At 36.6% G+C, this 230,686-nt stretch carries 199 protein-coding genes, 2 tRNA genes, 1 other RNA gene, 9 pseudogenes and 1 riboswitch (2 of these 212 cut by a window edge); of the genes and pseudogenes, 119 read left to right on the plus strand and 92 right to left on the minus strand.

Annotated features, from left to right (window positions below; genetic code table 11):
• The 5 genes from AsFPU1_RS00510 to hemC form a co-directional block, all read left to right on the plus strand.
• On the plus strand, positions 1–719 hold the 3' end of the coding sequence (locus AsFPU1_RS00510) for a hypothetical protein (RefSeq protein WP_125061018.1). It extends 856 nt beyond the left edge of the window; only the last 719 of its 1,575 coding nucleotides appear in the window; the start codon falls outside the window, past its left edge; it ends in the stop codon at positions 717–719.
• Between the two features lie 5 nt (positions 720–724).
• On the plus strand, positions 725–2,311 hold the full coding sequence (locus AsFPU1_RS00515; RefSeq protein WP_125061019.1) for an ArnT family glycosyltransferase: 1,587 nt from the start codon (positions 725–727) through the stop codon (positions 2,309–2,311).
• Positions 2,308–3,849, plus strand: a complete 1,542-nt coding sequence (locus tag AsFPU1_RS00520; RefSeq protein ID WP_124978125.1) for a CPBP family intramembrane glutamic endopeptidase — start codon at positions 2,308–2,310, stop codon at positions 3,847–3,849. The genes AsFPU1_RS00515 and AsFPU1_RS00520 overlap by 4 nt, the downstream gene beginning before the upstream one ends.
• A 327-nt stretch (positions 3,850–4,176) precedes the next feature.
• Positions 4,177–4,983 carry a hypothetical protein gene (locus AsFPU1_RS00525; RefSeq protein WP_124978127.1) on the plus strand — a complete coding sequence of 269 codons (807 nt, stop codon included), beginning with the start codon at positions 4,177–4,179 and terminating at the stop codon, positions 4,981–4,983.
• A gap of 116 nt (positions 4,984–5,099) precedes the next feature.
• Complete coding sequence (hemC, locus tag AsFPU1_RS00530) at positions 5,100–6,056, plus strand: hydroxymethylbilane synthase (RefSeq protein WP_124978129.1); 957 nt, start codon at positions 5,100–5,102, stop codon at positions 6,054–6,056.
• Between the two features lie 2 nt (positions 6,057–6,058).
• Here the strand turns inward: hemC and AsFPU1_RS00535 are convergent, their stop codons facing one another.
• Together AsFPU1_RS00535 and rpoD are read right to left on the minus strand one after the other, a co-directional pair.
• Positions 6,059–6,637 (minus strand): hypothetical protein, encoded by a 579-nt coding sequence (locus AsFPU1_RS00535; protein ID WP_124978131.1) that lies wholly within the window; start codon positions 6,635–6,637, stop codon positions 6,059–6,061.
• Between the two features lie 462 nt (positions 6,638–7,099).
• The gene (rpoD, locus tag AsFPU1_RS00540) at positions 7,100–8,392 is read right to left on the minus strand and encodes an RNA polymerase sigma factor RpoD (protein ID WP_227873654.1); all 1,293 of its coding nucleotides are present in this window, start codon (positions 8,390–8,392) and stop codon (positions 7,100–7,102) included.
• A gap of 787 nt (positions 8,393–9,179) precedes the next feature.
• On the opposite strand from rpoD, the gene AsFPU1_RS00545 reads away from it, so the two are divergent.
• Positions 9,180–9,485, plus strand: a complete 306-nt coding sequence (locus AsFPU1_RS00545; RefSeq protein ID WP_124978135.1) for a (2Fe-2S) ferredoxin domain-containing protein — start codon at positions 9,180–9,182, stop codon at positions 9,483–9,485.
• A gap of 2 nt (positions 9,486–9,487) precedes the next feature.
• Here AsFPU1_RS00545 and AsFPU1_RS00550 read toward each other — a convergent pair whose 3' ends face one another.
• A complete protein-coding gene (locus tag AsFPU1_RS00550) occupies positions 9,488–11,302 on the minus strand; it encodes an alpha/beta hydrolase (protein ID WP_124978137.1) in 1,815 nt (604 codons plus the stop codon).
• Between the two features lie 209 nt (positions 11,303–11,511).
• Between AsFPU1_RS00550 and AsFPU1_RS00555 the strand changes: the two genes are divergently transcribed.
• Positions 11,512–12,252, plus strand: coding sequence for a DUF1995 family protein (locus tag AsFPU1_RS00555; RefSeq protein WP_124978139.1), 741 nt, complete (start codon positions 11,512–11,514; stop codon positions 12,250–12,252).
• 61 nt (positions 12,253–12,313) lie between these two features.
• Positions 12,314–13,540 carry a molybdopterin molybdotransferase MoeA gene (locus AsFPU1_RS00560; RefSeq protein WP_124978141.1) on the plus strand — a complete coding sequence of 409 codons (1,227 nt, stop codon included), beginning with the start codon at positions 12,314–12,316 and terminating at the stop codon, positions 13,538–13,540.
• A gap of 96 nt (positions 13,541–13,636) precedes the next feature.
• On the opposite strand, the gene AsFPU1_RS00565 is transcribed toward AsFPU1_RS00560, so the two are convergent.
• Together AsFPU1_RS00565 and AsFPU1_RS00570 are read right to left on the minus strand one after the other, a co-directional pair.
• Positions 13,637–15,364, minus strand: a complete 1,728-nt coding sequence (locus AsFPU1_RS00565) for a GAF domain-containing protein (protein ID WP_124978143.1) — start codon at positions 15,362–15,364, stop codon at positions 13,637–13,639.
• Positions 15,365–15,515: 151 nt separating this feature from the next.
• Positions 15,516–15,746, minus strand: a complete 231-nt coding sequence (locus AsFPU1_RS00570; protein WP_124978145.1) for a ribbon-helix-helix domain-containing protein — start codon at positions 15,744–15,746, stop codon at positions 15,516–15,518.
• A 243-nt stretch (positions 15,747–15,989) separates the two neighbouring features.
• On the opposite strand from AsFPU1_RS00570, the gene AsFPU1_RS00575 reads away from it, so the two are divergent.
• From AsFPU1_RS00575 to AsFPU1_RS00600, 6 genes are all read left to right on the plus strand, one after another.
• Positions 15,990–16,796: a Uma2 family endonuclease gene (locus AsFPU1_RS00575; RefSeq protein ID WP_124978147.1), complete on the plus strand. Its 807-nt coding sequence runs from the start codon at positions 15,990–15,992 to the stop codon at positions 16,794–16,796.
• Positions 16,797–17,338: 542 nt separating this feature from the next.
• Positions 17,339–18,718 (plus strand): NAD(P)/FAD-dependent oxidoreductase, encoded by a 1,380-nt coding sequence (locus AsFPU1_RS00580; RefSeq protein WP_125061020.1) that lies wholly within the window; start codon positions 17,339–17,341, stop codon positions 18,716–18,718.
• A gap of 22 nt (positions 18,719–18,740) precedes the next feature.
• Positions 18,741–20,663 (plus strand): hypothetical protein, encoded by a 1,923-nt coding sequence (locus AsFPU1_RS00585; RefSeq protein ID WP_124978149.1) that lies wholly within the window; start codon positions 18,741–18,743, stop codon positions 20,661–20,663.
• A gap of 132 nt (positions 20,664–20,795) precedes the next feature.
• On the plus strand, positions 20,796–21,893 hold the full coding sequence (locus AsFPU1_RS00590) for a class I SAM-dependent methyltransferase (RefSeq protein ID WP_124978151.1): 1,098 nt from the start codon (positions 20,796–20,798) through the stop codon (positions 21,891–21,893).
• Positions 21,894–21,946: 53 nt separating this feature from the next.
• Positions 21,947–23,155: a class I SAM-dependent methyltransferase gene (locus AsFPU1_RS00595; protein ID WP_124978153.1), complete on the plus strand. Its 1,209-nt coding sequence runs from the start codon at positions 21,947–21,949 to the stop codon at positions 23,153–23,155.
• A 479-nt stretch (positions 23,156–23,634) separates the two neighbouring features.
• Positions 23,635–25,470 carry a serine/threonine-protein kinase gene (locus AsFPU1_RS00600; protein ID WP_124978155.1) on the plus strand — a complete coding sequence of 612 codons (1,836 nt, stop codon included), beginning with the start codon at positions 23,635–23,637 and terminating at the stop codon, positions 25,468–25,470.
• A gap of 298 nt (positions 25,471–25,768) precedes the next feature.
• On the opposite strand, the gene AsFPU1_RS00605 is transcribed toward AsFPU1_RS00600, so the two are convergent.
• Entirely contained in the window at positions 25,769–26,197 is a 429-nt protein-coding gene (locus AsFPU1_RS00605) for a TOBE domain-containing protein (RefSeq protein WP_124978157.1), read from the minus strand.
• A gap of 112 nt (positions 26,198–26,309) precedes the next feature.
• On the opposite strand from AsFPU1_RS00605, the gene modA reads away from it, so the two are divergent.
• The 4 genes from modA (at position 26,310) to AsFPU1_RS00635 (ending at position 31,227) form a co-directional block, all read left to right on the plus strand.
• The gene (gene modA / locus AsFPU1_RS00610; protein WP_124978159.1) at positions 26,310–27,101 is read left to right on the plus strand and encodes a molybdate ABC transporter substrate-binding protein; all 792 of its coding nucleotides are present in this window, start codon (positions 26,310–26,312) and stop codon (positions 27,099–27,101) included.
• A 205-nt stretch (positions 27,102–27,306) separates the two neighbouring features.
• Complete coding sequence (modB, locus tag AsFPU1_RS00615) at positions 27,307–29,178, plus strand: molybdate ABC transporter permease subunit (protein ID WP_125061021.1); 1,872 nt, start codon at positions 27,307–27,309, stop codon at positions 29,176–29,178.
• A gap of 321 nt (positions 29,179–29,499) precedes the next feature.
• Complete coding sequence (locus AsFPU1_RS00625) at positions 29,500–30,645, plus strand: IS4 family transposase (protein WP_124969650.1); 1,146 nt, start codon at positions 29,500–29,502, stop codon at positions 30,643–30,645.
• A gap of 117 nt (positions 30,646–30,762) precedes the next feature.
• Entirely contained in the window at positions 30,763–31,227 is a 465-nt protein-coding gene (locus tag AsFPU1_RS00635) for a type II toxin-antitoxin system HicB family antitoxin (RefSeq protein WP_124969653.1), read from the plus strand.
• 142 nt (positions 31,228–31,369) lie between these two features.
• On the opposite strand, the gene AsFPU1_RS00640 is transcribed toward AsFPU1_RS00635, so the two are convergent.
• Positions 31,370–31,591 (minus strand): AbrB/MazE/SpoVT family DNA-binding domain-containing protein, encoded by a 222-nt coding sequence (locus AsFPU1_RS00640; protein WP_124969656.1) that lies wholly within the window; start codon positions 31,589–31,591, stop codon positions 31,370–31,372.
• 169 nt (positions 31,592–31,760) lie between these two features.
• Positions 31,761–32,918 carry a pyridoxal-phosphate-dependent aminotransferase family protein gene (locus AsFPU1_RS00645; protein ID WP_124969659.1) on the minus strand — a complete coding sequence of 386 codons (1,158 nt, stop codon included), beginning with the start codon at positions 32,916–32,918 and terminating at the stop codon, positions 31,761–31,763.
• 230 nt (positions 32,919–33,148) lie between these two features.
• On the opposite strand from AsFPU1_RS00645, the gene gatA reads away from it, so the two are divergent.
• Positions 33,149–34,597: an Asp-tRNA(Asn)/Glu-tRNA(Gln) amidotransferase subunit GatA gene (gatA, locus tag AsFPU1_RS00650; RefSeq protein ID WP_124969662.1), complete on the plus strand. Its 1,449-nt coding sequence runs from the start codon at positions 33,149–33,151 to the stop codon at positions 34,595–34,597.
• A 124-nt stretch (positions 34,598–34,721) separates the two neighbouring features.
• On the plus strand, positions 34,722–35,633 hold the full coding sequence (locus AsFPU1_RS00655) for an alpha/beta hydrolase (protein ID WP_124969665.1): 912 nt from the start codon (positions 34,722–34,724) through the stop codon (positions 35,631–35,633).
• Between the two features lie 4 nt (positions 35,634–35,637).
• Here AsFPU1_RS00655 and AsFPU1_RS00660 read toward each other — a convergent pair whose 3' ends face one another.
• From AsFPU1_RS00660 to AsFPU1_RS00675, 4 genes are all read right to left on the minus strand, one after another.
• Positions 35,638–35,838, minus strand: coding sequence for a hypothetical protein (locus AsFPU1_RS00660; RefSeq protein WP_124970118.1), 201 nt, complete (start codon positions 35,836–35,838; stop codon positions 35,638–35,640).
• 239 nt (positions 35,839–36,077) lie between these two features.
• Complete coding sequence (gene petD, locus AsFPU1_RS00665) at positions 36,078–36,560, minus strand: cytochrome b6-f complex subunit IV (protein ID WP_124969668.1); 483 nt, start codon at positions 36,558–36,560, stop codon at positions 36,078–36,080.
• 121 nt (positions 36,561–36,681) lie between these two features.
• The gene (gene petB, locus AsFPU1_RS00670; protein WP_124969671.1) at positions 36,682–37,350 is read right to left on the minus strand and encodes a cytochrome b6; all 669 of its coding nucleotides are present in this window, start codon (positions 37,348–37,350) and stop codon (positions 36,682–36,684) included.
• 298 nt (positions 37,351–37,648) lie between these two features.
• Positions 37,649–38,857 (minus strand): NERD domain-containing protein, encoded by a 1,209-nt coding sequence (locus tag AsFPU1_RS00675; RefSeq protein WP_172957388.1) that lies wholly within the window; start codon positions 38,855–38,857, stop codon positions 37,649–37,651.
• A gap of 167 nt (positions 38,858–39,024) precedes the next feature.
• Between AsFPU1_RS00675 and glyQ the strand changes: the two genes are divergently transcribed.
• Positions 39,025–39,906, plus strand: coding sequence for a glycine--tRNA ligase subunit alpha (glyQ, locus tag AsFPU1_RS00680; protein ID WP_124969677.1), 882 nt, complete (start codon positions 39,025–39,027; stop codon positions 39,904–39,906).
• Between the two features lie 140 nt (positions 39,907–40,046).
• On the opposite strand, the pseudogene AsFPU1_RS00685 reads toward glyQ, so the two are convergent.
• Positions 40,047–40,310: pseudogene (locus tag AsFPU1_RS00685) on the minus strand (Uma2 family endonuclease); the annotation flags it as partial.
• 92 nt (positions 40,311–40,402) lie between these two features.
• A complete protein-coding gene (locus AsFPU1_RS00690) occupies positions 40,403–41,053 on the minus strand; it encodes a GIY-YIG nuclease family protein (protein ID WP_124969680.1) in 651 nt (216 codons plus the stop codon).
• A gap of 337 nt (positions 41,054–41,390) precedes the next feature.
• Between AsFPU1_RS00690 and cruF the strand changes: the two genes are divergently transcribed.
• From cruF to AsFPU1_RS00755, 12 genes are all read left to right on the plus strand, one after another.
• Positions 41,391–42,293: a gamma-carotene 1'-hydroxylase CruF gene (cruF, locus tag AsFPU1_RS00700; RefSeq protein ID WP_124969683.1), complete on the plus strand. Its 903-nt coding sequence runs from the start codon at positions 41,391–41,393 to the stop codon at positions 42,291–42,293.
• Positions 42,290–43,501, plus strand: coding sequence for a 2'-O-glycosyltransferase CruG (gene cruG, locus AsFPU1_RS00705; RefSeq protein WP_227873320.1), 1,212 nt, complete (start codon positions 42,290–42,292; stop codon positions 43,499–43,501). The genes cruF and cruG overlap by 4 nt, the downstream gene beginning before the upstream one ends.
• Before the next feature lie 85 nt (positions 43,502–43,586).
• A complete protein-coding gene (locus AsFPU1_RS00710; protein WP_124969686.1) occupies positions 43,587–44,042 on the plus strand; it encodes a hypothetical protein in 456 nt (151 codons plus the stop codon).
• A 134-nt stretch (positions 44,043–44,176) separates the two neighbouring features.
• The gene (locus AsFPU1_RS00715; RefSeq protein WP_124969689.1) at positions 44,177–45,538 is read left to right on the plus strand and encodes a 16S rRNA (cytosine(967)-C(5))-methyltransferase; all 1,362 of its coding nucleotides are present in this window, start codon (positions 44,177–44,179) and stop codon (positions 45,536–45,538) included.
• A gap of 72 nt (positions 45,539–45,610) precedes the next feature.
• Positions 45,611–46,033: a tellurite resistance TerB family protein gene (locus AsFPU1_RS00720; RefSeq protein ID WP_124969692.1), complete on the plus strand. Its 423-nt coding sequence runs from the start codon at positions 45,611–45,613 to the stop codon at positions 46,031–46,033.
• Positions 46,034–46,277: 244 nt separating this feature from the next.
• Entirely contained in the window at positions 46,278–46,985 is a 708-nt protein-coding gene (locus AsFPU1_RS00725; protein WP_124969695.1) for an NYN domain-containing protein, read from the plus strand.
• 16 nt (positions 46,986–47,001) lie between these two features.
• Complete coding sequence (locus tag AsFPU1_RS00730) at positions 47,002–47,493, plus strand: GNAT family N-acetyltransferase (protein ID WP_124969698.1); 492 nt, start codon at positions 47,002–47,004, stop codon at positions 47,491–47,493.
• Positions 47,494–47,709: 216 nt separating this feature from the next.
• A complete protein-coding gene (corA, locus tag AsFPU1_RS00735; protein ID WP_124969702.1) occupies positions 47,710–48,873 on the plus strand; it encodes a magnesium/cobalt transporter CorA in 1,164 nt (387 codons plus the stop codon).
• Positions 48,874–48,887: 14 nt separating this feature from the next.
• Positions 48,888–49,247, plus strand: an RNA gene (gene rnpB, locus AsFPU1_RS00740) — RNase P RNA component class A.
• Between the two features lie 55 nt (positions 49,248–49,302).
• A complete protein-coding gene (rnc, locus tag AsFPU1_RS00745) occupies positions 49,303–50,040 on the plus strand; it encodes a ribonuclease III (protein WP_124969705.1) in 738 nt (245 codons plus the stop codon).
• A 135-nt stretch (positions 50,041–50,175) separates the two neighbouring features.
• Positions 50,176–50,286 carry a cyclic di-GMP-binding domain-containing protein, MshE-related gene (locus AsFPU1_RS23620; RefSeq protein ID WP_497462946.1) on the plus strand — a complete coding sequence of 37 codons (111 nt, stop codon included), beginning with the start codon at positions 50,176–50,178 and terminating at the stop codon, positions 50,284–50,286.
• A gap of 196 nt (positions 50,287–50,482) precedes the next feature.
• Positions 50,483–50,914 (plus strand): hypothetical protein, encoded by a 432-nt coding sequence (locus tag AsFPU1_RS00755; RefSeq protein WP_438357491.1) that lies wholly within the window; start codon positions 50,483–50,485, stop codon positions 50,912–50,914.
• 38 nt (positions 50,915–50,952) lie between these two features.
• Here the strand turns inward: AsFPU1_RS00755 and AsFPU1_RS00760 are convergent, their stop codons facing one another.
• Positions 50,953–51,642 carry a class I SAM-dependent methyltransferase gene (locus AsFPU1_RS00760; RefSeq protein WP_124969708.1) on the minus strand — a complete coding sequence of 230 codons (690 nt, stop codon included), beginning with the start codon at positions 51,640–51,642 and terminating at the stop codon, positions 50,953–50,955.
• 149 nt (positions 51,643–51,791) lie between these two features.
• The gene (locus tag AsFPU1_RS00765; protein ID WP_124969712.1) at positions 51,792–52,580 is read right to left on the minus strand and encodes a class I SAM-dependent methyltransferase; all 789 of its coding nucleotides are present in this window, start codon (positions 52,578–52,580) and stop codon (positions 51,792–51,794) included.
• Between the two features lie 263 nt (positions 52,581–52,843).
• Here AsFPU1_RS00765 and AsFPU1_RS00770 point away from each other — a divergent pair, with 263 nt between their 5' ends.
• The 6 genes and pseudogenes from AsFPU1_RS00770 to AsFPU1_RS23625 all read left to right on the plus strand — a co-directional run.
• Positions 52,844–54,328 (plus strand): polysaccharide deacetylase family protein, encoded by a 1,485-nt coding sequence (locus AsFPU1_RS00770; protein WP_124969715.1) that lies wholly within the window; start codon positions 52,844–52,846, stop codon positions 54,326–54,328.
• 272 nt (positions 54,329–54,600) lie between these two features.
• Positions 54,601–56,019: a DUF11 domain-containing protein gene (locus AsFPU1_RS00775; protein WP_124969718.1), complete on the plus strand. Its 1,419-nt coding sequence runs from the start codon at positions 54,601–54,603 to the stop codon at positions 56,017–56,019.
• Positions 56,000–56,995 carry an Ig-like domain-containing protein gene (locus tag AsFPU1_RS00780; protein ID WP_124969721.1) on the plus strand — a complete coding sequence of 332 codons (996 nt, stop codon included), beginning with the start codon at positions 56,000–56,002 and terminating at the stop codon, positions 56,993–56,995. Before AsFPU1_RS00775 ends, AsFPU1_RS00780 begins: the two co-directional genes overlap by 20 nt.
• A 106-nt stretch (positions 56,996–57,101) precedes the next feature.
• Positions 57,102–57,845 (plus strand): hypothetical protein, encoded by a 744-nt coding sequence (locus AsFPU1_RS00785; RefSeq protein WP_124969724.1) that lies wholly within the window; start codon positions 57,102–57,104, stop codon positions 57,843–57,845.
• On the plus strand, positions 57,838–58,245 hold the full coding sequence (locus AsFPU1_RS00790) for a carboxypeptidase-like regulatory domain-containing protein (protein WP_125061022.1): 408 nt from the start codon (positions 57,838–57,840) through the stop codon (positions 58,243–58,245). The genes AsFPU1_RS00785 and AsFPU1_RS00790 overlap by 8 nt, the downstream gene beginning before the upstream one ends.
• A gap of 109 nt (positions 58,246–58,354) precedes the next feature.
• Positions 58,355–58,423: pseudogene (locus tag AsFPU1_RS23625) on the plus strand (hypothetical protein); the annotation flags it as partial.
• Here the strand turns inward: AsFPU1_RS23625 and AsFPU1_RS00795 are convergent.
• Complete coding sequence (locus AsFPU1_RS00795) at positions 58,402–58,635, minus strand: DUF6887 family protein (protein WP_172957387.1); 234 nt, start codon at positions 58,633–58,635, stop codon at positions 58,402–58,404. The pseudogene AsFPU1_RS23625 and the gene AsFPU1_RS00795 overlap by 22 nt on opposite strands.
• Positions 58,636–58,744: 109 nt before the next feature.
• Between AsFPU1_RS00795 and AsFPU1_RS00800 the strand changes: the two are divergent.
• The 9 genes and pseudogenes from AsFPU1_RS00800 (at position 58,745) to hisD (ending at position 63,902) form a co-directional block, all read left to right on the plus strand.
• Positions 58,745–59,405: pseudogene (locus AsFPU1_RS00800) on the plus strand (IS1 family transposase).
• Positions 59,368–59,574 (plus strand): hypothetical protein, encoded by a 207-nt coding sequence (locus tag AsFPU1_RS00805; RefSeq protein ID WP_124969734.1) that lies wholly within the window; start codon positions 59,368–59,370, stop codon positions 59,572–59,574. Before AsFPU1_RS00800 ends, AsFPU1_RS00805 begins: the two are co-directional and overlap by 38 nt.
• 39 nt (positions 59,575–59,613) lie before the next feature.
• Positions 59,614–59,904, plus strand: a complete 291-nt coding sequence (locus tag AsFPU1_RS00810) for a ribbon-helix-helix domain-containing protein (RefSeq protein WP_124969737.1) — start codon at positions 59,614–59,616, stop codon at positions 59,902–59,904.
• Positions 59,905–59,947: 43 nt separating this feature from the next.
• Positions 59,948–61,093: an IS4 family transposase gene (locus tag AsFPU1_RS00815; RefSeq protein WP_124969650.1), complete on the plus strand. Its 1,146-nt coding sequence runs from the start codon at positions 59,948–59,950 to the stop codon at positions 61,091–61,093.
• Between the two features lie 214 nt (positions 61,094–61,307).
• On the plus strand, positions 61,308–61,553 hold the full coding sequence (locus AsFPU1_RS00820; protein ID WP_124969740.1) for a type II toxin-antitoxin system Phd/YefM family antitoxin: 246 nt from the start codon (positions 61,308–61,310) through the stop codon (positions 61,551–61,553).
• A 2-nt stretch (positions 61,554–61,555) separates the two neighbouring features.
• Positions 61,556–61,945, plus strand: coding sequence for a type II toxin-antitoxin system VapC family toxin (locus AsFPU1_RS00825; protein WP_227873322.1), 390 nt, complete (start codon positions 61,556–61,558; stop codon positions 61,943–61,945).
• Positions 61,946–62,029: 84 nt separating this feature from the next.
• The gene (locus tag AsFPU1_RS22360) at positions 62,030–62,179 is read left to right on the plus strand and encodes a DUF8639 family protein (protein ID WP_172957389.1); all 150 of its coding nucleotides are present in this window, start codon (positions 62,030–62,032) and stop codon (positions 62,177–62,179) included.
• Positions 62,180–62,234: 55 nt separating this feature from the next.
• Positions 62,235–62,483: a DUF8620 family protein gene (locus AsFPU1_RS00830; RefSeq protein ID WP_124969743.1), complete on the plus strand. Its 249-nt coding sequence runs from the start codon at positions 62,235–62,237 to the stop codon at positions 62,481–62,483.
• Between the two features lie 114 nt (positions 62,484–62,597).
• Positions 62,598–63,902 (plus strand): histidinol dehydrogenase, encoded by a 1,305-nt coding sequence (gene hisD, locus AsFPU1_RS00835; protein ID WP_124969746.1) that lies wholly within the window; start codon positions 62,598–62,600, stop codon positions 63,900–63,902.
• Positions 63,903–64,277: 375 nt separating this feature from the next.
• On the opposite strand, the gene AsFPU1_RS00840 is transcribed toward hisD, so the two are convergent.
• The gene (locus AsFPU1_RS00840) at positions 64,278–64,979 is read right to left on the minus strand and encodes a hypothetical protein (RefSeq protein ID WP_124969749.1); all 702 of its coding nucleotides are present in this window, start codon (positions 64,977–64,979) and stop codon (positions 64,278–64,280) included.
• 51 nt (positions 64,980–65,030) lie between these two features.
• Here AsFPU1_RS00840 and AsFPU1_RS00845 point away from each other — a divergent pair, with 51 nt between their 5' ends.
• The 9 genes from AsFPU1_RS00845 to AsFPU1_RS00885 all read left to right on the plus strand — a co-directional run bounded on the left by AsFPU1_RS00845 (position 65,031) and on the right by AsFPU1_RS00885 (position 70,016).
• Complete coding sequence (locus AsFPU1_RS00845) at positions 65,031–65,603, plus strand: hypothetical protein (RefSeq protein ID WP_227873323.1); 573 nt, start codon at positions 65,031–65,033, stop codon at positions 65,601–65,603.
• A 62-nt stretch (positions 65,604–65,665) separates the two neighbouring features.
• Positions 65,666–66,118 (plus strand): Holliday junction resolvase RuvX, encoded by a 453-nt coding sequence (gene ruvX / locus AsFPU1_RS00850; RefSeq protein ID WP_124970133.1) that lies wholly within the window; start codon positions 65,666–65,668, stop codon positions 66,116–66,118.
• 53 nt (positions 66,119–66,171) lie between these two features.
• Positions 66,172–66,243: transfer RNA gene (locus AsFPU1_RS00855), tRNA-Gly, on the plus strand.
• 159 nt (positions 66,244–66,402) lie between these two features.
• Positions 66,403–66,810 (plus strand): hypothetical protein, encoded by a 408-nt coding sequence (locus AsFPU1_RS00860; RefSeq protein ID WP_172957390.1) that lies wholly within the window; start codon positions 66,403–66,405, stop codon positions 66,808–66,810.
• A 10-nt stretch (positions 66,811–66,820) separates the two neighbouring features.
• On the plus strand, positions 66,821–68,083 hold the full coding sequence (locus AsFPU1_RS00865) for a glutamate-5-semialdehyde dehydrogenase (protein ID WP_124969755.1): 1,263 nt from the start codon (positions 66,821–66,823) through the stop codon (positions 68,081–68,083).
• Positions 68,084–68,207: 124 nt separating this feature from the next.
• Positions 68,208–68,489, plus strand: a complete 282-nt coding sequence (locus AsFPU1_RS00870; protein WP_124969758.1) for a type II toxin-antitoxin system RelE/ParE family toxin — start codon at positions 68,208–68,210, stop codon at positions 68,487–68,489.
• Between the two features lie 9 nt (positions 68,490–68,498).
• The gene (locus tag AsFPU1_RS00875; protein WP_124969761.1) at positions 68,499–68,810 is read left to right on the plus strand and encodes a HigA family addiction module antitoxin; all 312 of its coding nucleotides are present in this window, start codon (positions 68,499–68,501) and stop codon (positions 68,808–68,810) included.
• Positions 68,811–68,935: 125 nt separating this feature from the next.
• Positions 68,936–69,145, plus strand: coding sequence for a hypothetical protein (locus tag AsFPU1_RS00880; RefSeq protein ID WP_124969764.1), 210 nt, complete (start codon positions 68,936–68,938; stop codon positions 69,143–69,145).
• A gap of 346 nt (positions 69,146–69,491) precedes the next feature.
• Positions 69,492–70,016, plus strand: a complete 525-nt coding sequence (locus AsFPU1_RS00885; RefSeq protein ID WP_124969767.1) for a hypothetical protein — start codon at positions 69,492–69,494, stop codon at positions 70,014–70,016.
• Between the two features lie 164 nt (positions 70,017–70,180).
• On the opposite strand, the gene gifA is transcribed toward AsFPU1_RS00885, so the two are convergent.
• Positions 70,181–70,378 (minus strand): glutamine synthetase inactivation factor IF7A, encoded by a 198-nt coding sequence (gene gifA, locus AsFPU1_RS00890; RefSeq protein ID WP_124969770.1) that lies wholly within the window; start codon positions 70,376–70,378, stop codon positions 70,181–70,183.
• 221 nt (positions 70,379–70,599) lie between these two features.
• On the opposite strand from gifA, the gene der reads away from it, so the two are divergent.
• Positions 70,600–71,961: a ribosome biogenesis GTPase Der gene (gene der, locus AsFPU1_RS00895; protein ID WP_124969773.1), complete on the plus strand. Its 1,362-nt coding sequence runs from the start codon at positions 70,600–70,602 to the stop codon at positions 71,959–71,961.
• 32 nt (positions 71,962–71,993) lie between these two features.
• Here der and AsFPU1_RS00900 read toward each other — a convergent pair whose 3' ends face one another.
• Complete coding sequence (locus tag AsFPU1_RS00900; RefSeq protein WP_124969776.1) at positions 71,994–72,860, minus strand: MBL fold metallo-hydrolase; 867 nt, start codon at positions 72,858–72,860, stop codon at positions 71,994–71,996.
• 271 nt (positions 72,861–73,131) lie between these two features.
• Between AsFPU1_RS00900 and AsFPU1_RS00905 the strand changes: the two genes are divergently transcribed.
• Positions 73,132–74,499 (plus strand): cytochrome P450, encoded by a 1,368-nt coding sequence (locus AsFPU1_RS00905; protein WP_124969779.1) that lies wholly within the window; start codon positions 73,132–73,134, stop codon positions 74,497–74,499.
• 5 nt (positions 74,500–74,504) lie between these two features.
• Here AsFPU1_RS00905 and AsFPU1_RS00910 read toward each other — a convergent pair whose 3' ends face one another.
• Positions 74,505–75,101 carry a DUF924 family protein gene (locus AsFPU1_RS00910; RefSeq protein WP_124969782.1) on the minus strand — a complete coding sequence of 199 codons (597 nt, stop codon included), beginning with the start codon at positions 75,099–75,101 and terminating at the stop codon, positions 74,505–74,507.
• A 356-nt stretch (positions 75,102–75,457) separates the two neighbouring features.
• The gene (locus AsFPU1_RS00915; protein WP_124969787.1) at positions 75,458–77,293 is read right to left on the minus strand and encodes an ABC transporter ATP-binding protein; all 1,836 of its coding nucleotides are present in this window, start codon (positions 77,291–77,293) and stop codon (positions 75,458–75,460) included.
• 177 nt (positions 77,294–77,470) lie between these two features.
• On the opposite strand from AsFPU1_RS00915, the gene AsFPU1_RS00920 reads away from it, so the two are divergent.
• Positions 77,471–78,244: a GDSL-type esterase/lipase family protein gene (locus AsFPU1_RS00920; protein ID WP_124969790.1), complete on the plus strand. Its 774-nt coding sequence runs from the start codon at positions 77,471–77,473 to the stop codon at positions 78,242–78,244.
• A 12-nt stretch (positions 78,245–78,256) separates the two neighbouring features.
• On the opposite strand, the gene AsFPU1_RS00925 is transcribed toward AsFPU1_RS00920, so the two are convergent.
• Both AsFPU1_RS00925 and AsFPU1_RS00930 read right to left on the minus strand, forming a co-directional pair.
• A complete protein-coding gene (locus AsFPU1_RS00925; protein ID WP_124969793.1) occupies positions 78,257–79,108 on the minus strand; it encodes a pentapeptide repeat-containing protein in 852 nt (283 codons plus the stop codon).
• Positions 79,109–79,349: 241 nt separating this feature from the next.
• Positions 79,350–81,008, minus strand: a complete 1,659-nt coding sequence (locus AsFPU1_RS00930; protein WP_124969796.1) for an alpha-keto acid decarboxylase family protein — start codon at positions 81,006–81,008, stop codon at positions 79,350–79,352.
• 408 nt (positions 81,009–81,416) lie between these two features.
• Positions 81,417–81,560, plus strand: a riboswitch (cobalamin riboswitch).
• A 67-nt stretch (positions 81,561–81,627) separates the two neighbouring features.
• On the opposite strand from AsFPU1_RS00930, the gene AsFPU1_RS00935 reads away from it, so the two are divergent.
• The gene (locus tag AsFPU1_RS00935) at positions 81,628–82,281 is read left to right on the plus strand and encodes a HupE/UreJ family protein (protein ID WP_227873324.1); all 654 of its coding nucleotides are present in this window, start codon (positions 81,628–81,630) and stop codon (positions 82,279–82,281) included.
• A 289-nt stretch (positions 82,282–82,570) separates the two neighbouring features.
• Here the strand turns inward: AsFPU1_RS00935 and AsFPU1_RS00940 are convergent, their stop codons facing one another.
• The 9 genes from AsFPU1_RS00940 to AsFPU1_RS00980 form a co-directional block, all read right to left on the minus strand.
• Positions 82,571–83,422, minus strand: a complete 852-nt coding sequence (locus tag AsFPU1_RS00940; RefSeq protein WP_124969802.1) for a cysteine peptidase family C39 domain-containing protein — start codon at positions 83,420–83,422, stop codon at positions 82,571–82,573.
• Positions 83,423–83,657: 235 nt separating this feature from the next.
• Positions 83,658–84,677 (minus strand): WD40 repeat domain-containing protein, encoded by a 1,020-nt coding sequence (locus tag AsFPU1_RS00945; RefSeq protein WP_124969805.1) that lies wholly within the window; start codon positions 84,675–84,677, stop codon positions 83,658–83,660.
• A gap of 14 nt (positions 84,678–84,691) precedes the next feature.
• Positions 84,692–86,347 carry an ABC transporter substrate-binding protein gene (locus tag AsFPU1_RS00950; RefSeq protein WP_124969808.1) on the minus strand — a complete coding sequence of 552 codons (1,656 nt, stop codon included), beginning with the start codon at positions 86,345–86,347 and terminating at the stop codon, positions 84,692–84,694.
• Positions 86,348–86,552: 205 nt separating this feature from the next.
• Entirely contained in the window at positions 86,553–88,274 is a 1,722-nt protein-coding gene (locus AsFPU1_RS00955; protein ID WP_124969811.1) for a hypothetical protein, read from the minus strand.
• A gap of 19 nt (positions 88,275–88,293) precedes the next feature.
• Positions 88,294–89,181, minus strand: coding sequence for a hypothetical protein (locus AsFPU1_RS00960; RefSeq protein WP_124969814.1), 888 nt, complete (start codon positions 89,179–89,181; stop codon positions 88,294–88,296).
• A 100-nt stretch (positions 89,182–89,281) separates the two neighbouring features.
• Positions 89,282–90,781 carry a hypothetical protein gene (locus tag AsFPU1_RS00965; protein ID WP_124969817.1) on the minus strand — a complete coding sequence of 500 codons (1,500 nt, stop codon included), beginning with the start codon at positions 90,779–90,781 and terminating at the stop codon, positions 89,282–89,284.
• Positions 90,782–90,865: 84 nt separating this feature from the next.
• Complete coding sequence (locus AsFPU1_RS00970; protein ID WP_124969820.1) at positions 90,866–94,189, minus strand: cell division protein FtsA; 3,324 nt, start codon at positions 94,187–94,189, stop codon at positions 90,866–90,868.
• 13 nt (positions 94,190–94,202) lie between these two features.
• The gene (locus tag AsFPU1_RS00975; protein ID WP_124969823.1) at positions 94,203–95,741 is read right to left on the minus strand and encodes an FtsZ/tubulin family protein; all 1,539 of its coding nucleotides are present in this window, start codon (positions 95,739–95,741) and stop codon (positions 94,203–94,205) included.
• 3 nt (positions 95,742–95,744) lie between these two features.
• Positions 95,745–96,227, minus strand: coding sequence for a hypothetical protein (locus AsFPU1_RS00980; RefSeq protein WP_124969826.1), 483 nt, complete (start codon positions 96,225–96,227; stop codon positions 95,745–95,747).
• Positions 96,228–96,499: 272 nt separating this feature from the next.
• On the opposite strand from AsFPU1_RS00980, the gene AsFPU1_RS00985 reads away from it, so the two are divergent.
• Complete coding sequence (locus AsFPU1_RS00985) at positions 96,500–97,927, plus strand: hypothetical protein (RefSeq protein ID WP_124969829.1); 1,428 nt, start codon at positions 96,500–96,502, stop codon at positions 97,925–97,927.
• Positions 97,928–98,607: 680 nt separating this feature from the next.
• Here AsFPU1_RS00985 and AsFPU1_RS00990 read toward each other — a convergent pair.
• The 7 genes from AsFPU1_RS00990 to AsFPU1_RS22370 form a co-directional block, all read right to left on the minus strand.
• Positions 98,608–99,015 (minus strand): hypothetical protein, encoded by a 408-nt coding sequence (locus tag AsFPU1_RS00990; protein WP_124969832.1) that lies wholly within the window; start codon positions 99,013–99,015, stop codon positions 98,608–98,610.
• Between the two features lie 223 nt (positions 99,016–99,238).
• On the minus strand, positions 99,239–100,717 hold the full coding sequence (gene glcD / locus AsFPU1_RS00995; RefSeq protein WP_125061023.1) for a glycolate oxidase subunit GlcD: 1,479 nt from the start codon (positions 100,715–100,717) through the stop codon (positions 99,239–99,241).
• Positions 100,718–100,753: 36 nt separating this feature from the next.
• Complete coding sequence (locus AsFPU1_RS22885) at positions 100,754–101,713, minus strand: putative bifunctional diguanylate cyclase/phosphodiesterase (RefSeq protein WP_368665955.1); 960 nt, start codon at positions 101,711–101,713, stop codon at positions 100,754–100,756.
• Between the two features lie 3 nt (positions 101,714–101,716).
• Positions 101,717–102,535 (minus strand): response regulator, encoded by an 819-nt coding sequence (locus AsFPU1_RS22890; RefSeq protein ID WP_368665956.1) that lies wholly within the window; start codon positions 102,533–102,535, stop codon positions 101,717–101,719.
• Positions 102,532–102,621 carry a hypothetical protein gene (locus AsFPU1_RS23630; protein ID WP_497462947.1) on the minus strand — a complete coding sequence of 30 codons (90 nt, stop codon included), beginning with the start codon at positions 102,619–102,621 and terminating at the stop codon, positions 102,532–102,534. The genes AsFPU1_RS22890 and AsFPU1_RS23630 overlap by 4 nt, the downstream gene beginning before the upstream one ends.
• Before the next feature lie 23 nt (positions 102,622–102,644).
• Complete coding sequence (locus AsFPU1_RS22365; RefSeq protein ID WP_172957391.1) at positions 102,645–102,788, minus strand: hypothetical protein; 144 nt, start codon at positions 102,786–102,788, stop codon at positions 102,645–102,647.
• A 36-nt stretch (positions 102,789–102,824) separates the two neighbouring features.
• A complete protein-coding gene (locus tag AsFPU1_RS22370; protein ID WP_172957392.1) occupies positions 102,825–102,971 on the minus strand; it encodes a hypothetical protein in 147 nt (48 codons plus the stop codon).
• A 351-nt stretch (positions 102,972–103,322) separates the two neighbouring features.
• Here AsFPU1_RS22370 and AsFPU1_RS01005 point away from each other — a divergent pair, with 351 nt between their 5' ends.
• On the plus strand, positions 103,323–104,225 hold the full coding sequence (locus AsFPU1_RS01005; protein WP_124969835.1) for a glutaminase: 903 nt from the start codon (positions 103,323–103,325) through the stop codon (positions 104,223–104,225).
• 67 nt (positions 104,226–104,292) lie between these two features.
• On the opposite strand, the gene AsFPU1_RS01010 is transcribed toward AsFPU1_RS01005, so the two are convergent.
• A complete protein-coding gene (locus tag AsFPU1_RS01010) occupies positions 104,293–106,104 on the minus strand; it encodes a tetratricopeptide repeat protein (RefSeq protein ID WP_124969838.1) in 1,812 nt (603 codons plus the stop codon).
• A 472-nt stretch (positions 106,105–106,576) separates the two neighbouring features.
• Here AsFPU1_RS01010 and AsFPU1_RS01015 point away from each other — a divergent pair, with 472 nt between their 5' ends.
• From AsFPU1_RS01015 to mraY, 10 genes are all read left to right on the plus strand, one after another.
• Positions 106,577–107,287: a Uma2 family endonuclease gene (locus tag AsFPU1_RS01015; protein WP_124969841.1), complete on the plus strand. Its 711-nt coding sequence runs from the start codon at positions 106,577–106,579 to the stop codon at positions 107,285–107,287.
• A gap of 99 nt (positions 107,288–107,386) precedes the next feature.
• Positions 107,387–108,181: a Uma2 family endonuclease gene (locus AsFPU1_RS01020; protein WP_124969844.1), complete on the plus strand. Its 795-nt coding sequence runs from the start codon at positions 107,387–107,389 to the stop codon at positions 108,179–108,181.
• Between the two features lie 68 nt (positions 108,182–108,249).
• On the plus strand, positions 108,250–109,407 hold the full coding sequence (locus AsFPU1_RS01025; RefSeq protein WP_172957393.1) for an alanine--glyoxylate aminotransferase family protein: 1,158 nt from the start codon (positions 108,250–108,252) through the stop codon (positions 109,405–109,407).
• 312 nt (positions 109,408–109,719) lie between these two features.
• Positions 109,720–110,883: a GuaB3 family IMP dehydrogenase-related protein gene (locus AsFPU1_RS01030; protein WP_124969847.1), complete on the plus strand. Its 1,164-nt coding sequence runs from the start codon at positions 109,720–109,722 to the stop codon at positions 110,881–110,883.
• A 189-nt stretch (positions 110,884–111,072) separates the two neighbouring features.
• The gene (locus AsFPU1_RS01035) at positions 111,073–111,849 is read left to right on the plus strand and encodes a MinD/ParA family ATP-binding protein (protein WP_124969850.1); all 777 of its coding nucleotides are present in this window, start codon (positions 111,073–111,075) and stop codon (positions 111,847–111,849) included.
• 17 nt (positions 111,850–111,866) lie between these two features.
• Entirely contained in the window at positions 111,867–112,238 is a 372-nt protein-coding gene (locus tag AsFPU1_RS01040; protein ID WP_124969853.1) for a FeoC-like transcriptional regulator, read from the plus strand.
• Positions 112,239–112,269: 31 nt separating this feature from the next.
• Entirely contained in the window at positions 112,270–112,392 is a 123-nt protein-coding gene (locus AsFPU1_RS23250) for a hypothetical protein (protein WP_265415782.1), read from the plus strand.
• A 169-nt stretch (positions 112,393–112,561) separates the two neighbouring features.
• Positions 112,562–115,417, plus strand: a complete 2,856-nt coding sequence (locus AsFPU1_RS01045) for a cyclic nucleotide-binding domain-containing protein (RefSeq protein WP_227873325.1) — start codon at positions 112,562–112,564, stop codon at positions 115,415–115,417.
• Between the two features lie 57 nt (positions 115,418–115,474).
• Positions 115,475–115,711 carry a DUF3134 domain-containing protein gene (locus tag AsFPU1_RS01050; protein ID WP_124969859.1) on the plus strand — a complete coding sequence of 79 codons (237 nt, stop codon included), beginning with the start codon at positions 115,475–115,477 and terminating at the stop codon, positions 115,709–115,711.
• A 90-nt stretch (positions 115,712–115,801) separates the two neighbouring features.
• Positions 115,802–116,899: a phospho-N-acetylmuramoyl-pentapeptide-transferase gene (gene mraY / locus AsFPU1_RS01055; RefSeq protein ID WP_124969862.1), complete on the plus strand. Its 1,098-nt coding sequence runs from the start codon at positions 115,802–115,804 to the stop codon at positions 116,897–116,899.
• Between the two features lie 209 nt (positions 116,900–117,108).
• Here mraY and AsFPU1_RS01060 read toward each other — a convergent pair whose 3' ends face one another.
• The gene (locus AsFPU1_RS01060; RefSeq protein ID WP_124969865.1) at positions 117,109–119,364 is read right to left on the minus strand and encodes a M10 family metallopeptidase; all 2,256 of its coding nucleotides are present in this window, start codon (positions 119,362–119,364) and stop codon (positions 117,109–117,111) included.
• A gap of 422 nt (positions 119,365–119,786) precedes the next feature.
• Between AsFPU1_RS01060 and AsFPU1_RS23485 the strand changes: the two are divergent.
• A pseudogene (locus tag AsFPU1_RS23485) lies at positions 119,787–119,925 on the plus strand (transposase); the annotation flags it as partial.
• A 397-nt stretch (positions 119,926–120,322) separates the two neighbouring features.
• Here AsFPU1_RS23485 and AsFPU1_RS01065 read toward each other — a convergent pair.
• The 7 genes from AsFPU1_RS01065 to AsFPU1_RS01095 all read right to left on the minus strand — a co-directional run bounded on the left by AsFPU1_RS01065 (position 120,323) and on the right by AsFPU1_RS01095 (position 141,754).
• On the minus strand, positions 120,323–130,267 hold the full coding sequence (locus AsFPU1_RS01065) for a S8 family serine peptidase (protein ID WP_124969868.1): 9,945 nt from the start codon (positions 130,265–130,267) through the stop codon (positions 120,323–120,325).
• Between the two features lie 6 nt (positions 130,268–130,273).
• Entirely contained in the window at positions 130,274–131,419 is a 1,146-nt protein-coding gene (locus tag AsFPU1_RS01070; RefSeq protein ID WP_124969650.1) for an IS4 family transposase, read from the minus strand.
• A gap of 43 nt (positions 131,420–131,462) precedes the next feature.
• Positions 131,463–136,262: a beta strand repeat-containing protein gene (locus AsFPU1_RS01075; RefSeq protein ID WP_124969871.1), complete on the minus strand. Its 4,800-nt coding sequence runs from the start codon at positions 136,260–136,262 to the stop codon at positions 131,463–131,465.
• A 1,009-nt stretch (positions 136,263–137,271) separates the two neighbouring features.
• Entirely contained in the window at positions 137,272–138,078 is an 807-nt protein-coding gene (locus AsFPU1_RS01080; RefSeq protein WP_124969873.1) for a TlyA family RNA methyltransferase, read from the minus strand.
• A gap of 30 nt (positions 138,079–138,108) precedes the next feature.
• Positions 138,109–139,473, minus strand: coding sequence for a bifunctional UDP-N-acetylglucosamine diphosphorylase/glucosamine-1-phosphate N-acetyltransferase GlmU (gene glmU, locus AsFPU1_RS01085; protein WP_124969876.1), 1,365 nt, complete (start codon positions 139,471–139,473; stop codon positions 138,109–138,111).
• A gap of 243 nt (positions 139,474–139,716) precedes the next feature.
• A complete protein-coding gene (locus AsFPU1_RS01090; RefSeq protein WP_124969879.1) occupies positions 139,717–140,685 on the minus strand; it encodes an HD domain-containing phosphohydrolase in 969 nt (322 codons plus the stop codon).
• Between the two features lie 124 nt (positions 140,686–140,809).
• Positions 140,810–141,754 (minus strand): tRNA (5-methylaminomethyl-2-thiouridine)(34)-methyltransferase MnmD, encoded by a 945-nt coding sequence (locus tag AsFPU1_RS01095; RefSeq protein ID WP_124969882.1) that lies wholly within the window; start codon positions 141,752–141,754, stop codon positions 140,810–140,812.
• A gap of 64 nt (positions 141,755–141,818) precedes the next feature.
• Between AsFPU1_RS01095 and pyrR the strand changes: the two genes are divergently transcribed.
• The 3 genes from pyrR to tnpA (AsFPU1_RS01110) all read left to right on the plus strand — a co-directional run bounded on the left by pyrR (position 141,819) and on the right by tnpA (AsFPU1_RS01110) (position 144,421).
• Positions 141,819–142,340 carry a bifunctional pyr operon transcriptional regulator/uracil phosphoribosyltransferase PyrR gene (pyrR, locus tag AsFPU1_RS01100; RefSeq protein ID WP_124969885.1) on the plus strand — a complete coding sequence of 174 codons (522 nt, stop codon included), beginning with the start codon at positions 141,819–141,821 and terminating at the stop codon, positions 142,338–142,340.
• Between the two features lie 23 nt (positions 142,341–142,363).
• Positions 142,364–143,614: a competence/damage-inducible protein A gene (locus AsFPU1_RS01105; RefSeq protein ID WP_124969888.1), complete on the plus strand. Its 1,251-nt coding sequence runs from the start codon at positions 142,364–142,366 to the stop codon at positions 143,612–143,614.
• 399 nt (positions 143,615–144,013) lie between these two features.
• Positions 144,014–144,421 carry an IS200/IS605 family transposase gene (tnpA, locus tag AsFPU1_RS01110; RefSeq protein ID WP_124969891.1) on the plus strand — a complete coding sequence of 136 codons (408 nt, stop codon included), beginning with the start codon at positions 144,014–144,016 and terminating at the stop codon, positions 144,419–144,421.
• Between the two features lie 445 nt (positions 144,422–144,866).
• Here tnpA (AsFPU1_RS01110) and AsFPU1_RS01115 read toward each other — a convergent pair whose 3' ends face one another.
• The 3 genes from AsFPU1_RS01115 to AsFPU1_RS01125 form a co-directional block, all read right to left on the minus strand.
• Positions 144,867–147,542 (minus strand): hybrid sensor histidine kinase/response regulator, encoded by a 2,676-nt coding sequence (locus tag AsFPU1_RS01115; protein ID WP_124969894.1) that lies wholly within the window; start codon positions 147,540–147,542, stop codon positions 144,867–144,869.
• 194 nt (positions 147,543–147,736) lie between these two features.
• Positions 147,737–151,852: a GAF domain-containing protein gene (locus AsFPU1_RS01120; RefSeq protein WP_124969897.1), complete on the minus strand. Its 4,116-nt coding sequence runs from the start codon at positions 151,850–151,852 to the stop codon at positions 147,737–147,739.
• 67 nt (positions 151,853–151,919) lie between these two features.
• Entirely contained in the window at positions 151,920–152,405 is a 486-nt protein-coding gene (locus AsFPU1_RS01125) for a chemotaxis protein CheW (protein WP_124969900.1), read from the minus strand.
• A gap of 199 nt (positions 152,406–152,604) precedes the next feature.
• On the opposite strand from AsFPU1_RS01125, the gene AsFPU1_RS01130 reads away from it, so the two are divergent.
• Positions 152,605–154,857 carry an EAL domain-containing protein gene (locus tag AsFPU1_RS01130; protein ID WP_124969903.1) on the plus strand — a complete coding sequence of 751 codons (2,253 nt, stop codon included), beginning with the start codon at positions 152,605–152,607 and terminating at the stop codon, positions 154,855–154,857.
• On the opposite strand, the gene AsFPU1_RS01135 is transcribed toward AsFPU1_RS01130, so the two are convergent.
• Positions 154,805–155,536 (minus strand): response regulator, encoded by a 732-nt coding sequence (locus AsFPU1_RS01135; RefSeq protein WP_124969906.1) that lies wholly within the window; start codon positions 155,534–155,536, stop codon positions 154,805–154,807. The genes AsFPU1_RS01130 and AsFPU1_RS01135 overlap by 53 nt on opposite strands.
• 100 nt (positions 155,537–155,636) lie before the next feature.
• Complete coding sequence (locus AsFPU1_RS01140) at positions 155,637–155,876, minus strand: nucleotidyltransferase family protein (protein WP_124970139.1); 240 nt, start codon at positions 155,874–155,876, stop codon at positions 155,637–155,639.
• 189 nt (positions 155,877–156,065) lie between these two features.
• Here AsFPU1_RS01140 and AsFPU1_RS01145 point away from each other — a divergent pair, with 189 nt between their 5' ends.
• From AsFPU1_RS01145 to crtD, 5 genes are all read left to right on the plus strand, one after another.
• The gene (locus AsFPU1_RS01145; RefSeq protein ID WP_124969909.1) at positions 156,066–159,074 is read left to right on the plus strand and encodes a plasmid replication protein, CyRepA1 family; all 3,009 of its coding nucleotides are present in this window, start codon (positions 156,066–156,068) and stop codon (positions 159,072–159,074) included.
• Between the two features lie 163 nt (positions 159,075–159,237).
• On the plus strand, positions 159,238–160,968 hold the full coding sequence (locus AsFPU1_RS01150) for a CHASE2 domain-containing protein (RefSeq protein ID WP_124969912.1): 1,731 nt from the start codon (positions 159,238–159,240) through the stop codon (positions 160,966–160,968).
• A 7-nt stretch (positions 160,969–160,975) separates the two neighbouring features.
• Positions 160,976–161,884, plus strand: coding sequence for a DNA adenine methylase (locus tag AsFPU1_RS01155; RefSeq protein WP_172957394.1), 909 nt, complete (start codon positions 160,976–160,978; stop codon positions 161,882–161,884).
• Positions 161,885–162,133: 249 nt separating this feature from the next.
• Complete coding sequence (locus AsFPU1_RS01160; protein ID WP_124969917.1) at positions 162,134–162,394, plus strand: hypothetical protein; 261 nt, start codon at positions 162,134–162,136, stop codon at positions 162,392–162,394.
• A gap of 176 nt (positions 162,395–162,570) precedes the next feature.
• Positions 162,571–164,079 carry a C-3',4' desaturase CrtD gene (gene crtD, locus AsFPU1_RS01165; RefSeq protein ID WP_124969920.1) on the plus strand — a complete coding sequence of 503 codons (1,509 nt, stop codon included), beginning with the start codon at positions 162,571–162,573 and terminating at the stop codon, positions 164,077–164,079.
• On the opposite strand, the gene AsFPU1_RS01170 is transcribed toward crtD, so the two are convergent.
• Positions 164,076–164,861, minus strand: coding sequence for a response regulator transcription factor (locus tag AsFPU1_RS01170; RefSeq protein ID WP_124969924.1), 786 nt, complete (start codon positions 164,859–164,861; stop codon positions 164,076–164,078). The two genes, crtD and AsFPU1_RS01170, sit on opposite strands and share 4 nt — an antisense overlap.
• A gap of 313 nt (positions 164,862–165,174) precedes the next feature.
• Here AsFPU1_RS01170 and AsFPU1_RS01175 point away from each other — a divergent pair, with 313 nt between their 5' ends.
• Positions 165,175–165,423, plus strand: coding sequence for a DUF6761 family protein (locus AsFPU1_RS01175; protein ID WP_124969927.1), 249 nt, complete (start codon positions 165,175–165,177; stop codon positions 165,421–165,423).
• Between the two features lie 125 nt (positions 165,424–165,548).
• Here the strand turns inward: AsFPU1_RS01175 and grxD are convergent, their stop codons facing one another.
• The 3 genes from grxD to AsFPU1_RS01190 all read right to left on the minus strand — a co-directional run bounded on the left by grxD (position 165,549) and on the right by AsFPU1_RS01190 (position 166,940).
• Complete coding sequence (gene grxD / locus AsFPU1_RS01180) at positions 165,549–165,872, minus strand: Grx4 family monothiol glutaredoxin (protein ID WP_124969930.1); 324 nt, start codon at positions 165,870–165,872, stop codon at positions 165,549–165,551.
• Positions 165,873–165,967: 95 nt separating this feature from the next.
• A complete protein-coding gene (locus AsFPU1_RS01185) occupies positions 165,968–166,216 on the minus strand; it encodes a BolA family protein (RefSeq protein WP_124969933.1) in 249 nt (82 codons plus the stop codon).
• Between the two features lie 91 nt (positions 166,217–166,307).
• Positions 166,308–166,940, minus strand: a complete 633-nt coding sequence (locus AsFPU1_RS01190; RefSeq protein ID WP_124969936.1) for a hypothetical protein — start codon at positions 166,938–166,940, stop codon at positions 166,308–166,310.
• 265 nt (positions 166,941–167,205) lie between these two features.
• Between AsFPU1_RS01190 and rpe the strand changes: the two genes are divergently transcribed.
• Complete coding sequence (gene rpe / locus AsFPU1_RS01195; RefSeq protein ID WP_124969939.1) at positions 167,206–167,907, plus strand: ribulose-phosphate 3-epimerase; 702 nt, start codon at positions 167,206–167,208, stop codon at positions 167,905–167,907.
• A 140-nt stretch (positions 167,908–168,047) separates the two neighbouring features.
• Positions 168,048–168,590 (plus strand): hypothetical protein, encoded by a 543-nt coding sequence (locus AsFPU1_RS01200; protein WP_124969942.1) that lies wholly within the window; start codon positions 168,048–168,050, stop codon positions 168,588–168,590.
• Positions 168,591–168,885: 295 nt separating this feature from the next.
• Here the strand turns inward: AsFPU1_RS01200 and AsFPU1_RS01205 are convergent, their stop codons facing one another.
• The 3 genes from AsFPU1_RS01205 to AsFPU1_RS01220 all read right to left on the minus strand — a co-directional run bounded on the left by AsFPU1_RS01205 (position 168,886) and on the right by AsFPU1_RS01220 (position 173,058).
• The gene (locus AsFPU1_RS01205) at positions 168,886–169,968 is read right to left on the minus strand and encodes a HigA family addiction module antitoxin (RefSeq protein WP_124969946.1); all 1,083 of its coding nucleotides are present in this window, start codon (positions 169,966–169,968) and stop codon (positions 168,886–168,888) included.
• Positions 169,969–169,981: 13 nt separating this feature from the next.
• Positions 169,982–170,281, minus strand: a complete 300-nt coding sequence (locus AsFPU1_RS01210; protein ID WP_124969949.1) for a type II toxin-antitoxin system RelE/ParE family toxin — start codon at positions 170,279–170,281, stop codon at positions 169,982–169,984.
• A 524-nt stretch (positions 170,282–170,805) separates the two neighbouring features.
• Positions 170,806–173,058 (minus strand): molybdopterin oxidoreductase family protein, encoded by a 2,253-nt coding sequence (locus AsFPU1_RS01220; RefSeq protein WP_124969955.1) that lies wholly within the window; start codon positions 173,056–173,058, stop codon positions 170,806–170,808.
• 79 nt (positions 173,059–173,137) lie between these two features.
• On the opposite strand from AsFPU1_RS01220, the pseudogene AsFPU1_RS01225 reads away from it, so the two are divergent.
• A pseudogene (locus tag AsFPU1_RS01225) lies at positions 173,138–173,224 on the plus strand (Uma2 family endonuclease); the annotation flags it as partial.
• Positions 173,225–173,280: 56 nt separating this feature from the next.
• On the opposite strand, the gene AsFPU1_RS01230 reads toward AsFPU1_RS01225, so the two are convergent.
• The gene (locus AsFPU1_RS01230) at positions 173,281–174,825 is read right to left on the minus strand and encodes a ferredoxin--nitrite reductase (protein ID WP_124969958.1); all 1,545 of its coding nucleotides are present in this window, start codon (positions 174,823–174,825) and stop codon (positions 173,281–173,283) included.
• A gap of 250 nt (positions 174,826–175,075) precedes the next feature.
• On the opposite strand from AsFPU1_RS01230, the gene tig reads away from it, so the two are divergent.
• The 4 genes from tig to AsFPU1_RS01250 all read left to right on the plus strand — a co-directional run bounded on the left by tig (position 175,076) and on the right by AsFPU1_RS01250 (position 179,590).
• Positions 175,076–176,485, plus strand: a complete 1,410-nt coding sequence (tig, locus tag AsFPU1_RS01235) for a trigger factor (RefSeq protein ID WP_124969961.1) — start codon at positions 175,076–175,078, stop codon at positions 176,483–176,485.
• A 216-nt stretch (positions 176,486–176,701) separates the two neighbouring features.
• Positions 176,702–177,391, plus strand: coding sequence for an ATP-dependent Clp endopeptidase proteolytic subunit ClpP (gene clpP, locus AsFPU1_RS01240; protein WP_305765113.1), 690 nt, complete (start codon positions 176,702–176,704; stop codon positions 177,389–177,391).
• Positions 177,392–177,402: 11 nt separating this feature from the next.
• The gene (gene clpX, locus AsFPU1_RS01245; protein ID WP_124969964.1) at positions 177,403–178,740 is read left to right on the plus strand and encodes an ATP-dependent protease ATP-binding subunit ClpX; all 1,338 of its coding nucleotides are present in this window, start codon (positions 177,403–177,405) and stop codon (positions 178,738–178,740) included.
• 16 nt (positions 178,741–178,756) lie between these two features.
• Complete coding sequence (locus tag AsFPU1_RS01250) at positions 178,757–179,590, plus strand: alpha/beta fold hydrolase (RefSeq protein ID WP_124969967.1); 834 nt, start codon at positions 178,757–178,759, stop codon at positions 179,588–179,590.
• Between the two features lie 101 nt (positions 179,591–179,691).
• Here the strand turns inward: AsFPU1_RS01250 and AsFPU1_RS01255 are convergent, their stop codons facing one another.
• From AsFPU1_RS01255 to AsFPU1_RS01275, 4 genes and pseudogenes are all read right to left on the minus strand, one after another.
• A complete protein-coding gene (locus tag AsFPU1_RS01255) occupies positions 179,692–179,955 on the minus strand; it encodes a hypothetical protein (protein ID WP_124969970.1) in 264 nt (87 codons plus the stop codon).
• A gap of 103 nt (positions 179,956–180,058) precedes the next feature.
• The gene (locus tag AsFPU1_RS01260) at positions 180,059–181,504 is read right to left on the minus strand and encodes a DEAD/DEAH box helicase (RefSeq protein ID WP_124969973.1); all 1,446 of its coding nucleotides are present in this window, start codon (positions 181,502–181,504) and stop codon (positions 180,059–180,061) included.
• A 157-nt stretch (positions 181,505–181,661) separates the two neighbouring features.
• Positions 181,662–182,984, minus strand: a complete 1,323-nt coding sequence (gene rimO / locus AsFPU1_RS01265; RefSeq protein ID WP_124969976.1) for a 30S ribosomal protein S12 methylthiotransferase RimO — start codon at positions 182,982–182,984, stop codon at positions 181,662–181,664.
• 534 nt (positions 182,985–183,518) lie between these two features.
• A pseudogene (locus tag AsFPU1_RS01275) lies at positions 183,519–183,737 on the minus strand (DUF2442 domain-containing protein); the annotation flags it as partial.
• A gap of 299 nt (positions 183,738–184,036) precedes the next feature.
• Here AsFPU1_RS01275 and ileS point away from each other — a divergent pair.
• Positions 184,037–186,916, plus strand: a complete 2,880-nt coding sequence (ileS, locus tag AsFPU1_RS01280; protein WP_124969982.1) for an isoleucine--tRNA ligase — start codon at positions 184,037–184,039, stop codon at positions 186,914–186,916.
• 141 nt (positions 186,917–187,057) lie between these two features.
• Here the strand turns inward: ileS and metK are convergent, their stop codons facing one another.
• The 4 genes from metK to AsFPU1_RS01300 all read right to left on the minus strand — a co-directional run bounded on the left by metK (position 187,058) and on the right by AsFPU1_RS01300 (position 189,425).
• Positions 187,058–188,317 carry a methionine adenosyltransferase gene (gene metK, locus AsFPU1_RS01285; RefSeq protein ID WP_124969985.1) on the minus strand — a complete coding sequence of 420 codons (1,260 nt, stop codon included), beginning with the start codon at positions 188,315–188,317 and terminating at the stop codon, positions 187,058–187,060.
• A gap of 138 nt (positions 188,318–188,455) precedes the next feature.
• Positions 188,456–188,737, minus strand: a complete 282-nt coding sequence (locus AsFPU1_RS01290) for a TMEM165/GDT1 family protein (protein WP_124969988.1) — start codon at positions 188,735–188,737, stop codon at positions 188,456–188,458.
• Between the two features lie 17 nt (positions 188,738–188,754).
• A complete protein-coding gene (locus AsFPU1_RS01295; RefSeq protein WP_124969991.1) occupies positions 188,755–189,051 on the minus strand; it encodes a TMEM165/GDT1 family protein in 297 nt (98 codons plus the stop codon).
• Positions 189,052–189,062: 11 nt separating this feature from the next.
• Entirely contained in the window at positions 189,063–189,425 is a 363-nt protein-coding gene (locus AsFPU1_RS01300) for a YkgJ family cysteine cluster protein (RefSeq protein WP_501162110.1), read from the minus strand.
• Positions 189,426–189,575: 150 nt separating this feature from the next.
• On the opposite strand from AsFPU1_RS01300, the gene psb30 reads away from it, so the two are divergent.
• From psb30 to AsFPU1_RS01345, 9 genes are all read left to right on the plus strand, one after another.
• Entirely contained in the window at positions 189,576–189,695 is a 120-nt protein-coding gene (gene psb30, locus AsFPU1_RS01305) for a photosystem II reaction center protein Ycf12/Psb30 (protein WP_124969994.1), read from the plus strand.
• A 250-nt stretch (positions 189,696–189,945) separates the two neighbouring features.
• On the plus strand, positions 189,946–192,321 hold the full coding sequence (locus AsFPU1_RS01310; RefSeq protein WP_124969997.1) for a bifunctional serine/threonine-protein kinase/ABC transporter substrate-binding protein: 2,376 nt from the start codon (positions 189,946–189,948) through the stop codon (positions 192,319–192,321).
• Positions 192,322–192,712: 391 nt separating this feature from the next.
• Positions 192,713–193,060 carry a rubredoxin gene (locus AsFPU1_RS01315; protein ID WP_124970000.1) on the plus strand — a complete coding sequence of 116 codons (348 nt, stop codon included), beginning with the start codon at positions 192,713–192,715 and terminating at the stop codon, positions 193,058–193,060.
• Positions 193,061–193,235: 175 nt separating this feature from the next.
• Positions 193,236–194,228 carry a photosynthesis system II assembly factor Ycf48 gene (locus AsFPU1_RS01320; protein ID WP_124970003.1) on the plus strand — a complete coding sequence of 331 codons (993 nt, stop codon included), beginning with the start codon at positions 193,236–193,238 and terminating at the stop codon, positions 194,226–194,228.
• A 93-nt stretch (positions 194,229–194,321) separates the two neighbouring features.
• Positions 194,322–194,567 (plus strand): cytochrome b559 subunit alpha, encoded by a 246-nt coding sequence (gene psbE, locus AsFPU1_RS01325; protein ID WP_124970006.1) that lies wholly within the window; start codon positions 194,322–194,324, stop codon positions 194,565–194,567.
• Positions 194,568–194,591: 24 nt separating this feature from the next.
• Complete coding sequence (psbF, locus tag AsFPU1_RS01330; RefSeq protein ID WP_124970009.1) at positions 194,592–194,726, plus strand: cytochrome b559 subunit beta; 135 nt, start codon at positions 194,592–194,594, stop codon at positions 194,724–194,726.
• Positions 194,727–194,735: 9 nt separating this feature from the next.
• Positions 194,736–194,855, plus strand: a complete 120-nt coding sequence (gene psbL, locus AsFPU1_RS01335; RefSeq protein WP_124970012.1) for a photosystem II reaction center protein PsbL — start codon at positions 194,736–194,738, stop codon at positions 194,853–194,855.
• A 35-nt stretch (positions 194,856–194,890) separates the two neighbouring features.
• Positions 194,891–195,010, plus strand: coding sequence for a photosystem II reaction center protein J (locus AsFPU1_RS01340; protein WP_124970015.1), 120 nt, complete (start codon positions 194,891–194,893; stop codon positions 195,008–195,010).
• A 118-nt stretch (positions 195,011–195,128) separates the two neighbouring features.
• Positions 195,129–195,560 (plus strand): type II toxin-antitoxin system VapC family toxin, encoded by a 432-nt coding sequence (locus AsFPU1_RS01345; RefSeq protein ID WP_124970018.1) that lies wholly within the window; start codon positions 195,129–195,131, stop codon positions 195,558–195,560.
• An 87-nt stretch (positions 195,561–195,647) separates the two neighbouring features.
• On the opposite strand, the pseudogene tnpA (AsFPU1_RS01350) reads toward AsFPU1_RS01345, so the two are convergent.
• A pseudogene (gene tnpA, locus AsFPU1_RS01350) lies at positions 195,648–196,052 on the minus strand (IS200/IS605 family transposase); the annotation flags it as partial.
• A gap of 66 nt (positions 196,053–196,118) precedes the next feature.
• Between tnpA (AsFPU1_RS01350) and AsFPU1_RS01355 the strand changes: the two are divergent.
• Positions 196,119–197,330: an RNA-guided endonuclease InsQ/TnpB family protein gene (locus AsFPU1_RS01355; protein ID WP_124970148.1), complete on the plus strand. Its 1,212-nt coding sequence runs from the start codon at positions 196,119–196,121 to the stop codon at positions 197,328–197,330.
• A gap of 116 nt (positions 197,331–197,446) precedes the next feature.
• Positions 197,447–197,611 carry a hypothetical protein gene (locus AsFPU1_RS22375; protein ID WP_172957395.1) on the plus strand — a complete coding sequence of 55 codons (165 nt, stop codon included), beginning with the start codon at positions 197,447–197,449 and terminating at the stop codon, positions 197,609–197,611.
• 210 nt (positions 197,612–197,821) lie between these two features.
• Here AsFPU1_RS22375 and AsFPU1_RS01360 read toward each other — a convergent pair whose 3' ends face one another.
• The 4 genes from AsFPU1_RS01360 to AsFPU1_RS01375 are packed head-to-tail and all read right to left on the minus strand — an operon-like array spanning position 197,822 to position 200,139.
• Complete coding sequence (locus tag AsFPU1_RS01360) at positions 197,822–198,268, minus strand: DUF3531 family protein (RefSeq protein ID WP_124970025.1); 447 nt, start codon at positions 198,266–198,268, stop codon at positions 197,822–197,824.
• 20 nt (positions 198,269–198,288) lie between these two features.
• On the minus strand, positions 198,289–198,882 hold the full coding sequence (locus tag AsFPU1_RS01365; protein ID WP_124970028.1) for a CPBP family intramembrane glutamic endopeptidase: 594 nt from the start codon (positions 198,880–198,882) through the stop codon (positions 198,289–198,291).
• A complete protein-coding gene (locus AsFPU1_RS01370; protein ID WP_124970031.1) occupies positions 198,875–199,948 on the minus strand; it encodes a DUF3326 domain-containing protein in 1,074 nt (357 codons plus the stop codon). The genes AsFPU1_RS01365 and AsFPU1_RS01370 overlap by 8 nt, the downstream gene beginning before the upstream one ends.
• Positions 199,945–200,139, minus strand: coding sequence for a DUF8621 family protein (locus tag AsFPU1_RS01375; RefSeq protein ID WP_124970034.1), 195 nt, complete (start codon positions 200,137–200,139; stop codon positions 199,945–199,947). The genes AsFPU1_RS01370 and AsFPU1_RS01375 overlap by 4 nt, the downstream gene beginning before the upstream one ends.
• A gap of 255 nt (positions 200,140–200,394) precedes the next feature.
• Between AsFPU1_RS01375 and AsFPU1_RS01380 the strand changes: the two genes are divergently transcribed.
• Positions 200,395–201,078, plus strand: a complete 684-nt coding sequence (locus tag AsFPU1_RS01380) for a sugar transferase (protein ID WP_124970036.1) — start codon at positions 200,395–200,397, stop codon at positions 201,076–201,078.
• A gap of 399 nt (positions 201,079–201,477) precedes the next feature.
• On the opposite strand, the pseudogene AsFPU1_RS01385 reads toward AsFPU1_RS01380, so the two are convergent.
• The 4 genes and pseudogenes from AsFPU1_RS01385 to AsFPU1_RS01400 form a co-directional block, all read right to left on the minus strand.
• Positions 201,478–201,741 (minus strand): annotated as a pseudogene (locus AsFPU1_RS01385) (CHAT domain-containing protein); the annotation flags it as partial.
• Positions 201,742–201,840: 99 nt separating this feature from the next.
• Positions 201,841–202,110, minus strand: coding sequence for a hypothetical protein (locus tag AsFPU1_RS01390; RefSeq protein ID WP_124970038.1), 270 nt, complete (start codon positions 202,108–202,110; stop codon positions 201,841–201,843).
• Positions 202,111–202,114: 4 nt separating this feature from the next.
• Positions 202,115–202,405, minus strand: a complete 291-nt coding sequence (locus tag AsFPU1_RS01395; protein ID WP_124970041.1) for a hemolysin XhlA family protein — start codon at positions 202,403–202,405, stop codon at positions 202,115–202,117.
• Positions 202,406–202,741: 336 nt separating this feature from the next.
• Positions 202,742–202,942 carry a hypothetical protein gene (locus AsFPU1_RS01400; protein WP_124970043.1) on the minus strand — a complete coding sequence of 67 codons (201 nt, stop codon included), beginning with the start codon at positions 202,940–202,942 and terminating at the stop codon, positions 202,742–202,744.
• Between the two features lie 456 nt (positions 202,943–203,398).
• On the opposite strand from AsFPU1_RS01400, the gene AsFPU1_RS01405 reads away from it, so the two are divergent.
• The 6 genes from AsFPU1_RS01405 to AsFPU1_RS01430 all read left to right on the plus strand — a co-directional run bounded on the left by AsFPU1_RS01405 (position 203,399) and on the right by AsFPU1_RS01430 (position 207,125).
• Positions 203,399–203,719: a hypothetical protein gene (locus tag AsFPU1_RS01405; protein ID WP_124970045.1), complete on the plus strand. Its 321-nt coding sequence runs from the start codon at positions 203,399–203,401 to the stop codon at positions 203,717–203,719.
• A gap of 45 nt (positions 203,720–203,764) precedes the next feature.
• Positions 203,765–204,412 carry a DUF6391 domain-containing protein gene (locus tag AsFPU1_RS01410; RefSeq protein ID WP_124970047.1) on the plus strand — a complete coding sequence of 216 codons (648 nt, stop codon included), beginning with the start codon at positions 203,765–203,767 and terminating at the stop codon, positions 204,410–204,412.
• 140 nt (positions 204,413–204,552) lie between these two features.
• Positions 204,553–204,780: a photosystem I reaction center subunit IV gene (locus tag AsFPU1_RS01415; RefSeq protein ID WP_124970049.1), complete on the plus strand. Its 228-nt coding sequence runs from the start codon at positions 204,553–204,555 to the stop codon at positions 204,778–204,780.
• Between the two features lie 18 nt (positions 204,781–204,798).
• Positions 204,799–205,659 carry a DNA-formamidopyrimidine glycosylase gene (locus AsFPU1_RS01420; protein WP_124970051.1) on the plus strand — a complete coding sequence of 287 codons (861 nt, stop codon included), beginning with the start codon at positions 204,799–204,801 and terminating at the stop codon, positions 205,657–205,659.
• A 314-nt stretch (positions 205,660–205,973) separates the two neighbouring features.
• Positions 205,974–206,045: transfer RNA gene (locus tag AsFPU1_RS01425), tRNA-Gln, on the plus strand.
• A gap of 234 nt (positions 206,046–206,279) precedes the next feature.
• Complete coding sequence (locus AsFPU1_RS01430; protein WP_124970054.1) at positions 206,280–207,125, plus strand: M48 family metallopeptidase; 846 nt, start codon at positions 206,280–206,282, stop codon at positions 207,123–207,125.
• Positions 207,126–207,307: 182 nt separating this feature from the next.
• Here the strand turns inward: AsFPU1_RS01430 and AsFPU1_RS01435 are convergent, their stop codons facing one another.
• Positions 207,308–207,907, minus strand: coding sequence for a Uma2 family endonuclease (locus AsFPU1_RS01435; RefSeq protein WP_124970057.1), 600 nt, complete (start codon positions 207,905–207,907; stop codon positions 207,308–207,310).
• Between the two features lie 418 nt (positions 207,908–208,325).
• Between AsFPU1_RS01435 and AsFPU1_RS01440 the strand changes: the two are divergent.
• From AsFPU1_RS01440 to AsFPU1_RS01450, 3 genes and pseudogenes are all read left to right on the plus strand, one after another.
• A pseudogene (locus AsFPU1_RS01440) lies at positions 208,326–209,126 on the plus strand (RNA-guided endonuclease InsQ/TnpB family protein); the annotation flags it as partial.
• Positions 209,127–209,146: 20 nt separating this feature from the next.
• Positions 209,147–209,323, plus strand: a complete 177-nt coding sequence (locus AsFPU1_RS01445) for a helix-turn-helix domain-containing protein (RefSeq protein WP_124970153.1) — start codon at positions 209,147–209,149, stop codon at positions 209,321–209,323.
• A 149-nt stretch (positions 209,324–209,472) separates the two neighbouring features.
• Positions 209,473–209,691: a hypothetical protein gene (locus AsFPU1_RS01450; RefSeq protein ID WP_125061024.1), complete on the plus strand. Its 219-nt coding sequence runs from the start codon at positions 209,473–209,475 to the stop codon at positions 209,689–209,691.
• A gap of 103 nt (positions 209,692–209,794) precedes the next feature.
• Here the strand turns inward: AsFPU1_RS01450 and AsFPU1_RS01455 are convergent, their stop codons facing one another.
• From AsFPU1_RS01455 to AsFPU1_RS01475, 5 genes are all read right to left on the minus strand, one after another.
• Positions 209,795–210,982 (minus strand): glycosyltransferase, encoded by a 1,188-nt coding sequence (locus AsFPU1_RS01455; protein WP_124970063.1) that lies wholly within the window; start codon positions 210,980–210,982, stop codon positions 209,795–209,797.
• A gap of 2 nt (positions 210,983–210,984) precedes the next feature.
• The gene (locus tag AsFPU1_RS01460) at positions 210,985–211,773 is read right to left on the minus strand and encodes an ABC transporter permease (protein ID WP_124970066.1); all 789 of its coding nucleotides are present in this window, start codon (positions 211,771–211,773) and stop codon (positions 210,985–210,987) included.
• A 13-nt stretch (positions 211,774–211,786) separates the two neighbouring features.
• Positions 211,787–212,368 carry a thioredoxin family protein gene (locus AsFPU1_RS01465; protein ID WP_124970069.1) on the minus strand — a complete coding sequence of 194 codons (582 nt, stop codon included), beginning with the start codon at positions 212,366–212,368 and terminating at the stop codon, positions 211,787–211,789.
• Between the two features lie 148 nt (positions 212,369–212,516).
• Entirely contained in the window at positions 212,517–213,605 is a 1,089-nt protein-coding gene (locus AsFPU1_RS01470) for a tetratricopeptide repeat protein (protein WP_124970072.1), read from the minus strand.
• 215 nt (positions 213,606–213,820) lie between these two features.
• Positions 213,821–214,153 carry a metal-sensing transcriptional repressor gene (locus tag AsFPU1_RS01475; protein ID WP_124970156.1) on the minus strand — a complete coding sequence of 111 codons (333 nt, stop codon included), beginning with the start codon at positions 214,151–214,153 and terminating at the stop codon, positions 213,821–213,823.
• A gap of 432 nt (positions 214,154–214,585) precedes the next feature.
• Between AsFPU1_RS01475 and AsFPU1_RS01480 the strand changes: the two genes are divergently transcribed.
• On the plus strand, positions 214,586–215,662 hold the full coding sequence (locus tag AsFPU1_RS01480; RefSeq protein ID WP_124970075.1) for a Rieske 2Fe-2S domain-containing protein: 1,077 nt from the start codon (positions 214,586–214,588) through the stop codon (positions 215,660–215,662).
• 164 nt (positions 215,663–215,826) lie between these two features.
• Here AsFPU1_RS01480 and purH read toward each other — a convergent pair whose 3' ends face one another.
• The 3 genes from purH to AsFPU1_RS01495 all read right to left on the minus strand — a co-directional run bounded on the left by purH (position 215,827) and on the right by AsFPU1_RS01495 (position 218,588).
• Positions 215,827–217,365, minus strand: a complete 1,539-nt coding sequence (purH, locus tag AsFPU1_RS01485; protein WP_124970078.1) for a bifunctional phosphoribosylaminoimidazolecarboxamide formyltransferase/IMP cyclohydrolase — start codon at positions 217,363–217,365, stop codon at positions 215,827–215,829.
• A 241-nt stretch (positions 217,366–217,606) separates the two neighbouring features.
• Positions 217,607–218,236, minus strand: a complete 630-nt coding sequence (locus tag AsFPU1_RS01490; RefSeq protein WP_124970081.1) for a DedA family protein — start codon at positions 218,234–218,236, stop codon at positions 217,607–217,609.
• Between the two features lie 103 nt (positions 218,237–218,339).
• Positions 218,340–218,588, minus strand: coding sequence for a Ycf34 family protein (locus AsFPU1_RS01495; protein ID WP_124970084.1), 249 nt, complete (start codon positions 218,586–218,588; stop codon positions 218,340–218,342).
• Between the two features lie 88 nt (positions 218,589–218,676).
• On the opposite strand from AsFPU1_RS01495, the gene AsFPU1_RS01500 reads away from it, so the two are divergent.
• On the plus strand, positions 218,677–219,978 hold the full coding sequence (locus AsFPU1_RS01500; protein ID WP_124970087.1) for a tRNA nucleotidyltransferase/poly(A) polymerase-related protein: 1,302 nt from the start codon (positions 218,677–218,679) through the stop codon (positions 219,976–219,978).
• A 198-nt stretch (positions 219,979–220,176) separates the two neighbouring features.
• On the opposite strand, the gene ctpC is transcribed toward AsFPU1_RS01500, so the two are convergent.
• The gene (gene ctpC / locus AsFPU1_RS01505) at positions 220,177–221,469 is read right to left on the minus strand and encodes a carboxyl-terminal processing protease CtpC (protein ID WP_124970090.1); all 1,293 of its coding nucleotides are present in this window, start codon (positions 221,467–221,469) and stop codon (positions 220,177–220,179) included.
• A 195-nt stretch (positions 221,470–221,664) separates the two neighbouring features.
• Between ctpC and AsFPU1_RS01510 the strand changes: the two genes are divergently transcribed.
• The 4 genes from AsFPU1_RS01510 (at position 221,665) to AsFPU1_RS01530 (ending at position 225,408) form a co-directional block, all read left to right on the plus strand.
• The gene (locus tag AsFPU1_RS01510; RefSeq protein ID WP_124970093.1) at positions 221,665–222,489 is read left to right on the plus strand and encodes a cell division protein FtsQ/DivIB; all 825 of its coding nucleotides are present in this window, start codon (positions 221,665–221,667) and stop codon (positions 222,487–222,489) included.
• A 308-nt stretch (positions 222,490–222,797) separates the two neighbouring features.
• On the plus strand, positions 222,798–224,048 hold the full coding sequence (gene ftsZ / locus AsFPU1_RS01515) for a cell division protein FtsZ (RefSeq protein WP_124970096.1): 1,251 nt from the start codon (positions 222,798–222,800) through the stop codon (positions 224,046–224,048).
• Positions 224,049–224,069: 21 nt separating this feature from the next.
• Complete coding sequence (locus AsFPU1_RS01520) at positions 224,070–224,252, plus strand: AIM24 family protein (protein ID WP_124970100.1); 183 nt, start codon at positions 224,070–224,072, stop codon at positions 224,250–224,252.
• A gap of 577 nt (positions 224,253–224,829) precedes the next feature.
• On the plus strand, positions 224,830–225,408 hold the full coding sequence (locus AsFPU1_RS01530) for a Uma2 family endonuclease (RefSeq protein ID WP_124970103.1): 579 nt from the start codon (positions 224,830–224,832) through the stop codon (positions 225,406–225,408).
• A 28-nt stretch (positions 225,409–225,436) separates the two neighbouring features.
• Here the strand turns inward: AsFPU1_RS01530 and AsFPU1_RS01535 are convergent, their stop codons facing one another.
• From AsFPU1_RS01535 to AsFPU1_RS01545, 3 genes are all read right to left on the minus strand, one after another.
• On the minus strand, positions 225,437–227,275 hold the full coding sequence (locus tag AsFPU1_RS01535; RefSeq protein WP_124970106.1) for a two-component system response regulator: 1,839 nt from the start codon (positions 227,273–227,275) through the stop codon (positions 225,437–225,439).
• 373 nt (positions 227,276–227,648) lie between these two features.
• Positions 227,649–230,624, minus strand: a complete 2,976-nt coding sequence (locus AsFPU1_RS01540) for an ATP-binding protein (RefSeq protein WP_227873329.1) — start codon at positions 230,622–230,624, stop codon at positions 227,649–227,651.
• On the minus strand, positions 230,593–230,686 hold the end of the coding sequence (locus tag AsFPU1_RS01545) for an ABC transporter substrate-binding protein (RefSeq protein WP_227873330.1). 845 nt of this gene lie beyond the right edge of the window; the window shows 94 of its 939 coding nt (coding positions 846–939); its start codon lies beyond the right edge, outside the window; its stop codon occupies positions 230,593–230,595. The genes AsFPU1_RS01540 and AsFPU1_RS01545 overlap by 32 nt, the downstream gene beginning before the upstream one ends.

Consider the following 230,686-nt stretch of genomic DNA (forward strand, 5'->3'; position numbering starts at 1 on the left):
GGTTTTGCATAACAATGTTAATCAGAAAACCTGTTGTTTTATTCTTTTATATTATCGCTAGTTTGCAATTTTTATTATTCACCTATATTAAATTTTTAGGTTCTCAAAGACATTATGGACATTTATATATTATCTTAATAAGTTCTCTATGGCTAAGTAATTACTATAAATCATCAAACTTATTCATCAAATATCTTAATCAACTTCCCCATAAACTCAAACACATATGGTTAAATTGGTTTCGCTTTGTTAATCATTATAAAACTATCTTCATTATGATAATTTTGTGGCTACAATTAATTGCAGGGGGGGTCGCTTTTGGTCGAGATTTATTGACTCCATATTCTGCTAGTCGTGCTACCGCTAATTTTATCAAAGAGAATAATCTTTTTACTAATATTATTGTTGGTAGTGAAGATTTTACCGTCTCTCCTATTAGTGGTTATCTGAATCAAAAAATTTATTATCCTGAAAATCAAAAACTAGGTAGTTATGTTCTTTTTAGTGACCAGAGAAAACTCGTTGAAGATAGGGAAATTTTAGCCCAAATTAGTCAATTAATAACCCCAGAAAATCCCAAGGTTTTACTGATCTTAAACAGAGAGTTACAAGACAAAAGAGATGATCTTAATATTGCTTTTGTCGCTAAGTTTAAGAAAGCCTTTATTTATAACGAAAAATACTATCTTTATCAATTATATAAAAAATCTAATCTTTAAGCATAATGTCTATATTTTCTGCTGATTTAAAATCTAAAAAAACTGATCTAATCTGGTTCTTAATATTCTTACTTGCTGCCTTATTTTTATGGTTAATAAACCTTGGTAATTTACCTCTACGTGATTGGGATGAGGGTTATTATGGAACAGTTGCAAAAGATATGTTTCATAGCGGTAACTGGTTATATCTCACCTATTATAATCAACCTTTTTTACTGAAACCTCCTTTAATTATTTGGTTAATTAATCTTAGTTATAAAATCGGAGGTATTAATGAATTTACCACTAGGTTTCCCTGTGCTTTTTTAACAGCTTGTGGAGTTCCTCTGTTATATTTAGTAAGTAGAAATCTTTTTTATGATCGCCTTCCAGCTATTTTCAGTAGTTTAGTTTATTTAACTTTATTACCTGTGGTTCGTCATGGAAGATTAGCCATGATAGATGGGATAATAAATACCTTTTTTATTGTGGCAATTTTCTGTTTATTAAAATCCCGTAAACAACCTAATTGGGCTATAGGAATTGGAATATCTTTAGGATTAATCGCCTTAAGTAAAGGTATTTTAGCCATTGCTTTAGGTGGTATTATTGTAATTTACTGTTTCTTTGATAATCCTAAATATATAAGCAAAAATTCTGCTTTATGGATAGGATTAATATTAGGATTTTTACCAGTCTTTACTTGGTATATATTACAAATAAATCACTATGGAGAACTCTTTATTGAAGTTCATTTTAAACAACAAAACTTTGATCGTTTGTCAACTTCAGTAGAAGGAAATAAAGGATCAATTTTTTATTATTTTATTGAATTGATTAAATATAGTTTCCCTTGGTTTATTTTTTTGCCAACAGCGTTAAAATGGGCTTGGGAAAAACGACAAGAAAATTGGGCAAAATTAAGTATAATAGGCTTAGGTCTATTTATGGGTATAATTTCGATAATGGCAACTAAATTACCTTGGTATATTATGCCCATTTATCCTTTATTTTCTTTAGTCATTGCTGTTTATTTAGCTAAACTTTACGAGAAGAAAAAATCCTATCCTCAATTTTTAGCCTTTTTGTTATTTATGGGCAGTGGAATAGTGTTAATGGCAGGAATATATTTAGGAATAGAAGAAAACAAAATAAGTTTACTAATTATTACTTTTTCATTGACAATTACATTATTTTCTGCTGCCTGGAAACTGAAAAATAAATCCCCCAATTTTGTTGCTATTTTAGGCATTGGGTTATATATTAATCTTGGGTCATTAATGATGTCTTCAGAGTGGATTTGGGAATTAAATGAATCATTTTCAGTGAAACCCGTTGCTACTTTAATTAGAGAAAATACACCCCCAGGAACTATTATTTATACCTCTTTTCCTTATAGCCGTACTAGCTTAGATTTTTACAGTGATCGCCAAGTTCTGGCTGATAATAAAGATAATTTGCAAAAATTAGCCTCTCAGACATCCTATTTATTATTAGATAAAAATGCTCAAGACAATTTAAGGTTATCTCATGGTAAAATATTAGGAGAAGCAGAAGGATTTATCTTACTTAAAACTTTCCCAGAATCAAAATCATCAAGGAATAAACAATGACGCGAAAACAATTAGTTTTATTAGTATTAACCCTTATTGCCTTAATTCCTGTTCTCTTATCACTCATCGCTAGTATTAATCAACCTCAAATACAAGCCAATTTACAACTATATCAAACTAATTTAGTATTGCAAGCTTCAGAATTTTCTGAGCAAATCTTTCAAGAAAATAATCCCAACGTAAATATTGAGTTAGGAGAAATTATGACGGCTTTAATAGGGAAAAATGTTTCTAAAAATGCCCTAAAACAGTATCAAGAAGCGCGTCAATTATCTCAAAATAATTTAGATAATCTCGAAAATCAATTACAAGTAATTAATCCTAATTATTCTGTTTCAAATACTTTGATTTCTTCTCCAAATCCAAAACAATTAAATGAAAAAATTAATAAACAAAGAGAGGCAATTAATGAATTAGATTTAAAACTAGGAATTTTAGAAGCACAAGAAGGAAATACATCTCAATCATTAACGACTTGGAATAATTTACAGTCAACTTCTCTAAAAAATATCACAGATGTTGTAATTGGATTATGGAGTCCCACTTATCGGATATATCCTGAGTCAGAATTAATCATTAACGATAATTTAAAAGGATGGTTTCGCTATCGAATTTTAAAAGAACTATATCAAATTGAAGATCGTCAATCTGACTTAATTGACTTAAAACAAAAAGAACAACAAATAGCAATTTATTCTTTAAAAAAGTTAATTCTAGTAAGTATTATTCCTCTATTTTTAGGGATAATTGGATTTGGTTTATTTCTATTTCTCATGTTTCAATTAGTTATCAAAAAAGAACAATCAATTTTATTTATTGGTCAAGAACTATCTTGGAAAACTCCCTGGAATTTTGAAACTATTTTACAAGTTTTAATCGTTGGATTTTTCTTTTTTGGGCAAATTGTTCTGCCAGTTTTATTTGGTTTTCTGAACATTGATATAAGTTACCTCAGTTTACGAGGTAAAGCTATCTATGTTTTAGCCAGTTACTTATCTTTAAGTTTAGGAGGTCTTGTTGTTCTTTATATCTCAATAAAACCTTTTTTCCCTTTACCAAAAGATTGGTTTAAATTTGAACTAAATAAAGGGATTGTTTGGGGAATTAGTGGATATTTAGTTGCCTTACCTTTAGTCGTATTAATCTCATTAATTAACCAACAAATTTGGAACGGACAAGGAGGAAGTAATCCTCTCTTATCTCTTGCCTTAGAATCTCAAGATAAAATCGTTTTAGCTATCTTTTATATTACCGCAGCGATCGCCGCTCCTGTTTATGAAGAAATCATGTTTAGAGGCTTTTTATTACCCTCTCTGACTCGTTATGTTCCAGTTTGGGGTGCTATTGTCATCAGCAGTCTAATTTTCGCCCTTGCACATCTAAACTTATCCGAAGTCTTACCCCTAGCAGTGTTAGGAATAGTATTGGGAACCGTTTATACACGCTCACGAAATCTTCTATCATCCATGTTACTCCATAGCCTCTGGAATAGTGGCACATTATTCAGTCTTTTTTTATTAGGAAGTGGCGGCAATTAAGGTTCTACCGAACTTGCCATGTAAAATTAATAAATCAATACAGGCTAAAGCCTTATTCTATAAACACAAAGGCTGTCTACACAGCCTAATTTTAAGCCTGGGTAGCCAGGCTTAGTTTCTATAGCTTAACCCGATCGGGTTAAGCCTGTAATTTGTAATCGTTTTACATCCTACTAAGTTCGGTAGAACCGTAATTAATGCTAAAATTAAATTATAGAAGTCCTAAATCATTTGTGAAAAGTGTCACGCCGCATCTTGCCTGTGAGATTCTATTTTCTGACAAATCAAATAGGATTCCTACTTAATTAGTTAATCCACAAATAGGCCATGAAACTTCAGTTATCATCCCAACAACTCGTTAAATTGTTAGCTACAATTGTTGTCATTGGAGTGAGTATCACTGGAATTATTCTCTTACAGAAATCTCGTATTAAACCACCAGAAGAAATCCTGACCCAAAAAGAATACCAACAACAAGAACAACTTGAAAAAATCCAGCTAGATGTGTTAAAAGGATTTCCCACTTTAGGGTATAATAACTTAATGGCTGACTGGTTGTATTTGCGGTTTATTCAATACTTTGGTGATCAAAACGCTCGTAGACAAACAGGATATGGCCTCAGTCCCGACTATTTTGATTTAATTGTATCGAGAGATCCCTTATTCGTAAATTCTCATTTAAAACTAGCTGTTTCTACTTCACTTTTTGCTGGATACCCACAAAAAACAGTGGAGTTTCTGGGAAAAAGTCTGGAAAAAATTCCCCCGAAATTGGAAGCTCCTGTTTATCCTCCCTATTATCTCTGGATTTATAAAGGAATTGACCAATTATTATTTTTAGGAGACATAGAAGGGGCTAAACATTCTAATACAATGGCGGCAAAATGGGCCGAGACTTACCCAGATGAAGCCAGTCAACGTACTGCTGCCAATAAACGGGAAACCGTTAAATTTTTAGAGAACAATCCTAAGAGCAAAATACCTCAAATTGGTGCCTGGGCGCAAGTTTTATCGGGCGCAGCAGACAAAAAAACTGAAGATCGGGCCTTAGCTGAAATTCAAGCATTAGGAGGTCAAATTATTAGGACTCCTGATGGCAGACTCAATGTCCGAGTCCCAGACAACATTCGATAAATTGTAACAATATGTAACTATTTTACCACTTCCTCAGATCATCTATTAACGAGAGTCTAGCCGTGAGGTAATCTAGATCAGGTGTCTGTTTTAATTATTTGCTTAGGCCATAATCCATGTCCGTCTCTAGTCGCTCCATTCGTATCGGTTCCCGTAAAAGTCAATTAGCCCTGGTACAGACCTATTGGGTGCAAGCAGAACTCCAAGGTCACTATCAAGACCGGCAATTTGACGTAGAAACCATGAGTACCCAAGGGGACAAAATCCTTGATGTTCCTCTAGCTAAGATTGGGGATAAAGGGTTATTTACCAAAGAATTAGAAGTCGCTATGCTCGAAAATCAAGTAGACTTAGCGGTACATTCTCTCAAAGATTTACCCACCAAACTCCCAGACGGTTTAATGCTAGGCTGTGTCACCAAACGAGTAAATCCGGCCGATGCGTTAGTCGTCAATGAAAAACATCGAGATAAACAGTTAGAAACCTTACCTGAAGGGTCTGTTATTGGGACTTCTTCCCTACGTCGCTTAGCTCAACTGCGTCATCACTTCCCCCATTTAAGCTTTAAAGATGTACGGGGCAATGTCAATACCCGATTAGCTAAACTTGATGCAGGGGAATATGATGCCATTATCCTCGCTGTGGCGGGGTTAGAACGCTTAGATATGGCCGACCGTGTTCATCAAGTCATTTCCTCTGATATCTCCCTTCATGCCGTCGGACAAGGGGCTTTAGGGATTGAATGTCGTACAGGGGATCAAGAAATCTTAAATTTACTCAAAGCCTTAGAACACAAACCAACCCGCGATCGCTGTTATGCAGAACGGGCGTTCTTGCGAGAATTAGAAGGGGGTTGTCAAGTTCCCATTGGGGTCAACACCCACATTGAGGGAAATATGTTAAATTTGACGGGTATGGTAGCCAGTCTCGATGGTCAACAAATGTTGAAAAATACAATTAGTGGGCCGTGTGAGGAAGCAGAACAACTTGGCCGAGAACTTGCTATGCAACTGAGGAATTCGGGTGCAGGAGCTATTTTAGCCGAGATTTTTGCTCAAATTGGGCGAGAATAACATTACTGAAGTTGCTCAGAAGTTAATTCATTTATTACCTCTTGAGCGATCACCATACTGAAGCGAATTTGCTCAATTTCGGACAATTCTTGCCAGTCCCCTTGTTTAATGATTGTTCGTCCTCGCATAGCATAAGCTAGAGGACGGGCAAATACTTCTAAATCTTCCTCTGTCCAAGCACTCCAGAGAGGTTTGACACATTCAACCAATTGATTAAGTTGAGATAAATTTTGCCTAAGTAATGCCTGAGCTTTATTGACAATGGTTTCTAACCAACTATCAGGCACGAATTGACCAAATCTCTCTTTTAAGGAAGTTTTCATATCTGAGTTGTCTACGGATGACCAACAGTCATTTAAACGAGAGAAAAACATATCTGCTTGTTCCTCAATTTCTAGGTCATCTAAAGTATTAACCAGGGGAAATTCTGCTTCGAGTTGCTGAAAATAAGCTTCTGCATCAGGGTTGGTGGGGTCCCAATTGTAACTATCTTCCGTTTCGAGTAGAACGTCTAATAAGTTTTCGGTGAGGGGGTCAAGGGAGTCGCCAAATTCTAGGAAAGAAGGGGGTTGGTTAGTCATAAATAAATGTCCTTATGATTAAGAGTGATGGCTCAATACTCTCAGCTACAGAGAATAATTCGCAGTTTCCGTAAAAACTTAATTTTTGTTTTTAATCTTAAAGAGATGGGGCCAAATCAAACAATAATATCTCAGAAACAGGAGAAATTCCTTTATTATTAATAATTTCAACTGAAGAGATGCAAGTCTCATCTGCGGCCGCCAACTCTTGTTAGTCCAATTGAATGATACCACAGGTTACTTAAAATCTCACCTGGTTCTCCCGTATTTATACGTATAAAAAAATCTTATATTTGGTAGGATTTGTTACTTGCGGGGATTATTTTGAGGAAAAACCCATAAGTTTTAATCCGCGCTCTAACCCACCTAGTAAAATATTGTAGCTGATTATACATTTTAATCATAGATACAGAAGAGCTAGAACCCCCACCATAATCATTGATTTGGTGGGAGGTTATTCAATTACCGAATATATTCTTTGAGAATACTATTACGATTAGGATGGCGCAATTTGCGTAAAGCTTTTGCTTCAATTTGACGAATTCTTTCACGGGTAACATTAAAAATTTGCCCGATTTCCTCTAAAGTTTTCATTCGTCCATCATCTAAGCCATAACGTAACCGTAAGACATCCCGTTCTCGTGGACTAAGAGTATCAAGAACATTTTCTAAATCTTCCCGTAAGAGATTTTTCGATACCTCATCTTCTGGAGTTTCTCCATCAGCTTCAATAAAATCCCCCAACCGAGAATCTTCTTCTTTACCGATGGGGGTTTCTAAGGATATGGGTAACTGGGCTGATTTAGCAATGAAGCGTAATTTTTCGATAGTCATCTCCATGCGGTCTGCAATCTCTTCTTCTGTGGGTTTGCGGCGCATTTCTTGAGACAAAATCTTCGTTGTTTTCTTGATGCGAGAGATCGTTTCATACAGATGAACAGGAAGACGAATAGTACGGGATTGATCCGCGATCGCTCTAGTAATAGCTTGACGAATCCACCAAGTGGCGTAAGTTGAGAACTTATAGCCTTTTTCGTGATCAAACTTTTCGGCAGCGCGAATTAACCCTAAAGACCCTTCTTGAATGAGATCTTGGAAAGATAAACCACGATTCATGTATTTTTTGGCAATAGAAACCACCAAACGGAGGTTAGAATGTACCATTTTGTCTTTAGCTCTGCGCCCTAAATACAAACGACGTTTAAATCGGGTGAGATACTCCTTAGATTGTAAGTTCCAATCTTTTTCTGACTCATTAATTATCTCGGTTTTACCGAGATAATTTCTTAATTCAGAACCTTTAGGATCTCTAGATAACTGGAGACGAAGGATTTCTTCGGCATTTTCCCATTGAAAAATCCGTTTAGCCCATTCCGTATCCGTGGGAAATCTGCCCAAAGTTTCAGCGAGATCTTCCTCTCGTATCCGTTCAAGTTTCAGTAAATCAGCAATTTTGCGAGCTAATTCGATTTCTTCTTCGGCCCGCAAGAGTCGAATACGTCCAATTTCTTGCAGATAAACCCGAATTGAATCCTCGGTGTAAGGTTTCTTCTTAGTTTGATCACGACGACGAGAAGCAGCGAGTTTGCGAGTTTTTTTCTCGCCTGGTTCTGTTATTACCTCATCGAGGTTCTCCTCGATGCCTAAGTCTATATCTTCCTCTTCGAGATCAAACAATATTATGTCCATCTGAGGCTCATCCAGGGTTAATAGGTCATTAGCCTGCGTCATGCCGTTTTCCTCTTGCTCCTTCAGTGCAAAACTAGAAGTTAGGTTTGATTGTTGATTGAGTTAATTCTAATGAGTCTAACTCGATAATTTTTGGGATGAATTCCTGGTTTCTAGAGGGAAATAGAGTTAGTCGCATTAATTTTGACCTAAGTTCTTATAATCCCAACCATGAATTACGGATCATCCCCTAGGGAAAGCTCCCTAAGAAAAGTTACGGGTCAAGAAAATTGAAGACCTCTCCGATTGTAGCCTCGATTACAAAAAATCGGGTACACTTTTTGATTTAATTGCATAGGATTCTCGAAATCTTTGGGAATGGGATCTGGTACCTCGGCAATAATTTCCATAGGACTCGTCTGCTTAAAACACATCGAAAATACTCCTAATTAAGTTGTCTAACTGCTTTTACTCTGTTCAACCTATTGAGAAAAGTCTCATTACCCAGACAAAAGTATTAGTAGCGAAAAACAACTAAAGTTAAGGCACAATGCAGTCCGTACCCAGCACAAACTGGGTTAGACTAGCTAACATTCCCTAAAATAAGGGAAACCGCCCTTAATGGTGGTTCAATTGTTAGGGATTGTATTTAATGGTACTCAGTAATTTAGCTGTATCCATCCTCACACATCGCTCATTATTACCCCAAAAGTGGAGTACGCTGGTTCTTGGTGAGAGACAAGAATTAGTGGTTTTACTTATACGTTAGCAAAGTTTTTCATATATCGATCAATTCAAGGTTAATAACCTTTAGTCAATATCAAAGTTTGATGACCCGAATTTAGACACTAAGACCGAAGATCATCTAATTTTTATGCATAAACCACCAAAATGTATTATGATTTGTCAACATTCTTCTTGTCAGGCGGCAGGTTCCGAAAAAGTGTTATTTGCGTTTCAGGTAGGGAATTTACCTCCTAATACAATAGTAATGTCTACGGGATGCCAGGGACAGTGTAGTAGTGGCCCAACGGTACGAATTTTACCGGAGGAAACCTGGTATTGTCGAGTAAAAGTGACAGATATTCCCGCCATTGTTGAAGAACATTTAAAGCAAGGAAAGCCCATTAAAGATAAATTTAATCCGCGTATACATCAATTTGATTTTGATGATACTTAGTGTTAACTCCAATCATCAAAGGGATGAAAATAACTATCTAATAAACCTGTAAATAAAGCATCTAATTTATGAGTTGAATATTGGGGTTTAATTAATAGATATTTAGCCTCAATAAAATACTGTTTAATTCTTGACAAGGAAAAGCCTTCTAATGGTTGGGGACGGGCAGTTATTTGAGGAGTTCCCAGAGACAGAACATTCAACCAAACGTCTAAACTAACAGGTAATTGAGTCGTTAAACGAAACTTAATTTTATTCTCTGATAAAGACTCTACATAAGTAGAATTGAGAAAGGGTTGATATTGAGAAGCGTTGGAAGTTAACTGTTGAATAAACCCTAAACTAACACCTTTCATTAAGTGTCGGACAGGTTCCGCTTGTACTCCCATTATTTCTCGAACTAAAGTATTTTGTCCCATCGCACTATCACTATTACTAATATCTGTGACACTCATATGAGTTGCACCTAAAGCAACAATGAGATATTTATCTCCAGATAGTTGTTTAAAAGGTTGTAATTGATGGGAAATAATCGGAGTAATTCCATCATCAGAAGATGATAAAATCAAAGTGGGTATTTTAACTTGAGAAAGATTATTACCAAATAATTGACCAATAATAGGATTGATAGCAATCACTTGTTTAATACGCTGATCTTTAAACTTTCTTTCACTATAAGGTAACTCAGCCGCAGCGCATTGTAACCAGTCGGCAGGAGAACGTCCTAATGGTAGATTTTCGTCACAAAAACGACGTAAATTTTTAAGATCTAAGGTTGCACCGGCTAAAGCTAAGGCAGTATATCCGCCAAAAGAATGACCAATTATACTAACTTTTTCGGTATTAAATTTTCCATTTAATGGGGAATCTTCTTGATTTAATAAACCTAATTGAGTTAAAATAAAACTAATATCTTGGGGACGATTAATAAATTCATCCGGGGGTAAAATTTGACTTAATTTTAAACCCGCAGCCGTTTTTACTAAAGCATGAATATCACTTCCTGGATGTTCCACAGAGACAACTGTTAAACCATAAGAAGCTAAATGACGGCCCAAATAACGCAAGAATTTTCTATCTGCTGCAAACCCATGAGACATTACCACTAAAGGCCCTTGAGTTTTTTTAGCATAATAAACATCAACTGTAATTTTTCTTTGGCGACTGGTATCATTAAAAATTAAAGTATCTGTAACAATTGTCTCTTGACCAGGAACAGTCGGATCAAAGTTAGGAGAAATAACAGGAGGTGAAGTTGATTTTAAAGCATCGGCTAAATGAGGAACTAATAATTGACTTTGTAAAAAAGAACCATTGAGTTGAACTGCTAAGTTTGCTGCTTGGGAAAGATCAACCGTTAGACTTTCTTGAGGATAAACTCGAACAAAATTGATAAGACTTAATTGACTTGTTTGTTGTAGGAGTAATTTTAAAGCTTGTTTGAGTTGTTGGGAGTTACTTTCAGGTAAAGCACTATTAATTTGTTTGAGTAATTTATCACCATCTCCATTCTTAAAAAGATCGGCTAAAAATTGTTCAGCAATGAGGGGATCAATATTAAAATGTTGTGATAAAATTTGCTTAACTTCAGGTGTGAATAAAAAACTATAGGGTTTAAGATTTGTCGATAATTCTCCTGTATTAGCAAATTTTTCTAATTCATCAACTGTAACCGTCTGTTGTAGTGGACCTAAACGTAAAATTAAGCGTTCGGCGGCGGATACAGGAGAACTTAAAAAGCCAACAGATAATAAAATAGTCGATAAACTACTAATTAATTTGATGATTAAGGGTGAGGACTTTAGGAAAGGTTTCATGGCTGCAAATTCAAAAGAATAGATAGCTATTATTGCCCCACACTGATAGATTAAAGAGATTGAATGGGGTCATTTGTTAATAGTATTCCCCATCAGACGAGATAAGTTAACAGGGTATTGATCTAATTTAACAGAGGAATCTTTTTAATGTGGGTCAATCATGGCACAATAACAGTTATGTCCTTATCCAACATTAAGAGTTAACCATAATGCTAGAAGTTCCTAATACCTTAGAAGAAGCCGTTAATCAAGCTAAACAAGCCGCTAAACTCGCTCTAAAAGCGGGAGTTAGTCCCCTGCAAATTGAATTAGTTATCCCTGAAATTGCACTACAAGCTCAATCTTTAGCCTTAGAATTTGTTAGTCTGTTTGAAGGAGACGAATCAGGCTTAAAAGTGCTTTTCCCTGATACGGGGGCCGCTGCTTTGGCCCGACGAGACTGGGGAGAGACTGCTTTTAAGGTAAGTGACTTAGGCAGTCGTTTTACTTCCATTGAGATGAAAATTTCCGATGATGATCAAGCATTTTTAGTAGTTTGTCCCTCATCCGTAGAAGTGGGTATTGTGGAAAAACTTTGTAATTTAGCCGGCGATCGCCCTGTGGTTTTGCTCATTCCACAACTAGAGGATGTTTCAATTGTAGGCATTGGTTATGCAGCCCGTCAACTGCGGGAACGGTTCCTTAATACTCTACAATCAGTTTACTATTTTCGACCCCTAGAAGGAGTCGTCGTTTTGCGTTCTTATCCTTCTCAATGGCAGGTTTATTTAGAGACAGAAAACGGCTATCAATTTATTGCTGAAGCATCAGAAAAACCCGCCGGAGAACCTCTTGAATTATTAATAGCTAATACTCTTAAAGGGGATGAAGAAAAAAGTAATAATGCAACGGCAAAAAAATCAGGTTTGTTCACAAGTATGCAGCGTTTTTTACGAGCATTGAGTCAATAATTAACTGACTTATACTGTAATCAATATCACTGTTAGTTGTCTATTACACTATTTATTATTTATGTTTTCTGTTCAACAAGCTCAATCAATTATTCTTGATTCAGTACAGCCCTTAAAAACGACAGAAACGGTTACTTTAAATGAATCTGTCGGGCGTATTTTAGCTGAATTAGTCACCAGTAATTTGGATTTTCCTTATTGGGATAATTCAGCTATGGATGGTTATGGAGTTAAGTTTGATGATGTGGTCAACTGTAGCCCAGAAAATCCTATTACTTTAAAGATAATAGAAGAAATTCCGGCTGGAGTAAAACCAAAAAAAATTGTTCAATCTGGGCAAGCTTGTCGTATTTTTACTGGAGCGATGTTACCTTCAGGGGCAGATACTATTATTATACAAGAAAATACGCAAAAAATTGATGATAAAGTCTTGATTTTATTGCCCCCAAAATTTCCCAAGGCTTTTGTTAGACATCAAGGAGATTTTTATCAAGCAGGTCATGCTTTGTTAACTCCTGGTATTAGAATTAATGCTTCTGAAATTGCTGTTTTAGCAACTGCCCAATGTCCTCAAGTTAAGGTTTATTGTCGTCCTCGTGTGGCTATTTTTTCAACAGGAAATGAATTAATTTTGCCTTCTGAATCTTTACAACCTGGACAAATTGTTGATTCTAATCAATATGCTTTAGGAGCATTTGTTCAACGTCAAGGAGCAATTTCTATTCAATTAGGCATTGTTTCTGATAACATAGAAAGGCTCGAAGAAAAAATTAGTTTAGCTATTAATTCTGCTGATTTTGTCTTATCAACTGGTGGAGTTTCTGTAGGAGAATATGATTATATAGAACAAATTTTAAGTGAATTAGGGGGAGAAATTCTTATTAGAAGTATTGCGATTCAACCAGGAAAACCTTTAACTGTTGCAAAGTTTAGTAATGGATGTATTTATTTTGGAATTCCGGGAAATCCTGTCTCAGCTTTAGTTAGTTGTTGGCGGTTTGTTCAACCTGCTTTAAAGAAATTATCTGGGTTAAAAAAATCTTGGAAACCTAATTTTATTAAAGCAAAATCTTGTCAATTATTAGAGTCAAAAGGACAAAGAGAAACTTATATTTGGGGACAGTTAAAGTTAGTTGATGGTGAATACGAATTTGAATTAGCAGGAGGAAGTCAAAATTCAGCTAATTTAATTAATCTTGCTATGACGAATGCTTTAGCTATTTTACCTGTGGGAACAACTATGATTAATGCTGGTGAGTCAGTTTTGACGATGTTAATTGATTGTTAATCAGAACAAAAGCCAGGGCGGGTTTATTCAATTTTTTTGTGAGAATCATAACTCCTGGAAAAAACCCGCCCCTACAAAAACCCGCCCCTACAAATTTTATGTAATTAATATTGAACTATTAATTTGCCCAGTTTTTAAGACGGGTATTTGTTCTAAAGGAACTGTAAATGTCACCGTTGAACCGAGTCCTTCTCCCATACTATAAAACTCGACTTGTCCCCCCATTGCTTCAACTAACTTTTGGGAAATTGCTAACCCCAACCCAGTCCCTCCATAAGCTTTACTATGGGAACCATCTACTTGTACAAATTTTTCAAATAATTTAGCTTGTTTTTCTAAAGATACCCCAATTCCTGTATCAGCAACGCTCACTTTAACGATGCCAGAAAACTCCTGATTATCAAAATAAACTTTCTTTTTAACAATTTCAGCACTGAGAAAAATACCCCCTTCATGGGTAAATTTAATGGCATTACTGACTAAATTAAGCATCACTTGTAACAACCTTTGATAGTTACCATAAACAACAATAGGGGTTAAAGTAGCAGGAAGTTTACTCTTTAAACTCAAGTTTTTTCGTTGCGCTTGGGGAACAATAAAATTATCAATAGCTTGGAATAATTCACTTAACTCAACTGGCCCCAATTCTAGATCCATTTTGCCCGCTTCTATTTTGGCAATATCGAGAATATCATTGATTAAATTAAGCAAATGTAAAGCAGATTTATGAGCTTCTTCGAGAAATTCTTGTTGTTCTTCGGCATCATCAGCCATCCCATCTAGTATCAATTTTAGAAAGCCAATAATACCGTTAAGAGGTGTTCTTAATTCATGGGTTGTACTAGCTAAAAATTCACTTTTGAGACGAGATGCTTCTTCTGCTGCTAAGGTCGCTTCTGCTAACTCTTGATAAAGGGTAGCATGGGCGATCGCTGTTCCCACCTGATCTGCTAATTCTTGAATTAATTCAATTTCGGCAGGTCGCCAATGACGACGGCGATCGCACTGTTGTAAACAGATTAAGCCATTGCGTTGATTTTGATAAAAAGTAGATACAATCAAGACAGTCTGACTATTAAAAGAATCTTCCTTTAATTGTTCAACTATTACGGGTTCTCGCTGTGTTAAAGCTTTTTCCCAATAAGGTTCAGCTTTAGGGTCAAAACGATAGCCTAATAGAGAGTTACCGCAAGCTTGAGAATATTCAGCCTTAATATCAATATACTCTTGGTCAGGTGCCACAGAAATCATTAAACATCGACTAACTTGTAATGCTTCCCCTAAACTTTCTGCGGTTTGTTGCCAAATGGTTTCTAAATTTAGGGTACGACGGATTTTTCGTGCAATTTTAGTCAGTAATTTTTGATAGGGATCAGGATGAGTCGGTAAAGCAGAGTCATTAATTAGGAGAATATCTGTGTCAGTTAAAAGATGACCCATGACTAGGACGGTGTTAGGCTGTCCCTGTCGGGGTAAAATGGGGCTAATGACCAATTCTAAAGGAAAGGATTGGTTTTGGTACTGAAACAAACAATGACATTGTTCAGGAATACGTCTTTCTAAAACGCGCTGAAGTCTCTCGTAATAAGTATCATAAGAGGTAGGGGTCAAAGTTTGTTGAGGAAAAGAACCGATAATATTTTCAGCCCTTACACCAAATTTGTCCCCTAACTCCCAATAAAAAAATAAATATTGACCTGAACTGTCTTGAGTAAATACTAATTCTGCTTTTACAGTTTGCCACAGGGAGTTGTCAGAGGTATGGTTGACTAACATCCCATTATTTTGTCGATGAAGCTTATGTATATTAACCAGAGAACTCATAGATTAGTATGGGAAATAGAGGAGGATGGTTTAGCATCAGATAAAAAAATTTAGGGTAAGTTGTTCACTTTTATACCCTATAAGATTAAGATTCCCTAAAATCCTGAGAAATTATCTAACCCATGAGTTCAATTGTTAAATTTTTGTAAAGTTAGTCATTCCACTCTCCTCTTGGAGGTAGAGGAGGGTTTCGTCTAAAAGTCCGAGTGAGATCATCATCTGTGTCCGTTTCTCCTTGAAGCCATTGTTTAATGGCTGTCTCAATAATTCGACTCGGATCGTTGGTCAGATGTTTGAGTTGTTCTAGGAGATCACCATCGAGGTGTATGGAGATCTCCACTTTTTCTGTCCCGTGCTGAGTAGATACCGCCTTGTCGTTCATATGTGCCTTTGGGTCGTTCTCTTTACTATTGTACAGGTAAGTGAATTCTCTAACGGAGACTAACACAAATCAAAGGGATTTCCTGACATTAGATTAAAGGACTAACAAAGCTCTGATTATAAACAAAAATGGCGTTGCTGATTAATGGTATGATTTTTATTTCGCGCAAAGACACAAAGAATGGTTATTTCATACTCTGATTGCTGCAACGCCAGAAAAATTAGTTAATTTCAGCAAAAAAAGATGTCACAAGAAAGCCTAACTCAAGAAATCACTAATTTCCCTTCATCTGAGACAGAATGGGAAGAAATGCCTGAACCGGATATTAGCAATATTATTACTGAAGATGATAAGCCTGTGGATAATTTAATCTCGGAAAAACAACAGCGTTTATTAACGGTTTGTTTGTATAGTTCTTTAAAGCGGGATATTCCTTTTTTAGCAACTGTTAATGTGGGTTTATTCTATGGTGCAAAACAGCCACCTTTAGTCCCTGATGTTCTTTTAAGTTTTGGTATTAGTGTTCCTGATGATTGGTCACAAAAGAAAAATCGCTCCTATTTTACCTGGAATTTTGGCAAACCTCCTGAAGTTGCTATCGAAATTGTTTCTAATAAGATTGGTAACGAATTAAATAGTAAATTAACTAATTATGCTAATGCAGGAGTCGCTTATTATGTAGTTTTTGATCCACTTTATTGTTTAGGAGAGAGACTATTATATGTTCATGAATTGCGAGGGATGCGTTATCATTTACTTAATGATTATTGGATGGAAAATATTGAACTAGGTTTAATTTTTTGGCAGGGAAAATTTGAAGATAAGGAATATTATTGGTTAAGATGGTGCGATAAAAGTAGCAATATTTTCTTAACAGGAGATGAAATTGCAGAACAAGAAAAACAACGGGCTGAATATGAAAAACAACGGGCTGAATATGAAAAACAACGGGCTGAACAAGAAAAACAACGGGCTGAACAAGAAAAACAACGGGCTGATAGATTAGCAGAAATTCTTCGTTCACAAGGTATTGATCCTGATCAAATCTAAATAATAAATCAATTCTTTGATCAGATAATCTAGTATAGTAGGATGGGTTGTTAACTCATCCTACTATATTTAACATTAGAATTTCTCCATCTAAGTAGAGAAACTGGTTCAGAACTTAATTACTACACTAAACGGGAAACTATGTGGGCTTTTTTCAAAATGAGAATTGCTGTATAAGCACTTTTCTGACTAAATTTAATCATGTTTAGCCAATTTATTAATAAGTAATAGACCATACAGGAACAGTTGAGAGATATTAATCGTCACTTTCTTAACCCTAAAAGTTAGAGTACCATTGTTTTGATTGTTCAATTACAAAAAATGCTATATTGTGTAGGCTAATTAAGTAGGTGGTCATAATTAAAGTCACAATAGAAAAGTTCGTAGTGAGGGCTTGAGCATCGTCTTCTACAAACTTTTCAAGCCCTTTAGGCAACCTACTACAAAAATTCGTGTATTTATGACCATCAACTTAATAAATTAGACCTAAAGTTTAGTATTGTTGAGTCAATCTTGTTGATATAGCTAAACCAATTATTTTTATGTCATTTAACCTATCTTTTCCTCTCATCTCGACCTCACAAACTTCTGATGACGAACATATAAAAAATACCTCTCATATTACTATTATTGGTGGAGGTTTTACAGGATTAACTGCTGCTTACGAATTAACCCGTCAAGGATTCAGAGTTACTGTATTAGAAAGGGATTCAGAAGTAGGAGGATTAGCGGGAAGTTTTCAAGTAAATGGGGAAAAATTAGAGAAATTTTATCATCATTGGTTTACAAATGATCAGCACGTCATGAATTTAGTTAAAGAACTAGAAGCTGAAGATCAGGTAGTTTATAGACCCACTCGTACAGGCATTTATTATGCTAACAATTTCTTCAAATTAAGTTCCCCCTTAGACTTATTAAATTTTAAACCATTAAATTGGTTTAATCGCATTCGTTTGGGATTATTTGCACTGTGGGCCCGTCGCATCAAAAATTGGCAAAAATTAGAATCTTTAACCGCTAAAGAATGGTTATTAACAGTTTGTGGAAAACAAGTTTATCAAGTCGTTTGGGAACCTTTATTACGGGGTAAATTTGGCCCTTTTGCTGAGACAGTTTCAGCTGTTTGGTTTTGGAATAAAGTAAAACTAAGAGGAGGAAGTCGGGCCAAAGATGGAGCAGAAATGTTAGCTTATTATCGGGGTGGATTTGCCGCTTTAGCCCAACGTTTAGCCGATAGTATTGCTTTTCGTGGTGGAGAAATCAAAACAAATACAACCGTAGAAGGATTAATAGTAAAAAACGGACGAGTCATCGGGGTAAAAACTGCTAATGAAATGATTGAAACTGATGCGGTTATTGCCACTCCTGCTTTACCCATTATTGCAGATTTAATTGATCCTTATGTTCCTCCAGAATACAGCGATAAACTCCGGCAAATTCAATATTTAGCTAACGTTTGTTTAGTATTACAATTAAATCAAAGTCTTTCTAAAACTTATTGGTTGAATGTTAATGATCCTAATTTCCCTTTTGTTGGGGTGATTGAACATACCAATTTTGAACCGAAGGAAACTTATGGAGGCAGACATATTGTTTATTTATCTAAATATTTACCAGAAACCGAAGAACTTTATCAAATGAATGATCAAGAAGCATTAAATTATGCTATTCCTTATATTCAGCGTATGTTTCCTGAGTTTAGCCGTGACTGGATTATTGATTATCATTTCTGGCGCGCCCATTATTCTCAACCCATTGTTGTTCGTCATTACAGTCAGTTAATTCCGAAAAGTACAACTCCGTTAAACGGCTTTTATGTTTCGACAATGGCGCAAATTTATCCTGAAGATAGGGGAACTAATTATGCTATTCGTGAAGGCAAAAAAATTGCTAATGTATTAACAAAAAACTTGAAAAAATAATTGTTTAAACTGCTAGTAAATTATGTCAACTCCTCTCATTAGTTTTTTATTGGGTACTGTTCTATTAATATTAAGTTGTTTAGTTTATAATGGTCATTATATTTTCAAGAGAATCCCTATTATTTTTGAGTTAAGAGGAGAAAAAATATTTGCTTTAGGAACTAGCTTGATTTCCTTATCTTTAATATTAGGTATATTTAGACAACTTAACTATCTTGATCCTTCTTTTGTTAAGTTAATACGATTATTGCTAGGGATTAGTGGTGTAGGGTTAATTAGTTTATTTTTGATCAAAAAACGACAAATATTAGACTCATTAGAACAGTGGATTTTTCCGATTAAGGTTTATCTAAATTCTTCTAAAAAGATTTCTTTAATTCATACAATTGGTTCCCTAATTATTATCTATTTTGTTATATTAGCTATCTTTTTATATTTCGGCGATCGCGTTGGATGGGAAGGGGATGACGTAGACCAAATTGAAGGGTTTCTCAACTTTTCTTATAAAGGAAAAGACTTAGTTTATCGATATTATTGGCAACCCTTAGCATATCAACTTAATTTTACTATTTATGGTTTGATTCATAACCCTAAAATATTCTTTATATTACCGCAAATTTTTGGGGCAGCTAATATTTGTATTTTATTATTTAGTCTATATATTTTCTCTGAAAAACGACTCAATTGGATTTTATGTTTTTCATTTTTAATTGTTTTTCCAGAAATTTTATTTTGTAGTCTTTATTATAATTCAACTGTTTTTGCCATGACAGCAATGTCATTTGCGTTGCTCTTTTTATTTGGGCAAAAAAGCCCTATACAAGCTATTGATTTATGGAATAATATTAGATATTTTATTTTAGGAATTACAATTACATCAGCACTTTTTATAAGATTTGATTTTGTTCTTTCTTTACCATTAATCTGGTGTTTAATGCTACTGGATAAATCCTTAAAATCAAGGATTAAAGCTTATTTAACTTATAGCATAACTAGCTTAAGTTTATTAATGGTTTTCTGGCTAACTGATATTTTTAACCCACAACAATTAATCGGTATCGCTAAAAGTCATGAAGTTGGGGCTGCCTCTTGGACAATGCAAGAATCTTTTGCTAGTTTATATACGATAACTAATATAACCATCTGGATAGTTTTAATTATTTCCTTAATTTATTTTGTTGTCTCAAAAATAAAAGATAAAAACTGGAAAGCTTTTTTATTAATTGGATCTACATTACCCATACTTTATCCTATTCACACTCTAACCAGTCCCAAATATCTTATTCCTGGTATTATTTTTCTTCCTTTTGTTTTAGCTAAAATTACATTATGGCTCAAGAAAAAAGTAACAAGACAAAATTTTCAAGCCATAACATTAGGATTTATTGCCCTAAGTTTTTGGCTACAATTTATCTCAATTCAAATAGATCCCAAAATTCCCTACTTACAAATAACCTCTGAACCTCATGCAATACATCTTACCACTACCCATGATGGAACAAGAGTTTCAGGCGCATATCTTGAAGGATATAATCAAGTTCGTAAAGCACAAACTAATAGTATTCATCCACCAATTAGGTTTGCTCGCAAAATGGCAGAAGCGATATTAGCCCTCAATAAAAATGTGACTGTAGTTTATGAAGATAAACCGGATACAATTGGTAATGAACCCTGGATTTTGACTTTTAGTAGTATGTATCTTGAATTGGAAGGATATCAAGTTAAATATTATGATAGACAAGCAAAAATGGTATTACTTAAAAACGAAAAAACTGTTAAAATGGAAAAAGTTAATGAAGCAGAATATGCAAATTATAACAATGGAGATCAAGGTAATAAATTTATTATTAAAGTTCCTACTGTCAGTCATCAAGATCCCCAAGCATTCAAAAAATTCTTTGAGGATTTTTATAACGTTCTAGATAAAATTGAATTCCATAGTTAAAATATTAGCTGATGAAATAATTATTTTAATATCATTTATTATCAAAATACTTCAATTTATGCTATTATATAAACAATGGATTAAGTAATTTAATAATCTCAACTAAAATAGTGTTTTTTTATTAGGAGAATTATGGGCAAAATTAAAAATTGGATTAAAAATATACGCAGACGCAGTTTAGGATTATTAGAGATTGAAAATATGATTAATAAATCTCTATCAGATACCCATAATTTAATTAGCAATGTTCAACAAGCTAATAATCACTTAGAATCTTTAATACAAACATTAAAATCTTCTATTGAGAGTAACCAACAAGCGATTGTTGATATTGAAAAATCTCTCAATATTTTATCTTCTCCAGATCAACTAATTCCTCGACTTAATTCCTACACAGGAAAATACTATATAGGATTAGAATATCCACCATCTAGAGACTATCGATCTCGGTGGGGTTATACGAAACCCCTCCATGAGGGTTTAAGTAAAATTTTCCAAAAGAATTTTGAAGATAATTGTCAAACTCTCCATAAATTAGTAACCTACAAACCATTTTTTGAGAAAATTAATCTCCATTTTTCTCATGAAAAGCCAGGAGAACCTGGATGGTTGAAAACCGCCCTCAATGCTCTTGATACAGCTTTAATTTATTATTTTATTGCTGATGTCAAACCTAAAAAATATTTAGAAATAGGTTCTGGTGTTAGTACCTTATTCGTAGCGAGAGCTATTAAGGATCATAATTTAGACACTTCAATTATGTCAATTGATCCTGATCCTCGTGCTGAAGTGGATGCAGTGTGTGATCAGGTTATTCGCGCTGGGTTAGAAACTTGTGATTTAAGTATTTTTTCTGAGTTAGAACCAGGAGATATTTTATTCCTAGATGGTAGTCATCGTGCTTTTATGAATTCAGATGTTACTGTCTTTATGATGGATGTTTTACCTCTGCTAAAACCAGGAGTAATTATCGGAGTTCATGATATTGTCTTACCCTATGATTATCCTGATAGTTTCAAAAATTGGTATTGGAACGAACAATATCTTTTCGGCGTATATTTGTTAGCAGCATCTGAGAAAATAAAAATCTTAATGCCAACTAAATATATGTCATGTTGGACTGAATTAGAGTCAGCTTTTTCTCCTATTTTAGAAACCTGGGAAGAAGATAAAAATGTTTGGTTAGACGGTGGTTCTTTATGGTTTACTCATTTAGAAAATAATGAATAAAAACCCTTTTTTATTCTAAAACAAAAATTATAAATTAGGAGAGAATAATTGCCTTGAATACTATATGTCGCGTCTGTGATTCCACTAACTTAGAATTAGCCATTGATTTAGGACACCAACCCTGGTGTAATCACTTCTTAAAATCAGAAGAAGTCGGACAAGAACCTTTTTATCCTTTAAAAGTTCTCTACTGTCATGATTGCGGGACAGTTCAACTAGATTATACTGTCAAAAAAGAAATCATGTTTGGGGATCATACCTATCTTTCTGGAGTGACAAAATCCTTAAGTGAACACTTTAAAAATGTTGCTCATGAAGTTGATAATCGCTTCTTTAAAAATACCCCTAATAAATCAGTTTTAGATATTGGTTCTAATGATGGGACTCAATTAAAACATTTTCAAGAATTGGGCTATGATGTTTTAGGGGTAGAATCATCCACAACAACCGCAAAAATTGCCACTGATGCGGGAGTTCCTACTCTCAATGATTTCTTTAATTTAGAAGTAGTTAAACGTCTAAATCGTAAATTTCATGCTATTAACGCAGCCGGAGTATTTTTCCATCTAGAAGAATTACATTCAGTCACAGAAGGCATTCGAGAAGCGTTAGAAAATGATGGAGTTTTTGTGGTACAATTCCTTTATATGAAGCGAATTGTGGATAATCTTGCCTTTGATCAGATTTACCATGAGCATCTATTATATTACAATCTAAACACCATTGAAGTGTTACTTAATCGTCATGGTTTATCCATGTTTGATGCTTATTTATCGCCCATTCATGGCGGTTCAATTATTGGATTTGTTACTCATAAAGGACAAAAAGAACCTAGCGATCGCCTTTTAAAAATGCGTCAAGCAGAAATGGATGAAAAAAGTAATGATTTATCTACTTATTTAAACTTTGCCAAACGCATTGAACAGATGAAAATAGATAATCTCAATTACTTAGATGCGGCAAAAAAAGAAGGTAAAATTATCTGGGGATTTGGCGCACCTGTTAAGGGAAATACTCTGTTAAATTACTTTGGAATCGGCACTCAATACCTTGATTACTTAGTTGAAAAAAATGAATTAAGACGAGGACTTTATTCACCAGGAATGCATATTCCGATTATTATTGAAAAGGAATTAATCGATCTTCCTGACATTTACTATGTTCTAGCTTGGAACTTCAAAAAAGAAATTCTAACTAATAATCAACATCTCATTGATCAAAAAATTGAGTTTTATTTCCCAGTTAATCCCCAAGATATTTAATATATGTCTGATGTCAACAAAACCAATATCAATATTAAGTAGGTTGGGTTGAGGAACGAAACCCAACAATGTACTAAGTAGATTGGGTTGAGGAACGAAACCCAACACAGTAATACCAGTTGTTCAAAATCCGACTACAGATGCGGATGGTGTAGGGGTCAACGGCCGTCATTGGTGTCAACTTAAGGCGAAACTTGACGGGGTGCAAGCTTTCTCACTATCCCACCCACACCCTGCCAAGGGTGGGGTTAACTGTACAAAGCCTGTCTACACAGGCTAATATTACAGTAAAGTCTGCGCTCGTCGGACTTTGTTGGTATAGCCACAGGCTTTAGCCTGTCGGCGTTTGGGACTAAATTAGTACCAAAGATTTATGTCCGACTACTTAGAGGATTTTTGTTGGGTTTCACTATCGTTCAACCCAACCTACACATGATCGATTAAAATCAGGATATCAGGCATTTTAATAATAATTTTTGTTGAAAACAACTTCTTCCCATCGTTCTAATTATCGTCTCTTAGGACAAATAGGCCAAGGGCAATTTGGTCGTGTTTATTGTGCAATTCATCGTAAAACAGGGAATTTAGTCGCCCTTAAAGATCTCAATGACAAACGGTTTCCGACGAACAAATTTTTGCGGGAATTCGCCTATCTTATCCGTTTACGTCACCCGAATATTGTCTCTTGTCACGCTATTGAATATCATCCCCAAGGACGTTATTTAGTGATGGATTATTGTGAAGGGGGAACCCTACGAGATTTAATGGAATCAGAAGCAAATCTTAGTTTAGGGTTGCGTCTTAAATTAATTACCGATATCTTATTAGGATTAGAACACGCTCACGAAAATCGTATTATTCATTGTGATATTAAACCAGAAAATATTCTCCTAAGTTTAACTAATAATAGCTGGATAGCTCGAATTACAGATTTTGGAATTTCTAGATTTAGTGAAGAACAAAATATTTCAAGTCAAGGACAAGGATATACGGGATCACCTGCTTATATGTCCCCAGAACGATATTATGGCAAGTATTCTTATCCTTGTGATATTTATTCGGTGGGGATTATTTTTTATGAATTAATGGTAGGAGAACGTCCCTTTTCTGGACTTCCTGGCGATTTAATGACCGCTCATCTCAATCAACGTATTACTATACCTGATTCGGTTCCTACTCCCCTACATTCTATCATTACTAAAGCCTTAGAAAAATTACCTCAACGGCGTTTTACTTCTGCCAAAGAAATGTTAACATCATTGCAGTTAGCAATAGATAAACTTGGCGATCAAATTTCTACATCCTGGTTATTATCTCCTCCTTCTTTTCCAGAAATTTCCTCTGATATTACTTTAGTTAAGCAAGAATCTCTTAATGCAGCGATCACTCATTTAGGGGTAGACTCTCAATATCTTTATTCTTCGACAAGCGATCGTTTATCTTGTCAAACTTATTTTGATTCAACTTTAAGGGGTGATCCCATACAACAATGGCAAATATCTCTTTCTGAGCCTATTATAGAAATGAATTTGCGTAATTCATGCTGTTTTGTTTTAACGCGATCGCTAACTTCTTCAGTTCCACAATATACTTTTTATCAATTTTCTCCGATTATTAACCTAAGTAATCTTACAAATTATAGAATTTCTCCGACGCTTTTTGCTCATGATTGCATTAGTGCTATCGATTTACATAGTCATTGGTTAGCATTAGTTTGTTCCTCTCAATATCAAGATATATCTACTCGTTTTCAACTGTTTAAATTGCCAGATTTTTTTCCTATTTATACCTCTATTCCTTGTCCCTTACCATCTCAAATAGTTCCTTTAGATCGTCGTTATGGATTAGCTCTTTTTCCTCGTCAATCTCAAGAAAATCAACGCACTTTTTTATATTTATTTCATCGTCGAGGTCGTTATATTAAAAAATTTTCTTTTCCCTTATTTGTATCTTCTTTAATTCCTAATTATAGTTCAGGTTATGAGTTTTTTAGCATTGAAACAAATCAACCAATGAGCGGTATTATTATTAAGTTTAAACCGCTAAAAGTGACTCGTATTCCCCTCAATATTAACCCTACATTTATTATCGCTCAAAAATGGGGATACGGGTTAGGAAATGAGGAAGGAAAAGTTATTTTTTTAGATCGAGATGGGTTTCAAATAGGATATCTTGAACTTTCAAAAACGATCACAGCTATGGCAGGATTTGGTGAAACAGGCTTGTTAATAGCTACTTTTGATAAAGAAAAAGGAGAGCTTTTTAGATTTGATTTAGCTAATTTAATTAGTCGAACGAGTCAATTTAATGATTAAAAATTTCACTTTTGCTAAATTAATACACATTTAAATACTGCTCGAATAAGCAATTTTTGTAGGTTGGGTTGAGGAACGAAACCCAACAAAATCTATATTTTGTGTTTGGTTTTGTTCCCTAATGTTTACGGCGGCAAGTGAGGAAAATTTACCTTCTTTACGAATGAAACTGATATGATCCGTGTCAAAAATATACATTATGAAATAGATAATTAATCCTGAACTGATTAGAGTAAGGTGGGCATTGCCCACCCTACTTTAATTATGCTTTCATTAGCAGTTGATTGTTACTTAAATTCTAATCGACTGCTATCATGACATCACTTGATTTAACGAGCGCATAAGCTTCTTTACCTTCTGCTAATCCCAGATTTTGAACAGAGTCCATTGTAATAATAGAAACTACTTCAATTCCAGGAGCAATTTCTAAAATAACTTCTGCATTAACTGAACCGTGAACGATTTTTTTAATGGTTCCTTTAAGAGCATTTCTGGCACTAGCTTGCATAGTTCGATTCTCCAATTTTGGGTTTAGTAAGGTTTTAACGTCTAAAACAACTGGTTGTCCGGTCTTGTCATCGAATGATAACATTTGTCCTAAATGGCGCAATAATTCCCTGAGAACCTCAGTTTTACTGCGTTGAGCAGCTTCACAGTATTGGTCTAGAATTTGTCGTTCTGTCGCTGAAGACTGAAATGTTATCCATCCTTGTTGTTTCCTTGGCATAATGGTATACCAACTTAGTTGGTAACTCGATCTATAATACCAGCATCTGTCTACCATTTTATCCCAAACATAGGGATAGGGAGACAAAAATAATTAGCAACACTGAGGAGTTATGAAGAAACGTCAGCTATTATGGATTTTAGGGGCATTTTACCTATTTATTGGCTTATTATTAGGGTTAGGGCGAGATTTTAGTGGTTTACCCGTTTCTGCCCAATCTAACAATCTAACGGTTTCAGCGGCCATGAGTGTCAAAGATGCTCTCGAAGATATTAAGTCTGTCTATCAGAAAAGTCAGCTTAACCTTAAGATAACCTATAATTTCGGGTCTTCAGGTTCATTGCAACAGCAAATTGAACAAGGGGCCCCAGTTGATATCTTTTTATCGGCAGCAACTAAACAGATGGACGCTTTAGAAAAGAAAAAATTACTTGTTCCTGGAACTCGAAAAAACTTACTTAGTAATAGTATCGTTTTAGTTACCCCCAAAGATCAAAAGGTAGTTAAAAAATTCTCTGATTTAAGCAACCCCCAAGTCAAAAAAATTTCATTAGGAGAACCGAAAAGTGTTCCAGCAGGACAATACGGAGAACAGGTTCTTAAACATTATAAACTGTGGGAGTCTATTAAATCAAAGATTGTTTATGGAAAAGATGTTAGACAAGTATTAACCTATGTTGAAACAGGTGATGTTGAAGCGGGATTAGTGTACAGTACAGATGCAAGTAATTCTAATAAAGTTAGAGTTGCGGCAACTGCACCTACTAATTCCCATGACCCTATTACTTATCCTATCGCTGTCATTAAAGATAGCAAAAATATGGGTGCAGCTAAAGCATTTGTTCAATTTTTATCAGGAAATCAAGCCAAAGCTATATTCAAAAAATATGGGTTTGGAACCTAAATAAATCGGCTCTCTTGTATGTGTAGTGATAATTAAGGCTTATGATTCGTAGGGTGGGTTAGACACGGCAACAATTTTGAGAAAAAACTAATAAGTTTTAGGGCGCGTCGTAACCCACCATCTTAAAAATTATAGCTCCGACATACATTTTTCACCAAGATGTCAGGAGAGCCAAACTATATAATACATCTTGGAATTTAGACTCATGACTTTAGATTTCTCACCTCTTTGGATTTCTTTAAGCACTTCTGTTATTGCGACTATTTTCGCTTTTTTTACAGGAATTACTGCCGCTCGTTGGATGTTAGTATACAAAGGAAAAGCACGAGGAATTATTGATAGTATTTTTATTTCTCCTTTAGTGTTACCTCCTACAGTCGTAGGTTTTTTGTTATTATTATTATTAGGACGTAATAGTTGGTTTGGACAGATTTTACGTCAGTTAGATTATAGTATTATTTTTACTTGGGAAGCAACCATTTTGACAGCAAGTATAGTCGCTTTTCCCTTAATGTATCGTACCACTTTAGGCGCATTTGAACAAATTGATCAGAATGTTTTTATGGCAGCCCGTACTTTGGGTGCGTCTGAATGGCGAATATTTTGGCAAGTAATGATTCCCTTATCTTATCGAGGATTAGTCGCAGCTACTATCTTATCTTTTGCCCGCGCTTTAGGAGAATTTGGAGCTACATTAATGTTAGCTGGAAATATTCCAGGAAGAACTCAAACAATGCCTTTGGCAATCTTCTTTGCTGCTGAATCAGGGGATATGCAAACGGCTCTAATTTGGGTCTTAATTCTCATGACTATTTCTATGTCTGTGATTATTATTGTTAATTTTTGGGCAGAAAATAAAGGAGTTAAACGGCAAGACAAATCAAAAAAAAATAAAATAATTAAAAATAATAAATCTACATTATATGATATAATAAATAATTCTAATACAAATTATAATCAAGATAATTCATGGGAATTAATTTTAAACATAAAAAAACAATTACATGGATTTACATTAGAAGTTGATTTTAAAGCTCATCGAGAAACATTAGGTTTATTAGGAGCATCTGGATCAGGAAAAAGTATGACTTTGCGGTGTATTGCTGGATTAGAAAATCCCGATCAAGGGCATATTAGTATTAACGGTAGAATATTATTTGATTCTCAACAAGGCATTAATATTCCAAGTTGTAACCGTAAAGTAGGTTTTGTCTTTCAAAATTATGCTTTATTTTCTCATTTAACCGTAGCTAAAAATATTGCTTTTGGCTTACAAAATTTACCTAAATCTGAACAAGAAACCCGTATAAAGAAATATATTCAGTTCATGGAATTAGAAGGTTTAGAAAAGAGATATCCCCATCAATTATCAGGAGGACAACAACAAAGAGTAGCTTTAGCAAGGGCCTTAGCTACTGATCCTGATATATTACTTTTTGATGAACCTTTATCTGCATTAGATAGCTATCTTCGGAATAGAATTGAAAGACTTTTAAGAGAAGTTTTTATCTCTTTTGATGGAGTTATATTATTTGTTACCCATAAACTAGAAGAAGCTTATCGACTGTGTGGTAATCTGTTAGTTTTGGATCAGGGAAATATTATTGAGTCAGGAACTAAACAAGAAATTTTTGAACATCCCTGCAATTTTCAAACAGCTAAAGTGACAGAATGTAAAAACTTTTCTCGCGCTCAAATTATTAATAATCAACAAATTAATGCTTTAGATTGGGGTTGTACCTTAAAAGTAATTGAACCTATTCCTGATAGGATAAGTTATGTTGGGTTTCGGGCCCATCATTTCACTTTTGGTCTAAACCCTAATTTAGAAAATACCTTTCCCTGCTGGTTAGTTTCTCTTAGTGAAACTCAACACCGTACTACTTTATTTTTAAAGCTTCATCAAGCTCCTAATGATAGTAAAAGTTATGATTTACAGGTAGAAGTTTATAAGGAAAAATGGGCTGAAATAAAAAATAGACCCTTACCTTGGTATGTTACCTTACATCCTCTCAAAATAATGATGTTAGAAAATTCAAGAGAGCATACAGGAGTGAAAAAGTTGAGAAAATTTTGAAGGATTACAAACAAAGTCGGTAAAAAATAAAAATATTTCTAGGTTCGTCAATGTTGATTTAGGGATTGACTAACGGACAATAATGTCCGAAGATGTTAGAATGAAAGGAAGTGAATTTATTCGGAAAATCAAGAAGTTAGCTAAAAAGCGAGGGATTGAGGCTTATGTTGACAAAAAAAGGGGGAAAGGTAGTCATGTAACCCTATACTTTGGAGCTGGCGTGGGGACATGAAACCCTGAAAGCCTTACCAGATGACGAAAAGAGCAAAACATGGTAAAAAGAAAATGTTCTTTTTTTAGCGATCGCCGTCTAAACCCAAAATGTTACCAGAAATTTATAACAACCATTTAACAAAGTATCTGAAAAAATCGGAATATTTAATACTGTTAATCATGATAGAATTAGTGCAAGTATATAGGAAAATTAGGTTTTATGAGTTAGCTAGTTATTTTCCCAGTCCCATTTTATTTGAAAGTAAGAGAAAAAAGTTAAAACGGTTTTTCGAGATTCCTTGTTTGACAATTGAAGGAGTATGGATACCTATCATAAAACAGTGGTTAAAGCAATCATTTAGTACAGGAGATGTCTTACATATTGCCATAGATAGAACCCAATGGGGGTTGATTAATATTTTGATGGTAAGTCTGGTAATTGATAATAGAGGAATTCCCTTATATTTTGAGTTGCTAGATCACATCGGTAATAGTAACTTTGACACACAGAAAAGTATATTAGCCCGAATATTACTCTTTCTAAAAGAATATAAAATAGTTGTCTTAGGGGATAGAGAATTCTGCTCAGTTGAACTAGCAAAATGGTTACATGGACAAAAAAGAGTTTATTATGCACTCAGATTGAAGAAAAGCAACTATATTGAAGTAGAAAAGGAAATGTGGACGCGACTAAAAGATTTAGGATTATCTTCAGGAATGTCTTTATTTTATCAAGGAGTTAAAGTTACGAAAACAAAAGGATTTATAGGCAGTAATATAGTGGCGAAATGGAAAAAGAAGTATAGAGGAATAGAGACAAAAGAAGCTTGGTTTATTATCACAAATTTAACCAGTATTGATGAGACGATTGACGCTTATAAAAAGAGATTTTGTATTGAGGAAATGTTTCGGGATTTTAAGAAAGGTGGTTATGATTTAGAAAGAACGAAATTAACAGGACATCGCCTTACTTCCTTAATTATATTGATTACTCTAGCTTATTCAATGGCAACATTTTCTGGAAAAATTATTAAAGAGAAAGGATTGGCAAAATATGTGGGGAGAGTCAGAAAAAACAAGAAAATGCGACGGAGACACAGTAACTTTTATATCGGTCTTCATGGAAAAGATTGGGTTGACTCTTGTGATTTATTTACCGTTGAAGCCCAGGCATTAATGCAATTAAGCCCCGAAAAACGCGCCTATTATCGACGAGGACGACGGGCTATATCCCTGATTAAGTCTAGCTTATAGATTTTTATGTCCCCACGCCAGACTTTGGAGATAGATTAACAATTGTCCGAAACCCATCGGATGAATTGAAGACAGGAACGTTAAAAGCGATGTTGAAACAGTTGGATTTAAAAGAGAATGACATTACAACAAGCGATGACAATGAGTAGATTTTCGTATGGAGCTAAATTAACACCTGATGAGACAGATGGGGGATGGGTAGTAACTTTCCGAGATCTGCCAGAGGCAATTACCCAAGGAGATGATGTAGAAGGGGCATTGAGGGAAGCGGACGACTGCTTAGAAGAGGCGATCGCAGCACGGATTGATGATAAGCGGGATATTCCTGTACCATCAGACCTCGTTCAAGGAGAATATGGGGTGTGTTTACCAATTCAAACATCACTCAAAGCCTCACTCTATTTAGCTATGAAAGAGGCCAAATTATCTCAAGTCCAATTAGCCGAAATTCTTGGTCTTGATGAGAAAGAAGTTCGTAGAATATTAGACCCAGAGCATGGGACTAAGTTACCAACCATAGAACGTGCTTTAAAAGCTTTAGGGCAACAAATTTCACTGACGGTAATCGAGGAGCAAGGTTAAATCGAGATGACGGCTCAGTAGAGGATCGGTGATCGCTCCAGGGCGATTCTTTCTAAAAATTCTAGCCATTCATATAATTTCATTCACTGTATAATTAACAAAATCGCCCTAGCCATTCTCTGGGTAATCCAGATTACTTCACTCACTTGGCTAATTCTTTTAAAGCATTACGGTAACTGCGGGTTACTTCCCCTGCGGCTTCCATAACTTGTTCAAATTCAGGGTCATAGGCGGTTAACTCCATTCCATCAGGGGTTTGGGTGAGATAGATGGTGTCTCCCTCACTAACTTGTAACTTATCAAGGATTTCTTTGGGAAAAGTGGTTCCGATAGAATTTCCAATCTTCCTGAGTTTTAACTTCATGATTTTCTTCTCCTCTCGTAGTAATTACAATTGTAACTACAAGCTTAACAGATTTTATGTCAAAAAATAAAGGAAAGATAAAATGTAACAAAAAATACAGTTTACACCTTAAACCCGAAAGAGCCATAGAAAAGGGTTTAACACTGTTAAACCCCTACAGAATTTACTATTAGCCAACTTTAGCTAAAATACTAGCAGCCGCCGCAATACCCGCGCCTGGAGTAGCTCCTTCATAACCAAGGGTTTGTAAGGTAGACTCTAAAGCGGCGATCGCACTTAAAATATCCCGTTCACCGACAAAACCTAGATGACCAATACGGAAGATCTTACCTTTAAGATGATCTTGTCCCCCAGCTAAAGCAATATCAAACTGCTTCTTCATGGTAGAACGAATAGCTTCTGCATCAACTCCTGTGGGCATTACAGCCGTAATAGCCGGACTTGCTGCCTCATCCGGGGCAAATAGAGGCAACCCTAAAGCTTTCATGGCGGCCCGAGTAGCTTGAGTTAGACGAGCATGACGAGCGAAAATACTCTCCAATCCCTCTTTTTTCATCATTTGTAAAGACACTTGTAAACCATACATCAGATTTACCGGAGGGGTAAAAGGAGAACTATCCTTATCAGTAGCTTTTTTATAAGCCTTTAAATCTAGATAAAACTTAGGAATTTTGGCATTTTCGTAGGCTTTCCAAGCCTTTTGACTCACAGAAATCAATCCTAACCCTGGAGGTATCATATAGCCTTTTTGGGAACCAGAAGCCACCACATCTAGACCCCATTGATCGATAGGAACATTAACCGCACCTAAACTGGTGACAGCATCCACAATAATTAAAGATTCCCCATGATTTTTGACATGGGTATTAATGGTTTCCAGGTCATTGAGTACCCCCGTCGAGGTTTCTGAATGGGTAATAATAACCGCTTTGATGGTTTTTGCCGTATCTGCTGCGAGTTTAGCGCGAAACACTTCAGGATCGAGAGGTTTACCCCATTCTGCCGTAATTTCTTCCACTTGTAAGCCAAAAGCCTTACCCACTAGACTCCAGCGTTCGCCGAACTTCCCATTATTACCCACTAAAATGCGATCGCCAGGACTCAAAAAATTAATAATGGCCGCTTCCATGGCTCCAGTTCCGCTTACAGTTAACATAAGCAGATCATTAGTTGTTTGGTGAAGCCATTTAAGATTTGCTGTAAGCTCTGCAATTATTTTACTAAAATCGCCGCTTCGGTGGCCAATGGGGTGTTTGGCCATGGCCAATAACACACTTTCAGGGACAGGGGTTGGCCCTGGAATCATCAACATATTTTTATCTTGCATCAATTATGTCTCCTAAAATTAACCCCATCTTATTAACCATAAAAAAAACTGTTGCTTTTTTGATTATTTTTAAGCTTTAATTCAGGTTTTTTTCTTTACCCATTGAGAAAACTAATAATTAAATTTTATCATAATTGTTGATTAAGAGTTTCAGAAGATTAAAACAAAATGGTAACATCTGTAGATGGTGGAAGTTGAATCTATCCTAATCCACAGTAATCATTATATATATGCCATCTATCCGCGAAATTCATCAACAATTAGTCAAAAAAGAACGCTCTGCCGTTGAAATTACCACAGAAGCGTTAAAACGGATCGAAGTAGTTGATCCTAAAGTCAAAAGTTTCTTGTGTATTACCGCCGATCACGCCCTAAAAGTCGCTAAACAAGTTGATCAAAAAATCGCCGCTAAGGAAGAAATTGGACTTTTAGCAGGTATTCCCATCGGTATCAAAGACAATATGTGTACTACCGGAATTCCCACGACTTGCGCCTCTCGCATTTTAGAGAATTTTGTCCCTCCTTATGAGTCTACTGTCACCCAAAAACTCAAAGACGCGGGGGCAGTTATGGTGGGCAAAACTAACTTAGATGAGTTTGCTATGGGCAGTTCAACGGAAAATTCCGGTTATCAAATCACCGCTAACCCTTGGGATCTCTCTAGAGTACCTGGAGGATCATCAGGAGGATCAGCGGCCGCCGTAGCCGCTTCAGAATGCGTTGTAGCCTTGGGATCGGATACGGGTGGGTCTATACGTCAACCGGCCTCTTTATGTGGCATCGTGGGCTTAAAACCGACCTATGGGTTGGTTTCTCGCTTTGGGTTGGTAGCTTATGCTTCATCTTTAGATCAAATTGGCCCTTTATCCCGTAGCGTTGAAGATGCTGCTATTTTATTAGGGGCGATCGCGGGATACGATAACAAAGATTCAACCAGTCTTAATGTGCCGATTCCTGACTATACCCAATTCCTGAAAAAGTCTTTAAAAGGCTTAAAAATTGGGATTATTGAGGAAACTTTTGGGGAAGGTTTAGATTCCATTGTAGAAAAAACAGTCAATGAAGCGATCGCCCAACTCAAAAGTTTAGGGGCCAAAGTACAAAAAATATCTTGTCCTCGTTTTCGTTATGGTTTACCTGCTTATTATATTATTGCTCCTTCAGAGGCTTCTGCTAATTTAGCCCGTTATGATGCGGTTAAATACGGCATTCGAGAAAATGCTGATAGTCTCATTGATATGTATACCAAAACTCGCGCTAAAGGTTTTGGAACTGAAGTAAAACGGCGTATTATGTTGGGAACTTATGCCTTATCAGCAGGGTATTATGATGCTTATTATCTTAAGGCCCAAAAAGTCCGCACTCTCATTAAACAGGACTTTGATGCAGCTTTTGAGAAAGTAGATGTTTTAGTGTGTCCGACAACTCCTACAACTGCATTTAAAGCAGGGGAAAAGACTTCTGATCCCTTAAGTATGTATTTGTCAGATTTAATGACAATTCCTGTTAATTTAGCAGGTTTACCAGGAATGAGTATACCTTGCGGGTTCGATCAAGAAGGTTTACCTATTGGGTTACAATTGATTGGCAATGTATTAGAAGAAGGCAAACTATTCCAAGTAGGATATGCTTATGAACAAGCTACAACTTGGCATAATCATATCCCTCCCTTAAAGTAAAGTTTACCCGTAGGGGTAATTCATGAATTATCCCTAAACTTCGTGCGGGGATTCCGTTGACATTTTTGGTAAATTATTAGCTAATGATTCATAATCATTAATAACGGATTAAGGATAATGCCCAATGATCATCAACCTTTTGTTAAAAGCAATCATCAGTGGCGCAGGAATTACCATTATTACCTATTTTGCTGCTTGTTTTGCTTTATTACTCTGGCAACATCGTCTTATTTTTGTTCCCTCTCGTAAGGTAAACACCACTCCCCAAGATTTAGGATTAACTTATGAGGATGTTTGGTTATCTGTGTCCAGTTTTCAACGTCAAGGAGAACGTTTACATGGATGGTGGATACCTAATAATTTAAAGGGCGATCGCGTTTTACTCTATTTACACGGAAATGGGGGCAATATTAGTTATAATTTAGGGCCGGCCCAACGATTTAACAAGTTAGGGTTCTCGGTTTTTATGATAGACTATTGCGGTTATGGTCGTAGTGGGGGAGAGTTTCCCACCGAAGCAGAAGTCTATCGGGATGCTCAACTGGCCTGGAATTATTTAGTCGAAGAACGCCAAATACAACCGAAAAATATCTTTATTTATGGTCATTCTTTAGGAGGCGCGATCGCTATTGATCTAGGAGTTCGTCAACCTCATGCGGCCGGAATTATAGTAGAAAATACCTTCACTTCCATCAGAGAAATGGTAGATGAAAGAGGTTTAATGTATCGTTTATTTCCCATTGAATTAATTTTGCAACAAAGATTTGATTCTTTGAGTAAATTACGATTATTACAAGTTCCTTTACTCTTGATTCATGGAATTAGCGATAGCACGGTTCCTGCTAAAATGAGTCAACGATTATTTAATGCAGCTAACGTTCCTAAAAAATTATTACTTGTTCCCGATGCAGGTCATAATAATGTGGGTGCAGTGAGTGAGGAAAAGTATGATCAAACTGTGAGCGAGTTTTCCGAATTAGTGCGTCATACTCAAGCTAAATCTATGATAGATATCAGATTTGAGTCATACTATTAACTGTTTAAAAATCTTCGGGTATAACCCATTGAGGAGGTTGGGACATTTTTTTTAACCTTGCTTCCTCTGCTATTTGTAACATCTTCTCTAAGGAAGTATTTTCAATAAATTTTGATGCTTGTTTTGCGTGTTCTCGGTTAGGACATTTTTCTCCTAAAATACAACCGTTCACACAATCAATGTCACAATTAACTTGATGATTCACTGTCACCTCAACTATCATACTCATCTGTTCAACAGATATTATAAATTATGAATTATAAATTATGAATTATAAATTATGAATTATATAAATTATATAATTTATATAATTTATGAATTCCTGAATTGAGATCCAAACATCTTAGTATTCATAAATATACTTTTTCCACATTTTTTGATAATGCCTGCGATCGCCTTTAACTGATTTAACAGCTTAAGAAGTAATCGCAGGCATAAAAGAGTCTAGAATAAGCCTAAAGTCAAAGACTTATCGATGGGGAAAGTAGCACCCGCACCTAACCAGATAGTAACAACAGTACCAACGAGGAAAACAGTCGTAGCAATAGGACGACGGAAAGGATTTTGGAATTTGTTGACACTTTCAATAAAAGGAATCAACATTAAACCTAAAGGAACAGCCGCTTGACAAGCGATTCCTAAAAGTTTGTTGGGTAAAATCCGCAAAATCTGGAACACAGGATAGAGATACCATTCAGGTAAAATTTCCAGGGGAGTAGCAAAAGGATCAGCAGGTTCTCCCACTAAACCCGGATCAAGAACTGCTAATCCAACCAGAAGGCCCATAGTTCCTAAGATAACCACAGGGAAAATATAAAGAAGGTCATTAGGCCAAGCAGGTTCACCGTAATAGTTGTGGCCCATACCTTGGGCCAGTTTGGCCCGTAATTTAGGATCGCTTAGATCTGGCTTTTTTTCAGTTGCCATTTGATAGATTTCTCCTTATCAACACTGAGGATCTGTGTGCTATTTATCGAGGATAAGTGACCAGTTTCCCAATTATTACCCAAATTATCAGCATTAAATGTTCACTGGTCACGATTAATTATTACAAGGGCCCCGAAATCCCTTGTTTACGAATCATTAAGAAATGAGCCAGCATGAAGACAGCAATTAACCAGGGAAAGACAAAGGTATGTAAGCTGTAGAAACGAGTCAGAGTAGATTGTCCTACACTTTGACCACCCCGTAATAATTCAACCATCTGATCGCCCACTACAGGGATAGCAGCAGGGACACCTGAAACGATTTTAACCGCCCAGTAACCAACCTGATCCCAAGGAAGGGAATAACCTGTTACCCCAAAGGAAACGGTAATAACAGCTAAGACAACCCCAGTTATCCAGGTTAACTCACGGGGCTTTTTGAAGCCACCAGTTAAGTAAACGCGGAAAACGTGCAGGATCATCATCAGCACCATCATACTCGCTGACCAACGATGGATAGACCGAATCAACCAACCGAAGTTCACCTCATTCATAATGTACTCAACGGAAGCAAAGGCATCTGTTACCGTTGGTTTGTAATAGAATGTCATGGCGAACCCAGTGGCAAACTGGATCAGGAAGCAAACCAGGGTGATCCCCCCCAGACAGTAGAAAATATTGACATGGGGAGGGACGTATTTACTAGAAATGTCGTCAGAAATCGCCTCGATTTCAAGACGATCATTAAACCATTGGTAAAGTTTGGAATCTGTAACTTGTTTGGTAAACATTGAAGCTATAATTCGCTATCGAATGAATGATCACGGACTGATGAAGGTTGACCCCTCCAGATAAAATACCTAGTGTCAGGAGTCGGATTTGGTCTATATGTTAAGTGTATTATGCCGTTGCTTACCTGGAGATTTCGAGCGGAGTCTAATTTCGGTAAACACAATACCCTATTAAAAAATGTAACATAATCGTTGCCTCTAATCCATAGCAATCCTTTAATTAATCTCTAGTGTCTCGATCATCATCTATTCATTAGCTATTCGGGTAAGTAGTAAGTGACGAGTAATAAGTCCTAGGTCATAGGCAGTTTATTTGATAATTATCCCAATGATTTAGCAAACAATAAGGGGCTTCTTCTAGGGGAGGATACCAATGCTTCTGGACTGTTTTTTGAGAAGTATTATAAAATAAATAAAAATAACCTTGCTCTGGATCTTTGAGTAATTCTTTTAAAGCTAACCACCATAATTTATTGATTTTGTGACCTTGAGTAACAATAATAGCATCAAAACTAAGATCAATTTTAGCAATTGACTTTAGCAGTAAAGTTGGGAGTATTTCATCAAATAAAAGCTTTTTATTGGGATATTTTTTAAGGTTAATATCATGATTAATTGCTTTTTTAATAATGCTTTTACTAAGCTCATAAAAATCATTAATCTGTAAATCTTCTCTTTCTCCTAATTGATGTCGAATATATTTTGTTGAACTTCTTTTATAGCTTATTACTAAGATACTTAATTTTTTTTGATGTAAACGATTTACTTGTTCAATTATTAGTAAGGTTTTCTCTGAATCTGAACAGCTATTAATAGCAACCCTATTATGATACTTTAAAAATTCTAAAAGTTCTAATTGTTCTGGTGATAATTCCATCAATGACTTAGAATTTTGAGTCATTGATATTTGCGAAACAACACTAATAGGAAAAGATTGCTGCTGATCATAATTTATATTTTGTTTTTTATTTTCTTGACTCAACGCGAATTCTATCTGCTGCTGATTTTCTGAATAACTCATGACAGATTTTAGCCAATTTCTTAAATTAAATAACTGAGGTTGATCTAGAATAAGCGTTTGCGGAATGTCTAAACCAAATGCATTATTAATACTGACATCAGGAAAAGCAACTGCTTCTGAGATAACAATGGGTTTATCACTCCAAAAGTCATGTTCTTGTAAATATTGTAAGAGACTATATTTAGTCTCTATAGCTTGTTGAAACGGATCGGGGATAAGATTATTATTATTGTACCAGTTTCCTTGATCATAGGAAATGTCCCCCTCCCTGATTTTCAGAACTACTGTATTGAATTGGGGAGAAATAATGACCAAATCTGCATCTGTTTTTTGCTGTCCAGAATTAGAATGATTAACTGTCCATTTTACGGAAGAAAAAATTGTAAAATCATCAGGTAATTGCTTTTTAAAGAGAGAATATAAACGGTTTTGAGCTTTGTCGGTAATGTCTGAATCATGAAAAAGATTAGAGAGAGTTTTGGACACAATAGGCCTGTGCTTAATGAGCTATATAATCATTATACTTTTATTATTCCCAGAAAGATGTTTCAGTGATCAATAGTTGATATTTACTTTTCCCTTGGTAGAATTTTCCTATGGGATAATACTGAGATATAATGTTGAAAAGTTATGTTAGAATACCAGGAGATACTGTGTCAATTAATTTTCAAGAAATCATTGCTAAGTTACATGAATTTTGGAGTGATCGTAGTTGTTTAATCGCTCAACCATATGATACAGAAAAAGGTGCAGGAACCATGAGTCCTCATACCTTTTTGCGAGCAATAGGCCCCGAACCTTGGTCAGTTGCTTATGTTGAACCTTGTCGTCGTCCTACGGATGGACGTTATGGAGAAAACCCCAATCGTTTTCAGCATTATTATCAGTATCAAGTATTAATTAAACCCTCTCCTGATAATATTCAAGAGGTATATTTAGACTCTCTCAGAGCATTAGGTATTCATCCAGAAGATCATGATATTCGCTTTGTGGAAGATAACTGGGAGTCTCCAACTTTGGGTGCTTGGGGAGTAGGTTGGGAAGTATGGTTAGATGGTATGGAAATTACCCAGTTTACTTATTTTCAGCAATGTGGTGGTATAGATTGTCGTCCAGTTTCTATTGAGATAACTTATGGTTTAGAACGGTTGGCTATGTATCTACAAAATGTGGAAACAATCACCAAAATTCAATGGAATACTCAAGTAAATTATGGAGAAATTTTTCTACAAAATGAGATAGAACAATGTACTTATAATTTTGAAGGATCTGATCCAGATTTATTGTTGAAATTGTTTAGTTTATATGAACAAGAAGCTAAACAACTCATTGAACGGGGGTTAGTAATTCCTAGTTTAGATTATGTGCTTAAATGTTCCCATAGTTTCAATTTATTGGATGCTAGGGGAGTGATTGCAGTTGCAGAAAGAACTCGTTATATTGGTCGAATTCGTAATTTAGCTAAAGAAGTTGCTAATTTATATTTACAACAACGAGAAACCTTAAACTTTCCTCTACAAAAATCAAGGAGTTAGTCAAATTCTGGGGATCATATTTCAGCAATGGGTAATTCCCAATCTGGTAATATTTCTGGGACGGTTAATATATCGGTTTCTACCGAAGCTAGTATGTAAAACTATACTTGTTCGGTAGAATCATATATCGCCATTATGATTTGATAAGAACCTCTATCCCCTTTCGGTCTTCCAAAAACTACCATTGTATCCGGTGCTTGTGCTAAAGTATTATTCTCTTCTACGGGATACCATAATAAATCACCAGCAATAAAAATTGTTTCATCTTTCCTAAATAGTAGCTCTAAATTTTCTTTAATAACAACAATCCAACGAAATTGTTTTGTATTATCTGCCATAGGTTTTCCATCGCTTTCGAGATAGATAAGGGTTGCCAATGGTTCAGAAGATAGTTGTTGTACCATAATGCCTTATCCGGTGATTTTTTTATTAATTTAATTGTATATTGTCTTAACTTAACAAGGTTAACAGCCATTGACTTCTACATAAAATTTAACTAAAAAATTAAATTACCTTTAACTGTTGGATAAACTGAAATTTTAGCAACTTGAGCTAAACCATTTTTTTCTTCTTGTTTTTTTAGTTGTTTTAGTTTTTCTTCTAATTCTTTTACTTGCTCTGAATATTGCCAAATTTTGCGTTCAGTAGCAAAAATTGTCACGCCCTTATAAGTTAAATTTTGTCCTCGTTCCCGTTTATAATCAGAAGCAAAAGTAACAATATTTTGTTTTAAAGACTCTTTTTCCTGTTCTAATTCTTTAATAATTGTACAAATTTCTAAATAACGTTCTATTTGTTGTTCAGGAGTCAGATCCCCAGAAACAGAAGATATTTTAATTTGCTCAAGAGAGATACCTGCATTTAAAGGAGGATTATAATAATTAATGTAATCCAATTCTATCTCAATTAATTCTGTTTCATCACAAACTAAATAACTAATCTTACTGGCATTAACTGCTTGAAAATCAAATAAACGATTATGAGTTAACAAAGCCATGTTAAGATTAGAAGATTGACCAATATAATAAACCTTGTTAGTATCATCAGCCACCAAATAAACCCCAGAATCTTCTGGCAAAGTTTCCAAATTATTTAACCGAACAGTCCCTAATTCTTGAACCAAAGGTAAATTAGATAATTGGGTCATAGAAAAAATCTCCGAAGTGTTGCTTGGGGAAATAATAGCGATCGCGGATGATCGGATTTGTCCGAAACCACCTAAACGCCTTGATACCTTAATAGGGGTAAAGTTAGGCAATAAGTGGGATTACATGAAGTCAAAGTGCAAAGCAAAAGGCAAAGACGCGATCATTCGAGTTTGCTTTTATGCCACGCGGTCACTGTTTCAAAGGCTAAGAGATCACATAGTTTTCCAACACCCTCCTAAAAAAACCCTGACTCCCACCAGGGGTTTTTACTTGACAGAAGGTTTCACCTACAGAGATTGTAAAATAGATAATGGCCACTTCAAGTGTTAAAGACTAATGAGTACCCTAATTCGTGTAGAACGTTCTCTCCTCATCGGTCATATCTTATCAATGGCCTTCGGACTGGCGGGACTATTACTTGTATTGCCCCATCCTAAATTTATTGCTAATCTACCTGCTATTGGCCAAACCGCCTTTGCTTGGTCTATGGTCGGAGGTGGTGTCATGTATATGTTGTTAGGCATGGCAGCAGTATTGGTTTATGCTTATCGTATCCTTGGTGTTTGGCACTGCTTAGGATTTATGTTACCTGCATTAACCATTTCCTTAAGCAGTGAATTATTAGGAACCAGTACGGGTTTTCCTTTTGGACATTATCGCTATTTAACCGGATTAGGTTATAAAATTGCCGGATTAGTACCCTTTACCATCCCTCTATCTTGGTTTTATTTAGGCTTTAGTGCTTATTTAATCGCTCGTGCGGGCTTAAATGGTAAATCTATCCCTAATTGGCTAAAAACTCTCGGTTCTATCGTTCTGGGAGCTATTTTCTTAACTGCTTGGGACTTTGTTTTAGATCCAGCCATGAGTCAAACTACTATGCCGTTTTGGGTTTGGGAACAACCAGGTGCATTCTTTGGAATGCCTTACCAAAACTTTGTGGGATGGTTTGGCACAGGGGCAAGCTTTATGACTGTTGCTACCATCATTTGGCAACTAAAACCCCTTACTTTGCCCAAAACTCAATTAGGACTTCCCTTAGCCATTTATATCAGTAACTTTGCCTTTGCGACTGTCATGAGTGTAGGGGCAGGTATTTATATTCCCATAGGGTTAGGCATTTTGGTGGGTTTAATGCCTGTTTTGTTACTGTATCGCATGGCTACGACTCAAACCGAAGAATTGATTCCTCAAAATATGGTAGTTTCGGTAAATCCTGTTAGGGTAATATCTAAGTGAGAGACTTTTCTGTCTTGTTGAATGATACTGTTTTAGCCATTATTTCCCTGTTATTGTTGCTGTTTCAAGGAACCGCGACTTTAATTCTTTTATCTCGTCTGATTAAAGGGGCCCGTCGTTATCCTCCTCTTGTTCCTCAATTACCTGATCCTGAAATGTTGGGTAAAGTTAGCGTAGTGGTTCCCACCCTTAACGAAGTTTACCGAATTGATCCTTGTTTACAGGGGTTGAGTCTGCAAAGTTACGAAGTACGAGAAATTCTGGTCATAGACAGTCATTCTCAAGACGGAACTCAAGAAAAAATTAAACAAGCAGCTTTAAGTGATCCCCGTTTTCGTTTAATGAGTGATGATCCCTTACCTTTAGGGTGGGTCGGTCGTCCTTGGGCCTTACATACGGGATTTTTAAACAGTTCTCCTAACAGTGAGTGGGTATTAGGTATTGATGCTGATACCCAACCCCAACGGGGGTTAGTGACCAGTTTAGTTCGTGTGGCCCAAAAAGAAGGTTATGATCTGGTATCTTTATCTCCCCAATTTATTCTCAAAGATATTGGAGAATGGTGGTTACAACCTGCTTTATTAATGACTTTATTGTATCGTTTTGAGTCAGCCGGAGTTAGACAACAAACTCCACAAACTGTCATGGCCAATGGTCAATGTTTTTTATCTCGTCGTACCGTTTTAGAACAATTAGGGGGTTATTCTAAGGCTGCGAGTTCTTTTTGTGATGATGTTACTTTAGCCCGTGAAGCAGCTAAACAAGGGTTTAAGGTGGGGTTTTTAGATGGGTCTAAACTCATTCGGGTCAGGATGTATGAAGGAATAGCAGAAACTTGGAAAGAATGGGGGCGATCGCTCGATCTTAAGGATGCGTCTTCTCGTTCTCAACTATGGGGAGATTTAGTATTATTATTGTTAACTCAAGCATTGCCTTTAGTTTTATTTATGTTTTTGGGAACTTGTTGGGTCTTGGGTTATGATTTTTTGAGTTTAAAATTAGCGATCGCTCTCAATTTAACCTTATTAATCATTCGCTATGCTTTATTAATAGCGATTTTTCCTTCTTATTATCAAGATCAGTTTTCTTGGCCGCGATCGTTATTCTTTTGGCTATCACCTTTGGCTGATCCAATAGCTGTTTTGAGAATCTTTTTATCAGCTTTTGGGCGACCTAAACAATGGCGTGGACGGATTTATAGACACTAAATACTTATGTTCTGGTGTAGAAAATGACATTGTGTAGGGGGCAATTTAGACGTTAAAATAGATCGTGTGAGTGATGAGGAGTCCTATGGCTATCAAAGATCTAGTAACCGTTGTTGCTTTAGTAATATCAGCGTCAAGTGTTGGGCTTTCTTTAGCAAGAGAAGAAGTCAGATGTTATTTAGGATTACAATCAACTGAATGTTCCCCTAATAATATCAAGTCAGATTCTCTAGATAAAGCTATTATTAAGCCAATTATCAATCATAAATCTGACACAAATCATAATAAAAATACAAACGGAAATTTACCTCAAACAGTTGAAACTTATCAGAGAAAAACCGTAACGGAAGACAATAAAACTGAGTCTCAACCGATTAATTCTACCCGTTCTAGTGAAGAAATTTCCCGCAGTCAATCTATTCCTGTTGAACCTCCTACTCCAGAAAAAGAAACTCATCAAACTGATCTTATCAAAGAAGAATCGGTCGGAATTCCTATTGAAGTTCAGCCTTTTCAAGAGTCTATAAAATCTCAACAATAAGAGAGATAAATTCTTAAATATATCATTATTTTCTCTCACAATTAAACATTTGTGGGAGTTTTTTGTATATTTTTTCACTACAAAGCAAAAATACCGTAACATTCCTATACTTAACTATAGTATTTTAAATTCTCATGAGTATTACTAACAACTCCATCACTAACGCCCGTCAACTCGCATTACAGATTTTACGAGATATAGATCGACGAAAGACTTATACTGATATTGCCCTTGATCGGGGTTTAAAACAAACTTTTTTAAGCCCAAATGATCGGGGTTTATGCACTGAATTAGTTTATGGTATTATCCGTCGTCAGCGTACTTTAGATACCCTCATTGATCAACTCGGAAAAAAATCTTCTCAACAACAACCTCCAGATTTACGACGTATCCTTCATTTAGGATTATATCAACTGCGTTATCTTAATCATATTCCCCCTTCAGCCGCCGTTAATACCAGTGTTGAACTCACTAAAGAAAATCAATTAACAAGCCTCGCAGGAGTAGTTAACGGTATTTTACGGCAATATATTCGACTAAATAACTCTCAGAATGAGCCTTTAATTTTACCGAATAACCTAGTTGAAAAATTAGGTATTATTTACAGTTTTCCTGACTGGATAATTAAAATATGGTTACAACAATTTGGACAAGAAACAACAGAAAAAATTTGTCATTGGTTTAACCAACCTCCTAGTATTGATATTCGTATAAATTCCTTACAAAGTACCTTAGAAACTGTTGAAACTAAATTGATAGAAGCTAACCTTAATGTTACTCGTCTTCTCGACTTTCCTAATACTTTAAGATTAACAGGAAAAACAGGAGCTATACAAACATTACCAGGATTTAAAGAAGGATGGTGGACAGTGCAAGATAGTAGCGCACAACTGGTTAGTTATTTACTTGATCCTCAACCTGGAGAAATCATTATTGATGCATGTGCTGCACCAGGGGGAAAAACCACCCATATTGCCGAATTAATTCAGGATAAAGGACTTATTTGGGCTTGCGATCGCACAGTTTCTCGTCTTAAGAAAATAACAGAAAATGCCCAAAGATTGCACCTAGAATCGATTAAAATTTTAGAAGGAGATAGCCGTAATTTTGAGCAATTTAGGAATAGGGCAGATCGGGTATTATTAGACGTACCTTGTTCCGGGTTAGGAACCTTGCACCGACACCCTGATATTCGCTGGCGACAAACTCCCGAAACTGTGTCAGAATTATCTACGTTACAGGGAGAATTATTAGAACAAGCAGCGACTTGGATTAAACCTCAAGGTATTTTAGTATATGGAACTTGTACTCTTAATTCCCTAGAAAATGAATCAATTATTGAGAGGTTTCTTAATTCTAATTCTCATTGGAAAATAGAACCCCCATCCCCTAATTCTTGGGTGAGTGAGTTTGCTAGTCCATCAGGATGGATACAAATATTGCCCCATCAACATCACATGGATGGCTTTTTTATGGTGAAGTTAAAGAAAGATTGACAAAATGCCCATTTGTTAAAAAAATCCTTCATGATAAAAAATAAGACAGATAATACGTTATAAAGGTAAAAAATGAAAAGTGAACAGAAAAATAAACAACTGTTAAAGATTCTCATCGGTGCTGCTTGGATTGATGGAATTATTCAAGTTGAGGAAAGGGACTATTTACGTCAGATGGCAACTAATCAGGGACTCTCTGAAGATAAAGAGATTAAAACTCTTTTATCAGAATTAAAACCAGTTCAACCTACAGAATGTTATCAATGGTTAGAAGATTATTTAGGGGATAATCCCAAAACAGCCGACTATCAAAAATTACTAGAAAGTCTAAGTGGTTTGATTTATAGTGACGGAGATGTTCAGATGCAAGAAGCTCAACTTTTGACTAAAATACAATTACTTGATCCCGCTCAAGATTCCGGTAAATCAACTTTTGATAAAATGCTAAAAACTATCCAAAAATTGTATCGTAAGGCCCTTACTCAAAACCTTTAAGGAAAGGCAACAGGGAGAATTTTATCTGAGATGTAAAAATTGTTGATTGCTTGTTCCTTGGCCTCTCCCGAAGGGAGTTGAAAACTGTCCCATATATCTACACTTACTTCCTTGATATTCTCCCTGATACGCTAAATAGAGAAAATGGATAGACCTATTGATAAAACTATAATTTATTGATTAGGATAGTTATTTTAGGATTAAGCATAAGGAGTTAAATAAAAATTTAAAACTGAAGAAAATCATGAACGTTTTAGAGAATCCATCAAGTAATATAAGATTAGCAGTTTTGATTGATGCTGAAAATGTGAGTGCCAGTATTATTGAATCTTTGCTCCAAGAAATTGCTAAATATGGAACAGCTAATGTTAAACGTATTTATGGAGACTGGACAAGTAATCAATTAAATAGCTGGAAAACTAAACTTAATAAGTTAGCCATTCAACCTATGCAACAATTTCGCTATACAACAGGAAAAAATTCCACTGATAGTGCCTTAATTATTGATGCAATGGATTTACTTTATGCAGGTAATTTTGATGGATTTTGTTTAATTTCTAGTGATAGTGATTTTACTCGTTTAGCGTCTAGAATTAGAGAATCAGGATTAATAGTTTATGGATTTGGAGAAAAACAAAAAACTCCTGAAGCCTTTGTTGTCGCTTGCAATAAATTTATTTATACTGATATATTAGATGATAAAAGAACTTCTGGCAATCAAGATCTGAAAAATAATCAACAGTTATTAGATCTTTTAAAAAGTGCTTATGACTCGGTTGCTGATGAAGAAGGTTGGGCCCATCTTGGCCCGTTTGGGTCACAATTAACCAAATTATCCCCTTCCTTCGATGCCAGAAATTATGGCTATAAAAAATTGAGCGAATTGGTGCAGTTTATTGATATATTTGAGATCAAGAAAAGTCGTTCTCATTTAACCATCAAATTAAAATAAATTAGGAGTTTAATTAATGACAAAAATCAGAATTGCAAGCAAAGAAGATTTACCTTATATTGTTGAGATTTATAATGCTAGTATTTCCAGTCGTATAGCCACCGGAGATCTTGACCCTATTTCAGTAGAAAGTCGTTTAAAATGGTTTGCTGAACATTCATCTGATCGTTACCCTATTTGGGTGATGGAAATGAACAATCAAATAACGGGTTGGCTGAGTTTTCAACACTTTTATGGTCGTCCAGCTTATGAAAAAACCGTAGAAATTAGTCTTTATGTTTCTCCTTATCATCAACGTCAAGGTATTGGGAAAACTCTACTACAAAATGGGATTAACCAAAGTAAAAATCTCGGTATCAAGACTTTATTAGGCTTTATTTTTGCTCACAATATACCTAGTTTAGATCTGTTTAAAAAGCATCAATTTGAAAAATGGGGTTATTTGCAAAAAGTTGCTTACTTAGATGGAATAGAACGAGATTTAGTGATTGTTGGCCGTACTTTATAATTAATTAATGATAATCATGAATATATTTAGGAAATCTTAGATAAAATTGGATCATTATTGTTTATTAATTAGAGAAAGACCTATGACAAAAAAAAAGGTTTCAAGTCTCCTCTTTCAAGGGGATAGACATAAAAATATTCCTTGCTTCAAGCTACCGACTTGTTTGCGGTAGTAACTGATAACTGATAACTGATAACTGATAACTGGTAACGCCAAATGACTCAATCCCCTGTTCGTGACTCTGAACTACTAGATCAAAGAGATTTAGAGGAAGAAGAAGAAGAAGAAGAAGAAGAAGATTACTTTGATTATTTTTATGATGAACCAGGTAGTGAACCAGGAACTCTTAGTATTGAACCCGATGCTAAACCATCCCGTATTGTTTTAATTGATTATGATGCAGATCATGCCGTTCGTAAAGTAGATGTTACCCCCAATGCTTTAATTCCCTATTTAGGGACTAATACTATTTCTTGGATGGATGTTCAAGGATTAGGCAGTGAAAAAATTCTTAAACAAGTGGGAGATATTTTTAAATTACATCCTTTATTATTAGAAGATGTGGTCAATGTTCCTCAACGTCCTAAAGTGGAAGACTATAATGAACAACTAATGATTATTGTGCAAATGGTAAGATCAGCATCGGATGATGAAGGATTTGAAAGCGAACAAGTTGGTTTTGTTTTAGGGGCTAAATATCTGTTAACTTTTCAAGAAGAAGAAATTGAAGATTGTTTTGATATTGTTCGGGATAGAATTCGTGGAAATCAAGGTAAAGTCCGTCAATCAGGACCAGATTATTTAGCTTATTTGCTCTTAGATTCTATTATTGATGGCTATTTTCCCGTATTAGAAAATTATGGTGATCGCATTGAAATGTTAGAAGATCAAATTGTTCTTCATCCTGACAATAGTAACCTGGAAGAAATCTATTCTATTCGACGAGAATTATTATCTTTGCGTCGCTCAATTTGGCCTTTACGGAATGTGACTGATATTTTAGTTCGAGGGAGAAGTCCTCTGATTAGTCCTGATAATCAAATTTATTTTCGAGATTGTTATGATCACGTCATTCAATTGTTAGATATTGTTGAAACTTATCGAGAATTATCATCAAGTTTAATGGATGTTTATCTCTCGTCTATGAGCAATAAAATGAATGAAGTCATGCAATTATTAACCGTTATTTCTACTATATTTATTCCCCTAACTTTTATTGCTGGACTTTATGGCATGAACTTTAAATATATGCCCGAACTTGAAGGACGTTGGAGTTATTTTATTGCTTTGGGAGGGATGGCGGCGATCGCAGGAGGATTAATCTTTTTCTTTTGGCGACGGGGTTGGTTTAAACCATTTTATGCAGTTAAAAAAGATTAAACTAGAAAAAGGAGAGAGTTGGCGAGGGAGTTGCGGAGTAGTCGATAAGACAACTCTGAGGAAAGTCCGGGCTCCCCAAAGACCAAACTTGCTGGATAATTCCCAGTGCGCGTGAGCGTGAGGAAAGTGCCACAGAAAAATACCGCCTTTTTAGTTAATAAAAGGGTAAGGGTGCAAAGGTGCTGGTAAGAGCGCACCAGCAGTATCGTGAGGTACTGGCTCGGTAAACCCCGGTTGGGAGCAAGGTCGGAGGAATAATGGTTGGTCTTTTACCTATCCCGTTTTAGGTGTACCGCTTGAGGCGTTTGGTAACAAACGTCCCAGATAGATAACTCCCCTTTAGAACAGAACCCGGCTTATGTCTGACTCTCTCCTCTTTCTTTTGTAATTAAACACCTGATAACTGATAACTTATAACTGATAACTGAAATGACCCTTAGCGACCCTCGACGGACTCGAACACTTCATCGCTTCATGCAAAAATTAGGCTTACCTGATATTAGCTTAGTTAATTGGGTATTGCTTGATTTAGCCTTAACTCATCCCACCATTTCACGGGACAAAAATTATCAACAATTGGAATTTTTAGGAGATTCAGTTGTACGATTAGCGGCAGCAGAAGTATTATTACAAACCTATCCTGATGCGTCCGTAGGCGAATTTGCCGCCTTACGGTCTATGATGGTTAGTGATCTTACTCTAGCTGAATTTGCCGAAAGTTTTGGCTTAGAACGTTATTTGTTGATGTCGGAGAGTGCTGCTAAAGATGAAGCAGGAAGGGTTTCTCGGTTAGCAGATGCTTTTGAAGCGGTATTAGGGGCATTGTATTTGAGTCGTCAAACCTTGGAATTAGTTCATCCTTGGTTAGATCCTCTGTTAATGGCTAAAGCTGACGAAATTCGCCAAGATCCCGCCCGTCAAAACTATAAAGATGCTCTACAAGAATGGACTCAAGCTCAGTATAAAATTCTACCAGATTATCGTGTACAAGAACAAGCTCAAGTCTCTAACCGACAACAGCGTTTTTTAGCAGAAGTGTGGTTACAAGAGCGTAAATTGGGCTCAGGAGAAGGAAAATCAAAAAAAACGGCGGAACAAGCAGCAGCTAAAGACGCTTTTTTAAGACTCAATAGTAGTACGAATTATGCAACACCAGCCGTGAATTGAGTCTACAAGTAAGGTTTGTAAAATTATGTTAAAGTTTTGGTAAAATTACCGTAAAATCTATCTAATCTACTTCTTAAATAGAGTCAACTCAGTAATTAATTAGAGACGTTTATCGGGGAAAATCCGCGAACTTATATGCAGTTAGGTCAAATTTTACTGAAAAAGAAGTGGATTTCTCCTGGACAGCTTGAGGAAGTACTTAACATTCAATCCTCTAAATCTTGCAAATTAGGAGAAGTATTGTAAAGTTTAAATATAAACATAGTCATTTATAGTCATTCATGTTAATATATAGACATGAAGCTCTCAGACTAGGCAAAACTATTACTCCAAAAAAGGGTTATTATGGATGATCAGTTAGACTTTGCTCTACAAGAACAACACTGGCGTAGAAAAGGCTTTTGGGTGATTGATTAGGCTAAATTGGCATAAAAGAGATATAATTCGTCGATGGTTCCACTTTTTTTGTGTTGCCGTCCTAATTTTTTTGGTTACTGCTTGCAGTACCCCCACTCCTCCCACTGAATTAGCACCTCCTGGAGAAATTGTTAAAAAAGCGATTGTTTTGCAATTAAATCAAAGATTAAACCCTCTGAGTCAACAGTTAAAAACTGTCAATCCTGGGTTGGAAATTAGTCAAATTAATGTTAAGTTATTGGAGTCTATTTTTATAGCTGAATTACCGACGTATCATCTAAAAGGTACTTATAATTTAGCTTTAACTTTACCCCGTCAACAAATTAATCAAAAAAAGAATTTATTTGAAATTTATTTGCAACGACAAGCAGAAGGCAAAACCTGGCGACTCCTCAGTCAAGAAAGTCAGTTATCTGAGGCAGATTTTCAGTGGAAAAGTTATTTAATTAATAATTAATATTAATGTTGGGTAATGAGAAGCATTCATCACAGGGATCATACTGGTTTACGCCCTCCGTATACAGAAAGATTGTAGTATTTCCAAATAACATCAATTTCTGCAAAACCTATATCTCGCAGCCAAGCTAATTGACTCATCAGACTAGCTGGATGATCTTCATTATAGTGCTGAGGTATCCACTTTTGTTCAATTTCCTCTACCGAAACTTGTAAACGCATATACTCCTGCCATCTCTCCATGTAACGCTCTTGAAGATAAGAACTCGAACCTAAAACTAGATCTGCATTATAAAAAACTCCACCTGTAGTTAAACAATTATAAATCTTTTGGTAAAATTTGATTTTGTCATCATCACTTACTAAATGATGCAGAGCTAGTGAGGAGACGACTACATCATAGGTCGTATCGAACTCATAATCTTCAAAATTTGCCAGTTGATAGCGCAAATCATCTCCAGATTTACCAAGTTTTATCTGTGCCATCTGCAACATCTTCTCAGCAATATCAACACAGGTAATTTGAGCTTGAGGATAAACATCTTTAACCCGTCGTGCAATTGTTCCTGTTCCACAGCCAAGATCAAGTACACGAATAGACTGAAACTGATTGAATGGCAGCGCAGTAACCAGAGCATCAATCATTTGCTCGTAGTTAGGAATGCGGCGACGAATCATTGCATCAAACTCTTTGGCTTCTTCTTCAAAATGTTGTTTAACTTTTTCCATTATTCCTTTTTATTCTTAATTACAGACTCAAATTAAATTTTGCAGCAATGAGGTGCAATATCTTAACAAATTTAAGGAAATTTTAATCTTGTAAGGTAGCCATTACCTACAATATTCGGCTCTACTGTACTTGTGGTGATAAGTAACGCTTATCTAATCATACATAAGTAGTAAATCCACATATCAGACTGAGAAAGTAACTCAATTTCATCAGTAATGTCTAAACCATTTTTCCAAGAATAAATTTTAATTTCAGAAAAATACTCTTGTAGTTGTTTAATTTGTTCAAGAGGTCTAATATAATAAGTTTGTAAGCGAAAATTATGGGATTCATCCCTAATAATTAGATAAGGAGAATTTGTTAATTTCTCAGAAGTTAGAGAAGGATTAAACCAACGAAATAGAGCAAACATCACTAAATTAACATAAGTGGTAATGGGGTTAAAACTAAGATTTTTTTGCCAATTAAACTCTTTTTCAATTCCTTGAAGATTATGAGTTGAGAAAAAGAAATAACCTCCAGATTTGCCAACCCTGTTAATTTCCTGAAATACTTTTAAGCGATCGCCGTGAGAAATATAGTCAATGCCATTAAAACTAAACAGAATAAAATCGAAAAAATTATCATTAAATTGACTTAACTTTCTAGCATCACCCACTTCAAGAGAAATTGACTCAGAAAAAGCAGAAAATCGTTTTTTACAAGCGGTGATCATTTGAGGACAATAATCGATACCAATATATTGTCCAACAATAGGGAAAAAGTGTTTTGTAGTTCGTCCCCCTCCCACCCCAATATCAAGCATCGTCATAGTTGATAATTGATGTTGTAGAAGATTAATAATTGTTTGTTCTGCGGGTTGTAGCTGACTTAATTGTGCATAATAACCTACAATATTGGGTGCTGAATAGATTTTTTGATTAGGGTTATCAATCATAAATAATACGGTAAAAGTATGAGACAAATCATAATTAGTAGGGGCGGGTTTTTAACTAAAATTCTAGGTTTGAACTAATATATTAGATAAACCCGCCCGAAGAAATTATATTCTGAAGCAATAAGTCAATAAACCGTGACAAATTTAGGAAAAATTTAAGCTTTGATCTAGCCAATAATAGGGTAATATTTTAAACTAAGTAAACACGCTACAAAGTGATGAGGAGTTTCACAGTTTGTATCGAAAACTCGAAGGAAATAAATATGATCGCAACCGCCCCCGCTTCCAACACAACCAAAATAGAAGGATTAAAACCTGGACTACCTCCAATTAGTGGTTGGGAAGCAGAAATCACTTCAGTTGTACAACAGAATGATCCAGTATTTTTACCCACTAGCAACATTAATTTAGACAAGATTAAAGCAGCATTTGCTTGCGCGCTGCATATGCACCAACCTACCATTCCCGCAGGGGCTAATGGAGAGTTAATTTGTAATCTCCAGCATATGTTTGAAAACCAAGGGATGGGAGATAACCACAATGCAGGAGTATTCGCTTGGTGTTATAGCCGGATGGGAGATTTTATCCCCGAATTAGTCGCTAATGGCTGTAATCCTCGGATTATGCTAGATTATTCCGGTAATTTGTTCTGGGGTTTACAACAAATGGGACGGGATGATATCCTCAACAACCTCAAACGTCTGGCCTGTGACCCCCAATATACCCCTTATGTGGAATGGTTAGGAACCATGTGGAGTCATGCGGTAGCCCCTTCTACCCCCATACCCGACCTTAAACTACAGATGCAAGCGTGGCAACATCATTTTGCTTCTATTTTTGGCTATGATGCCCTAAAACGGGTTAAAGGTTTCTCTCCCCCGGAAATGCACCTTCCTAATAATCCTGACACTCTTTATGAATATATCAAAGCCCTCAAAGAGTGCGGTTATCGTTGGTTATTGGTACAAGAACATTCCGTCGAACGGTTGGACGGTTCAGGTTTAAACCACGATGATAAATATGTTCCTAACCGTTTAGTAGCGCGTAATTCTCACGGTGAAACTATCAGTATTACTGCGTTAATTAAAACTCAGGGTTCTGACACTAAATTAGTAGCCCAAATGCAGCCCTATCATGAAGCAAAATCACGAGGACGGCAAAAAATAGGGGATATTGAGGTTCCCTGTTGTGTTTCCCAAATTGCTGACGGGGAAAATGGCGGTGTCATGATGAATGAATTTCCTAATGGTTTTAATCCTACTTGGCATAACATTAAGGATAATTCTGATGTGGCGGGAGTCAATGGTACAGAGTATATTGAACTCTTAGAAGCGGCAGGCGTTAATCCTGATAATTATCCTGTTTGTCAGGCAAGAGGACAACATAAAATCTGGAATAAAGTTGATATTAATAATGTCACACCAGATGCAATTGCTAAAGCTGTTGAAGAATTAAAAGCCACAGATCATCAATTTCACATGGATGGGGCTTCTTGGACAGATGATTTAAGTTGGGTTGCGGGTTACGAAAATGTTTTAGAACCGATGAATCAACTCAGTGCTGATTTTCACAAGAAATTCGATGCTTTAGTGCAACAAAATCCTAGTGTTACCAAAACTCCTGAATATCAGGAAGCGTTACTGTATAACTTGTTGGTGCAAACCAGTTGTTTCCGTTATTGGGGACAAGGAACTTGGACTGATTATGCCCGCGAACTTTATAATCGCGGTGAAAAGTTAAGTAAATAACCTTTGATTATTGTTGGGTACATCATGCGATCGCTTTCTTAGATAGAGGGCGATAACAGACTCCACTAATAAATAATCCTTGGGAAGTAACTCTCTATTGGACTCCCGAAGCTTGGGAAGCAACTACTCATTGGAGTGATGCCGCATGGCAGGCGACGACAGAATGGACACTGGATGTATGGCAAGCGACAACGGAATGGACTCCCGAAGCTTGGCTGGCTACCACTCACTGGACGGATGATATTTGGCAAGCGACGGCTCAGCTTAATAGTGTGGCTGGGGATGAAATCATCTTCGGCACTTCTGGCAGTGACAATCTCGATGGCGGTTCTGGCAATGACATTATCGACGGATTAGAGGGTAATGACGTTCTCGATGGAGGAGAGGACAATGACATCCTCCGGGGTGGCTCTGGTAATGATACTTTGACTGGCGGGACTGGCAGCGACAGCTTTGCGTTTGGCAGTCCCACAGAAGGCGTGGATACCATCGAAGATTTCGAGAGTAGTGAGGGAGATCGCATTGTTGTCTCGGCGGCTGGTTTTGGCGGTGGACTGACACCCGATGCTACCCTACCAGAATCTGAGTTTGTCTTAGGTACAAGTGCTGCTGATAGTGATGACCGATTCATCTACGACCCTGGTACGGGAAATCTCTTTTTTGATCCTGATGGAACTGGCGATGCACCCCAACAACAAATCGCTACTCTAACAGGCGCACCTAGCTTGAGTGCTTCTGATATTTTTGTTTCGGGTAGTTCGACAACCCCCACGATTAAGATTACCGATCCTGCTACGGATGTTACCGCGACAGAGGTAACTATTGAATGGAATGCCTTTGATGTTGACTCAGAGGCAACAATTAGCTTATTCTACGACACTGACAACCAAGGTTTCGATGGCGTACTTATTGTGGATGGAATAGCTGAAACCGATGGACAGGGAAGTTTTATTTGGAATACGGAAAATGTGCCTCAAGAAGATTACTTCATCTATGCCAAGATTGTAGATGAAAAGAATGTCCCCCTCTTTAGTTATTCCAAAGGACAAATTCGATTAAAACCCGCCGAAGAAGCCGATTTATCAGTCACCCAAACAGCCAGTGCTACCTCAGTCGGTTTGGGAGAAACCTTTACCTATACTATTCAAGTCACCAATAATGGCTCAGTAACTTCTAAGGGAGTAACTCTGGTGGAAACTCTACCAGAGCCAGTTACTTTTGTTTCCGCCAGCCTCACCCCCTTTCAACAGACAGACAATACCTTTACCTTCGACATTGGCGATTTGGGGGCGGGGGAAAGCCAGACGGTTGAAATTAGCGTAATAGCTCCCACGCTATTAACAGGGAGTATTACATCTAGCACAAGTGTCTCAAGTCAAACCAACGATCCTGACACCACCAATAATCTTGCTAGTCTCTCTACCGAAGTCACTGCGCCAGAACTGCCTGACTTAGCCATAACTCGCACCGATAGTTCTGGTGCTGTCAATCTCAAAACCCCCTACAGTTACACCCTAACAGTAACTAACAATGGTTCTGTGGCGGCAACAGAGGTCGTCCTCACAGAACGCTTACCTTCAACCGTTGATGTCATCAGTGCTACGACTAATATCCCTGGGTTACAACCCAACCCGGTAGATATTATTGGGAACGGCTACTCAAACTGTAACATTGGCAATTACCCCAGTTAACGATGTTCCTCTAGCCCAAGGTGATGACGCTAGCATTGCTCAGAATGCCCCTATTACCATAGCTGTCCTTGCTAACGACAGTGATCCAGAAGGTAGCCCCATCTCCCTCACTTCTTTTAATGCAACTTCTACTCAAGGCGGGACAGTTATCAGGGACGAAAACGGAACTCCTGGCAACCTCACTGATGACAAACTTATCTACACCCCAGTGACAGGATTCAGCGGTAATGACAGCTTTACCTACAGGATTAGCGACGGTATCGATACTAGCACCGCAACTGTTAGTATTACCGTGACCTCCACCTCCAACCAGCCTCCTCAAGCTGTCAATGATGTCGCTACTGCCACGCAAAATACTCCTCTAACTATTCTTGGGGCTACCCTACTGAGCAACGACACTGACCCAAATCCGGGTGATATTCTTAGCATTACAGGCGTAAGCAATGCCAGCAACGGCATTGTACAGTCGGATGGCACAAACGTCATCTTTACTCCTGCACCTGGCTTCATCGGTCAAGCTGGCTTCGATTACAGCATCAGCGATGGCAAGGGTGGGAACAGCAGTGCCAGCGTCAACATTACCGTCAATCCTTTCCTGGGTACTGCGGGTCGAGATACGATCACGGGAACAGATTTAGATGATATTCTCATTGGCGGTTTGGGGGCTGATATCCTCACAGGGGAGCAAGGCAAAGACAAATTCGTCTATCAAAATATCCGAGATGCTGGAGACATTATCAAAGATTTTGAGATCAATCAAGATAAAATTGACCTCTCCGCTCTGCTCGATAGTCTTGGTTATGGAGGCTCTAACCCCATCGCTGACGGCTACCTCAAGTTTGGTTCGCGGGGTAGTGATGCAGTTATCCTGATTGATGAAGATGGTTTGACTTCGACTAAGCGCGCCTTACCTTTCATCACTGTTGAAAAAGTAGCCTTAGCTGCTATACAAGATCCCAACAACTTCATCTTCTGACCTTGACTAGGAGCGCGATCACCTATTTTTACGGGTGATCGCGCTCCTAAACAACTTGTTCACTATCCACTGTTAATTTTTGATTGTATAACTTTAGAGGAATCCTATGTCCATCAAGTCTTCCACCTTAGCAGTTAGTATCATTTTCGGTTTAAGCACTGTTGCTTTTGTTAGTCCCTCTCAAGCTGCGTTAATTAACTTCAATAGTTGGAATCAAGTAGGGGATGTCGCTACTCCCTCACTCGGTCAGGCTAATATCTCCAGTAATTCCTTACAAAACGATGATAGTCCTGATCCTGATAGTAACTTTAACTTCTCAAATATTCCTGCTATTGATAGTCCAAACTTGGAATCTACTTTAGGACTACCCACTCAAAGTTTACACCCAGATCCTGTTAACTTTGTATTTGCTTTTGAAGGCTCTGGATTGGAAAACCAATATACCTTCACAGAAGATACCACCTTAACTTTTAATTGGACTTTTTTAACTAACGATCAAACTCGTAATATTAGCGGATTCGACTTCGATGATTATGCTTTTATTTCGCTCGACGGTCAGATCCAGACTTTAGCAAGTACCAATAATTCTGTCAGTATCTTAATTCCCTCAAGCACCAATTTTAGCCGTGAAGTGTCTGGGAATTATCTGCGAACTTTCAGTCCTGGAACTTATAGCATAGCTTTGGGAGTAGTCGATGTTGGCAGTTTCGATCTTACTTCGGCTCTTAAAATTAATAATGCTCAACTATCAAGTCAACAAGTTCCTGAATCAAATTCTTTGGTGGGATTATTAATCCCTCTTGGATTTTTGAGTGCCAGATTCCTTCGCCAAAACAAAAAAAATGCTTGACAAGCAATTTATCATAGGATTTATGACGACAGTAATCCTATTCCTAGGTGGATGTAGTTCAAAATTGATTTCCGCTCCTGGTATTACTGGTAGATTCATTGAAGAGTCAACAGGTAAACCAATTGCTGGCGTTAGGGTCAGATATACTAATATAGGAGATCGACTGTCTAAAGAGAGTACCACAGATGGTGAGGGTCGGTTTATATTCCAGCCTGAATTTGCCTATGGCTATGCGGGCTATCCAACCTCACCTGTGAGTTTACAGGTGAGCCTTGAACTGCTCATAAGGGATAAGCACAACTTTTCATCTGCATATCATTTTGTCAGAAATACTGATATTGATCATGCCACTATCAATACTGGTGATATTCGAGTAAATAAGGTATTTTTAAAACAATAGATGCTGTTTATTTTGATGAAAATACCAGGGGAGCGACAAGTAGGACAGAATCCTTGTTTTTTGTTGAAAATTTTCTGGTAATCAAAAAGCTCGCCGTTTGTATTACATTATGACTGATAAAAATGATTCAAAAACTATTACTAATAATGACCCGTCTCAAGAACTCAAAGACGAACCTATATTATGTCCACATTGCGGACGTACAGCTAGTGCGATCGCTGACGAGTGTAGGTTGGGTGGAGGATACTCGCCAGAAAGTATCTCTCGGTCTTTTCTCTCATTGATTTTATCAACATAAGCATGAAAAGCCTCATCATCCTCTCGATGAGACAAGACATAACGTTTTAACTCTTGAGAATTCATGGCTTTAAAATTAGGTTTTCGATTCATTTTATCCATTCCCCGTTTGGCTTGATTTCAATTTCAGGCGTTGCTGAATTGGGGTATGATTAAAGAAAAAGGCGATCGCCAAAAATAAAACTTATAAACCTCAGATATCATGCAATGTCCTGAATGTAAGTCAACTCATATCAATAAAAATGGTCATAAAAAAGGAAAACAGAACTATATTTGTGTTAGCTGCGGCAGACAATTTATAGACTCCTATGAACCCCATAAAGGTTACTCTGAAGATATTAAAAGTGAATGTCTTAAAATGTATGTTAATGGTATGGGTTTTCGAGCAATCGAAAGAGTCAAAAATGTACATCATACAACAATTATTAATTGGGTCAAACAAGTAGGAGAACTGTTACCGAATTTTTATAACCCAGAGTCAATTCCCGATGTGGGAGAATTAGATGAATTAGAAACATTTGTCGGCTCAAAAAAAACAAAATTTGGTTATGGACAGCAGTAGACCACTTTAAAGCAGTTATTAAAGGGCTGGGTTTTAGGCTATCATACATAGTGGCGAAACTTTTGCTCCATTATGGGAACTTGTTGGTAAATGGAAATGCCATTTTTATGTGACAGATGGATGGAAAGTTTACCCTAATTTTATTCCTGATGGAGATCAGATTATTAGCAAAACCTATATGATTAGAGTAGAGGGAGAAAATACTAGGTTAAGACATTATTTAGCCAGGTTGCAATGTTCAAATTCCTATGGAGTCCTAACCCATGCAAGTGAAACTTTCGGAGCAAATCTCGTCCTCTGACGCAGAAACTATTTTAAGGCATTTACCAGATTGGATTCAGGATGCCCTGATTGCTCGCGCTACTGAAATTGATTATCCCGTTGAAGCAATCATTGAGATGGCGATCGCCAGTTTTCTAGACACAGAGGCATTAAGTTTTGCCGACTGTAAGCCAAGGCGAGGTCAGTAAGTCTAACAAATCACTTTTAATCAAAGGAAAACAACACCAATGGATATTATTTTAAACCCAGAACAAGAACAATTAATTCAAGCGAAGGTAAACAGTGGTAAATATATAACGGTTGACGAGGTGATTGCAGAAGCCTTGAAATTATTAGACGAAAGAGATAAACACTATCAAAAATGGGTGGAGGATACTCGCCAGAAAGTAGCTGTCGGTTTAGAACAACTAAACAGAGGTGAAGGAATTGAGGTACAAACAGTTATCAATAAACTCCTGGCGTGGGGACATGAAACCCTGAAAGCCTTACCAGATGACGAAAAGAGCAAAACATGGTAAAAAGAAAATGTTCTTTTTTTAGCGATCGCCGTCTAAACCCAAAATGTTACCAGAAATTTATAACAACCATTTAACAAAGTATCTGAAAAAATCGGAATATTTAATACTGTTAATCATGATAGAATTAGTGCAAGTATATAGGAAAATTAGGTTTTATGAGTTAGCTAGTTATTTTCCCAGTCCCATTTTATTTGAAAGTAAGAGAAAAAAGTTAAAACGGTTTTTCGAGATTCCTTGTTTGACAATTGAAGGAGTATGGATACCTATCATAAAACAGTGGTTAAAGCAATCATTTAGTACAGGAGATGTCTTACATATTGCCATAGATAGAACCCAATGGGGGTTGATTAATATTTTGATGGTAAGTCTGGTAATTGATAATAGAGGAATTCCCTTATATTTTGAGTTGCTAGATCACATCGGTAATAGTAACTTTGACACACAGAAAAGTATATTAGCCCGAATATTACTCTTTCTAAAAGAATATAAAATAGTTGTCTTAGGGGATAGAGAATTCTGCTCAGTTGAACTAGCAAAATGGTTACATGGACAAAAAAGAGTTTATTATGCACTCAGATTGAAGAAAAGCAACTATATTGAAGTAGAAAAGGAAATGTGGACGCGACTAAAAGATTTAGGATTATCTTCAGGAATGTCTTTATTTTATCAAGGAGTTAAAGTTACGAAAACAAAAGGATTTATAGGCAGTAATATAGTGGCGAAATGGAAAAAGAAGTATAGAGGAATAGAGACAAAAGAAGCTTGGTTTATTATCACAAATTTAACCAGTATTGATGAGACGATTGACGCTTATAAAAAGAGATTTTGTATTGAGGAAATGTTTCGGGATTTTAAGAAAGGTGGTTATGATTTAGAAAGAACGAAATTAACAGGACATCGCCTTACTTCCTTAATTATATTGATTACTCTAGCTTATTCAATGGCAACATTTTCTGGAAAAATTATTAAAGAGAAAGGATTGGCAAAATATGTGGGGAGAGTCAGAAAAAACAAGAAAATGCGACGGAGACACAGTAACTTTTATATCGGTCTTCATGGAAAAGATTGGGTTGACTCTTGTGATTTATTTACCGTTGAAGCCCAGGCATTAATGCAATTAAGCCCCGAAAAACGCGCCTATTATCGACGAGGACGACGGGCTATATCCCTGATTAAGTCTAGCTTATAGATTTTTATGTCCCCACGCCAGGTTAGACGCAACTGAGGTGCTGGCTCGATTACGCAGTAAGGTAGAAGCAGCTAAAGCAGCCTCAGCATGAGATCTCAAAAGATTACGGCGACTGCGTGCCGCGACTTGGAGGCAATTTCTGAGTATTTTCTCAAAATTAGCGATATATATTTAATTGCTCTATAATGAAGATAAAAAGTATTGTAATTAACCTATGACAATTAAAGTAACAATTCCCCAAGCTGATCAACAATTCTCACAACTCATGAAGTCCGTACTTAAGGGAGAAGAAATTATTATTTGTGAAGACAGTGATAACAGTATTCCTATTGCACGAATAACTGCTATTCATCCCACAAAACAGAAACGCATACCAGGTCAAGATCGAGATAAAATTGTTATTGCTCCCGATTTTAATGCTCCTTTACCTGATGATATTCTAGCCGATTTTATCAATTAATCATGATGAAATTATTACTAGATACCCATGCTTTCTTATGGTGGGTTTCTGATGATCCTAAACTTTCTTTAACGGCAAGAGAGATGATTACTGATTCAGATAACACAGTTTATTTGAGTGTTGTTAGTGCATGGGAAATTATTATTAAAGTAGGGACTAGCAAGCTTTCTTTACCAGAAAACCCAGAAATTTATATACCCAGTCGCCTTATCTCTAACCAATTTGAAAGTTTATCTGTGCTAATGTCTCATGTTTTACGAATTAATAGTCTTGCTCATTTCCACAAAGATCCTTTTGATAGATTATTAATTGCTCAAAGTTTAGTTGAAGATATTCCTATTATTACAGTAGATAGCTTAATTGTCCAATATCCCGTTAAAACAATTTGGTAATTTGTCATAAGTTGCTCAGACGAGATTTCAAACATCCGTCTTTGAAATTCAAATAGATAAAAATTACGGTATTTCTATTAAATTATGGCTAATAAAAATGATTCAAAAGCAATTACTAATAATGACCAGTCTCAAGAACTTAAAGACGAACCTATATTATGTCCCCATTGCCAACGTACAGCTAGTAATGGTATCAAATGTAAAGGAATTTGTGTCGCCGATAGCGATTATTAATGATTATTTCTCATCAATATAAGATAAACTATTTTTGATTCTAGAGGTAAAAACCATGAAGGAAACTTTTTTAACCTGGTTAAATCGTTTATTAGTTGCCGATGTCTTTTTAGTTTTATTTGCATTTTTGTGGTTTGCGGTGGCAGTGATCGGACACTCAATCGGTTTTCCTTTGGGATTTGATTTATGGTATAAACTATGGCAACCTGTGTTTAATCCAGCTATCGGAATTCTTTTCTTAGGCGCGTTCCTCAGTTGGTTAATAGGGAAAATCTCAAAACAATTTGATACTAACTCTAATTAATAGCCCTCCCCTACCTGCTATTTGTTAAAAGTTCCCTAAAAAGTCGTTTATCTTAAATCAATACTTCCGTCAAAGTTAGAAAAGTCAAGAAAATTACCTATCAGGAGAGTAATAGTGGTCAGAATTCTTAAACTTGCCCAAATGACAACCGATGACCTCGCTAAATTAAAACGACGCGCAGAACTCGATATTGACATGGTATTACCCATCGCCCAAGAAGTGATCACCGCGATCGCACAAAAAGGAGATGCAGGGGTCATTGAATATGCGCGCAAATTTGATTATGCTGGAGCTAACCCCGAAAATATTAAGGTAACTCCCGAAGAATTCGCCCAAGCACAAAATTTAATCGAACCAGATGTTAAATTAGCGGTTGAACAGGCTTTTCGTAACATTAAAGAAGTCCACCAACGGCAAATGCCCGAAGAATTTCAGTTAGCCGAAATTGATACTGGAATTTTTGCAGGAGAAAAAATTACCCCCCTTCCCAGGGTTGGGTTATATGTCCCCAGAGGCAAAGGGGCGTTTCCTTCTATGATGTTAATGTTGACCGTTCCAGCAATGGTCGCAGGAGTGGAGAAAATCGTCGTCTGTACCCCTCCCGATAAGCAGGGTAAGGTTGAACCTGTTTCTTTAGTCGTAGCCCAAATGGCAGGGGTTACAGAGGTTTATAAGTTAGGAGGAGTACAAGCTTTAGCCGCCATGGCCTTAGGAACCGCCACCGTTCCTAAAGTGGATAAATTGATCGGCCCTTGTAGTATCTATGGGGCAGCCGCTAAACGCCTTCTATTCGGTACTGTAGACGTGGGTTTACCTGCCGGCCCGAGTGAATCTATCGTTTTAGCAGATGAAACCACTAACCCTCAATTGGCAGCCCTTGATCTACTTATTGAAGCCGAACATGGGCCAGACTCAGCCGCTTTATTAGTCACCCATTCGGAAACAGTTGCCCAACAAGCCAGTCAATTTGCTTTAGATTATATGGCTAAACTTCCGACTTGGCGACGAGAATTTTGTGAGACGGGATTAGGTGCTTATGGTGGTATTATTCTAACTTCTAGTATACAGGAATCTATTGATTTTGTCAATGATTACGCGCCGGAACATTTAGAAATTTTAGTGGATGACCCTTTTAGTTTGATAGGAAAAATTAAGAATGCGGGAGAGATTTTGTTAGGGAAATATACCCCATCTTCTGCGGCTACTTATGCTATTGGAGTCAATGCAGTTTTACCCACAGGAGGCTTTGCCCGTTCTTATTCGGCTGTTTCTGTTTATGATTTTCTCAAGCGTTCAACCCTAGCTTATTTAACATCTGAAGGGTTTGAAAAAGTAAAACAAACAACCAAAGTATTGGCCAAATATGAAGAATTTTCCGCTCATGGAATGGCGATTGAAGAACGAGATCATTTATTATAGTTAGGATTTGCAGCAAAAAGCGTTTAATCGTAGGGGCGAATGTTTGTAGGGGCGAATGTTTGTAGGGGCGAATGTTTGTAGGGGCGAATGTTTGTAGGGGTGAATGTTTGTAGGGGCGGGTTTTTTACAGGAGTTATGGTACTCACAAAAAAGTCAAATAAACCCGCCCCGCCCCTACATGATGCTCACAAAAAAGCCAAATAAACCCGCCCCTACATGATGCTCATAAAAAAGCCAAATAAACCCGCCCCTACATGATGCTCATAAAAAAGCCAAATAAACCCGCCCCTACATGATGCTCATAAAAAAGCCAAATAAACCCGCCCCTACATGATGCTCATAAAAAAGCCAAATAAACCCGCCCCTAAATTTATATTAAGAAGCGATACCTTCAAACAGTTTAGTTAAATCTTCATTCATTAATTGATCTTGACGTAATATTAACAAACAGCATTTAGCAAATTGATCATCGTTTTTAATCTTTTCCATGAGGAAATCTTTAACAGAACTATCCGTAATATTTTGGGGACTATATAACTTTTCAATGTCATCAAAAGACCGATGTAATACCAAGTCTTTATTTTGGAGTTCATCTTCATAAACCACCTCTTTACTCATCCATTCCCAGTCAACCCGTTGAAGCCAAAGTTTTTCCCCAGAAAAAATGGAATTGATATTAAGGGTTAAATCATCAGACACCCACCAATAAGTATCAAGATCATCATAAATATCTCCATAGAAACTATTAGGTAAGGTAACATGATTTCCTGAAAAATTGCGGATATTCACATTAGCATTAGCCGTTGTTCGATAAGCTAATTTTAAACGCAAATAAAGCCCTTCTTTTTTATATTTATCTTTGTGGGGAAGAAGATGGTGAAAACTGATGGCAGGCCCCGCATCATAAATTTCAACTAAACCCTGTCCTCGGTCTACAAAAAAATTTGACCCATAAATAGCCGCATCAACAGCCCAAGCAGTCCCACTTTGACCTAAGATATCAGTCTCATCGCCAAAATAGGGACGAGGCATCACCGTTTTTTGTACACTGGGAAAGAATTCTCTTTGACGTTCCATAGATGATCTCGTGAATGACTCAGTTTTGTATACTATTTTGGTCATTTTAATATGGTAAGAGCCACTTTTTTACACTTTCCTTTTTTTCCTCTCTGGGCTATCATGGAAAACGGTTACTGGCAACCAAGAATTGGTGATCCAACCTTAATGGGTTGGGTAACAGTTATCGCTTATTTAGTTACGGCTTTCTTATGTGCCAATCGTAGTCTTAAAACTCAACGCGATCGCTGGTTTTGGATGACTTTATCAGCCATTCTTTTATTATTAGGAATTAACAAACAATTAGATTTACAATCTTGGCTAACTCTTATCGGAAAACAAATGGCTATTGAACAAGGTTGGTACAGAGAACGTCGTCAATTTCAGTTCGATTTTATTCTGGGCTTAATCGCAGTTAGTTTTGCTGGTCTAATGTTTCTTATACAAGGGATGGGGAAATCTTGGAAAAGATTTATGTTAGCTTTATTAGGCTTAATTTTTTTGCTTAGTTTTATTGTTATTCGGGCGACTTCTTTTCATCATGTTGATGTTTTATTAGGGAGGGAATTTTCCGGATTTCGTCTTAATTGGTTATTTGAATTAGGAGGAATTAGTTGTATTGCGATCGCAGCAATTAAAAACTAGATTCTAGGGCAACAAATTGAACTAGGATGTTATCTATAAATATTGTTACTTCTAAACAACAAATGCAGCGAATTTCTGCCTTGGGATTAGATCTGGGGAAAAAACGAATTGGAGTGGCCGGTTGTGATGGCACAGGATTAATCGCCACAGGGCTAACTACCATCAATCGTAGCTCATTTTTAGCCGATGTGGAACAATTAAAACAACTAGCCCAAGAACGAGAGGCACAGCTTTTAGTAGTAGGACTTCCCTACTCTATGGATGGTAATATTGGATTTCAAGCCAAAGAAGTCCAAAAATTCGCTCAAAGACTCTCTAAAGCCTTACAGTTACCCCTAGAATATATTGATGAACGCTTAACCTCAGTAGAAGCAGAAAATCACTTAAAGTCCCAAAAACAATATTCTCGACACAATAAAGGACTCGTGGATCGAGTTGCTGCCACGATTATATTACAACAATGGTTAGATCAACGACGTTCCGCCCTTTGCGCCCGTCAGAAGTCAGCAAATTAACCTATTGACATTTTTGGGTACTTATGCAATAATTAAGAATATGGTCAAAAAATGCGGGTATAGCTCAGTGGTAGAGCGTCACCTTGCCAAGGTGAATGTCGCGCGTTCGAATCGCGTTACCCGCTTGGTTAGTCTATAATTAAAAGAATTAGGAAGTCGCCAACCCCTAAAGTGCGCCCTCAAAGTGCCAATTCTTAATTTTAGCTTGAGTCAGCGCACAATTGTGTTTTAAGCAGACACACTATATTATATAGAGCTAATTTGGAGCTACTCAACTGACAATTGTGCGACATCAAAAGCCTGTAAAAATCAACTTAAATCACGAATATCCCTGTCCTTGTCGGCGACGGGGTCGTCTTTTACCCATTATACTGACCGAAGCTTTTGGCTGTGATCGTTGTCAGCAGATTTTTGTGGTCGAAGAAAACAATCAAACCATCGAACAGTTATCATCGAGTTACCCCTATAAGCGGATGTGGCGTTGGAGTGGTTATCGCTGGTTCATCGTTCGTCCTGGATTAAGTTCGGCTTACTTACCCATTATGTCAGGCATGATGGTAGTGTTGTTCATTGGATGGTTACTATTAGCCTTGCAATCACCGGCCGGACTAAGTATTATGGTTTGGGTTGCTCTTGCTGGACTCCTAGTGGTCTTACCAGCCATTGTTTTTTGGTTAGCTTATCGGCGTTAAGACAAAAGCTATGGCAATAGAAAGCTCTTCTAATCTACTATTAACATCCCTACAACGAGCTTATAACGCTTATCTCGCCTTAGAGATGAGCAGTAGTAGCGATCGCTCTCAAGGGATCAAGTCTATGGCCAAAGGTCTGAAAAATTCCTTTGATGCTATTCTCGAAGCCAATACCTTAGATTTGGAAATGAGCCGAGAAATGGCTGTTCCTGATATTCTAATTGATTGGCTCAAATTAACTCCAGAAAGACTCCAGAATACTGTTGAAATTTTAGAGTATTTAGCTAAAGCTCCCGACCCTATCCAACAGGTATTTCATTCCCCTTACCGTGTTAATACTTCTGGAACTTATTGTCAATTAATGCCTTTAGGGGTAACGGCCCTCATTCATGAAACCTTTCCAGAGTTAGGAGCGATCGCGGCTGGTTTTTGTCTGAAAACTGGCAATAGTCTAATTTTACGCGGATGTGGCCCTTCTAGCCATTCTAATCGAGCTATTGCTGAGATTCTCCAAGAGGCCCTAGAAGCTGCTAGGTTGCCTGTTGGTTGTCTAGAAGATCTCTCAGGGGATGAAGGAACCTCTATTCAAGATTTAGTGACTCAGGATCAATACCTCAGTCTCGTCATTCCTTATGGTCGTCCTAGTTTAATAGAACAGGTGACTCAGTTGGCGACTGCTCCGGTTCTGAAGTCGGCGATGGGAAATTGTTATCTTTATTGGTCGCCGACGGTAGATTTAGATATGGTTCGTTGGGTAATTCTTGATAGTCATGCGAGCGAACCTGATCCGGTTAATGCTATTGAAAAAGTGTTAATTAGTCCGTCTCAAAATCCTTCTATTTTAGTAAGATTATTTAATGTTTTGCGAGAAAAAGGGTTTCAATTGCGGGGAGATACGGAGTTATCGTCGGAATTTCCTGATTATTTATTACCTGTTAAACCGTCGGAATGGAGTAATCCTTATTTAGATAAAATTATTTCGTTTAAGGTAGTTAATGATTTATCTGAAGCGATTATTTGGATTAATCAGTATAGTAGTGGTCATGCTGATTGTTTGGTAACAGATTCTTATCCCGAAAGTCGTCAATTTGCCACTGAAGTTGATAGTGCGCTGGTGTATATTAATACCTCACCTCGTTTTTATCGTGCGTCTAAACAAGGGGATTCTCTATTTTTAGGGGTTTCTAATCAAAAGGGACATCATCGAGGGTTGATTTCTTTGGAGACGTTTACGACGCTTAAACAGGTGGTTCAAGGTAATGGAAAATTGTAAAGTTTTAAGTTCTTTAACCTTAAACTTTTCTTTGAAAAAGCCTCAGTAGCATAAACAATATAAACAAACATGACTTACATCAGGGCAATTTGACGTGTTACGCCAAACGTAATATGATTGGGTCATGATCCAGTCATTTCAATGTAAGCACACGCGCTTACTTTTTGAAGGAGGCGATCCACCCCGTTTCCGTGCCTTCAAAGATCAGGCCATTCGGAAATTAACTCAATTGGATGCTGCCCAAACCCTAGAATTTCTTCGCTCACCGCCGGGTAATCAACTCGAAACACTCAAAGGCAATCGAAAAGGGCAATACAGCATCCGTATTAATGCTCAATTCCGATTGTGTTTCGTCTGGACAAAACATGGGCCGGCTGATGTCGAAATTGTTGATTATCACTCTTAAATAACCACAATGAAACGCCCCATTAACCAAATGCGCCCAGTTCATCCAGGAGAAATTCTCCGCGAGGATTTTCTTGTACCACTCAACATGAGTGTTAATGCCCTAGCCTTAGCCTTGAATGTACCAGCCACTCGAATTCATGAAATTGTTAAAGAACGTCGTTCAATTACGGCTGATACGGCTGAACGTCTAGCTCGTTATTTTGGCGGGGATGCCGCATCTTGGTTGAATCTTCAGGCTACTTATGATCTCAAAACATTGCCCACACAAGACGAAATTATCAAACGAATTGAGCCACGCACCATAGAACACAACAACTGATGGCGCGGTCAGTCTATTCCCATCAGCAAAAACCGTAACAGGATTAACCATTAAACCGAAAGCGATTACACTTTATTTTTGGGTAAACTGAAACTATCTATTCCAAAACCTGCAAGATAATTCTTATGACTTTAGCTGAGATACTTCCTAGTGTTCGACAACTTTCTAAAACCGAAAAACTCAAACTTATTGAGATCATAGCGCAAGAATTAGAAACAGCCGAAGATATTGCTCCTTTAGAACCATTTAAAACCTATGAAATGTCAACTCCCTACAACTGTTTTGGAGCAGGTGCATTATTGATACAATCCGATGAATCAGCAACTAAGGCATAATAATAGTGCGGTTTCCTTATTCAATTACAAATCCATCTCAGAACGAATTTGATAGTTTGCCACGATTACCATTAGTTCTCAAGCGAGAAGTATACGCCGTTGAAACTCTTGGACTTGTAGACAGTGGTGTAACTATTAACGTTTTATCCTATGAATTGGGTCTTTAACAGGACTTACGCATAGAGTCTACCGATAGTGTCTGACAAATCATAGATCTCTTTGACAAAACACGTCAGGAGTCAAAATGTGTTGCTGTATTATTGATTTTTCAAACCCAATCTATCCCTTTTTTTTTACATACTACAACTTCGTTCATTTCCCAGACAAGAGGAAGTATTATTAAATAATGATTACTAATTTTTTCCGATTCCGACGAGGAAAACCAAATAACTCATTGTTATTTTCTGGATTATTTTTGTTGCTTAGCATTCTTTTTCTTTTCGGCTTTGGTTCCGCAAAACTTTCCTGTAGTCGAGTTAATGTCAATCATCTCAATTGCTTACATACAAAATCGGTTGCGCTCGGTTTCGTTAAAGAACAAGAGGCTTCTCTTTTCTCTTTAAAAAAAGCAAAAGTTGACGAGATAATTATACCTTACTTGGATGCTGATACTGACGGAACCGTGATAAGAAGGGAATTGTCTAAGTATGGAGTTTTACTGATTGACAATGAGAATATTGTCTTTAATAATTATATCAATAATCGTGAACAACAGCAGCAAGTGGTGAATAAAATAAATGATTTTTTGAACAATCCTAGTGACTCTAGCTTACTTGTTGAAGATAGAAATTATCTTTTAGATTTTATGATATTGAGTTTCCTTACTATATCAATAATTTTACTTTTTAAAGGGATACTTACTAGTTTTTAACATCAGGTGCAAGATCGCCAGTTAAATACAGTTCTCATAACAATAAGGTGTCCTTCAGGCGAAGAACACCCCATGTTAATTTGATAGTACAAGTCAAGTTGTTTGGAGTATTAAATTAGCTAATTTTATGGACTGAAAACCCTTTTTTGAAAAAATTAGTAATCTTAACTCATGGTAGCACCAGAACGATCATAGGAAGCACGAAAACTTGACTGGGGTTTTCCTTGAATAGTTGTCCAATAATCTGCTTCAATATCAACTCCAATTTCAGAAGCAGCACGTTCAAGCATTGATTGTTGACGGTTTTTGATAATTTGATGGTGACGCATCATTAAAGCACGAGCTTGTTGTTGAGTAGACATAATTTTAGGCTCCGATTGCTGTTTGTTTTTTTATCTTCTTTACTATATATAACATAAAAAACTGTAACATATGTTACAAATAAGGAAAACAATAAAAAACTTAACATTAATTTCGGGATCATCTTACGGTCAGGGATCAAGGCAACCATTTGTCTCTAGAATCGTTATGATAGAAGATCAAGCTTCACTGAATATTTTTAAACTTACAACGCCAAACTATTATGCCACTTCCTATCGTTGCAATTATTGGACGGCCCAATGTGGGCAAATCTACCATTGTCAATCGTTTGGCCGGAGATCAACAAGCCATTGTTCATGATGAACCCGGAATCACCCGCGATCGCACTTATCGTCCGGCTTTTTGGCTGGATCGAGATTTCCAGGTAGTAGACACAGGGGGGTTAGTATTTGACGATGATACAGAGTTTTTACCCATGATTCGAGAACAAGCCATGGCTGCGTTAAAAGAGTCCAGTGCGGCGATTTTCGTGGTGGATGGACAAACCGGGCCAACCACAGGGGATAATGAGATAGCTGACTGGTTACGCCAGCAAGAAGTTCCAGTGTTATTAGCGGTCAACAAATGTGAATCTCCTGAACAGGGAATGATTCAAGCAAGTCAGTTTTGGGAGTTGGGGTTAGGCAACCCTTACCCTGTTTCTGGTATTCATGGCAATGGCACTGGAGAACTGTTAGATGATTTAATTACTTATTTACCACGACCAGAAGAAATTGTCGCCAATGATGAGATTAAGGTAGCTATTATTGGTCGTCCTAATGTGGGTAAATCTAGTCTTCTCAATGCTTTTTTAGGGGAAAAACGAGCCATTGTCAGTCCTATTTCTGGCACCACTAGAGATGCGATCGATACCTTAGTAGAAAGGAATGGAAAAACTTATCGTTTGATTGATACAGCAGGAATTCGTCGTAAGAAAAACGTTGAATATGGGGCTGAATTTTTCAGTATTAATCGAGCCTTTAAAGCGATTCGTCGTTCTGATGTTGTCTTATTAGTTCTTGATGCTTTAGATGGGGTGACAGATCAGGATCTTAAATTAGCTGCAAGGATTATTGATGAGGGACGGGCGGCGATTATTGTGGTTAATAAATGGGATGTGGTAGAAAAAGATTCCTATACCATTTATGATTTCCAAAAAATCATTTTATCCCGTCTTTATTTTATGGATTGGGCTGAGACGATTTTTGTTAGTGCTGTCACTGGTCAACGGGTTGAGAAGATTATTAATTGTGTAGATACGGCGGCAGAACAACATCGTCGCCGTGTGACAACTTCGGTGATTAATGAAGCTTTAGAAGAAGCAGCCCGTTGGCATTCTCCTACTACTAGCAGACAGGGAAAACAGGGTAAAGTTTATTACGGAACTCAGGTATCTAGTCAACCTCCAACTATTGCTTTATTTGTCAATGATCCGAAGCGATTTAATGATAATTATCGGCGTTATATTGAGAGTCAATTTCGTCAACAATTAGGATTTCCTGGTACACCAATTCGTTTATTATGGCGTGGTAAGAAAGTTCGTGATGTTGAACAAAGTATGAACCGTGCAACACGAGTTAAATAGGGAAGGTGGGCAATGCCCACCCTACTTTAATTTTACTCCATCCAAAGAATGCATTTTTCTATTTGTTGTTTCATTATTTGTTGATTTGCATGATAACGATGACCATGGCCAGGAAGTACCCATTCCCAAGAATAATCAGCTAATTTTTTCATGGAACTAATTTGTTCTGGCCAAGAATACCAACAAGCATGGCGAAAAGCATAGAGATTATTTAAGTCAGATGACCAAGCTAAATGATCCCCACTAAAAAGATATTTTTGACGATAAATAAGCACGGTATGACCTTTAGTATGACCAGGAACAGGAATGATTAAAATATCAGGAGAAAATTCAATTCTTTCAAATCCTGATAACTTAATTTCTACCTCTTTAGTCTTCTCTGTTATGTCATCAACATGAAGAATTCGTTCACAGTTAAAATGATGAGCAAACTTTTCATGATCTGCCACATCATCTCTATGGGTTAAATAAAGATATTGGATGCCTCCCATTGCTTCTAATTGTTTAACTAATGGAGGCGAAAAACGGGGTGAATCTATTAAAATATTCCCCTCTGGGCGTTGAATTAAGTAACTAGCGGCTCCAAAAGAACTTTCTGAATGATAACCACAATGATAAACGTTTTCCTCAACTAGCAAAGGAAACATTTGCTGAATTTCTTTGATATTTTTGGGTTTTTCTACAGTACCAATTGAAGCTGTGGGACAAGAAAGTAAGGCCTGTAAAGCTTCTTTTATTTGAATTTCATTAATGGGTTGATGATAAACTGCAGACTTATTTCCGTCTCGATGAAAAATTTCAGGAGCCATCCAACGACAGGTATCACAATCAATACAGGTACTATCAACATAAAAATTGCCGTTGATATTTTCGGAGCGACGTTGTTGAAGTTTAGCCATAATTTAATAAGCCTGATATAATATTAGTTATAATTTTATTTTAGCACTTAGCTTGACTTTGAATTGCTGGTTCTACAGGACTTACTATGCTAAACTAATAATTAATAAAAGGCTAAAGCCTTATTCTATAAAAACGAGCGTCCGACGAGCGCGGACTAAATTCTAGGTTGCCTACGCAACCTTTGTTTGTATAGCTTAACTATGAACGAGTTAAAGTCTATTATTTGTAATAATTTAGCTATATTGATTAAATATTTTCCAGGTATCCTCAATGAAGACATCTAGTCAACTATCTCCCTCAAATTCTTTTAAGTCCCTTCCTCGTGCCACAACTTCATCATTTCTGAGACGGTTAAAGTTAATCTTTCGTCCTATAGATTATCTCGAAGATTATGGTAAAAAATTTGGTGATTTTATTGTTCTTGGCAACTCAGAAACCCCTTTTGTTTATGTTAACCATCCTGAAGCAATACAACAAATTTTTACGGCTAAACCAGAAGTTTTTGAAACAGGTAGAGGCAATGGAATTCTCAGGTATTTATTAGGAGAAAATTCTATTTTATTACTTGATGGAGTGTCTCATCGACAACAACGTAAGCTTTTAATGCCACCTTTTCATGGAGAAAGATTACAAACTTATAGTAATGTAATTTATCAAATAACTCAAGAAATCTTACAAGAATGGAAAATTGGTCAATCTTTACTAATTCGTTCAGAAATGCAGAAAATTACTTTGAGAGTAATTTTACAAGTAGTTTTTGGGTTAGAAAAAGGAAAACGTTATGACGAATTACAAAAACTATTAACCATTTTATTAGATTCAATTAGTTCTCCTTTAAGTTCGAGTTTATTGTTTTTTAGTTTTCTGCAAAAAGATTTGGGAAAATGGAGTCCTTGGGGTCGTTTTCTTCATCTAAAAAGTCAAGTTGACCAATTATTAATAGCAGAAATAGAAGAACGCCGTAGCACAGGCAATTTATCAGGGGAAGATATATTAACTTTGTTAATGTGTGCCACAGATGAAGCAGGAGAACCAATGACAGTGGCACAATTAAAATATCAATTGATGACCTTGTTAGTAGCAGGACATGAAACAACTGCCTCTGCTTTAACTTGGGCTATTTATTGGATTCATTATCAACAAAATATTGAAGAAAAATTACGTTTAGATTTGCCTAAATTAGATAACAATAAATTCTTAGAACAGGTCACAAACTTACCTTATTTAGAAGCAATTTGTCAAGAAACTTTACGAATTTATCCCATTACTTTATCAACCTTTCCTCGAATTTTAAAAGAACCTTTAGAGATCATGGGATATGAATTTCCTGCTAAAACTGTTTTGATGCCTTGCGTGTATTTAGTGCATCATCGAGAGGATATATACCCTCAATCTTATCAATTTAAGCCAGAACGTTTTTTAGAAAAACAGTTTTCTCCTTATGAATATTTACCCTTTGGTGGAGGAAATCGTTATTGTATTGGAAATGGTTTAGCCATGTTAGAAATGAAAATAGTATTAGCTACAATTTTGTCTCAATTAAAGTTAAAATTAATCAATCCTCGTCCTCTTAAACCAATTCGTCGTGGACTAACGGTTGCTCCTCCTACTAATTTAAAGATAAAAATAGTGAGTTAGTAAAATTAAAATGATGAGTCAGGTTTCTCTAAAAATTCTATTTCTTCTGAGGTACTAATTCTGTCTAAAATAGAATTACGATGAGGAAATCTTCCGAACTGTTCAATAATATTGAGATGATGATAAGCAGACTCAATTGCCTGCGTACTATATGGATCACTTTGAAGGGTAGAAAATAAGGCTATCGCCTGATGTTGATGACTCAAATTTTCACTATGTTCAAAAGGCAGATAAATAAACCAACGTTGTACAGCTAAAAATTGACAATCAAACTGCTGAAAAATAGCATATTTAGCGATTTCTAAAGCTTGAGAATCGGTAGCAAATGCTTGAGGTTGCTCACGAAACATATTACGCGGAAATTGATCTAAAAGTAAAATTAATGCTAAACAACTTAAGGGGGAATTTTTCCAATCATCTAGTTTATGAGAAGCGGCTTTTTCATAAGTTGAAAGAAAGCGTAATTTTATTTTTTCGTCAAAGGTTGAATCTTTAATAAACCAATCTTTATTAGGCTTTCCGTAATCTTTGTGATCAGGTTTACCAAACCAAAAATCTAAAACATCAGTAAATTGACAAAAAAGTCCAAATTCATCGTTCATAGTTAGTTCCAATTTCCCCACACAGCTAAAGTTAATCCAGGAGAATAAATATTAACAAATTATGAATTATGAATTATGAATTATGAATTATGAATTATGAATTATCTCCGGTTACAGTGTTGACAATTCATTGGTAAACGCTATACTAATTATTTATAATTATAACTGTTTTAGCGAACTTAGGATGTAAAACGATTACAAATTACAGGCTTAAACCCGCTCAGGGTTAAGCTATAGGAACTAAGCCTGGCTACCCAGGCTTAAAATAAGGCTGTGTAGACAGCCTTTGTGCTTATAGAATAAGGCTTTAGCCTGTATTAATTTATTAATTTTACATGACAAATTCGATAGAAGAATTATAACTCACTAATTCCCATCATTTGTAATTGATATAATCCTTTATACAAGCCATTTTGATTAACTAATTCGTCGTGAGTTCCTGACTCTACTATTTCCCCCTGTTTTAAAACTAAAATATGATCAACATTGCGAACTGTTGAGAGGCGATGAGCAATAATAATAGCGGTTTTATTTACTAATAAATTATCTAAAGCTTCTTGAATTAAAGCTTCCGTTCCCACATCTAGACTAGCGGTTGCCTCATCTAAAATTAACACACGGGGTTGACGAATGGCTACTCTAGCAAAGGCTAATAATTGCTTTTGTCCTCCTGATAAATTTGTGCCTCTCTCTCTTAATTGACTATTATACCCTTGGGGTAGATCTTCGATCAATTTATCCACATTTGTTAATCTTGCAGCTTCTTTAATTTGTTCAAAAGAATAATCTTCTCCTAATGTAATATTTCGTTTGACATCGCCAGCAAAGAGAAAACTATCTTGAAAAATCATACCAATATATTGCCTTAATTCCACTTTAGGAATATCTCGAATATCAATTCCATCAATTAAAATTCTACCTTTACTGGGTTCATAAAGACGACATAATAAACGAATAATTGAACTTTTTCCTGCCCCGGTTGGCCCTACTAATGCTATTTTTTCTCCTGGGGGAATGATAAAGTCTAAATTCTTGAGAACAAACTCATCTTTTTTGTAACCAAACCAAACATTTTCAAATCTTATTTCTCCACTGATTTCTGATTTATTTAACGTTTCTAAAGACTGAATATTGTGTTTTGCTTCAACAATATTAATGGGTTCATTCATTAATTCACTAATTCTTTCAATTCCGGTAAATCCTGATTGAAACATGGTAAATTTATCCGCAAATTGGCGCAAGGGATTAAACAGTCTTTGTGAATAGAGAATAAAAGCAGAAAGAGTTCCAAAGGTAATAGTTTCGTTGAGAATAAAAATACCTCCTAACCAAAGAACTCCCCCAATAGCTACCAAACTAATCCATTCTAAAGTAGCAGAAACTGCCGAATCATGAAAAATTGTTTTATCTACCGAATTTCGATATTGTTGATTAATATGACGAAATAATTCAGCATTAAACTGTTCTCTACGAAAGAGTTGAACAATATTAATTCCGGTTACATTTTCTTGTAACATAGAATTGAGATCTGATAATTTTTCTCTAGATTGATAATTTGCTTTACGATATTGTTGTTGAAAATAAACAATTAGTCCGGCAATAGGAATTAACATTAACATCAATAAAAGAGATAATTGCCATTGCAAAATAAACATAGTAATAATGATTACTAAGATAGAAATAAAATCACTTAAAACCCCAATAGCACCACTAGCAAATACATCGCCTAATGCTTCTACATCACTGGTTAGACGAGTTACTAAACGTCCGACAGGGGTACGATCAAAGAAACTGGAATCTAAAGAGGTAACATGAGTAAATAAATCATTACGAACCTCTGCCGTAATTTTTTGACCTAATTTTTGAACAATGAATCCTTGAGAAGCTGCACAAATTAAACGGAGAATAATTGTTGCTAATAAGATAAAAATTAAGACTTGTATCGCCTCAGCTAAAGGAAGTTTTTCTAGAAAACTCCAAGCAGACTCTTGACGTAATAAAGAAACCGCTTGTCCAATAATTAAGGGTTGAATAGCTCCTGAAATAGATAAGGGGAATAATAAAATAAGGGACAGAATCAATAAATTAGGATTTCGACGTACATAAGGAGCTAGTTTTAAAATTAGCAGTCTATCATTTTGAGGCTTATGGATCAAAGGTTTTGACTTAGGATTAGAGGAAAAAATAGTCATTGAATATTCTTGAGTGAACCACCTTAAGTTTCTATTATCCCTTATTTTTTCAAATAAGTTAAGGAGTAATTTTGATTTAGGCTTATTATTGTTTTTATAACAAAAGTGTGTTAGATTAATTTAATTAAGATTTAACAGTTCACAGATAGCTATTCAAAATAACTCTATTGATTAAATATGATAACCCAAAATAAAATTCTATTATCTTTATCTTTGGCATTTAATTTAATTTTTATTTGTTTAACTATTATATTTATTGTGAGAAAAGGAGGATTTTCTTATATTTCTAAAAAATTAGAATTTTTAATGTCTTTTAATCAATCAGCAGAATTATTGTTTAACAGAAACAATCGTCGTAATAGTTATCAGACTAGCTATTATACGGCAAAAAATAAAATTTTTAAACAACTTCCTAACTCTGATCAAGAAATCATTTTAGTGGGAGATAGTTTAACAGATCAAGGAGAATGGTCGGAAATTTTACAAAATTATAACGTAATTAATCGAGGAATTAGCGGGGATACAACTGATGGAATTCTCAATAGAATTGATGAAATAATAGATGCTAAACCCAGAAAACTTTTTATTATGATTGGAACGAATGATATATGGAATGAACAGAAAACAGTTGATGAAGTTATTCTCAATTACCAGGAAATTCTTGATATTATTAAAACAAAATCTCCTCAAACGAGTGTGTATATTCAAAGTATTTTACCTGTCAATAATATTAATTATTCTCTCTCAATTGATAGTAATGATTTGAGTCCAATTAATGATAAACTAAAAAAACTAGCTCAAGAATTTAACTATCAATATATAGACTTATATTCCAACTTTATTGATACTTCAAATCAACTCAATTCTAATTATACTTATGATGGAGTTCACTTAAATGGCAAGGGTTATTTACTTTGGGGCAATCTCATTAAAAAATATGTTGAAAAATAGCTTAATATATTGCTATTTTTGGGTAAAGTAAGCTTTAAAATAAGAAGATTTTAGAAAATTATGATGACTATAATTTTCCGGTAATTCGGCTCCATTAAGATTCGTTTCTGTTAAATTAGAGCCTTTTAAATTGGCTCCTCTTAAATTAGCTTGACTTAAATTAGCTCCTCTTAAATTAGCTCCTCTTAAGTTAGCTTGACTTAAATTAGCTCCTCTTAAATTAGCTCCTTCTAGGTTAGCATAAGTGAGATTACTCCAACGTAAATCTACACGATCACCTATAATTTCTGTTAGATTAGCTCTGACTAAATAAGCTTGACATAAATGAGCTTGAATTAGTTGAGCATGAGTTAGATTAGCTCGATAAAAATAGGCTCCTTGTAACTCTGTCTCATATAATGTTGCTTGAGTAAGATCTGCTTCGCAAAAATTAGTTGCTATGGCATTAGCTTCACTTAAATTAGTTCGATTTAGATAAGCACAACTAAAATCAGCCCCTTTTAAATAAGTCTGTCTTAAAGAGGTTCCAATTAAATTAGCTTGACATAAATTAGCTCCTTGAAGATTAGCTTCACGCAAATTAGCCCCGATTAAATTAGCTCCTTGGAGGTTAGCATAACTAAGAATAGAACGGATAAGATTTACATTAGCTAGTTCCGCATTTTCTAGATTAGCTTCTTCTAGTTGTACCCCTTCAAGTTGTGAGCGACTTAAATTAACTTTAGATAAATAAGCTTGTTGTAAATTTCTGTTAGTTAAATCAAGCTCTGTGAGATCGGGTACAATTTTGGGGTTATGTTCTCGCCATGTTATCCATTTTGTCTTTCCTTGCTCTAGTAATATAAGATGTTCTAAATTAGCCATTTTTGTTATTATACCATAAATATCTCTTATTTTTAGCCTAGCAAAGAAGGGGACATATAGCAGAAGTTTCCAAGTGGTAGGGGCGGGTTTTTAGCAAAAGCCGATAATGATAACAAATATGTTAGATAAACCCGCCCTAGTTTAAGTCTCCAAGTAAAATATTGTCAATAGGAGAAAGGCTATATTTAACAACTTTATCCGTTAAAACTTGATAAGATTAGCACTTTTAAATCCTAAAAGATCATTTTTTTTCTAATTCATTCATTTCCATTTTATTCACCTCCTTTCCTAAACGAATTAATCCGGGAGAACAGTCAAAGCGATCAAGATGAATTTCAATAAAAGAGACACAATCAGTATTACTTTTCGCCTTGATCAAGGCTTCTTCTAGTTCCCCCTCTGTTGAAACTTCACAACTCCAACTTTCGCCAAAAATATGAGGTAATTCATGATATTTCCAAGGTTGAATATCATTGTATGGCCCATCATGAATTAATCTTTCAATAGTATAACCATCATTATTAAGTAAGAAAATAATTGGATTAAGTTTATGCCGAATAATGGTAGATAATTCTTGGGCTGTCATTTGAAATGCACCGTCTCCTACAAAAACAATAGGACGATGTTTTGGAGAGGCTAAAGCAGCCCCTAAACAAGCGGGAATTGAATAACCAATAGACAGATAAAAAGCTTGTCCAATAAACTCTGCTCCTTTGTGCATTAATAAATCAATGGTGGCAATAATCGCATCTCCAGTATCAGAAATAACGATAAAATCATCATCTAAAAAATGATTAATTCGTTCGTAAAATTTCTGAGATATTATTTTTTTATCTGGTTTAACTTCAAAGTTTTTTGTTAATAAATAAGAAGCTGGTTTAATGTCTAATGATTCATAATTTCGCGAAGTTAAATTATTCATTAATCCATCAATAAAATCTCCTAAATAAATAGGCTGATAAAAATGATTTTTTATTTTGACTTTTTCAGAATTAGCATTAATTAATTTTTGTGCATCAAGTTGAGCAGTATAAATGCCTAAATTCATATCAGACATAATCGCGCCAAGACATAAAATACAGTCAGAAGTTTCAATACGTTGACGGATAGATTCTCGACTTAATGCCCCAACATAATTACCAATAAATTGAGGATGTAACTCTGGAATACAGGATTTTCCTAGTAAAGTAGTGGCAATAGGATAGCCTGTTTTATCTAATAATTTTATCAATTTACTTTGCATCTGAAATCTATGAATTTCTACTCCAGATAAGATAACAGGTTTTTTTGCTTTTTCTAGTAAGGTAACAGCTTCTTCTACCGCTTCATTTAAAGCATTAATATCAGTTAATTCTTTGATGGGAAGTGAAATATCAACAGAAGGGGGACAAGGTTGATTGACTAAATCTGAAGGGATTTCAATGTAAACTGGTCGTTTATAATGGAGACAGGCAGCTAAGACTTGATCAATTTGTTTAGCAGCTTGACCTGGTTCAGTAATAATAACAGCCGCAACTGTCGCTTTTTCCATAATAGAAAATTGTAAATTATAATCTCCTGTTGTATGATGTAATAAGAGATGATTTCCTCTAACCGCATTATTAGGTCCGCCGCTAATTACCACTAAAGGAACTCGTTCTGCATAAGCTCCAACTACCGCATTAACTAAACTAAATCCTCCCACTCCATAGGTAATGCAAACAGCCCCTAATCCTTTGATTCTAGCATAAGCATCAGCAGCATATCCAGCATTAAGTTCATTACAGGTACAAATTAAATCAATTGGACTTTCAACAAAAACATCCATTAAGCTAAGAACATAATCACCTGGAACCCCAAAAATGTGATTAAGACCAAGTTCTTGTAACCGATTACACAAATATTGACCAACACTAATCATAAGACTATTCTAATCATATTTTTTTCTACTGTAACTTAAATTTTCAAAAAATGGTAAACTGTTTTGCATTTAAAATGCTTATTAAAAATTTGAGTATAAAGATGAAGGTTCTAGCGGACTTACTATCCTAAACTAATAATTAATAAAAGGCTAAAGCCTTATCCTATAAAAACAAAGTCCGACGAGCGCGGACTAAATTATAGATTGCCTACGCAACCTTTGTTTATATAGCTTAACTCTGAGCGAGTTAAAGTTTATTATTTGTGATAATTGAGCATAACTTGTCCGGTAAAACCTTATTTTTCTGACGAAGAAACACAAAGATTAGCAGAAAAATTTGTTAATCGGACTCAAGGAACAGAGTTAGAAAATCTATGGAATGAGAAATCTTACTTTCCGTGCTATTATACCTAAGCGAGCAGTTCTAGCGGGTAATAGTCGTTAGAAGTGATAGGGAAAGTTCGGTGTAAGTCCGACGCTGTTCCGCAACTGTGATGAGACTTTATTTCTTGGTCTTTAAGTCAGAAAACCTAGCAATATCGCGCCATCATTTTGATTAACTGGTGGCTCAATGATCAATTTTAAATCTATCTGCGAGGTACGGATGAGATTGAATGTTATGTCGAATTATCGATGGTTAAAAATTAGTTGTTTTATAACTCTTTTTTCTTGTTTAATGATAGGCGAAAAAACCCTAGCTCATCATGCTTTTGAAGGAAAAACGCCTACGAATTTATTTGAAGGATTTGTATCAGGATTAGCTCATCCTATTATTGGGTTAGATCATTTTGCTTTTGTGGTAGCTAGTGGATTATTAGGAGCAAGATTAAAACAAGGAATCTTAGTTCCTATTGTTTTTATTTTAGCAACTATGGCAGGAACTGGGATTCATTTACAAGAAATTAATTTACCTTTTGCTGAAGGAATTATTGCTGCTTCTGTGATTATTTTTGGCGGATTATTAACGGTTAAAAATGAGCGTCTAGATGCTTCTTATTGGTCTATGATGGTTGTATCGACTTTAGCCATGTTAGCAGGTATTTTTCATGGTTATGCCTATGGTGAATCCATTGTTGGCTCGGAAATGACTCCACTCATGGCTTATTTAGCTGGATTTGCTATGATTCAGTTAATTGTTGCTTTACTTGTATTTTTCGTCGGGAAGGTAATGTTTAAACAGGGTGAAAATAAAGCATTTTCTATTATTAGATTAATTGGGGTAGGAATTAGTGCTTTAGGGTTTGTCTTTTTAAGTGCTAATTTTGGTCATTAGTTATGATAGGCTGATTAGTAACATAGACATCTTGCCTGTGACAAGAAATCTGATACCTTGAAAGGTGCAGCTACCAAAACAAAGCCCGCCTGCGCGGGCTAATTTATTTGTTAATATTAATATTTTAGGAGTCAACGGCCGTTGACCCCTACTTAATCCTATAAGTAACGTGCGCAAAATTAATTAAACAACCAGGGCGGGTTTATTTAATTTTTTTGTAAGAATCATTGATTTATGTAAAAAACCCGCCCCTACAAATTTTATGTAATTAATTTTGTTTGACTACTTATTAATTAACTAAAATAACCTCTCCAAACCAATAATCTTTCATTTGTTCTGCTGTTACGATATCAAGACCAAATAAAGGATTACCTATCATAAACGCTTTATTTTTGGGATCAATTTTTAATAATGCAACCGCATGAGGAAACTGTTGACTCAGCCATCTTTGCTTAACATGAAGTAATGCAAGTTTATTTTGTTTGATTAATTCATCTAGGGTCATATCATAATGATAATCAGGATTTAATCCTAATTGTTCCATTGCGTTTATTTCTCCTAAAGTATTCGTTCCTAGTCGATTAGTTTGAGTTAACTTTACAACATCTTTTTCTACAATTTCGGGGTGTTTTCCACTGGTTCTGGCTAAAGTAGCAATACTAGCTGGCGCACAAGTTACAGTCGTACTTTGTAACACAACTCCATCACTCATTTTAAATTTTCCTACATCATTAGTGATGGGAGAGAACCAATAAAAAAGTAAGACTAAACAACCACTAATTGCTCCAATTCCTAATAATAATTGATTGCGGCGTTGACTTGATGAAATACCAGCTATTTCTAAACATAATAAAAAGCCAAAAATAAAACAACCAAATCCAAATAAGATTTCATCAAAATTGGCTTGAAGATGAAGTAAAAACATAATAGGAAAAATTTTAGGGGCGTGAGAATATAAATTCAAGCGATCAACTAAAATTAAGATAGTTAAAATAGCAGCAAGACCAAGAAAAACACCTCTAGCTTTTTTTTGATGTTTATCGAGAGCATTTTCTGCGGTGATGCCTTTTTGTGCTAGTTGATTTCCTAGAAATCCACCCATTCCTAATCCAATGATTCCAGCAATAATCAAATTTATCATAGTTATAATCTTCCTATTTTATTCTACGATAACTAAGAAAGTAATCAACTGTCAGGAGTAAAAATACGGAGGTGAATCATTAAATTTATCATACCTAATTCAGTTGAGTTAAGCTGTTTATGTAGAGACAATTCATATATAGCATTTCCATTTGAGATGTGGATTTGGAACGGGTATCTTTCCCGTCACAGGCTAGAAGTCTGTGCCACAAATGTTTATATGTCAAATGGAAACACTATATTGCTATAAGTTCTCCTGTGTTTAAATCCCAAACATGAATGATATTATCAAAACCTCCACTAGCTAATAATTGACGATTTTGGGTATCTTTCCAAGGACTAATGGCTAAACAACGCACAGAGTTTGTATGTTTATCTAAAGTATTAACTAACTTGAGATTTTGCCAATTAAATGTTGTTGAAGATGTTTGAACATCATTAATTACTTTTTTTTTACTCTCAGGTTCATTAGAAATTTTTGCGATATGATCAACAAGGGCTTTATTAACTGAAATAATTTGCTCAAGTTTAGAATTAATTTGTTGACGTTCTTTGGCAGCTATTTCTAATTTTTTTTCTAGTAATTTTTGTTTTTCTTGGAGAGAGTTAATTGTTTTTTGATAATCATTCTTAATTTTTAATATTTCTTGATTTAATTGAGTTAATTGAGATTCAATTTCCTCTTGTTCTATGTAATCTTTTGTGCTAAGAATAGCCCTACTATTACTAAAATCAAGGATTCCTAATTCTTCCAATTTCCACTGCTTACCATTAGCCATTAAAGAAAGTTTTGCAGGTTTAATTAATGAAAATTTTCGCGTCCCTATTTCTTCATATCCTTGACAAGTAAAAAGAGATTGAACTGTTTTTATTGAGTTAGCATTTATGCGAATATTATCTTTAGGAATTAACCAATAATTATTCTTTTCTGTGACAATTATCCAATAATTACCATTACTTACTTGTTCTAAATAAATACTTTCATTCGTTTGTCTTTGATAACTTTCCGGGGTTAAAGCAACTATAATAGCAAGATGACTTAAAATTTGGGGACTGTTATGATAAATATCAATTAATTCAGTTTCTGAAGCTTTAATACGAGAAATTTTAGGTAATTCCATCGCACCAGTTACCCGCGAAGCTTTAATCATTCCCCAAGGATGACTCCCTTGTTCTAAAGACTTGACAAGAGAGTTAAATTGAGTTTCTAATTGATTAAATCTCTCAACAATATTTTCCAAATTATTATCAGACAAACTTACCTCCTTTTTTAGCCACATTTAAGGGTTTTAAAGCCAAATTCTACTCCTTGGGGTGCAGGTGCGTCTTTATCTACTTTAACAATACAAGGGTCAATCTTTGGTTCACCTTGGTCAAATTTCCATGATTTTCCTGACCCGTCAGTTTTAATTGTAATAGATTTTAATTCTTTTAAAACATCTTGACGGGTGACATTTTCGGGAGACTTAGTAGCTTTTATTGCTTGAATAATTGCTTCTGCTGCATCAAAACTAGCTACAGTTCGCCAGTTAATATTTCCTCCCCATACTTTTTGAGATTTGTTAGTATAAGTATCACTAGGAGCGACAGGAACTACTAAATATAAATTATTTACATCATTGCCTCCTTGTTCAAGAGTTGTGGGAGAATAAAGCGCATCTCCTCCTAATAATTTAATATTGGTATTTGCTTTAAGCTTTTTGGCAATTCTAACAGCAATAGAAGTAGAATTAACACTCGGTAATAAAATCGCTGTATCTGCTTCATCTTTAATACTATTGACCGCTTTTTCAACATCAAAATCTTCAGCTTCAATACTAATTTTATTCATAATAGTTGCTGAAGTTAAAGCATTTTCTATTTCTTCGGTAAGACTTTTACTATAAACACTCTTTGAATCGTAAAAAATAACAATTTTCTTGGCATTTAATTTTTTTTCTGCATAATTGGCTAATATAGGAGCATTGGCCGCATCAGAAGGTACAGTACGAAAGAAAACTTTATGCTCACTTTTTTGATTAATTTCGTGTAAGCTAATAGCGGTACTTGTTGGTGAAATCATCGCTAATTGTTGTGTTTCATAAGTCGGCAATGCTTCTATGCTCGCATCACTAGAATTATGTCCAATTACCGCTAAAATATAGGGATTTTTACTAAGTTCTTGAGCGACAATAGGAGCAATTTTAGATTCATTTCCATCATTAACAATGACTATTTCTAGTAAGCGATTTTGAATTCCACCTGCTTCATTAACTTGGGTCTGAACATCAGCAATACCCCGCAAAATTTCTTGAGCAGATTTAGGTTTACTGACATCACCTTTACTCGGAACAACAACCGCAATAGTTAAAGGACAACCCTTATTTCCTGTGGTAAACTCTTGACGTGCTTGAGCATTATTACGGTAAATTTGGGGTTCAGGGTCAGTTCTAGCAGCATCAACCGCATAATCAAAAAAGGTCTTAGCTTGTTCGTAGTTTCCTATTTTAAATTTCTCAGTTCCTCGGTTAAGATCTATGTTAGGTTCTCCTTGAAAAAGACTTCTTTGTCCTAAACTAAATCTTTCTGGTTCTTGTGTGGGTTGAAATATCAAACATTCCTTAGTATCAGGAGTATTGTTATTTGAAATTGTTGGTTCCGGTGTTGGTTCCGGTGTTTTTTTATTAATAATAAAACCGTAAACCGCACCTCCTAAAATTCCTACACCTAATATTACTGCGCCTAAAACAATTGGTAAATTAGAATTATTCGTAGGTGATGTTGTCTTTTGTGTTGAAGAAGTCGAACCACTAGAAGTTTGTGGTTGACCAGTTGAATGAGGAGATGTTGCACCGCAGTCGATACACTCTAAACCGTCTTCGACAAAGCGTTCTTCATGGGGTTTATTAGATGGCCCCGTACATTTCCATTTCTTTTTTCCACCCATGATAATCAAGTTTATTAACAATATTTTATTAAGTATATAATATCTATCATAATTTTATGGTTCTACCGGACTTACTATGCTAAATTAATAATGAATAAAAGGCTAAAGCCTTATGCTATAGAAACGAAGTCCGACGAGCGCGGACTAAAGTCTAGGTTGCGTAGGCAACCTTTGTTTGTATAGCTTAACTCTTCAGAGTTAAAGTTCATTGTTTGTGATAATTTAACACACCTCGTTCCTCTAACACCCACTGTCCATTTCCTCCTGACACTTTCCCTGGTTTAACCAGTTGAAAGTTTTTGGGATTTGAGTTATCTTTTTTATAATCCTCACACTTAAATAATACTTCAACTGATGTCATATCGTTTGTATTTAGTGCGTCTTCTTTGGGGACAAGATACAAGTTACCCTGAATATTCACTATCCAATATTTAGATGGACTCTGTTCAGTCAAAATAGGTTTCTTCCCACTTCCAGTACGACTGCTTTCAATACTTGTAGATTCGGTTGAAACAGAAATTAGTCCGTTATCATACTTAAGTAATTTATTATCATTATAAATAGAAATTAACTCTTGTTCATTCGTAATTGTTGCTTTTTTAGTAGCAAGTGCAGACGTTGATGAATAATGTCCTGAACCATTATTAGGGAGTGAATCGCTTTGTCGGGATGGAAAATTTGAAGGAGTTTGATTATTTGAGTACAATTTTTCTTGAGATAATTTATTAATTGTTATCTCTTGTTGTTTGTTGGTTTGTTTAAGCGACTCTAACTCTCTGTCAAGTTTATTGATTTCTTCTACTAACTGTTTAATATAATTCTCTAGTTTTAAAACAGTGTTTTGTTCATTGTGGTAATTATAAGTTGCTACTTTGTTTTTTGAAAAAGTGTTGTTTTCGTCTGGATAATTAGGATTTTCTAATTCGTTAATGAGATCATTGTTTCTTCTATCTTTTCTTCTCTTAGAACCTAAATCACTAAATATCTTACCTTTATTACTCATCAAAGGTAAGACAATTATAGCTGTACTAAATATCAATAATCCCAACAGCACAACTACAGTAATGATGAATTTCTTATTAGTATTATTTATTTGCTGAGTAAGAACTTGTTTCTCATTTTCAAGAGTTTGATTTTTTTGATTTAATAGAGTATTATTTTGCTTTTCCTGAGCAATTTGTTTATTTAACTGCTCAATTTGATCTTTAAGTTCACTAACATCAGAAGTATTTAATAAATCATCTATTTCTTTTTTAATCTTTTCTAGCTCATTTTTAATTTCTGTTATTTTATCTGTAGTTTTCTCTTGTAATTCTCCCTGTGTTATTTCAGCAAAAATACCATATCTTTTAAATTTACCATTTTCTGATGGCTTCATTTCTAGCTGTTTTTGAAGTTGCTCAATTATATCTTTATCTTCCTTAATAATAGGATCATATAAAAGTTTAATAATTTTATCAAAGTCAGTTATTTTTTGCTCTAATTCTGTAATAAAATCATTTTCATTTCTCTCAAAGTTAATTACTTCATTAAGGGATGATTTAACTATAAATTCCTTATCTATTTGAACTTTTAACTTTCCCCAACTTTGCTTAAATTGATCCCAAGAATCAGTTGTTGGTTTAAAATCAATACTATTTTTTATCTTATTTTTTTCTTCTTCATCTTCAGTAGTAACAAATTTTTGCAGGTTACTATTAAGTAATATTATGTTTTTTTCAAGGTTATCTAAGCTAGTTTCAGCATCAGTAAGCGTTTTTTGTAATTCTTCTAAATTTTGATTATTTTCTGCTAAATTTGCAGGACTTTGTACCGCACTTTGACTTGACAAATTTTCAGGATCATTATTTTCGGGTTTACAACTAATCAATAACCCAGATGTTAATAAGGGTAATACTAAAGCTAAAATTAATTTTTTATTTTTCATACGTCTATATACTTATTTATTAAGAATGAGTTAACACACCTCGTTCCTCTAACACCCAATGTCCATTTCCCTCTGACACTTTCCCTGGTTTAACCAGTTGGAAGTTTTTGGGGTTTGATACATCTTTTTTATAACCCTCACACTCAAATAACACTTGAACTGAGGTCATATCGTTTGTATTCAGTGCGTCTTTTTTGGGGACAAGATACAAGTCACCATTAATAGACACTATGCAATACTTCGATGGACTCTGTTCAGTCAAAATAGGTTTCTTACCACTCCCAGTACGACTTGTTTCAATGCTGTTTGGTTCCATCGAAACAGAAATTAATTCTTTATAAGTATCTTTCAGCTTGTTATTATTATAAATTTCAACTAATTTTTCTTGATTTTTGTCAGCAGAAATTAATTCATTTGTTTCACTCAATTCGGAATTATCTTGTGAATTTTGCTCAAGAGAACTTAATGAGGTTAGTTGTGGTTTTTCTGTTATATAAGAACGTATAAATTCTTTTAATTCTTGTCTCATTTCTCTGAGTTCAGAAAGATTATTAGCTATGTTTATATAATCCTGTTTTAAAATATTTAATTCATTTTCTAACTGCTTATTTTTCGTTTTTTCTGCTTCTAATGATTGAGAAATAAATTTATTTTCTTCTTCTAATTTAAGTAACGAGGAGTATATATTATTTTTCTCTGTTTCTGCTTTTTTGAGTTGATTTTGTAAATTTTCCTTTTCCTTTGAAATACCTCTTAAATCAGTCTCTAATTTTTCTACTTTTTGACCATATGTTTTTATTTGTTTAACTAAATCATCTCTTTCCTTTATTGCTTCGTGAATAGTAGATTCTAATTTCATCAATGGAGAAACATCGCCAAATTCTATCTTTCCTTGTTCTTCTAACATTCATACATCTCCATTCGACTTTAGGGATACTTTAACAGGTTCATGAACAATACAATGTCTATTTCATTCACATTAATATCCTTCACAAGCAAAATTTTCTCTAATATTGTAAAACTCCTTGTTCCTCTAACACCCATTTTCCATTTCCCCCTGATACTTGTCCTGCTTTAAGTAGTGTGAACACTTTGGGGTTTGATACATCTTTGTTATAATCCTGACACTTAAATAATACTTCAACTGAGGTCATATCATTTGTATTGAGTGCATCTTCTTTGGGGACAAGATATAAGTTACCCTGAATATTCACTATCCAATATTTAGATGGACTCTGTTCAGTCAAAATAGATGTCTTCCCACTTCCAGCACGACTGGATTCAATGCTGTTTGGTTCCGTTGAAACAGCAATTAAGTCTTTATATGTCTCTTTTAGCTTGTTATCATTATAGACAGAAAGTAATTCTCGTTGATTGTTTTGAAGAGAAATTGATTGCTCATTTTGTATTGATTCGTTATTATCTTGTGATGGAATTTCAGTCTTTTCCTGTGTTTCTTCCGTTATATTTGATGATAAATCATCTGTTTTTGTGAGTTCAGGTTCTACAGATTTATGTTTTGGGATTTCTGGTAAAAGTTTTGGATTCTTTTCTAAAATTATATCAAGCTTTTTAATAATTTCTGGTAAAAGTTTTAAATTTTTATTGTCTTTCAAAATCCTCCTAAGCGTTTCAATTATCTCAGTAGTTTCTGGACTTTTCTCATCTAATTTTTCTATCTGCTTTGCTATTAAAGTGTCATATTTCTGAATTAACCCTTCAAAAGCTTTGAAAAAATCTAAATTCTTCAACTCTTGTATAGATTCAGGTTTAACAGTGATTGCACTGTCTAAGGAAATTAAATTATCTTCTTTAGATAAATTAAGAGTAATTGTTTGCTCTTTTTTAGAATCATATTTAAACTTTAAAAATATCTTAATTGTTAACAAAAGTAAAGCAATTACTAATAAAATCAGAGATGAAAATAAAATAATTTGTATTAAATTAGCAGTTTCGTAGAGTGATTTTTTGTTCGCTAGTTCGGAATTTTCAGCCTTTAAATTCTTAACCTGATTGTCTAATAACTTAAGTTGTAAATCTCTAATAATTTTAGGAGATTCTTCTAAATACTTAGTTTGAGTTTCTTTAGTGTTTTTGTCAAACTTATCTTTTTCACTTGTGGGAATCTTATCTGCTGTCCCAAATAACTCTGCTTGTGCTTCAGTAATTTCTTTAGTTTGTGTTTTTTGATATAAAGGCAACCATAAGATCAAAAATTTCTTGTTATTGTCTATTTCTTTTTTTTGTTCAGGTGGAAGTTTATCATAATATTCTGATTTTAGGGTATTCAATTTTTTTGTAAACTCATCATCAGATTTATTTAAAGTAGCTAAATCAGGTTTGTTTTTAGCTAGATTATCAACTTCTGTTTTAACACCTTCTATTTGAGTGTTAATATCATTTTTATCTTGAGATTTGACTGAATTTAATAATCCATCTCCGCAAATCAATACACTAAATAATAAAGAAAAAGTTAATAATTTTTGTGTTAATTTAACTTTGCTCATTTGACATTCTCCTATGGTCTAAAAATCATGAAAAAAATCAAAACAGGCTAAGCTTTTTAAAAACCTAACCTGTGTATTCATCAATTATTTTTGGGGTGTTTTGATTTTTGCCCAGTCTTTCGCTAATACCCTTAATAAAGCTTTTAAGCCTAAAATAAACGGCGGTTCAAAGCGAATTTCTTCAGATTTTCCTTTCATTTCTTTGATTAAGATATCCTCTAAAGCACGCTGTGTTCTCTTCCACAGTTCAGAATTATCTTTAGTATCTGGACTCATTTTGTAGTCTTTTAAAGCGAAAATTTCCTCAATATTTAACTCCTTCAAAACTTTATGAAATTCACAGAGAAACTTGGGTAACTCTACTAATTCAGGAATTTTAAAGTCCTTAAGTTCTAATTCATCATCCTGTTTTATGCGAGAATTAGCAGTGATTTTATCTGGTACATCTTCTTGATTAATGTTGTAAATTATCAGACAAGCTTCTCCAGCAATTAGGCGGTCATCTTCCTTAATATCCCTTACTTCCAGTCTAGAATCTTCTAACACTAATCCACAAGCAACTTCATCTTTCGGTTGACATCTGTTAGTTAATACTGTTTCAATATTACTATGAGGAAATCCCGACGCAGAACTCAACATTCGACTGAGTATCTTATTAATTTCTGAAGCAGGACTAAAGTTTCCTTGATCATCCAACCAATGTAAAAAGCGAGAACCATTTCCTCCAATATAAACTGGAGTAATACCCTCACGAGAATGTTTACCCTCTTGTTTAAGGACTTTTAACAAAATTCCCACATAATAATAAAGTCCAGCAACTCCAATTGCCATTACTGTAACTAATCCTTTCATGTCTTCTTCATCGGCAATTTGTTCCCTTTCGTTTTTCAACCAGTTTTCACTTTCCAAGCGTAACCAGACATCTAATTTCGCATTAAATGCACCTGTATGTAATCTGTCCCAACCTCCAAAATTATCTTCTAATCTGTTTTTGATAAAGGAAGGATTCTCTCGCACAATTTCAGAAAAAATGTCCCTTCCTGCTAAGAGAACAGAACATTGATGAACTATTTTTTGACTGTCCCAAATAGAAATATCTGAAGTTCCGCCACCCATATCAATACAGGTAGTGTAAACTAAATCTTGACGCTCATAATCAGCAAAATATTGAGCAGAAGCTAAGCTTTCTGTTTTCAAATGTTTAGAATCATTCGGGGTTGGATACTTGTGAGTAATTCCTGTAGTTTTTCCTAAGTCAGTAAGAATTTTTTTCCAACTGCTAACATAACCTTTCCTTTCTGCATGAGAAAAAGCAGAGGGATAAGAGATGGCCCATTGAATAGATTTAACCCCAGATTCAGCCGCTAAAGCCGAAATATGTAAGGCTAAATGGCTAATAAATAACTGATAGTATTCGGTGTTTCCTTTTTGCCATTTCAGATTAGTTTTGATATGCTCTTCTTGGGGCTTAAATGTCTTGTTATTGGGGATATACATACGTCCATCAAAAATCGGTAATTTAACCTCATGGTTCGGATTTTTTCCATTAGTAGTGAGGACGCTAGATATCGGTAAGGGTTTATCTTGAGGAATGAAATTTTCTGGTATAAAAAACTCAAACAAAGCGTTCAAAATTGTATCTGGTGCAGCTTTTGTAATCTGACGTTGTAGATTTTTTAATGGCAAAGGTTCAGGACTATCTTTGAGTTTAATAAAAATATTAGTGAAAGAAGTCCCAAAGTCTACCCCAACTTTCCAATCCCGATTTTTATTAATATCAGTGGGAGACTTCATTAAAATCATTCCTATTAGGTTTCCCTGACCATCTGTACAAGGAAATACTTCAGGAAAAGCTGGTGATTTGGATAATTGATATTTACCAAATCCCACGTTAAAATCGTAAGAATCTTTCGCTTCAGGAATAGTGATTTGAAATGCTTTTGCCCCTAATTCTGAATCGTAGTAAAATGTGTAGTATTCTTGCCAACCTTCTGTACGAAAATTGGGCCAAATTTGTACAACAGGTAACTGTTCTCCAAGACAATTTTCTTCTTTGAGATCATATTCTTTGTACAATGGATAAGATTGTTGCTTCTGCTTAACTCCACTCAGAGGTAAATTTAAAATGAGACGAACTTTGCCATTATTCTGCATTTTAAATGTAATTTTTTCGACTAATTCTTCTGGTGTAAAGTAGTCAACCAACATAGAATTAAGTGGAATTAAAGGAGTCACTGGCTTATTATTAAACCGAATAACGTCATTCTTTTTTTTGTCAGGTAATAAAGCACCAGGTAAACCGTCTTCCAATTCGATAAAGTATAATTCAGGAAAAAATAAATCGTCTTTTTTGACTAAATTAACTTCTTTTACCCATCGTTCTTTAAAGTGAGCAAATTGTCCAGGTTTAAGAGAAGCTAAAGTTTGTCCTTCATGTAGCCAAATATTTTGCGGTTCCACTCCCCAAACTTTAGGCATTTCTTCGGGGTCATAAAGCAATAAAGGCAGTTGTTTACCCGTTTTGACTCTACTGGGTATCAATGCCACGCTGGAGGGTTCTGGAGGGGCTTTAACGGGCTTATTTAGCGCTATTAAAGCCCCTCGGTTAATAGGTATTCCAAAAAATTGTTCATTGGTGCTAAAACATTCTTCTGGTTGTAGTTCTTGATTTTGGGCTAAACTACGCTGAAAATCGACAATTAAGCCTGTAATAGTATTTAAAGCTGTATCATTACCGCCGTATTGTCCTAATTGTTGACTTAGGTTTCTTAACCACATCCACAATAAGGCCTGTTCTTCAGCATTAAGAAAAGCTTGAGGGGCCTGTAATCGTTGTAATTCCCGATTCCACCAAGGTAACTTACCCCAGTCAGCTTCGGCCGAAGGAACCACCAAAGTAGTCGGAGAAGTCATTCCTACAGGTCTCTTATGACGAACATTGTCTATTTCAACTTCGTACAAGAAAACGTATAAATCTTGCCAGGGATGTTTATTTTGTAGGGTATAAAGGTTTCTTTCTCCATAATTAGGTTTTAAGTCGAATAATGACTTGCCAAAGCTGACCCCTTGCAATTTATCACTGCCTAACTCTACCAATTTGGCAGTTAAAGGTAAACCTCTCATCTCCGCTAAAGCAACGGCAGCTAACATTCCTTGCCACTGGTCAATAAATTGCGATCGCATGGAGTGTCTACGATCATATAATACCATCTCAAAAGTGAGAGGACGGGCCCACATAGTAGGCACAGAACTAATATTTTTAATCGCTCCAGGAGCGTTATATTCTAAGCTAGTAGCGACATTATGAAAAGCTGTACTTTGTTGTTCATTCCACTTTCCAGGGACATCACTACTGATATCACTATCTTCCCTCATTTGAGGCAATAGTAAAACGGTTTTTTCAGACATTTTTTAATCCTCCCTAAAGTTCACATAATTTGTACAAAGCTTTGGCTAATCCTACCGTTCCCGTTTTAGGTTCGCTAAGATTTAAATAACTAGGCTTAAGATTTTCTTTTATGGTTTGAACTGTATCTTGATCTTTGCGCCCTTTGTCTCTGGTATCCCCATAAAACAACTCGGACAAATATTCTCCTTTAAGTTGTCCATCAAGATTATTAAAAGCCCGATAACGAAATAGTTGAACGGCATCTCCATCACATTGATGAAATTCTAAAATCCAACGCAAATAATCTTTACACCAATCTGTAATTACTCTAATTGCTGTTTGTTCTTTAGTATTATTAAAATCAGGTAATTCTTCACCCTTTTTATCTAACATTTTTCCCATAAACCCATGTTCAGGTTTGAAAAATTCAATAAACCAAGGCGCACCTTTTTGGAATTTATTGACCCCAATTTTTTGCGCGGTAGCTAATTCTGGTTCTATATTAGACAGCCAAACATAAGCAAATCTAGCCCCAGTGACTAATGCTTTTTTGACTTCTGGAACTTCGGGTAAATCATTCCAATCTATCTGTTCTCGACTGTTACGACTATTTAAGACAACAGTTCCCTTATTAGCTGGTGTATTCATTAAAAAATGTCGGGCCGCTAACCCTGCATATAGTTCTAAAAAATGGGGTTCATTGCGTTGTGTATTCTTTCCAGTACTAAACTCGTACTTAGAAAAATTTTGATTCCCCAATAAATAAACAGTGTCAAAATATTCATTTTGATCTCGATAGTATTGTAGGGCAGCTTCTGTATTCAGTAAAAATTGGTCTGAACTCGCATAAACTTCCTTAGTCGCTTCGGGACCAGTGGGGGGTGAAAATTGAAAATAAGGCAGCACAAATAGACAACCTAGTTTAACATTATCACGAACGCTCTCTTTCTCTAATTTATTATGAATGAGACGACCTAATGTTGGCAATCCAGATGCACCAGTTCCTCCAAAAATTGAGCCACATAAGAATATTTTTGAAGCTTTACCGGCTCCTTGGTCAGCTTTAATTTGCTTAATTAGACTGGCCCAGGGTTCATCTTGTAAATTATCTAAATCTAAGCGACTCATAATTCCTGAACCAATGGCTGGTCGTCCCCTAAATCCTACATCTAAGTTAGCCTCTCTTTCTTCTTTGGTATAAAGAACATCAAAAAGATAACCTAATTCTTCATGATTTTGAGTCAGGTTATTGTAACCAAAAAAGTCACCTAAATTCTTATTTAAGTTAGTCCCAATAAAAGGCGACCAAACATCAGGAGTATAAGATTCAACTTTAGTTTGCATCCAGGGACAATCTCGCTGTTCTCCTAATAATAATTGATAGTTTCGTTGATAAACACTTAGACTTAATTTTGATCTTTCTAAATTACCATTAGTTTCATCAGCATCAATAAATAATAGACGCATCGGTTGTTCAGTCAACAATCCCACAGAGGCGATTTTCATCATTGCGTCTAAGCATTTTGCCCCTGTACCTCCAATGCCAATAACGTAAAGTGAATCCTGTGCCATAATCTATCCAATTAAACGACGTAATAAAAATGAGCCTGGTGGAATATGTTTAAATAATCCAGGGGAACTAATAGCTGTGGGCAACCAATATAGTATCAGTCCATTTAAGATAAAAAAGCCTACGAGAGACAATTGTGCGTCACTACTTTCATTGAAAAAGAAAAGGGCAATACCAATACTAATAATGGGCAATAATCCTAATAACCACCAAGTCAAACTCCACTGAAAAGTATCAATAGCTCCTTTAACTTTAGCAATTGCTGTCATCATACACCAGATAACAGTAGCCACCACAGAAGCTATCAGAACTGTCCAAGCAGCAGGGGTATAATTATCACTAAGCCATAGGGATAAAGTCATGCTAGGATCAGTAAAATTACGAACCTGAATCAGACGAGATTGGTAAATTAGGGGCTGTAACCAGAGCATTAGCACCAATCCGATGAGTATACAAATGATAATCCGAATGATTTCTCCTGATTTCATTATTTTTAAGCTAAAAATATAAGTTGGTATAGCAAAACAATTACAGGACTTACGGAAAAACCAGTTTTCACCAACGAGATTAAGTCATTTAGCGATTGTGACACCGCAACGATAAAACATTTTTTTGTCATGGTGGGTAAGTCTTGCCTGAGTTCGGCAAAAATCAACAATGAACACTAGAATAGTATAAGCTTTTTTAGTGTACCATTGTCTACTACACTATAACAATTTCTCTAAAACTTAGATCATAAAATTGATAATATTTGTAACAAATGATTAATTATTCAGTTCCTATTAAGCGTTTATGTGTCATCTTGACTACTGTTTCCTTTCTTGTAGCTTGTAAACCTCCTACTGTTTTTACTGATGATCCTAATTATGAACAACAAGCTAACACAATTCAAGATGCACAAGAAAGAGCAGAGGTTTTAAAAAGGTATATTCCTTGTGAGATTCCTGGGGTTAATACGTCTGAAGTTAAATCATTAGACATAGAAATCAATGTTGATGGTAGTGATTCAATGTTGGGCTATGTCAAACCGATTAATAGTCGTTATATTGAAACTTTAGAGATGTTAGATAGTAGTTTCTCTAGTGAGAATAATGTTAGTTATTATCGTGTAGGTACTCGACCCAATGATGATCAAGAAGGTAGACAAAAATTAAGTGATCGTCAAGAATTTCGCAAAGCTCAATCTAGTGAATTTTATGGTGCAAATCCCCAACAATTTCCTCGTGTTACCAGTTCACTTGATAAAGCTATTATACCGTTAAAAAATAAAGATAAATTTGTAATTTTAGTCACTGATTTAGAACAGAATGATGGAGATTTAATTAATTTAAAGACTCAAATTGAGAAAAATTATCTTCAAGATAATGCTAAAAATTATGCCATCGGAATTTTAGGTATTAACAGTGAATTTACCGGACAAGTAACCCCAGTTAATTCAAATTTTAGACCATTTCAACATCAAGAGAATAGACCTTTTTATGTAATTTTAATTGCGCCTTATCCTAATCTTATGGAATATTATAAACAAATTAAAAACTCGAATAAAGATATTCTCAAAAATAGTGAAATTTCTATTTTTTATCCTGGTTCAATAGTAGAAAATGCTGCTTCTCTTAATAACTCAACTCTACCAGATGAATTAGATAAACCCGAATCCCTTCAGTATAAGAAAGTAGCCATAGAAGTTAAAAAACCTCCTTATGAATTAATTGAAATACCTCAAAGAATAGAAACATCAGAATTGAGTATACCCTATTCCCTGCCTCTAACTTTCTTAGAAAAAACCTTACTTCCAGACCCAGACTCAATAGAAACTCGTTACACACTCAAAACATATGATCCTGTAACCAAAAGTTTTAGTAAAAAATCTGAAAATTCAGCAATAGAATTAAAAGATATGAAATTAAAAGATAATACATTACATTTTAATACTATCATTAATCCTCAAAATTTTTCTACACCAGGCATTTATTTATTAACCATTGATACAGTCGTTAATAACTTTAAAGATGAAACTTGGTGGGAACAATGGGACTGGAAGTCTAGAGAAAATGATAAGGATGGAAGCAAAACTTATGGACTTCTGAACTTAATGCAGAACTTAAAACAAACCACCCTAAATTTAATGAAAAATAGTGAGGATAAAAATGTAATTGGTCGCTTTTGTTATGGCATTCAAAAAAACTAATATGGGTTATTTCTACCCACACCTCCCAGTAGGGGCGGGTTTTTAACAAAATTTCAATACGGTAACAAGTATATTAGATAAACCCGCCCTCCGTACAGTCAGGTTTTTAACAAAATTTTAATGTAGATTCGTAGGGTGGGTTAGACGCGGCAATGATTTTGAGGAAAAACTAATAAGTTTTTTGGGTTGTATCGAACTTGTTATGCTAAATCAACATCTACAAACAGACTAAAGCCTGATACTATACAAACTAAGCCTCCCTTCGGAGGCTAAATTAAACCCGCGTAGGCGGGCTTTGTCTGTATAGCTTAACCCTTAAGGGTTTAAGCCTATAATTTCTAATAGTTTTACATAAAAGGTTCGGTAGAACTAAAAATTTTACAAAGCTTAAATGAGGAATAGTAAGGGACATAATATAGGTTCTACCGGACAAGTTATGCTAAATTATCACAAATAATAGACTTTAACTCTAAAGAGTTAAGCTATACAAACAAAGGTTGCCTACGCAACCTATAATGGCAGTCCACGAAGGTGGACTTCGTTTTTATAGGATAAGGCTTTAGCCTTTTATTAATTGTTAGTTTAGCATAGTAAGTCCGGTAGAACCTAATTAATTTTGTCTACCTACTTATTATGATATACCTACCTATTCATTATAAGGTGGGCAGTGCATCGGCCTACTAGAAATTGGTATCAGAAGAAATTGCCATTTGACCACTTAAAAATTGCCGAAGTCGAAGTAAACTTACAGTCTGTCCTAAATTAAGTGGTAATAAAGTAATTCCCTCTAAACGAGACTGTACCCAACCGTCACCCCAAACCCATTCATGATAACCGTCAATTCCTTGACTTAACAACAATCTTAAACAATTATTATTAGCAAATTCTACCTGATGTTGAATGGCAATAAATCCCGTCCAACTGGTAAAAGTCAACCCAGTAGTTAAAGTTTCAGGAAGTTCAGGAGAAAGGGTTTGAGGGGCAAGCCATTGACGAAGATAACGAGATTTAAGTAAACTATCTCCAATGGTCTTTTCATCACCAGGAACAGTGATTCTGAGATGACTTTGTTGAAAATTTCCTAACATAATTATAAAGTAAATAAAGAACAGTTAAATCAAATTATACAGACAGACATTATGTCTGATACTATAGGAACAAAGCGTCCCTTCGGAGGCTAAATTAAACCCGCGTAGGCGGGTTTTGTCCTTATAGCTTAACCCTTAAGGGTTAAGAAACTTGAATTCCTTGCATGGCAAGTTTTTGAGCATTAAATTGAAACCAATGAACATTATATTTTGCCCCTAGTAATTAATATAATTCTACCCCCTTAAATTGCTCAATTTTAGCATTAGCTGCTTCTCCACAAGTACGAGGAGTTGGAAAAAGTTTTCCAGGATTAGCTAAATTATCAGGATTAAATACTTTTCTTACCCATTGCATAGTTTCTAAATCAATTTCGTTAAACATATAAGGCATATAACAATTTTTATCAGAACCAATGCCATGTTCACCAGATAAACTTCCCCCCATGTTAACACATAATTTAAGGATTTCTCCCCCTAATTCTTCCACTTCTTCCCAAGCACCAGGAATAGCATTATCATAAAGAATTAACGGGTGTAAATTACCATCTCCCGCATGAAAAACATTAGCAATTTTATAACCATGTTCTTCTCCTAACTTATTAATCTTTTCTAACACTTCAGCTAATTTAGTGCGAGGAATAACCCCATCTTGCACAAAATAATTAGGGCTAATATTTCCGGCCGCTGCAAAGGCTGCTTTACGACCTTTCCATAATTTAAGACGGGTTTCTAAATCATTAGCGGAGGTAATTTCTCTAGCCCCATTTTGACGACAAATTTGGGTAACTCGTTGTTTATTAGCATCAACTTCAACTTGTAAACCATCTAATTCTACTAATAAAATTGCCTCAGCATCTTTGGGATAACAACCCGTTTTAACCGTATCTTCTACTGCCCGAATACAGAAATTATCCATAATTTCCATCCCTGCTGGAATGATACCCGAACTAATAATATCTGTTACTGATTGTCCGGCAGCTTCAAGACTCATAAAATCAGCTAATAAAACACAAATGGCTTCGGGAGTTTTCAATATTTTTAAAGTGATTTCTGTGGCAATACCTAATGTGCCTTCAGACCCCACAAATAACCCAGTTAAATCATAACCAGGCATCTCAGGAAGACTGCCCCCCACATCCACAATAGACCCATCAGGAATCACTAATTTTAAGCCTAAAACATGATTAGTTGTTACTCCATATTTAAGACAATGAACCCCTCCAGAATTTTCGGCAACATTGCCTCCAATAGAACAAATAATTTGACTAGAAGGGTCTGGCGCATAATAAAAACCGGCCCCACTAACTGCTTGAGTTACCCAATTATTAATGATACCTGGCTGTACTATTACACGCTGATTTTCTAAATCAATAGAGAGAATTTGTTGCATCCTTGCAGTGACAATTAAAACGCAATTTTCTACAGGTAAAGCCCCTCCTGATAATCCTGTTCCAGCCCCTCTAGCTACCCAAGGAATTTGATAATCATGACAAATTTTGACGGTTGCCGCCACTTGTTCTGTTGTGCGAGGTAATACCACCAGGGCCGGCCGTTGACGATAACTGGTCAGTCCATCGCATTCATAGGTTAATAGTTCTTCTTTGCGGCGAATTACTCCATCTTTGCCTACCACTGTTTCTAAAGCTTTGATAATGGGTTTCCATTGCTTGTCCGTTTCGTTCAGGAGAGGATTAAATAACATAGGTAATTTAAGATGAGTCTATATTAATAATAACAATTAATCAGTTAATAATGTTTCAGTTTGCTCTTTATTTAAAGGTTTACTAAAAAAGTATCCTTGACCAAAATCGCATTGCAAAGATTGAAGATAGGTGAGTTGTTCTTGAGTTTCAATGCCTTCAGCTACAATATTCATACCTAAATTATGGGCTAGGGTGATAATTGATTGAACAATTTCTAGTTTAGCATCTGGTTCGCCGATACGGTTAATGAAAGAACGATCAATTTTTATCGTATCAACTGGAAAACGATGTAGATAACTCAATGAAGAATAACCCGTACCAAAATCATCGAGACAAATAGCAATATTTCTTTCTCTAAGTTTCTTTAAAATAATGGTAGCAATGGCTGTATTTTCGATTAACAAGCTTTCTGTAATTTCTACTTTCAAATAATTTGATTCTAATCCAGTTTTTTCTAAAATAGTATCAATTTGATTAATAATTTCCGACTCTCTTAATTGTTGACTCGATAGATTAACACTGACGGTTAAATTTTGGGATAAAGAAAATTTATTCTGCCAAGTTTTTAATTGATGACAAGCTTGATTTAAAACAATTTGTCCCATGGGAATAATTAATCCTGTTTCTTCGGCGACAGGAATAAATACACCTGGATGAATTAATCCTTTTTTACTATGTTGCCAACGAATTAATGCTTCAAAACCAACTAATTTTAAAGATTTTAAACACAAAATAGATTGATAATATACCTCAAATTCTTGCTGTTGAATCGCTTTTCTTAAGTCAGTTTCTAAGTCAAATAATTTCAGTGCCTGGGTGTGCATTTCATGATCAAATATTTCATAACGCCCTCTACCTGCTTTCTTGGCACGTCCCATAGCAATATCAGCATCTCTGACCATCTCTTTCCCATCATTATAGTTAGGAGAAATAAAAGTTAAACCAATACTAAAAGTTGTAAAAATTTCTCTTTTTTCTAGTTGAAATGGAAGCATTAGTTATTGTCTAATTCTTTCGGTAATTTTGAGAGTTTCACTAATATCGGAAATTGGTTCAAGTAGTAAAGCAAATTCATCCCCACCAAGACGAGCAATCGTATCAGTTGAACGAATTAGAGTTTGTAATTTTTCAGAAATTGCTACAAGTAAGTCATCTCCTACTTGATGACCATCACTATCATTAATCACTTTAAACCGATCTAAATCTAATAATAAAACAGCAAATAAATAATTTTTTGTTTTTTTAGCCCTTTTTAACGCCAGTTCTACTCGTTCTAAGAATAAGGAACGATTGGGTAATTTTGTGAGATAATCATGACTAGACTCATAAATTAATTGCTGCTCAATTGATTTGAGATCAATGGTGCGTTGTTTAACTGTTTTTTCTAATTCTAAGTTTAATTGTTGGAGTTTAAATTTAACCTCTTGTAACTCCAAATGAGTTGAAACCCTGGCTAAAACTTCTTCAAATTGAAAAGGTTTAATAATATAGTCTACTCCCCCGACTTCAAAAGCTTTAACTTTATCAGCTATATCCTGAAGCGCGCTTAAAAAAATGACAGGAATATGAGAAGTATCTGGATTTTGTTTCAATTGTTTACAAATTTCATAACCATCAATATCAGGCATTTTAATATCGAGTAAAATTAAATCAGGGGGCATAGTTTGTGCCGCAATTAAGGCCATTTTACCGCTAACTATTGCCCGCACTTTATATCCTTGTTTAGTCAGTATTGTGGATAAAATACGCAAATTACTTGGCTTATCATCAACAATTAAAATATTTGCGTCTAAAATAGGGATAGAAGAAGTTATCATTGCTTAAAATTAGGGTTTCCTAGATCCATTATGAGGTCAAAACTGAAATTATCAAGTAATTTGGTTAGAGTTTCAGATAAAAACATTTGGTTAGGAGAAAGTTGTTGAATTAAATCAAAAATTGAGTCAGAATCAATCGTTCCACAGATAAACCTGACTCTTTTATTTTAGATCTAATCTGTCGGATCGCTTCATATCCATCATAGGCATTCGTAAATCTATCCAGGTTAAATGAGGTTGCTAAATTTTCCACAGATTGACCCCTTCTTGATCATTAATATGTTTATTATCACGTAATCGCATCAATGGCAAAACCTTGAGGCTTTCCGTTACTATCGACATAGTAAGCCGAAGTAAAATAGCGAATAATGGCTGCTTTAATACATAAAGGCGCATTGTTGACAGAATTAGGGGCTACTACTAAGCTAATACGCATTTTAAATGCGTATTAGCAAGGCAAAAGGCAAAAGGCAAAAAGAAAGAGAGTTGTAGCTATTTCCTTCAATTTAACTAATAAGCAGTTTAAATGCACAACAGCTTATGTGAGGATGGGGTAAAATGAATGATCCTACCCAGATAACCTTTACCAATAGCCGATAATGTGACAATTTTGCCTATGAAATACTATTCTCTGTACATTATTGTACATTATTTATTGGGATCATTATTTATAGAACAAGATTACTGTCTATAATTAAATTGTGACAGTTAAGATATCTGTTCCACATTTACATCTAATTTAAAAATGCTATATGGTGTTTATATTTGAATATTCTTCACCACAATAATGACTCAAATTAGTAATTTAACTACTCAAGAATTATCTAACTGGTTAACGCAAGCAGCTAAACTAGCAAAAACAGGTAAACTGCCTGATTATATACCCTTATTACAAGAAAATAATCCTAATTTATTAGCCGTTTGTCTTCTTAGTATAGACCAGAAAATTAAAACAGAGGGAGACATTAATAAAATTTTTCCTTTAATGAGTATTATTAAACCATTTCTCTTATTATATGTCCTCTCTCAATTTGGTCAAGAATCCATCTTTAAAAAAGTAGGACGTAAACCCTCTAAATATCCTTTTAATTCCGTCAAACAAATTTATTTAGATCAGGGTTTTCCCAGAAATCCTATGATTAATAGTGGGGCTATAACTTTAGCTTCTTTACTTCCTGGAACCGATGGGCAATCACGGTGTAATAATTTACAAAAATGGCTCAATAACTATGGTAATTGTAACTTATTTTTAGACGAATTTATGTTAGAGTCTGTTGCATCTTTACCCAATATGAATAATTATATAATTGTTCAAGAATTAATGGATAAAGGTCATATTACAGATCCCGATCAAGCATTAGACTCTTATAATCATATTTGCTGTTTATCCGGGACAATTACTGATTTAGCTAAACTAGGGTTATTATTAGCAAAATGTCCTGATTCACTCTCTCAAGAAAATTGTTTAATTGTCAGGGAAATAATGACTACTTGTGGACTTTATGAAGCATCAGCAGACTTTGCTCAACAAGTAGGACTGCCCACAAAATCAGGGGTTAGTGGAGCTATTTTATCTATTATACCAGAACAAGGAACGATCGCTTGTTATAGTCCTCCTCTTAATGCACAGGGTAACTCAGTTGCTAGTTTATTTATGATCCAAAAAATTGCTCAATGGTTAAACAATTAATTGATTTTTTTGTAGGGGTCAACGGCGGTTGACCCCTACTTTTGTTGACCTCTACTTTTGTTGACCCCTACTGATATTTATCTAATAATTGACCCAAATAATTATAACCATCAACTCCAATAATTTTGACAATTTGAGAGCGATTTTGTTCTAAAATATTATCAAAATTATTTTGACTAATTTGTCCTTTAATGATAGTTAGTAAACCAGCAGATTGTCGCCATTCTCCCGAATTAATGCGTGCTAAAAGATACATTCCTAGACAAGCATTTCCTATTGCTTGAGACAAATTACCTAAATTATGATAAGCTTCTGCAAGATAAGCAAAATTAATTCCTTGAAGATAGATATCCCCTGAAATTAAAGCCATTTGAGTTCCTTTTTCTAAAGTTGTAATAGCTGTAGCCGGTTGAGATAAAACCAGATAAGCAATACCTAAACTATTATAAGCTAAAGCTTGGCTTTGATGTTCATCTAATCTTTCAGATATCTTTAAACCTTGTTGTAAATAACTAATAGCTTGTTCATAAATTTCGGCTTCCATTACGTCAATTTGTTTAGCTCGAAAAATCTCCCCATAGCCCAAATTAACCAGTGCATTAGCTTCTCCTAACCTGTTACCAACCTGACGAGATAAAATTAAGGCTCGTTGACTATAATTAATCGCATCATCATGATTTTTTTGTTGAACAAAAATCCGACTTAAATGATTTAAGTTAGCAATTTCGCAAGGAAAGTCAGAAGCTTCACGAGCAATGTCTAAGGCTTCTTCATGAAAATTTTGAGCCTGTTTATAATTACCTAAAGTTCGTTGAGAATAACCTAATAAGGTGAGAATACGAGCTTTTTCTTGAGTCCGTTCAACTTGTAGGAGAGGCGCATCGAAATATTGGAGAGTTTCTTGTAGATAATTACCGGAAAATGAAGCAAAAATACCACTATAAAAAGGAAAATCTTCTCGACGAGTAAACTGACGAAAAATCTGTAACATCATCAAAAAACAACTTTCTCTTAACTCATTTTTTAACCCCTGAAATCCTTGAGATAATTGACTCCAGATATTAGCAAAGCTGAGAAAGGTACTATAAGAATTTTTTTGACCAAATTTAGCATTATAAGGCTGTTGATCAAACCAAATAACTAAACCTTGTTGTAAATATTTAAGCACTAAAATTAACTCAACCCAAGCCCTTAATTCTCCCTGATAAGAAACTTGAACAAAATTGATCACTGATTCATTTTGTGCTAAACTGTTAAACAGTTGTTTAATTAAGGGACTACTGACATTTTTTGCCCAAAAAATCCAAGGGCCTGATTTTTCTGCTCCAAATCCTAAAGCCCCTTGATTCTGTTCATAAATCCAACTAATTAAATCAGGTTCTAAGGTAGAAAAAGACTTTAATCCATCAAGAATACCATCCCCTAACTCAGTTTCTACGAGTGACTGACTATTTGCTTTTAAAGATTGAGCTAATTTGAATAATTGATCCTTGCTTAAACCTTGAGGATTATTATTATCAATTGCTCCTAAAAATGGTATAAGATAATGATTAGGATCAGCTTGTTTAATCTGTTCTGCTACAGTAGTGATCGCCTGATCAACTTGATTTTCTTGTTGCCATCTTTCCCATTCTCCCTGAATAGTTTGTAAGCCTCGCAAAACACGAGTAGCCTTGACTTTTGTCTCTAATTGTGCTTTAGTAACTTCCATACGGTCAAACAAAAGACGTTCAAAAACTTCGCCTGTCCCTTTAACAATGTCCTGAACTAACATTCGATAGACTTGTTCTTTAGAGCGAATTTTCCCTTGAAGAGTTAAGTCAATAATAGAATCAATTAATTGGTTATAGCGGTTAGATAAAAGGTTGGAATCAGACATAATAGGAAAGAATAACTAGACTTGTGTAAATTTACACATAAAGAATAACCCAAATGGGTGAGCTACTTGGGGGAATCACGAATAGACAGATCACCCTAAACTAAGTATATAAGTGATGCCGAGTTGCTAACAAGCCAAGGCGCAGTGAGGTATTTCGTTTGTAAAATTACACATTGAGCAGGAGACCCCTTATGGAACTAATATCCCTTTCTTTAATCTTAGCCGGAACCTTTCTAGCAGACTTCTTACTCCGCAATAATTAGCTCATAAGGGGCTGAACTCGTGCCATTTTAGACTAGATTAAACGATTCAGACTACTGTTAAGCTGATGCCAGACGCGGGAACAAAGAATTTCCGTGTCTAGTGTGTTTTTTCTGGAAAAGAAATAATTGTAGGGGTCAACGGCCGTTGACCCCTACTTGGAATTTTCGGGTAGTGCTATTATTAGTAATAAAGACACCTATAAAAAGCAATGGTCAGTTTTTTAGACGTTGATGAGGATGTATTATTTCCTGATAGTGATGAGCAACCGATGGCGGACAATACAGAACAATATGAATGGATTGTTAAAATAAAAGAAAATTTAGAAATTATTTTTATTAATAATCCCCAGGTTTTTATTGCGGGAGATTTACTCTGGTATCCTCTGAAATCTACTTTAGTTGCCCCGGTTGCACCTGATGTCATGGTAGCATTTGGTCGTCCCAAAGGGAAACGAGGTTCCTATCGACAATGGAGAGAGGAAAATATTCCCCCGCAAGTGGTTTTTGAGATTCTTTCACCTAATAATACTAAGGCAGAAATGACCAGAAAATTGGAATTTTATAACATTTATGGTGTGGAAGAATATTATCTGTATAATCCCAAAAAATTAAGGTTTCAAGGATGGCAACGGGAGACAAAAAAATTAACAGAAATTATCCCTATCAATAACTGGATTAGTCCCCGTTTAGGTATTCGTTTTGTAGTTGATTCATCAGGTTTAGAAATCTATCGTCCTGATGGACAAAAGTTTTTAACCTCTATAGAATTAGATAATCAAGTTCAACAAGAAAGACAAAGGGCCGAGACTGAAAAACTAAAGGCTGATAAACAAAAACTAAAGGCTGATAAACAAAAACGAAGGGCTGATAGATTAGCGCAACGATTACGAGAATTAGGGGTTAATTTAGAAGAAGAATAAACATAAGGGTCAACGGGCGTTGACCCCTACAAATAATCAAATTTTGAGCTTTCACGTCCTCTTGTGATATAATTAGCAGAAAGACATTTATGAAAAGCAATGGTCAGTTTTTTAGACGTTGATGAAGATCTATTATTTCCTGATAGCGATGGTCAACCGATGGCGGACAATACAGAACAATATGAATGGATTGTTAAAATAAAAGAAAATTTAGAAATTATTTTTATTAATAATCCCCAGGTTTTTATTGCGGGAGATTTACTCTGGTATCCTCTGAAATCTACTTTAGTTGCCCCGGTTGCACCTGATGTCATGGTAGCATTTGGTCGTCCCAAAGGGAAACGAGGTTCCTATCGACAATGGAGAGAGGAAAATATTCCCCCGCAAGTGGTTTTTGAGATTCTTTCACCTAATAATACTAAGGCAGAAATGACCAGAAAATTGGAATTTTATAACATTTATGGTGTGGAAGAATATTATCTGTATAATCCCAAAAAATTAAGGTTTCAAGGATGGCAACGGGAGACAAAAAAATTAACAGAAATTATCCCTATCAATAACTGGATTAGTCCCCGTTTAGGTATTCGTTTTGTAGTTGATTCATCAGGTTTAGAAATCTATCGTCCTGATGGACAAAAGTTTTTAACCTCTATAGAATTAGATAATCAAGTTCAACAAGAAAGACAAAGGGCCGAGACTGAAAAACTAAAAGCTCAAGCTGAAAGACAACGCGCTGAAACTGAAAAACTAAAAGCTCAAGCTGAAAGACAACGCGCTGAAACTGAAAAACTAAAGGCTGAAAAACAAAAACTAAAGGCTGATAAACAAAAACGAAGGGCTGATATATTAGCGCAACGATTACGAGAATTAGGGGTTAATTTAGAAGAAGAATAAAGGTAGGGGTCAACGGCCGCTGACCCCTACAATTGTAAATATTGTTATTGCTAAACCTGATTAAGATTATGAATATTGCCACCCCTACCCATCCCCAACCCTTAAACCTACCCCCACGCTTATTATTAGGGCCTGGGCCATCAAATGCTAACCCTCGCGTTTTAGCCGCCATGAGTCTTCCCCCCATTGGCCATCTTGATCCATTTTATCTGCAAGTGATGGACGAGATCCAAACTTTGTTAAGATATGTTTGGCAAACCCAAAACCCTCTAACCATCTCTGTAAGTGGTACAGGAAGTGCAGGAATGGAAGCGACCCTAGCAAACGTCGTTGAACCTGGAGACGTAGTATTAGTAGGAGTGATGGGATATTTTGGTCATCGTTTAGTAGATATGGCCACCCGTTATGGGGGAGACGTGCGTCAACTGACTAAACCTTGGGGACAGGTCTTTAGTTTAGAAGAATTAAAACAAGGGTTAGAAACCCATCGTCCAGCCGTGTTAGCCTTAGTCAATGCAGAAACCTCTACCGGGGCCAGACAACCCTTAGAAGGTGTGGGAGAGTTGTGTAGAGAGTATAATTGCTTGTTATTGATAGATACGGTCACCAGTTTAGGGGGTGTTCCTCTGTATTTAGATGACTGGGGAGTAGATTTAGCCTATAGTTGTAGTCAAAAAGGGTTAGGATGTCCTCCTGGACTGTCTCCCTTTACCATGAGTTCTCGCGCTTGGGATAAACTGCAAAACCGTAAAACGACCGTGACTAACTGGTATTTAGATATGAACCTATTGAGTCGTTATTGGGGAGAACCCAGGACATATCATCATACAGCCCCTTGTAACATGAATTATGGATTACGAGAAGCCCTGACCTTAATTGTAGAAGAAGGCTTAGAAAATTGTTGGCAACGTCATCGGACTAATGCAGAATTATTGTGGGAAGGATTAGCCGATTTAGGGTTAAATTGTCATGTAGACTTAGAATTTCGTCTACCTACTTTAACTACTGTGCGGGTTCCTGACGGAGTAGACGCAAAAGCAGTATCCAGTAAACTTTTAAAAGAGTATAATATTGAAATTGGCGGTGGTTTAGGCGAATTAGCAGGTATTGTCTGGCGTATTGGGTTAATGGGTTATAACTCTCGCCCAGAAAATGTAATATTGCTCTTAGAAGCTTTGAAAAAAGCTCTTCCACCCACCGGATGCGTTGGGAACACATCCTACTAAAAAATCAACCATCATACCTCGATTCTTTTGCAACAGCGAAACTGGCGTTGTTAGTAGTAGGATGCGTTCCCTAACGCATCCACTTCACCCTAGCTATTGAGTTAAATAGGAATAGTTGGAAAACCCAGAACCTACCGGATGCGTTGGGAACGCATCCTACTAAAAAATCAAAATCATACTAGGAATAGTTGGAAACGATGGCAATAGTGAGTACAGGGAAAAAACTTTTATATCTTCCCTTAACCCGTTCCCTAAAACCCTCAAAATTTGGTAGCCTAAACTAATACTTAGGGAACGGGGATTTATAGAAGCGTGGATATTATTATAGGTAAAGGTAAAACTGCTCGGCGAGCTTACGGAATTGATGAAATTGCCCTAGCTCCTGGGGGACGCACTCTAGATCCAAGTTTAGCAGATACCACTTGGAAAATTGGGGGAATTGAACGCAATATCCCGATTTTAGCCAGTGCTATGGATGGGGTGGTTGATGTCAAAATGGCGGTATTATTGTCGGAATTAGGGGCTATTGGGGTTCTTAACTTAGAAGGCATTCAGACCCGTTATGAAGATCCTAACCCCATTTTAGACCGTATTGCTTCAGTGGGCAAAACTGAATTTGTCGGGTTAATGCAAGAACTCTACGCTGAACCTGTCAAACCCGCATTAATTCAACAACGCATTGCCCAGATAAAAGCCCAAGGAGGCATTACGGCAGTCAGTTTGACCCCGGCCGGAGCTTCTCAATATGGAGCGATTGTAGCCGAAGCAGGAGCGGATTTAGTCTTTGTCCAAGCGACCGTAGTTTCTACGGCCCATCTGTCTCCAGAATCAATTATTGCCTTAGATTTAGGACAATTTTGTCAAGAAATGCCTATGCCTGTCATTTTAGGCAATTGTGTCACCTATGAAGTTGCCATGAACTTGATGAAAACAGGGGCCGCGGCCATATTAGTAGGAATTGGGCCAGGGGCCGCCTGTACTTCTCGCGGTGTCTTAGGGGTAGGAGTTCCCCAAGCAACGGCCGTCGCTGACTGTGCAGCAGCACGAGATGATTATCAACGCGAAACCGGACGCTATGTCCCAGTTATTGCCGATGGTGGTATTGTTACAGGAGGAGATATCTGTAAATGTATTGCTTGTGGTGCAGATGCGGTGATGATTGGTTCTCCCATTGCTCGTGCGGCCGAAGCTCCTGGCCGGGGTTATCATTGGGGTATGGCTACACCTTCTCCTGTGTTACCCAGAGGAACCCGTATTAGTGTAGGAACCACCGGAACTATCGAAGAAATTTTGACCGGGCCTGCTAAATTAGATGATGGGACGCACAATCTTTTAGGATGTCTCAAAACCAGTATGGGAACCCTTGGAGCTAAAAATATGAAGGAAATGCAGCAAGTTGAGGTGATAATTGCTCCCTCTTTACTAACTGAAGGCAAAGTTTATCAAAAAGCTCAACAATTAGGTATGGGTAAATAAATGAACTATTAACTTCCGTGAATCTACTTAACCTTGTCTCCTAATTATTTAGTAAACTGGTATGTGGAGATTTGTACAGCTTTTTTGGGAACACTAGAATAGTAAAGTGACTATTGTTACTTTAATTATGACTACCTACTGAGTTGCTTGCACCCGTCCTATTTTCAATCTAAATCCTATCACCCTATTATGACTGAAATTGTCTCTATCCATTCTTATCGGGGTGGAACCGGAAAATCTAATATGACTGCTAACCTGGCAACCACTATGGCATTGTTAGGTAAGCGTGTTGGTATTGTGGATACCGATATACAATCTCCAGGGATACATATTCTGTTTCGTCTGGATGAAACAAAAATTCATAAAACCCTCAATGATTATTTGTGGGATGAAGGTTGTTCTGCTGAAGAAATTGCTTATGATGTCAGTTATGTTTTAAATAATTCTAACGTACAAGTTAATAACCCTAACGGCAAAATTTATCTCATTCCTTCGAGTATGAAAAGTGAAGATATTGCCACTATTTTGAGTGAAGGTTATGATGTGGAATTACTGCAAAGGGGCTTTTTTGAAGTTATCGAGACGTTTAATCTAGATTATTTGTTTGTTGATACTCATCCTGGATTAAACGAAGAAACCCTGCTTTCTATCGGACTTTCAAGCACCTTAGTAATTATCTTGCGCCCTGATCAACAGGACTATTTAGGCACTGCTGTTATTGTAGAAGTTGCCAAAGAATTAGAAGTTCCCAAAATGCTTTTAGTGGTCAATAAAGCGTTACCTGACTTTGATTTTGGCATTCTCAAAGATAAGGTTCATGAGACCTATCAACTCCCAGTAGCGGGAATTTTACCTCTTTCGACAGAAATGCTACGTTTAGGTAGTCAAGGACTATTTTGTTTACAACATCCTGACCATCCCTTAACCAAGGAAATACAACGCATTGTCCAGCATATTCAAAACTAACCCAAAAGAGGATTATTATGAATCAATTCTCGTCTAACGAGTCATCGAAATCCTCTGGGTTAAGTTTTCGGGACTTGCAAAAACTTCCGGAAACTCAACAGCAATTGATTAATTGGATTCGTCGTCAAAATCAAGCTAATTTACTCGATATTGCCATTCATCTTTGTCAAGATGAAGATACAGCTTTGCAAATGTTGACCCCATTGATTGAAAAAGGATTTCTTGAGGAAATTATTGAAAATAATGAACGATATTATCGGGTGACTTATCCCCCAAAAAGAGGACAACCTTTGTTCAAAAAGTTGATGGATAAAAAGAAAGCTTCTGCAACTTCTCAAGAAGAAAAACCAGAAGACGAAAATCCTTTAACAATGGACAATGGACAATGAACAATGGACAATGAACAATGGACAATGAACAATGGACAATGAACAATGGACAATGAACAATGAACAATGGACAATGAACAATGGACAATGGACAATGGACAATGGACAATGGACAATGGACAATGAACAATGGACAATGAACAATGGACAATGAATAATGGACAATGAATAATTCATAATTCATAATTCATAATTCATAATTCATAATTCATAATTCATAATTCATAATTCATAATTCATAATTCATAATTCATAATTCATAATTCATAATTCATAATTCATAATTCATAATTCATATGTTAGCTAAAATTTCTGAAAAATATATGCACAGGGTCAGATGGTGTCTGACTTGTGGTTGGTTGCTGTTAATTTTTTCCTTATTTTATGACCCTATTTCTCCCCTTTTAACCGACCCTAACAGCATTTGGAGTCCTTTTAAAGTTAATCCTCAAGTCTGTATTTCAGTTCAAGGGGAATGTATAAAACAAAGTTCTTATGCTATGGGAGCTTCATTATTTTGGGGATTAATTGTTCCTTGTGGGGTCTTTTTCTTATTAGTTTTTGGACATGAATTTTGGCGAAGAATTTGCCCTTTGAGTTTTATGTCCCAACTATTTAGAGGATTAGGTAAACAGCGTCAACGAAAACGAGTTAATCCTAAAACAGGACAAATTCATTATGAATTAGTCAAAATTAAAGCAGATTCTTGGTTAGGACGCAACTATCTTAAACTCCAATTTGCGCTTTTATATGTGGGAGTTTGTGGTCGTATTTTATTTTATGATTCTAGTCGCATCATATTAGGTATTTTTTTACTATTTAGTATTGGTAGCGCGATTTTAGTCGGTTATCTCTACGGGGGTAAAGCTTGGTGTCAATATTTTTGTCCTATGGCTCCAGTACAAGAATTTTATGGGGAACCCAGAGGACTTCTTAATAGTGTCGCTCATGAAGGAAAACAGGCAATAATTACTCAATCAATGTGTCGTCGTCAAAACTCTGACGGAACGGAGGTGAGTGCTTGTGTCGCTTGTCATAGTCCTTGTATAGATATTGATGCAGAACGCACCTATTGGGATTGGGTCAAAAAACCTGATTATAAGTTTCTTTACTATACTTATGCTGGGTTAGTTGTTGGATTTTTTGTGTATTATTACCTTTATTCTGGTAATTGGAATTATCTTTTATCAGGGGCCTGGACAAGACAAGAAAATCAATTAGAGACATTATTTAATCCGGGATTTTATCTATTTAATACTCCTATTCCTATTCCTAAATTAGTCGCTGCTCCCTTGACTGTTGCGCTTTTTAGTGCATTAGGATATTTTATAGGAATTCAACTTGATAAATTCTATAAAAGTTATCAATTACAGCGTAATCCTATTTTAACTCCCCAACAATTACAACATCAAATTTATACCTTAACAACCTTTTGGGTATTTAATTTCTTTTTCATTTTTGCGGGACGTTCTTATATTGGCAAATTACCTTTAGGGTTACAATATTTATTTAATGTTATGTTAGTTGTGGTGAGTACCCTTTGGTTATATCGAACCTGGGGACGCAGTCCTGAAGGTTATGCTCGTGAAAGTTTGGCCAGTCGTCTACGTCAACAATTAACTCGTTTACAATTAGATGTTTCTCGTTTTTTAGAAGGTCGTTCCTTAGAATCTTTGAATGCAGATGAAGTGTATGTTTTAGCAAAAATTCTGCCAGGTTTTACGGGAGATAAACGACTCGAAGCATATAAAGGAATTTTACGGGATTCTTTAGAAGAAGGCTATGTTAACTCTACAAGTAGTTTAGAAGTCTTGCAACAGATGCGTCAAGAATTAGGAATTAGCGAACAAGAACACTTGACGATTTTAACAGAATTAGGAGTAGAAGACCCCGATTTACTTGATCCTAATCAACAACGAAGTCGTGAAAATCAATTACGTTTACAAAGTTTTCGTCAACGAATTCGGGGAATGGTAACGAATAAACGAAGACGAGGAGCAACAGGATTAGGTCGAGAATTATTAAAGGTAGTTAAGAAGGAAAAATCTATTTCTGATGTGTTAGATAAAGAAGGAGGAACAGTAGAATCTCTTTCTCAAGAGTATGGTATTACTTTAGAAGAAGAAGCCAAGATTTTGGGTAATTTAGATGAGGAGGAACAACGCTTACGTCGTAGTAATATATTATTACGTCAATTACAAGATTTATGGGAAGTCGAACAAGCTTTATTATATCCTCCGTCTTCCTTAGATATTCCTTATCTTAAAACAGGATTAGGGATTCTATGTTCAACAGTAGCTCAAAAACAACGAGTAATTGCTAAAGGGGTTCTCAAAATTTTAGAACAATGGGACTCAGGAACAGAAGCAACTCGTATTGCTTTAGCTTTAGGGAGTTTAACTGTGTCTGTTTTACCAGAATTACTCGAAGATAGAGAACAAAACTGGGAACAACGACTCAATCCTACCCTAATATCTCGTTTACAACAACAGCTAAAGCAAGAAAATGATACACCAACAAATGTGCCTAATGATGTTATGGTTAGCTACTTAGAAACCTTATTAGCAGAACCCGATTCTTTAACCAAGGCAGTTAGTTTATATTTATTAGCTCAACTTAATCTCGAACGAGGACAACAACAAGCGCGTCAACTGTTAGACTCTTATTTAATGTTGAATCCTTCTCTAAAAGAAACCGCCCAACAAATTTTAACAACAGCAACAGAAAATGAATCTAGGGTAGTAACACCATTAGAAAGACTGTTATATTTGTCGAGTTGTGACTTATTAAAGACATTAAAAGCTGAGAGTTTGATGGAATTAGCTTATCAAGTTCCCTTTAAAAATTATCAGCAATCAGATATTATTTGGGAACAAGGAGAAATCAGCAAAGATTTATTACTGTTGCTTGAGGGGACAGTTGAGTGTCAACGTATGGATGAGGAGGGAGAATTAAATATTGAGGAAATAAAATCAGTTCAACTATTAAATGAATTGGAAATTTTAGGTAATATGGAAGTCAGAGGGACATTTGTGGTAACTTCTAATCTAGCTTATGTATTAGTCATTGAAGGAACAATGTTTAATGAACTTCTGGGCCAAGATAAAGGATTTTCTCGTAAAGTTATTGAACAAGAAAGCCGTCGTTTACAACAATTACAACACTTAACCAGTTCATGATCGCTAGTTTATTGGTAAACTCAAAATAGTCCTTTATTCTAAATTTATTTGTAACTTATGTATAATACAAATCCTTCTGTACGTTATGAACCCCGCTATGAACCGGCCGCGGTTATTCCCATTAAACAAAATTCCTCTATACTCGACTGGTTAGAAGCAACAAATCGTTTAATTCCCCGTGAAAATGAAGATTCTCACGCAGCATTAGAGGAAGATGTGGAAATCTCAGATTTAATCGAAGTTGATGATAACTACGATGATGATGATGAACTTGATTTATCTGACGAAGACTAAATACCATTAGCCACATTTGAGATAGTCTAGGAACAACTCCTAGACTTTTTCTTCTTTAGGGTTAATTTTCAGTCGTAGAATAAGTTAATTGTGGATACTAAATTCTTTCCTTCAACCTCCCTCAAACAACCATCAGGAAACAGTTTGCTCATTTTATTAACCTTACTGTTATGTTTTCTTAGTTTGAGTCTGATTCAAATGTTTTCCTCTGCAACTATTTCCGGGTTTTCTCTCCTGTTTCCTTTAGGAGTATCTGCGGCCTTGAGTGGCCTCCTTGGATATGGAGTAGTTCCCCTATTACGAAGACTCAAAACGGGTCAAGTCATTCAAGAAGATGGCCCCCAAACCCATCTAACTAAAGCTGGAACCCCCACTATGGGGGGTATCTTTTTTGTCCCTGTAGCTGTTATTGTTGCCTTAATTTGGTCAAAATTAGAGCCTTCTGTGGTTGCAGTTTCTCTAGTGACCTTAGCTTATTTAGCCATTGGTTGGATTGACGATTGGCAAATTCTACGGCAACAATCTAATAAGGGTCTAACCCCCCGCATGAAACTAATCTTACAAATTGCGATCGCGGTTATTTTTTGTCTCTGGATGGTTGCAACTCAACCATCGAGTTTAACGAATATTGCCTTACCGGGTTCTCTAATTTTACCCTTGGGTGTTTTCTTTTGGTTACTAGCAGGTTTTGTCATGGTAGCTGAAAGTAACGCCACTAACCTCACTGATGGAGTAGATGGGTTGGCCGCAGGAACAGGGGCCTTAGCATTTCTGGGGTTAGGGGCCTTAGTTGCTGCTAGTTCTCCAGGGTTAATGATTTTTTGTGCTTGCATGAGTGGTGGTTGCTTAGGGTTTGTCGTCCATAACCGCAATCCTGCTAAGGTGTTTATGGGAGATACAGGATCTCTAGCGTTAGGGGGTTCTTTAGCTGCTGTAGGCATTTTAAGCGGTAATCTGTGGGGATTATTTATTCTTAGTGGTATTTTCTTTGTTGAATCTCTATCCGTAATTGCTCAAGTCAGTTATTATAAAGCCACTAAAGGGCCAGACGGAAAAGGCAAACGACTCTTAAAAATGGCACCTTTGCATCATCATTTAGAATTAAGTGGTTGGGCCGAAACTCAAATTGTAGGAATCTTTTATCTAATTAATGCAGGGTTAGCTTTATGCGCCGTGATTTTATCTTAATTATTAATTGATAAAACCTGAAATATTGTTATAGGGGTCAACGGCCGTTGACCCCTACTTTTGTATTTAGCTTAAGCTGTTGTGCATTTAAACTGCTTATTGGTTAAATTGAAGGAAATAGCTACAACTCTCTTTCTTTTTGCCTTTTGCCTTTTGCCTTGCTAATACGCATTTTAAATGCGTATTAGCTTACCGACCTTAGCATTTTTTTAAACAAAACTAATTGCTGTGCTAGTAGCAGTTAAATCATCAATTCCTTGCACAACGGCAATTAAATCTGGCGTATTTTGAGTTTTATCAATAATAGCTATCCCTTCATATTTTTCCTGGTTTAAGGAGACAAAATCATATGAACTTGCTTGACCATGCAGTTGAATAATATCTCCATGTTGTGCATTAAATTCTTCAATTAAAGCAAAGTCTTGGAACTGAGTCTGAGCATAATAAGCAATGGTTTTATCACCTAAAACGAAGGTATCTGCAGCTTTGCTTCCTGATAAAATATCGACTTGTGATGACTGTCCAACTAATGATTTATTTTGCTTAACTCCTGTTACATCTATTCCGGTATCAGAAATAATTTGAGCTATGATATTTTGGCTAGTAAGACTAAGACTGTTTTTCGGTGCAGTTGGAGTTGTGGTAGTCAGATTAGTAGTGGGAGTAAGAGTATTGGTAGCTGTGGAATTACCCGTAGTGGAAGTAGTAGTCGTAGGAAGGGAATTATTATAAACAATCTTGATTTGATTGCTTGTATTAAGATAGTAATCTTTCACAAGAATCGAACCATTACTTCCTAATATCAAACGTAAATCATTTCCAATTTGGCTAGAAGTTACTGCCTTTACATCATATTCTACCCTTAATGTATCTTGACTGGTTCCATTGAAAATAACATCATTACCAGTTAATCGCTTAGAACTATAACCACTGATAAAATTAGCGTTATTATTCAGATAAATGGTATCGCTACTTCGGGAAGTAACAAGATTTTCAATGTTTGCATCGTAAGCAATAGTTGTGCCAAAACGAGTCGATTTATAATTCACTCCATTGACTGTATAGTTAGTGTTGTCATAAACAGTACTATTCGTAATAAATCCCCCAGGATTTAAGTCAATACGATAACCTTCAGTATTACCAACTAATTGAAGTAAATCTATTGTATCAGTCCCCCCTCCATCCCAAATGGTTTGCTTAATATTATCAGTAGTATTAATTAAGGATTGGCCGTTAACGGTAAATTTATCAACGCTACTGGTAAAGACATAAGTTGTATTTCCTGAATTATAGGTTTGATTTTTGCCATAAAGTGACTGTAAAGCAGCGATATCAAAGGGCATAAATGTTGCGGCGGTACTAGCATCTCCATATAGGAAGTTATAACCCATCACTGTATTATTACTATTATCTAATTGTGGGGATAAGATATTAGGGTCTGCAAAAGAATGTTTTAATCCTAACGCATGACCAATTTCATGAATTAAGGTCGTATAACCATGAGACCCAGCAGAATTTTGAAACCCATTAGTATCCCCTCTATAATCGTAACTTGTCTTAAGATGAACATCCCCACCTAAATCAGAAACATGAGGATAATAAGCATAGGCATAACCCGGCGTACTAGAGTCCATAAAACGAATTGTACCAAAAGTATTAGTGTTAGTTTCCATTACTTCTTGGAAATCTACATTAATAATAGTTTTAATCCAATTCATAATAGATCTTACATTGCTTTTAACTCCTTCACTAACTTCTTTTACTCCTGTTTCAGATCCAGAATAAGCCCCTTTAAAGACATCATTTTCATAAAAGCTATAAGTGATAACAGGATTAGTCGAGTTAAGTGTCCATTGATATCCTGAGAGAAGGGTATTAATCGGAGGTGTCGTGATGGTGGAATTATTCTGTGTGGTAGTATTGCTAGTGCTAGTAACTAACTTTCGTGGAACTTCATTAGTGGAAAGAGGGCTAGAACAATTGGGACAATTACATCGCAAATTGAGGGTAGATAAACTATGATCAATCTGCAGATTATCATTTCCTAGCCATCCACTAGTCTGATTGAGTAAAATATTATTATCTGTCTTTAAATTAGTCTCAGATGATAAGTTGATGAGCTTATCTTGATGATTCAATAATTCGCTAGAATTACTCTGCAATTCTAATTCTTTTAGGGAATTCAGAGAAGAAGTATTTCCTAAATTTGAAGTTTTATTTGTGTTGATTTTAACCTCTAAATTAAAATCATTAGAAGAAGATAAATTTTCTTTTAATTGTTCTTTTGTCTGCTCGAATGATGAAGTGAAATTCTCTTTAATAACTTTAATGACAGGAGGCAAAAACTGAAAATTATCTAAGGTCACTTGATTTAGCTGTTCTCGTAATTCTGAACCGATTAAATCTTCGGGAGAGTTAAGGGGTTTATCAATAACATTTGCCAAAACTTTAATGGGTTTTTCCATCTCATTTATCCTTTTAATTTTTTATTGAATATGACAATGATCTGTGGATCATATCGGCTGTGTTTTTAGTCACACAATCTTGAACACAACCTCATGTTAAAACAACAATATAATTACTGATAAGGGAAAAATTACTGATCTTTCTTTAAGTGAAAATATGAATATTATAAAAACAAAAATGAAAAATAAAGCAATTTTAAAATAAATTTTAATTTCCGATTAATCAAATATTTTTTTAACTGAAAATACTGATATTAATTTAAAATAAAATAATTAAATTATTGTATAAATTAATTATTTTTAAGGAAAAATGATAAATAAAAATAACCAAAAATATCTATGATAATTAAAATTACTGATATATTGTAAAATTTATCTAAGTAATCTTTTATAAAGATTATGTAAAATAAAATAGATAAAAAAAATTAAAAGGCTTAAAAAATCGCTGTTTACTTCTCAAAAATGGGGTGGATTTGACTGATGAGGAAAGGAAGGACTTACGGTTACTTTTAAATCAGTTTCCGGCGTTTGAGTATTGCTTATGAATTAAAAGAAGAATTAGGAGATTCGGTATTAACAGTAATCATTTGTGGTTCTACCGGACTTATTATGCTAAATTAATAATCAATAAAAGGCTAAAGCCTTATGCTATAAAAACGATAGTCCGACGAACGCGGATTAAATTCTAAGTTGCGTAGGCAACCTTTGTTTGTATAGCGGGTCTCCCAACATCTTGGGGTAAAATGTATAAAAAACTACAATGCTTAAGATGGTGAGTTACGACGCGCCTTAAAAGTTATGAGTTTTTCATCAAAATCATAGCTGCGTCTAACCCACCCTACGAATTATAAGCTTTACTTATAACCATAGGTACGGGAGAACCGAAGGCTTAATACAAAACTTAGCACTCATTTTAGATTGGTTAGGGAACAAAACAATTAGAGGAAAAAAGAACTATTTAAGCTTGAATGAGGAAATCTGTCTCGTCAATGATTCCAGTCACATCAAGATTTAACTTGGCAAACTGTCCCCCATTTCCTAAACCAGTCGTAGCACCATTTTGGTTATAGAATAGGTTTCCTGTGACTTGGTTGTACACCATTTTGGCACTACTTGAACCCACCACCGTGAGTTCGTTGAGAGCATTGTTAATCAGGGCAAATTCAGAGGCGTTTAAATTACCGCCAACCGCACTGGTGAGGGACTTGAAAGAGGTTTTGCTCAGAGCGATTTTATCGATGCCTTTGACAAAATCAGTCAAAATGTCCACTCCAAAGGCACTAGAAGCGAATTTTGCCCAACTACCAAAGATGAATTGGTCGGCCCCGTCACCTCCAGTCAAGATGTCATCTCCTGCACCTCCTACTAAGGTATCATTGCCTCCCTCACCCTTGAGAGTGTCATTACCACTGAGTCCTTTGAGACGGTTATTGCCACTGTTGCCTGTGATAGTGTTGTTTAGAGTATTGCCTGTTCCATTAATGTTGCCAGTTCTCGTTAAGATTAGGTCTTCCACATTGGTGGTTAGGGTATGGGTAACTGAAGATTTAACCGTGTCTTGGCCTTCTCCAGGGTTTTCCACTACTACATCACGCCTGCTATTGACGATGTAGGTGTCATCTTCAGTACCGCCCACGAGTTGGTCAATGCCTGTTCCTCCATCAATAACATCATCTCCTGCACCACCGTATATCGTATCATTCCCTGCACCACCGTATACCGTATCATTCCCTGCACCTGCGTTGATGTTGTCGTTGCTATTCGTGCCTTTGAGGGTTTCACTATTGGCAGTACCATTGATGGTATTAATTACCTTTAAGGTAAAGGTATCAGAGGCACTTTCTCCAACACTATCCATTGCGGTAACAGTTATGTCATAATTGCCAGAAGCTAGATCGTTAGGTGTGCCACTAAAGGTAAGGGTTGCAGCATCAAAACTGATCCCTTGGGGTAATAAAGTCCCATCAGCTAAAGTGTAGCTGAGAATAACATCATCAACATCGCTAAAGGTGGTTTCAGGGATGGTGAAGGTGAAGGGTTGTCCTTCGGTAGCGGTTTGAGGGGCGATCGCATTTTGAACCACTGGTGCGTCATTAACAGGGTTAATCACTACATTGAAGATATTATCCACAAATTGACCGTTAGAAGTTCCCCGAATGGTAATATTTGCTGTGCCAAATTGATTGTCTAAATAATCAATAGTAAGTTGATTATTGTTAATTGTCGCTGTTACTAATCCTTGATTATTGTTAGCAAACACGCTCTTAATAATGACATCTCCATCCACATCACTAAAGACATTTGTTAAGTCAATGACGGTGTTAGCAGCATCTTCGTTAACAGTCAGATTGGCGATCGCCTGATTAATAACAGGTAAGTCATCTACTGCATTAACCGTAATATTTACGGTAGCAAAATTAGTCGCGTAAACAGTGCCTTCAAAACCGTTCCAATTAAAGCTAATATTGCCATTAAAGTTTGTATTTGGCACAAAGGTGAGATTGTTGATCTCGGCGATCGCTATTTCTTGATTTAGCGAGATCGCTGTATTACCGATGTTGAGAGTGCCGTTATTCGGTAAAGAAGTAATCTGAATTTTAGTCAGATTATTGCCATCAGGATCATTAAAAGCTGAGGTAAAATCAGTTAAGGTGAAAGCGATGGCGTTATCTTCATTCCCTGTTTTATTAATATTAATTAGGGTTGGGGGTTGATTAGTTGGTAATAACTGATTACCAAAGTCAATATTTGTAAGAATTTGACCCGCAGTTAGCGTAACAGTATGAACTAAGCTAACCGTATTATCAGGAATATATAAGGGGTCATTCGTGCCGTTATTCCCTGTATTTCCTGTATTAGAACCATTAGAATTATTGTTGAGGTTTAAGATAGCTTCAGCAAGGGATAAAACATTAATTCGAGGATAACTATTTCCTGTGTTAATAACGTTATCGTTTTCGTCGTCACCATCAATAATTAGGTCACTGGTAGTATCTAATAACGTGCTAAATTCGGTTAAAGTAAGTTCTCGTCCTAAATAGGTTTGGGCAATTTGTTGGGAAAGGGTGGCGATCGCACTAATATAGGGTGTTGCTTGAGAGGTTCCTCCCATTGAAATTGTGCCACCTGTCGCATTTGCGCCTGTAATCAAGATACCTGGAGCAAATACGTCTAGAAGCGGGTGACGTTGGGAGAAACTAGCAATTCTGTCGGCTGCTGTGCTGTAATCAACTGCCCCATTGCCAAAGGTACGAGAACCGAAGTCATCAGCCCAGACTGCCCCCACTGAGATAACATTAGGATCAATGGCAGGATAGGCAAGTCCTGGGGTACTGTTGAAGGTGTAGAAGCTGTTCCCTGCGGCTGCTGCAATGAGGATGTTTTGAGATGCGATCGCAGTTAATTCATCCCCAATACCATAACGTGGGACTTCTGTTGTCCAATTTTGACTATCTCCTAAAGAAAGGTTGACAGATTTGATATTATATGCTAAGGAATTTTGATTAACCCATTGCAGGGCTTCCTCTAAGTCGGCAAAATAGCCAGAACCGTTGTCTTTAAAGACTTTGAGGATAATTAGGTTAGCTTCGGGGGCAATTTGGGCAGCGATGCTGGTAATATGAGAACCATGATTATTGCGATCGCCCGCATCTCCATCATTATCGGCGAAGTCGTATTGATAAATAATGCGATCTGCTATGCCATTATTATCAGTATCGGGTCCAAATAAGGGATGATTTAAGTCTGCCCCTGTATCAATAATAACAATGCTTTGCCCTTGTCCTTTGATGTCAGAAAAACGAGAATCTGTCCAGAAGTCATCAAGGTAAATTAGGGAAATAGCGTTACTATTGAGGGGAGTAGAAGGGGTAGTATTTGTATTGGTAACAGGAGGATTAGTTGGGGTATTGGAAGGAGATTCATCATCAAGAATAGTGATGTTTGCAGTACCTTGATTACCAATAATTGCGCCGTTAGTTGGGTTAGTTAATTGGATAGTAAAGTCTTCGTCTCCTTCTACTTTGTCATCATTGCGAATTTTGATAGCGTTGGGATTATTTAAGATGGCATTTTGAACAGTAATGACTTTGCTAACTTCATTATTAATAGAACTTGCTGCACAACCGCATCCCTTCGCAGTTCCATCAATAAAACTTAGGGTTGCACCGACAGAATTGGTAATATCTCCTGTACGGGTAACAATAATTTCGGTGATAGCGGTTCCGTCTTCTTGAACGGTATAATTGGCTGCACTAAAGTTCAGTTGAGTTTGACCTTCTGAGAAGGGAGAAATCAGGTCTAAAGTGGGAATAGAAAGGGGAATATTTGCCCCAGTTGTGCTAATAGTAAAGATAGGATAGGTTTGTTTCCATCCTTCTTGAACAATTTGTGCAACGTTATAAGTTCCAGGTCGTAAATTGGTGAACTGATAGTTACCGTTCGCATCCGTTTGGGTGGAAGTTTCACCGTTATCTAATTGGTTGTTCCCATTACTGTCTAAATAAACCGTCCAACCTGATAGATTTGCTTCATTATTATTAACCGCATTGCCATCAATGTCATTCCAAATATTGCCTTTGATTTCAGCATCATTATCTTGAATACCGACGTTAACATTAGGAACAGTTAACCCGTTGTAATTGGTATCGCTACTGGTAACAGAATGGTTAATAATTGCGGTGTGATTTCCTTCAGTTACGGTGTCATTAACCGCAGTAACGATAACAGTTTGGGGAGTATTCCAGTTCGTTGAATTAAAGGTGAAGGTAGTTTGATTAAGGGTAATTTGACTGTTACCTGTTAGGGTAATGGTAACGTCAGCAGTGGGTTGAGTTTTTAAGACTAAACTGTAGCTATCGGTGTTACCTCCTTCAGTAATGCTGGTATTGCCTCCCGTTTGGGTTAGGGTGATACCTGGGGTTGCAGGTGGTGTAATGCTAAAGGTTGCGGTTTTGGGTGCATCACCACTGTTTCCTGCATTATCTTGGATGGTGGTAGCATCAACCCGTAAATTATAAATTCCAGGGGTATTAGTTAAGGTATCTAACCCGTTTATGCGATAGGTTGTACCAGAGATGTAGTCAACTGTCACCGTATTCGGTAGGGTAAGGGTGACACCATCACGGGTTAAGGAAATATCACTCTTATCGAAGGTACTTAAATCGATAGTTTCTGAGAATTGAACATCGATACTATTAACGGGGTTAGGGGTTGAGGTGGGAACGTTGAGGAATTGAGTTAAAACGGGTTTTGTAACGTCTGCAAATAAGCTTAAAGTTGTATTGGTGGTGTTTCCTGCTGCATCTTGTACTCGGATTTCTAATTCTCTTGCACCTGGAGACGGCAGTTGAACGTTACTATTAAACTGCGTCCCTGTAACCGTTGCTTGTTGTAAGAGAGTATTGGTAGTTTTGTCGTAGAAAAAGACTTTTAAGCCGGTTTCGCCTAATTCTCCGCTAATATTGGGGTTGGTTGTATTAATTCGTCTTTGTCCTGATACAGTTAGGGTGACAAATTCCTGTAGGGGCGCAAGGTTTGCGCCCAAAGCTGTTAGGGTATTAGTAACATTAATATTAGTCGGTGCAGTGGGTGCAATGGTATCCATTACCCAGGTTTCAGACTGTATTCCTGTTCCAGAATTACCCGACAAATCTTGAATACCACTACCGTTGACGCTGAGGGTATAAGTACCATCGGTGAGGGTTAAAGCGGTTAAATTATTAATCCGATAAGTCGTATCATTAATAGCACTAATTGTGACAGTATTATTAATTAAATTCGTGCCATTATTGCGAGTCAGAATAATATCTTGCCAAGTGAAGGTACTGAGGTCAATTTTTTCGGAAAAAGTAACCGTTAAAGAGGGAACTGGTTGATTACGAGGAGCAATTAAAAGATCAACTACATCAGTAACAATAGGAGGGGTTGTATCAGCATTTCCTGTGGCTATTTTTAGCCACGTTTCTGTCAAGAACCCTGTGCCTAATTTACCTGTGGTGTCTTGTATTCCTGATGCGTTAACCGTTAAGGTATAGTCTCCATCATTATTGGTTAAAGTATTTAATCCGGTAATTTGATAACGGGTAGGAGATAAGGCAAAAATCGAAATCGTAGAATTGATTAAATTTGAACCACCATTGAGGGTTAAACTGAGATCGTTGTAATCAAAAGTATTCGCTTTAATGGCTTCAGAAAAGTCAACGGTAATGGCGTTAACAGCCGTAGCGATGGGGTCAGGACTAACATCAATGATATCGGTAACGGTGGGTCCACCAGGGGTATAAACAACCGTGTAGATTTTCGTTCCTGCTGTGGCGTTATTGTCAAGAAAATGTAAAATATTTTCATAAATTGGGCGACCTGTTGCGGGGAAAGTGCGGTCAGTTGTCCAAATGTTTTCTAAGCTAATTTCTGTGCCATCAGAACGCAATATTTTAGCGAGATCCAATTGGCTATTACTGGGTTCATCTAAGCGGAAATAAGTCCAACCATTGTCAACGGTGGCGGTAATTTGAACGGTTAAATCATTGAGGGTTGCAGGTGTGTCAATGGTGGCATTTTTAACGGCGTTGACGGGTGCAGTCCCCCCACTACTAAAGTAAAGAGTATCAGGGGTAAATTCTGCATCAAAGGTATCATTAACGAGGAAATCAGGTAAGCTATCAGGGTTAGGATGATTAACTTGAACTTGATGGATTAATTCGTGAATTTTGACTTCTTTGATTAAGGACAGTTCGGCTTTACCTAAGCTATTAGTATGTTCAAAGGTGGCTTTATAGTCAATAAATTTACCCTGTAAACTGGATTTGAGTAACCAGTCAGCAACGGCAGTTTTTCCGGCTTGAATATCTCCAAAATTGACGGTTAAGGAAGGACTAACCCCTTGTCCATTAACTTCTGAACCGATAATTTGGAAGTCAATTAATAACCCTTTTTCATTCTCGATGATTTTGGGTTGACCAGAAGTAATCTTAAGATTTTTTGCGTCTCCTTTGCCTTCATTTCTGACTAAAACAGCGAGGGAATAAGGGACAGACGTTTCAATAATATCCTCGGTAAAGGGGTCATCGGCAAAGACATCCCGTTGATGGAAATAGTCTAAATAGAGTTCTGCTTGAGGGAAGACAGTAATGGGAGTAGAGAGTAAGGGAACAGTGACGGTTGTGCCGTTTTCGAGGTAGGAAAGTGTGCCTCCGATAGTGTATTGAGTGGGGATTTCTGGTGCAGCTAAATTAGTAGGAATAAATGTCCATTGTGCGCTACCAATGCCTTCATCTTGGGGAGTATTAGGGTTATCTCCTGTTAAGATTCCCGTACCATCAACGGCGGTAATATTGCTGAGGATGGGTGAAGTAATGCCAAATAAGTCGTTAACAATATTGCCGTTTTCGTCTTTAATTTGCAGGATAACAGAGAGGTTTTCGAGGTTGGTTGCGTTGCCGTTTTCGATTTCTAAACTACCCAGAAACGCAGCACGGGTCATTACTGCTTCTTGGTCGATTTTGATGGTGACTTGAGCGCAGACACTTGCATTCTCTGCTTGAATTTCTTCAGATTCTGCTTCTAAAGACGACATTGAAAACGAACCAAAATTACGGCTCAACCTTTCTATTTCGCTAAAAATACCTTGTGCTATTTGTTCTGCTTCAGCAAAAATATCTTCAAAGCCTCTGCTAACACTGATTTGCATTTCTTGTTCGGCAATTTTTAGCTTACTTTGCCAAACATCCAAATCTAGAAAATCAGTATTCTGTCCATTAGGAACTTCAGAAGCATTTGTAATTCCAGCATTCCAATAATCAATACTTCGATTCCATCGTTCTACAAATCGATTAATATCAGCAGTATTTATTTCAAGAGACTGCGAAATGTTGATGAGTTCGTTAACTTCTGTACTAGACAGCTTGAAACCATTGTCGGTCAATTCCTCAGTTCTTAAGAAAAAAGCATCTATCCAGTTACCGAAATCTTTAGTCTCAATAGTTTCATTCAGCCAGGCAGAAGAATCAAATAAGTAGAGATGGAAGTCAACAATTTTTTGTAAACGTGCATAAACATCTTCCATTTTTTCGAGCAACTCTAACAGTGGATTAGAGCCGATAATTGCATTAGAATTCTGAAAGGTAGTCTCGAAAGCAATTTGACTTTGAGACTGAGTGTTGGATGATATCAAAAGACAGCGTAGTGAATCTCCAATTTCTAAAGCACAGCTAAAGCCTACTAGAAAAGCACCTAATGGTTTATTAATTTTTTTTGCTACTTCACCTAACGATTTTAGACATCCATAAAGAGCTTTAGTTTCATCAAAATATGTCGGTCTATTTTCTGTATATAGTCCAATTGTATCTTTCAAACAACTAGCTAAATTTCTCCAGTCGTCTAACTTTGGTAGTTGTGTAAAAACACCAATTAAATCTATAACACATCCGGCAACAGCATTAAATACATCCAGCCTATTTACATCACAAGGAGGATTGGGTTGGGGATTAGTATTACAAGGATTAATATTAGTAATAATCGGCGTAGGACTAAAAATACCGCCGCCACCGCCGCCACCGCCGCCACCGCCAATAGACGGTAAGCTAGGAGGACAATTTCCTTCAACGTTGCTAACGGCGATCGCAGACCCTCTTGTGACATTATTAGGCCCACAAGGATAAGACCATTGTAAAGATCCAGAAATTGAGCAAGGAACGGGTGTATCTGGATCTACATCCCCACCGCCAGTACCGCCACCAGTACCACCGCCACCAGGATTAGAAAAATCGTTAATTCTTGTCACCCTCACAGGAATAGTCAGGGAACTTTTAGCAGCTAAATTATCAATTTCACCCAGTAATGGCTCAATTTTATAAAATGGATGAGTTCCAAAATTCAACTTAATATCATTAGCAGTAATTAATCCGTGATTAGTCACCGTCATATTAATCTGTGTGACTTGACCAACTACCTGTAAATCTTTTAAATCAATTAAAGGCGGATCAATAACAACAACCGGAATCGGAACATCAGTTTCAAAAGTAGATTGAACACTAATGGTATATCGATCTTCAATTTCTGTCGGCGTTACTGTCCAAGTATATTTAACCGTTTGCCTTGACAAAAATGCCTGAATATCTTCTGTTTCTCCTGCACCAATGAAGATATTTTGTTGATAAGTATCATGGTTATTTGCTGTTACTCTCAGGGTATAATATCCCTCGGCTAAATCAGTTTTTGATAATACCCCATCCGCATCTTGTTCAGAGAAAATAACCCTTCCCGTAAAGGGATCTAATAAAGTTACTGTGGCATTTTCTAACCTCGGTGAACCTTCCGCAAAAAAGAATAATTCATCAACTACATTGATATTAAGATTGCCTTTTGCTTCGGAAACCGCACGAAAATCAAAGGGTAAACTTAAGGAAGCTTCATCTCCTGAAATGACAACATTGCCGTTATAAACCGTTAACTCTTGCGTTGCTGAAGGTTGTAATAATAAGGATACTTTAGTTGATTCACCTGGATTTAAAGAAGGTAAAGTGACAGGTGAAGCTAACTTTAACCAAGACGCTTCAGGGAGTAAAATATCTAATTCCCCTGATGCTATTTCCCCTTGATTACTAACAGTAAATTCTACAAGGCTTTGTCCTCCTCGTAACATACTTGCTTGTAATCTGCTAGTATCTGCCACTAAACGGGGTAATAATTGCGCCACATCTACCCTTACTGGTAAGTTAGCTGTCACCCCTTCATTACTACTTAAACCCACTGAGAAATTGTAATAACTCCAGTTATCATTAGGGACATTAATACTGTAATTAACCGTTATTTCTTCATTCCCTGATAAAGTCGTTTTCTCTGGAGTAAGATTAACTGTCCAATCACTCGGCGCACCATTTATATTAGCAGTTAATCCCGATAATTCTATATTACTTAAATTCTGTAATTTAACCGAACCATTAAAAGTTGTTCCTTCTGTAATACGCTGAGAAACTTGAGTTAAGAATTGGTCATTTTGTTCAAACCGCATTCCTAACAAAGTAAACTGATCTTCTGCTGCACTATCTTCTTGAGAAAACCCAGGAAAATAAGCATTAATTTTATAATTTCCTGCTTCTCCTGTTAAGGGAGAAAATTGACGGACAAAATTGCCATTTGCATCAGTAAACGCATCAAATTCTCGTATATTCCCCTTATTTTCTACCCTGACTTTCACAAATTCAAAGGCAACGGGAGAATTATCACTATTACTTAAAGCCGTTCCTCGTAAAGTGATAGGATTACCTGCGATCGCGGTTTCTGTATCAGTATAAACTGTCGCACGATAAGCAGGTGTTATGGTTAGTGGAGTAATAGTCGTATTATTATTTTCTCCAATGTTTACCCCTTCATTAATTGTATTTTCGCTATCTGTTACTCCAATTAAATAATACTGTCCTGGAGTTCTTGACGCAAAATAGGTAACAGTGCGATTATAAGATGTTCCTGGTAATAAATTAGCAGGATTTTCTGTACTTCCTAAGCCAAATTCTCCTAATAAAGTATCATTAGCATCTAGTTTATTATCCGTTGACAAATAAACCCTGTCTTTCCAACTTCCTGATGCAGAAATAATGCCATTATTAGCAATAGTGTAAGTAAATTGTGATTGTTTACCTGTATAAGTGGGTTGTATTCCTTGTAACTGAGTCACCGATAAATCAGGGACATTTATATCAGTAACTTCTAAGCTATCACTACCACTATTTAAACCGTCTGCTGAGGCATTAATATTAATGGTTTGACTACCATCATTAATACCATCACTGACTCCTGTAATTGTAAAAGTAGCAGAAGTTTGTCCGACGGGAATTATTACAGTATTGGGAACAGTAGCTTCTGTGGTATCACTAGAATTAAGATTGACCTGGCGTGGGGACATAAAAATCTATAAGCTAGACTTAATCAGGGATATAGCCCGTCGTCCTCGTCGATAATAGGCGCGTTTTTCGGGGCTTAATTGCATTAATGCCTGGGCTTCAACGGTAAATAAATCACAAGAGTCAACCCAATCTTTTCCATGAAGACCGATATAAAAGTTACTGTGTCTCCGTCGCATTTTCTTGTTTTTTCTGACTCTCCCCACATATTTTGCCAATCCTTTCTCTTTAATAATTTTTCCAGAAAATGTTGCCATTGAATAAGCTAGAGTAATCAATATAATTAAGGAAGTAAGGCGATGTCCTGTTAATTTCGTTCTTTCTAAATCATAACCACCTTTCTTAAAATCCCGAAACATTTCCTCAATACAAAATCTCTTTTTATAAGCGTCAATCGTCTCATCAATACTGGTTAAATTTGTGATAATAAACCAAGCTTCTTTTGTCTCTATTCCTCTATACTTCTTTTTCCATTTCGCCACTATATTACTGCCTATAAATCCTTTTGTTTTCGTAACTTTAACTCCTTGATAAAATAAAGACATTCCTGAAGATAATCCTAAATCTTTTAGTCGCGTCCACATTTCCTTTTCTACTTCAATATAGTTGCTTTTCTTCAATCTGAGTGCATAATAAACTCTTTTTTGTCCATGTAACCATTTTGCTAGTTCAACTGAGCAGAATTCTCTATCCCCTAAGACAACTATTTTATATTCTTTTAGAAAGAGTAATATTCGGGCTAATATACTTTTCTGTGTGTCAAAGTTACTATTACCGATGTGATCTAGCAACTCAAAATATAAGGGAATTCCTCTATTATCAATTACCAGACTTACCATCAAAATATTAATCAACCCCCATTGGGTTCTATCTATGGCAATATGTAAGACATCTCCTGTACTAAATGATTGCTTTAACCACTGTTTTATGATAGGTATCCATACTCCTTCAATTGTCAAACAAGGAATCTCGAAAAACCGTTTTAACTTTTTTCTCTTACTTTCAAATAAAATGGGACTGGGAAAATAACTAGCTAACTCATAAAACCTAATTTTCCTATATACTTGCACTAATTCTATCATGATTAACAGTATTAAATATTCCGATTTTTTCAGATACTTTGTTAAATGGTTGTTATAAATTTCTGGTAACATTTTGGGTTTAGACGGCGATCGCTAAAAAAAGAACATTTTCTTTTTACCATGTTTTGCTCTTTTCGTCATCTGGTAAGGCTTTCAGGGTTTCATGTCCCCACGCCAGATTTAAGAAATTAACAGTTTTATCTGTTCGTTTTAAAATGGGTTGATTTGCTGTAAAGAAACCTAAATTATCATTGAAATAACCATTAAAATATTCTGCATTTAAGCCAATGTCATTATCAGCAATGATAAGGTTTGCACTGGTTTGAGTCCCTAAATTTGCACCACCAGTGGGGTTAGAAAGCACCATATTTATACTTTCATCTCCCTCTCTGGTCAAGTCATTTTGAATGGGAATATTAACCGTTTTCGTCTGTTGTCCTGAAGCAAAAGTAACTACAATGGGTGAATTATTATAATCATTTGGTGCTGTTGCCGTGCCATTATTTAGGTTAATAGTAACACTAACTTCACCGTTACTATTTCCTGCACGATTGATAGTAACAGCAGTAATAGGTGTACCGTCTTCATTAACCGTAAATTGCGGTGAACTAAAGGAGAAAGTACCTGAATTAATATCATCATTGGTAATAATGCTATTAACTGCTGTGGTGGTTCCCCGATTATAATTAGCACTAGAAACCAAGGTTAAATTGACTGTTTCATCAGCTTCAAACATACTATCTACTGTTGGGTCAAGGGTTAAAATTGCTGTATCAGAACCTGCAGCAAAGGTAATACTTCCACTTGTTCCATTAAAACTTGCTGCCCCACTTTGGATATAGTCATTATTAAATATTCCTGTTCCACCGACATTAAAATTAACGGTTAAAGGGCTAACTGTATTACCCGTCCGTATAAACGTATAAACAAGATTAGTTAGACCATCTTCTGTCACACTATCAGGAGAAACTACTAAAGAAATCGTCGGCAAATCATTATCAACAATTGTTAAATTAGCTGTATTTTGACCACCTAAAGTTGCGCCACCTGTCGGATTAGTTAAGCTTAATTTTAGGGTTTCATCACCTTCATAAATACTGTCATTAACAATAGGAATAGTAACGGTTTTACTGGTTTCTCGATGGGCAAAATTAACGACAATGGGGGTATTGCCATAGTCATTAGGTGCAGTAGCAGTGTCATCGCTTAAATTGAGGGTAGCACTAACTGCCCCATCACTGCCATCTGTACGAATAATGGTTACTGTAACAATGGGGGTTCCATCTTCTGTGATACTGTAGTTAGTGGCACTAAACGCTAAAATACCCGGAAGAGGAATTTCATTATCAACAATAGTTAGACTGGCTGTATTTTGTGAACCTAAAACTGCACCATTAGTGGGATTAGTGAGAGTTAAGTTAATGGTTTCATCTAATTCAAATTCGCTATCATCAATGATGGGGATAATGACGGTTTGGCTAGTTTCTCCTTGAGCAAAGTTAACGATAATGGGAGTATTATTGTAATCTTCGGGAGAGATAGCTGTGCCATTATTAAGAGTGATGGTAGCACTAACTTCAGTTTGTACTGCACCACTACGAACGACAGTAACAGCAACAACGGGCGTACCATCTTCTATGACTCGAAATTGAGCATTACTAAAGGCTATTTCATCTTTAGCGGTGACAAAAGCATTGCTGTTAATATCTAAGCCTGTGACTCCTTCAATAAAGCCTATCAGTTCGTCGGGTTCAGTATTGGGTTTATCAACATAGATAGCGGTTCCTGAGATGTTATTAAAGGAGGCAGTTGTTAAGCGATAATTGCTTTTTGCTCCGTTGAGTTGGATAATGTCTTGAGTGGCGTTAAAATCGGTAATCCTTGCGTAATCAGTCGTTCCAGTTGTCGTATTATTGCGATCGTCATAATAAATATTAGCAGCATCCCCTAAAATAAAGGTATCTATGCTATTTCCTCCACTTAAAGTGTCTATCTCATTTAGTCCGGGGGTTAGTTTTTTGGCATTTACTCCTGAGAGTTTGTCATTACCATCACCCCCGCTAAGGCTATCATTCCCTTCACCCCCAATGAGAGTATCATTTCCTCCACTCCCATTGAGGTTATCGTTATATTGAGTGCCAGTAATATTAAATAGCTCAATATTAGAATAATTAAGTAATGTTGTGCTAGAATAAGAAGAGTAAATTTTACTTGAAGTATTAGTAATTCCATAATTATTAGTACTAATGCCTGAACCTGTTGCTGTGGTATAATCAGCAATTAAGGTATCTGTTCCTGTATTGCCATTAATTGTGCCACCCAACAGATAATTAGTAAACTTAAAGGTATCATTACCACTTCCTGTAGTAATTGTGCCAATTTTTTCAAAATTCTTAACTTCAGTGCCACTAATTCCTTGTAAATTAGTAGTCACTGATAAATCCAAATCAAAGGTTAAATTAGTGATAGCACTGCTTAAGTCTAGATTGACCGTATCAGTTCCTTTACCTCCATCTAAACTATCTCCTATTGTGCCATTAATGGTATCATCACCCGCAGCACCAATGAGAGTATCATTGCCAGCATAACCTGTCAGGCTGTCATTATATTGAGTCCCAGTAATATTAAATAATTCAATATTAGAATAATTAAGGAATGTACCACTGTTATAAGAAGAATAGATTCGACTTGAAGTATTAGTAATTCCATAATTATTAGTACTAATGCCTGAACCTGTTGCTGTGGTATAATCAGCAATTAAGGTATCTGTTCCTGTATTGCCATTAATTGTGCCACCCAACAGATAATTAGTAAACTTAAAGGTATCATTACCACTTCCTGTAGTAATTGTGCCAATTTTTTCAAAATTCTTAACTTCAGTGCCACTAATTCCTTGTAAATTAGTAGTCACTGATAAATCCAAATCAAAGGTTAAATTAGTGATAGCACTGCTTAAGTCTAGATTGACCGTATCAGTTCCTTTACCTCCATCTAAACTATCTCCTATTGTGCCATTAATGGTATCATCACCCGCAGCACCAATGAGAGTATCATTGCCAGCATAACCTGTCAGGCTGTCATTATATTGAGTCCCAGTAATATTAAATAATTCAATATTAGAATAATTAAGGAATGTACCACTGTTATAAGAAGAATAGATTCGACTTGAAGTATTAGTAATTCCATAATTATTAGTACTAATGCCTGAACCTGTTGCTGTGGTATAATCAGCAATTAAGGTATCTGTTCCTGTATTGCCATTAATTGTGCCACCCAACAGATAATTAGTAAACTTAAAGGTATCATTACCACTTCCTGTAGTAATTGTGCCAATTTTTTCAAAATTCTTAACTTCAGTGCCACTAATTCCTTGTAAATTAGTAGTCACTGATAAATCCAAATCAAAGGTTAAATTAGTCATAGCACTGCTTAAGTCTAGATTGACCGTATCAGTTCCTTCACCTCCATCTAAACTATCTCCTATTGTGCCATTAATGGTATCATCACCCGCAGCACCAATGAGAGTATCATTACCAGCATAACCTGTCAGGCTGTCATTATATTGAGTCCCGGTAATATTAAATAGCTCAATATTAGAATAATTAAGTAATGTTGTGCTAGAATAAGAAGAGTAAATTTTACTTGAAGTATTAGTAATTCCATAATTATTAGTACCAATCCCTGAAACTGTTGCTGTGGTACAATCAGCAATTAAGGTATCTGTTCCTGTGTTGCCATCAATTGAGCTATTCAACAGATAATTAGTAAACTTAAAGGTATCATTACCGCTTCCTGTTGTGACTGAAGATATTTTCTCGAAATTACTAATTTGAGTGTTACTATCGCCACTAAGTTGAGCATTTGCATTTGCCCAATCTAACACCCAATTGGTGCTAGTATTACTCAAGCTTAAAGTGAGAGTATCACTTCCCCCACCTGCATTAATTTTATAGCCTGTATTAGCAGAAAAAGAATCATTATATTGAGTGCCAGTAATATTAAATAGCTCAATATTAGAATAATTAAGTAATGTTGTGCTAGAATAAGAAGAGTAAATTTTACTTGAAGTATTAGTAATTCCATAATTATTAGTACCAATCCCTGAAACTGTTGCTGTGGTATAATCAGCAATTAAGGTATCTGTTCCTGTATTGCCATCAATTGTATCAACCCCCAAACCAGGATTAAGGATGTCATTACCATCCCCACCATCCAAAGTATCATTACCATCCCCACCATTTAAAATATCATCTCCTGCTAACCCGTTTAAACTATCATTTCCCCCTAACCCATCAATTACATCATCCCCAGAAGTTCCCGTAATCGTATCATTTCCAGCACTTCCCGCGAAATTCTGCATTTCGACCGCAATATTCACCCCATTAAAGCTAATAACCCCGTGATCATTCTCCGTCTTTAACTGCCCTAAATCAGTCTCACTCAGACTTTGCCCCATTACCAACGCCGAAAATATTGCCCCTTCATCCCCATCACTGTCATTACTGCCATTTAACACTACGTCTACATAATGGCCATATTCCTCTAAAATTAACCCTACTAAGGCATTGATTCCCCCTAACCCCCCTTGAGAAGGGGGAAATAATTGCAGTAAATACTCATAAGCTAGGTAAATTATGCCTGTATCGGCACTATAAGCCCCATTTGCCCCATTTAGCTCGGACTGATAGCGAATTTCTAGGGCAGGAAACCCAGCAAAATCACCGTTTAACCAAGCCGTCTGTAGGGTATCAGCTTGAGAGGTTGAGTTAAAAGCCAATGCCATTTTAGCGGCAAAATCAGGGTTATTAGCAAAGTTTTGTAATGTGGTTTGACTGAGTAAAAATGCCTGTTCTAAGACAGCCATGAGGGATGGCACAAGGGTTAAAGAATTGATGGTTAACAAGGAATTAGTCATTATGATAAATGATAATTTTTTTTAGAAGTCAAGCAAAAACAGAGGCTAAATTCAATGATTTTTCCTAAGAAAACTTATTATTAATACTCTTAATTTTTCATCTAGTTATTATAGTTTTTTTGTACGTAATTGACTAATATTAAGAATATTCTTACAAATCCTAAAAGTTTTTTTTGTTTTTGTCAAGTCCCAAAATGAATATTTTTGATACTGGCTCTACTTAACTAGGTCTTAAGTCTATAAAGGAATTAACCTAAAGCCTTAATTAGTCACTTTTATAAGAATTATAACCGCTAAATTTTTAGCGGTTATTGATATTTTTTGAATGCAAAAATTACCCAACCCAAAGTTGGTGATCATTGAACAACGTAATTACCCTAATCTACCCAGAAAATGTGGACAAAGGAAGTTGTACTTATTTGAGAGAGCTTCAAGTTATTAAAACACAAAACAAGACCAATGAGTGTCATCGTTATGTATAACTTAGTGTATAAGTTATACATAACAGTCAGCCCATAGGTTAAGACAGCCTAAATTTCTAAAATCTAATCAGAGAGCTTTAAAACAATTATGTGGATTGTCCAAGTTTAAAGTCAGAAAAACTGAAGCTATTGTCACTCATATTTTCTGCTCATTAAGAGCATGAGTGTCAATTAGAACTTATGAGAATTCAAGAAACTAGGTTCTACCGGACAAGTTATGCTAGATTATTACAAATAAGAGACCTTAACTCTAAAGGGTTAAGCTATACAAACAAAGGTTGCCTACGCAACCTATAATGAATGTCCACGAAGGTGGACTTCGTTTTTATAGGATAAGGCTTTAGCCTTTTATTAATTGTTAGTTTAGCATAGTAAGTCCGGTAGAACCATATTATGAAAACATTGAATCATAAAGTCTGCTCAATGAGTATTCTTTTTATATATAACTTAATATTTATACACAGAGGGTTTGTTGGGTTTCGTTCCTCAACCCAACCTACAAAAACGACAAAAACGACAAAAATTGTTTATAAATTAGTCATCACAGCTTGAGTAAATGCTTCAATACTCTCTAAAGGATGTTCTTGAATGCCTTGGTCACTGCGCAACCATAATAAATACTCCACATTACCTGCTGGCCCCGTAATCGGAGATTCAGTTAACCCGCCATAACCCCATCCTAACTGATAAGCTGTTTGTAATACCCTTTCAATGGCTTGAGCTTGATCTTTGCTATTGCGAACTACTCCCTTTTTACCAACCCGCGATCGCCCGACTTCAAACTGAGGTTTAATTAATAAAATAACCTCTTTAGGAACGGCTAAAAGATGCCACAAGGGTTCTAATACCTTCGTTAAGGAGATAAATGACACATCCATCACCCCTAAGTCAGCAAAAGCATCATCTCCATATAACTGTTCAGGGGTTAGATACCGAAAATTTGTTCGCTCTTTTAAGATCACCCTTTGATCTTGACGCAATGACCAGGCCACCTGTCCATAACCTACATCCACCCCATACACCCGTTTGGCCCCGGCTTGTAATAAACAATCGGTGAACCCCCCGGTAGAAATGCCCCCATCTAGGCAAATTCTCTCCGTTACGACTATATTAAACACCTTTAGGGCTTTTTCGAGCTTTTGTCCGCCACGAGAGACATAAGGGGGCTTTGCTTGTACTTGAATTTCGGCTGAAATATCGACTTCTGTACCCGGTTTATCAATAATTTGTTGATTAACTCTGACTTCTCCAGCGCGGATGAGACTTTGGGCCTGTTGACGAGAAGGACACAGGTTAAGTTCAACTAATAAAGTATCAAGACGTTGTTTAGGCAAAGATAGTTAATGGGGGTTGGGGGTTGGGGGTTAGGATTTTTTTTGTTGCATCATGAGTTTCCAATCTTCAATAATGCGTTGACGTTCCCTGGCGATCGCTAAGGCCCCATCAGGAACATTGCTAGTGACCACTGAACCGGCCGCTACGGTTACATCTTCCCCTAAGGTCACAGGGGCAACAAATACGCTATTTGCACCAGTTTTAGTGCGATCGCCGATAATTGTCTGATGTTTATTGACACCATCATAGTTAGCGGTAATGGTTCCGGCCCCCACATTAACCTGTTCTCCTAAGATAGCATCTCCTAAATAGGACAAGTGAGCGACATTACTCTTTTGTCCGACTTCTGACTTTTTAATTTCAACAAAATTACCAATACGACAAGATTCTTTAATATTAGCCTGACCCCGCAAATGAGCGTAAGGGCCGATACGACATTCAGTGGCCACCTGACTATCTGTAATTACTGAATACAGTACCGTCACCCTTTCTCCTAGTTGACTATTTTCAATGAGGGTTCCTGGGCCAATACGACTGCCTGCACCAATGGTAGTATTGCCCCGTAAATGGGTTTGAGGTTCAATGACGACATCTGTTTCTAATGTTACAGTATCATCAATAGTAATACTATCGGCATCGATCATAGTTATACCTGAGGCCATCCAATAATCCTTGATGCGGTCTTGTAAAATATCATTAGCAGTGGCTAATTGTTTGCGATCATTAATACCACTAATTTCGAGATAATCTTCTACATCTACTGCCATCACCGGGGTCAAAAATTTAACCACATCGGTTAAATAATATTCTTTTTGGTCGTTATCTGCCGAAAGTTTAGGTAAAATTTGAGCCAGTTTTGGCCAATTAAAACAGTAAATTCCTCCATTAATACGGTGATTTTTCTTTTGGGCCGGATTACAATCTCGATCTTCTACAATTTGGGTAACTTGGTTATTAGTATCACAAAAAACCCGCCCATAACCTTTTGGATTGGGAATTTGGGCAGTTAGTACGGTAGCCGCATTGTGATTAGATTTATGGGTGTGAAGAAGGTTTTCTAGGGTTTCTGGACGCAATAGAGGAACATCCCCATTTAAGACTAATAAATCTCCGTCAAAATCTTGTAAATGGGGTAGTAGTTGTTGAACTGCGTGGCCGGTTCCTAACTGTTCTGGTTGTTCTACAAATTCTAATGAGTTTATATGGGTTAAAGCTTCTTGTACTTGTTGTCCTTGATAACCCACAATAATCAGTTGTCGGGATGGTGTGAGAGACTCACAACTTTTAAGTACCCGTTCAACGAGCGATCGCCCTCCTAGTGTATGTAACACTTTAGGAAGGGTTGATTTCATTCTCGTTCCTCGTCCTGCTGCCAGAATTGCTACCGCTACCATTGCTTTAAATCCATCAATGATTCCCCAGTGGAGTATATCGCGTCTTGCCCCCTTTTGGATAGATTTATCTTATATTAATGCTGAAACCTTGAAAGGTTCAGCTATAAAAGCGAAGCCTGTCTTCACAGGCAGCAATTATTTGTTAATATTAAATATTAATTTAAAGAGCCTACCAACGGGAGGCTTCGTTCCTATAGCCTTAGCCTTTAGGCTAAAGGAATTTTCAAGAATTTTTGGGTTAACTTATTTTTGTTCGATAAACTCAACAAATCTTTGCACTAAAAGAGGATTTCGCCAACCTTTTTGGGCTTCTTCTGTCATAATATTCAAAGCGTCGGAAGGATTGAGAGCCTGTTTATAAGGTCTTTGGCTAGTCAGTGCATCATAAATATCGAGAATTTGAAACACTTGAGCTAACCAAGGAATATTATTTCCCACTAAGCCATCAGGATAGCCCGTTCCGTCCCAACGTTCATGATGGTGGCGAATAATTTGGGCAATACCTCTACGATTTTGCATGGGGCGACAAATTTCTTCCCCGATCAAAACGTGCTGTTTAATAAGTTCTCTTTCAGCTTCATCAAGCTGTTCCTTTTTGAGCATAATAGCATCAGGAATAACCACAGTACCGATATCATGGAGATGAGCAGCTAAAATTAAATCATTAATTTCCACAGGGTTAAGGTTTAAATATTGTCCAAAACTTTGAGCTAATTGATCAACTCTGGCACAGGAAGTTCCTTCTTGAGAATAGCGTTTATCGATGGCTTGGGCAATAAGAAATAAGACTTGCTGCATCTGTGCTAGCCATTCGTAAAGCCGTTTTCGCTGCACTAACAGTTGAACTTCTGGTAAGAGAAGCATTTGTTCTAAGGGTTTGCTAAAAAAAGCATCGGCCGAGACTTCCTTACTTTTAATACGGGAAGCATTATCATCAGAAACGGTCATCAAAATTACTGGAATAGCGCGGGTTCGCTGATCCTCCTTAATCTTTTGACAGATATCAAAACCGTTGGTATGGGGCATTTTGATATCCATTAAAATTAAGTCAGGGAGGTTAGCCAGAACGAAGGAAAACACATCTGAAGTGCCATCATGGTCTGAGACTTGGTAGCCGTCTGATTCTAAGAGATCTACCGCCATCATACGGCTAAAAGAGTGGTCATCGACCACTAAGATTTTAGCTGGTTCAGAACTTCCAAAAATATCCACAGAATCTTGTTTAGTTGAATCTACTAGAAAGGTTAAGGGTAAAGCATTAATCTTGATTCTATTAATAGTTTAACTAATTTTTAGTATATGCAAAATTTAATTAAACTTAGGTTTTTAGGCAACTTTAATCACTTTTATCTCTTGTCTTGATCCAGCGTTTTTTCCAATGACTCGAAGGTTCTAAAGAACTCTCTTGCTGTTCCTTTTCTCGTCTATTATGAATCATAATGGCTGTGTCTTCTAGTTGAGGATCTCTATAAGGTATAGCGGCCCGAGTTTGTAAGTGTTCCCATTCTTGTTCAGAAAGGGCTAGATGGTCTTGATTTTTCCAACTGGCGAGGGTTCCTGGAGATCGCCTTCCCACCCCTCTAGTAGCTTCTAAGCTTAACCCTGTTAATTGTAAAGCTTTTCGGATACAAGCAGCACAAGAATAAGTCGCTAAGTATCCATCGGGTTTTAAACATTGGGCGACTAAAGCTATAAATTCTACTGTCCACAGTTGGGGACATTTAGGGGGGGAAAAGGGGTCTAAAAAGATAGCGTCGGCTTTAAATCCTGAATTCACCAGTGCTTTTAAGCTAATTCTAGCATCTTCTACCCATAGTTTAGCAGTTAAGGGATAAAGGGAACTAGAAGATTGAATATAATGGCTTTGGGCTAAGGTTTCTAAATATGATGGAACAGGGGCCGGCCAATGAGTTAATAATTGGTGAAAAATGGCTTGACGGGAGACAGTTTCATCCTTTTCTAAGGCCATTAATTTTACCTGACAATTCGGGTTAACTGACCAAATTGTAGCTAATGCCGCAGAACTATTGTAACCGAGTCCGTAACAAATATCAAGAATTTTTAAGGAAGATTTAATCTGGGCTTTATTTTTTAATTGACAGGGTTCGACAAACTTATATTCAGCTTCTTGTTTTGCACCAGAATGGGAGTGATAAAGTTCCTCAAATTCTTGGGAAAAAAAGGTATAAGAACCATCGTCAGTGGGTTTTAGGGTGGGGGACGAGGGGTGATGAGGTGACGGGGTAATGGGGTGATGAGAGGGGAAATTGTGGCTAGACATGAAGAATTAGGTTAAGATTTTAATCTCATAATAAACTTAAGGTAATCATACTAAAGGAGATGGGATGGTCAAAAAAATCCTTTCTACTGAAAAAATTCGCCGTATTATAACTCGTCTAGCTTCTCAAGTTATCGAAAAGTCGGGAGATCTTTCTGACCTAGTTTTACTAGGAATTTATACTAAAGGTGTTCCGTTAGCGAATTTATTAGCTCAACAAATTGAAGTCTTAGAAAATGTTAAAGTTCCAGTAGGGGCTATTGATGTTACTTTTTATAGAGATGATCTCGATCGCATTAAAACCCGTACTCCAGCTAAGACAAAAATTTCTTTTGATTTAACAGGAAAAACTGTTGTTTTAGTGGATGATGTTATTTATAAAGGGCGAACTATTCGGGCCGCCTTAAATGCGGTTAGTGAATATGGAAGACCTCAATTAATTCGTTTATTAGTATTAGTTGATCGGGGTCATCGAGAGTTACCTATCCATCCTGATTTTATTGGAAAAAAACTGCCCACTGCTTCCGAAGAACAGGTTAAAGTTTATTTTCAGGCAACTGATGGTAGGGATGCGGTCGAGTTAAGTTGAGTAAATCAAGGAATAATTATCTAATGAGTGTGGAAATTATCTGTGTGGGAACGGAATTATTGTTAGGAGATATTCTTAATAGTAATGTTCAATTTTTGGCAAAACAATTAGCCAGTTTAGGCATTCCTCATTATTATCAAACAGTAGTAGGAGATAATCCTACCCGCTTACAAGAAATCATTAAAATTGCTAGTCAACGGGCTTCTATTTTACTGTTTACTGGAGGTTTAGGGCCAACTCCTGATGATTTAACCACAGAAACTATTGCTCAATTTTTTCAAACTCCCTTGATAGAAAAGCCAGAAATTATTGAGGATATTAGACAAAAGTTTGCTCAACGGGGAAGAATAATGACGGATAATAACCGTAAACAGGCGTTAATTCCCCAAGGTGCCGATATTTTACCTAATCCTAGCGGAACTGCCCCAGGCATGATCTGGCAACCTCTTTCTAATTTAACCATTATGACCTTCCCTGGAGTCCCCTCAGAAATGAAACGGATGTGGGCAGAAACGGCGGTTCCGTACCTGAAAAGCCAAGGTTGGGGACAAGAAGTCATTTATAGCCGCATGTTGCGTTTTAGGGGCATTGGTGAGTCAGGTTTAGCCGCCAAGGTTAATCATTTATTCGCCTCAACTAATCCGATGGTAGCTCCTTATGCGTCTTTAGGGGAAGTACGTTTACGGGTATCGACCAAAGCAGCGTCAGAAGCAGAAGCAATGACTATCATTGAACCTGTTGCCCAAGAAATCAAAAAAATCGCCGGATTAGACTATTTTGGGCAAGATGATGACACTCTTGCTGAAGTAGTTGGCAAATTATTACGCGATCGCCAAGAGAATGTATCTGTGGCTGAATCTTGTACTGGTGGGGGTTTAGGGGCGATGTTTACGACTATTGCGGGCAGTTCTGATTATTTTCTGGGGGGCGTTATTGCTTATGATAATCAGATTAAAATTGCGCTTTTAGGAGTAAATGCCGAGGATTTAAAGAAATATGGGGCAGTGAGTGAAGTGATCGCCCAACAGATGGCTTTAGGGGTAAAACAACGGTTAGGGACATCTTGGGGTTTAAGTATAACCGGAATTGCTGGCCCTGGAGGCGCAACAGACAATAAACCTGTAGGATTAGTTTATATCAGTATAGCATCTCCTGATGGCAATGTAAAGACTATTGAATCTCGGTTTGGAGAAACCCGCGATCGTGATAGCATTCGTTTTCTAAGTGGGTGTACTGCTTTAGATGAATTACGACGCAAATTATTAAATAGGTAGTCATAAATATGGTTCTACCGAACTTATTATGGTAAATTAACTAAGCTTTGTTAACACAAATTATTTCTTTAGGGTTAATTTTTTGCCGATATCCTCAAGGATATGGCTACACAAACAAAGCCTGTCTTCACGGGCTAAAATATTAATATTCTTAAGCTGCGAAGGCAGCTTTTGTTTTTATAACTTCAGGTTTTAACCTGTAAGCTAACATATCCTCAAGGATATGGCTAGAGAAACCAAGCCCGTCTTCACGGGCTAACATATTGATATGATTAAGCTAGGAAGGTAGCTTTTGTTTTTATAACTTCAGGTTTCAACCTGTAAGTTAAGAAATGTAAATCAGAGTTAACCAATTATTGTTATTTGGGTATTTTGAGGGCAGATGAATTAATTCTAAAAATGCAGCGAAACTTTACCCAATTATACATTCATTGTGTCTGGGGAACTTGGGATAGATTACCTTTAATAACCCCTGATATTAAAGAAATTATTTATGCAGCTATTATTAGACAATGTAGACACCTTAATTGTACAGTAATTGCCATTGGAGGGGTTGCTGATCATATTCATCTGTTAACAAGTTTTGCCCCAACTTTAACTATTTCTAAACTTATTGGTGAAGCAAAAGGCAGTTCATCTCATCTTATTACTCATGAAATTAAACCCAATGAATTTTTTAAATGGCAAGGAGGATATGGAGTGTTTACCGTGAGTCATCGAAATTTGGAAGACGTGGCTAATTATATTAAAAACCAACCGCAACATCATCAACAAAAACAATTAATTTCTGATTGGGAAATGCAATGATTTTATATCCTAAAGGGTGAAGCTAAATAAACCAAGCCCGTCTTCACGGGCTAAAATATTAATATTCTTAAGCTGCGAAGGCAGCTTTTGTTTTTATAGCTTCAGGTTTTAACCTGTAAGATCAAACACCCCTTTAGGGTGAAGCTACACAAACCAAGCCCGTCTTCACGGGCTAAAATATTAATATTCTTAAGCTGCGAAGGCAGCTTTTGTTTTTATAACTTCAGGTTTTAACCTGTAAGATCAAACACCCCTAAAGGGTGAAGCTATACAAAACAAGCCCGTTTTCACGGGCTAAAATATTAATATTCTTAAGCTGCGAAGGCAGCTTTTGTTTTTATAGCTTCAGGTTTTAACCTGTAAGTTAACATATCCTCAAGGATATGGCTAGAGAAACCAAGCCCGTCTTCACGGGCTAAAATGTTGATATTCTTAAGCTGGGAAATCAATTATTAATCTTAGATTGTTTATGTTTAAAAAAATTATGTAAGAGATCTAATAAATCTTTATCTAAATAGGGTTTTGTGAGATAATCAGTTGCCCCTAGTGATATAGCTAATTCACGGTACTGTTTACTATTACGAGAAGTTAGCATAATAATGGGGAAAGAATCACCTTTTAACTGACGACAACGAGTCAAAAATTCTAACCCATTCATTCGAGGCATTTCAATATCACAAATAACAGCCCCAATATTAAATTCATATTCTATTTGTAGCATTCCTTCCCACCCATCTTTAGCTAAAAATACTTCATACCCTGCTTTTTCTAAAGTGATTGCTAATGTTTGTCGAATAGTCAAAGAATCATCAATAATCAAAATTTTAGGCAGAGTAGAAACATAAATATCAGAAGGTTTTTTAACAAAAGTATCCTCTGTCTCTGAATGGCGAAACCATTGTTCTAGAATCGCTTGTCCTTCAATAACTGGAACTAAACGACCATCGCCTAAAATGGTACAACCCGATAAATAAGAGGGAGATTTAATCGCTTCATTAAAAGGCTTGATCACTAAATCTTGTTCCATGACAATTTTATCAATTTTGAGAGCAATAGTTCGTTTTTTATCAGATAATAATAATAAAGTTATTTTGATAGATTTTTGCTGATTATTTTTAGGAATAAGTTGATGAGTTTTCAGTTTTCCAGATAACAAAGAGTAGAGAGGAATTAATTTCCCTTGGCATCGATAAAATACGTCATCATTTTGAATTTTGAGATCTCGCTGAGCAACTACTGTTAATGATAATAAAGAAGTTTCTGCAATTGCAAATAAAGAACTGTGTACTTTAAAAACCAATAGTTTACTAATAGTCAATGTCAAGGGTAAACGGAGTGTAAATGTTGTACCTTCTCCTGGTTCAGAGGTTATACTTAGGGTTCCTTGTAAGATTTGGATTTGTTGATGAACAGCAGATAATCCCATACCTCTCCCTGACAAATGACTAAGTTGAGAAGCAGTGGATAAACCAGGAAAAAATAAATACTCATATAATCGTTTTTTAGAGATAGTTGTTACTTCAGTTTCTGATAATAAATTCATCTTAATTATTGAAGATCGTAGCTTATCTAAATTAATACCTTGACCATCATCTTTAACCTCAAGATAAGTATGATTACCATTATAATAAGTCGAAATAGTAATCGTTCCTCTGGGGGATTTTCCTTGAGATTGACGAATAGAAGGGGATTCAATGCCATGATCGAAAGCATTACGAATAAGGTGAACTAAGGGTTCATAAAGTTTATCTAAAATTGCTTTATCAATTAATGTGTTAGTTCCTTCTAATTGAAGATTAACTTCTTTATTTTCTTGGGCTGATAAATCTCGTATCATACGAGGAAAAAGATTCAGAAGGTGTCCTACAGATATCATTTGAGTTTGTTGTAGGTTTATTTGAACTTGTTTTAGAGTTTTTTGTCGCTGTCTAAGAATTTGTTGAAATCCTTGATTTAATAAAGCAAAATCTTGAATTCCTTCTTTAATTTGTGCGAGATCTTCTATCATTATTCTTAGAGATTTCGGTAACTCTTTATAAGAATTACGGGTTAATTCTTGAAAGCGAGAAAAACGCTGTGTTAAATTTTCTAAGGTTTCTTGATGTTCTTGATTATGTAATAAAAAACGGTTATCTTGAGTGACTAAATCTTCGACTAAATTATTCAATCTTCTGAGATATTTAACATCAACTCTCATTTCTAACGTAGGAGAAGATGAATCTGTGATCGCTTCATAATGAAATGTTTGATATTCATTATCTTTCTGTATTTTTATTTCTTCATTTCCTATTATTTTTCCGTTGCTTTCAGTTTTGGGGTTAATTGGTTGAGATAATATTGGAGATTTAGTAAAATTGATTAATGATTGAGACGGACTTATTTCTGAAATATTATTTCCCGATAAAACAGCAATTTGAGTAGACCGTAATTCTTCTAACGCTAATTGACCTATTTCTTTTACCGCTTCAGGATGAAATTTTAAGGCTTTAAGAATGGCTTTTGTAATAGCAACAAAACCAGAAAAGTTAATTAATTCACCTAATCCTTGAAAAATTTCAATTTGGGCTTTTAATCCTTCTAAAATGAAGGATTGATTAGGATGTTGTAAGATAGTTTCTAAACGATTAATTCCTTCTTTAACTTCTTCTGAAAATAGAAAATCTGTAAGATTTTTCTGTTTTTGTTGTTGAGATTTTGGCAAATTTGTTAATGGTCTTTCTGTTGCTAATTTAGCCTCAACTTGAGATATAATATATTTAATTTTTTGAATTGCAGCTTCTCCCTGATGGCTTCCTGTCCGTATTTCTGATTCTAGTGTAAAACGGAAACAATCATAAGCATTGAGTAATAAATCTTCTAATTCGAGATCAATAACGGGTTTATGTTCATAAATAATCTTGAAAATTGTTTCTAATTCATGGGCTAATTCTTGAATTTGGGTTAACCCAATACAAGCAGCCCCTCCTTTAATTGAATGAGCAATTCGTATAAGATCATAAATTTTTAAAAGATTAGGATCACAACGAAGTTCTAATAAACCATGTTCTAACTCCTGTAATCGTTCAGGGGCTTCTTGTATAAAAAAGTTATAAGATTCTGGAGAGTGAAAATCGGAAACCATTATTAGTATAACTCACAAGTTTAGGAATGTAGTAGGGGCAAAACACATTCTGTTTTGCCAGTATGGGAGTTAAGTAGCTGGTCATAAATAAACGAATGTTTGTAGTAGGTTCCCTAAAGGGCTTGAAAGCTTTGTATAAGGAAAGCTAAAGCCTTCACTAGCAACTTTTCTAACCTACCTGACGATGATCATAACTAACGCACTTTAAACTGTGCCACACTCTTATGCAGTGCTTGTGCCACCCTTAATAAGGTCTCAAAAGATTCTGCTTGTTTTACAGAACGTTCTGAGGTTTTTTGAGCAATGGTGTCTACCGCTTGCATGGTACTCGAAACCGAGGCCGAGGTTTCTGCTTGAACTGTTGCTGCTTGGGCGATTTCTTCTACTAAATCTCGAATTTGTTCGCTAACCTGAGCAATAGAGGTGAGTTTTTGTCGGGTTATTTCTACTAATTCAGTTCCAGAAATTACCTGTTCTCGTCCTGCTTCCATGGCAGTAATCACTTGTTTGGTTTCTGTTTGAATTTCTTCAACCATTTCCTCAATCTCTTCTGCTGCGGCTGTTGATCGTTCTGAAAGGGAACGAACTTCATTGGCCACTACGGCAAACCCTTGTCCGTCTTGAGACAGTTCGTTGGCTTCAATGGAAGCATTTAAGGCTAATACTTGGGTTTGACTGGCTAAATCTCTAATTAAACTGACCACACGGGAAATCTTTTGAGACGCTTCTCCTAACCGTTTGAGTTTTTCGGAGGTTTCTTCTACGGTATTTTGAATGGCTAAAATGCTCTCTACCGTCAGATTCATGGCCTCATCCCCTTCTTTAACACTTTGATCGGCTTGTTCAACTTTTAACTTGGCTTGTTGGGCATTGGCCGCTACACTTTGAATAGAATCAGCCATCCCTTGACTTTGGGTCAGGGCTGTTGTAATCACTGCTGAAGCTTCTTGGGCCTCAGCCGCAAGACTTTTAATGTCTTGCGCACTATGATTGGCCGTTTGAGTAACTGCATGAGAAGCTGATTGGACTTGTAAGACAAGACGCTGTAAATTCTCCAGGGTTTTGTTGATAAATTGGGCAACTCGACCGATTTCTCCCTCAAATGCAGTGCTACGAACTGTTAAGTCCCCTTTAAACGCCCCATTAACATCTTTTAATAAAGTATCAAGTTGATGTTGAATTGCTTCTTTTTGTTGTCGTTGTTCTTGGGAAGCAGTTTCTGCTATTTGACGGGCTTGTTGGAGTTGTTCGATGTAGGTGATGTGATCTAGGGCATATTCGGTTTGGGTAGCTAACTCAGAGAAAAAGTCGATATCTGATTTTTTCCAGACCCTCGGTTTTGAACAATGATGGGCAATAATTAAGCCAAATAGTTCATTATTTTTACGCAGTGGGGCAACTAAATTGGCTTTAACTCCATATTGTTCTAAAGTACGAATATGACAATCTGTTAAACCTGGTTCATTATGAATGTCATTAATGGCCCTTACCCGACCATTGCGGTACAAATCTATATAGCGACCCCGAAAACAAGGATCGTCAATGGTTTGGCTTAACACTTTAGCAAATCCTTCTCCGATGGATTCGGCGATCATTGTGCCACTCCAATCAGCATTAAAGCGATAAATTAATACCCTATCGGTGTTTAAGGTTTTTCTTGCCCCTTCCACGGTACTGGTGAGAATATCTTGCATACTCAAAGAACGACGGGCGCGGAAGGAAATATCCCCAAATAAACGGGCTTGTCCGGCTGTTTCTTGAATTTTTTCGATAAAACTCAAATGATCGATCGCATATTCGACTTGGGTGGCCACTTGAGAGAGAAAATCAATGTCTGTTTTTTCCCAAAATTTGGCTTCTGAACAGTGATGGGCAATAAGTAACCCAAATAACTCTCCATTTTGACGGAGAGGGGCAACAATATTCGCTTTGACTTCATATTTTTCCAGTGTCCGAATATGACAATCACTTAATCCTGGCTCATTATAAATGTCATTGATGGCTTTGACTCGTCCTTTTTTGTACGCTTCAACATATTGACTACGAAAACAAGGATCATCAATTGTTTGGGCTAGGACTTTAGGAAAACCATCAGCTACTGATTCGGCAATCATCGTACCACTCCAGTCAGCATTGAAGTGATAAATTAATACGCGATCAGTTTTTAATATTTTGCGGGTTCCTTGAACAGTGGCTTGAAAAATTTCCTGTAAATTCAAGGATTGACGGGCGCGGAAAGCAATTTCTCCAAAAAACCATGCTCTTTGGGCCCCAGCTTGCTGTTGATTGATAAAGCTTATGTAATCTAGAGAATATTCAGCTTCGGTAGCTAATTGAGAGAGAAAATCAAGTTCCCAAGGTTCCCAGTGATGAGAATCAGCACAATGATGGGCAATCAATAAGCCGTAAAGTTTCTCATTTTTACGCAAAGGAACTACCAGATTAGCCCGTACTTTATACTTTTCTAATAGGTTAATATGACAATCAGTCATCCCTGGTTCGGTATAGATATCATTAATGGCCCGAATGCGACCTTCTTGATATTGGGCTGCATTACGTTTTTCAAAACAAGGATCGATAATAGTTTCACTCAGAACAGAAGGAAATCCCGACCCCACAGATTCGGCAATCATCGTCCCACTCCAATCGGGATTAAATTTATAGACAACCACACGATCTGCTTTCATAATGTCTCTGGCCCCTTCTACTGTGGTATTAAATAAAACATTCAATTGGGGGGTTTGACGAGTGCGAAAGGCAATTGTACTAAAAAGTTGTCTTTGTCTGGTTTGTCTTTCTTTTTCCTGCAAAACGTGAATAAATTTCACATGATATTCAAGTTCGTTGGCTAATTGGGAAAGCACATCAATATCTTCTTTTTGCCATTGTTTTGGACCGGAACATTGATGGGCAATAAGTAATCCGTAGATTTTTTCCTCTCCACGAATCGGCACTACTAGATTAGCCCGTACTTTATATTTTTCTAAGAGGTTTATATAACAATCGGTCATCCCTGGTTCGGTATAGATATCGTTGATACCGCGAATACGACCACTTTGATATTGGGCTGCATGACGTTTCTCAAAACAGGGATCGAGAATGGTTTCACTAAGAATGGAGGGAAATCCTTCAGCAACAGATTCTGCTACCATAGTGCCACTCCAGTCTGGGTTAAACTGATAGACGGAGATCCGATCGGTTTTCAGGAGATCTCTAGCCCCTTCAACTGCTGTGTTAAATAACGTCTCTAAACTAGGGTTTTGACGAGTACGATAGGCAATACTGCTCAATAGTTGTCGTTGCTTGGTTTCTTGGTCTTTTTCCTGTAATATATGGATAAATTTGAGATGATATTCAAATTCAATGGCTAATTGAGAGAGAAAATCAATGTCTGTTTTTTGCCACTGTTTCGGCCCGGAACATTGATGGGTAATAAGTAAGCCATAAAGTTTTTCATCTCCACGAATCGGAACTACTAAATTAGCCCGTATTTTATACTTTTCTAACAGGTTAATATAACAAGAAGTCATCCCTGGTTCTGTATAGATGTCGTTGATGCCGCGAATACGACCACTTTGATATTGGGCTGCATGACGTTTCTCAAAACAGGGATCGAGAATGGTTTCACTAAGAACGGTGGGAAATCCCTCGGCGACAGATTCTGCCACCATTGTGCCACTCCAGTCTGGGTTAAACTTATAAACAACGACCCGATCTGTTTCGAGAATTTTTCGGGCTTCTTCAACGGTGATTTTATATAAAACCTCAAGACTTGCTTTTTCACGGATACGAAAGGCTAGGGTAGCAAATAATCTCTGTTGTTGGGTGGTGCGATTTTGATCTTGAGATACTCCACCCCAATGAGAGGATAAATGGTTAAGACGAGTTTCTAATTCCCCTAATTGATCTTTTGATGTTTCTATTTTATCGGGTTGGTTTTTATCTAAAGATTTAATAGTATTGAGTGCATTTTCTATCTGTTTTGAAGCCCTTTTCATCAAGAGAGTTGCGGTTACTCCTGCGGCAACAGAAATAATTCCTGTTTCTAATACTAAGGTAAGGGGGGTTGTTTCCCAAACAGAATTTGCTAGGCCGATCAATAAAACAGGTAAAGAAGATCCCGCGATCGCGACATAAATTACTTGCTTTTTTAACCCTAGCGATCGCCATCCATTATAAACAGTAGAAAGATAACCTGATTGTGTTATTGGTGAATCTGACATCTCTTTTCCATTGACATCATTGTCTCCGTTATTAGTAGATATATTTAACCTATTTGATAGGGAATTTGGTTCATAATTCTGTTTCATAGCTCAATTAAACCCAAAATTGCTTATATTTGTTGATTATATTGAAAATTTAAGCCAAAAACAAACACTAATGAGAAATTTCCTTTTTCTTAAGTAACTCAAAAATTTTTTCTCCATCTAAGTGTAGCAATAATTCTCCTTTTTGCCCTTGCAGTTCTTTGTTCAAACAATGAGCAAGTTCCCAAGGAATCGATTTAATTACTATTTCTGGTGGGTTGACATCCTTCTCCCTGACCAATTGTCCGACTTGATGAACAGCTAACCCCACAACTTTGTTGTGTTGATGGATGATAATTATATTATAGGGATTATAATAGCTTTCTTTCAAGGAAGGGGAAAGGGTTAGAAGAGAGGCAAAATCTATGATCCATAAAACTTCCCCCCGACGATTACACACTCCCATGACTGACGAGAAAACACCATAAATCGGGATAATTTGATTGGGAGTAATTCTGATGATTTCACTGACGAGATCAGTCGATAACATGGACTGAATCTCTGGGGTTAAGTGAAATGACAGAAATTCATAATGTCGTTTTTGTTGAAGCTTCATATTTAATCACGTTGTTATAATACTTAGTCTAACTTTCTTTTTAGTCTCAATATGTAGTATGCTGGTAGAATCACTTATTTTAATTGAACAATCTGACTATAACTATAAGAATCTTACTCAGAACTATAACAATCTTAACCCACTTTTCCCACGTCAATTTACAGTACAAAAGGTAGTTTTTCGCATTAAATAGGTAATTATGAATTCATTTTCTGACACTTCTTACTCAAACCCTTCGTCCATTATATACTTACAAAAAGCTCGTAAAGAGTTAGAAAATCCAGAAGAAAATCAAATAGCAAAGTTACTTCATATCAACGAACAACTTAACGCAAAAATTCACAAATATCAGCGTTCTGAAATTGCTTTATTATCAACAAAAACACAGTTACATCGATTACTTTCTTGTAGTCCAGTAGTAATTTATAGTCGTCAAGCATCCGATGGATTTGCTCTAACTTTCGTGAGTGATAGTATCAAACAATTTGGCTATAAACCTCGACAGTTTTTTGAAAATAGGAAATTTTGGTCAAGTTGTATTCATTCTGAAGACGTTTTAGAGGTTTGTACTCAACTTCTTAATTTATTTGACGAAGAATCACAGATCTGTCAATATCGTCTCAGACATCAAAATGGGGCTTATCGTTGGATTCAAGATCAACGAAAGCTGATGCGAGATGATACAGGTAAAGCCATAGAAATTATTGGTTCGTGGCAAGATATTACGGAACGAAAAGAAATTGAACAAGCCCTTTTTCGCGAAAAAGAATTAGCTCAAGTTACCTTAAATTCTATTGGAGATGGAGTCATTACCACTGATTCTTCTGGAAGGATTTTATATCTGAATCCTGTGGCTGAAAAGATTACGAATTGGACTATTGCTGAAGCGAAAGGCCAACCCATATCAGCAGTATTTAAAACAGTTAATGAACACAGTAGTCAACCAGAAGAAAGTTCAGTTAACAAAGTGTTACGTCAAGGAATTCAAGTCTGTGTCAATGATAATATTCTGCTGATCTCCCGTGAAGGAGATAAATATGCTATTGATCAATCGGCCGCACCTATTTATAATCATAACAAAAAAATAATTGGTACTGTTTTAGTATTTCGGGATGTTACCAAACCTCGTGAACTAGCACGTGAAGTGTCTTGGCAAGCAAATCATGATATGTTAACAGGTTTAATTAACCGACGAAGTTTTGAGGAACAATTAGAAGCTGCTATTTTTGACGCTAGAACCAATAAACATAACTATATTCTTTGCTATTTGGATTTAGATCAATTTAAAGTAGTTAATGATACCTGTGGTCATATTGCTGGTGATGAACTGTTACGTCAATTGGCTGGATTACTTACTCGTCAAGTTCGTATCAGCGATCATCTTGCTCGTTTAGGAGGGGACGAGTTTGGTATTCTTCTCCATCAATGTCCTCTCCATGCAGGAGAAAAAATTGCAGATAAATTTCGTCAGACAATTGAAGATTTTCGGTTTATTTGGGATGATAAAACTTTTAGTATTGGTGCTAGTATTGGTTTAGTTGAAATTAATGCTGATACTGTGGATTTGAATGGTTTATTAAGTGCGGCTGATGCAGCTTGTTATGCGGCTAAAGATAATGGTAGAAATCAACTACATATTTATCAAGCTGATGATGTTGAAATGACGAAACAACGAGAAGAAAGACAGTGGATTTCTAAAATTAATGTAGCCTTAGAAGAAAACCGTTTCTGTTTATATTTTCAAAAAATTATCTCCGTTGATTCATCACAAACATCCCATAAAAATCATAATGAATTATTGATACGGATGATAGATAAGGACGGAAAAATTATCCCTCCGATGGCATTTATTCCTGCCGCAGAACGCTATGATTTAATGTCAGCAATAGATAAATGGGTCGTTAGTCACTTTTTTCAGTATTATCCCACTCTGACAGATACTCAAAAGCAAGAAATTTATACCATTAATCTATCAGGAACCAGTTTAACAAATGACAAATTTCTTAATTTTCTCAAGGAACAATTAGCAGAACATGAAGTGTCTCCAGAAACCCTATGTTTTGAGATAACAGAAACTACTGCTATTGCTAATTTAAGTAAAGCAATGGTGTTTATTCATGAACTCAAGAAAATTGGCTGTCATTTTGCTTTAGATGATTTTGGTAGTGGTATGAGTTCTTTTGGTTATTTAAAAAATCTCCCTATTGACTACTTGAAAATTGATGGTAGTTTTATCAAGGATATTCTTACAGATCCCATTGATTGTGCGATGGTCGAATGTATTAATCGTCTTGGTCATGTGATGGGAATTAAAACCATTGCTGAGTTTGTTGAAAATGATGAAATTCTCCACAAATTACAGGATATGGAAGTTGATTATGCACAAGGTTATGGTATCGCTAAACCTTGTCCTCTATTTCATAATCTTCAAGTTCAGAACTCAAAAAGTTGAATTGATTAAGAACTTGAGCATTTTCCAGGGTTAAAATTTTCTGTAATTCAGATACTTTATTCACAATGGCTAGAAAACGGGCTAATTCTTGTTGTAAAGTTTTAATGTGGTTATTTCTTTCTTGTTCAGTGGATGTATTTTTAAATTGATCGAGGGTATTAATCATTGATACTAGGGGTTTACGGATGATATGAGATAAATGCTCTAACAAGGTATCTTTAGCTGTTAGTAAATCTTGAAGTTGTCGGAGTTGTTGTTCTAAGTTTTCGCTGGATTCACTAATGGTTGAATATCGCTGTAACAGAACTTGTTGTTTCCTCAGTCGTGAGGTAATCGCTGCACGCAGTTGATCGCTGGTAACGGGTTTATTAAGATAATCATCTGCACCTAATTCCATTCCATGACGTAGATCCTCATTATTACTAGAAACGGTTAGAAAAATAAAGGGAATAGCGGCAGTTTTGGGATCTTGTTGTAGATTATTTAAGACATCATAGCCGTCTAATTCAGGCATTAAAATATCACAAATGATTAACTCAGGCAAATGAATTTGAGCTAATTCAATTCCTATACGACCATCTTCCGCTTCGATGGCATAAAATCCTTCTGATTCCAGGAATTTTACAAGGTTCGTACGAGTTGCTCGATCATCTTCAATTACGAGAATTTTCTGTTTCATTCTCCGAAATCCACTTAGATATAATATTAAGATAATACTTATTGTTCGGATAAGTGTTATTCTTTCAAGTATACTCAATTTGTTAATGGAATTAATCAAATTAAGTAATATTAACTGATATCATTTCCCAGTTTAAGAATTTTTCTCCTTTATTTTGGTTCAAATAGTACTTTTTCTCTAATTCTTCCTCCATTAATAATAAATTATCTATTGTCCAATAAAAATTTTGAGAAGTTATGATCAAACAATCAATATCACTATCCGGTCGAAAATTATCTCTCAGTACAGAACCAAATAATGCAAATTCAAGAATGTTCCAACGATTACAAAAATCAGTAATTTAATCAATTTGAATCTCTATATTTTTGGTTTTCATAGTTGAATAATATCTGCATTCCCTACTTTTAGGAATAAAATCAACAAAATAGTTTTTTTGTACCTTCTCTATTTAGTGTCTTTCCATTAAACTTAAATATCCAAACGCTACATATAGAGTTTGTCGGCAGTCACTTTTTAGGAGAAAGTATTAATGAACTATCAACAAGAATGGCAAAATAGTGGTGTTGATAAACAACTGATCAACCTTAACGTTACTCCTTTAAAAGGTAATTCTCCTTGCGAATATTTGCTCTATTCTGATTCACTTCCTAGACGAAATGATGGGAGAGTCACTCATTCTATTTTACAACGTTATGAACACACAGAACAGGGTGGTTGGTGGTGTTCAGGGATTGATTTATTAACAGGAGAAAATGACTTATGGGGATGTTTTAAACCTAATTGTCCTCGCTTCACTCAGCAACAGAATAAAGTTATTAAATATGAACATCCTCCTCAAACTCCTACAGGTATTTTTGCTTTAAAAGTTCCCTTACATTTATGGCAAATGTTAGCTCATCGTTACCAGATTGATTTTACCACAGAAACCATAGATAATCAACAACCAGATTTAGGCTTTTGGCAATGGGTAATAGCTCATCCTTCTATCCCTATTTGTATTACAGAAGGGGCCAAAAAAGCAGGCGCATTATTAAGTGCAGGATATGTAGCGATCGCCCTTCCTGGTATTAATAATGGCTATCGTACTCCTAGAGATGAATCAGGAAATCGTATCGGCAAATCTCATCTGATTCCTCAATTAGAAAAACTAGCAATTTCGGGTAGACAAATTTATATTACTTTTGATCAAGATAGTAAACCGAATACGATTAAATCTGTTAATGCTGCTATTAGACAACTGGGGTATTTATTCACTCAAAAAAGCTGTCAAGTTAAGGTCATTACTTGGCGATTTGAATGGGGAAAAGGGGTTGATGATTTTATTGCCAATGAAGGACAAAAAAAGTTTGATGAAGCTTATCAGAAAGCTTTACCCTTAGAGACATGGAAAGCTCAAGAATTAACCCAATTAACGTATGCTTCAGACATTGAGGTAAATTCTCGTTATCTTGAACCTTTTATCATTCCGAATAATGCTAAATTAATTGGTATTAAATCCCCCATTGGAAGCGGAAAAACTCAAGTTTTAGAGAATATTGTTAAAGAAGCGATCGCCCGCAAACAAAAAGTTTTAGTCATTGGACATCGTATCAAATTAGTTGAACAACTTTGTCAGCGTTTTGGACTTCCTTATATTACGGAAATTAAAGATAATTCTCGAAATGAATGTTTAGGCTATGGATTATGTATTGATTCCCTTCATGAGAATTCTTCTGCTAACTTTAATCTTGAAGATTGGAGAGAAGCACTTGTTATTATAGATGAAGTAGAACAGGTTCTTTGGCATGGTTTAAATTCAGATACTTGTAAACAGAATAGAGTCCCTATTCTCAAATGTTTTAAAACTCTAATACAAAATATTTTAGGGGGAGGAGGAAAACTTTTTATTGCTGATGCACACTTAAGCGATGTTTCTCTCGATTACTTAATTACTTTATCCGGTATTAATGTTAAACCTTTTATTATAAAAAATGCTTGGAAACCTAGTAATAGAGATACTTGGGAAGTTTATCAATATACAGAAAGTACCCCTAACAATATAGTTAAAGATTTAGTAGGCTATATTCGTCAAGGAGGGAAACCGTTTGTTTGTTTATCTGCTCAAAAAATAACCAGTAAATGGGGAACTCAAACCTTAGAATCTTACTTAAAAAAGCAATTTCCTGATGCTAACATTTTACGAATTGATTCGGAATCATTAACTGATCCTAACCATGCAGCTTATCAATGTATTACCCATCTTAATGAAATTTTAGGTAACTATGATATTGTGCTTGTTAGTCCCGCAATTGAAACTGGAATAAGTATTGATATTAAACGGCATTTTACTTCAGTTTGGTGTTTAGCACAAGGGGTACAAACTGCTACATCTGTCTGTCAATCTTTAGGGAGAGTTAGAGAGAATATTCCCCGTTATATTTGGATAGCCCCTTATGGATTTAATCAAGTAGGAAATGGATCAACTTCTATTCCTGGATTACTTACATCTGGTCATAAATTAACTCAATTAAATATTAGACTATTACAACAATCTGATTTAGAAGCATTAGACGATTTAGACACGGGATTTCAAGCAGAATCTTTATTATGTTGGGCTAAAATGTCTGTGAGAGTAAATGCTTCTATGATGAATTATCGAGAAGCTATTTTAGCACTGCTTCATGGGGCGAATCATTCTCTTAAACTAAGTTATCAAAAACCAGATCAAACAAAAAAAAATCACTTCCCTCCTAATCTAATAGAAACAATTGATATTGTTAGACAAGAAAATTATGAAGCCGAATGTCAAGCGATCGCCCATTCAAGAAACTTAAATGAGCAACAATATAATAAATTAAAGAAACGATTAATTAAAACAAAAAAAGAACGTCATGCGATTAAAAGATATGATCTAAAACAACGTTATGGTATTCCTATTACACCTGAATTAGTCGCCTTAGATAATCAAGGTTGGTATCAAAAACTAAGACTAAACTATTTTCTGACAATCGGGCGTTCTTATTTAGCAGATAGAGATGCAATGGTAGCACATAAATTAATTGAAATGGGACAAGGAAGTCTATTTTTACCCGACTTTAATCATTGTCAATTAGGAGCTATAATTGGCACATTAGAAGTCTTAGGAATTCCTATTTTAATGATGTATCCTCAACGCCAATTAAATCCCACTGATGATGATTTAATTAAGATGGCAAATCTAGCAATTAATAACCGACATGAGATTAAAACATTAATGGGAATTGGCATTGCTAAAAATTCTAGTCCTATTACGATTATCCGAAGATTATTAGATAAAATTGGTTATGGTTTAACTTGTCTTGGATTGAAAACTATTGCTAAAAAGCGAGTGAGATTGTATCAAGTCGTTATTCCGAAAGATGGACGAGAAGAAGTATTCAAACAATGGTTATTAAGAGATAATTGTAGTCCAGGAAGTTCTGAACCTTGGTATGCTGAATATAATTTGTCACCATTAAAGCTTAATGCTGAAGAACAAAATCATTCAAAAAATTACATTCAATTGAGTCTTGATTTATAGATTTTAAAGAACTTACGCACCGAAACTCTCCGTAGGGTCAATTGATGAATTAACCTTACTAAAACACTAAATATTTAGAGAATATATTAAGTGATCAATTTAGCCAACTTGTATTACAGTATAATTAAGACATAAAGCCTATCATCTTTAAGCTAGACTAGCAATGATAACTACCCTTACCCAAACAATTCATCGATGGCGTAAAGTGCTACTAATTGCACCAATAGTAGCTACATTAATCATTTTGACTAGCTTAACAGGTTTATTGCAACCGTTAGAATTTTTAACATTTGATAATTTTTTTCGTTGGCGTTTTCCAGAAAACGTCGATCCTAGAATTGTTATTGTTACAGTTAGTGAATCAGATATTATTAAATTAAAACAATGGCCCTTATCTGATGAGAAGTTAGTCAAATTAATTAATAACATTAAAAAGCATGAACCTAGAGTCATTGGGTTAAATATTTTTCGAGATTTTCCTATAGAACCTGGTTATCAAAAGCTAATTTCTCTGTTTAAATCAACCCCTAATTTAATTGGTATTGAAAAACTTATTGGTCAGCCAATTTCAGGCCCTCCCATTCTCTCTGAAAACCAACAAGTAGGCTTTGTTGATATGGTTTTGGATGAAGATGGAACGATTCGTAGAGACTTAGTAACCATGACAGTTCAAAAAAACTTAAATAAACTTAGTTTTCCGATGCTTCTATCGTTAAAGTATCTAGAAAAAGAAGAAATAACCCCTCAATTAACAGGAGAATATTCTCAAGATATAATAATCGGAAAAGCACGGTTAACACCGCTTTCTAAGGATGCTGGAAGTTATATTGGAATTGATAATGCCGGGTATCAAATTTTATTGAATTTTAGAGGAATAGAAAACTCTTTTGATCAGGTGTCGATTTTAGATGTTTTAAACAATAAAATTCCTGACAATTTATGGCGCGATCGCGTTGTTTTAATCGGTGTAACAGCAGAAAGTATTAATAAATCTTTGTTTACTCCTTATAGTAGTTCTCAACCGACATCAGGGGTAATTATTCAAGCAAATTCTGTTAGTCAAATTTTAAGTGCGGCCTTAGATAATCGTCCTTTATTAAGAGTTTTTTCCGACTTTTTAGAGTGGTTATGGCTAGTTCTTTGGTCTTTGATCGCTGCTATAACGATTAAACACTTAATCCGTCAAGATTTCTTGAATTATAGTTCAATTTTAAAATGGGGCGCGATCGCTATTCTTAATTTAATTATAGGTATGTCTTTAATAGTAAGTAACTATCTATTATTTTTATTAGGTTGGTGGATTCCTACTATTTCTCCTTTATTGGGAATAGCAGGTGCTTCAATTATTGTCATTATTTATCAATGGAAATATCTAGCAACTATTGATAGTTTAACTCAAATTCCTAACCGTTTTTACTTTAATCAATTCTTGCAAACAACTTGGAAATTAACTCTGTTTCATCGCAGGAATTTATCGATTATTTTGTGTGATGTTGATCACTTCAAACGGTATAATGATACCTATGGACATCAAGAAGGAGATAATTGTTTACAAAAAGTAGCTCAAGCGATTAATAAAGGAGTTCGTAGGACAGATTTTGTTGCTCGTTATGGAGGGGAAGAATTTGTGGTAGTTTTGCCGAATACTGATACAGAACAAGCTATACAAATTGCTCAAAGAATGTTAGCAAAGGTCAAAGCTCTTAATATTGCTCACGAAACTTCTTTAACAGCTAATCATGTGACAATTAGTTGTGGTATTGCTAGTCTAAAATTACCTAAAGATAAGTTTTATGATGACTTAATTCTCAGAGCAGATCAAGCTTTATATGAAGCTAAAAGAAAAGGCCGCAATCGTGTTGTTGTTTATGATTATATGGCTAATGTATCATGATGATAATATGAAAAATTTAGAATCTAAGCCATCAACAAGTAACACTTTAATTAAAAGTCCTCTCCGTTATCCTGGTGGAAAATCAAGAGCAATACCTCAAATTATTGAACAGCTTCCTCATCATTTTTTAGAGTATCGAGAACCCTTTGTTGGTGGGGGTTCAGTGTTTATTTATCTTAAACAAATTTATCCTGATATTAAAATTTGGATCAATGATTTAAACCCAGAGGTGTATTATTTTTGGAAAATCGCTCAATCTGATCTTAAAGAATTAGTAAGCGTTTTGCATAAAATCAAATTAAATTGTACAGATGGGAAACAATTATTTAATGAATTAACCTCTGTTAATGTAGCAGAATTATCAGAATTTGAACGTGCCGTTAGATTTTTTATTTTAAATAGAATTACTTTTTCGGGAACTGTTGAATCAGGGGGATTTTCTCAAGGTGCATTTACTCAAAGATTTACAGATTCTTCTATTGATCGTCTAGAAATTTTAGACCAAATTCTCCAAGGAGTTAAAATTACTAATTTAGATTATAGTGAGTTAGTAAACGCGGCAGGAAATGAGGTATTTATTTTTTTAGATCCCCCTTATTATGCTGCTACCAAATCTAAACTATATGGCAAAGACGGACACTTACATACATCTTTTGAGCATCAAAGATTTGCAGAAATTATGAGTCTTTGTCCCCATCAATGGTTAATTACCTATGATAATTCAGAATCAATTAGAGCTAATTTTGCAGATTTTAATCTAATTGACTGGGAATTACAATATGGCATGAATAATTATAAACAGGGTAAAGCCGCAAAAGGCAAGGAAATTTTTATCAGAAATTATGCTCTAAAACCTCAAATAATTTCTAAAAACATAGAAATGCAACAATTATCATTAGATTTTAGTATTTTGTAGGGGCGGGTTTTTGAGAAGATTTATGATACTCACAAAAAAATTAAATAAACCCGCCCCTATTTTATGAGCCTCTATTTTATGATATTCACAAATAGATAAATCCACCCCTATTTTATGAGCCTCACACATCTAATTTTGTATATTAAGATTAAGGTTTGTTGGGTTTCGTTCCTCAACCCAACCTACTAGATTTATCGTGGCGTGATCATTTATAATGAAAAAAGATGATTTTAAAATTTAATCAAATCTATGGCTAGATTAGAACCCCATACTTTACAGATGCAAATATCTCGGATGTTTGAGCAAGGACAATCCTTTTTTTGTGCTATAAAAGTACAAGATTGGTTACGAGAACAAAAAGAAGATCCCAACGCTTATGAAATCCTTTTTCATCCCCAACCTGCACCTGCAAATAGTAGTTTAACCACTTTAGTTACTATTGAATTACGTCGTCGAGATGGAGAACCCGTTGATCCTTGGTTACAAGAAGAAGTCAACCAAAGCAGTTAGCTAATAAGTATCTCAAGTTATTGGTTAAAATTAAAGAATTTTGTCTAAAAACCTGCTCGTATCTAAAAATTAAAGACACAACCGTCATCAGTAGGGGTCAACGGCCCTTGACCCCTAGATTATTAAAAAATATTACAATAAGGAGAGGAAATATTAAATAATGTAAAGAAGCAAGGATGTCAAAACGGGTTATTGTTATAGGAGCGGGAATCGGTGGATTAACGACTGGAGCCTTATTAGCCCGTCGAGGATACCAACTGACCATTTATGAGCAAGCCTTTGTCCCTGGGGGATGCGCTTCCACCTTTAAACGTCGAGGGTTTACCTTTGATGTAGGAGCAACTCAGGTGGCAGGATTAGAACCTGGAGGCATTCATCAGCGCATTTTTGCCGAATTAGAGGTAGAATTACCCCTAGCCACTCCCTGTGACCCCGCTTGTGCTGTTTTCTTACCCGGAGAAACCGAACCCATTAACGTTTGGCGAGATCCCCAGAAGTGGCAAGCAGAAAGACAAAGACAATTTCCAGGAAGTGAAGCTTTTTGGCAATTATTAAGCAAATTATTCCAAGCTAGTTGGAATTTTCAAGGACGAGATCCCGTATTACCCCCGCGAAATCTTTGGGATCTTTGGCAGTTAGTCTCCGCTATGCGCTTAGATACGTTAATCACCGTTCCCTTTGCTTTAATGACCGTAGGGGATGCTTTACGGTTGTATGGGTTGTCAGAAGATAAACGTCTCAAAACCTTTTTAGATGTACAGCTTAAGCTTTATTCTCAGGTAAATGCAGACGAAACTGCTCTTTTGTATGCCGCGACTGCTTTAGCTGTATCCCAACAGCCTCAAGGATTGTATCATTTGCAAGACAGTATGCAGGTCTTAAGCGATCGCTTAGTCGAAGGGTTAGAAAAGCATGGAGGACAACTATTAACAGGCCATAAGGTTGAAACTATTCACACGGACAAAAATCAGGCTAAAAGGGTCACTATTCGTCATCAGAAAACTGGAGAAACCTTTACAGAAACTGCCGATCATATTGTGGCTAATGTCCCGGTGCAGAACTTAATACAAATGCTGGATACGCCCCTGTCACCTTCTCCCTTATGGAAACTGTATCAACGACGTATCCATAAATTACCCGAAGCATCAGGAGCATTTGTAGTCTATTTAGGGGTTGATCGTCAAGCTATACCCCAAGGATGTCCCCCCCATTTACAATTCTTATACGATTATGACGGCCCCATAGGAGAAAACAACTCCTTATTTGTATCCGTCAGTAAACCAGAGGATGGACGGGCCCCGAAGGGAAAAGCTACCATTATTGCCTCATCTTTCACTGAGGCGCAAATTTGGTGGCAAATTACCCCCGAAAGGTATCAAGAATTGAAAACTCAGTATACACAAGAAGCGATCACCCGTTTAAGCCAATATTTTCATCTGACGGCCGACACCATTATTCATCAAGAAGCCGCCACACCCCGCACCTTTGCTCATTTTACAGCCAGAGATAAAGGAGTTGTGGGAGGTATTGGTCAAAGAGTGTCTACCTTTGGCCCATTTGGAATAGCCACCCGAACCCCCATTAACCATCTGTGGTTAGTGGGAGACTCTACTCATCCAGGGGAAGGAACAGCAGGGGTTAGTTATTCGGCCTTAACAGTTGTGAGACAAATTGAGCTAAACTAATGAGTAGTCGATAGACGATGATGATTATCACTTAGTTGACTATTCCTCATCATTTGGTGGCCAATAGGAGGAGCCGCAGGAGAAGCAGAAGGATCTTGTAATCCCTCCGTATTAAAACGATAACCCACATTACGCACCGTTTGAATCAGACTCGGTTGACGGGGATCAGTTTCGATTTTTTTGCGCAGTGACAGAACGTGAGTATCGATAGTCCGTGGATTATCAATAGCCTCGGGCCAGGCCCGTTGTAGTAACTCCGAACGACTTAAGGGGTTGCCTTCCGCTTGAGCTAGAACGTATAATAAACTAAATTCTTGAGGAGTAAGATCGACGAAATCCCCACGAAATTGTACCCGACGTTGGACTAAATCGATTTTTAGATCTCCATAGTCAAGATACATAGGGGCAGAAGCCACTCGCAAGCGTCTAATAAGGGCTTCAACCCGGGCCATAAACTCTTGCATCCCAAAAGGTTTGCTCAGATAATCATCCGCTCCAGCATTTAGCCCTCTGACAATATCTTTTTCACCGTTACGGGCTGATAAAATTAAGACTAGGGACTGCCTTTGTTGATGAAGCCATTGGCACAATTCTATCCCATCTCCGTCAGGAAGATCAGAGTCTAAAATAACTAAGGCTGGCTGGCGATGGGCAAAGGAATTTCGAGCTTGCTGAATATTAGCACATTGTTGAGCCATATAACCAGCTTGCTGTAAATGCCAACCTAATAAGGATCTCAGGTGAGGATTTCCCTCAACAATGGCAATATAAATCAAACTCACCTTAGTTGTATTCCTTCTAAAATAACACCCATTAGCCTAACAAACGCAATGTCAAGAATTTGTAACATCTGTTACTCTAGGTTATCACTAATTCCGAAGAAAAGCTTAAATTTTGTCTATTATATTGCTGATGGAAATTTCTCCTGTTAAGTGATCAAGATTTTAAGTCAACAACGGGGTAAAATAGGGTTAGGAGTGAATTAACCTTGTTAATGTCTAAATTTTCGGCAGAATTCCTTGCTTTCTTTTAAGGGATTGATTAGCATTAAACCATTAATAGTATTATCCCCTTTTAAACGCACTAATTAGGATTATGCTTCAAGATTCTCAGGCAATTCGTTATTATCAAAAGCTTACCGATGGAATGGTTGATTTATGGAATCGGGGTCGTCGCTTTGATGAAATCCAATCTTATATGGATGGATATCTCGCTTGTCTGCGTCATACGAGTACACTAGAAATTTATCTAATAAATAGATTAGAAGAAGAAGTTTGGCGGTTTTTTCGTGATCCGTCTAACTTTGAAATGACCCGATTACAAACTGAACCTGATTATTATTAACACTTGAAAAGTTCAGAAGTTCTTAAAATGTTATGTAGAAAGTTGGGGATACCATTTTCATCAACTTGGACTATAGATTCTCGTAGGGGTCAACGGCCGTTGACCCCTACTTGAGGAAATTAGTATTAGGAGGCTAAAGTTAATGTAACTTGTTGCTGTAATTCACCTTTTTGATACAGTTCAACCATAATATCGGAACCGCCGACAAATTCCCCGTTGATATATACTTGAGGAATAGTGGGCCAGCTTGAGTATTCTTTGATCCCTTCACGAATTTCATAATCAGCTAAAACGTCAACGGTTTCAAAGGGAACACCCAAGGTACTGAGAATTTGGACAACAGTGTTAGAAAATCCACATTGAGGCATCAATCTATTGCCTTTCATAAACACAAGGATTTTGTGTTCTTTAACAAGCTCATCAAGGCGTTCTTTAAGTTGTGGTGTCATAGATACTCCGAAAAAAGTCTACCAAGCAATTGAAAAATGATGGCCGCAGGCGCAGGGCTGACGTACCTATCCTAATCTATTGTAACTCAGGCCATTTATTGGGCCGCTTCCCAGTCTTGGGGAGTATAAGTTTTTAAAGCCAGAGCATGAATGATTTGTGTGTCCATAGCTTCTTTAACGGCACTATACACAAGCTGATGCTGTTTCACCAAGCTTTGCCCTTCAAATGTGGCTGAGACAACGATTGCCTCTAGGTGATCACCACCTTTTAGATCTTTTACCATGACTTGAGCATCAGGTAGTTTCTCTTTAATCATTGCTTCAACTTGGCCGAGTCCGATCATTGTATTTTCCTTAACGATTACTACCAACTCAATATTACGATTATTGTCACGCAAATTAAGACAGTTAAGCTACATCAGACAGATTAGTTTCTTATGGACTTGGTGTTGTAGCAGTTGAAGAACCCGAAAGAGGTACATCCACAAAGCCTAATTCGTATAATTGTTGATAAGATTTTTTGCCTAAATCCGTAGTCGGGTTCTGAGAACGAATCACTTGAATTAGTAAAGGGACGGCTAATTCGGGCTGATTTTGCGCTCGATGAACCAGGGCTAACTGATAGGTCGCTGAATCTCTCATCTGACCAGTTTTTAAGGCATTAGTCCGTTGCGTATCATAAATTTTTGTATCAATACCTGAGAAACTATTGGCTAATTGCAGATGAAAATTAGATAATTGATTAAAGATCTTACGGGCTTGTTGGAGTTTAGTGGCCGCTAAACCATAATTTTCCTTATTAATTGCTTCCGTTGCCTCACCCATTAATTTTTCTCCTCCCTGTAAACTTAGTAAACTATCTGCTTGAGTCAGGGGACGAAGATTATTAGGATCAGAAGGATCATCGATTTGTTCTGGGTCTGCTGGCGCGGGTTGTGCCGGTTGAGTGGTTCCCGAACCCTTGGGAGGAGTTTGAGCTTGTAGTATCATCGGTTGAGCGATACTACCGACAAAACACAGAGCTATCAGAGTATTCAAACTTAGGCCATGAGCCAGGGATTTTAACATAAGATCATTCGATAAATCTAAACGTAATCAGTTGAAACTCCCTCGCTTTTTTAACGGCGGGGATTCTTGGTTCAACGAGTCCACTTAAACTAGACTCCTTGCGGTATCTTAACATTTGTCTTTAACGATTTGTCTGAAGTTCCTGACTCACGCAAACTAGGTTGATTGACGGGAATAATCTACTCTATATATTTAATTAAGAAATTGTCTAAAGATTTTGTTAATATTGTTACCACAAGCAATCTGCCGGAGAACAACCTAAGCTATGAGCCAATCCATCAAACCAATTGTTATCGCCCCCTCGATCCTATCTGCTGATTTTAGCCGCTTAGGAGCAGAAATTCAAGCCGTGGACAAAGCCGGTGCCGACTGGATTCATGTAGATGTCATGGACGGTCGTTTTGTTCCTAATATTACCATTGGGCCCTTAATTGTTAAGGCTATTCGTCCCTACACCAAAAAGCCTTTAGATGTTCATCTAATGATTGTGGAACCTGAAAAATATGTGGCTGACTTTGCTAACGCGGGTGCTGATATTATTTCGGTTCACGCAGAACATAACGCTTCTCCCCATTTACACCGGACTTTAGGTCAAATTCGGGAATTGGGCAAAAAAGCAGGGGTTGTACTTAATCCTTCCACTCCTCTAGCATTGATTGAGTATGTTCTAGAACTTTGCGATTTAGTGTTAATTATGAGTGTTAACCCTGGGTTTGGGGGTCAAAGCTTTATTCCTGAAGTGGTTCCTAAAATTCGTCAATTACGTCAAATGTGTGATGAACGTGGACTAGATCCTTGGATCGAAGTGGATGGTGGCTTAAAAGTTGGTAATACTTGGCAAGTGCTAGAAGCTGGTGCTAATGCCATTGTCGCGGGTTCGGCTGTTTTTAACGCTTCTGATTATGCTGAAGCTGTTGAAGGTATTCGCAATAGTAAGCGTCCTCAACCTCAGTTGGCAACTGTTTAATCTAACAATAAAGGCGATCACTACGATCGCCTTTTAACAGTTATCAGTTAACAGTTAACAGTTATCAGTTATCCAGCTAAGTCGGTAATTTGTATAAAATGTGGCAATAAAGTTGTTAAAGTGTTAAGAATTGAAAATCCATGTCTTTAACCCCCTCTATTTTTCGGATTTCTCCCCTAATTCGTATTACTTTAGTCAGCTTATATTTAGCGTTAACCATTCCCCTTCCTTTTCTGGCCCAAGTAACACAAACATCTATTTCTACCTCTATCTTTTGGGGAGCTATTATCTTAGGTTTCTTGGTTTTATGGGGGGCATTAAGCGAAAAAGTAATAGTTGATGAGGACAATATCAAGGTGACTTATCCTCAATGGTTTCCCTCTTTTTTTCGTCAGAGATGGGAACTTTCTTGGACAGAAATTAAAGACTTAAAACTCCGCACCACAGGACAAGGCGGACTGGTTTACTATTTTATTTCAGATAAGACAGAGCAAGCTTATTTATTACCGATGCGAGTGGCTGGATTTGCCCGTTTAGTTAATATTGTCACTGAAAAAACTGGGATTGATACTACGGATATTCGTCCCCTGTCTCAACCTTGGATGTATTTTATTTTGTTAGGGTTGACCTTATTGTTATTATTCGTTGATAGTTGGACTATTTTAACAGCATTAAATCAATAAAATTGTACAAAAGATTAGGAAATTGAATTCTACACCTATAATTTAGTCCACGAAGGTGGACTTTGTTTCTATAGGATAAGGCTTTAGCCTTTGAGACTATATATGGGAATAGACACCATACATAGTGTTCAATAATTTAGAATCGCACTACTGGAATTGAAAAATTCTGTAACTTAAATTACATTTTATAAAAATAAATGGTAACATTAGTTATACTTTGTCTAATAAGATTATGGAATCATAACTTAAAGTCAGGGCTGGAACCGATGAAGACTCATAAATGTTACCTTGAAATTTAACGATCAACATACTCAGTTAAATAAGAATTAACTCTTACTAAATATTTACGTAAATTTTGGTAAGGCACTAACTTATCATAGTGAAGACGACCTAAAATGATGCCAGGATGTCTTTTATGAATGTTCGCAAAATCAGAAATATCCTGACTAGAAAATTTTCCTTTTTTCTGCTGAATAAACCCTTCTAAAGCATCAGGATGAATTAACCAATCTCTTGCTAATTGATTCGCTTCGGATTCTTGCTCATTATCCTCTAACTGATCCATATTGTCTAGATATAATCCTTGATGTCCGGCAAAAATATGACCAATTTCGTGCATTAAAGTAAACCAAAAATAATCAATTCGGTTATATCTTAAAGTTAAGGCAATTACTGGATTTTTCTCAAGATAAAACATGGCACCATCCAGATAAGTTTTATTGAGATGGGGAACCATAATAAAATGAATTCCTAAATCCTTGAATAATTTTGGAAGGTTAATAATTTGTTCTTCTTTTTCTGAATAAGCAAGAATATTAGGAATAGCCGTTTTGAGTTGTTCAAGTTTAAACTTTTCAATTTTTCGTTTTTTGGCTAAATATTCAACTCGCTTCATCCAAGAAATTAGGGATGATTTTTCTGGGTCTAATTGGTCATTATGACGAAAATTAACTGCTAATTTGGGACTTTCTAAAGGAGAATTAATTCCTAAAAAATCACATATATTTTTTTCTAATTCATCTAAAAATTCAGTCGGTTTAATCCATTGACGTTTAATTAATTCAGCAACAGGAGCAACGGTATACAAACGACTCCGACGCTCAATATCAGAGTCGTCTTTCTGCTTGTTTGCTAAAAAAAGGCGATAATTAGCTTCTAAATTTGTCCAAAAAGTAGGAGATGTTCCTAATGCTTGAGATAATTCTATAGCTGTTTCTGGGGTAATTTGTTTGGTTCCTTGAATGATTTCATTAATAGTTTGGGGTGGACGTTTTATGATTTTTGCTAAGTCTTTTTGTGTCCATCCACGAGCGTCTAATTCTCTACTTAAAATACGTCCAGGGGCCACAACTCGCGCAGGTTTTAAATTATTAGTCATATTTTTCCTCCTATTAGTGGTAATCTTCTATATCAATAATAAGGAGATAGTTTCCTTCCTCATCTTTCTCAAGTACCACAATTAAACGCCATTGACCATTTAAACGTAAAGAACGTTGTCCTTGTTTACCTCGTTTTCCTGATAGTTTTTCAAATCTTAGTCCGTTAAAAGCATATAAGTCTCGTTCACTTTCTGCGGAATCAATAATTGCCATAACTTCAAAGAAGTCATCGATAACATTAGGGTATTTGTGAGCATTTTTTTCTTCGGTATAGAGTGCCTCTATCTTTTTATTTTTAAACCTAAATTTCACGACATTACCTTCTGTCCTGTTTTGTCTTTCTGCATTATAATACAGTTAAATTCAGACTTAGGGTGAATCGCTGAATTTATAATAATACATATCAATGGTTTAAGCTAGTGTTATGTTAAGGCAAGTAACGCTACAAGTAAGACTATATATGGGAATAGACACCATACATGGTGTTCAAATTTTCCCAAATTCAGTATTTTTCCGTACTAACACACTAAATCTGGAAATATAAAGTTTTTCTGAAATTTATAATCAGACTACTAGATTTGAAAAATTCTCAAAAAATCTGTAACTTAAATTACATTTTGTAAAAATAAATAGTAAAATTAGTTACACTTTGTATAATAAGATTATGGAATCATAACTTAAAGTCAGGCTGGGACAGATGAAGACCCACAAATTCAGAGGCTATTGCAAAAATCAGATTGTGGCTACCAATGGCGCATTAGGTCAGCGCAAAGAAAAGCCTACAGGTCTTATTTTACTGATTTTGATTGTTTTTTTGCTTTTAGGGGTAATTCATTTTATTTATGGCTCAACCCTAACATCTTCTTCAACTCAAGGGCTAAACCTTCCCCACGAAGGGACTTTGTGGCAGTTTCTGGGGAAATAGTCACTAACTTCAATTGTACCGCACAAGCTTTTAATTCCGGTTGTAAAGAGGAAGGACAAGCTTCCGGGTGAGTTAGGGCGTTAGCTTCTGCATCGCTTGCCCAGAGTGCGCCCCAGTGCATTGGTACAAAAACCGTTTTAGGGGCGATCGCCTTAGTGATTTTAGCCGGAAAACGTGCCATTCCCCGACGCGATCGCACTTCTACTAGATTATTCTCTTGAATGCCTAATTTTTGAGCATCCTGGGGGTGAATCTCAATGAACGGGAGGGGGTGCATCTTAGTGATCTTTTCAATGCGTCCAGTGCGAGTTTGAGTGTGCCAATGACCATATAATCGCCCGGTGGTGAGGACAAGAGGATAGGCCTCATCGGGGGGTTCAGCAAGTCCCCTAGAATGATAAGCCGCAAATCTCGCCCGTCCATCAGGGGTATTAAAGCGAAAATCCGTATAAAGTCGTTTATTGGTGCGATTTTGCTCTGTTTCTTCACCAGCTTCTAGATAAGGCCAGTGATCAGGATAAGGCCATTGTAACGGGCCGTAAGTACGTAACCGTTCATGACTTAACCCGGAACAGTCACAAGGACGACCAGTGGTAATTCTTGCGAATTCTTCGTAAACTTGCGCCGAATTCTTAAATTTAAACCCTTTTTCAAACCCTAATCTCCGTCCCACTTCGGCAAAAATTTCCCAATCTGCCCTCGCTTCTCCAGGAGGATCACGAAATTTAGGGGCCAGGGTGACAATGCGTTCAGAATTGGTCATTGTACCCGCTTTTTCACTCCATTGAGCCGCAGGGAGTAAAATATGAGCATAAGCTGCCGTTTCTGTGGGATAGTAAGCATCTTGATAAACCGTAAACGGCGATCGCCTTAAAGCCGCTTGAGTCCGTTTAATATCGGGCATACTAACGGCTGGATTTGTGGCGGCAATCCATAATAACCCGACTTCTGAGGTTTCTAACCCTTCGATCATTTCCCAAGCAGTACGACCCCGTTGAGGTTGAATACTACCAGGAGGAAGATCCCAAAATTGTTCAATTTCGGCCCGATGTTGGGGATTATTGACGACACGATAACCAGGTAAAATATGAGAAAGGCCTCCAGCTTCTCGTCCCCCCATAGCATTAGGTTGACCTGTCAGAGAAAAGGGCCCGGCCCCCGGTTTACCGATATCACCTGTCATCAGATGAAGATTAATCAGGGTGCGGACTTTGGCAGTTCCTTCCGAAGACTGATTAATTCCCATAGACCATAAAGAGAGAACGTTCTGTGCTTCACCCCAATATCTAGCCGCTTGTTCTAAATGATCAATACGAATACCACATTTACGGGAGACTAATTCCGGGGGATAATGACAAATGACCTCAGCATAGTCCGAAAACCCTTTTGTACATTCATCGATAAAAAACATATTTGTATAGCCCCAAAGCATCAATAAATGAGCTATACCGTTGAATAAATCAATGTCTGTGCCAGGATTAATGGCTAGATGTAAATCTGCTGCTTCGGCGGTTTGAGTGCGACGAGGATCAACCACAATCATTTTAACCTGACGATTTTTTTTGTGGTGTTGACGTAAACGGTTAAAGACAATGGGATGACATTCTGCAGTATTGGTTCCTACTAAAAAAGCACAGTCGGTTAACTCTAAATCTTCATAACAACAGGGGGGGCCGTCACTGCCGAAACTTTGAATATAACCAGAAACGGCGGAAGACATACACAAACGGGAATTTGCATCAAAATTATTGGTTCCCAGATGGCCTTTAAACAATTTTTGAGCAATATAATAATCTTCTGTCTGAAATTGACCCGAACCGTACATACATAAAGCATCTGCTCCTTGGTTTTTGTGTACTATTTGAATACGGTTAACAATAGTTTCTAAGGCTTGATCCCAACTTACACGACGAAATTCATCATCTAAAGATTTCCGCATCATGGGATATTTTAGACGATCTTTTTCTAAAGATTCTGTCACCGTTGCCCCTTTGACACAGACTTTGCCCATACTAGACGGGTGAGTGCGATCGCCTCTAATTTGCCAGACGGGGTTTCCTTGACTATCTCGATGTACCGCTTTACCAGGTTGGGCCGGGGGTAAAGCTTCTAAACCACAACCAACGCCACAGTAAGGACAAACCGTTTTTGCTGAGTCAGTCATATTTGAGAATAAGGGTTAGGGGTTAGGGGTTTATGGTCTAAAATTAAGACTAGGGTGATTTCTGGGGCAGAATTTAGCCATGACAACAGTAATCTTAAACTTAGATACAGTAAACCTCAGTGATGAACAATTTTACCAACTGTGTCAAGTTAACCAAGATTGGCAGCAAACCTTATTGAATTCGTTACAAAAGTTAAGAATTCATAATTCATAATTCATAATTTATTTCGCTGTTGCCCCAAAATTCTCGATTAAAATCTTGGACAAAATAGGGATTAAATCTTCACAAGCAATGCCTTTTTGTACACAAGTTCCTAAATGTGCATCTTTGCCAACTTTACCCCCCATATACAGGTCAACTCCTTCGACAGTTTTGCCATCTTTGCGGACTTTGGTTCCCATTAAGCCAATATCAGCCACTTGAGGTTGTCCACAAGAATTAGGACATCCTGTCCAATGAATTCGTACTGTGCGGGGAAGATTTAATAGTTCATCTAAAGCCTTCCCTAACTTAACAGCCCTATTTTTCGTTTCTATCAGGGCAAAGCCACAAAATTGCGCCCCAGTACAGGAAACTAAGGCCCTTTGTAAGGGTTTAGGGTTAATGCTGAATTTTTGTAGTAAGGGTTCAGCTAGAAATAGTTCTAGATTTTCCGTGGAAATATGTGGAATAATGACATTTTGTTCAACCGTTAGGCGAATTTCACCATTTCCATAAACTTCGGCTAATCTCGCTAAATCTAACATATCTTGAGCATATAATCGCCCCACAGGAATATGTAAGCCCACATAATTCATTCCTGGCTGTTTTTGCGGAAAAACTCCAATATGATCCCGTTTATCCCAGTCAATTGCGTCTTCTTGAGCAGCCATAGCCAAAGGATGGCTTAATTGGGCTTCGACTTCGGCCCGGAATTTATTAATGCCCCATTCATCAATTAACCACATCAGACGGGCTTTTTGACGGTTAGCTCTTAAACCATGATCTCGATATACAGTAAGAATGGCGTAGCATAAACTGATCACTTTGTCAATACTTAGATTAATCCAAGCATTTAAGGGAATAGCCGCTTCACAGCGTTTAGCGGAGAAAAAGCCACCAACTAACACATTAAACCCTAATTCACCGTCTTTATAAGCAGGAACAAAGGCAATATCATTAATTTCTGCATGGACTGAGTTATCCCGTCCCCCTTCAATGGCAATATTAAATTTACGGGGTAAATTAGTAAAATTATAATTACCTTCACCCTTGTTAGTAACAATGTCTTGAACTTTGCGTACTAATTCACGGGTATCAATTAATTCGTCTTGATCTAACCCTGCAACGGGTGAACCCGTAATGTTGCGTACACTATCCATTCCCGACTGAACAGAAGTCAGATCAACAGCTTTCAGACGACGGAAAATGTCTGGGATGTCTTCGAGACGAATGCCCCTTAATTGTAGGTTTTGTCGCGTGGAGATGTCGGCATTGCCATCATCTCCATACCGTTGTACAATTTGTCCTAAGACTTCCATTTGATCGCTGGTTAAGATGCCATTGGGAATGCGTAGGCGTAACATGAATTTTCCTGGTGTGACAGGACGATAAAATACCCCTACCCACTTGAGTCGATATTCTAAATCGGTTTTGTCCATTGCTTCCCAACCAATCCGGGCAAAATACTCTAGCTCATCTCTAATGGCTAGTCCGTCTTTTTCGGCTTTAAACTTCTCAAATTTGTTTAAAGAATTTGTTGTCTCAGGTTTAGTGCTTTGTACCATAGTTGGTACTCCTATTGCTGTTGTGTTGCCCTCATTCAACCACTTTATTCTTGCTCCATTTTGTAACATTAGTCACTAATTGTTCTTTGTTATGAATAAAACGCATCGAAATCATTCATTTTTAACATAAAGATGAGATTGTAGTCAAATCAAAAGAGTCCCAGGATTTAACCCTGGGTAAAATGAGATTGGGATTGCTTTTTGCTGAGAATTATGGCATGATACAAAATTGTCCGAAATCGTAACATCTATGAAAGTCACCCAGGAAAAACTCCCCGATAGTCAAATTGGCTTAAAAATCGAAATCCCGGCTGAAACCTTAAAAAAAGCCTATGAAAAAACGGTCAATAATTTAGCCCGTACCGCCAATATTCCTGGGTTTCGGAAAGGAAAAGTACCGCGTCAAATTCTGCTGCAACGGTTAGGAAAGCAATATATTAAGGCAGCAACCCTAGAAGAATTGATTCAAGAAACTGTCAAAAATGTTATCAAAGAAGAATCTTTAGAAGTATTAGGCAATAACTATCTACTACGTTCTAGTTTTGAGGAATTAATTGGTAAATTTAACACGGAAGAACCCCTCACCTTTTTAGCTGCTGTTGATGTACCCCCCACAGTCGAACTGGGAGATTATCATACTTTAAGTATCAAAGCGGAAGAAACCGTCTATAATCCGCAAAAATTAGAAGATTGGCTCAAAGAACGTCAGGAAAAACAAGCAACTCTCGTTCCCGTTGAAGATCGTCCCTTACAAATGGGAGATGTAGCTATTGTTGACTATGAGGGACGTTTTGCACCCGCAGAAGGGGAAGAACTCAGCAGTGAACCCATTCCTGGAGTTCATGGGAAAGATTTTCGGGTTGATCTCGAAGAAGGTCGTTTTATCGCAGGAATGGTAGAGGGGATGGTGGGAATGAACCCCGAAGAAATTAAGGATATTTCTTTAGTTTTTCCTGACGAATATCCTCAAGAAGATTTAGCTGGACAACCCGTCGTTTTTAGAATTACTCTCAAAGAAATTAAAGAAAAAGAGTTACCTGAACTTGATGACGATTTCGCTGAAGAAGTTAGCAAATATGAAACTATTGCTGAGTTACGGGAGTCTTTAGAAAAAGAGTTTCAAGAAGAAGCGGCAAACGCTACCAAAAAAAGCACCCAAGATGCAATTATTGCTCAATTAATGGAACTCTGTACGGCCGATATTCCTGATACGATGATACAAGACCAAATTACCCAAGTGCTTACCCAAACTGCGATGCAGATGGAACAAATGGGAATTGATCTACGTCAATTGTTTACTCAAGAAAATCTGCCAAAATTGAGAGAAAATGCTCGTCCTGAAGCTTTCGCCAGACTTAAACAAACCTTAGTTATTAAAGAAATTGCTAAGGTTGAAAATATTAAGATAGGGGAGTCTGCCATTCAAGAGAGAAGTCAGACGGTTATTGAGCAATTATCGGGACAACAGGTTGATGCAGATAAATTACGTCAACTGGTATACGACGACTTGTTAGCAGAGGCTACTCTAGATTGGCTTCAAGACAAAGCCACCGTAGAATTGGTTCCCGAAGGTACTTTAAAAGCGGCTGAAACAGAGGAAACTGAAGAAACCGAAGAAACACAAACAATAGATGTTAGTGCTTCTGACTCAGAAGAATAAAAGGATAGGGGCGAATAGCCATTGACCCCTACCATAGCCGATGGGGAAAGCTAATAAAGTAAAGTAAGACGGCTCATCAAATTAGCCGTCTGTTTGTGTTAGGATGAAACGAGTTGAGATCTTAATTAACCCCTAATACCTATAGTTTCGTAGGTGTAAACGGGAAATCTCAACGAATTCTTAATCTTTAAAATTTTTGACCTGACTTAACGGGCTATGATTCAATCTCAATCCTTAGATTATGCCATGCACAACCAACGTTCCTCAGAGATATACTCCATGAGTCAAAACGTTGTACCGATGGTAGTCGAACAGTCTGGAGTGGGAGAACGGGCCTTTGATATTTATTCTCGTTTACTACGGGAGCGCATTATCTTTCTAGGAACCCCTGTAGATGATCAGGTGGCTGACTCCATTGTCGCCCAATTACTGTTCCTCGATGCGGAAGACCCGGATAAAGATATTCAAATTTATATCAATTCTCCTGGGGGTTCAGTTTATGCTGGACTCGCTATTTATGATACCATGCAACAAATTCGCCCTAATGTGGTTACCATTTGTTTTGGATTAGCTGCTAGTATGGGAGCATTCCTGTTATCAGGAGGAACCCAAGGAAAGCGCATGGCTCTGCCTAGTTCTCGTATTATGATTCACCAACCTTTGGGGGGCGCACAAGGACAGGCAGTGGAAATTGCAATTCAAGCCAAAGAAATCCTTTATATCAAGCGGCGATTGAATGAAATGCTCGCTGAGCATACCAAACAACCTTTTGATATGATAGCTGCCGATACGGAGCGAGACTTTTTTATGTCAGCTCACGAGGCCAAAGATTACGGTCTGATCGATAGAGTAATTGTTCGGCAAGAGTTACCTGACCCCACTGTTCCTGTCACCTCACTCACCTAAATCACAAGCTTATGTCTAAATATGACTCCCATCTAAAATGTTCATTTTGCGGCAAATCCCAGGAGCAGGTGCGTAAGCTCATCGCTGGCCCGGGAGTCTACATTTGTGATGAATGTGTTGAATTATGTAACGAGATTTTGGATGAAGAATTGATTGATGATCCCACTCGTCGCCCCATGACGGCAGCAAGTCCTGATGAGTCGGGAACTAAACGTCGTAACCGTCCCGATCGTCTGCCCTTTGATCTAATTCCTAAACCTAGAGATATCAAAAAAAGTCTCGATGAGTACGTTATTGGACAAGAGGAGTCAAAAAAAGTTCTCTCTGTGGCAGTATACAATCATTATAAGCGTTTGAGTTTAACTAACTCTAAAAAGGGCGGCCATGGGGAAGATGGCATTGAACTTCATAAGTCCAATATTCTTTTGATGGGGCCAACAGGATCAGGGAAAACCTTACTTGCTCAAACTTTAGCCCGTATTTTAGAGGTTCCGTTTGCGGTAGCAGATGCTACTACCCTCACAGAAGCGGGTTATGTGGGGGAAGATGTGGAAAATATCCTACTGCGACTGCTACAAGTGGCAGATTTAGACGTAGAAGAAGCTCAACGGGGTATCATTTATATCGATGAAATTGATAAAATTGCCCGTAAGAGTGAAAATCCTTCCATTACTCGTGATGTGTCGGGTGAAGGGGTTCAACAAGCTTTACTGAAGATGTTGGAGGGGACGATCGCTAATGTTCCACCTCAAGGGGGACGCAAACACCCTTATCAAGATTGTATTCAAATTGATACTAGCAATATTCTCTTTATCTGTGGTGGGGCCTTTGTTGGCTTAGATAAGGTGATTGAACAACGACTTGGTAAGAAGTCTATGGGGTTTGTTCGTCCAGGGGAAACTCCATCTAAGGAAAAACGGGCAGCAGAGTTAGTGCAGAAGGTTGAACCGGATGATTTGGTAAAATTTGGCATGATTCCCGAATTTGTGGGACGTATTCCGGTGATGACGGCTTTAAATCCCTTAGATGAAGATACTTTGATCGCTATTTTAACTAAGCCTCGTAATGCTTTGGTTAAGCAGTATCAAAAATTGCTCAAGATGGATAATGTTCAACTAGAGTTTAATAAGGATGCTATACAAGCGATCGCTCAAGAAGCTTACCGACGCAAAACAGGGGCTAGGGCTTTACGGGGCATTGTGGAAGAATTAATGTTAGATATAATGTATGAGTTACCATCTCGTAAGGATCTGCAACGGTGCATGATTACGAAGGAAATGGTGGAACGACGGTCTACGTCTGAGATTCTCGTACATCCTTCTTCTATTCCTACACCAGAATCAGCTTAATTTGACGAAATTATCCATGAATAAGATTAATATTCGCGGTGTCGATCACTATTATGAGTGGATACGTCAACCGGGGGACACGGGGTTAAAACCTGTTATGGTGTTTGTTCATGGTTGGGCTGGTTCGGCACGCTATTGGCAAAGTACGGCCCAAGCTTTGTGCGATCGTTATGATTGTTTATTGTACGATATGCGAGGTTTTGGCCGGTCTAAATTGCCGGAAATTTCCCTAAATTTAAGTTACGAATTAGAGGAGTACGCGGAAGATTTAAGGGTATTATTAGATAGTTTAGGTATTGATAAAGTTTATCTGCATAGTCACTCTATGGGTGCTTCTGTGGGGGCTTTATTTATGACAATGTACCCGAAAAAGGTGGAACGGGCTATCTTAACTTGTAATGGCATTTTTGAGTATGATGAGAGGGCGTTTAATGCCTTTCATCAGTTTGGTGGTTATGTGGTTAAGTTTCGTTATAATTGGTTTTTAAAGGTTCCTTTGGCTGATCGTTTATTTATGGCCAGATTTTTATATCGTCCCATTAAAAAAGAGGAAAGATTGGCTTTTTTAGAGGATTTTATATTAGCAGATTATGAAGCAGCTTTAGGCACAATTTATACGTCTGTGAGTAAGAAAGCGGTGGAAATTATGCCGCAAAAGTTTGCAGAAATTACTGTTCCTACTTTGTTAATTTCTGGGGAGAAAGATCAGATTATTCCGGCAAAAATGGGACGGATGGCGGCAAGTTTAAATGATAAAATTGAGTATGTAGAGATGGCGAAAACGTCTCATTTTCCCATGTTGGAAGATCAGGAAATGTATTTAAAAACTGTGAGAGAGTTTGTAAATTAAGTAAAGATGAGTTGTTGTTCGTTCATGACTTTAATTCTCCTTGTACTAATGTTGTGGTGTTCGGAGCAATTTAGCGACTTGCTTAGGTTCCACCGAGGGGATTACTTTTTATCCCGAATGCCTTCGATCAGGGTTTCTAGTCTGGTTAATCTTTGTTCTAGGCGGTTTTCGCTGTCTTTTATTTCATTTCTGATGTTTGCGACTTCAACGTTGATATTTCCTTTAATTTCTAATAATTCTGAGTTTAAGGGGATTAATTCTACTTTGATGACGAGTCTTATCATCCAGAACAATCCTCCAAAAAGGACTCCTAATGCGATTATTGTTGATGCGATCGTGGGGACGTAGGGGATGAGGTCTGACATTGTTGTCTTTAAACCTGCATAGTTGAAGGTTATCAGTAAAAAATATTGAATAAGTGATGAATCTGCTTACTTTTAATAAGCAGATTCATCACGAAACTAAGCCTTAACGACTTTGATCGTGAGTCACAACCTTGCGATCGCTTTGTTTAATGATATTGTGACGGCTAGGTTTAGAAGCATTAGATTTACTAGGCTTACGCTTAATTAAGGGTTTGGATAAGTTATTTTCAGGGACTTCCCAATCAGTTCTCATCCAGTGAGGACAATTTTGATCATAGATCATCTGTAGGGCCGCCGCCGCAATGGCTTGGGGGTCATATTCGGCACTCAGTTCCCGCACCAAGGGTAAGAAAGAAGCCATCCGTTCTCCTGCCAGAGAATCTTGGATTTGTTGTTGTAATTTTCCGAGTCGTTTAGCCTCAACTTGAGAACGGTTAGGAATCTGACAAACTTCTAAAGTCTGACGCACTCGTCGTTCAATTTGGCGAATCATACGACGATCAATCGAATCAGCTAAAGAAATAGCGGTTCCGGTTTTTCCTGCTCGTCCTGTCCGACCAATCCTGTGAATATAGGTTTCCGCATTATCAGGGAAATCATAGTTAATTACATGGCTGAGGTTTTCTACATCTAACCCCCGCGCCGCAATATCAGTAGCAACTACTAATTTAACTTTGCCATCCCGAAAACGTTGTACTAGACGTTCCCGTTGGGATTGACTCAAGTTACCATGATATTCATCCACACTTTGCCCCGCTTCTTGTAACTTGCTCGTTAATTCAGCAGCAGTTTGTTTAGTACGGACAAAAATAATGGCAGATTCAGGATTTTCAATCTCTAAAATTGGCTGTAACGCTTTTAATTTAGACCATCCACGAGGTACATTATAGAGATGTTGTTCAATCATGGTAGGAGCCGCTTGAGGCTGCTCCACACTCACTGTAACTGGAGTGGTGAGAAACTGATTAACTAAATCCCGAATTTCTCTGGGCATAGTAGCCGAAAAACAGGCCGTATTACGACTTGCTGGAGTGGTTTTAAGAATGGTTTTGACATCATCAATAAAGCCCATACTTAACATTTCATCAGCTTCATCAAGCACCACCCAACGCAAAGAATCTAAAACTAATTTTTTGCGTTCTAATAAGTCGATAACTCGTCCAGGAGTTCCTACTACAATTTGAACGCCTCGTTCTAAACTGCGAATTTGTCGCTCAATAGATTGACCACCATAAACGTTGAGAATAAACAGACGACGTTCTGTAGTAAAGTCTTTCATCGCCTGAGCTACTTGTTGGGCTAACTCACGAGTTGGGGTGAGAATTAATGCCTGAACATTGGGGTTTTTAACATCAATTTTTTCGAGAATAGGTAAGGAATAAGCAGCCGTTTTTCCCGTTCCTGTTTGAGATTGCCCCAGGATATCATTGCCTTCTAGGATTAAGGGAATGGCTTTCGCTTGAATTTCGGTGGGAGTATCAAAACCAATGGCTTCTAATCTGTTTACGATGGCTTCAGATAATCCTAAGTCTTGGAAAGAAATGGTCATAAGGAAGGTTTATTTTGTAAGTTGACTTTTGAGTTTAAAAATTGCATGATTGGCAGCTAGGTCAGGTTTAATTTATTCCTAAAACTGCGGGATATTTTGGCTCATACTAGCACAATTTATCTCTGGTTTCTAGTCCGGTTTATACGGAAAATTTCCCCTAGTTCAAAGTGATTTCTCCATAGAGATCATAGACATCTGCATCAGTTATTTTGACGGGGATAATACTATTCAATAAAGCATCTCCTTTTACGTAAACAATACCATCTACTTCTTCGGGTGCGAAGCGGGCCGAACGACCAATTAATTGTTCTGTTTCTGGATTTTCTTGCTCAATCAATACCTCGACGGTTTCGCCAATATAGGCTTGATTTTTCTTGAGAGAAATTGGTTGCTGAATTTGCATTATTATTTCTCGTCTTTCTTGAGCAATTTCTAAAGGGATTTGATCGGGCATTTTATAAGCAGGGGTTTCTTCTTCCGGTGAAAAGGTAAAGACTCCCACATGATCAAATTCGTGTTCCTCAACAAACTCAACTAAATGTTGGAAATGTTCCTCAGTTTCTCCAGGAAATCCCACAATAAATGTGGTTCTTAATACTGCTTCAGGAATGGATTCTTTGAGGCGTTTAATAATGTTATCGTTGACTTGTCCTTGCCAGGGACGATTCATTCTTCTTAGAATATCAGGATGGGAATGTTGTAGGGGTAAATCCAGATAAGGCAAAACGTTGGGCGTTTCCCTCATGGCTTCAATTACTTTCGGGGTTAATCCCGTCGGATAAGCATAATGAATCCGAATCCAAGGAATATCGACTTTTCCTAAGGCCCGCAACAGTTCAGCGAGTTTTGCCTCTCCATACAAGTCTAGTCCATAATTAGTCGTAATTTGGGAAATTAAGATTAATTCTTGAACCCCTTGTTCAGATAATTGTTCAGCTTCTTTGACTAGAGATTCAATCGAACGCGATCGCTGATTTCCTCTTAAATAGGGAATAATACAAAAGGCACAGCGATAATCACAACCCTCGGCTACTCGTAAGTAAGCGACTCCTTCTGTGGTGGTTCGATAACGAGGAACAGTTTCATCGGCGATAAACGTCGGATTACTGGAAATCTCTGTGACTCGTTCACCTGTTTCTACTCGTTCGATTACGTCTACAATTTTTTGATAATCTCCGGTTCCTACTAAAGCAACGGCTTCTGGCAGTTCGGCAAGTAATTCCCCTTGGAAATGTTGGGCCATACAACCAGAAATAATGATCTTTTTGTTGGCTTCTGCTAGTTCTACTAAGGTACGAACTGACTCTTCTCGCGCTTCTTGGATGAAACTACAAGTATTAACAATAACGTAATCGGCTAGTTCTTCGTTGGCATCGACTGGATAACCTGCTGCAGTTAGCAAGCCTAGCATATGCTCTGAGTCGATGCGGTTCTTTTCACATCCTAAGTGAGAGATGGCTATAGTTGGCTTATTGCCCATGAATTATTTGGTTTTACCCCTTATCGTTCACCGGGGCCAAAACCAAGTAAATCCTTCTCGTTAGCCTTACGGCTAGGAATGGTTAAGCGGACGACGCTGGCTTGCCCCTGTTGTACACTTAAATTATCTTAACATACTTTTTGCTTAAGGGAAACCCTTCTAGAAAAAATTGTGTTTAATGGCTGTAAGAAAATACCCCAGAAACGGTATTTATGGCGTTGCAGCAGCACTGGCAAAGCAAGATTGAGATAGGGGTTAGGTTTTGGGGGTTGGCGGTTAGGGATAAATTCTCTAGAATTTTGCTGTTACGATTAAATCCCGTCATACAGCTAATGCTGTTTTAAAACAAGCAGGACTCTCTAAGGCTTTTTAGTCCGCCATTATGGCTCTCTCGACATCTTGGGATAAAATGTATAATCAGCTACAATACTTTATATGGTGGATTACGAGGCGCCTTAAAAGTTATGATTTTTTCATCAAAGTCATAGCCGCGTCTAACTCACCCTACGAATTATAAGCTTTACTTATCCCCCTTTACTTCCTAAATTTTGCTATCCATAATTTAGTGCCAAAAATCCCTATTAATAAGCTTGGAATGCTTAAATCTACATCCAATGTTTCCCAATGTAATCCCTCGCAGGATGGTGTAATCTCTACTTCTGCAATATCTTTGTCAGATGCACCTGCTAATCCCTGAATTAAGTTAAGAGGAAACAAAAAAGTAGTGCCATTTTTCAGTTTAAGAACGATGGTTCTATCGGACTTACTATGCTAAATTAATAATTAATGACAGACCTTATGTCTGATCCTATAAAGACTAAATCCGCCTGCGCAGACTAAATTTTAGGTTGCGTAGGCAACCTTTGTTTGTATAGCTTAACTCTTAAGAGTTAAGGTCTATCATTTGTAAAGAATTGAGGAATGTTAGATTATCTTGCAATTTAATACTTGCAAGATATTTTTTTATAAATAGTATTAGGAAGCTTATCATCATCTATCTACTTGTAATATCATGAGAGAAAGAAACCGACACAGAAATTCCTATTACCACAGTGACAGAACCCAAAAGCTACAAAGACAGTGTAAACTTACCCCAAACTGATTTTAGTATGCGGGCCAATGCGGTCAGCAGAGAACTCGAATTACAGAAATTATGGGCAGAAAATCGGATTTATGAGCAATTGTCTGAAAAAAATCCCGGTGACTTGTTTATCCTTCATGATGGGCCCCCTTACGCTAACGGGTCACTCCACATGGGTCACGCATTAAACAAAACCCTCAAAGATATTATCAATAAATACAAATTGTTGCAAGGTCACAAAGTTCGCTATGTTCCTGGTTGGGACTGTCATGGACTCCCCATTGAACTCAAAGTTTTGCAAAGCATGAAATCTCAAGAAAGGGAGGGTTTAACCCCCATTAAATTACGTCGCAAAGCGCGAGATTTTGCCCTTAAAACGCAACAAGAACAGTGTGAGGTATTCAAACGGTTCGGAGTGTGGGGAGACTGGGAAAACCCCTATTTAACCCTCACTCCTGAATATGAAGCGGCCCAAATTGGAGTATTTGGAGAAATGGCCCTCAAAGGGTATATTTATCGGGGTCTTAAACCTGTTCATTGGAGTCCCAGTTCTCAAACCGCTTTAGCAGAAGCAGAATTAGAATATCCTGAAGGTCATACTTCTCGTAGTGTATTTGCTGCTTTTCCTATCATTAAATCTTCAAAAAAAGCGCAAGAAATCTTAAAACCTTTCTTATCAAATTTAGGGGTTGCTATTTGGACAACTACCCCTTGGACGCTTCCTGGAAACTTAGCCGTTGCCCTGAATCCTGATCTCACTTATGCTGTAGTAGAACAGACTTCTAATCTTTGCAATTATCAATATTTAATTGTAGCAGCAGATTTAGTTGAGAAATTATCGGCTACTTTTGATACTTCCTTAACAGTTAAATCAACATTGCTAGGAAAGGATTTAGAACACACAATTTATCGTCATCCTTTATTTGATAGAGAGAGTGAAATTCTCATTGGTGGCGATTATGTTACTACAGAATCCGGGACAGGTTTAGTGCATACGGCCCCTGGTCATGGACAAGAAGATTATATGGTGGGTCAACGCTATGGTTTAGCTATTTTGTCTCCTGTTGATGCTAAAGGAAACTTTACAGAAGAAGCGGGACAATTTGCGGGTTTAAATGTTCTTAAAGATGCAAATGAAGCCATTATTAATGAACTCAAAGAGAAGGGTTCATTACTTAAAGAAGAACCTTATCAACATAAATATCCTTATGATTGGCGAACCAAAAAACCGACTATTTTTCGGGCAACAGAACAATGGTTTGCTTCAGTTGAAGGGTTCCGAGATGCAGCATTAAAAGCGATTAAAACAGTAAATTGGATTCCCTCTCAAGGAGAAAATCGTATCACTCCCATGGTCAGCGATCGCTCAGATTGGTGTATTTCTCGTCAACGGAGTTGGGGTGTCCCCATTCCCGTTTTTTATGATGAAGAAACAAACGAACCTTTACTAACCGCAGAAACTATCAATTATGTGCAGAAAATAATTGCAGAAAAAGGTTCTGATGCTTGGTGGGAAATGTCTGTAGAAGAACTATTACCTACAAAATACAAAAAAGATGCACACAAATATCGCAAGGGAACAGACACAATGGATGTATGGTTTGACTCTGGTTCTTCTTGGGCCGCAGTTGCCAAACAACGACCAGAATTAAAATATCCTGTTGATATGTATTTAGAAGGAACTGATCAACATCGGGGATGGTTTCAGTCTAGTTTATTAACCAGTGTTGCAGTTAATGAAATTGCCCCTTATAAGACAGTATTAACTCACGGTTTCGTCTTAGATGAAAAGGGACGTAAGATGAGTAAATCAGAGGGTAATATCGTTGATCCTCAAATTATTATTAATGGGGGAAAAAATCAAAAACAAGAACCTCCTTATGGCGCAGATGTGTTACGATTATGGGTGTCATCGGTAGATTATTCTTCAGATGTTCCCATCGGACAAACCATCCTCAAACAATTATCAGACGTTTATCGTAAGATTCGTAATACAGCACGATTTTTATTAGGAAATTTGCATGATTTTGACCCTAGTAAGCATACTGTATCTTATGAGGAACTACCAGAATTAGATCAATATATGTTACATCGCATTACCGAAGTTTTCACAGAAGTGACAGATGCGTTTGAAACCTTTCAATTTTTTCGTTTCTTCCAAACTGTACAAAATTTCTGTGTTGTAGATTTATCTAATTTCTATCTAGATATTGCCAAAGATAGACTCTACATTTCTCATCCTGAGTCTATCCGTCGTCGTAGTTGTCAAACTGTATTAGCGGTAGCTGTAGAGAATTTAGCTAAAGCGATCGCACCTGTATTATGTCACATGGCCGAAGACATTTGGCAATTTTTACCCTACGAAACCCCTTATAAATCCGTTTTTGAGGCAGGATGGGTAAAAATGGATACGCAGTGGAAAAAACCAGAATTGACAGCTTACTGGTCAAAATTACGGCAAATCAGAACAGATGTGAATAAGGTTCTAGAACAGGCCAGAAATGAAAAAGCGATCGGGTCTTCTTTGGAAGCGAAAGTATTACTTTATGTGTCTGATCAAGACTTGAAAAAGCAACTAGAAACATTCAACCCTGATGATACTTTAAGCGGAAATCAGGTGGATGAATTACGCTATTTAGTGTTAGCATCTCAAGTGGAATTAGTTGATAGTTTAGAAACTATTAAAACAGCAGACTATCAAAGTGAATCTGACTTAGTTTCTGTGGGGGTTATTAAAGCAGAAGGAGAGAAATGCGATCGCTGTTGGAACTATTCAACAAAAGTGGGAGAATTTAAAGATGATCCTACCATTTGTGAACGGTGTAATGCTGCTTTAGTGGGTGAATTTTAGGGGTTCTACCGGACTTACTATGCTAAACAGACCTGAGTTCGGTGTTAATCATTAATAATAGACTAAAGTCTGAGTAAAAGCATAAATAAGGGAAAAGAGTTAAGTTCTTTTCCCTTAAGTTAAATGATAATTTATTGAGGTTTAAATACCCACTGTTAAAGGAATAGATAACATCTCTTTGAGTAAGGCGACTTTATCAGTTGCTTCCCAAGGTAAATCAAGATCATCCCGTCCAAAATGACCATAAGCAGCCACATCTTGATAGAAACGTCCACCCCGTTGTGAAGGCAGTTGACGCAAGCTTAGAGACTGAATAATGCCCGCAGGACGCAATTCAAACAGTTCGTTAATCGCGTCTAATAGCTTGGTTTCATCTACCTTGCCAGTGCCAAAAGTTTCTACTAAAATACTCACAGGACGAGCAACCCCGATCGCATAACTCAGTTGTACTTCACACTTATCAGCTAAACCAGCAGCTACAATATTTTTAGCCACATAACGACAAGCATAAGCAGCAGAACGGTCAACTTTTGTGGGATCTTTACCAGAAAATGCACCACCACCATGACGAGAATAACCGCCATAGGTATCAACAATAATTTTACGTCCGGTTAACCCCGCATCTCCTTGAGGGCCACCAATAACGAATTTTCCTGTAGGATTAACCAGAAAACGGGTATCAATGCTTGGTTTAATATTAATATCCCCTAAAACTGGAATAACCACAGCATCCCAGAGATCTGACTTAATTCTGATTTGAACCGCGTCATTATCTGTTATAGAGTCAATGGTTTCATCATGTTGAGTGGAGATGAGGATAGTATCTATGCCAACAGGAATACCATCTTCATAGACAATAGAGACTTGAGTTTTACCATCAGGCCGTAAATAGGGCAATTCACCCATTTTCCGCACTGCCGCTAAACGACGGGCGAAACGATGAGCTAAACTAATAGGCAAAGGCATTAATTCAGGGGTTTCATTACAAGCATAACCAAACATAATGCCTTGATCGCCTGCACCAATGCGATCTAATTCATCATCACTCAGAGAGTGGCGTTGTTCGTGAGCTTGAGTGACACCTTGAGCAATATCAGGAGATTGTTCGTCTAGAGCGACTAAGACGGCACAACTATTAGCAGAGAAGCCATTATCTGCATTAGTGTAACCAATTTCTGCAATTTTCTTGCGAGCTAATTCAACAAAATTAACATTTGCTTTGGTAGTGACTTCTCCGGTAATTAGGACTAAACCAGTATTAACAACCACTTCAGCAGCTACTCGACTTTGATCGTCATGGTAGAGCAAGGTGTCTATAATGGTATCGGAGATCTGGTCACAGATTTTATCAGGATGACCTTCAGTAACAGATTCAGACGTAAATAGGTAACGACGAGACAATTTCCTGACCCTCTCTAACTAACGATACAAGATAAAGTTTTGATTAAAATATCATCATACACCCTAAAATCAAAATTTAACTACACGGTTTTAGCTTACAGTGACTTTCATTGAGTTGAAAGAGGCTTTTATTAATAGTTAATTTTCTTCTAGATCTGGCCAAAGCAGTCGCAAAGCCATTAAAGCAAAGCCAATAGCCGCAATTGCTTTTAATACTTTAGTAGGTAATATTTGCGCTATACTTCCGCCCGCTATTACTCCTAAAAAACTGGCTAAAATTAACGCCGTAATTGAGCCAAAAAAAACCGCACGAGGAGAATTAGAACTTCCTCCCAAGGCAATAGCCGCAATTTGACTTTTATCTCCAATTTCAGCTAAAAATACTGTCACAAAACTCAATCCAAATAGTTGCCAATCCATATTTAATTACCTATTTTTTAACTAATAATATCATTAATCAGTAACCCGGTAATAAATAATAATAATAAAGCCACGAATAAATCAAGAGTTTTGGGAGATAAACGACGGGCCAGCCAATAACCAATTAATACCCCTAATAAACTGGTGGATATTAAGGCAGTAGCGGCACCGGCAAAAACGATCCAAGGGGATTGAGATTCCGCACTTATTAACAGAGTGGCTAATTGGGTTTTATCTCCCATTTCGGCTAAAAATATAGTCAAAAAAGTAGAACTAAAAACTGTCCAAAAAGTCCATGATTTTTCAGTATTCATGATTAATTAATTTAAGAGTCCTTAATGATTTCCTGATTATAATGGTGCATTTCTGTGCTATCTGGCCCATAAACTCCTTCAATCTGTTGACGACAACAATCAATAGCAAATTCGTTAAATTCCTCTCTTTCTATACCATACATTTGCTCAAAAATATCAGGTTTTACTCGACAAAAACGAGGCCGCTGTTCATAAATACGACAGTCTCGCTTCTGATGATCAAAATTAATACACCATCCCCCTTCTCCCACTAAACTTAAATAATGGGTCATTTCTTCAGGGGTGAGATATTCGGCTAAGTCAGGGCGATCGCTCGGATCGAGGTGACAGCAAGCCCCACAGCCTTTTACACATTGCCAAGTTTCCAACGTCATGATAGATTAACCTCCAAGATTGTCACAAAACTTTATATGTTTTTATATTGTTACTGAAAAAGAGGGAAGCCTTCCCAGGGTATTATAGACTATGGTTTTTTTGATATTCAGTCCCAAAACTTTATCGATTGGGTATAGTCAGGAGAAAACATGGAGTTATTAGCCGCCTTAAATCTAGAACCTATTTTTCAATTAACCTTTTTGTCATTGATTGTGATCGCAGGCCCCGTCGTCATCTTTTTGTTAGCGTTTCGGGGTGGTGATCTTTAAATCAGTGAACAGTTATCAGTGAACAGTTATCAATTATCAAAATTTTTAACTGATAACTGTTAAAAATAACCCTTTGGGTTCTTATGGATACCTTCCTTAACCTTAAGGGAGGTATTTTTTGATGATTATGGCATTGATCAGCTAAAAGGGCTATCTGGGTAATTTTAGTGTTAATATGGCAATAATTAACTGAGCAAAATATTCAAGTTAATATATAGATTACCCGTATAAATAACCCGCAGAAACCGCTATGTGTTTGAATTCAGGGGATGTCCTTCACAAACGCTACAAAATCATAGCTCAAATCGGAAGAGGCGGATTTGGTAGAACTTATAAAGCTCAAGATTTACAAAAGTCAAGTCATCCCCTATGTGCAGTCAAAGAAATTGTTGCCCCTCAATCTTCCGATGCTAATATCTTACAAGAAGTCAAAAAAAGATTTAATCGAGAAGGAGAAAGTCTTTCTCGTTTGGGGACACATCCCCAAATTCCTGAACTATTTGACTATTTTGCTGAAAATAACAAATTTTACCTCATTCAAGAATACATCGAGGGTCACGATCTGTCCGAAGAAATAGGAACAGGACGTTTACCCATGAATCAATCAGATATTCTCCAATTATTAGAAGATATCTTAGAGGTTTTAGCCTTTGTTCATCAGCAAAATTTGATCCATCGTGATATTAAACCCTCTAATCTCAGACGAAGAAACAGTGACAAGAAAATTGTACTAATTGATTTTGGAGCGGTTAAAGAACTCAATAGTATAGCTATTACATCCGAAGGGGTGATTAATATTACCCAAGCTATCGGAACTCCTGGATATATGGCCCCGGAACAACAACGGGGAAACCCTCAGCTAAATAGTGATCTCTATGCATTAGGGATGATTTGTATTCAAGCTTTAACTGGTTTACATCCGAGAACCCTACCCACTGATCCCAACACAGGTAATATTATTTGGCGTTATGCAACTTCAGACCGTCCTATGATTAATATTAGCCCAGAATTAGACCACATTCTCAATAAAATGGTGGGTTATCTTTTTAGCGATCGCTATTATTCAGCAGTAGAAGCGTTACAAGAACTACGTCAGCTTTCTGCTTCTGGGATTTCTACCTTATCTTCTAAAAAACCGGCCAAATCTAAGCCCTTATTCCCTACAATAAACTTAAAATGTCAAGTATGGTGGGGAGTCGGAGCAACTCTGGTTATCCTGGGGGTTTGGAGAGTAAATCAATTAATTCCTACTACCTGTCCTTTAATCATAGGAGATAAGATCAGTTGTGGGGAAGAAAGTTTAATTAAAACTGTTACATTGCCCGAAAAACAAGAAGGAGTTAAAGCTTATGCTAATCAACGGTATCAAGAAGCAGTTACTTGGCTAAAAAAAGCCCGTCAAAAAATACCAACTGATCCAGAAATTCTGATTTATCTTAATAATGCTCAACTCCAAGCAGAAAAAGTGCCATTTTATACGATTGGGGTGGCTATTCCTTTAGGAAACCCCTCTGATGGAGGAGATTCAGGTCAAGAAATTTTACGAGGAGTTGCTCAATTACAAACAGAAGTTAACCGTAATCGTAGCATTAAAGGTTATGGATTACGGGTAGTGTTAGGTGATGATTATAATGAAACTGAACAAGCCAAAGAAATAGCCACTAAATTATCAGAACAAGGAGAAATTTTAGGAATTATCGGTCACTATACCAGTGAGAATACTCGTGCTGCCTTACCTATATATGATCTTAACCATTTGACAGTTATTTCTCCTACTAGCACGGCTGAAAGTTTAACCGAAGAAAATTCGAGATTTTTGCGGACTATTCCTCAAGATAGTGTAAGTGCAGAAGTCTTAGCTCGTTATCTCTCTCAAGTCGCAAAAAAAGATAAAGTAGTTGTTTTTTATAATCCCAATAGTGCTTATAGTCGCTCTCTACATGAAAGATTTTTAATTAGTTTTGATGAACAAAATGGACAAGTGGTTAAACAAGTTGATCTAGCTAAACCTATTTTTGATGCTGAAGCAGCGATTCGTCAAGCACAAAAAAGGGGAGCAACGAGCTTGGTATTATTCCCTGATGCTAAATCTAATCCTTATGCTTTTTCTAATGCTCTTAAGGTAATTCGTGCTAATAAAGGACGTTATTTAATTGTAGGAGGAAATAGTCTTGACAGCACAGATATTCTCCAAGAAAGAGCTTTAAGTAAGGGAATAATAGTGACTATTTCTTGGCATTATTTAGGAAGTAATAATCAAAATTTCAGTAATTTTGCTAACCAGTTGTGGGGAAGCGAAGTTAGTTCTAGAACAGCCATGGCTTATGATGCTGCTCGTGTTTTATCAGTGGGTTTGGAAAGTCAATTTTCTCTCAGTTTCAAAGAAAAAATAGAAAGTTTTTTTAATCCAATAATTCGACGAGAATTACTTTATCTTAGCTTAAAAAAACCTGATTTTCAAACTCAAGGAGCAACGGGAGAAATTAGTTTTGAGTTAAGTGGTAATCGCCATGAGAAAATTGTTGAATTAGTCAAAGTTATGCCAACAAAATGTTCCCCTTATGGCTATTTATTTATTCCTAATAAGTTTACTTCGGCCGAAGCTGCCGGATTAAAATGTCAGTAATTAATGGATAATTGATAAAAAAAATTAGATCTTCCGCCGGTGTAGTAAGTAGGTAAACAAAATTAATTACACAAAATTTGTAGGGGCGGGTTTTTTACATAAATCAATGATTCTCACCAAAAAATTAAATAAACCCGCCCTTACCCTTGTTACTCAACCATTACGACTATATCAAAACCCGCGCCTTGACTGTGCAATTAATTTTGCGGACGGTACTTAATAAGTAAAACTTATGATTCGTAGGATGGGTTAGACGCGGCAACGATTTTGACCGGAAAACTAATAAGTTTTAGGGCGCGTCGTAAGCCACCGTGTTAAAGAGACCAATTAACAGGTTAGACTTTGTGCGATAATTTGTAACATAGATTTTAATATTTGCTTTCTTTGAGCCATGACTGAGCGACCCAAAGAACAAACGTTGGCTGAACTAGCCCCAGCCAACCATGAATGTCGTCTATGTGGCTATGTTTACGAACCCCTCAAAGGGGATGGAAAGGGGAATATTTCCCCAGGAACTCCCTTTGAAGAATTGCCCAATGACTGGCGATGTCCTGTTTGTGGGGCCCCTACTAAACAATTTAGCAATATTGGGGCCAGCAATGCCCCCTCTGGCTTCCAGGATAATCTCAACTATGGGTTTGGCGTTAATCGCATGACTCCAGGACAGAAAAATCTGTTAATCTTTGGATGTTTAGCATTGTTTTTTCTGTTTTTCCTCAGTTTGTACGGTTTAAACTAAAAAATCTCTGTTTAACCCACAATCTGAGTTATCGCAGTAGAAGCACAGGTTAGGACGTTGGTAAAAGCAGCAAACCTTTTTGTATCCTACTTTTGCCTTTTGCCTTTTGCCTTTTGCTTTCCGCCTAGCGGTATATTTGCCTCGCTCTATCCTTAAGATGTTTATGAATGTCTTCATGAGAAACCTGAAACAAATCGTAATATTATTAGCCATTTCCTTATTTTGCTTCAGTTGTAGCAACGTCCCCTCTACCAGCATCAATCCTTGGAAACCCATCTCTTTAGAGACAGAAGCCACCTTTGCTGATTTGGCCTTTACCGATGATGTCCAACATGGTTGGTTAGTGGGAACTAAAGCTTCTTTATTTGAAACCACTGACGGGGGCGACTCTTGGCAAGAGCGTAAGCTTGATCTTGGAGAGGAAAAAGCCAGTTTTACTGGAGTGAGCTTTAATGAACAAGAAGGATGGATTACCGGAAAACCCGGTATTTTACTTCATACCGAAGATGGTGGTCAAACTTGGTCACGCATTCCTTTAAGTGAAAAACTCCCTGGCGCACCCTATGGGGTAGTGGCTTTAGGCCCTCAAACGGCTGAAATGGTTACAGATTTAGGGGCTATCTACAAAACCACGAACAGTGGTAAAACCTGGAAAGCCTTAGTAGAAGGTGCTGTCGGCGTGGCTCGTACCATTACGCGATCGCCTGATGGAAAATATGTAGCGGTTTCAGCAAGGGGAAATTTCTATTCTACTTGGGAACCGGGACAAAGTGAGTGGACACCCCACAATCGTAATTCGTCTCGAAGACTGCAAAAAATGGGTTATTCTGAAGAAGGAGGTCTATGGTTACTTGCCAGAGGCGGACAGATTCAATTCAGTGACCCTGATGATCTAGAAGAGTGGCAAGAGGCAATCTACCCTGAATTTGCCACCAGTTGGGGATTATTAGACTTAGCTTACCGAACTTCAGAGGAACTATGGGTTGCTGGCGGCAGTGGCAACTTATTAGTAAGTCGAGACAAGGGAGTTAGTTGGCTCAAAGATAGAGAACTCGAAAAAGTACCCTCGAATCTTTATAGAATTGTCTTTTTAAGTCCAGATCGAGGATTTGTATTAGGACAAAATGGAATTCTGCTCAAATATGAGCCGTCCACTCAAGCAGCTTAAATACTTTGATCTGATCGTAAAATAACAAGTCCGTTTCAGATCGTAGTAGACTAGATTTTGCCATTTGTAATTAATTTCATTAGGAGAACATTAATGTCAGGTAGTACCGGAGAACGTCCATTTACTGATATTGTTACAAGTATCCGTTATTGGGTTATTCATAGCATCACCATCCCTATGTTATTCATTGCTGGTTGGTTGTTTGTTAGCACAGGGTTAGCTTATGATGCGTTTGGGACACCCCGTCCTGATCAATACTTTACCCAAGATCGGCAAGAACTTCCCATTATTCTCAAACGCTATGAAGCTGGGGAACAAATCCAAGAATTTAACAAATAGTTAGTGTAGAAGAGGTTTTAAACAATGACCAGTAACAATCCCAATCAACCTATTTCTTATCCTATTTTTACCGTTAGATGGCTAGCGGTTCATACCTTAGCTGTACCTACAGTTTTCTTTGTTGGTGCGATCGCCGCTATGCAGTTTATTCAAAGATAGGAGTTATTCATGGACAGAAATACGAACCCCAACAGACAACCGGTTGAACTCAATCGTACTTCCCTATTTTTGGGTTTACTGTTGATTGCAGTTCTTGGTGTTCTATTCTCCAGTTATTTCTTTAATTAATTGGATTTTTTCGATAATAAGTAGGAGGTAAAATCATGTTTGCAGAAGGTAGAATTCCCTTGTGGATCGTCGGTGTCGTTGCTGGTTTAGGTGCGCTTGGTGTACTTGGCCTGTTCTTTTACGGTGCTTACGCTGGTTTAGGATCTTCGATGTAAAGGTTAAGTTATCAATATTCCCAATGATTTAATTGTTAATTAGTTGGGAAGACATTAAACCGCCTGTTTATCTAAATAGGCGGTGTTTTTTAGGATAATTTAACACTGGAGAGAATAAATGACATCAAAAATTTATATTGAAACGAGTATCCCTAGTTTTTATTATGAAATCAGAACTGAACCTGATATGATAGCGCGTAGAGAATGGACTCGTTTCTGGTGGGATGAGATAAGTCATCAATATGAACTCGTTACCAGTATCGCCGTTTTAGATGAACTTAATAAAGGCAATTTTTCTAGTAAAGAACAAACTATTAATCTGCTTAATAATATAAATTTATTAGAGATTGAGCCAGATATTATTGAGATTGTAGAAATCTATATCCAAAATCAAGTTATGCCGAATGATCCATTAGGTGATGCTCTCCATCTTGCTCTTGCATCCTATCATAAATGTGATTTTCTCTTAACTTGGAATTGTCGTCACTTAGCCAATGCCAATAAATTTGGACATATCAGACGAGTTAATGTTATGCTTGGACTATCTTAATGCAAAAAGAGGACTCCGGTTAGACCGCCTAAGCGGTTAACGGTGAGATGAATTTTTGCCAAGAAATAAATCGACCGTAGGGAGTCCTTATTTCTTAGGGGAATTTTGATTTTCAACATAATTTTTAAGTTGTTCAACAGTTACGCCTCCACAACTAGAAACAAAATAAGCCCCAGTCCAAAAATAGGGTTTGTTGTAAAAATATTTACCAGACAAAAAAGGAAAGTCACGTCGAATAAGACGACTACTAACCGTTTTTAAGTTAGCAATCAACTTAGACAAAGATATTTCAGGTTTGTAGCTAACCAAAAGATGAACATGGTCAGGTTCTCCGTTGAACTCAAGCAACTGACATTCCCATTTATCAAGTGTTTCTTGAAAAATAGTCTTTAATTGGTTCAATATATCTGCCGAAATAGCCTTTTTACGGTATTTTGTTACAAATACAATGTGAACGGTAAGTTTGTATACAGACCTGTAACCTTTGTTGTAATCACTTGACATATTTAAGCGGTAACTCTACAATGATAATCGTACCGCCAAAAAATGAAGCAATCTGTGATTACGCTAACTTACCAGTTCAAATTAAAATTGACTTGTCAACAAACCCAAGAGATAGAAAATATTTTAGTGGTGTGTCGTAGAGTTTACAATTTTGGTTTAGCTGAAAGAAAAGCTTGGCTAAAAAGCCGTAAATCACCTGTGAATGCTTGCTCAATTATTTCTGAGTACATATTCGGCGTTGATACTCCCTATCCGAATTATTTTGTTCAAGCTAAAGCCTTAACCATTGCCAAACAATCCTTAGAAAGTTTAAGGTCTGTTAATGCTCAAGTGTTACAGCAAACGCTTAAAACACTAGATAAAGCTTTTACTGACATGAAAGCAAAAGGAAACGGGTTTCCTAGATTTAAAAAGGTAATGCGTAGTTTTGTTTTTCCTGCCATGCTAAAAAATTGTTTGGCTAATGGAAAAGTTAAATTACCTCAACTTGGATGGGTAAACATTCGACAATCAAGAGAATATCCTACTGGTTTTGAGGCAAAACAAGCTCGTATTGTCAAGAAAGCTAGTGGTTATTACTTGATGATTACTTTTCAACAATACGAAGAATGTCCAGACCCAGTAGTTGGCAAAACCAGTTTAGGAATTGATGCGGGAATTGAAAGTTTCATGGCTACCAATTTAGGAGAATTAATCAAAGCCCCACGATTTTTGTTAAAGGCAATGCGTAAGCTTAAATGGCTACAAAGACGCTTAAAACATAAAATTAAAGGCTCTAACAACTGGTTAAAACTCCAAAGAAAAATAGCTCGTTTATATGAATCTGTAGCTAATACTCGTCGTGATTGGCAGTTTAAATTAGCTCATTACCTTTGCGATAAAGCCGACAATATTTTTGTTGAAGATATTAACTTTAATTCTTGGAGTCGAGGAATTGTTCGTAAACGTTCTCTCGAATCAGGGATAGGACAATTCATTAATGAAATTTTGCCTTATATCTCTTGGAAAAGAAATAAGTTTTATCTAAAAGTCAACAAGAATGGAACTTCTCAAGAATGCCCTAAATGCCATAAAATGACGGGCAAAAAGAAGTTAAATCAACGTTTGCATGATTGTCAGTTTTGTGGACATCAAGAAAATCGTGATACTGCGGCGGCAAAAGTAATTAAATACAGAGGAAAAATTGCGGTCGGACAGTCCGTAATGATTACTGAAAATGCTTGTGGAGACGGTCTGGCGGGGGTCAAACAATTAACGAATCTTTGATCTAGCTAAGAGTCTGTGATGCAAGAATCCCCCGTTAGACCGCCCAAGCGGTTAACGGCGGGAGTGTCAAATATCCCTTTGCTGGTAACACCATTAGAATTGATGGGAGAATTAACATGATTATACCAGATGATCCAGCCATTCAAATTATTAGAGATGTGCGTCATCAAATATCTGAAAATAATGCTCATGAGCCTAAAAAATTAATTAACTATTATCTTGAATTACAAAAACAATATCACTTAGAACATCAAAAAAAAGCTAAGTTAACTACAAAATGATAGCAATATAAATGTAGCAATCAGGTTTGGCATTGTAAGAAAATTAGGAGAAGGACAAACTATGCTAAACTAATAATTAATAAAAGGCTAAAGCCTTATTCTATAAAAACGAGCGTCCGACGAGGGCGGACAGCCATTCTAGGTTGCGTAGACAACCTTTGTTTGTATAGCTTAACTCTGAGCGAGTTAAGGTCTATCATTTGTCATAATTTAAGACTCAGCAAACATTGCATCACGCTTATTTTCTACTGGCCAATCTTCATTTTCACCCCCAATAATTAAACTTTTAATAGTTACATATTCTTTATTTAATTGATTCAAGGCATTAATCAAAATATCAAGACCAATTAAATCACTGGTTCCTAAATCAATCCAACATCTTCCCCAGGTTTCTTCATACTGAAATTCTGCCATATTGTGCATAGGAGCCATCATAATACTATTAGCATTATCTGTATCATAATCCATATAACTGATCTCAATTCCTGTATCTTGGACTTGTAAATTTTCGGCATTGAATGCCCCTAATTTTCCTAAATAAAACCAAGAATTAAACACTTCCTCTACATATTGTTGTTCCATAGGAGAAGGAGTAGTTTCAAATTCTAACCAAATCCATAAATCAAAGGGATTAAATTCTCTAAATGTGACTTCCATAGTAACTAATAAATAACTGATTATGATGAGGGAAGTTGAGCCGATTTATCAAGTTTCCAGAAACTACTCGACACTAAATTAGTCAAAATATGGGCCACAATGGGAACTACTAAATTGCCTGTAATCAAGGCACTATAGCCTAAAACAAATCCGACAATAGTAGCCCAAACCACATAAGGCCATTGTTGAATACTGCTTAAATGGAGTATTCCAAACACTAAACTTGATATAATTACGGCAGTTAAATTGAATCCCAAAGCTGGTAACATTACCCCTCGAAATAGGAGTTCTTCACTTAATCCTGGTAACAATCCCAACCAAATAATATCAGGCCAAATTAAAGGCTTAATTACTAATTCTAGATAATTATCTGCACTTTGACGATAAGCTGGCCATAATCGATAAATAATACTACTAGCTAGAATAATTCCTCCTGATATTGCCAAACCCAATAAACAAGCTTTATAAGTCAATTCAGTCTCTAAAATTGAGATAGATCCTAATTTTTGCCAAACTTTAGCAATAATTAACAAAATAATAGCTGTTACCCCCATGACTATCAGAATTTGGGTACGAGTCAAGGGTTCGAGATCAGATGAGTTAGGATTAGTCACAGATTTTGAGACAATTAATAGATGAAAGATTAGGTCGCAAGGCATCAAGACTAATTCGGCCACGGTGAGCCACTAAAACCCCTAAGGCCTCTAAATATGAGTGTACCTTAATAACTTTAATTCCTAAAGATTCGGGGGTAACATTTAATTGAGTCTGATTTTCTTCCACAGCAATAATTAGGGATTTTTCCTGACTAAAACTCAGAATAGCACTGCTACCACAAGCTGTATAGGGAATAACCACTGCATCCACTTGATTATTCCAAATTCCATCACTAGGTAACTGAGAATGGTCTGAAGGAATGATAAACTGAGGGGCGTGACTTAATCCCACTAAAACACATGGTAAGAAAGTATAGCCTAATTCTTCGGCGGCTGCACGGGGGGAAATAGTCGGATCAAGGGGCAACGGTTTCAATGCAGGAGCATGGGCCGCCGGAATACCAAATTGACGGACAATTAGGTGAGAAATGACCGCTTCTGCTCCTGCTAAGGGATCAACTCCTTGACCATGACGATAGTTATCTAATACTAAACTGTCTACATCATCAGGAAAACGAGCAACAACCGCGATCGCTTGGGCCCCCCCTTGAGTAATTAACTGTTCAGCCGCTCGTAGAAGACTATCAGGATTACCAATTGTTCCCCAACTGGCTCCAGAAGGTGCTGTACGCAATTCTACCTTTAAAGGGGCATCCGTGATGATATAATCGGTCACAGCTAAGCCTAAAGTTGCTTTCACGGCATCAGCCGCTTGTAGATGTCTGACTCGTAATTCAGGTTCTATAGCCTGATCTAAAATGAGTCCGACGCGGTTTTGATGTACTGATTGTAGTCCCCAGTCTCCTTTAGCAAAACGATCAAGTGCATAACCTTCAACATACAAGGCATTGGGGATAGGCCAATACAATTGGGCCCCATTGAGAACATTGGGATGAGTAATCAGGCGATCGCTAATTTGAGCCATGGCCCTAGCGATAGGGATAGCATCCCCCGCATAACCCCCCATAGCAGCCCCAATACCCGTAGGAACGATTAAAACAGTGGTGTAAGGACGATCAATCACACAATTGACTGAATAGGTTCTTCTGTGGTGACAATAGCTTCAATTTGTACTTTTTGCGTGTCTTGATCGACTTGGGTAATCGCCCAACGTAGGGGTTGTCCTTTTTGTTGTAATTGTGCTTCAATGACTTGTTGCAGTTTGAGAGGATTTTCTAGAAGATCAATTTCAGCCGTAATAAAATGGGTGGTCATGGTTACTCAACTCATTGCTAGATTCTTATCTAGTTTATCAGCAGTTTAGTAGGGGTAAAACACAATATTAAGCTCTACACCACAAATTTTAAGACCCCACATTAGAAGATGTTATATCTTTTTGTACTATTGTATAACTTATTTTGATTATCTTATACACTAAGTTATACAACGGTAACACTAACGTATACACTATCTCAAACATCGGCCCGTTATTGTGGTTATCAGAGAGTTAAATTTATCTATTTAAAAGCCATGACTGCCTATAATTATCTACTTGAAGACTCTTACAAACGACGGTTGACTCAGTATCAGTATCTATTGCGTTCCCTTCATCCTTCTATTAAAAGCAAGGTTAAGCGACTCGTAGATATTGTGGGTGGGTTATTTGGACTAGGCATTACTATGATAATTGCTATTCCTATTGCCATCTCTATGGCTATTTCTGATCCTGGCCCGTTACTCTATAGTCAAGTACGTTGTGGGTTACATGGTCGTCCTTTTCGTATTTGGAAATTTCGCTCAATGGTAGTAGGGGCGGATAAAATGAAGCATTTAGTCAAAAATGAGGCCAGTGGTCATATTTTCAAGAATACTAATGATCCGCGTATAACTTGTTTAGGGGCGTTTTTACGTCGTACTAGTATTGACGAATTTCCTCAATTTTGGAATGTACTTGTAGGTGATATGAGTTTGGTGGGAACTCGTCCCCCGACAGTTGATGAAGTGGAAAAATATGACCCTCATCATTGGGAACGTCTGAAGGTTAAACCAGGAATTACGGGAGAATGGCAAGTTAACGGACGTTCGACAGTTAAAGATTTTGAAGATATCGTTAAAATGGATATTGATTATCAACGTAAATGGTCTTTAGGTTACGATTTAAGTTTAATTTTTAAAACCATACAGGTAGTTTTTAATAAGAGTGGTGCTTGTTAGAAACTTATTTAATAGTAAGATAAATAGATAAACAAAAAGATTGGTTATACATATTGATAGCCAATCTTTTAATTATTAAAGATGGGATATAGCACTACGCATTAAGGTTAGGACATTTACGAACCCTAAAACCTTTGTATGTAGGTAGACAAAATTAATTACATAAAATTTGTAGGGTAGGGTTTTTGTAGGGGCGGGTTTTTTACAGGATTTATGATGCTCACAAATAAGTTAAATAAATCCGTCCTGATTGATTGTAGGGGCATGGCATTATCAATGTTATTGTTTTTACCATAATTTAATATCGCCATGCCCCTACACCTAATATTTATCGACCTGCGGCGAAAAATGCAGCCCAATAATAAGGATTTTAAAAGGGATATTCTTCAGAATTTTCTACTAATTTACGGGCTGATTGTTTATAAGCTTTAGCTTTTCTTGGTTTAATTCAAAGATTTCGCCTAAAGTTAAGGGTTCTTTATTAGCTAAAAATAAGGCAGATTCTAGAGGATTATTAGGATTAAAAACACCATGACAAGAGAAGTGATGACAATGACTATCCGAGGCTTTTAAATTGGTGATAACGGTGTCTTTTGTGGCGTTATCTTTGGCGATAATTTCCCGTTGATTAAATAAAGTTGAGATAATATTAACTTCTAAATTTGTGAAGTATAAGTCTTTTTTTTAATTATTTTCTTTAGACGGCGATCGCTAAAACTCAATTATTCAAAAATAATCAGATATTTTGTCCATCTGAGCCAGTTAAATTGGCAAAAAATAGCCACTAATTACAGCATAAAATATTTTTGCAAGAGGTCTATTCATCATCTTTCGCGCTGCATCTTCTTGTCCTGAATGATAAAACCATTGCACTTGTTCTAGCATTATTTCTAATAATCCCTCATCAAAGATGTTTGGCTCTTCGCTTTCAATAAAGCTATGATTTCCTTTTAGGATGGAGATTGCCAGTTCTTCAGGAAAAGTTAATAATAATTGAATGAGGCTTGGATAAGCTAATCTAATCTCCGTCATTCGTTCATGGGTTGAAATTATTTTGAGGAAAAGGGAGAATAATATAGCGAATGACTGTTCCTAATAATGCCGTTCCCAAGATTCCGATTAACGTCCAAATCTGTGCTTTTTGAGATCCTTTTATTTCCTTTGTATCTTCTCTTAAACTTTCAAGATCTTTTTCTAAACCATCGACTTTTTCCTCTAATCTTGCTTGTCCAATTTCTAGACTATTCAGACGATTATCAAGTTTTTCTAGTTTCTGATTAATTGAACCTAAAATTTCCTTCAGATCTTGTTCAATAGTAACTGACATCTGATGATTCTCCTAATAATGATGGTTATCAGTATTATTGTATATTTTGTCTCAAGTGCGTGTCAACCATTGCGTCTAATTTTCCCTTCCTGCATCCCCATCATTGCAGAATAATAATTGATTAATCAGGTTTAGATAAGCTTGGGTGTGTTGTTCGTCCATTATCTTAATTATGACGGGAATGGTTGAATGAGGACTAGGATGAGGTTAGGGATTATAACTATGATTGAGGAAAAGGGAGAATAATATATAACAAAATTCACCCATTTGATTTGACTATTAAGTAGATAAGCCAGAGATCGGGCTGATAATTTTTCAACTATCAGCTACCTTACACTAAGCGGCTGAGATATGCTTCTGTTGACTACGTTTTATCCTTCCCGTCCCCTGACAACTCTGGCAAAGACTCGTCTTATCTTGAGTAGTAGCAATACTTAATTTACCTTTTCCTTGACAATGCTGACACACAACTTTTTCTTGCCACCAATAATTGGATAAAAAGCTATCGTCTGTGATGTAGTTAAAATCTTCGTACATTGAGATACCTCGTAATGTCTTTTCGAGCAACGGGAAGGGATATCAAGCCGAAATCCAGCAATATTTACTGGACTTTTACCTATGATAGATGAGGTAAAATAATACTGGTTATCCCTGTAAATCAATGATCATTTATCTTATTATCCAGTTAGGCATTTAGTTAAACTTTGCTAAGTTTCTTAAACAATCCTTTGCTATGTTCATTCTATGCAGAAATCTTCAACAATTATGTGTTTACTTAACAATTTGTAAAATATGGAAAACCGATAGGGATCACCAAGATCAATAAAAAAATTAAGCAAATTTAGTATCAAAAAATACAGTCAGATTTATTTCTACTGAAAAAGCGAAAGCAAGGCATTTTATCAGTAATAAAGGAAATTTAGAGTAACTAGAGTTACAATAAGAGGGGCGAAATATTTGAAAAAGTTATTATCACTGTTACCAATCATAATTATGACTAACATAGGGGCTGTTAATCGGGAGAATAACTACCAAACAACTTGTTACCGTCGTCAAGGAAATCAACTGCTGTCTCCCGAAAGCTGTCAGGTGACGATGGAATTTGAACATCCAGAAAATGGACTAAACTGGAAAATTGTCACCCGTAGTGGGCAAGTTCACCACTATCGGAATCTAGGTACCGGAATTCAATTATGGAGTCATCTTAGCCACCAATGGGTTAATGTCAAGCAAACTGACTGGTTTCCTGAACAAGAAGGTATCCTCTGTTGGGATGACTTCTGTGCTGACTGGCGAGAATTACCCTTAGATTAGATATTAGTTGACAATAAATAAATCTCTATCCCCTATCCCCCTCTTATGACTACTTCTACTAATGTTGCCCTTGATAATCTTTGGGATTTCGACATCTGGAAACCCCAACCTACTCAGGATACAGAATTACTTAAACAAATCGGATTTATTCCTGGGTTAAAAGAACTGTTAATGTTGCGTCAAGTTCATGCCTTAGAACACGCTACCGTCTGGGTATTAAGTGAAATGGCCCAACGTTCAACTTTTGACGGATTTAACTCCTCAAATCAAGCCGATAATGAAACATTAGGAGGACTATCTACCGAAAAAGGCTTTTATTTGTATGGTCAAGTCAATCATCCCGATTTGCAAAAAGCCGTAAAACAAGCCCTGGAACGTTTTAATCGAGGAGAATGGAATTTAGCGGTACATCCTCGCTGTGGCACGAATTTATCAGTCACCATGTTATTAACTACTGGTTTAGCTTTAGGAACCTCTCTACTGCTACCGAGAGGGCCTATTGAACAAATTCTAGGATTAGCTGTCGCTACCACTGCGGCCGCCCAACTTGCCCCTGACTTAGGACAGTCCGTACAGAAGTATTTAACCACCGCTATTCCTTTTAATTTGGAATTGACGAATATCTCGAAAACACAAGACTTCTGGGGACATCCGGCCCATTTTGTCTCAGTGACTTGGCGGGATTTGCAATAAAACTTAAAATTTGTAAACACCAATGTGTCCCGATCCAATAGTAGGCTTTTATAGATAAAGGAAACCTGTGTAATCTCATCCAACAGGGTGACAACTTAGAAAGGTTACTTTTCAATATCCATATATCAAGGAGAACCCCCATGGTTAAACGTGGAGATGTCGTTAGAATCAAGCGCAAAGAATCCTACTGGTACAATGATGTTGGCACTGTTGCCAGTGTGGATAAAGCTGGTATCATCTATCCAGTCATCGTTCGTTTTGACAAAGTAAATTACAATGGTTTTAGCGGCAGTCCTACAGGGATTAATACAAATAACTTTGCTGAAAGCGAACTCGAAGTCGTTAAATCAGCCCCCGCTAAAAAATAACTTTATCAGGGTTTAAGAGTGCCAGAACTCCCTGAAGTAGAAACCGTTTGTCAAGGTCTTAATCATTTGACCTGTGGACAAACCATTCGGGGTGGGGAAGTGTTGCTAAAACGCACCCTTGCTTACCCCTTTTCTATCACTGAATTTTTAGATAATCTCACCAATGTCACCATAGACAGATGGCAACGACGGGGTAAATATTTACTCGGACACGTCAAGAAACCATCAGGGGACTCAGGGGGATGGTTAGGGGTTCATCTACGCATGACGGGTCAATTATTATGGGTAAATCGACAAGACCCTTTATCAACTCATACTCGTCTACGTCTGTTTTGTGGCGACTCTCAAGAATTAAGATTTGTGGATATTCGTACTTTTGGTAAAGTCTGGTGGGTTCCCCCAACCCACACCCCAGAAAATATCATCCCTACCTTAGCTAAATTGGGGCCAGAACCTTTATCAACTGACTTTTCCTTGAATTACTTGATTAAGACCTTAAAGACTCGTCAACGCCCCATTAAAACCCTATTACTTGATCAAGAGATGGTGGCCGGTATTGGTAATATTTACGCCGATGAAGCTTTATTTAAAAGTGGCATTCGCCCAACTACTATGGCCCGCACTTTAAGCCCAGACCAACTCGAACGGTTGCGTCTGGCTATCGTGGAAGTCTTAGAAACCGCGATCGCACAAGGGGGAACCACTTTTAGTGATTTTCGTGGGGTGACAGGTATTAATGGAAATTATGGGGGTATGGCTTGGGTATATGGACGCACTAATAAACCTTGTCGTATTTGTCAAACTCCGATTGAACGCTTGAAGTTAGGGGGGAGATCAGCCCATTTTTGTCCGCAATGCCAGAAAAATTATGAATTATGAATTATGAATTATGAATTATGAATTATGAATTATGAATTATGAATTATGAATTATGAATTATGAATTATCTTAACCCAAAATGCTGATTTTTTGACTGTCATTGCGAGGGGGCAATACTTACTAAATCTCATTTATAGGGATTATTCCCCCCGAAGCAATCCCTATTTTTCCCCTACAAAACCACATAATGTAGGGGTCAACGGCTGTTGACCCCTACCGAGGTTAGAGAACATCAAAAAATTTTTGCTTGTTTCACAAAAAAGATCTTGACAATATACAGTGATACTCTGCTATGATAACAAAGGTAACAACGGTGGGGTGTCGCCAAGTGGTAAGGCAGCGGGTTTTGGTCTCGCCATCCCTAGGTTCGAATCCTAGCACCCCAGTTATTAAAACAGTGAACAGTAAACAGTTATCAGTAAGGGGATATTAGACCCTGTTAACTGATAACTTTTAAAAAGTTCCTTCCTACTTCAGCAGGAGTGGCTAAAGAACAGACAATTTTTTAGCTGTAACAGTTGAGACTTGATCCGTTGATTGGGACTGCTAAACTAGAACAAAACTAGAGAAAATCTCAGGTTCACCTCAATGTTGTGTCTTAGTTCTTAACTGTTTTAATTATGATTAAATCTTATTTAGGGTTCCGCCGTCGGTGGTTTTATGGCTTATTATCTGTTGTCATGGCTAGTACTATTGTGATTACTACACCTCAACCGGGTTATAGTCAATCTTGGGTCAATTGGATATTGCAAGGTGTACAAGTAATTCAATTATCTACCCTATCTGATGCTCAAGAAGTTAAATATGGGCAACAAATTAATCAAGAATTAATTAATAGTGGACAGGCTAATATATCCCGTAATAAAGAGTTAAATCAGACTGTTCAACGTATTGGACAACGGTTAGCCAAAAATAGTAGCCGTCCGAAACTGCCTTTTACCTTTCAAGTAGTTGATGATGATGCCGTTAATGCCTTTGCCACTATGGGAGGATTTGTTTATATTAATACAGGATTAATGGCTACGGCTGAAAATGAAGCAGAATTAGCTAGTGTAGTAGCTCACGAAATTGGTCATATTACCCAACGTCACTCTATTACTCAAATGCGAGATGTGGCTATTTCTCAAGGGTTGATGTCTGCGGCCGGACTCAGTGAAAATAATATTGTACAATTGGGGGTGCAATTAGGGGTTAATCTTCCTCATAGTCGAGAAGCTGAATTAGAAGCTGATCAAGTGGGGCTGAAAACGCTACAAAGGGCTGGTTATGCACCGATTGGCATGGTAACATTTATGAAAAAATTGATGCAGCAAGGAGGAGGTGCAACTCCTGCTTTTTTGAGTACCCATCCAGCTACATCACAACGAGTCAAAGCTTTAAGTCAATCTATTGATCCCAAAATTGCTAATCAAGGGGATGGACTAAATAATCAAGCTTATCAACAACAAATTCGCCGTTTTTTATAAATAAAAATTATACCAATTTCCTAAATAAGCAGGCGTTGCATCCCTGCGGGATGATTTGAGATTTTCTCCTAGTTTAAAAAATTCCTATTGACAAAAATAACATCTCTTTTTTTCCAATAGCTATCGTTGTCATAAAAATTCCTCCTTAATTATAAATCATCCCGCAGGGATGCAACGCCGTATTAGATAATATTATCCAAACGAAGTGACAAACTAGGTAACAGGGGGGAAAAGATATTTTGTCCTAACCTGTAGGGTTGCTGCTCATATTCGTCCCCATTGAGTTGACAAACCGTGAAGGTAGGTTGTTTCGGTTTACCAATAAAGACTATCCCTCCGAGTCCGCGATAATCAACAATCCAATATTCTCCAATGCCGAGGAGTGCGTATTCTTCAACCTTTCGGGCATAGTCGTCTTGCCAGTTAGTGCTGATCACTTCGACGACTAACTTGATAGTTCTACCATTGGTGATAATCGGTTCTCGCTGCCACAGAGGTTCCATTTTGAGTTGGTCTTCATCTAGTACAATCACGTCAGGACGCAAGGCCGTCGCTTCAGCAGCAGGGGGTTTGATTAAACAGTTTTTGGGAATGAACCAATTCAAATTAGAACGGAAAATTTCAGCCCATATTCTACCAGTTAGCTTGCCGGCCACTGCTTCGTGTGGCCCTGTCGGTTCCATGTCCCGTAGTTCTCCGTCAATTAGTTCATAGCGGGTATCATCGCCGTATTGGACAATGAATTCATCAAAGGTTAATGTTTTCGTGAGAGAGTAAGTCATCGAACTTTTGTTTCAATTCCTTTAGCTTATTCTTTTGAACTAATAATTACATTGAATAAATCAACAACATGATCGACTTTCAATTTCCATCCTTTGACCTTGAAGCTTTAATAAGTATCTAAATAAAATTAATTGCACGGTGGGCATTACTCACCCTACAGTTTTTGTGTCATTAATTTTGTGTGCTTACTTATTATACATTGTCTAATATTAAAAACAAAAATTGCCACACCCTCATACCTGATACAAGAACTCTTGATACAAAATCATTGTACGCAAACGGATTGTTTTAAATGGCGTTAGCTTTTCGCCGAGAAGCCCCGCCCCATAGGTCAGGCGGAAGCATCGAACCGTAGGTGAGTACCGCCGAACCCTTGGGGTCGGGGACGGCGGCTGGAATTTTGCCGTACGTCGAGGTGTATATAATTATGCCTTGGCAGAACGAAAAGAGTGGATAAATTCTCGCAAGTGTCAGGTTAACGCTTGTAGTCTTCGGTCTGAATATATTATACCTGCCGCTCAACCTTTTCGAGACTATTATAAACAGAAAAAAGAGTTAACTCAAGCTAAGCAGCAATACCCAGAAATTAAACGAGTTCAGTCTCAGGTATTGCAAGAAGTTATGGGGCGTTTAGATAAAGCGTTTAACTTTTTTTGGAAAAGAAGTTTTGGTTTTCCTCGATTTAAGAAATATGGACAGTTTCGGTCTATTAACTTTCCTCAATTTAGAGAAAACCCTGTAACTGGATATCAATTAAGATTACCAAAGATAGGCTCTGTGGTGATTAATTTACACAGACCTATCCCAGATGGATTTGTTGTTAAGCAAGTTCAGATCGTTAAAAAAGCTTCTGGTTGGTATGCTGTTATTTGTATTCAATCAGATGTTAATATTCCTTATAAAAAACCTCAAGGGAAATCTCTAGGTCTTGATTTGGGACTTTCCAAGTTTATTGCAACATCTCAGGGAGAATTAATCGCTAGACCTAAGTTTTTTGTCGAACTTCAAAGTAAGCTTAAATGGCTACAAAAAAGATTATCGAAAAAACAAAAAGGGTCTAAAAATCGACTTAAAGCTATTCAAAAAGTAGCTAGACTTCATGAACATATTTACAACACTCGTAAAAACTTTCATTATCAAGTAGCTCATCATCTTTGTGACCAAGCTCAAATAATATTTGCCGAAGATTTGAACCTAAAAGCAATGAGTTATCTTTGACTCAGGAATTTATTGGTCAGATGTTGGGAATCCGTCGTTCTGGGGTAACGAATGCTGCGGGAAAGCTGCAAAAATTAGATCTAATACATTACCATCGAGGCCATATAAAAATTTTGGATTACCAAGGGTTAGTCAATGAGGCCTGCGAATGCTATCAAATTCTTAACAAGGAATTAAGCCGTTTGTTCGACAATTGATAATGAACAATTTACAATTGATAATAATATAGCAGTTCTCATACTTGTGAGGTACAGAGTTTTATAGTTTTAGGGAACGCCTGAAATATTCAAGGTACTTGAGAACAGTCATAAAACATAAATTCTTACTCACTGTATTAAAGGTCAAAATGATGTTAGGGCAGTGCTTTTCTGAAACTAAACAACAAGATTTAACCCAAATAGTATTAGAAGGTATTTGTCCTCATTGTCGGTCTAATAATATCAAATTCTACGAGTTTCGCAAGAATGACTTATTTGGATTTAAGTGTCAACTTTGTGGATGGATAGGTTCATATAGTTCCAGAGAATTTCAAGAAATATCCAATTATTGGTTAACTATTGCTTAAATGTAGGTTGGGTTGCACCATAGTTAAAACCAACTAAACCCTTCTCCTGTGTCGTGCTGTGTTGGGTTTCGTACCTCAACCCAACCTACGAAAATTGCTTATTTTAGGGATAAACTCGTCCTTTCCAAGCCCCTCCTTTTCCTTGCCAATGACGGATTGCTGAATCTAATGTCATCAAACTATATAATAAACCAATCACGGGCAAAGTCAATCCCCATAAGGGTGATAGTTCATATAAATTTAATGTGGGTACATAAGAAATAGTCATCAATAATAATGTCATTAATCCTAATCCTAAGATTAACATATTTCCCATAATTAATCCTAGTATAATACTTAAAAGAGCAACTAAATAAACTAACACCATTCCTAGTAAAGTTCCTATTAATAAGAAAGGAGAATAATATAATTGAGTATAAGCGGTTCTTGCTACCATATTCCAAATAGTACCTAAAGAATCATAGGGTCTTAAACTCAAGGTTTTTTCACTTAACCCTAACCAAATTCCTTGATCAGAAGTTGCTGAATCTTTTTGTAAATTAGCTTTAACTGCTGCTGCGAGGGAACAATCATCAATTAACGCTTGTCTAACAATTTCAATACCGCCAATTTTTTCTAGTATATCTCGACGAATAAGAATACATCCTCCTGCTGCTGCTGCAATTTTATTTTTAGGATTATTAACCCAAGCAAAAGGATATAATTTTTGAAAGAAAAACACAAAAGCAGGAATTAAAAACTTTTCCCAAAAACTATCACAACGTAACCGTACCATTAAAGAAGTTAAAGCTAAATTTTCTTGTTCTGATTTAGTAACTAATTCTTTTAAATTAGTGGAATGATGTTTAATATCAGCATCCGTAAAGAGAAAATAATCAGGAGATAAATTTTGTGTTTTTGCTTGACAAATTCCTTGTTTTATGGCCCATAGTTTACCTGACCATCCAGACATTAATGGTTGTCCTGAGATGACAATTAAACGGTTAGATCTTTCAGTATTTTGGGCAATTTTTCTAGCCACTTCTCCGGTTCCATCATTACTTTGATCGTCTACTAAAATGATAGTAAATTCACCAGGATAATCTTGAGTTAATAAGGATTTTAAACTAATAGGTAAGACATCCGCTTCATTACGAGCGGGTATAACCGTACAAATAGAAGGATAATGAGTTAAAGTATTTTTTTGTGGTTTAATACGTTGATTAGCCAACCAAAAATTACCCCGAAATAATAATAGATAGACCCAAATTACAAAAGATAATCCTGCTATAATGATAAAAGTATTGACCATAATTAACGATGAATAATTAATTGAGCTTGTTGATTAAAACACTTATGATAAACCCCTTCTGTCACCAATATTGCTGTTATAATATTAGTAAATGCAATCATAAACAGAATTAAAATCTGATAAGAAGCCGCATTAAGGGGGTCAGAACCCGCTAAAACTTGTCCAGTAAACATCCCAGGTAAACTAACAATTCCCACTACCATCATTTGATTAAGAGTAGGAATTAAACTCAGACGAATCGCTTCTTTACGATAACTAGCGATCGCTTGTGAAGGAGTTGCACCTAAACAAAGATAGGTTTCCACCTCCAGAGAATTTTGTGAGATCGCACTTGATAGACGTTCCCCTGATAAAGAAGCACTATTCATAGAATTGCCTAAAATCATGCCAGCTAAGGGGATTAAATATTGGGGAGAATACCAAATTTCGGGCTGAATAATCAAAATTAGGGTGTAACTAAGGGTTAAACCGCTACTAACGAACAATGACAGCCATATCAAAGGAAATAATCCCTTTAGCTTACCAGTGATGCGGTTTTCCGTCACTTTAGCGGCAATGCTTAACATGATAGCAATGATGCCTAAAACGGGTATGGGATGATTTAAGGCAAAAATAGCCGATATAACGTATCCTACCACCAATAATTGCAGCAGCGATCGCCCCGTAGCTGATACTAACTGGGTTTCTAATCCTAGTCGTTGCCAACGGGAGAGGGCAACCGCGATCGCCATAATTCCCAAAGACCAACCTAAATCGACTGTATCAAGTTGAATTACACCACCTAACGCCATTTATCTGCCAAGATTAACCATAATAAGGGGGTTCGTTCCCTGGTTTCCATTTAATATTACAACCGATGCTAGGTTTTTGTGCAGAATTAATCGATTTTCCGGCTAAAATATTGTCAATAGCTGCCCGTAAATCTCCCCCAGTAACAGGAATATTATTACCAGGACGACTATCATCCAATTGACCGCGATAGATTAATTGATAGTTAGCATCAAAGAGGAAAAAATCGGGGGTACAAGCAGCCGTATAAGCTTTAGCAACTTCTTGAGTTTCATCATAGCATACAGGAAAATTAAAGCCCAATTCTTGAGCCATTGCCTTTAAATTAGCGGGAGAATCATCAGGATAGTTAGCTACATCATTGGAACTAATAGCGACCATACCTAAACCTTCTTTTGTATAATCTTGTCCCAGTTTAGCTAATTCTTGTTGAACGTGCTTGACAAAGGGACAATGTTGACAAATAAACATGACAAGTAAGGCTTTTTTGTTCTTAAATATTTCTAAATAAATGAGTTGATTAGATACAACGTCTTCTAAAGAAAAATTAGGAGCTTTAGTTCCTAAAGGTAACATAGTTGAGAGAGTTCTTGCCATGATAGTATCTCCAAAAATTTATATCTTTATAGTTTAACTAAATTTAGTAGAGTTGACGCTGGTGGTCATAAAATAAAGTCAGTCCTCTTATAAGCTTTACTTATCACCACAGGTACGGGAGAGCCAATCCCAATTTATAAATTATAATTTATAATTCTTTTAATAATTTATCAACTTTTTCTAATCCTTGCTTATTATTTCGTTGTTGATAGAGTTGACGAGCTTGCTCTAAATATTTTTTGGCTTCTTGAGTTCTTTTTCGTTCCTTAAAAGCGACAGCTAAATAATAGTAAGGTTCAGGATTTTGAGGAAGTATTTCAACTAATTCTTTATAAGTAACAATAGCACCCAGATAATCTTTTTGAGCTAATTGAACTCTACCTATTCCTGCTTGAGCTTCAGGAGAATTTCGGTGTAAATAAGAAGCCCGTCGATAGGTGTTAAGAGCTTGCTCTAAGTTACCTTGTTTTTCTAAAATTCTACCTATTTTTAATTGTATTTTTAAGTTACTTGGCTCAAGTTGTTCAGCCGCTTTTAAGTGTTGTAAACCTATCTCAAGAGAGCCTTTATTTAAAAAAGCAGACGCTAACTGTAAGCGTAATTCGCTATTATTAGGAAATCTTCTAATAGCTTGTTCTAGATACGAAATAGCCTCATCAAGACGTTTTTGTTGAATCAAAGCTGATCCCATAATAGAAAAAGCTTCTGCATTATTAGGATCAAGAGCAATGACTCGTTTATAAGCATCTGCAGCCCCTTGATAGTCTTCTTTGCGTAATAAAACCACCCCAAGTCCGATATAATTCCTAATAGCTTCCGGTTCGAGTTGAATAGCATAATAATAAGCCGCAGCCGCATTAGAATTATCGCCAATATTAGCCAGACTATAACCTAACGCATAATAAAAATCTGGATTACTCGGATCGAGAGTGAGAGCTTGTTGATAAGCTTGGACTGCGGCGCGAAAATTACCTTTATAAGCTTGTAAATAGCCGATACCAGAGAAAATCCTCGGATTTTGTCCATCTAATAGGGAAGCTTGTTCATAAACGGCCAAAGCATTTTGATAATCTCCTGCATTGACGTATTCTCGCCCAACACGCAATAATTCTTCAAGTTGTTCATTATTATTAACTTGAGCTAAGAGTACGGGGGAATTAAGTTGAGCCAGGACTGGAGAAACGGAAGAAATTAATAATATACTTGTTATCCAGGGTAGTGTTGCTAAGATAAGCACGTTTTGGTACCTGCCTGCGTTTATTCTCAGGGTTTTTAATGTCAATGATCTTAACCTAATGTTGTTCAATAATGCTGCACAAATGTTAAAAAAACTCCCGCAGGAATCTTAAGGATTTTCCAACAGTTACGCTAAAACTCAATATAGTTAGCCATAATTAACTAAATTTCACTATATTGACCATTAAGTTTAATAGTAGGAATTAAATTAATTATTTAAGGTAAAAAACGATCTAAAGCTGCTTTTAATTGCTCCAATTCTTCCTCAATATTACCTTCTTTGGCAGCACGAGCAACACACTCATTCAAATGCTCATCTAAAATTAATCGAGATACCCTATCAATGGCCCCTCTTACTGCTGCTAATTGTATCAAAACTTCAGGACAAGGACGACTTTCTGTTACCATAGATTTAATGCCTCGAATATGGCCTTCAATGCGAGAAAGACGGTTAATAACTTGCTTTAATGAAGCTTGACTGTGAACGTGACTATGACTATTATTATGATCATGAGTATGAGTCCCTGACGTTTCAGAAGATGTAGTAATAGTAGTAGGATGGAATTGATTATTAGTCAATGGTTTTACATTTAACCTCAAGAGATGACAGTTATAGTGAACTAACTTTTCTTTGATATAACTTTAACAAAGATACTACCTGTAGAGGCAATTCATGAATTGCCCCTACAAAAATCAATACTTTTTAGAGGACTTGCATAAGTCATCTCTTAGTCTGACATATTTTTTAGTATCAACTGTAACAAATTACGAATATATTTTTTTACTTAATCATTATCCCACAATAAAAAGAGCTGTGCTAAATTTAATACGGCTAATTCAGAACTTACGCAGTAGCAATACCTGTAGAGTCAATTCATAAATTGACCCTGGAAAAATACTCAATTTCTGGAGTCTTTGTTTAAGTCCTATGATTCAAAGATAGCCGATCTAAAATTTAAAAGCAACCCTGTTCAAACAAAAATGAAACCAAACTGGAAAACTGACGAATTAGTTCAATATGCACCGTATAACGATTATCAACAAGATTTAAGAAAAATAGGTTTAAATCCTAACTTTTGGTATCCCGTTGCTCAATCACAAGAACTCAAAAAAGATAAACCTCATGGGGTTACATTTGGGGGGGAACCCATTGTTTTAGTTAGGACTAAATCTGAGCAAGTTTTTGCTATTGAAGACCGTTGCGCTCATCGACAAATACCTTTAAGTATGGGGGTTATGTGTGGCTCTAAATTAAAATGTACTTATCATGGATGGCTCTATGATGAGACAGGAAAATTAACAGGAGTTCCCTATTTACCGGAAGATACACCTATTCCCAAAGGAGTTAAAAGTTATCTTTGTCGAGAAGCTTATGGACATATTTTTGTCTTTCCTGGTAAAGCAGAATTAGCGCAAACTGTCCCATTTCCTGATGTACAAATTAATGAAAATGACTATAAAACGATGTATTTTTCCCGTCGGGTTAATTGTCATTATTCCTTTTTATTGGAAAATTTAATGGATATGAACCATCAATTTTTACATCGAAGATTAATGGGAAAAGTTAAACCTAGTTTGATTGAGAATTCTAAAGGAGAAAATTGGGTAGAAGCTAAGTATAAATTTAGTGGAGAACCTCATCCTACCGCGAATCTTGTTTTAGCGGCCGGACGAGATAAAAAGGAAACAGTAACTGATTTTGATATCATGACAATTCGCACTGAATATCCTTATCAAACTTTGACAGTTTGTGGTCCTAATTCTGATTCTCCTGTGTTAAAACTTTGGGTTTATTATATTCCCGTAGATAAGGAACAAAAAATTAATCATAGTTTTGGAATGTTGATGATTCGTCGTCCTAAAATTCCCGGACTATTAACTCTTTTATGGCCCTTAATGCGTTATTTTACCGGAGAAATTTTTGCTGAAGATAAAATGATAGTAGAAACAGAACAAAAAGCTTATGATCTACAAGGAACAGACTGGAATCAAGAGATTTTTCCTTTACTTTTGGATGTGCGAGAATTGTTGAAAAAAAAAGGAATTCCTCTTAATTAATACCATATAATTATGAGCTGTAGGGGCATGGCGTTGATAAGATTTTGGGAGAACAAAAAATTGAGTAATGCCATGCCCATATTCAATTTTCAAGACTTTTGAGCATGGCTTTAATTAATATTCTGGTTAAATAACAAAATACTAATGCCATGCCCCTACAAAAATTAATGGAGAAAATGACGAATTCCTGTTAAAACCATCACTAATCCTAATTCATTAGCAGCCGCAATTGAATCTTTATCTTTTAATGAGCCTCCAGGTTGTACAATGGCTTCAATTCCTGCTGCTGCTGCGGTGCGTACAGAGTCATCAAAGGGGAAAAAACCATCACTAGCAAGATATCCTCCTTTTACGGTTTCTCCTGCTTGTTCTAAGGCAATTTTAACGGAACCTACCCGATTCATTTGACCCGCTCCTATCCCTAAAGTAGTAAGATTTTTAGTCACCACAATTGCATTAGATTTAACGTGCTTAGTCACCTTCCAAGCAAACAATAATTCGGCTAATTGTTCAGGAATAGGTTGTTTTTCTGTGACAATTTTCCAACTATCAACAGTATCTACAACATCATCAGAATCTTGCACTAATAAACCTCCTGCAATCACCTTAACGGTTTGAGATGGCCCACTGTTTAAATTCGGTAATATTAACACTCTGACTTTAGATTTAGTATTGAGAATTTGTTGCGCTTCTTCACTACATCCAGGAGTAACAATACATTCTAAAAAAGTATTAGTTAATAATTTAGCTGTGTCTCCATCTAATGGTTGATTTAAGACAACAATTCCCCCAAATGCTGAAATAGAATCCGCATTAAAGGCTTTTTCATAAGCATTTGCTAGAGTGTTTCCTAATGCAACCCCACAAGGATTTGTATGTTTAAGAATAGCAACTGCTGGTTTATTTGGGTCAAATTCAGCAATAATTCGTCGTGCTGCTTCTAAATCTACTAAGTTATTATAACTGAGTTCTTTTCCTTGTAATTGAGTTGCTGCTGCCCATCCTGATGCTTGAGTTCCTGTTTGATACCAAGTCGCACTTTGATGAGGATTTTCTCCATAACGTAGAGATTGAAATTCCGTTCCTGAAACAGTAAAACGGGAGGGTAAATCATCAGATAAACTAGCAAAATAATTAGTGATCGCCCCATCGTAAGCATGAGTTAATCCAAAAGTTTCACCCGCCATTTTTTGCCGAAAACTGAGAGAAGATTCACCATTATTTTTTTGTAATTCTTGTAAATAAGTTTCATAATATTTAGGATTAGATAAAACGGTGACATGAGCAAAATTTTTTGCAGAAGCACGTAATAAGGTAGGGCCGCCAATATCAATTTGCTCAATAGCTTCAGCTACAGTAACATTAGGATTAGCAATTGTTTGCTCAAAAGGATAAAGATTAACCACAACTAAATCAATAGGACGAATATGATTTGCTTCCATTTCTTCCCCATCTTGAGGAACATTTCTCCGTCCTAAAATACCTCCATGAATTCGAGGATGAAGGGTTTTAACTCGTCCACCTAAAATTTCTGGTGAACCTGTATACTCGCTTACTTTAGTAACAGTTAATCCCGCTTCTTTTAAGATTTTAGCTGTTCCCCCACTACTGATCAACTCAAAGTCAAATTCTTTGACCAACTGTTGAGCTAAATCGATAATTCCTGTTTTGTCTGATACGCTCAGTAGTGCTAAACGTCCCATGAATTTTTAATCTCCCTACATTAACCTTGACTTAGTTATTATCTCATTGGGACTAAGGTTAAGGGTCTTATTTTATAATCAAATTAGAATTGACTAATCATCAAACCAGGGAGTTAGGAAGTTTCCTATGTCATAGATTTTTTTTTTCGCTTCTTGCTTCAATCTTGATATTTTTTGATTTCCACAGACCTAAACCAAACAAAACCAACAGCAATAATTCCAACAATACTAATACTTAAAATTATTTTTTTACTTCTAATTTAGGTTTACGAGACTCACGCCATACAGAAATAATAATCCACCCTAACACTAAAACTAAAGCTACAATACTAAATTGAGCGACCCAGGTTACTAATTGATGTAACGGAATAATACGGCCCACAAAAAAAGAAAGCGTCACCACAATAGTTGCCCAAACCGTTGCACCACCCAAATTACACCCTAAAAATTGACCATAGGGCATTTGAGCAATACCAGCCATCGGCCCGGCAAAAATCCGTAATAAGGCGACAAACCGACCAAAAAATACTGCTCTAGCGGCATTTTGACTGAACTGCGCCCTTGCTTCCTCTAATTTGAGTTGAGGAATTTTAAACAAACGGCCTAACCGTAATAATAATGCCCATCCTCCCAACCTACCAATCCAATAGCCAAAATTATCCCCTAGAACTGCCCCCGCGATCGCAGAACCTAACACAACCCAATAATTTAATTCCCCGCTACCGGCGAGAAAACCGCCTACAATGGTTATAGTTTCCCCAGGCAGAGGAATTCCGGTATTCTCTAAAGCAATGCCGATAAATACCGCCCAGTAGCCATATTGACGTGCAATTTCCTGAAGATTGTCTAGTGATAGAAGTTCCACAGACATTTCGCCTAAGCTTATACATTGGTTTACTTTCCTTTCTTATCTTGACGCATATCAGGAAATCGTGTCAATTTAGATACCCAAAAAAGTTATGCTAGATGACCTATCAAGTAGGAACAAGTTCACCAGGGCGTAATTTAAGCCATTTTCCGGTTTCTTCTAAGAAACTCTCACAACCAACCACATCCCATTCCATTTCGATATAATCTTCTTTAGGACGTATATTAACGTTAATGCTGGGTTCTGTTGGCTCAAAATCAGGGCTATCGGTTAAATGGGGTTGTTGGTGCTGCTGTTCGACTGCATGATAAGTAATACAGCGATTAACGTAGTGGCAGTTCACACAAATACACATACGTTTTTCCTCAATCGATCTTTACTTGTTAATCTAACGCAAGAAAAGGATATTTGTCTAATTTGATCAGGTTTATTTTTGTTAATTAATGACTACTCTGCAAAATACTGTAATTAATTTATCTCCCGACTCTCTACCTTTTAGTTTAGATTGGTTATCGCCACAAGCTTGTTTAGTGGGAGGTGCTGTACGAGATGCCCTACTTCAGTGTCATAGACCTTATCTAGATTTAGATTTTGTTTTACCTAAATTAGCCATTGATACCGCACGAAATATGGCTAAACATTATCAAGCGGGATTTGTTGTTTTAGATGCTGATAGACATATTGCTAGGGTTATTTTTAAGCAAGGAACTGTAGATTTTGCTCAACAAGAGGGGGAAACTTTAGAAAAAGATTTACAAAGACGGGATTTTACTATTAATGCGATCGCTTATAATTTTCATGAGCAAAAATTAATTGATCCCTTACAAGGTTTAAGAGATCTTGAACAAGGTATTTTGAGAATGGTATCTCCTAAAAACTTGCAAGATGATCCCTTAAGATTATTAAGAGCTTATCGTCAAGGAGCGCAATTAAATTTTACTATTGAACCGAAAACAAGGGAAACAATTCAACAATTAGCCCCTTTAATTCATCGAGTTGCTGCTGAAAGAGTTCAATCTGAATTAGGCTATTTATTAGGGAATATTCAGGGTACTAAGTGGTTAATAGAAGTTGCTCATGATGGTTTACTTAAATCTTGGTTTAACCAGTTAACAGAAGATAAGTTACAGCAACTTGTACAAATAGATAAGGCGATCCAATTTTTAAGAGAAAGTCTAGGTCAAGATGATTTTAAGCAACTATTTGACTATTCTTTAGATAATTATCAATATTATACTGAAACGATCCAAAGAGCAAAACTTGCTTGTTTAGTGTCTAATGATCCTCAAAAAGCGGAATTAGAATTAATAAATTTAAAATATTCTCGTGGGGATATTCGAGCAGTTACTAAAGCTTTAACTTATTTACCTCAATTGCAAGAAAGTTCAGGAAAAATGAGTCTAAGGAACTTATATTTTTTGTTTTTAGGAGTAGGAAATGTCTTTCCGGTGATGGCTATTTTAGCTTTAGCAATGGGGATAAATTCCCTTAATATTATTGAGTTAATCTATCGTTATCTTGATCCGAAAGATCAAGTTGCTCATCCTCATCCTTTGGTTAATGGTAATGATTTAATTAACAATCTACAGATGAAACCTAGTCGGAAAATTGGTCAGTTATTAACTGAAATTCAAATCGCCCATATTGAAGGTAAAATTTCAACAGTAGAAGAAGCCTTACAGTTTGCTCAATGTTATACCAAAACATCAAAAAATAATGATGATGTTGATGATATTATCGAATAACTTCAATCAAAGTTCCTATCTTTAAATTATTCCAAGTTTTATCAGTAGTAATAGCAATCATTTTCAGATTCTTGGCGACGTTCTTTAATTAATTCCGTAGCTAAAGATCGATTTCCACTATATAAATCATGAAAAAAGGAGAGAAACAAAATTTTCCTCTCCTAATTAATGTTTTATAGTTCTATTCAGGAATTGATTTTATTTCCCACCAGTTGGACTCTGGGGATTTTTAGCGGTTCCTATGCGTCCTTTGAGGATTTCAAAAGCTTTATCAAATTGGGGATCACCAAAAGTCCCAATTTTATCCCGTTCTTGTTGCAGGGCTTTGCGTTGCTCATCGGTTAATTCAAGCTTAACATCAGGATCAATTCCATGTTTGTTAATATCTCGACCACTGGGGGTCAAATATTTAGCAATAGTCACCGCTAAACCGGAACCATCTCCTAACCCTCGAACCGACTGAACTAACCCTTTACCAAAAGAAGTAGTCCCCACTAAAACGGCCCGTTTGTTATCCTGTAAAGCACCAGAGAGAATTTCACTAGCACTAGCCGAACCGCCATCAATCAGAACCACTAGAGGTTTATTAGTTAAAGCGCGATTACTGGCCCGTTGTAGTTCCACTTCTCCAGTCCGACTGACGGTAGAGACGATTTTGCCATCATTAAGCCACATACGAGCGATATCCACACTCGCATAGAGTAATCCCCCAGGATTAGAGCGTAAATCCAAGATATACCCCTGAACCTTCTTGCCTTCTAAATCTTTGATCGCAACGCCCATTTCTTCGCCTGCTTGCGCGCTAAATTGGGTTAGACGAATATACCCAATATCACCAATGGGAGTTTTTTCCACATGAGCGCGAACAGGATGAAGTTCAATTCTTGCTCTGACTAGGGAGTAATCTACTTCTTTATCACTGCGGCGAATAGTTAAGGTAACTTTACTACCTGGGGTCCCCCGAATTAACTTAACCGCGTCTTCTACTTCCATCCCTTCAGTGGTTTTACCGTTAATTTTGGTAATCACATCTTTAGAGAGAATTCCGGCAGCAAAAGCAGGAGTATCTTCAATAGGAGCAATAACGACTAATTCCTTGGTTTTTTCGTCTTTACTAAGTTGAATACCCACCCCTGTCAATTCCCCAGAGGTGTCTATCTGCATATTCTTAAATTCTTCCGGGTTCATAAAGCGGGTGTAGGGATCACCCAACTTCTTCAACATTTCCCGAATTGCTTTATAAGCTTCTTCTTTATTGGTATAAGAACGGTTTAAATAGTCTTGACGGACCGAACGCCAATCGACTTGATTAAACGTTCCATCTACATAGGTTTTGTCAATAATCGTCCAAACTTCATCAACTAATTCTTTGGGATTATCTTGAAAAAAGGCTTGACTACGAGAAAGACGAAGCCCTGCCCCCGTGACCGCCACTGCGGTGAGAACGAAAGCGGTAGCACCAAGAACCAGCCCTTTTTTGTGGTTGACCATAAGTCTAATTTATGCTAGTAGAACATTATAAAACGGAACTGCTAACTCTAGTCCAGGAACTTGTCATCAATAGGGGAATCAGTGTATCTTAGGGTCAAGTTTCCTGGCTGACTTAGATTGAACGGTAATTTAATTTTAGATAAAGCAGCCTGTGTTTGATTATAACATTTTTTGTATAGTAGGTGGAGTTATCTCATGGCAATTAGCACTTATGTTTCTCCTGATGACTTAAAAACCCGACGAGAAAGTTTACAAAGTCAACGAAGGTTAAAAGCTTGGCAAGGAGTTTGGCGTTTTGTGGCCGTATGTGGTTTAACAGGGGGCTTAGTGTGGACAATGACTTTACCTGATTGGGTAATTAGAGAACCATCTCAAGTTAAGATTTTAGGCAATAAGTTACTTTCCCAACAACAAATTAAGCAAATGTTGTCTGTTGCTTATCCTCAACCGATTTGGGAATTGCCAATCCATCAAGTCAAAGAACAACTCAAAACCCAACCACCTATCGATGATGTTTATATTACTCGTCGCATTTTACCAACCCAAATTACGATTACGGTCAGGGAAAGACAACCTATTGCTGAAGCCAGTTCTAGGGGAGAAGTAGGATTTCTTGATGCCCAAGGGGTTTGGATTCCACAAAAATTTTATCAAAAAGGGGTCAAACCTGTTGCTTCAGACGCGCTTAAGGTTATGGGATTTGAGCAACAGTATGGTCAGCATTGGAATAAGCTATATACTCTAATTATGAGTTCTCCGGTCAAAATTAAGCTGATTGATTGGCGAGATCCGAGTAATCTAATCTTAAAGACTGAATTAGGAATGGTTTATTGTGGCCCTTATGGGGAGAATTTCCCTCAACAATTAGCCGTCTTAGGTAGAATGTCCAAATTATCTTCTAGGGTTCCTAAAGGGCGCATTATTTACATTGATTTGAGCAACCCTGAGTCTCCCTCTGTCCATCTAACCAATCCTCCTAAGACAGACAAAGACAAGACTAAAGCCCAAGAGAAACCTTGATTGTAAGTTAATCCTAACCTATTCTTAACTTGGTTTATAAATGTTAACTTTCGACGGTTGAGGTTTTTATGATAGAAAATTAAGCCAATTAACCCTCTAATGTCAGAGATAGGAGAAGATTGGCGGAATTTAACGGAACTTGTCACCTAATCAGATGAAAGAATTCTCTATTAATTTAAGCTTTTAGATAGAAATCAATTATATATAAAAACTTAATATTGGTATTAAATGAATGATACTGTAGATTAGGTTGATTTAGACGACTGCTAAACCCTTGAAATGTTATTATTTACCCCCTGCCGATTACAATGGTTCTTAATGATCTAGATCTTAATCATTCCAGCCTAAATAACACACAATCTGCCGATTCTTCGAGTGCCGTGGACAGCTATCACCGTAACAATTTGCCTTTTGCCCAAACCAACGAATCCCCAAACATCCCTGGGGAAGAAGCCAGGAGAAATCAGATCGTGCCGAATAACGTTGCCAAAATCAAAGTCATTGGCGTTGGTGGTGGCGGATGCAATGCAGTTAACCGTATGATTGAAAGTTCCTTGACGGGAATTGAGTTTTGGACGATTAATACTGATGCTCAAGCTTTAGCTCAATCGGCTGCCCCTCAACGTTTACAAATTGGAAAAAGACTCACTCGCGGTTTAGGCGCGGGGGGCAACCCTAATATTGGTAAGGAAGCCGCTTTAGAGTCTCGTGATGAAATCGCTGAAGCCCTTGAGGACACTGACCTGGTATTTATTACGGCCGGAATGGGTGGTGGTACTGGAACGGGTGCGGCCCCCATTGTGGCTGAGGTGGCTAAAGAAAAAGGCTGTCTGACCGTAGGTGTGGTCACTCGTCCCTTTACTTTTGAGGGAAGACGGCGCACTGTTCAAGCCGGAGAAGGCATCGGTGAACTCCAACGTAATGTGGATACGTTAATTGTTATTCCTAATAATCAATTATTACAGGTTATTTCTCCTGAAACTCCCTTACAAGAAGCCTTTTTAGCGGCTGATAATGTTTTGCGCCAGGGAGTACAGGGTATTTCTGATATTATTACAATTCCTGGATTAGTCAATGTGGATTTTGCCGATGTCCGGGCCGTTATGGCGGATGCAGGTTCAGCTTTGATGGGTATTGGGGTTGGTAATGGTAAGTCTCGCGCTAATGACGCGGCTATGGCGGCTATTTCTTCTCCTTTGTTAGAACACTCTATTAAGGGTGCTAAGGGGGTTGTCTTTAATATTACTGGCGGCCATGATTTAACCCTCCATGAAGTTAATACGGCGGCGGAAACCATTTTTGAAGTGGTTGACCCCGATGCTAATATCATTTTTGGGGCGGTTATTGATGAGCGGGTTCAAGGAGAAGTAATTGTTACTGTCATTGCTACTGGGTTTACTGGTGATGAAGGCATAACTCCTGTTCAAGTGACCTCCAACCCAACTCGTGCAGTTGCTCCTCCTCCGACCGTTGCTCCGAATAATCAACCTGAAATGCCTAAACCTGGGGGTTTAGATATTCCTGACTTTCTCCAAAGACGGCGTTTTCCTAACCGATAATTTGGCGTTGTTTTCTAATTTGTGCTGTATGAAGTTCGCTGTCGTCCCGCTTTTGCTGCTTTATTTGTGACTTTAAATCCAGGAGAAAGTATTACGGCTAGGGCGGGGTCAGTTATTAGTATGGATGGGGGATTAACGGTGATGATCTATTTTCAATCTCGTAAGCTACAGGGATTAATTAGTTATTTGACTTCTCTTGTTTGACTAATCTTAAGGTGGGCAATGCCCACCCTACTATCAATTATTAATTGTAATGGATGTAGAAATTCTTGAACAACGAGAAAATGCGATCGCTCGTGTGATTTTGCAAGAGGATGAAGGAATAATCGCTCAAACTGGCACTTTATTGGCTATGCTTTGAAAATAGTTTAAAGTATGAACTTGTTAAATTTTCTCCTAAAAATTTTAAATTTGGGTTAGGGAAAAAAGATTTATTTCTTTGCTTGAAAGGAACGGGAAAATTATATTGTCAAACTCATCAAGCTCAATCTTGGGGACAGTTAATTAGTTCTGAATATAAAGCTCAACTTAAACGTAAATATGGATAATTTATCGTAAATTAAGTATACTATTGAACAGTCTCCAGTGGCGGCTATTTTAATTGTAGATTTAAGACTTCAACAATCCATTTTAGTTAGACACAAAAGACCTCTTATGTCATTTTCGAGACCAGGATCGTTTATGGATTCAATCTCGTCATCGTTATGCTTTTCTTAACTTTTTTGCTCCTTTTAATAATTAGATATATAATTAAATTAACTGAGTAATGAGGAAATCAATTATGACAGTCGCAACCGATAAAAAATACTATTCTTTTGAAGAATATTTAACACTTGAAGAAACCGCTAACGACAAAAATGAATATCAAAATGGAGAAATTGTAACTATGACTGGTGGAACAACAGAACATAATAAAATCGCGTTAAATTTTGCTGCGTATTTAAAATTTGTTTTAAAAAAACAAAAATATAATATTTTTATTGGTGATGTAAAGTTATGGATTCCTGATTATCGTCAAGGAACTTATCCCGATGTGATGTTGATTGAGAGAGAACCAATTTATTATGGAAATGGAAAAACAACGGTGACAAATCCTTCATTAATTATCGAAGTTTTATCAAAATCTACTCAAAATTATGACCAAGGAGATAAGTTTCTTTATTATCGTTCTATTCCTCAATTTAAGGAATATATTTTAATTAATCAAAGTCAATATTATGTCATGCAATATAATAAAACTCAGGAAGGAAAATGGCTATTATCTGAATATGAAGGAGAAAATTCTACTTTATCCTTACTCTCAGTTAGCCTTGATATCACATTTCAAGAAATTTATGAAGGTGTAATTTTTGCTGAATAAATTTAACAATAAATTATTCATATTATCTTCAAATTCTCTCCTTTTTTCCAATCAAAAATTTCTCTTCAATTTCTTGAACAGGTAAAGGTTTAGAAAATAAATAACCCTGACCAAATTCACACTTAAGCTGTTGCAACCACTGTAATTGTTCTATTGTTTCAATACCTTCTGCCACAACTTTTAAGCCTAGTTGATTGCTAAGATTAATGATAGTACTAATCATCTGATAATTACGATTTTCTTCTTGCATTTCCTTAACAAAAGAACGATCAATTTTCAAATAATTAGCCGGTAAACGATGGAGATAATTAAGAGATGAATATCCTGTGCCAAAATCATCAATACTAATTTGAATGTTTCTCTCTTTTAATTTGGTTAATAAATCAATGGTTTGAGGGAGATCTTCAATTAGCCTACTTTCGGTAATTTCTAGGGTAATAGAATTACCATCTAAACCTGTTTCCGCTAGGGTGTGATCAATATCTTCCATTAAACTTGCTTTGCGAATATCTTGAGCAGAAAGATTAATAGTCATTTTCAGGGGAAAACGATGAGGAAACTTATTTTTCCAGATGGCTAATTGTTGACAAACTGCTTTAAACATCCAAGTATCAATAGAGACAATTAATCCAGTATCTTCACTAATGGATATAAATTCTATGGGAGAAATAAACCCACGAGTTGGATGTTGCCAGCGTACTAATGCTTCAAATCCCATCAAAATATTGTTTTGTATATCCATAATAGGCTGATAGTAAACAATAAACTCTTCTCGTTCCAAAGCCTTACGGAGATCGTTTTCTAATGTGAGTCTATTTACTGCTTGAGTGTGCATTTCAGCATCAAAAATATAGTAGGAATTTCTCCCCTGTGATTTAGCCTTATACATGGCAATATCAGCATCTCGAATCAAGTCAGCAGCACGAGAGTAATCTTTTGTCTCCCAAACAATACCAATACTCGCACTAACAACCATTTCCTTTTCGTATTCATTAAGTTTGATGGGGTATTGAAAATTTTTAAGAATCCCCTCAGTAATTTTAATAATTTCTTCAATACCGTTAATATATTCAAGTAAAATTACAAACTCATCACCTCCAAATCGAGTAACTAAATAAATTTCTTGCAAATGATTATTAAGATTTTCAGCAATTTTGATAAGCAGTTGATCTCCAATTAAATGTCCTAAACTGTCATTGATTACTTTAAACTTATCCAAGTCCAGAAATAGAACAGCATAATTATAGCTATCGACTTGTTTAGCTTTATTAATTGCTAATTCAAGACGCTCTAATAACATTCGCCGATTAGGTAAATCTGTCAAGGGATCATGGAGTGCATTGTGAGTAATTACTTCTGCTGTTGCCCTCAGTGAAGCCGTACGCGCTGCCACTTGTTTTTCTAATTCAATATTGCGATTTTCTAATATTTCTATTTTTTCTGCTTCTAAAATTGCCTGTCTTTGCAAGCCTATTTGTATCTCATCGTATTGTTGTTTAATTCGTAGCATAGAATTGACTCTAGCTCGCAGTTCGAGGCTATTGACGGGTTTACTGATAAAGTCATCAGCCCCAGTATTAAGACATCGAGCTAGATCTTCTTTGGCTGTTAATGCTGTTACCATAATAATCGGAATTGACTGCCATTGGGGATTAACTTTAATAAGAGAACAAGCTTCAAGACCATCCATTTCGGGCATCATTACATCTAACAGGATTAAATCTATTGGCATTAAATTTAGGGATTCGAGGGCTTCTTCTCCACTGGAAGCATAGTTGAGTTCATAATTTTCATGGCTGAGAAATGACTCAATCACATCAAAATTACGAGGTTCATCATCGACTACTAAAATAACAGGGGAATTCATATGAGTAATTTATTTAATTTAATTTTTTTACCATTAATCTCTACTTATATCAAGATTACCCAAAAATATCTTAAATTGAACATATGTATACATTCTTATATCAAGATTATCCAAAAATATCTTAATTATTTATTCATAATCATTTTTTACCGGAAATTTTGGGTTTAAAGGCCCCGTCCTAAAAGGAGCGGCTACAGCAATGCACTTCCTCCTTGACGGGAAACGGAGGTCTCCCCAAGTCGAGCGACTGCCGTCCAAGACGAACCCTACACTCTCCCGCCGTCGTACGGCGGGAGAGGACGCGGGCGGAGTGCATAGATTTTTATGGGGGGGTTGTCAATTTAATTTTAGTGTGAACCAAGAATCCCCGCCGTTAAAAAAGCGCGGGAGTGTCAAAAAATTGTTGAATCATGCTTGTTAGTTGACTGAGTTTGACAGGTTTAGCCAAATAGCCATTTGCCCCTGCTTCTAAACATCTTTCCTCATCCCCTGGCATAGCTAAGGCAGTCAGTGCAATAATAGGAAGATTGGCTATTTGAGGAGAGGTTTCAGAGCGAATTTGTCTGGTTGCTTCTAAACCATCTACCCCTGGCATTTGAATATCCATTAAAATCAAATCTGGAATCGCTGCTCTAGCCTGATCAATCGCTTCTTGACCATTTTTTGCTAAAAGTATCCGGTATCCTTTTGCTTTCAGGTAACGAGAGATAGTAATCATATTAGCTTCATTGTCTTCTGCTAATAGAATCAAAGGCAATCCTTCTACTATTTGTCCTGGTGTGTTTACCTCTGAACCTCCTGGTATTTGTCTAGAAGACTTAGGGATTTGCTGTTCTTTATAGGGTACAGTGAAGGAAAAACAACTGCCTACACCGATTTCACTACTTACCTTTACTTTACCATCGTGTAGTTCCACAATGCGTTTCACCAGAGCAAGTCCTAAACCTGTACCTGTATATTGACGGTTTAAGGCACTATCAATCTGCACAAAAGGCTTAAATAATTTTGAGAGATTTTCCTCGGTGATACCAATTCCGTTATCAATGATGGCAAATTGAATGTAATGAGATTGACTAGGCAAAGATTGAGATTTTTCTAGAGTAACTTGCAAGCATATCTTCCCACCTTCTGGAGTGAATTTAACCGCATTATTGAGCAGGTTAATTAACACTTGACGGATACGTCGTTCATCTACCATTAACTCTGGTAGATTAGGGGGGATTTGAGTTTCAATCTGAATCCGTTTTTGTGATGCTTGTTGTTTAATAAATAGCAGACTAAACTGACAAACTTCACTAACTAATGTGGGGGTGCGGTTTATTTCTATTTTTCCCGATTCAATTTTAGCAACATCAAGGATATCGTTAATCAGTTCGAGTAAATGACAACCACTGCTGGCAATGGTTTCTAATGCTCGTTCTTGTTTGTTGTTGATTGGGCCAAATACTTTTTCTTGTAGAGCTTCTGACATACCTAAAATAGCATTGAGGGGAGTGCGCAACTCATGGCTCATATTGGCGAGAAATTCATCTTTAAGGCGTGTAGCACGAGCAAGCTGTTCGTTGGAAATGGCAAGCTGTTGGTTACTGTCGGTAAGTTTTGCTTCTATTTCTATTTTTGCTGCTAGTTCTTTTTGAATCTGTTTAAATAAATTTGCTTGTTGAATAGCGATGGCTAATTGATTGGCTATATGTTGGACAAAATCAATTTCTGACTGTTCCCAATGTCGAGAATTGGAACATTGATGAATACATAACAAACCCCATAAATCTTCCCCACTGAGTAAGGGCATGACTAAATTAGCTCTAATTTCAAATTGTTCTAGAAGATGAAGATAACATTCTTGCATTTTTACTTCATAGATATCATCTAAGATTTGAATTTTGCCATTGTAATAATGGATAGCGTGTTTTTGAGCAAAACAATGTTCTGTAACTTTAGTGGCTACAATGGAGTTGAATCCACTTCCAATAGATTCTGAAACAAATTCCCCATGCTGATGCTTAGAGTTGGGATCAAATTTGAAAATGCCAACTCGATCAACTTTAAGAAATTTACGAATCTCCTCAGTAGCGATATTAAAAATAGTTTCCAAGTCTAGAGATTGACGAATTCTTTGAGTTATCTCTCGTAATAATAGTTCTCTTTCTGCTTGTTGTTGAATTAATTTTTCTGATTGTTTGCGTTCAGTAATATTCCGAAAATACCAAATTCTGCCATAATGAGTTCCTAGAGGCGATCGCACACTGGCGGAGTAACAATCAAAAATATGTCCATCCTTTAAAATAACTTCATCAATACTTGTGGTTCCTGGATTTTCGTAAAGAGACTCTACCTTGGCACAGAATGCTTCCGAGTCTACTAAATTACTCATAATCCATTCCATAAATTGATAATCGTCTCTAGTTTCTACAATCTCCACCGGAATATGCCATAATTCACAAATGCGCTGATTATAAGAGACAATTTTACGGTTTTCATCAACAATGGAAATACCATCAATAGAAGCCTCTAGTTGTGCTTTTAGGATAGCATTCTGACGTTGCAAAATCTTGGCATGATCTTGAATTTTACTGGCCATGCGATCAAAAGCAACAGAGATTTGTACAAGTTCATCGGAACCGGATAATCCACTTCTGATATTGAGATTTCCTTCTGCTAAACTATTACTAGCAGCAACTAACCGAGAAACTCGCCGAGTTAAGGTTAATTCAAAGAAAAACCATAAGCCTAAACAAAATAGGGTTAACATGACATTAAACACTACTGATCGCCCAAAAGCATCATTATAAGCCTGTTGTTTGGCACTGGTAAGATCATATTCAACAAACAAAATTCCCACCCTTGAAGGGCGTATTTCGTTAGGCAAAACCTCTAAAAGAACCGGATAAATAGCAACCAGTTTATTCTTATCCTGAGACAAAAAAACTTCTCCGGCAAGTTTTTCTCGTACAGTAGTTAACTGAGAGGTATAAGCAGCAGCAGCAGTTTTACTGAAGAGAGAATCTTTAAGTTCATAAAGGTTGGAAATACGAACTATATTTCGATCATCCATTACCATTACTAAATTTATGTTAGTATGGCTCCCAAGCTGACTAATAATCGAAAGTTCTGACTCTTCAATATCCGATCTTCGATATAAATAATCTAAGATTCTTGCCGTTTGCCCTGTGATAATCTGCACATAGTTTTTAGCATTTATTTCTTTTCTTTGATAATTTTCAGTGATTTCTTGATTAAAAGAAGTTATGCCAAATAAACTACCGCATAAAATTAAAATTAATGGAATTGAAAATCTTAGAGGAAAAGGAAAAAATTTAATCATTTTTATGAGTTGAGAATTTGGCATTTTTAATAAAACGATCATCAATAAGATTAGCTGGATCAATATCTTGTGATAACAATTTATTG

Source organism: Aphanothece sacrum FPU1 (assembly GCF_003864295.1).
GTDB lineage: Bacteria > Cyanobacteriota > Cyanobacteriia > Cyanobacteriales > Microcystaceae > Aphanothece_B > Aphanothece_B sacrum.

What these genes read in the sequence shown, in the direction of transcription:
- rimO (WP_124969976.1), bottom strand. Translation starts at nt 182,984, where the DNA reads ATGGGCAATAAGCCAACTATAGCCATCTCTCACTTAGGATGTGAAAAG.
- AsFPU1_RS22370 (WP_172957392.1), bottom strand. Translation starts at nt 102,971, where the DNA reads ATGCGTATTAGCTTAGTAGTAGCCCCTAATTCTGTCAACAATGCGCCT.
- AsFPU1_RS00900 (WP_124969776.1), bottom strand. Translation starts at nt 72,860, where the DNA reads ATGGCTAAACTTCAACAACGTCGCTCCGAAAATATCAACGGCAATTTT.
- AsFPU1_RS01135 (WP_124969906.1), bottom strand. Translation starts at nt 155,536, where the DNA reads ATGAAACAGAAAATTCTCGTAATTGAAGATGATCGAGCAACTCGTACG.
- AsFPU1_RS01290 (WP_124969988.1), bottom strand. Translation starts at nt 188,737, where the DNA reads ATGGATTGGCAACTATTTGGATTGAGTTTTGTGACAGTATTTTTAGCT.
- AsFPU1_RS00815 (WP_124969650.1), top strand. Translation starts at nt 59,948, where the DNA reads ATGTTACCAGAAATTTATAACAACCATTTAACAAAGTATCTGAAAAAA.
- AsFPU1_RS00990 (WP_124969832.1), bottom strand. Translation starts at nt 99,015, where the DNA reads ATGTTAGGAAATTTTCAACAAAGTCATCTCAGAATCACTGTTCCTGGT.
- grxD (WP_124969930.1), bottom strand. Translation starts at nt 165,872, where the DNA reads ATGACACCACAACTTAAAGAACGCCTTGATGAGCTTGTTAAAGAACAC.
- AsFPU1_RS01375 (WP_124970034.1), bottom strand. Translation starts at nt 200,139, where the DNA reads ATGACCACCCATTTTATTACGGCTGAAATTGATCTTCTAGAAAATCCT.
- purH (WP_124970078.1), bottom strand. Translation starts at nt 217,365, where the DNA reads ATGGGACGTTTAGCACTACTGAGCGTATCAGACAAAACAGGAATTATC.
- AsFPU1_RS00935 (WP_227873324.1), top strand. Translation starts at nt 81,628, where the DNA reads ATGTCGAATTATCGATGGTTAAAAATTAGTTGTTTTATAACTCTTTTT.
- AsFPU1_RS01460 (WP_124970066.1), bottom strand. Translation starts at nt 211,773, where the DNA reads ATGGCGTTAGGTGGTGTAATTCAACTTGATACAGTCGATTTAGGTTGG.
- AsFPU1_RS22375 (WP_172957395.1), top strand. Translation starts at nt 197,447, where the DNA reads ATGATTATACCAGATGATCCAGCCATTCAAATTATTAGAGATGTGCGT.
- AsFPU1_RS00910 (WP_124969782.1), bottom strand. Translation starts at nt 75,101, where the DNA reads ATGAACGATGAATTTGGACTTTTTTGTCAATTTACTGATGTTTTAGAT.
- AsFPU1_RS01415 (WP_124970049.1), top strand. Translation starts at nt 204,553, where the DNA reads ATGGTTAAACGTGGAGATGTCGTTAGAATCAAGCGCAAAGAATCCTAC.
- AsFPU1_RS00885 (WP_124969767.1), top strand. Translation starts at nt 69,492, where the DNA reads ATGATTACTAATTTTTTCCGATTCCGACGAGGAAAACCAAATAACTCA.
- psbF (WP_124970009.1), top strand. Translation starts at nt 194,592, where the DNA reads ATGACCAGTAACAATCCCAATCAACCTATTTCTTATCCTATTTTTACC.
- crtD (WP_124969920.1), top strand. Translation starts at nt 162,571, where the DNA reads ATGTCAAAACGGGTTATTGTTATAGGAGCGGGAATCGGTGGATTAACG.
- AsFPU1_RS01320 (WP_124970003.1), top strand. Translation starts at nt 193,236, where the DNA reads ATGAGAAACCTGAAACAAATCGTAATATTATTAGCCATTTCCTTATTT.
- AsFPU1_RS01410 (WP_124970047.1), top strand. Translation starts at nt 203,765, where the DNA reads ATGACTACTTCTACTAATGTTGCCCTTGATAATCTTTGGGATTTCGAC.
- cruF (WP_124969683.1), top strand. Translation starts at nt 41,391, where the DNA reads ATGAGTACCCTAATTCGTGTAGAACGTTCTCTCCTCATCGGTCATATC.
- AsFPU1_RS00560 (WP_124978141.1), top strand. Translation starts at nt 12,314, where the DNA reads ATGTTTTCTGTTCAACAAGCTCAATCAATTATTCTTGATTCAGTACAG.
- tig (WP_124969961.1), top strand. Translation starts at nt 175,076, where the DNA reads ATGAAAGTCACCCAGGAAAAACTCCCCGATAGTCAAATTGGCTTAAAA.
- AsFPU1_RS00820 (WP_124969740.1), top strand. Translation starts at nt 61,308, where the DNA reads ATGACAATTAAAGTAACAATTCCCCAAGCTGATCAACAATTCTCACAA.
- hemC (WP_124978129.1), top strand. Translation starts at nt 5,100, where the DNA reads ATGTCCGTCTCTAGTCGCTCCATTCGTATCGGTTCCCGTAAAAGTCAA.
- clpX (WP_124969964.1), top strand. Translation starts at nt 177,403, where the DNA reads ATGTCTAAATATGACTCCCATCTAAAATGTTCATTTTGCGGCAAATCC.
- AsFPU1_RS00725 (WP_124969695.1), top strand. Translation starts at nt 46,278, where the DNA reads ATGAACGTTTTAGAGAATCCATCAAGTAATATAAGATTAGCAGTTTTG.
- AsFPU1_RS00980 (WP_124969826.1), bottom strand. Translation starts at nt 96,227, where the DNA reads ATGAAATCAGGAGAAATCATTCGGATTATCATTTGTATACTCATCGGA.
- AsFPU1_RS01390 (WP_124970038.1), bottom strand. Translation starts at nt 202,110, where the DNA reads ATGACGGAGATTAGATTAGCTTATCCAAGCCTCATTCAATTATTATTA.
- AsFPU1_RS01105 (WP_124969888.1), top strand. Translation starts at nt 142,364, where the DNA reads ATGAGTGTGGAAATTATCTGTGTGGGAACGGAATTATTGTTAGGAGAT.
- AsFPU1_RS01450 (WP_125061024.1), top strand. Translation starts at nt 209,473, where the DNA reads ATGATGTTAGGGCAGTGCTTTTCTGAAACTAAACAACAAGATTTAACC.
- AsFPU1_RS01035 (WP_124969850.1), top strand. Translation starts at nt 111,073, where the DNA reads ATGACTGAAATTGTCTCTATCCATTCTTATCGGGGTGGAACCGGAAAA.
- AsFPU1_RS00655 (WP_124969665.1), top strand. Translation starts at nt 34,722, where the DNA reads ATGATCATCAACCTTTTGTTAAAAGCAATCATCAGTGGCGCAGGAATT.
- AsFPU1_RS01005 (WP_124969835.1), top strand. Translation starts at nt 103,323, where the DNA reads ATGACTCAAATTAGTAATTTAACTACTCAAGAATTATCTAACTGGTTA.
- AsFPU1_RS01190 (WP_124969936.1), bottom strand. Translation starts at nt 166,940, where the DNA reads ATGTTAAAATCCCTGGCTCATGGCCTAAGTTTGAATACTCTGATAGCT.
- AsFPU1_RS01155 (WP_172957394.1), top strand. Translation starts at nt 160,976, where the DNA reads ATGAAAAATTTAGAATCTAAGCCATCAACAAGTAACACTTTAATTAAA.
- petB (WP_124969671.1), bottom strand. Translation starts at nt 37,350, where the DNA reads ATGTTTACCAAACAAGTTACAGATTCCAAACTTTACCAATGGTTTAAT.
- AsFPU1_RS00965 (WP_124969817.1), bottom strand. Translation starts at nt 90,781, where the DNA reads ATGAGCAAAGTTAAATTAACACAAAAATTATTAACTTTTTCTTTATTA.
- AsFPU1_RS01455 (WP_124970063.1), bottom strand. Translation starts at nt 210,982, where the DNA reads ATGGTCAATACTTTTATCATTATAGCAGGATTATCTTTTGTAATTTGG.
- modA (WP_124978159.1), top strand. Translation starts at nt 26,310, where the DNA reads ATGAAGAAACGTCAGCTATTATGGATTTTAGGGGCATTTTACCTATTT.
- AsFPU1_RS00930 (WP_124969796.1), bottom strand. Translation starts at nt 81,008, where the DNA reads ATGATTAGTGTTGGTCAATATTTGTGTAATCGGTTACAAGAACTTGGT.
- AsFPU1_RS00880 (WP_124969764.1), top strand. Translation starts at nt 68,936, where the DNA reads ATGACTTTAGCTGAGATACTTCCTAGTGTTCGACAACTTTCTAAAACC.
- AsFPU1_RS01510 (WP_124970093.1), top strand. Translation starts at nt 221,665, where the DNA reads ATGGCAATTAGCACTTATGTTTCTCCTGATGACTTAAAAACCCGACGA.
- AsFPU1_RS01115 (WP_124969894.1), bottom strand. Translation starts at nt 147,542, where the DNA reads ATGGTTTCCGATTTTCACTCTCCAGAATCTTATAACTTTTTTATACAA.
- modB (WP_125061021.1), top strand. Translation starts at nt 27,307, where the DNA reads ATGACTTTAGATTTCTCACCTCTTTGGATTTCTTTAAGCACTTCTGTT.
- AsFPU1_RS01405 (WP_124970045.1), top strand. Translation starts at nt 203,399, where the DNA reads ATGACTAACATAGGGGCTGTTAATCGGGAGAATAACTACCAAACAACT.
- AsFPU1_RS00865 (WP_124969755.1), top strand. Translation starts at nt 66,821, where the DNA reads ATGGCAATAGAAAGCTCTTCTAATCTACTATTAACATCCCTACAACGA.
- AsFPU1_RS00730 (WP_124969698.1), top strand. Translation starts at nt 47,002, where the DNA reads ATGACAAAAATCAGAATTGCAAGCAAAGAAGATTTACCTTATATTGTT.
- ftsZ (WP_124970096.1), top strand. Translation starts at nt 222,798, where the DNA reads ATGGTTCTTAATGATCTAGATCTTAATCATTCCAGCCTAAATAACACA.
- AsFPU1_RS01160 (WP_124969917.1), top strand. Translation starts at nt 162,134, where the DNA reads ATGGCTAGATTAGAACCCCATACTTTACAGATGCAAATATCTCGGATG.
- AsFPU1_RS01060 (WP_124969865.1), bottom strand. Translation starts at nt 119,364, where the DNA reads ATGGAAAAACCCATTAAAGTTTTGGCAAATGTTATTGATAAACCCCTT.
- AsFPU1_RS00970 (WP_124969820.1), bottom strand. Translation starts at nt 94,189, where the DNA reads ATGTCTGAAAAAACCGTTTTACTATTGCCTCAAATGAGGGAAGATAGT.
- AsFPU1_RS00575 (WP_124978147.1), top strand. Translation starts at nt 15,990, where the DNA reads ATGTCACAAGAAAGCCTAACTCAAGAAATCACTAATTTCCCTTCATCT.
- psb30 (WP_124969994.1), top strand. Translation starts at nt 189,576, where the DNA reads ATGGAGTTATTAGCCGCCTTAAATCTAGAACCTATTTTTCAATTAACC.
- AsFPU1_RS01015 (WP_124969841.1), top strand. Translation starts at nt 106,577, where the DNA reads ATGGTCAGTTTTTTAGACGTTGATGAGGATGTATTATTTCCTGATAGT.
- AsFPU1_RS00720 (WP_124969692.1), top strand. Translation starts at nt 45,611, where the DNA reads ATGAAAAGTGAACAGAAAAATAAACAACTGTTAAAGATTCTCATCGGT.
- AsFPU1_RS01395 (WP_124970041.1), bottom strand. Translation starts at nt 202,405, where the DNA reads ATGTCAGTTACTATTGAACAAGATCTGAAGGAAATTTTAGGTTCAATT.
- AsFPU1_RS01050 (WP_124969859.1), top strand. Translation starts at nt 115,475, where the DNA reads ATGTATAATACAAATCCTTCTGTACGTTATGAACCCCGCTATGAACCG.
- AsFPU1_RS01530 (WP_124970103.1), top strand. Translation starts at nt 224,830, where the DNA reads ATGACAGTCGCAACCGATAAAAAATACTATTCTTTTGAAGAATATTTA.
- AsFPU1_RS22885 (WP_368665955.1), bottom strand. Translation starts at nt 101,713, where the DNA reads ATGCTTCCATTTCAACTAGAAAAAAGAGAAATTTTTACAACTTTTAGT.
- AsFPU1_RS00805 (WP_124969734.1), top strand. Translation starts at nt 59,368, where the DNA reads ATGCAAGTGAAACTTTCGGAGCAAATCTCGTCCTCTGACGCAGAAACT.
- AsFPU1_RS01300 (WP_501162110.1), bottom strand. Translation starts at nt 189,425, where the DNA reads ATGACGTTGGAAACTTGGCAATGTGTAAAAGGCTGTGGGGCTTGCTGT.
- psbE (WP_124970006.1), top strand. Translation starts at nt 194,322, where the DNA reads ATGTCAGGTAGTACCGGAGAACGTCCATTTACTGATATTGTTACAAGT.
- AsFPU1_RS01540 (WP_227873329.1), bottom strand. Translation starts at nt 230,624, where the DNA reads ATGCCAAATTCTCAACTCATAAAAATGATTAAATTTTTTCCTTTTCCT.
- AsFPU1_RS01255 (WP_124969970.1), bottom strand. Translation starts at nt 179,955, where the DNA reads ATGTCAGACCTCATCCCCTACGTCCCCACGATCGCATCAACAATAATC.
- AsFPU1_RS01010 (WP_124969838.1), bottom strand. Translation starts at nt 106,104, where the DNA reads ATGTCTGATTCCAACCTTTTATCTAACCGCTATAACCAATTAATTGAT.
- AsFPU1_RS00985 (WP_124969829.1), top strand. Translation starts at nt 96,500, where the DNA reads ATGATTAATTATTCAGTTCCTATTAAGCGTTTATGTGTCATCTTGACT.
- AsFPU1_RS01040 (WP_124969853.1), top strand. Translation starts at nt 111,867, where the DNA reads ATGAATCAATTCTCGTCTAACGAGTCATCGAAATCCTCTGGGTTAAGT.
- AsFPU1_RS01260 (WP_124969973.1), bottom strand. Translation starts at nt 181,504, where the DNA reads ATGACCATTTCTTTCCAAGACTTAGGATTATCTGAAGCCATCGTAAAC.
- AsFPU1_RS01315 (WP_124970000.1), top strand. Translation starts at nt 192,713, where the DNA reads ATGACTGAGCGACCCAAAGAACAAACGTTGGCTGAACTAGCCCCAGCC.
- AsFPU1_RS01445 (WP_124970153.1), top strand. Translation starts at nt 209,147, where the DNA reads ATGTTGGGAATCCGTCGTTCTGGGGTAACGAATGCTGCGGGAAAGCTG.
- AsFPU1_RS22890 (WP_368665956.1), bottom strand. Translation starts at nt 102,535, where the DNA reads ATGATAACTTCTTCTATCCCTATTTTAGACGCAAATATTTTAATTGTT.
- AsFPU1_RS00940 (WP_124969802.1), bottom strand. Translation starts at nt 83,422, where the DNA reads ATGATAAATTTGATTATTGCTGGAATCATTGGATTAGGAATGGGTGGA.
- AsFPU1_RS01360 (WP_124970025.1), bottom strand. Translation starts at nt 198,268, where the DNA reads ATGGAAGTCACATTTAGAGAATTTAATCCCTTTGATTTATGGATTTGG.
- AsFPU1_RS00570 (WP_124978145.1), bottom strand. Translation starts at nt 15,746, where the DNA reads ATGAACGACAAGGCGGTATCTACTCAGCACGGGACAGAAAAAGTGGAG.
- AsFPU1_RS00765 (WP_124969712.1), bottom strand. Translation starts at nt 52,580, where the DNA reads ATGATTGATAACCCTAATCAAAAAATCTATTCAGCACCCAATATTGTA.
- AsFPU1_RS00790 (WP_125061022.1), top strand. Translation starts at nt 57,838, where the DNA reads ATGCTTGACAAGCAATTTATCATAGGATTTATGACGACAGTAATCCTA.
- pyrR (WP_124969885.1), top strand. Translation starts at nt 141,819, where the DNA reads ATGGTCAAAAAAATCCTTTCTACTGAAAAAATTCGCCGTATTATAACT.
- ctpC (WP_124970090.1), bottom strand. Translation starts at nt 221,469, where the DNA reads ATGGTCAACCACAAAAAAGGGCTGGTTCTTGGTGCTACCGCTTTCGTT.
- AsFPU1_RS22360 (WP_172957389.1), top strand. Translation starts at nt 62,030, where the DNA reads ATGGCTAATAAAAATGATTCAAAAGCAATTACTAATAATGACCAGTCT.
- AsFPU1_RS00690 (WP_124969680.1), bottom strand. Translation starts at nt 41,053, where the DNA reads ATGACCCAATTATCTAATTTACCTTTGGTTCAAGAATTAGGGACTGTT.
- AsFPU1_RS00955 (WP_124969811.1), bottom strand. Translation starts at nt 88,274, where the DNA reads ATGAAAAATAAAAAATTAATTTTAGCTTTAGTATTACCCTTATTAACA.
- AsFPU1_RS01175 (WP_124969927.1), top strand. Translation starts at nt 165,175, where the DNA reads ATGCTTCAAGATTCTCAGGCAATTCGTTATTATCAAAAGCTTACCGAT.
- AsFPU1_RS01500 (WP_124970087.1), top strand. Translation starts at nt 218,677, where the DNA reads ATGACTACTCTGCAAAATACTGTAATTAATTTATCTCCCGACTCTCTA.
- AsFPU1_RS01185 (WP_124969933.1), bottom strand. Translation starts at nt 166,216, where the DNA reads ATGATCGGACTCGGCCAAGTTGAAGCAATGATTAAAGAGAAACTACCT.
- AsFPU1_RS00915 (WP_124969787.1), bottom strand. Translation starts at nt 77,293, where the DNA reads ATGACTATTTTTTCCTCTAATCCTAAGTCAAAACCTTTGATCCATAAG.
- AsFPU1_RS01065 (WP_124969868.1), bottom strand. Translation starts at nt 130,267, where the DNA reads ATGTCCCCACGCCAGGTCAATCTTAATTCTAGTGATACCACAGAAGCT.
- AsFPU1_RS01430 (WP_124970054.1), top strand. Translation starts at nt 206,280, where the DNA reads ATGATTAAATCTTATTTAGGGTTCCGCCGTCGGTGGTTTTATGGCTTA.
- AsFPU1_RS00870 (WP_124969758.1), top strand. Translation starts at nt 68,208, where the DNA reads ATGATCCAGTCATTTCAATGTAAGCACACGCGCTTACTTTTTGAAGGA.
- AsFPU1_RS00975 (WP_124969823.1), bottom strand. Translation starts at nt 95,741, where the DNA reads ATGGCACAGGATTCACTTTACGTTATTGGCATTGGAGGTACAGGGGCA.
- ruvX (WP_124970133.1), top strand. Translation starts at nt 65,666, where the DNA reads ATGCAGCGAATTTCTGCCTTGGGATTAGATCTGGGGAAAAAACGAATT.
- AsFPU1_RS00635 (WP_124969653.1), top strand. Translation starts at nt 30,763, where the DNA reads ATGACATTACAACAAGCGATGACAATGAGTAGATTTTCGTATGGAGCT.
- AsFPU1_RS01020 (WP_124969844.1), top strand. Translation starts at nt 107,387, where the DNA reads ATGGTCAGTTTTTTAGACGTTGATGAAGATCTATTATTTCCTGATAGC.
- AsFPU1_RS00590 (WP_124978151.1), top strand. Translation starts at nt 20,796, where the DNA reads ATGGGCAAAATTAAAAATTGGATTAAAAATATACGCAGACGCAGTTTA.
- AsFPU1_RS01070 (WP_124969650.1), bottom strand. Translation starts at nt 131,419, where the DNA reads ATGTTACCAGAAATTTATAACAACCATTTAACAAAGTATCTGAAAAAA.
- AsFPU1_RS00950 (WP_124969808.1), bottom strand. Translation starts at nt 86,347, where the DNA reads ATGGGTGGAAAAAAGAAATGGAAATGTACGGGGCCATCTAATAAACCC.
- AsFPU1_RS01205 (WP_124969946.1), bottom strand. Translation starts at nt 169,968, where the DNA reads ATGACTAATAATTTAAAACCTGCGCGAGTTGTGGCCCCTGGACGTATT.
- AsFPU1_RS00960 (WP_124969814.1), bottom strand. Translation starts at nt 89,181, where the DNA reads ATGTTAGAAGAACAAGGAAAGATAGAATTTGGCGATGTTTCTCCATTG.
- AsFPU1_RS00555 (WP_124978139.1), top strand. Translation starts at nt 11,512, where the DNA reads ATGCTAGAAGTTCCTAATACCTTAGAAGAAGCCGTTAATCAAGCTAAA.
- AsFPU1_RS01025 (WP_172957393.1), top strand. Translation starts at nt 108,250, where the DNA reads ATGAATATTGCCACCCCTACCCATCCCCAACCCTTAAACCTACCCCCA.
- AsFPU1_RS00645 (WP_124969659.1), bottom strand. Translation starts at nt 32,918, where the DNA reads ATGCAAGATAAAAATATGTTGATGATTCCAGGGCCAACCCCTGTCCCT.
- AsFPU1_RS01345 (WP_124970018.1), top strand. Translation starts at nt 195,129, where the DNA reads ATGACATCAAAAATTTATATTGAAACGAGTATCCCTAGTTTTTATTAT.
- AsFPU1_RS00830 (WP_124969743.1), top strand. Translation starts at nt 62,235, where the DNA reads ATGAAGGAAACTTTTTTAACCTGGTTAAATCGTTTATTAGTTGCCGAT.
- AsFPU1_RS00535 (WP_124978131.1), bottom strand. Translation starts at nt 6,637, where the DNA reads ATGACTAACCAACCCCCTTCTTTCCTAGAATTTGGCGACTCCCTTGAC.
- AsFPU1_RS00715 (WP_124969689.1), top strand. Translation starts at nt 44,177, where the DNA reads ATGAGTATTACTAACAACTCCATCACTAACGCCCGTCAACTCGCATTA.
- AsFPU1_RS01480 (WP_124970075.1), top strand. Translation starts at nt 214,586, where the DNA reads ATGAAACCAAACTGGAAAACTGACGAATTAGTTCAATATGCACCGTAT.
- AsFPU1_RS00905 (WP_124969779.1), top strand. Translation starts at nt 73,132, where the DNA reads ATGAAGACATCTAGTCAACTATCTCCCTCAAATTCTTTTAAGTCCCTT.
- der (WP_124969773.1), top strand. Translation starts at nt 70,600, where the DNA reads ATGCCACTTCCTATCGTTGCAATTATTGGACGGCCCAATGTGGGCAAA.
- AsFPU1_RS00525 (WP_124978127.1), top strand. Translation starts at nt 4,177, where the DNA reads ATGAAACTTCAGTTATCATCCCAACAACTCGTTAAATTGTTAGCTACA.
- AsFPU1_RS00515 (WP_125061019.1), top strand. Translation starts at nt 725, where the DNA reads ATGTCTATATTTTCTGCTGATTTAAAATCTAAAAAAACTGATCTAATC.
- AsFPU1_RS01535 (WP_124970106.1), bottom strand. Translation starts at nt 227,275, where the DNA reads ATGAATTCCCCTGTTATTTTAGTAGTCGATGATGAACCTCGTAATTTT.
- tnpA (WP_124969891.1), top strand. Translation starts at nt 144,014, where the DNA reads ATGCAGCGAAACTTTACCCAATTATACATTCATTGTGTCTGGGGAACT.
- AsFPU1_RS00625 (WP_124969650.1), top strand. Translation starts at nt 29,500, where the DNA reads ATGTTACCAGAAATTTATAACAACCATTTAACAAAGTATCTGAAAAAA.
- AsFPU1_RS01220 (WP_124969955.1), bottom strand. Translation starts at nt 173,058, where the DNA reads ATGACTGACTCAGCAAAAACGGTTTGTCCTTACTGTGGCGTTGGTTGT.
- AsFPU1_RS00565 (WP_124978143.1), bottom strand. Translation starts at nt 15,364, where the DNA reads ATGAGTTCTCTGGTTAATATACATAAGCTTCATCGACAAAATAATGGG.
- AsFPU1_RS00810 (WP_124969737.1), top strand. Translation starts at nt 59,614, where the DNA reads ATGGATATTATTTTAAACCCAGAACAAGAACAATTAATTCAAGCGAAG.
- AsFPU1_RS01095 (WP_124969882.1), bottom strand. Translation starts at nt 141,754, where the DNA reads ATGTCTAGCCACAATTTCCCCTCTCATCACCCCATTACCCCGTCACCT.
- AsFPU1_RS01200 (WP_124969942.1), top strand. Translation starts at nt 168,048, where the DNA reads ATGTCTTTAACCCCCTCTATTTTTCGGATTTCTCCCCTAATTCGTATT.
- AsFPU1_RS01230 (WP_124969958.1), bottom strand. Translation starts at nt 174,825, where the DNA reads ATGGTACAAAGCACTAAACCTGAGACAACAAATTCTTTAAACAAATTT.
- AsFPU1_RS00550 (WP_124978137.1), bottom strand. Translation starts at nt 11,302, where the DNA reads ATGAAACCTTTCCTAAAGTCCTCACCCTTAATCATCAAATTAATTAGT.
- psbL (WP_124970012.1), top strand. Translation starts at nt 194,736, where the DNA reads ATGGACAGAAATACGAACCCCAACAGACAACCGGTTGAACTCAATCGT.
- glcD (WP_125061023.1), bottom strand. Translation starts at nt 100,717, where the DNA reads ATGTTATTTAATCCTCTCCTGAACGAAACGGACAAGCAATGGAAACCC.
- AsFPU1_RS00760 (WP_124969708.1), bottom strand. Translation starts at nt 51,642, where the DNA reads ATGGAAAAAGTTAAACAACATTTTGAAGAAGAAGCCAAAGAGTTTGAT.
- rpe (WP_124969939.1), top strand. Translation starts at nt 167,206, where the DNA reads ATGAGCCAATCCATCAAACCAATTGTTATCGCCCCCTCGATCCTATCT.
- AsFPU1_RS01340 (WP_124970015.1), top strand. Translation starts at nt 194,891, where the DNA reads ATGTTTGCAGAAGGTAGAATTCCCTTGTGGATCGTCGGTGTCGTTGCT.
- AsFPU1_RS00770 (WP_124969715.1), top strand. Translation starts at nt 52,844, where the DNA reads ATGATCGCAACCGCCCCCGCTTCCAACACAACCAAAATAGAAGGATTA.
- AsFPU1_RS00580 (WP_125061020.1), top strand. Translation starts at nt 17,339, where the DNA reads ATGTCATTTAACCTATCTTTTCCTCTCATCTCGACCTCACAAACTTCT.
- AsFPU1_RS01250 (WP_124969967.1), top strand. Translation starts at nt 178,757, where the DNA reads ATGAATAAGATTAATATTCGCGGTGTCGATCACTATTATGAGTGGATA.
- gifA (WP_124969770.1), bottom strand. Translation starts at nt 70,378, where the DNA reads ATGTCTACTCAACAACAAGCTCGTGCTTTAATGATGCGTCACCATCAA.
- AsFPU1_RS01150 (WP_124969912.1), top strand. Translation starts at nt 159,238, where the DNA reads ATGATAACTACCCTTACCCAAACAATTCATCGATGGCGTAAAGTGCTA.
- rnc (WP_124969705.1), top strand. Translation starts at nt 49,303, where the DNA reads ATGACCCTTAGCGACCCTCGACGGACTCGAACACTTCATCGCTTCATG.
- corA (WP_124969702.1), top strand. Translation starts at nt 47,710, where the DNA reads ATGACTCAATCCCCTGTTCGTGACTCTGAACTACTAGATCAAAGAGAT.
- gatA (WP_124969662.1), top strand. Translation starts at nt 33,149, where the DNA reads ATGCCATCTATCCGCGAAATTCATCAACAATTAGTCAAAAAAGAACGC.
- AsFPU1_RS01380 (WP_124970036.1), top strand. Translation starts at nt 200,395, where the DNA reads ATGACTGCCTATAATTATCTACTTGAAGACTCTTACAAACGACGGTTG.
- AsFPU1_RS01310 (WP_124969997.1), top strand. Translation starts at nt 189,946, where the DNA reads ATGTGTTTGAATTCAGGGGATGTCCTTCACAAACGCTACAAAATCATA.
- AsFPU1_RS00710 (WP_124969686.1), top strand. Translation starts at nt 43,587, where the DNA reads ATGGCTATCAAAGATCTAGTAACCGTTGTTGCTTTAGTAATATCAGCG.
- AsFPU1_RS23250 (WP_265415782.1), top strand. Translation starts at nt 112,270, where the DNA reads ATGGACAATGAACAATGGACAATGAACAATGAACAATGGACAATGAAC.
- AsFPU1_RS00920 (WP_124969790.1), top strand. Translation starts at nt 77,471, where the DNA reads ATGATAACCCAAAATAAAATTCTATTATCTTTATCTTTGGCATTTAAT.
- AsFPU1_RS01490 (WP_124970081.1), bottom strand. Translation starts at nt 218,236, where the DNA reads ATGTCTGTGGAACTTCTATCACTAGACAATCTTCAGGAAATTGCACGT.
- AsFPU1_RS00825 (WP_227873322.1), top strand. Translation starts at nt 61,556, where the DNA reads ATGATGAAATTATTACTAGATACCCATGCTTTCTTATGGTGGGTTTCT.
- AsFPU1_RS01295 (WP_124969991.1), bottom strand. Translation starts at nt 189,051, where the DNA reads ATGAATACTGAAAAATCATGGACTTTTTGGACAGTTTTTAGTTCTACT.
- AsFPU1_RS00545 (WP_124978135.1), top strand. Translation starts at nt 9,180, where the DNA reads ATGCATAAACCACCAAAATGTATTATGATTTGTCAACATTCTTCTTGT.
- AsFPU1_RS01465 (WP_124970069.1), bottom strand. Translation starts at nt 212,368, where the DNA reads ATGGCAAGAACTCTCTCAACTATGTTACCTTTAGGAACTAAAGCTCCT.
- AsFPU1_RS00785 (WP_124969724.1), top strand. Translation starts at nt 57,102, where the DNA reads ATGTCCATCAAGTCTTCCACCTTAGCAGTTAGTATCATTTTCGGTTTA.
- clpP (WP_305765113.1), top strand. Translation starts at nt 176,702, where the DNA reads ATGATTCAATCTCAATCCTTAGATTATGCCATGCACAACCAACGTTCC.
- AsFPU1_RS01125 (WP_124969900.1), bottom strand. Translation starts at nt 152,405, where the DNA reads ATGAAGCTTCAACAAAAACGACATTATGAATTTCTGTCATTTCACTTA.
- AsFPU1_RS01400 (WP_124970043.1), bottom strand. Translation starts at nt 202,942, where the DNA reads ATGTACGAAGATTTTAACTACATCACAGACGATAGCTTTTTATCCAAT.
- AsFPU1_RS01145 (WP_124969909.1), top strand. Translation starts at nt 156,066, where the DNA reads ATGAACTATCAACAAGAATGGCAAAATAGTGGTGTTGATAAACAACTG.
- AsFPU1_RS00795 (WP_172957387.1), bottom strand. Translation starts at nt 58,635, where the DNA reads ATGAATCGAAAACCTAATTTTAAAGCCATGAATTCTCAAGAGTTAAAA.
- AsFPU1_RS01045 (WP_227873325.1), top strand. Translation starts at nt 112,562, where the DNA reads ATGCACAGGGTCAGATGGTGTCTGACTTGTGGTTGGTTGCTGTTAATT.
- AsFPU1_RS01120 (WP_124969897.1), bottom strand. Translation starts at nt 151,852, where the DNA reads ATGAAACAGAATTATGAACCAAATTCCCTATCAAATAGGTTAAATATA.
- AsFPU1_RS00925 (WP_124969793.1), bottom strand. Translation starts at nt 79,108, where the DNA reads ATGGCTAATTTAGAACATCTTATATTACTAGAGCAAGGAAAGACAAAA.
- AsFPU1_RS01495 (WP_124970084.1), bottom strand. Translation starts at nt 218,588, where the DNA reads ATGTGTATTTGTGTGAACTGCCACTACGTTAATCGCTGTATTACTTAT.
- AsFPU1_RS00605 (WP_124978157.1), bottom strand. Translation starts at nt 26,197, where the DNA reads ATGCCAAGGAAACAACAAGGATGGATAACATTTCAGTCTTCAGCGACA.
- petD (WP_124969668.1), bottom strand. Translation starts at nt 36,560, where the DNA reads ATGGCAACTGAAAAAAAGCCAGATCTAAGCGATCCTAAATTACGGGCC.
- glmU (WP_124969876.1), bottom strand. Translation starts at nt 139,473, where the DNA reads ATGGTAGCGGTAGCAATTCTGGCAGCAGGACGAGGAACGAGAATGAAA.
- AsFPU1_RS23620 (WP_497462946.1), top strand. Translation starts at nt 50,176, where the DNA reads ATGCAGTTAGGTCAAATTTTACTGAAAAAGAAGTGGATTTCTCCTGGA.
- AsFPU1_RS00845 (WP_227873323.1), top strand. Translation starts at nt 65,031, where the DNA reads ATGGTAAGAGCCACTTTTTTACACTTTCCTTTTTTTCCTCTCTGGGCT.
- AsFPU1_RS01130 (WP_124969903.1), top strand. Translation starts at nt 152,605, where the DNA reads ATGAATTCATTTTCTGACACTTCTTACTCAAACCCTTCGTCCATTATA.
- AsFPU1_RS00640 (WP_124969656.1), bottom strand. Translation starts at nt 31,591, where the DNA reads ATGAAGTTAAAACTCAGGAAGATTGGAAATTCTATCGGAACCACTTTT.
- AsFPU1_RS23630 (WP_497462947.1), bottom strand. Translation starts at nt 102,621, where the DNA reads ATGTTTTTATCTGAAACTCTAACCAAATTACTTGATAATTTCAGTTTT.
- AsFPU1_RS01435 (WP_124970057.1), bottom strand. Translation starts at nt 207,907, where the DNA reads ATGACTTACTCTCTCACGAAAACATTAACCTTTGATGAATTCATTGTC.
- AsFPU1_RS00840 (WP_124969749.1), bottom strand. Translation starts at nt 64,979, where the DNA reads ATGGAACGTCAAAGAGAATTCTTTCCCAGTGTACAAAAAACGGTGATG.
- AsFPU1_RS00875 (WP_124969761.1), top strand. Translation starts at nt 68,499, where the DNA reads ATGAAACGCCCCATTAACCAAATGCGCCCAGTTCATCCAGGAGAAATT.
- AsFPU1_RS00520 (WP_124978125.1), top strand. Translation starts at nt 2,308, where the DNA reads ATGACGCGAAAACAATTAGTTTTATTAGTATTAACCCTTATTGCCTTA.
- AsFPU1_RS00585 (WP_124978149.1), top strand. Translation starts at nt 18,741, where the DNA reads ATGTCAACTCCTCTCATTAGTTTTTTATTGGGTACTGTTCTATTAATA.
- AsFPU1_RS01075 (WP_124969871.1), bottom strand. Translation starts at nt 136,262, where the DNA reads ATGACTAATTCCTTGTTAACCATCAATTCTTTAACCCTTGTGCCATCC.